The following is a 230,686-nucleotide window of genomic DNA, read 5'->3' as shown; positions in this document are numbered from 1 at the left end:
GCTTGCCGGTATTTTGGGTAATACAGAACCTGATCCGCTTAAAGGCGTGCCCGTTTTTGTAACCAGCGAAACCGATCCTAATCAATGGCTGCAAATGGTTGACAAAAAACAGCTAACTTTCCGTACGGTAAATATTTCGAAACCCGAAGAAGTTACCCTGATGCCATTTAATGAAACCCAAAACCAATATTACTCTGTTTACTGGGATGTATTTACCCCACAAGCATGGGTGGTACAGCAAAAAGCTTATGACGAACAAAAGAAAAAGCAGCAGGAGCTGGAAGCCCGTACCATGGATGTTTTACGTATAGGCGAAATGCAACCGGAACGCGATCATAATTTCAGCGGTGAAAATGCCACAACGGGCGAAGATCATCAAAAGAAATGGCGGTCGACAGAGAATGGTGGTTATCTGCAATATGACATGAAAGTTGATGCCAGTGTACAAAATACGCTCATTAATACCTATTGGGGAATGGATAACCGCGGACGACGTTTTGATATCTTAATTGACGGTGTAAAAATTGCATCAGAAGATTTGAACCAGTACAAGGAAAGCCGCTTTTATGATATCAGCTACACACTGCCCATTGAATTAACAAAAGGCAAACAAAAAGTAACCGTTAAATTATTACCGAAAAAAGAAAACAGCGCGGGCCCGGTTTACGGCAGCCGCATGGTAAAAACTAACCTTTAATAAGTAAAGAAATTCAAGATCATGATCAATAAAACAAAACCGGCCTGTTTACTCTCCCTCGCATTGATAGGGCTTGCAGGCTCATTATTTGCGCAGCAAAAGGATTATCCTATCCAACCGGTTGCGTTTACCAGCGTGCATGTAAACGATAATTTCTGGCAGCCCAAAATGGAAGTAAATGCCACTGTTACCATTCCCTATGTACTGGCCCAGTGTAAAGCCAATGGCCGCATGGATAATTTTTTGCGTGCAGCCAAAAAACTTGATGGTGATAAGCTGAGTGAATTTCCTTTTGATGACACCGACGTTTATAAGGCTATTGAAGGTGCATCATACTCCATGCAAAACAAAAAGAACCCGCAGCTTGATAAATATATTGATACATTGATCAGCATTATTGGTGCAGCGCAGGAACCAGATGGCTATCTGTACACTTTCAGAACCGTACATGCTAAAAAGCCGCATGAATGGATAGGTTCAAAACGCTGGGAAAAGGAAGAGGTCCTGAGCCATGAACTATATAACAGCGGTCACCTGTATGAGGCAGCTGTGGCACACTTCCAGGCAACCGGTAAACGCACCTTGCTTAACATCGCCATAAAAAATGCCGATCTGCTGGTTAAAACATTCGGTCCTGGTAAAATTGAGGAATATCCGGGCCACCAGATCGTAGAGATTGGTTTATCAAAAATGTACCGTGTTACCGGCAACAAACAATATCTTGACCTGGCTAAGTTCTTTTTAGATGTTCGCGGACCAAAGGGCGACTCTTACAACCAGGCAGATAAAAAAGTGGTTGACCAGCACGAGGCCGAAGGTCACGCGGTGAGGGCTGCTTATATGTATACCGGCATGGCCGATATTGCCGCCTTAACCGGCGACACCCGTTATTTAACAGCCATTGATGATATATGGAGCGATGTTGTAAATAAAAAACTTTATATAACCGGCGGTATTGGCGCAACAGGTGCAGGCGAAGCATTTGGCGATGCTTATCAATTGCCTAATATGTCGGCCTATGCCGAAACCTGTGCAGCTATTGGTAATGTTTACTGGAACAACAGGATGTTTTTATTGCATGGTGATTCAAAATATATCGACGTGCTGGAGAGAACACTTTACAATGGCCTGTTATCTGGTGTATCCTTAAGCGGCGACCGTTTCTTTTATCCAAACCCACTGGCTTCTATGTTTCAGCACCAGCGCAGCGCATGGATCAGCTGTGCCTGTTGTATCAGCAACATGACGCGTTTTTTGCCATCATTGCCGGGTTATGTTTACGCTAAAAATAAAAATGACCTGTATGTTAACCTGTTTATGAGCAATTCAAGCAATATCAAGCTTACCTCGGGCAACGTAAATATTGTACAGCAAACAGATTATCCATGGAAAGGAAAAATTGATATTACCGTAAATCCTGATAAAACAAACCTGTTTACATTGAGGATACGCATTCCGGGCTGGGCAAAGCAACAACCTGTACCTGGCGACCTGTACACATTTATGGATAAGAAACCATTGCCGGTTATTTTATCAGTAAACGGCCAAATCAACTCGTTTACCACCGAAAAGGGCTACGCAGTATTAAAACGCACCTGGAAAAAGGGAGACAAAGTTACCCTTACACTGCCAATGGAAACAGAGAAGGTATTGGCCAACCAACAGGTAAAAGATGACAGAGGGCGCTTTGCATTTGAACGCGGTCCGGTTGTATATTGCCTTGAAGGACCCGATAATAAGGACAGCCTGGTACAAAATATATTGATCGATAAAAATGCAATTGCAAACGCCAACTACCACGCCGACCTTTTAAATGGTGTTGATGTAATAAATGCCGAAGGTAAAAGTGCTAAACGGCAGCTAAACAGTAATAGTTTAATAGAAACAGACCAGCAGGTTAAGGCTATTCCCTATTATGCCTGGGCAAACCGCGGGCCCAGCGAAATGACCGTATGGATACCCTATGAAGCTTCGGCAGCAAGACCAAAACCTGCACCAACAATTGCCAGCAAAAGCAAGGTAACAGCATCCTTAAAAAACCAAAGGATGTTTAATGCTATAAAAGATCAATATGAACCGGCAGATTCAAAAGACACCAATTATCCTTATCTGCATTGGTGGCCAGCTAAAAACACCAATGAGTTTGTTCAATATGATTTTGATGCTGAATATACGGTTAGCGAATCAAAGGTTTACTGGTATGATGATGGCCCTTGGGGCGGCTGCCGCATTCCAGCATCATACAAGATCCTTTATAAAAAAGACGGCCAATGGATACCCGTAAAAAACACAACGCCATATACTGTTAGTAAGGATGGTTTTAATGTAGTAACATTTGAACCCGTTAGCACAACAGCTTTAAGAATGGAAATACAATTACCCGTTGATAATGCCTCAGGCATTCATGAATGGGCTGTTAAATAGCTATCATTACCAACAAGAAGGCCCTTTTGTTTCATGAAACAAAAGGGCCTTCTTGTTGAACAAAATTTTCTGCATTTATTGGGTATCATATTGTGCATTTAACAAGATGGATGTATTGTTAAAATCGCTGGTTTCAATTACCCCTTATTCATAAAAAAAGCAACCTCACTAAAATTTTAGTGAGGTTGCTTTTGCTAATATTTAACTATTAAACCCTGTTTAAAGGGTTATGTTATTGAACATCCCACCATAGCCTGTCTGTAAGTTTTGCGCTTAGTTGGGGTTGGTTATTGGTTAAAATTTCACTTTGCGGATATAATAACCTTCTTGGAATATCGGAAAGAGCGCCGTTTACTTTTGTTATTGCCGGATAGCCGGTCCTTCTCCAATCAGTAAAGTTCTCAATATTGAAGAAGTTTGCCAGGCTCTTTTCTTCCATGATCAACCGAATAGCATTCGCCTGGGTAAGAGTGCCCCGGGCAGCCAGGTAGGAGTTGACATCCGCAGAAGCGACGCCAAGTTTTGTCAGATTTGATTTAACCCCATCCTGGTAAACAGGCTGAGCTGCTGATGCTCCAGATTTTATAAAGGTTGCCTCTGCTTTAATAAATAATGCTTCAGAATAGTTTACAATATAATTAGGAGAAGACGCGCCTGCATAAAAATCAGTGGGATATGAATATTTGGACAGGTCACCCAGTGGGTCTCCTACTTTACGGCCTGTATACAAGCCCGTTGCTTTGGCAGGCTTTACAATTTTGGCCAGTCGCGGGTCATTCCTGCTTTTAAAACCTTCAACATAGGTATCGTTTAATATATAAGTACTAACCGCCGAAAAAGTAAGATTGATAGTATTTTCGCTACCTGCAGCACCCGAATATGCAAACTTGAAATCGTCATCGTTGCTTTGCATCCCGTTACTTAAAGCCGTTAAGGCAAGGTCGGCTTGCTGCGCGGCAGTGTACCCGGGCGCTTTGGTTAAGTGCATGTAATAGCGGGCTTTTAAGGTATAAGCCAGTTTTTTCCATTTGGTCATATCCCCTTGATAAAAATAATCATCGCCTGCAGGTTTGGTAATGCTATTTTTGTTGATGTCGGCAATTCCGTTATCAAGCAGGCTTTGTACCGTTTTATAAATATCTTCCTGCTTATCATAGGCTGGTGTAAAATCATCGCTGCCTTTAAATGCCTTTGAATAGGCAATATCGCCCCACATATCCGTAGCTGTGCCTAAAGTATAAGCAGTTAAGATCTTGGATATGCCCGCATAGTTATATCTTCCGCCTGCTTCGGCTTTTTTATTCAGGATATTGAGGTTGTTTAAAACGTTCACATAAAAGTTGTACCAGTCCCCGTCAAAATCGGTATTAAAAAGCTGATAGCTCCAAATACCCGGGTTGGGTTGGTTTGCTGTGATGGTTTGCATAAAATTTTGAACAATTATGCTGGCATTGCCCGCGTAAACCTGGTCAGATACCGATAGTTCAATAGGCGACAACAATAATGCTTCCTGAACGTCTGTAGGGTTATTGGGGTCTTTGTTTACATCAAGCACCTTTTTACAACTACTTGTCAATATTAAAATTACAAGTACATATATTGAGATCTTTTTCATTTTATAATTTTTAATGTTTGCGCTTAAAATCCTAATTTCAATGAAAGGTTTATTGACCGCGATGTTGGGGTAGAAAACGCGTAGATGCCCTGGTTACCATTTGCACTACCATAGGAACTTACTTCAGGATCGGCTCCTGTAAAATGCGGGCTGTATATCCACAAGTTGCGGCCGGTTAACGTAAATGAAGCATTTTTAAACGGTGTTCTTTTCACTACCGAAGGCGACAACTGGTATGACAAGCTTACATTTCTGAGTTTTACATAAGTACCATCCTGAATGGATGATTCATATTGCCTGCTTTGATAATAAGTTTGTGCATCAACGGCAATAGTGTTGGGTTTGCCGGTGGTTTCATTAACACCGCTAACAACAATGGGAGCGCGGTTTGCGGTAACTTTAGCAGTTCCGTAAAAGAATGCAACACTCTCCACATCGTTTTGCACATCGCCGTGCATTTTCACATCAAAAAAGAAGCTTAAAGCAAATTGTTTGTACCTTAGGGTATTTGTAATACCGCCCGTCCAGTCGGGGTTCGCATCACCTACAATACCCTGTTCAGAGTCAACCACCGGCAATCCGCTGTCATCTATCAGCATTTGCCCGCTTGCGTTGCGTTTATACCGCACACCATAAAAAATATTATATGGCTGCCCTTTAATAACACGCCCCAGCTGGGTAATCCCTTTTTCGTCATTAATTTCAAGCACCTTGTTACGGATGCGGGTAAAGTTTACAGTTACATCCCAATTAAAATCCTTTGAGCGCACGGGTACACCTGTCAATAACAGCTCTATACCTTTATTCCTGATACTTGCCGAGTTTACTGTAGTACCGCCATAACCCGTTGTATTTGAAATCTGTATACCAGGGATGATGCCATTGAGCGACTTTCTGTTAAAATATGAACCTTCAAAACTGATCCTGTTGTCAAAAAACTTAAGCTCCAAGCCAGTTTCAAACTCTTTTAACTTTTCATTTTGCAGGTAAGGGTTGCCAAGGTTTGAACTAAGCAAAAATCCTGGCTGACCCTGGAATGGGAATGGGAAATAACCTGCATTGGTATTGCGACCTGCTAAAATATAAGGTGTTTGCAGTGAGTAAGGACCCACTGCATCATTACCCACTGTCGCGTATGAAAGGCGAACCTTACCAAAATTTAAAACCTGGGTTACCGACTCGGGTAAAAAGTGACTAAATATTACACCACCGGCAACTGAACCATAAGGATAAAACTGTTTTTGCTGATATAGTACCGAACTTCCATCATATCGGCCTGTTAAGGACAGTATCAGAAATTTATTGTACTCCATATTTGCCTGCGCATAAAAACCAATCTTTCGCTGCGAGCTATGCCCTTCTGAACCTGTGAGGGTTGAACCCGCAGATACATTATAAAAATTATTAACAACTAATCCTGTCCCGGTTAAATTGGTGCTTTGAGTGTAAATGGAATTGTAGTTGTTTCCCAATAACATGTTCAGATCAAACTTGCCGAATGTTTTGCTGGCATTGACAATAAGGTCATGGTTAAATTGTCTATAGTTCACATCCTGATCTTTGATCTGCCCTTTTAAGTCGATGGCTGCGCTTGGGTTTTCGGTATACTTATCCTGCTCTGTATAAATATCAGCCCCTATGCGCTCTGTAATGGTTAACCATTTGGTAGCTGTATAGTTAAAGGTGGTTACAGGTAAAAACCGGTTAACGATGGCGGTATTGCTGATGTTGTCAAGCGTCCATAAGGGAGCGTTTCTCGAAAACCTATAGAGCCGTTGCGAGCCATCAGGGTTAAGCACAGGATATGGGTTCCATGATACAGGCTGTACCAAAATAACAAATAAAGGCCCGTTGCTTGCACCTTCGGGTAAACGATCCTGTTTGGAGTTTGAATAACCTAATTGAAAAGTTGTAGTAAAGTTTTTAGATATATTGGTTGAATATTTGGTGAAAAATGAGTGCCTTTTAAAGTCGTTTTTAGGAGAGATGCCCTGCTGGTTGAAATAAGAATAGGATATAAAGTAAGTTGAATTGTTATTTCCGCCTCCTATGCTTAAAGTATTATTGGTTGTAGTGCCCGTTCTGAAATAGGAATACGGATCATAAGTTGGCGCTTTTTTGCCATTGATTATGAGCGTATCCATACGCGGCCCCCATGACTGGCTTGTTTTCTTATCTTCGCCATTGTAAAAAATGCCGGTTGTACCCTGCCCGTAAATTGTCTGTCTTTCGGGCAACAGCGGTTTTTCAAAAGAAAAATCGGATGAAAAAGTGATGGCGGCTTTTTTATTTGCCGTACCGCTTTTAGTAGTGATCAGCACAGCTCCAGAGGCCCCTCTTGAACCATACAGGGCTGTTGCAGCCGCTCCTTTAAGCACGTTAACACTTTCAATAGTGTTTGGGTCAATATCAATTAAACGGCTGCTTCCGGCGCCTGCGGCGCCACCTGCAATATTCCCGGTTTCTGAATTATCAATAGGCACACCATCAACAACAAATAAAGCTTCATTATTGCCGTTTGCTGATATTGCACCACGCACCACGATCCTTGCCGAAGCACCCGCGGTACCTGAAGACGAAGTAATTTGCACGCCCGACACTTTGCCGTCCATGGCGTTAATTAAGTTTGGTTCTTTTGCCCTGATCAGCTCTTCACTTTTTAACTCCTGGGTGCTGTAAGTAAGCAAGCGCTTTTCACGCTTTACACCTATTGCCGTTACAACAACATCATTAAGCTCGGTAATATTCTCCAGCAACTCAATCTTTATATTGGTTTCATTGGTGATGCTAACTTCACGGCTCTTAAAACCTATTGCCGTAATAACAAGCGTTACCGGCTTTGCGTAAATAATATTAAAGTTGCCATTAACATCTGTAGTGGTACCGGATGATGCATCTTTTAATTTTACATTGGCGCCAACAACAGGCTGGCTATCGGGCCCGGTAACATGCCCTTTTAAAACGGTTTGTGCAAATGACGCACAAACCATGATTATGATGCATACCGGCGTCATAATCATTTTCTTGTGTAGTGGCTTAATCTGCATAATTTTTAATTGTTAGTTTATCTTTCATAATCTGTAAAGATATTTTTACAATTAATCCTATTTGATCAGATATTGGCCAAAGCTTGCACTATTTTACCCGCTTAAAAAAATGTTATTATCTTATTTATAGATGGTTACATATAAACCTTCATGACTGACAATTACCCATCCGTATCATTAAGTGATGTGCCTTACAAACTAATGTGCCCGGTCTTGTTCACTATCGGCGCCGCCTGTATTACGTTTTGGCGGTACGTTGGTTGATTTGCCGAAACTATAGGTAAATGCAAGAGTTGCCACTTGTGTATCCACAAAGTTGTGGTAAGTTGCCGTGGCTCCTACAATATTGGTAATAGTACCACTTGGGCTAAATGAATGAAAAACATCACGCATATTTAACTTGATCGAAGCCTTCTGGTTCAGTATTTTTTTTTGAATAGCGGCGTTAACCATGCCCGTAGATATGGAAACAAACTGACCGTAAGTACCGCTGGTGCGATAAAATCCGCTTAATTCAGCACTCCAGGTTTTTGATAAAGTGAACTGATTATTGCCATTGGCGCTGAAAGTATTTTTGGATTGATGCAGATGACCTGAGTAAAATGCACCCTGATAGGTATTGTTATATACCTCGGCATATAAACTGACCGACCACCATTTGACTGGCTGAAGATTGGTATTAACGGAAAAATTCAGCGTTTTCTGCTGCCCTATGTTACCGGTAGTACTTATAAATACGCTGCCATTTTTGTGGATGGTTTCATTCTGAACATCAGTTGTATAATTATAAGCAACCGCAATGGTAAACAGGCTTTTGAAACTGTAAGCCAGTTTATAATTATCCGTAAACTGTGGTTTCAGAAACGGGTTGCCTGAAAAGTAAGTAAACTTGTCAACAAAGAAGGTAAAAGGGTTTAAGCTTCCGTAATTTGGTCGGCCTATCCGGCGGCCATAAGAAAGAACCAACACGTTGTGGCCGGCTGTATCAAGGTTATAGGAAAAGTAAGCGGTTGGGAACAGATTGGTATAATGATTAGCAAATGATGAATCGGGTTTTTGAACATTTCCCAGTTGATGCCCGGTGCCATTGGTATTCTCTAACCGCAAGCCGGTTTGTAATGAGAACCTGCCGAACGTCTTGTTAAAATTAATATAACCTGCATTTATATTTTCTTTATATAAAAAACGGTTGGTATTATTATAATCAATAGTGCTTACGTTATCAACCACATTAAAGTAATTAGCCGCGTTATCTGTATTTACATAACTGCTCTTAACACCGGCCTCTAATTTTGCCTTGCCTTTGAGCGGATGGGAATAATCAACCTTGGCCGAGTAAATATTGATAGTAGAAGGCAAATTATCGCTTAATATTTGCGAATTTGTTAAAGTGCCGTCGGGCAAAAATGTATTATTTACAAACAGCTGATTACTGCCTGATACGTTGCGGATATAATCCAGATCAAAGGTCAACGTCTTGCCGGTGCTATCATATTTATGGGTATAGTTAAGGTTTACGCCTTTGCTGGTAAACTTATTTTTAGAAGTATTTAGTGTATTGATGGTTGAATCCAATTGACCCTTGTTGTCATATAATAAGCTATATACCGGGCTGCTGTCATGGTTGGGCGATATGTTGCCGGTAAATACTACCCCCCAGGTTGTTTTTGGCGATGAGTAATAGTCCATTCCTGCCTTAATACTGGTATTGTTATTTTTTGGTCTGAAATAAGAAATATCCTTTAAGGAAGATGTAGGGTTTCTGTCCTCATCAAAGTAACTCCGGTCAATTTCAAGTCTTCTAAACGTTTTTTGGTCATTATAAGCAAGATTTGCAAACAGGTTGACTTTGTTTATCCGGTAATTGAAGTTGATGCTCTCATTAGTGCGGCTATAAAAGCCCTGAGCAAAATTAGCCGACACCACCGCGTTAAATCCCCTGGTAGTATTCTTTTTAGTTTTAATATTGATTACGCCCGCGTTTCCCGCTGCATCATACTTGGCAGGCGGATTATCCATCAGTTCTATCTGATCTAAAGACGATGATGGCAAAGAACGCAGGTAAGTGGCCAGGTTTGCGGCCGAAAGGTAAGTTGGTTTATCATCAATCATCACCAACACGCCGCTTTTTCCTTTAAAGGTAATGTTGCCATCTGCGTCTACCTGCACTCCGGGGCTCTTTGACAGCACTTCCAAAGCATTGGCGCCGGTATTAGATATCAATGCGCCGACATTAACAACAGTGCGGTCAATTTTTTCCTGAACATATGACTTCTGAGCAGTCACAGCTACTTCATTTAACGTTTTTCCGGCTGTTGATAAAATAAAGGCCGGTAAATTAACAGCTTTTTGCTCTCTGATAACTACATGTCCACTGGTGTAATCTTTATAACCTATATAGGTTGCTTTTACTATATAAACATTGTCTTTTAAGTTTTGAAAGGTGAAGCTGCCATCGGGCTTGGCAAATTGGTTACTTATAACTGCCGAATCTTTTGCGGCAAGTAGGACTACGGTTGCGCCGTCGAGCGCTTTTTTAGCATAATCTAAAACTACCCCGGAAATTTTGCCACCCGCGGTTTGTGCGTCGGCAAAATCGAATAGCAAGATCATGAATAAGGTTAAAAAAAATACTTGTGGTAGTTTCATAACTACATGACACCGATTTGGCTAAAATAGTTACATAAAACGACCTGATTTTTAAACCTTGTATGCTCATAACCTACGCTGGTCTCGACAGTAGGAATGTCTGGTTTATCCTGCAATTTGTCCTGTTCGGCCGGATGCAGCTGGTTGTTTAGCTCATTAGAGCCCATCTTTAAACCAAAACATTAAAAAATCATGAAAACACTAACAGCAAAAACAATTTATTGGACAGGCGTAGCGCTAACTTCATTGTGGTTTGGAGCAAGCGGCTTTTGCGAATTAACCAAAAATCCTGTCGTATGGGATATTACAGTGAAGCTCGGTTACCCGTCGCATTTTATTTATATTCTCGGCGTTGCGAAACTCTCCGGTATTGCTTTACTGCTGATTCCCAACAAATTACTAAGGTTAAAAGAATGGATCTTCGCCGGTATATTCTTCGATATTATCTTTGCTTTTCTCTCTAAAATCGCGGTACTGGGCTTTCCAGCTACTATTGATGCGATTGTAGCATTTGTTATGGTTAGTGTTACTTATGCCATGTTCAGAAAATTGTATCCGGCCAGGTATGCTCTTCCAGCTTCAACACAAAGCGGAATAGCTGCAAGCCTTTAATAAGTAATACCACTTTGCGGAAATACATTATATAAAAAGAGGCTGCTCATTGCGATACAGCCTCTTTTTATATAATGAACAATTAAGGACTGATCTTTACGATTTGATGAAAGCCAGAAGATCTTTGTTGATGGTCGCCGCTTCTGTTGTTGGCATTCCATGGGGGAATCCTGGATATGAAATAAGCTTTCCGTTTTTCAAAAGCTTTGCTGCCTTAACGCCGGTAAGCGCGAATGGAACTATCTGGTCATCCTCGCCATGCATAACAAGCACCGGAACATCCACACTTTTTAGATCTTCAGTGAAATCAGTTTCCGAAAAAGCTTTAATGCAATCATAATGTGCCTTTATTCCGCCCATCATGCCCTGGCGCCACCAATTATCTCTGATACCCTGTGATATTTTTGCTCCCTCGCGATTATATCCATAAAACGGAAGGGTAAAATCCTGAAAATATTGAGGTCTTTGTGATGCCGTGCCTTCGCGTATTTCATCAAATACAGACAGTGGGATACCATCGGGATTGTTTTCAGTTTGTGCCATAATTGGAGTAACCGCGCTAATTAGCACAGCTTTGGCTACTCGCCCCTTGCCATGTTTTGCAACATAACGGATAACTTCGCCACCACCAGTAGAGTGCCCGATGTGTACAGCGTTTTTCAAATCAAGTGCCTCTGTAAGCTCAGCTACATCGGCGGCATAGGTGTCCATATCGTGTCCGACCGCAGTTTGGGCAGATCTTCCATGCCCACGGCGGTCATGAGCAATAACCCTAAATCCCTGGTTAAGGAAAAACATCATTTGTCCGTCCCAGTCATCGCCGGATAAAGGCCAACCGTGGTGGAAAAAAAGTGGTTGCCCGGTTCCCCAGTCTTTGTAATAAATTTCGGTCCCGTCTTTTACTGTAATTTTGCTCATCTGTTTTTGATTGGTAGTTAATAAAATATTAGAAATGCATATCTGTATCGAATGGAGTAATCGTAGATATAAACGATTCATTACTATTCCATTATAAATGCTCCCGGTATAGCCGCTTGCCGATTAGCGCACAGTTCAGCTCCAGGCTCGCGAAAGGCCTAAAAGTAACGAATAAAAGCTGATTTATGTATTTAGAAATTACTCAAAAACTTATCAATATTTGTTAAACTATCTGGAATTTTTCACAAGTGTGTTTATCTCCTTAATAGCCTTTATTATTGATTGAATAAGTAATTTACAGGCAATCCTATCTTATGCTTCAAAATCGGTTAAGTCACATTCAAGAGATTTCCGGTCCCAATTTCCGGTATTTGCCGCAGCCACATAGGTAGACTGTAAAAAGTCCAGAAGGGCGCCTTTAGGGTCAGCCGAATTCCTGACGTCGTCATAACGAAGCATAAATTCGCCTAAATCATTATTATAAAATGCCTGCTCCGGCTTAACATTTTGTGATTTATACGCTTCGGGAGTGGGATAACAATAAGCATAAAAAACCGGGTGCGGAAAACTATCAGCACCGCTCCAAAAACCGCAACTGCTTACTTCATGTGAATAAGCCTCCTGCATTACTTTGACAGGCATATTTGGAGCGCCACCGGGGTGTACAGGCGCTTCCCGGCCCGAGAAACGGGTAACCGCTAAATCAAATGCACCCCAGAATAAATGAACCGGACTGCATTTACCCCTGAATTTTGCACGAAACCGGGTAAAAACACTTTCAATTTTAACCAGCGCCTGCCAATACAAATTCATCTGGTCCTTATCATACTCAAAATGAATGTCATCCTTTTCAAACGGAATGGCTACCTCTATTTCATTAGGCTTTGCGTAAATTTCAACGTCAATTCCCATAATGGCCAGTTTTTCAAAAATCTCTTTGTAAAAATTGGCCACCGTACGCGGAATAAGGTCTATTTGCTCTCGCTTACCTGTGCTTGAGGTGATGATTAACTGGTGGGCGATAAAGTCGAAATCAATTTGAAATATGCCGTGTTCATATGGTATGCTTCCGGTAGTTAACCCTGTTGCAGATACATATAAGGTTACATGCCAGGAGTGGTTAAGCCAGGGCGTTTTTACAAGCCTTATCTTCCCAATTATTTGCGACCATAATTGAACCGTTTCAAGCGTTTTTTTTAAATCTGCAAATTTTAATTCGGGCCAGTTATTGTCCATGGGGTTAGGGGCTAATTATGCGTATAGTTGATATTTATAACAATGCAATATCCAGATAGTTTATAAATAAATCACGCAATTATGCAAATAAATAAGCCGCTTATACACTCAGAATTGGTTCAAAAGCTTTAAGCTAACAATGGGAATGATTATAAACAGAAAAGAGTGGCACCGGAGCTATGACCGGCACCACTCTTTTCTAAATCTACTTCTTGCCAAACCCCTCAGCCAACTCATTCAATTTAGCCGTACTGATGGTTTCGCTGCCGTTAGTGATCACAATACGATAACGGAATGTTACCGACTCGCCTTTTTTAAGCGTTAAATTCTTCTCAGATTTACCATTGGTAAATATCTTTTCGCCGAGTGGGTTAGCTGCAAACAAGCCATATCCGCGGGCATGCCAAAATGTTGGATAGTTAACATTTTTAGGATGGTCAATAATGGCGATACTTACCGAGTCGGTACCCATTTTAGCATATACTTTGCACCATACGCCACGGGTACTCCAGGCATCGTTCCCAGTTTTACCGGCACTGGTCAGGTATGTCCCGTTGGCTACATGATCAGAGCCGCCTTTTACTACCGTTACATTGCCTTTATCGTCGGTAAATTTTTGATCTACAGCATCGGGTATCTGCAATTCGTGGGCCAGGCGCAAACCCAGCATACCGTCTTTAGCGTCTTTAAAAACAGCATCCATATCGGCTTTCAGGGTGGTTACACGCTCAATGATACGCTGGTTGGCATCGCCGCTAAATTCAAAGCGGGTGGTTTCTTGGAGGATAATCTCTTTTTGCTGATTAGTCCAGTTGGCATGATAAGCAAGCACACCGGTTTTGCCGCTTTCGGCTTCCAGGATGCGGTCGGTACGGATCCAGCCATAAGCGCTTTTTTTACTTTGCGGAATAGCGTAAGAGTTGTTCCAGAAATCCAGCCCGTTAAGGTTTTCAAAATTGAACCAGATGCCAATATGATGCGGGTGATCAGTTGGATCGCCGGGCCTTGGATTGAGCGGAAAGCCACGGGTAACCACCGTTCCGTTCGCGGCATGCACAGGGTATAACACCGGTTTCTCCAATGTATCCGGATACAGGAAAGTGGTGAACGGTTTGTTGCCAATAAAAATATCAACTTTGTTCTCTGCCGTTGACTTTACCACTTTTACGGGTTCACTATTTTGGGCCAATGTTACCGATGATAAAGCAGTCATAGCCATGGCAAAACCTAAAGATTTTAATCTGGTCATATTATAATGGTGGTTAATACTTAAACACTTTGCCGTTGGCCATTACTTCTTGTGTTTTTTCGTCAAACGTGGCCTTATAGCCGGTATGTACAGCGGCATTGGTCATGATATTTGCTATAGAGTGGCTGTATCCCGCCTCAACCGGCGCATTGGGTTGTTTTCGGCTGCGTACACATTCCATCCAGTTGCGTATGTGGTTTGATGTAAGCCTGTCGCCACCGGTATTGGCCGAAGCTACAACCTGTTCCGTGTTTTCCAAGCTAAGCTCGGGCAGCAGGTTAGCTTTCATTTTCATGGCGTCAGCCATTTTTTGGGTCAACCCGCCTTCCGGCGATACTTTGTTGGTATTCAGGTTCAGCTCGCCGCCGTTGGAGTAGTAGATCTCGGCAGGGTGCTCATCGCCGTTGTGCATCCGGGATCCAAAAGTTACCTGGAATCCTGTGGATGGATCATCAAGCGGGCCGTAATCAAAGGCGGCCAAAATGGTATCCCAGTTTCTGCGTCCGTCCTTCCACATATAAATACCGCCGTTGGCTACAACGCTGCGAGGGTGTTTTAAACCGGTAAACCAATGCACGGTATCAATCTGGTGGCTCATCCACTGACCGGGCAAACCCGACGAATACGGCCAAAACAAGCGGTACTCCAGATATATGCGCGGATCAAATGGCTCATACGGGCGGTTCATGATAAAGCGTTTCCAGTCGGTATCCTGTTCTTTTAGTACACCTAACAGTTCGGGACGGCGCCAGCGACCGGGCTGGTTAACATTCCAGGTAAGTTCAACCATAGTAATTGGCCCAAACTTGCCCGAGCGTATAAAGTCATTGGCAGCATGGTAATTGGCCCCGCTGCGACGCTGCGAACCTATCTGTACAATTTTACCGGATTCCTTAACCGCTTTAAGAGCTGCACGGTTATCTTCCATGGTTTCGGCAAAAGGTTTCTCAACGTAAGCATCACACCCTGCTTTTACAGCTTCAATAGCATGGAGGGCATGTTGAAAATCGGCTGTGCTGATGAATACCGCGTCAACCGTTTTACTGTCATACAGTTCTTCATTATTGCGATAAGCCTTCACATCATTCTGCATCTTTTCCTTCCAGGTGGCCGCGCCTTCTTCGCGCCGTCTTTTCCATATATCAGATACCCCAACCACTTCAAAATTAAGTTCTTTGTAGTGGTTCATAAAGCTGGGGATGTGCGAACTGCGGTGCCTGTCTGAAAAGCCGATAACACCAACCCGCACACGGTCATTAGCACCAATGATGCGTTTGTAGCTTTTGGCGCTCCAGCTGTTTTTAGCAATTATTACACCGGCACCAGCCAACGCGGCCTGCCTGATAAAAGTACGGCGTGATTTTTCCATGAAGTAGGTAAATTGGTTAATGACCGGTTTTCGCAACCGGTTAAATCAAATATCGAAGAAATTGACTAAAAAGCAACAGGGTTTTTAAATGTCTTTGTAACAATAATGTTTCCGTTGTTTTGCCGGCCAGAGCAACCGTTTATTACCGTATTGCTTTTTTTGAATGGCGTTCACGGTGTTCATGAACACCGTGAACGCTCATGAACACCAATTAAACATTTAATAATCAATAGTTTATATTTTTATCCCTACTGACAAAATCCTGTCACCACTTTTAATTCATTAAGCGCAAGTGGTTTTTATTCGCTTCATGCGCCGGGTTAGAAGCTTAATTTAAAAATCTCGCCAGTTCAAGCGTCCTGCGCTTGAACTTATATCAATATAAGCGTCCACGCTTACACAAATAATTATAAAAAGTAAGCGTCCACGCTTACTTCGGCAATTATTCAAGCGCAGACGCTTGAATAGGCAGGTAAAATAAATTTGATTGGTTATTCGATAAGAAATTCATATATCAGTACTTTTGTCTTTAATAAAGACCTTATCACAATTAAATGAATAAATACCTGCTACTCGTAACGATCGCATTTATTGCGTCACTTTCCGCATGTAAAAAAGAAGCCACCGGAAATAAATCGATCATTGATACCATTAAAATTAACGATACTATTAAAGTTAATGTTAATGAACTTGACCGGCCGATTAATTTAAAAGCTTCTAAAGGATTATATGGCAACAGGATAATTGTAACCTGGACTCCAATACCAAAGGCAAAAAATTACCGGTTATTTAAATTTGACGATACTAAGCAAGACTATCAATTACTAAAAGAATCGGCAGATACGAGCTATACCGACTTAGCAACTGTAACACCATTAACCAAAGTATTTTATAAAGTAATGGTGTATAACAGCAATATAGAATATAGTAAGTTTAGTGATATCGATTACGGCTACACTACTGGGCAAGCCTATAGCAGAAATCTATTTTTTGGATCCCCGGGCTCTGGCCAGGGACAATTTGTTTACCCCAATTACGTGGAGGTTGACAAAGATGACAACATTTATGTAGCCGACCTTGAAAATGGTAAGATTCAGAAATTCGATAAAACAGGTAAATTTTTGGAGTTATTTTTTGCAGGCATCAGGTCAGCACGAGGACTGGCTTTCTTAAAGAATGGCAATGCGGTTGTAACTCAGTTAACATTATCAGACAATTACGTTAAGATTATTGATAAGCAAAAGAATGTGGTAGCGTCCTGGGGAAGCTTTGGTACAGGTAACGGCAAGTTTCAAAACATTGAAGGAATAACTGTTGATGATGACCAAAATATCTATATAGTAGATGGCATTAATAATGTAGTGCAGAAATTCGATCAAACAGGAAAGTTTCTTCTAAAATTCACAGCAACAATACAGGCTCCCAACCAGGCACATGGGCCATATCCATTTGGAATTTGCTATTATAACAATAAAATTTTTGTTACTTCTCCCTATAACAGCATTATAAGAATATATGACAAAAACGGTAAATTTTTAAACTCATTGGATGCCGGAACCACCACGGAAGGAATAAAAGCCCGAAACAATTATCTTTATATAGCTTGTGCAGGCTTTATCTTGAAAACAGATGAAAAAGGAGAGATAAGGGAAAAAATAGGAGTTGGTCAGTTTAGCAGCCTAATAAGCGGCTTAACTGTAAATAGCGAAGATGAGATTATAGTAACCGAGGTATATGAACAAAAGATTATCAGTTATAAACATTTATAAGGCCTTGGTAAGGCATATAATTTGACCGTATAAAAAAGGGCCACTTTAAAAGTGGCCTTTTTTATTCCAGTTCTTTTAGTCACCCCGCCAGTTCAAGCGTCCTTCGCTTGAATTTATATTAATGTAATTCCACGCTTACAGTGATAATTATTAAACAAGGTAAGTGAGGACGCTTACCCCGGCAATTTATTCAAGTGCAGACGTTTGAATAGGCGATGACGGTTGCACAGTTTGTGAACCAACGGTTTCCTTAAACAAAAAAAGCTCCCGCCAGTTCAAACGTCCTCCGCTTGAACTTATATCAATATAAGCGTCCACGCTTACACAAATAATTATAAAAAAAGTAAGCGTGGGCGCTTACTGCAGGAATTATTCAAGCGTAGACGCTTGAATAGGCAGAGCAGTATAATATTAACGCCATACTAATATGGCGTCCGCATGACAGAATGTCAAAATACATTAAGCATAAAATACTGACAAACAGTCAAATATTCTCAATAGGTTAATTATATATTAATTATATTAAATGTTATTAATATTTATTTCTCGTAGATAGAATGGGGTTAAAATTAAATGCCACACATTGAAATGGCATGTCTATTGTCTTGTTAAACGAAATTAATACATACGTAAACAAACAAAGATTTCAATTATAGAAATCATTCAGAGGGCTCGTAAACCCTATTTTAAGTAGTTATGTCTGTGGAGGACGAGACAAAAATATAAAAAATTTCAATAAAACAAATTTTTAATTTTTTACTACTTAACCTTAATAATCAGTTACTTAAGAATAATAAAGTAAAAAAATTAAAAATTTTATGAAAGAAAACTTACAAAAAAAAGAATTGCAAGAAGTAATTGCCACTACTCAAAAAGAAGTATTAAGCTATTATCCGATACTAAAAGCGAAAAGAGGAGAATTAAAAGCCTTAAGAATATTAGACAATGGTACTAAAAGGTTTGTGACACCCATAATAGAATTAGTTGGAGGTAGTGAAGAGAATGTAAAATCTTATTTAACGGCAGATTGGGCATTTGAAGGAAATAAAGTATTACTTGACCCTTTTATCTTATTGAATGAAGACGAAAGCTCTTTTGATATATTTAAGAATATTTTAGATTTTTTAAATAGTAAAGGAGTAAATGCCGTCCCAGTAATAAGACTTGATTATTCGGATACCCTTTTATCTGAATTTGCAAGCATACTAAATAATGATTCGGAAATCGCAATTAGGGTGACCAAAAGGTATGCTATACCCAGGCGTTTTGATTCGGCAATTGAAAAACTAAAAAGTTTTTTTGCTTTTGATGAAAGTAACGTTAGCCTAATTATCGATTACAGTTATATAGAAGAACAAACTGTTGATACAGCTATCTCATCTGCAGATGCTTTACTTAGGCATATTTCTTTAGGCGATTATTTGGCAATCATATTAGCCGCAGGTTCTTTTGTGAAAGATTTAAGCTTAATACCGCCGGATTCCGTGGAGAGTCTCATAAGATATGAATGGGATATGTGGAATGAAATTACTTCAGACGATACCATGGCCGAATTTTTAAGTTATAGCGACTACGCTACACGTTATCCGATTTACGACGATTCGGTTCAAAGTTTTCCTGGCTCCTCAAGTATTCGGTATACAAGTAAGAGCCATTTTGTAATTCTAAGAGGTCATGTTCCGGGAAATCATCCAGATGGTATGGGGCAATATCATGATAAGTGTAATTTATTAATAGGTCTTTCAGTTTATGACGGAGCTGCATTTAGTGCAGCTGATAGTTTAATTAACGACTGCGCAGCCAAAGTGATCAATTCAGGTAACCCTGAAACATGGGTCAAAATAAGTACTGCAAGACATATTGAAAAAATAGTCTCGTTACTTAATTAATTTCCAATCTATTCTTTTTTTGAGCTTATTTCTGACTATGTCAGAAATAAGCTCAATTTCTAAATTTGCCGCTATAACTTCACAAAGAAGCCAGTTTCGATCTTTTTTTCTAAATTTAATTTGATTTTCAGATAATACTTCTAACAATTCATCTCTCCATAAAAGTTTAGCAATATGAAACGCTTGTTTATGTGGATTTTTTATAGCTGATTGTATATCAATAAAATTAATTTGTCCATTAACTTCTTCACAAATAGTTAATCCAACCCAATCTGGTAAGATTTGTTCAATATGTTTCGCGTGTTTATGTTCGGTGACTATGTGCAAATAATCTAAAACTTTAGAGTATCCAATTAATTGATTAGGTAATCTTTTTAAAGTATCTATTGAACTTTTTATTTCATATCCATGTAAACTGCAATTTATAACAGCAATATCAATCCGCGAATTAGTAGACGGAAAGCTAAATTCATCAATGATTTTTGATGAGCCGTCCTGCGAAAAGTGATATAGCTTAGTTTTTTTTAAGATTTGTCTTATGTCAAAATCTCGCATAAAATAAAGTTTCTACAAAGTTACAAAGATTAAATCTATTAGAGATCTCATTTGTTATGTAATCCTCTGCTGCTACATGCGTGTCGCTTCTATCAATTAATGCTATCTCCGCTATCGCAAGCCCACGGTTACAAGTTTCCCTGCGACCACCCCCGTTAGTTCAAGCGTCCACGCTTACACAAATAAAGTAAGCGTAGACGCTTGAATAGACCGAATAGGCGGGCACTTGCTCTTACTAATATCCTCAAACAAAAAGAGCCACCTAAAGGCAGCTCTTTTATATGCTATTTTCAATTTTACTGTTTTGGAGGTGTTACCGGTGGCGTTGTTGATTGCGCTTCCGGAGCTTTACCTATCAGGTCCATAAACTGATCAAGCTTTGGTGTAATAATGATCTGGGTGCGCCTGTTCTTGGCTTTACCATCAGGAGTATTATTATCGGCTATCGGGTTGTATTCACCGCGGCCACCAGCTGTTAAACGTTTAGGGTCAACCGCATAATTGTTTTGCAGGGCCTGCACTACTGATGATGCCCTTAAAGCACTCAGGTCCCAATTGTTACGGATATTTTTCTGACTGATAGGCACATTATCTGTATTACCTTCAATAAGCACGTCATAATTGCTGTAATCTTTAATGATCTTCGCAATTTTACTTAGTGTTTCGCCAGCCTTGTCAGATATCTCATAACTGCCCGATTTATAGAGCATATTATCTGAAAGTGAGATATAAACTACGCCTTTTAACACTTTTACATCAACATCCTGCATTTCCTGCTGACTTAATGAGCGGGTAAGGTTGTTGGTTAACACCATATTAAGCGAGTCGCTTTTGCTTTTGGCATTCACCAGTTGCTGAATGTATTTGTTTGAGCTGTTGATCTCATCAACCAATTTTGAAATATTCACATTGCCCTGGCTGCTGCTGTTCAAACATTTGTTCAGTGCATCCTGCAGGGCTTTTACGTTATTCCGTTCAGATGTTAATTGTTCTTCCAGGCTTTTTACCCGGCCGTTTGCCAAAGCAAGCGATTGTTCACTTGTTTGGTATTTTACGCTTAAATCACGGGTGCTATTTTGCAATTGCGTGTAATTAGCATCCAGTTCTTTGTATTTTTTACTGCTTACGCAGCTTTGGCCTAATGTTGCTACAACTAACAAGGCCAGTATGGATATTCGATATTTCATGTTTTACATTTATTTAAATATATATTATAACTAACTAATTATTAAGCATAAAGTTTGATTTAGCACTAAACCTGCCCCGGCATTAACCAACGCTGCCTCTTTAATGCGTGCAGGTACAACTTATTAATACCAATGATGCATTGCAATAACGGGCATTATGCTATTAAATTTTGCAGGCCCCTGAAATGAGATCACACGAATGGGGTTTTATGACCCTTTTGTTAGCATCATTGCTCATCCGGGAGTCACTTCCGCCACATGCTTAACAATTACTATACCATATGAAACGCAAAATCATATATCATGCGGTATTTTATTATCTTGGCCCCGCACTATCCTTATAAAAATGAAAACATCCTGTAGCACCCTGCATCAAAAAATCAACCTCATTATCATGATCTGTTTACTTGCCGCTACCGGCAGCTTTGCCCAAAGCCAGCCTGCCATGAACTGGTATAATAAGCCTGCAAAATGGATTGGGAACGCCTCAAAATTAACTTTTACGGTTGATCCCGGTACCGACTACTGGCAGGTTACGCATTATGGCTTTAAGCGTGATAACGGCCCGTTTTACTACCAGGAAACGGCCGGAAATTTTGAGGCCAGCGTAAAAGTAAACGGCAGTTACCGCGAGCTTTTTCACCAGGCTGGTTTAATGATACGTATTGACGAAAAGAACTGGATCAAAACCGGAATAGAATTTGTTGACGGCGTTCAAAACATCAGCGCAGTAGTAACCCGCGAAGTTTCTGACTGGTCTGTAGTGCCGCGCCATAACAGTCCCAAATCGGTTTGGCTTAAATTACTGCGCAAAGGCGATTATGTTGAGATCAAATATTCTTTTGACGGCCATAAGTACGATATGCTGCGCCTGGCTTATTTCCCGCCAGATAAAAAAGTACAAATAGGTATGGTAGCTGCCGCTCCAGGCAAACAAAGCTTCCCTGTTACCTTTGAAAATTTCAAGGTTGAAGCAGTAAAATAACTTGCCTCCAAAACAAAAGCCTTTAGTGTTTGCTAAAGGCTTTTATAATTTACGGCCGTAAGAGCTTAAAATTTATACGTTATGCCTGCGCCCAGGATTTGCTTAACCTGCAGTGCTATCTTGGTACTGCCATCCTTATTGGGGATCCGGGTTTTACCATCATAAATCATTTGTACACCCGCGTTAACGGTCACAAACTTGTTTACTTTCATGAACAGGTTGGCGGTATAATCAGTATAAATATCGCCAGGTTTGTGCAGGTAGTCTGAATACAGTTTCAGGATATTTTCAAGACTGATGTTCTGCACCAGGTTAACCTTGTAATAAGCATCAAGTGATGCACCAAACTGGAAAAGACTTTTGTTGCCGGGAGTAACACCAAAGGCACCAATTGACGAAAGATAATCGTCATTCACCATAATAATACGCGCTGCCGCCGGCGAAATATTGATCCTGAAATTATCCGACCGCTTATAGGCAAATCCGGGACCGAAGGTAAGGTAAGCCGGGGCAAAAATATTTGAGATCAGCGTTTTGGGCTCTGTTGTATAATCATATCCCCTGGTAAATTGGGTTTGAAAGTTCATATAAAAGGTATACAGCCAATATTGCGATGCCTGTCTTCCTAATAAGCTGTTCAGAATAATCCTGTCGTCGTTTTTGCGCCAGCCTGCGTCCTGTTGTTTGCTCAAACCATAGCCCAGGATCACCTTATTATCCCAGCTCCATTTATCTTTTTTATAGTTAAAATCGTAATTGAATACCAGGTTACCCGCAAAGGCATTTACACCACCTGCCGACCAATTGGAGTATGAGCTTTGACTGATTAAAAAAGTATTCTCGCCGTGTATGGTCCATCTTTTTGCAGTATCGGTTTTGGGAGTATTCTGAGCATAAACAGCAAAACCAATACTTGATAATGCTAATAATAGAATGATCTTTTTCATAGGCATAAAAGTTTAATGGTTAAAAGAAGCTTATCTGCCATTCACCTTTATCCGCCTTAATAAGTTCACGTAGTTACAAACTATATTAAATACAGATACCAGTTTTATTAAATACCTTATTGCATAGGCTTATCAATTTATATTACGGCATTGGCAGATGCTGAACCAAATATCGTATTTATTATTTGTTATTATTCTTAAAATTAAGATAACAGTTAAATATGTACCGTAAAATTAAGCCAACAAATCGTTTCAGCAGTTAAGCAGCTTAGTATATTGTGCTTATTTTTTTAGGGAAAGCAAACCGTTTATCAACTCTTCATTAAAGTTGCCTATTGTGGTAGTACTGAGCATAAGGTGTATACGGTTGCGGATATCTTTAAACTCATTGTGCAAAGGACATGGATTAATTTCAGAACATTGCTTTAAGCCCATGCCACAACCGTAAAATAAGCTGTCGCCATCAACGGCTTCCACAATTTCGCTTAGTGGCCGTAACAACGCCGCGGCATCCATGTAAAATCCGCCGTGCGGCCCCTTTGATGAACTGATAAGGCCCTTGCGGCTCAGGTCCTGCAATATTTTAGCTAAAAAATGCTCGGGCGAGTCAATCCCCTCGGCAATGTCTTTAATGCCCACCCTGTTACCCGATGATGTTTTATGAGCTATAAAAAAAACCGCCCTGATAGCATACTCACATGTTTTTGAAAAAATTGCCATAATTTGAACACCTCAAATTTAGCAAAAAAATTAATAAAAGATATTTTTGTCTTTTATTTTTTTATGTATAGCTTTGTCGCGTTCAATCATCAAATCACGTGGATTGTTGCACAACAATAAAAGACAAAAAGGTATTAATATATTTATTATGACAAACGAACAAAAAGCGCTTATTACGGCAACCGTACCGGTTTTAAAGGAAAACGGTGTATTGCTAACCAAACATTTTTATAACAGAATGTTTACCCATAACCCCGAGCTCAAAAACATGTTTAATATGGGCAACCAGCAAAGCGGCAGACAGCAAACCGCACTGGCAATGGCTGTGTTGGCTTATGCCGAAAACATAGCCAATCCGTCGGTATTGATTCCGGTAGTTGACCGCATAGGCCAAAAACACGTTAGCCTTGACATTCGCCCCGAACATTATATTATAGTGGGCAAGCACCTGATAGCTTCCATACAGGAAGTTTTGGGCGATGCCGCCACACCTGAAATTGTAGCGGCCTGGACGGTAGCATACAATCAACTGGCCGGGTTAATGGCCGGGCACGAGACTAATTTATACGAGCAGCAAACCCACAAAACCAACGGCTGGACCGGCTGGCGACCATTTAAAGTAGGTAAAAAAACACCGGAATCAGCCGAGATCACTTCGTTTTACCTTTACCCTGCCGACGGGGGTAAAGTAGCACCGCACCAACCCGGTCAGTTTATAAGCATACGTTTGTTTTTACCGCAGCTTAACCTGAAACAAGCCAGGCAGTACAGCGTATCAAGTACTCCGGGTCATGAATACTACCGCATATCTGTAAAGCGCGAAAAAGGCGCAAACCTGGATACCAACGGCATGATCAGCAATCAGCTTCATGACTTTATCAACGAAAATGATGTGGTTGACCTTACCGCTCCGGCAGGCAACTTCACCCTGGCGCCAGATATTGACGCCCCGGTTACCCTGATAAGCGGCGGCGTGGGCATTACGCCATTACTGAGCATGCTGAACAGCCTGGTTGAAAATGACTACACACACCCTATTACCTGGCTTCATGGCTGCCGTGATCAGTCCGTTCATGCGTTCAGAAACCAGCTGAATGATATTGTAAAAACAAAGGATAACGTAAAGCAACATGTTTTTTATAACCAGGTAACTGACGAAAACAGGGAAGCAGGCGTTTTAGAGGGTTATTTGGATATTAGCAAAGTGCCGTCGCTAAACCTCCAACCCAATGCGCATTACTTTATCTGCGGCCCTTCTGCGTTTATTCAAAAGCAATATCATGACCTTGTTGGCGCAGGGGTAAATAAGCAACACATTTACTTTGAAGAGTTTGGGCCACAATTGCTCTCTTTGAATTAAACATATATCATAAAACAAAAACCGGCTTAGCGCCGGTTTTTGTTTTAAAGCCATTATAATTCTACCACGATTTTACCCCTGGTTTTACCAGCATCTACCTTTTCGTGCGCGGCAGGGATGTCTTCAAAACTAAACACGTCAGATATGTGTGATCTCAGGCTTCCATTTTCAAGCAGTTTGGCTATTTGTTTCATATCCTCACCGTTTGATTCCACTGCCAGCCTGTATGCCTGCACATCTTTTAATCTGGCTTTCTCGGCATTTTCGCCTTCAAAAAAAGCAAGCAGGCTTACCACCCGGCCACCCCATTTAACAGCATCTAATGATCTCAATATATGATCGCCGGGAATGCCGTCAAGAACCACATCAGCGTCCTGTACTTTTTCCTCAAATTTTTCCTTACTGTAATCAATAAATTCATCGGCACCCAATGCCAATATAAAATCTTTGCTCGTAGCCGATCCGGTGCCTATTACGTAAGCGCCAAAGTATTTGGCTATCTGCACGGCATAATGACCCACACCACCTGCGGCCGAATGGATCAGCACTTTATCGCCCTTTTTTACCCTGGCGTAAGTAACCAATGCCTGCCAGGCAGTTAACGCGGCAAGCGAGGCAGCGGCCGCTTCGTTATGTGATACGTTAGCAGGTTTTATAGCCAGGTGGCTTACAGGAGCGGCTACATATTCGGCATAAGCTTTGGCATGGCCGGGGAATTTTACCATTCCAAATACCTCGTCGCCAATTTTAAACCCGGTTACCTCGTCACCAACTTCTACAACTGTGCCCGAAACATCCCATCCCAATATCATTTGTTCGCCGGGGTTTATCAGTAACTTCCTTTTCACGTATGCTTCGTTCTGCCTTACAAAACCATCAACCGGATTAATACCTATGGAGCTGGTTTTTATCAAAACCTCGTCGGCCTCAATAACAGGTTTGTCAATTTCCTTTAAAATTAGTTTATCGGTACCACCGTTTTCTGTTAATATTATAGCTTTCATGTTATCTTTATTTTTGTATACCCAAATGTAGGGAGAAGCCCCGGGCCATTTCAGGTACAATTTTGGGATAAAAATGCAGTTTTAAAGGATATGCAAACTCAACACCTCTTCCAGCCTTTTGACATTCATTTGTTCAAATCAAACGAATGTCCGATGAAGGTGCATCAGCATACCTTTTTTGAACTGGTGTATATTATGGAGGGCGAAGGCATACACAACATCAACGGCAACGCTTTAAGATACGGTCCGGGCAGCCTGTATATGCTTAGCCCAATGATGGTTCACCATTTTACTGTGGAGCAGCTTACGTCGTTTGTGTTTGTATGCTTTAATAACATCTATCTTAAAGGGGTATTGTCAAAAAATGACGAGCACAATTCAGGGAACTGGCTGCAAAAATTGGAATACATTTTTCAGAGCAAACAGGATCAGGGCGCTATTATAAAAAACGAAAGGGATAAACCGCTCACAGCAGCCATTATAGATGCTATTGTTGCCGAGTATGCAATGGGACAAAACATGCAGAAAGATGTGATAGAGCAACTGATTAACACGCTGATTACCATTATAGCCAGGAACATTACCATTAAGTGCGATGCCAAAACAGGTGGCGATACCATTGCTCTGCAGATCATCAACTATGTACACCTCAACATATATGACCATGAAAAACTGAAGGCCGAAAATATTGCCGATCATTTCAATATCTCCACAAACTACATCAGCGAGTACTTTAAAAAGCAAACCGGCGAAAACCTGCAGCAGTTTATCATCAATTATAAATTAGCATTGGCCGAAACCAGGCTGCGCCACAGCAATATGCGATTGAATGAAATTGCCTTTGAACTTGGTTTTACTGATGAAAGCCACCTCACTAAAACATTTAAAAAATACAGGGGAGAATCGCCTGCCCAGTTCAAAAAGAACATCAAAACAGCCAGTCAAACAGTAAATTCTTTATCCGCTTAAAATAAGCACAGAGCGGGCTCAGAGGAAAAAATGTGTTGTATATATTTAAAATTGTGCACTGGGCGACCTTAATTGTCGATGTATATTTGTTATGCCAAAATGAATCATCAACTACTAAAACATATACATCATGAAAACCCAAAACACTCCTGCCAAACCCGCTTCAGTTATTTTAACACTTAGCACAGGTCAAGTAAATGTGCAACCTATTGATCCGCAGCAAGACCCTAATATTGAAAGTAATGTTAAGGCATTTTTAAAAGTCCTCAATTCTGGTACAGGCAAGCCACTCGAAGAGCTTTCGCCAAAAGATGCACGTGCCGTGTTAACCGGCGCCCAGGAATCTGTAAAGTTCGATTACTCCGATATAACCATTACCGAAAAAACAATTACTGCCGATGGCGAGCCGCTTAAACTTCATATAGTTAAACCTGCCAATGCGACAGGCGTGTTGCCGGTGTTTATGTTTTTCCATGGCGGTGGCTGGGTGCTTGGTGATTTCCCCACTCATCAGCGCCTGGTTCGCGATATTGTGTCAGCATCAGGCGCGGCAGCAGTATTTGTAAATTATACTCCATCGCCCGAGGCGCAATACCCAACAGCTATTAACCAGGCGTATGCCGCTACTAAATGGGTTGCTGAAAACGGCAGCGAGATTAACGTTGACGGTAAAAACTTGGCGGTAGCTGGTAACAGCGTTGGCGGCAATATGGCCGCCGTGGTTGCGCTGATGGCAAAAGATAAAAAAGGGCCCGAAATTAAATTGCAGGTACTATTATGGCCCGTAACCAATGCCAATTTTGAAACAGAATCGTATAATAAATTTGCTACAGACCGTTTCCTTACAAAAAGCGTCATGAAATGGTTTTGGGATAATTACACTACCGACCCTGAAAAACGTAAAGAAATATATGCATCGCCATTGCAGGCTACCCTTGATCAATTAAAAGGCTTGCCTCCCGCGGTAGTAGCAGTAGCCGAAAACGATGTACTGCGCGATGAAGGCGAAGCTTATGCCCGCAAACTTGATGAAGCCGGTGTAAAAGTAAAATCAATGCGCTATAACGGCATGATCCATGACTGGGGTTTGCTTAACCCAATAGCCCATGTTCCCGGCACCCAGGCTGTTGTGGTTCAGGCCGGTACTGAAATTAAAAATGCGCTTGCTAAATAAACCCCGCAACACAACCAATAAAAATCCTGGCTGCTTACAGCCGGGATTTTTTGTTTTGATATATTTGCCCTCTACCTATAAATATATATGGAATATTCAAAAACATACGTTGCAAAAGAAGAGCATATAGATGTTCAGGAAATTATGGATGGGCTTTATTACCCATTTTATATGGAGTATTGCCGGCATGATTACATCAGGGAGGTACTTGGCTTTGATTTTGAAACAGAGGCAAAAAATGGCGTGTATATGGTTTTATCCAACTACAGCATCAGCTTTTTAAGATCATTAAAAAAGGGCGACGAATTTACCGTTACCTGCACCTTGTACGCCGATAAGTCCGGGCTGCCCAAGCTGCATTTTAAACAGGCTATTATGCTTAACGGCAAGGTAATGACCAAAGCGGTTTTTACCGGAACCTGCATCCCTGCCACCGGCGGCAGGCCCTATTTACCGCCATCGGTACTTGAAAAAATAAAGGACGCGCCCGTGTTGGAAGTGTAATTTAACCTGAGGTAACTATCTGCAAACGGCCCTTTAGTATTAACAATTAAAGGGCCTTTATATTAAGTGGGAACATATTTAATGACTGCCCCTTCGGCAATTGAACTCTTACCCGCGCTAAAACAGAAACTTACAGGCAAATAACTATCTTTGCCGCCATGAATATCCTGATCATCGGCTCGGGCGGAAGGGAAAGCGCCTTCGCCTGGAAAATATCTCAAAGCGCTAAATGCCAAAAACTTTTTATTGCTCCCGGAAATGCCGGCACAAGGCAATATGGCACAAATATTAACCTGAAGGTTACCGACTTTCAAGGCATCAGGGCATTTGTTTTAAGCAACGATATCAACCTGGTACTTGTTGGCCCTGAGGAGCCGCTGGTGAAAGGCATCCATGATTTTTTCCTCGCCGATGAACAACTAAAAAATATCCCGGTAATTGGTCCGCAACAGCACGCCGCGCAACTGGAAGGCAGCAAGGATTTTTCGAAACAGTTTATGCAAAAGCATAACATACCCACTGCTGCCTATAAAACTTTTACTAAAGATACCCTGCAGGATGGCCTTACTTACCTGGCAACAGCAGGCTTGCCCGTTGTTTTAAAAGCCGACGGCCTGGCGGCAGGTAAAGGCGTTTTAATATGCCTTACCCTTGAAGAAGCCCAGCTTGAACTTACCCAAATGCTTGTGGAAGCTAAATTTGGTGAAGCCAGCTCAAGCGTAGTGGTTGAACAGTTTTTACAGGGGATTGAACTTTCGGTTTTTGTAATGACCGATGGCACCAATTATAAAATACTGCCCGAAGCAAAGGACTACAAACGTATTGGCGAAGGCGATACCGGTCTTAACACAGGCGGTATGGGCTCTGTTTCGCCGGTGCCGTTTGCTGATGCTGCCTTTATGCAAAAGGTTGAGCAAAGAGTGATCATTCCTACTATTGAGGGTTTAAAAAAAGATAATATCCCCTACAAGGGCTTTATTTTTATTGGCCTAATGAACAGTGATGGCGAGCCGTGGGTAATTGAGTACAACTGCCGTATGGGCGACCCAGAAACCGAAAGCGTTATGCCACGCATACAGTCGGATTTTGTTGACCTGCTTTTGGGCGTTGCCGAAGGCAACCTGAATGAAAGAGAATTAGTTATAAGCGACAAAACCGCTGCTACTGTGGTAATGGTTGCAGGCGGCTACCCTGGCGAATACCTGAAAAACAGGGTAATAACCGGAACAGAAAATGTACATGAATCGATAGTTTTTCATGCGGGCACATCACCTGATGGTGAAAATGTAATAACAACCGGTGGTCGCGTTTTGGCTATAACCACGCTGCAGGATACCATGTTTACAGCCTTGCAGCAAGCTACTGCCGATGCCAGCCGTATTTATTACGATGGCATGTATTTCAGGCGCGACATTGGGTTTGACTTATTGTAGTTCATTAATTTATAACTATACGAGGAGAAATCTCCTATACTTCCATATTAAAAAAGCCAGATCATATTGAAATGATCTGGCTTTTTTAATGAGGTGCTGACTAATGAACAAGTGAACCAATAAACAAATGAACCAATTATATCTTCCCAAATATCTCGGCCAGTTTGGCTTCCAGGTCATCTCCCCTCAGGTTTTTAGCGATGATCTTACCATTGGGATCCAGTAAAAAGTTTTGCGGGATACCTCGCACAGCATATAAAGCTGCCGCTTTACTGTCCCAGAATTTAAGGTCGGACACGTGGTTCCAGGTGAGGCCATCCTTATGAATTGCGGCCAGCCATTTATCTTTGGCGTTGGGCCTGTCAAGCGATACACCCAAAATAGTGAATTTCTGATTTTTGTAATGGTTATACGCCTGAACTACATTTGGGTTTTCGCGGCGGCAGGGGCCGCACCATGATGCCCAAAAATCAATCAGCACATATTTACCCCGGAATGATGACAGGTTGATCACTTTACCGCTGGTATCGGCCTCTGCAAATTCGGGCGCTATGGCACCCAGTGCTACAGCCTTTAGCTTTGGCATGCGCTCAGCAAATTTCTTACCCGCCTCGGTTTGTTTTATAGCAGGCGACAAAGCATTGAACAATGGTTCAATATCTACATAGTCGGCGCTATAGGCATATGACTCCAGCGCATTTAAGCTAATGTATGAATCAGGGTTTTCTTTAATGAATTTTTTATCGGTGGCAGCGCTTTGGTCGTCTATAGCCTTTTCCTCGGCTTTTGCCTGTTTTACAAATTCAGGCGAGCTTTGCTGCTCAGGCGTGGCCGCTTTCTGTTTTTCTTCAAGGGCTTTATAAGCATCATTTATGGGTTTTTGAGCCAGTTGATACTTTTCATTTTCCAGGTTGGTTTTAGTTCCTTCAACCTTTGCGTTGGCCAGCAAATCGGGTGTAGTTACGGTAATAACGCCTGGCTCCAAATAAATTGACCGGTAATCTAATGCATCATGCACCCCGGTGCCTTTAGCATTAAATGCGATATCGGCATAGTTAGGGCTGCTGCCCGCCACTCCGGTAAACTCAAACTTACCATCTTTTAAAGTAACCGAATCAATAACAACTTTGCCCTTACGGCGATACTCGAGATATACTTTTGCAGGCGCGTTATTCTCGCCTATTTTACCCTGTACGGTATACTTTGCATCCTGTGCAAAAGCAATAGCGGGAATGCCCGCCAATGCCAACAAAGTTATTTTTTTTATTCCGGAGATGTTCATACTGCAAATTAGTATAATTATACTTATATAAGTACTTATTGATAAAAATTATACAATAAAAACATCCCCGTACGGGTTTGTTATATTTTATCAAACAGTTCCTGTAGTTTGGCATCCAGATCTTCCCCGCGCAGGTTTTTGGCAATGATCTTGCCGTCAGGATCAATCAGGTAGTTTTGCGGAATGGAGCTTACCTGATACAACGCGGCAGCCTCATTGTTCCAGAATTTAAGGTCTGATACCTGCGTCCAGATCAGGCCATCATTCTTAATTGCCGCCAGCCAGGCCGATTTACCTTCGGGCTTATCTAATGATACGCCTAACACCGTAAAGTTTTTTGCTTTGTATTTATTGTAATTACGCACCACGTTAGGATTTTCCTGTCTGCACGGCCCGCACCATGACGCCCAAAAATCAAGCAGCACATACTTACCTCTGAATGATGACAGTTTAACAGGCGCACCGTTTGTATCATTCTGTACAAAATCAGGAGCCATAGATCCTATGGCGGTTACTTTTAAGCCATCAATACCATGTTTCAGGTTTTTGCCTGTTTCTGTATCCTTTAAACTTTGCGACAAACCGTTATACAAGGGCTCTATCTCAGAGGGGTCAGGAGCCGGGCCGCCTACTGAATTAATAGCCAGCAGGCTCAGATAGCTATTAGGGTTATTGGTGATAAAGTTTTTAAGCGCGGCTTTTTGTTCGGCCTGTATGTTTTTATAACGGGCTTGCAGCCTGCTTTGAAAATCAGGCGCTTTTTGCTGCTCTGGTGTGGCTGCCTTTGCTTCGGCCATAAGTGCCTGCGCCTTTTTATTGATCACGGCAAGCTGCGATGTAAGCTTCCGGTTATCATCATTTAATGGCGAGCCTGTAATTTGCGCTTTTGATATTGAATCTTTACTGCTAACGGTTATGGTTCCTTTTTCCAAAAAAAGGTTCAGGTCATCGGCAGTTTTTGAAGGGCCGCCGTCAGGATAGTTCTGCTGCACATACTTTGCAAGACCAATCCCTTTGTAATCAACCGCAATGGTTGCGTTAACGGGGTTTAACACGCTGCCGGTAAAACTAAAGCTGCCATTGGCCACATTTGCCGAATCGACAACATTATTGGCACCCAGCTGGTATATCAAATACACTTTTGCCGGGGCGCCGGTAGTACCCAACTTACCGTTAATGGTAAAGGTATCTGAAGTTTGAGCAAAGGCCATTGCGGGCAATACAGCCGCTATACAAAAAAACAATTTCTTCATCAGGATATAAAAACTATAAGCATTGTAACGTTAAAATGCTGCTTGAATTGTAGTTATCAGTTTAATTTTTGATAGGTGCGCCACCAAAGATCAGGCAATTCGCCCGAGGCCGCCATTTTATAATCATCATAACTGCAGGGCACCAGGTGAAAACGCTCATTGCGCGACCCTCCGGTAGGATAAGGTACCTGCATCCACCAGCGGTCTGATTTTTTGCTTTTTACAAATACCACTTCCTGGTCTTCATGCTTTAAGCTTGTTTTATAAATGAGGTACTGATTTTTAGGGTTAAGCGGAAAATCGCGTTTACGGTTATAAACCCCTTCTATAAAATACCATATCATTTGTGCCAGTTGTGTTGCAGTTTGCCCGTTACTGTCATAAGCCGGATTAAACTCATAAAAACCAATGGAGCTTAATTTATCATTAAAACCGGCATAACGGCATAGCTGGCAGGCTTCTTCGCCATAAAAACCGTTAGGTGTGGCATTGGCATTACCCATGGCATCTGCCGAGCGGATGGCGCTTATGTCAAAACTGATCATGCTGGCATTCCTGATGGCAGGTTCGGTTACGGCAACATTACCGCTCACTTCACCCAGTCGGTGCACATCAAAGTAAAGCTTGTCCATTACCCGCAGGCTTTCCTGGCTTACAAAATAAGTTTGATAGCCCAGGTTGCTATAATTGAACAGGTAATTAGGCTCGTGTAAAAATATTTTGTTGAGATATGATCGCGAGGTGGTTTCCATATTGCCTGTGGTTTCGTCTTCATCCAGGTCAAAATGCGAATCGATCACAACCAGGTCAACCTTTTGTTCCAGCTCCTCATAGCCCAGGTATTGCGCATAGGTAAGGTCCTGCCCGCCACCCAATATAACCGGGATAATATTTTTTTTAACAAGCTCGCTTACCACGGTTTTAAGCGCAAAATAGGTGTCGGTAACCGTAGCGCCGGCACGTATATTGCCCAGATCGGCAATTTTCACGCTGTAACCGCCTTCATAAAGCTGATAAAGTTTTTCGCGGACATAATCGGGTCCCAGCGCGCAACCCTGGTTATCGGTGGCATTACGGTCGTCCATAACACCAATAATGGCAAGGTCGGTCTTTTGATCCAGATCCGGGAAATCAACAGAATAATGCACAATTTTATCGCCGAGCTGGCTGGTATAATATCCCTTTTTAGGAGCGATCTTTTTAAGATCAATAGGTATAAAAAAATCAGCTAAAGACATTAAATAATTTTATTTTGAAAATGTGCTAATTTGAAGATTTGAAAATGAGACTTACTGTTTCATCAGCGTACAAATATGCAAATTTTAAAAACCAGTATTTAAATTTCATTCTTTATAGGTGCATTTTAATATTAATGATTCTAATCATATTGTGCACTTTTACACTTTCAAATGAGCACATTTTCAAATCTTCAGATCAAAATATGATTTTAGTTACCGGCGCGACAGGTTTTTTGGGGGCCGAACTGGCAAAACTACTTATTAGTTCGGGCGGGCGTATTCGTTGCACCAAAAGGAACAGTTCAAAAATACCGGCATTGCTGGCGTCTTACCATGACAGGATTGAATGGGTGGAAGCCGATATGATGGATGTTTTTGCCCTTGCAGATGCGCTGCAGGATGTTACCCAGGTTTATCATTGCGCTGCATGGGTATCGTTAAAACAAGCCGATAAGCGGCCTATGATCAATACCAACGTTACCGGTACAGCCAATTTGGTTAACTTATGTACCGCTCAGGGTATCCGTATGGTGCATGTCAGTTCTATCGCGGCAATTGGGATAGCCAAACCCGGCGAGCTGATCACCGAAAATCATCACCTGGAGGAATCGGCAGAAAATGATGGCTATGCCATATCCAAACTGGAAAGTGAAATGGAAGTGTGGCGCGGTATTGCCGAGGGCCTCGATGCTGTAATTGTAAATCCATCGCTTATTTTAGGAGTCAGCGCGGGCACTTCGGGCACAGGAGCCTTGTTTGAAACTGTACGCAAAGGGCTTAAGTTTTATACCGGAGGCAGCGGTGGCTTTGTTGACGCAGAGGATGTGGCCAAATGTATGGTTGCCCTTATGAACAGTAATATTACCGCCGAACGTTATATCATCAGTGCAGAAAATTATACCTATAAAGATATCACTACTGAAATTGCACAAGGTTTCGGGGTAAAACCGCCAGGCACCCTTGCCAAACCCTGGATGATGGGCCTGGCCTGGCGCGGAGCAGCAGTGATAGCCGCATTAACGGGCAAATCTCCGTCAATTGATAAAATATCGGCCCTGGCAGCCTCAGAAACGCGCAATTTTGATAATTCAAAGATCAAAGCGGCCATCAACTTTGAATTTAAACCAATAAGTAAAACGATATTGGAAATTTGCAAAGCGCTGAACCAATAAGCTGTTCAGGTCAATTACAGGGAGGAACGGCAATGCATAGCGGCTATGGATATTTGCTAATATAATATCCCGACAAACGGACCTCTTATACGTGCAGAGTCAATATATTAAACTCTACCGATCTCATCAGCAAAAATTTTTGCACATTTGCACCCAAGATGGAGCAGTACTTTATTATTGATTTCGACAGCACGTTTACACAGGTTGAGGCCCTTGACGAACTGGCCCGCATTTCTCTCAAAAATCATCCCGACCGCGAGGATATTTACAAACAGATTGAAGATTTGACAAACGCCTCGATGGAAGGCCGGCTATCATTTACACAAAGCCTGGAAAACCGCGTTAAGTTATTACAGGCCAACCGTGATCATTTAAAGCAACTCATTACCCATCTCAAAAAAAAGGTATCTACTTCATTTTCACGCAATACCATATTTTTTAAAAATCACCAGGACGAGGTGCTTATCGTATCGGGCGGGTTCAAAGAGTTTATCACTCCTGTGGTAACCGAATACCATATAAAAAAGGAAAATATTTACGCCAATACTTTTGTGTTTGATGACGAGGGCAAGATCATTGGTTACGACCGCGAAAACCCGCTTTCGCAGGAAGGCGGCAAAGTAAAACTGCTGAAAGAGCTGCAACTGCCCGGCGATATTTACGGCATTGGCGATGGGTATTCTGATTTCCAGCTAAAAGAATCGGGTCTGATCAAAAAGTTCTTTGCCTTTACCGAAAATATTGAGCGTAAATCAGTAGCTGAAAAGGCAGATCATATTACTCCAAGTTTCGACGAGTTTCTGTACCTGAATAAACTTCCCCGCGCTATATCATACCCTAAAAACCGGATCAAATGCCTTATTGTTGGCGATATAGACGATGATGCGCTGGCCCAGATGAAAAAAGAAGGGTACAACCTGCGCCATCGTGAAAACGTTGAAGAAAAGTACCTGGAAGAAGCCGGTGTTTTATTTTGTGACGAAGCCAATCAGCCTACTCCCGAGCAGATACAGAATGCCGGCCGACTAAAAGTAATTGGCATTTTTGGTAAAAGCAACCGCAAACTTGCTGATACCGCTACCGAGAACGGCATTATCATATTTGACGACCCTAAGCATAACCCGCACAATAACGACTTTATACCGCGCCGTGTAATGGCTTTTATGAATGAGGGTAAAACACATACCAGCTGCAATTTCCCCGACCTGCAACCACCCCGTATAAATAATGCCCACCGCTTAATACATATCCATAAAAACATACCCGGTATACTGGCCAAAATAAATGAGGTATTTGCCCGCCATAATATTAATATAGTTGGTGAGTTTTTGGTTACCAATGCGCAGATTGGTTATGTAATTACCGATGTGAACACAGGTTATGATACCCAGGTGCTGAACGAACTAAAAGCTATTGAACATACTATAAAATTCAGACTGCTGTATTAATTGGCAGGTGACAGGCTTTATGTAGCAGGTTGTTTTAAAACACGTTGCTTACAAACCCGCTAACTACTCTGTAAACGGCACCACTAATACCGGAATACTGGAATGCCGGACCAATACTTCGACTATATTGCCTGAAATTAATCGGTCAAAGCCTGAGCGTCTGTGGGTTCCTACAACTATCAGGTCGGCTTTAAACTCTTTGCCGCAATCAATTATCCCGTCGGAAGTAAGGCCATATTGGGTAAATGCCGTTACTTCCAAACCTTCGCCAAACTCCTTTATGGTACGTTCAATGATCATTTGTGACTGGGTGGTTTGAATATCATTTAATTCGGCTTCCTGTATGCCCATGGTACTATCCATAGGTATGCCTGTCAGGTTATCTGCCGGGTTTGGAGGTATAATAACAGGCTCAACAATATGAACCAGGCCCACAGAGGCTTTGTAGGTACGGGCTAAATCAAAGCCGTATGCGGCGGCATTACGGGCATAGGGGCTATCATCAATACCGATAATTATTTTGCTGACTTTCATTGGTTTAAGGTATATATCTGTTTAAACGAAATTTTAACTAATAGCGCCCCATAAAAGATCCGGCGAGCTATTAAAGCTAATAAATCCTGATCACACTGTTGCTATAAAGACATTTACCTTTAAAAAAAGTTTATAATTTTTGCCTGTACTAACACATCATAGCCGGTAAACCATTTTTATTACCTTTGATCATGAACTTCCACCCTGAAATTGAAGATCGCCTGGCTCGTTTGCAGGAAAAATATGAAGCCATGGGCCAGGACATGACCTCCTACCTTGACGGGCTGCTATATGCCGATTTTTTAACCTATTGGGATTACATTCACCTGGACACGTTGCTGAGCCTTCAAAGCCCTAAAACACCGTTTCCGGACGAAGAGATATTTATCATTTATCACCAGATCACCGAACTGTATTTTAAGCTGACCCTGCACGAATGCAGGCAAATTACAGAGGCACAGCCACTTACTGTTGAGTTTTTTACAGCACGACTAAAACGCATTAACCGGTATTTTGGCGCGCTTACCCAATCATTCGAGATTATGGTTGATGGGATGGAGAAAGAACAGTTCCTGAAATTCCGTATGTCATTACTACCGGCCAGCGGCTTCCAGTCGGGCCAGTACCGTATGATAGAAATATATGCTACTGACTTTATAAACCTGGTAGACAAGGATAAACGCCAGGAATTAGTTACCGCACCCATAGAAAGTCAATTTGAGTACCTGTATTGGAAATTCGGTGCAACCGAGCTATCAACCGGTAAAAAAACACTGACGCTCAAGCAGTTCGAAAAAAAGTATTCGCGCTCATTTATTGAATTAGGGAAAGCCTGTGTAAATCACAACTTTAACGCGCTGGCACGCCAGTTTGAAGCGGGCGGGCAATTAACCCCGGCGTTAAAGCAGGAGCTTAAACAGCTGGACATCAATATAAATGTGAACTGGCCGCTATCGCATTATAAATCGGCGGTGAGGTACCTGAACCGTGAGCCTGAAGAGATCAGGGCAACCGGAGGCACCAACTGGCAAAAGTACCTGCCGCCCCGTTTTCAGAAACGTATATTTTACCCCACCCTCTGGGCCGGCGAAGAAATAGAAAATTGGGGAAAAGCCTGGGTAGAGGACGTGCTGGGCTAATAACTTTTTAAAGTTATATTTTAACACAATTCCTTTTAAAAAGCATTTACACCCGCCAAAATGTATTCAAAAGAGCTTTAAAAGCGACAAAAAATTGATCATTTTAACACTTTTTTAGTCTCTTTTTTTAAGTTTAAAAAGCTTTAAAGAATTGAGATTAGGTTGTTAAAAATGCGACCGCAATTTTAAACGATTATACGCTTAACCAAACAGCCCGGTTATCTGATAAAAGATAACCGGGCTGTTTTTGTTTTTTCATTGCCTTGTCTTCACAGGCAATAATTATTACCAAACTTTCACACGCTCGTTTTCGGGGCGGTAAAGTTTATCACCTGGTTTTACGTCAAATGCTTTGTAAAATGCAGGGGTGTTTGATAGCGGACCATTAACCCTGTACATCTCTGGCGAATGCGGGTCAACGCTGATGCGCATACGCATAGTTTCGTCGCGGGTTTTGATGCGCCATACCTGACCAAATGACAGGAAGAAACGCTGATCAGGTGTAAAGCCGTCAATCTTTTTATCGCCTTTACCCTGTTCTGTATTTTTAAACGCCTCATAAGCAATAGCAACACCTCCAATATCAGCCAGGTTTTCGCCCTGGGTAAGGCTGCCATTTACATGCAGATTGTTCAGCACGGTAAACTTATTGTATTGTTCAATCATTAACCCTACCCGGCTTTTAAACTTGTCGGCATCCTGTTTTGTCCACCAGTCTTTCAGGTTACCATCCTTATCGTATTGGCGGCCTTGATCGTCAAAACCGTGGGTCATTTCATGACCAATTACCGCGCCAATAGCACCATAATTAATAGCATCATCAGCATCCTTATCAAAGAAAGGGAACTGCAATATACCTGCCGGGAAAACTATCTCGTTAAAGGTTGGGTTGTAATAAGCGTTAACCGTTGGCGGTGTCATCCCCCATTCGGTTCTGTCAACCGGTTTACCTGCCTTTTTTATCATTTCGTTGTATTTATGGCGGGCAATTGACTCCTGGTTTTTGTAATAAGCGTCTTTGCTTATCTGCACATCATCATAGGTTTTCCATTTATCGGGGTAACCTATTTTTTTGGTAAAGGCGGCAAGCTTAGCTAATGCTTTTGATTTGGTTTCGGGGCTCATCCAGTCAAGCTTTTCAATACGATCTTTGTACACGTTTTGCAGGTTATTCACCAGTGCAAGCATACGCTCCTTGGCTTCAGGAGTAAAATATTTTTCTACATAAAGCTGGCCAAGCAATTCGCCTATACCGCCATCAACCGTTTCAATAACTGTTTTCCAGCGTTCCTGCTGTTGTTTTTGACCGCTCAGGGTTTTGCCATTAAACTCAAAGTTGGCATCCCTGAAAGCTTTGCTCAGCGCTGTAGAAGCATTATCGAGCATTGAAAAAGTAACCTTATCCTTCCAAACGGTAATAGGCTCAGATTTAAGCAGGCCATCCAGGGTTTTAAAATACTGGGGCTGGCCAACCAATACGGTATCTGTAGTTAGCGCCATACGCTTAAAGGCGTCTTTCAAATCAATGTCAGGAACTTGCTTTTGCAGATCGGCAACCGCGAATTTGTTATAGTTTTTAACCGGGTCGCGCAGTTCCGTAGGTGTAAGGTGCGATTTGGCAATAGCCGTTTCCAGCTTTAAAATACCATCGGCCTTTTTAGCGGCAGTGGCCGCGTCGGTACCGGTTAGTGTAAACAGTTTAGCTATATATTTTACATATTCGGCACGTATTTTAACCGTGGCCGAGTCGCTGTTAAAATAATAATCCCTGTTGGGCAATCCCAACCCGGCCTGGTCAAAATGGGCAATGTTCATGGCGCTCACCCTATCGTCTGGCGCTACGTAAAACCCTAATAAAAAGCCGTTACCGTTTTTATATCCGTCGGCAGCCAGGCTTATCAGCTCTTTATAATTGGTTACCGCGTTAATTTTTGCAAGCAATGGTTTAACAGGCTCATATCCTAATTTTTCAATACCAACGGTATCCATACCGCTGGTGTATAAATCGGCAACCTTTTGTTCCTTGCTGCCGGCAGAGTTGTCTTTTTGGGTAATTTCTTCCAGTATCTTATGCAGATTCTTCTGGTTATCGTCATACAGGGTATAAAACGATCCCCATCCCCGTTGTGAAGCCGGGATCTCCGTTTTCTTTAACCAGGCACCGCTGGCATATAAATAAAAGTTATCGCCGGGTTTTACCGTGGTATCCATACCGCTTTTATCAAAAAATACGGTACGTTTTGGAACATCATCAGCAGATGACGACTCCTTTTTTTGGCCGCATGATGCCAAAATAGCGACGGGGATCACCGCCAAAGCCCATTTTGTAATTCTCATAAGTTACTTTTTTTAATGTCAGTCCTAAAAAGTCTAAGTTATAAAGTTGAATTGATAAATACTAAGACGCAACTACTATATATCTGTTACAACGCAGAAGCCTCACCTAAATCCTCTCCAAAGGAGAGGACTTTAAAATAAAAGTCTTTTGGAACCCTCGCCTGGATGAGAAGCCTCACCTAAATCCTCTCCAATGGAGAGGACTTTAAAATAAAAGTCTTTTGGAACCCTCTCCTTTGGAGAGGGCAGGGTGAGGCCCAAATCCTCTCCAAATGAAAATACTCCAAAATAAAAGTTTCTCAGAACCCTTTCCCAGATGAAAAGCCTCACCTAAATCCTCTCCAAAGGAGAGGATTTCAAAATAAAAGCTTCTCAGAACCCTCTCCTTTGGAGAGGGCAGGGTGAGGCCCAAGTCCTCTCCAAAGGAAAATACTCTAAAATAGAAGCTTCTCAAAGCCCTCTCCCCTGGAGAGAGCAGGGTGAGGCTCAAATCCTCTCCAAAGGAAAATACTTTAAAATAAAAGTCTTTTAGAACCCTCTCCTTTGGAGAGGGCAGGGTGAGGCCCAAATCCTCTCCAAAAGAAAATACTCCAAAATAAAAGTTTCTCAGAACCCTCTCCCCCGGAGAGGGCAGGGCGGGGCCTAAATCCTCTCCAAAAGAAAATACTTTAAAATAAGAGCTCCTTAGAACCCTCTCCTTTGGAGAGGGCAGGGTGAGGCTCTCACAACGCAGATTCAGCCACCGGTGGCTGAATCTGGTTTAGCGATAGGGGAATGAGCTTTTTGGTTTTTAGATAAGTGATACCTACAATAAGCATGGTCATGCTGCCGCCAAATATTACAGCAGGCACCGTACCCAGCAAACGGGCGGCCGTTCCTGATTCAAAAGCGCCGATCTCGTTTGATGAGCCAATGAACATCTGGTTTACTGCCGATACCCGGCCACGCATATGATCGGGTGTTAAAAGCTGCATGATAGTACCACGTATGATAACACTGATGCTATCAAAGGCACCCTCGGTGAATATAAAAAAGAGAGACAAATAAAAACTACGCGATAAGCCAAAGCAAATAATACTGAGACCAAAGCCGGTAACCGCTATAAGCAGGTTGCGCCACGGCTTACCCATTGGCGAAAAACGCGCCATCGCCAGCATGGTTAGTACAGCGCCCAGTGATGATGTGGCGCGCATAATACCTAAGCCTTCGGCGCCCACCTTTAATATTTCATTTGCAAAAACGGGTAGTAAAGCCACAGCACCACCAAAAAATACCGAAAATAGGTCAAGGCTCATGGCGCCTATCATCATTTTATTGTGGAACACAAAATGAATACCCTCAGACAGGCTTTTCCAGATACTTTCTTTCGGGATAAATACCGGCGGATATTTGCGAAGCATAAAAACCAGCACCAATGATACGATCAGGAAAAAAATAATAACGCCAAACGTAGCGGTGATACCCGGTAAGCCGGGGATAATTTTATCAGCGTAACCATAAATAAGTCCGCCCGCCGCCGGACCAATAATAGACGCTATCTGCCAGCTTGAACTGCTCCAGGTGCTACCATTGGGATAAATTTCTTTGGGTATGCTGTGCGCGTAAATGGTAAAAGTAGCCGGACCATAAAACGCGCGGGCCACACCATTGAAAAATATCATAGTATAAATAATAGGCACTATCCAACCGGCATGGATAATTCCGCTCATGCTTTTGAGTGTAACGGTAAATAAAACCGATGAGGTAATAATAACGCCAGCAAATATGATGAGCAGCATTTTCCGCTTTTCAGATTTATCGGCAATATAACCTCCATACAGGGCAATGCCTATAGCGGGTATGGCTTCGCACAAGCCCACAAGTCCGAGGGCAAAAACGCTTTTAGTTATCTGGTAAATGTAGAAGCCGATAACAACGGCCTGCATTTGATACGCAAAGGTGAAACAAAAGCGCATCCCGATGTAAGATCTGAAATCCTTATATCGCAATGCTGCAAAAGAATCAATTTTTTGGGGTTTACTATCTCCTTCTTCGGTCACAGTGATGTTTTAGATGTGCTGCAAATTTACAACACCGTTTTGGGATTATTAAATACGATTTAAGGATTTTATTGGATAAATACCGGTATTAGCGCGAGAGTACAGGCAGTGGGAGGAGAAATGGTTTCTCAATTACCCCGCTGGCTATGTCCGCACAGCAGGCTATTCTTATATAAATAAAAACTGCCTGTGAGGACACAGGCGGCGGGAGAATCATCTATACATTTGCACAATCCACCCCCGCTGGCTGTGTCCTCACAGCCAGCCATTCTTATATAAAAAAACCGCCTGTGAGGGCACAGGCGGTGGGGAGAATCATCTATACATTTGCACAATCTATAACCCGTGCTGGTCTATCAGGTAAATGAACGCGGCCATGCCTGCGGCGCCCAGTTGCAGCTCGCGTTTGTTCACATTTTCAAAAACGTCATTCGGGGTATGGTGAATGTCAAAGTAACGCTGGGAATCCGGGCGGAAGCCAATAAGCGTAATGCCCGGAAGCTTCTCTTTCAACGGTTCAATATCAGTACCGCTGCCACCTGCCACCAGCTGGTCAACTTCGTAAGGTTCAAGCAGGGCTTTATACTTAGTGTTTATATTTTTAATAAAATCGTTTGATACCCCGTCAAAGCTAAAGCCCCGTGGAGTAAAACCGCCTTCATCTGTCTCAATAGCCGCTATGTGCTCTTCTTTATTTTGCGCGGCCAGTTCGGCATATTTAAGGCCTCCCTTATGACCGTTCTCCTCGTTCATGAAAAACACCGCGCGAACAGAGTTTTTAGGACGATAACCTATCGCTTTAAATATCCGCAGCACCTCGGCCGACTGCATTACACCGGTACCGTCATCATGAGCGCCCTCGGCCAGGTCCCAGGAGTCAAGGTGACCGCCTACGCTTATAAATTTATTGGGGTTTTCAGTGCCGGTTAACTCCCCCACTACATTGTATGATTTTACATCGGGCAGCAGCTCACAGCTTTGTTTTAAGTAAAATTTAATAAGCGGCAGTTTTCGCAAACGCAGCATATTGCTCAGCTTATTGGCCGCCCTGGTTGATATGGCCGCGGCTGGTATAAGTTTCATACCCTCGCCGGCAAGTGTTGCGCCGGTGTGCGGATAGTCATCAATGCTTTCGGTTAATGAACGTACAATAACGCCAACAGCGCCGTATTTAGCGGCTGCAGCGGGGCCCATAAAACGCTGATCGCCGGCAGCGCCGTAGGCATGTCCGGTTTCAATAAAACGCGGATCAAAAGCACGGTTAAAGAAAACTATTTTTCCTTTTATCACGCTTTCGCCCAAAGTTTCCAGTTCTTTAAGGCTGCGTACCTCAACCACGTTGGCGGTAATACCTTCTTTTGGTGTGGCAACAGACATACCCAATGCAGCAACAGGAACCGGGATACCGGTTTTTCCGTCGATAATAAAAGCGGTTTCCTTTGCTCCCCTAACCCAATGCGGTACCATTACTTCTTGCAGGTACACTTTGTCAAAACCGTAACTTTCCATCAGCTTTTTGCTCCAGTCTACCGCCTTTTGGGCATTTGCGGAGCCACTTAAACGCTGACCGATGTTTTTACACAAGTAATGCAGGTTATCATAAGCCTTGCCATTCACCAGGGCTTCGTCATAAATTTTGCGTATCGTCAATGAGTCCTGCGCGTGGAGCAGTTGGGCCGTAAAAAGCACGGCCACAAATAAGGTTAGTTTCTTCATGAGTATTATAAGATCAGTTTTAGCAAATGTAATATTTTGAAGGTAAAATTAAGCCTGATCAGCCCTGGTATCTTTGTAAAATAAACCCAACAGATGTCATTTTTTACCAGCGAGGGAAATCTTCTGCGCCTTCGCATGTATGCCAGAATATCGTATAAGATTTTTCTTTCGTTCCTTACTGCAGCCTTTACCTGTTCTATCGATAAATGACTAACCGATAGATACATTTATAAAATGCGCCTCAGGAGATTTTATCCCAGCTTAAACCCGCGTTTTTTGTAGCGAAGGCATGATGCAGCACCTGGTTTTCGGGCATTGCCAGCTGAGGGTCCTTTTCAAATATCTGTTCAACACACCTGCGCACCTTTATCAACAATTCCTGATCAGTAGCCAGGTTGGCAACTTTAAGATCAAGCACGCCGCTTTGCTGTGTACCTTCCAGGTTACCCGGGCCACGAAGCTGCAGGTCTATCTCAGATATTTCAAACCCGTTATTGGTTTTCACCATAGTATCAAGCCTTATCTTACCGTCATGGCTCAGCTTATGGCTGCTCATTAATATACAATAAGATTGCTCGGCCCCGCGCCCTACCCTGCCCCGCAGCTGATGCAATTGCGACAGGCCAAAACGTTCGGCATTTTCAATAATCATTACCGAGGCATTAGGCACATTTACCCCCACTTCAATAACGGTGGTGGCTACCATGATCTGTGTTTGGCCTTTTATGAACCGCTGCATTTCAAATTCCTTATCGGCAGGTTTCATTTTTCCGTGCACAATGCTTATCCTATAATCGGGCAGCGGAAACTCGCGCGACATCACCGCTATGCCATCTTCCAGGTTTTTCAGGTCGAGCTTTTCGCTTTCCTGTATCAGCGGATATACTACATATATCTGGCGTCCCAGGCCTATCTCCTTTTTCATAAAACCAAATACGCGCAGGCGCTGGTTCTCATAAAAATGAAGGGTTTGAATAGGCTTGCGGCCTGCCGGCAATTCATCAATAACCGATACGTCCAGATCGCCATACAGGGTCATGGCAAGCGTGCGGGGGATGGGCGTGGCCGTCATGACCAGGATATGAGGCGGTACGCTATTTTTTCGCCATAACTTTGCGCGCTGCTCCACACCAAAACGGTGCTGCTCGTCAATCACTACAAAACCCAGGTTTTTAAACTGTACCTTATCTTCAATAAGGGCATGGGTACCAATAAGTATTTTAAGATCGCCGTTTTCCAGCTTTTGATGTAGGATCTTACGGTCCTTTTGTTTTGTTGACCCGGTAAGCAAAGCCACTTCAATAAAATCATCGCCCACCAAACCTTTTATAGTTTGATAATGCTGGTTAGCCAGGATTTCGGTAGGCGCCATGATACAGGTCTGAAAACCGTTATCAACCGCTATCAGCATGCTCATGAGGGCTACCACTGTTTTCCCGCTGCCTACATCTCCCTGTAACAGGCGGTTCATTTGTATGCCGCGCTGTGTGTCTTGCCTGATCTCTTTTAAAACCCGCTTTTGCGGATTGGTTAGCTCAAAAGGTAGTTTGTGATGATAAAAATCATTAAAGTAATGGCCAACCTTATCAAAAACATTGCCTTTAAACTTTTGTGTATGCAGCAATTTATTACGCAATAATTTTAACTGCAGCAAAAAGAGTTCTTCAAACTTTAAACGGTGAATGGCCTCATTCAGCAAATTGGCATCAGCCGGGAAATGAATATTGCGGTATGCATCCGCGCGACTGATCAACTTAAACTTATTGATGATGTATAACGGCAAATTCTCGTGGATATCTTTGGCATGCTGTGCCAGCAAGGCCGCGGTAAGTTTTTGAATGCCTTTGCTATCCAGCTGAAACTGCTTGAGCTTTTCGGTGGAGTTGTAAACCGGTTGCAGGGTGGCGTTGCCCTGCCTTTGCATGGTTGCGGGCGAGTACAGTTCCATTTCGGGATGCGCCATTTGCGGCTGACCGTTAAAAAAGCCAGGCTTGCCAAACACAATATAAACACTCCCCGGATTAATCGTTTTTTCTATCCAGTTGATGCCTTTGAACCATACCAGTTCAAGGGTGCCGGTTTCATCGCGCGCCTGCACTACCAGGCGCTTCGTGTGCTTTTCGCCAACAATTTGTTTATTGGTAACACGTGCAAGCACCTGCACATAAGGCAGATCGGCCTGGATATCTTTTATCTTGTAAAAACGGGTACGGTCAATGTACCTGAAGGGAAAATGCCGTAAAAGATCCTCAAAATCAGACAGCGCCAATTCTTTTTTCAACACCTCAGCGCGGGACTGGCCCACACCTTTCAGATATACAAGCGGCGTTTGAAAAGGATCCAAAAGTGCAACGTTTTTATTGTTAAACAATCATCAACAGGCGTCATAGCGAAGTACTCGCTATGACGCCTGCGTTAAGGCTGAGTAAGGCTCTTACTTTACAGCAATAACCGATATTTCTACATTTACCCCTTTAGGCAATGCAGATACCTGCACGGTTTCGCGGGCCGGGAAATTGGCTGTAAAATATTTTCCGTAAACCTCGTTAACCTGTCCAAAGTTGCCCAGGTCAGTTAAAAATATGCTGGTTTTAACAATATTTTCAAAACCGATGCCAGCTTCGGTTAAAATGGCTTTAATGTTTTCCATTACCATTACGGCCTCATCGGTAATGCCGGTGGTTATCAATTCGCCGGTAACGGGGTTAAGAGGTATCTGTCCTGATACAAATACAAAATTTCCGGCTACAGTGGCCTGGCTATAAGGCCCTATTGGGGCTGGCGCGTTATTGGTGTTTATTATTGTCATCATTTTTTAAGTATGAACACTTGTATCAGCTTATAAATGATCCCCGCCAAAAACATAAGGATAGCCAGTGCATTAATAAAATGCATAATGCGCAAATTAATGTTAGTGGGCCTGTTTGGATCTTTTTTTCTAAAGAAATACATAGTACAAAATTAATAAAAAAATAGCCCAACCCAACCCTCTTCATAGGAGAGGGCTGGGTTTTGCAGGTTTTGCTTTTTTATTTTGCATCCCCTTTTTTGGAAAGCCGGGGTAAAGCTTCTACTTCACCGGCCCCGGAAATACCGGCAGGCTCTCATGGCCGTCGGCATCAACAGATTGCACGGCAAAAAAGTAATTATCTTTTGAATAGGCCAGCGTAGCAGTTGTATCGCTTACATAAAATTTGCGTTCCCAAAACGGACTGGTGGTTTCGCGCATCAGCACATAATATCCCGCTGGTTTTTTACCGGTAGCAGGGGCTTCCCAAATGAGTTTTGTTTTATTGGTAAGACCGCTGGTAACAATACCTACGTTTTGCGGCCTGCCAGGGGCAGATGCCAGGTTGGCTAAAACCGACAGGTTCATGCGGGCTACTTTCTGCACATAGTTAAAGTCGACAAAGTCAGGCAGGTCGCCATACTCAACACCATTTTCTGTTCTGATATTCTGATGCTGGCGATTAAAATCTTCGTTCATTTCCGTGAACCTCACCGCGGTAAAACCCTGCTCCAAAAAAGGCAGGTGATCGCCGCCGCGCAGGTAGCGGTCGCGCCTGTAAATGAGCTTTACATCCAACTGGTCAACATAGCGCTCGCCTGTTTCCTTGGCGTAACGGGCCAGCTCGCGCGACGGACTGTCGTTTTCGCCCCCTAATGATTTTAATGCCGCTACCTGTTTATCGGTGGCATTGGTTGGAATGCCGTCACTAAAAACACGAACACTCCGGTTATCTTTCAAATCGGTTTCCATGCCATGGGTATTGCCCACAATATCGTTATTCAGCATGGCATCAACATTCCAGTTTTCGGCTTTAGCCCTTTTGGCTACATTGGCCGAACCATACAGTCCCTGCTCCTCGCCCACCACGGTCATAAAAATAATAGTAGCCGGAAATGATCTTTTAGCCATTACCCTTGCCAGTTCCATAGACAGCGCGGTACCCGAAGCATCGTCATTAGCACCCGGTTCAACGCCATTGGCATCCATTACATCATTTATCCGTGAATCATAATGCCCCGATACAATATAAACCCGCGTGTCATTCGGATCGGTCCCTTTTAATGTGGCAAGCACATTTTTAAGCTTCACCGGCTTATCAATGCGTGTACCTTTGGGTTGGGTAAAAGTGTCGAATTGTACGGTCATACGCCCACCGGAGAGTGCCGCATATTTTTCCATTTCGGCTTTGATCCAGTTGCGTGCAGCGCCGATGCCGGTGATTTTGCTGCTGGTATCGCTGAGGGTATGCCGGCTTTTAAAGCTCACCAGCTTGCGAATGGTGGCCTCAATATTTTTGGATGATACCTCATCAACCATTTGTTTAATACCAACATCCTGCTTTATGATGGTTTGCGCGGTTGCCGGAAAGGTTATCAGAATAAGGAAAAATAGTTTCAGGTGTTTCATAGTATAGTATTTGTATAGCCAGTTTGAAGCCGCATGTTGCAAACTTAAGCTACAGCTTCTTTACGGCCTTCAGCCATTCCCGGGCAATCAGTTCATGCCCGGCGGGCATTGGGTGTATGCCATCCCAGATCCAGTGATCAGCTTTGGCTTTTTGCGTAGCCTTATTAAAAGCGTCCTGTAAAGGCACGTAAATGGCATTAAACTTTTGGGCAAGTGTTTTAACTATTACCTGTCGTTTTTGGACCTCACTTGTCCATAGCTCCGCGTTCCCCTTCAACACGCCCACAGGCAAAATAAATGGTTCCAGCAAAACAAGCTTAGTGTTGGGCAGTACGGCTAAAGTTTGGGTTAAAAGCTGCTCATAAACATTGCCAAAGTTATCAGCGGCAGCTTTATCTGCCTGCATTATTGCCCTATGCGTGTCATTGATACCTACCAGTATGCTCAACACATCGGGCTTAATATCAAGCGTATCTTTTTGCCACCGCGCGGCAAGGTCGTTAACGGTATTACCGCTAATTCCCCGGTTAAAAAACTGGTAATCTCTGCCGGGGTAATCAAAATTAATGCGGGCGGTTATTAAATAGGCATAACCCTGGCCGTATACATGGTTCCAGTCTTTGTCAAAGCTGCGTCCGCCATCGGTTATTGAATCGCCCTGGAAAAGGATTTTTTTTGCATCGCCATCATCAGGTAAATATTGGTCATCTTTTTGCGAAGCTGATACCAATCCGGGCGCTGCAATTGCCGCTGCCCCTGCCAATGATGCTTTCTTTAAAAAATCTCTTCTGTTGCTCATAATTTTAGATTGGCCGGATATAACCGAAGTTTTTTTATTTATTGTGATGGTATCATAAAGAATCCTCTTTTATTCTTCCTCTTCTTCACTTGCCGCGGTCAGTATTTCATCGGCCTGCTTAAAATTGCTTTTTACAAAATGGCACCAGTCGCATTCCTTTTTGCCACAGCCTGTGCTAAAATCATGGGCCATTATTTTGGAATAGGTATCTTTTATCTGGTCTGTTACTATCTCTATATCATCGGGAGTTATTACAAATTTTTCGCGGTGATATTCGCCTTCGCTTACGGGCTCCACAAAGTCAAACACAGTGCTCACAACTTCCCAGTCATTGGTACGGTCATGGTCAACCAAAATTTTATAAAAAACGCCTTGCCGCCAGTAATCGCCGCCGTTGGGAGCGTCATTGGTTGGTCGCAGTAATTTGTCCTTCGCATTTCTAAGCTTACCTGTTTTATAATCTACCACGGTAACATGTTTGCCATCAAACTCCATTTTATCAAGATTACCTTTTATAGGCACGCCCTCTATTTCAATATTTTTAATGGATCGTTCGGTAATAGCCACTTTATTCCAGGTATTTACATTTTTCTCATAATAGGGCGGCAATATTTTTTCGCCATAGGCTACCCGCAGTTTAAATTCATCTTTGGTAAATGAATCCCTGTTCCGGGCCATATACCAGCGAAATTCGTTCATAAATTGCTCGGTTGAAAGAAACTCGTTGTCATTTTCCTTTAACAGCCGGTAGGTTTTATTAAGCGCCCAATGCACTGCCTGCCCAAACGTAGTCGACGGACTTTTGCCCGATGGCACCCGTATTAAACACTGGAAGTAAAACCGTAGCGGACAATCAAGATAATTGCTCAGATGCGTTACCGACAGTGTATAATTTTGAAGCAGCTGGTTGATATAATTTTTGTCGAGCAGTTCAATTTTTGGTTTTTCGGTCTCGCTAAATTGGGTCATGTAAAAACTGAGCATCGTTTCTTCGGTCACACGCGGATAATGTACCTGCAGATCGGTGCTGGCCAGTATCTCGCCTATAAACTGGCTGGCCTCCTGATCTTTGCCGTTTTTATCCTTGTTAGCATAGGATATAGAAAGATGTTGCTTGGCACGGGTAACCGCCACATAAAATAAGCGGCGCGCTTCTTCCTTGTGGGCAATATCATCAGAAGCCGATTGGGTTAAGGTGTCGGGATAACTAAAACCGCTGTTGCGGCCCTTACTGTCCCAGGTACGTTTATCGCAGCCTATAAAAAACACATGCTCAAACTCAAGGCCTTTGGAGCCATGAGCGGTTAAAAAGTTTACGCCATTGTCTGAAAATATCACCTTATTCAGGTCAAGCCTGATGCCGTTCTTTTTCATCAGCTCAATGATGGTAATCAGGTCTGGAAGTTTAATTTCGGGGTTCTTGCGGCTTTCATCTTTCAAAAAATCAAAAAAGCTGGTAAGCATCTGCATATGGCCGCCCTTATCAGCCTGTTGCATAATATAACGCAGAATGCCCATTTTGGCTATCACATCCTGAAAAAACTGCTGCAGCGTTACGCTCACGGCCGATTGAAGCAGGTATTCGATATTATTGATCAGGTATTTCATCTCCGTAAACCTATCGGGCTGAAACAGATCGGGCTGGGCCGGTGGGCGCAATTCGCTGATATACCGGCGCAGTGATGTTTTGGGCTTATTGTTACTAATGGTACCGTAATTATCTTTTGCTACCGCGATGCTTGCTTTGGCAATTTCAATTGGCGCGATATTAAAAAAATCATAGTGCATGATCTCGAACAGCAATTCATCGCCGCTGTAGGGCGAATCGAGCTCCATGGCCAGGTAACGCAAAATGTTAATGATCTTTTCGCCAAAAGGCTGTGTAAGGATATCGATCTTACGTTTGGTGTTTACCGCTATTTTTTGAACATCAAGATATTTGATCATTTCCTCAACCTGGCTGTGGTTACGGTATATTACCGCTATTTCGCCGGGAGGAGTGCCATTATCTATCAGTGCTTTTATTTGCGACGATACATCAACCAGTTCCTGGTTGGGATTTTCATACTCGCAGATGCGCGGTTCAACCAATACCTCGGCAAAGCGAGGATGTGAGGATCGCAGGTCTTTATCCAGCTTGAGCTGACTGGTTAACCGCTCGAAGTTATTATTGATAAGCGCCTTTGAAATATCAAGTATGTGCTGATTTGAGCGATAGTTATGTTTAAGCACAACGGTGTGCAGTGTATCTACATAATCATTAGCAAAATCAAGAATGTTCTTCATATTGGCGCCCTGGAACTTGAAGATTGACTGATCATCATCGCCCACAACAAACACATTTGGTACATCCCAGTAGTTTAACAAAAAGCGCAGCAGTTCATTTTGCGAACCGCTGGTATCCTGAAACTCGTCAACCAAAATGTATTGGTAACGTTCCTGGTATTTGCGCAATATTTCTTCATTGCTGCTAAAGGCGCTAAGCACCCAAATGATCATGTCGTCATAATCATACCGTCCGCGGGCCTTCATTTTAGCGTCGTAGTTTTTGTATTCACCCACCGCGGCCAGCAGCTTGCTCATGGTGTCACGAACCTTGTCAATCTCCTTTTGTTTTGGGTCGCCTATTTTTATACCGGCTTTAGCGTTGGCTCTTTTATAAACAAATTCATCACGGTTAGGAATATCGTCAAGGTATTCCTTAACAGCCCGTTCAATCATTCCTACATCCCAGTTCTCGCGCTTCATTGTCGAGAAAAGTTCTTTGAGCCGTTTGGTATCGTAATAAATATCCCCGGTAAAGCGCTTCAGTAAATGATCATTGTCAAAATCATCAACCAGTTCGCGAAACAGCATGGCCGATTCCAGGTCAGACAGGGATTCCAGGTTCAGCTTGCCAAAATATTCAAGGTTCTCCTGTATAATCTCGTTACAAAAAGCGTGGAACGTGTATATATTAATGCGGTAAGCATCGGGCCCAATAAATTCAAACAAGCGTTTACGCATGGCCACTGCGCCGGCATCGGTATAGGTAAGGCATAAGATCTCGCTTGGCAGGGCATCCGTATCAGTTAATATTTTGCCAATGCGTGCAGCCAGTATCTGCGTTTTGCCGGTACCCGGGCCGGCTACAACTAACACCGGGCCATCCATTTTATTTACCGCGGCCAATTGTTCTGGATTTAACCCGGCCAAAGCCGCCTGGAATTTATCGTTATATTTATTGAAGTTCGATTGCATAATTGTTTAGTAAAGATAGCAAATACCCCCTCAAAATCTCTCCTTGAGGGAGAGCCTTTTATACGTTCCTGAAGTATGCCCGGGGGTTACTGCAAGCCTATCCCCGTCCCTGTAGGGAAAAATACATTGACACTTACCGGCAATTTACCCGTTGGTTTTAAAGTCCCTGTGATCACTTTAGCTGCCGACTTTTGCAACTCCGGGTTCATCTGGTAGCATACCATTAAGGCATTGCTTTTTTCAATGCCCGGTAAACCCGCTATGGTGTAAGCGTTGGCAAAAACACTCATGATGGTATTTTTCCGTGAGGCCAGATCGGCTATCATTAACCGCACGTCGCTGCTGTAATCAAGTTTGCTCTGCGGGCGCAGGCGGGTATCATGTACGCCCACAATTATCTGGCTGTACTGCTTTAACCAGTTAGTTATATTCCTTACCTCAATGGCCGGGGCATTTTTAGCTACTATAAATAGCCTGCAATTAGGAAAGTTTTTGGCCAGCTCCTGCTGAAAAACCGTATGCGTGTCAACACCAATGCTTACTATGGCGGTTTTTACAAACGGGTTTAATTTTAACGATGCGGAGCTGCCTTTTAATAAGGTTACAGCCGCATCACTTAACTGCTGAACCAGATCTTTAGCTGCCTGGCTGTTCAAATCCTGACTTAAATTAACAGGTGAAATCTGCGGCCTGCGGCTAAGCCCCGCCCAGTATTTGGCAGCCAGCACTTTTTTTACCCGTGTTTTAAATTCCTCCTGGCTGATGAGGCCTTTGCGTACCGCCTTACGGATAAGCTTAATGGCCCTGTCGGAGTTTTCTGATAGTTCAATAATATCATTACCGGCTAAAAAGGCTTTCACATCAGCTTCGCCATTGGGGAAGTACTTGGTAACACCTTTCATCTCCATAGCATCAGACACCACCAGGCCCTTAAACCTTAGTGAGTCTTTTAAAACGCCTGTAATAATGGGGCGGGATAATGTTGAAGGCAAATGTTTGGTGCTGTCAAGCGCGGGTATGTTCATATGCGCTATCATTACCCCGCTTATACCGGCGTTAATGGCTTCGCGGAAAGGGTATTCTTCGAGCGAGTCCAGGCGCGCGCGGCTGTATGGAAGCAGCGGCAGGTCAAAGTGTGAATCGACATTGGTATCGCCATGACCCGGAAAGTGCTTGGCTGTAGTTAGTAAACCAGCATCCTGCATCCCCTTAAAATAAGCGATGCCCTTTTTGGCTACATTATACATATTATCGCCAAAGGAGCGATAATTGATCACCGGATTGTTGGGGTTGTTATTCACATCCATATCGGGCCCAAGGTTTATGTGCATGCCCAGGCGCTTAAAATCATAAGCCACCTGCTGCCCCATTTTGTAAATGAGGTTATTATCTTGTATGGCCCCAAGCGTCATTTGGTAGGGATATGATGTGGTTGAATCCAGGCGCATGCCAAGTCCCCATTCGCCATCCATTGATACCAGTAACGGAACCTGGGCCAGCTTCTGATATTTATTGGTAAGATTTGCCTGCCTGCCCGGGCCGCCCTGAAAAAAAACCAATCCGCCAATTTGCTGGTCTTTGATCACCTTGCCTACAGAATCTTCATAAACCTTGCCTTTGTTGGTTTGTGCCCGAATAAAAAGCAGCTGCGCTACTTTGTGCTTGCGGCTTAAGCTTTTATAAACAGAATCAACCCAGCGGTTTTGGGTGTTCAGGCTTTGTATATAGCTTTCTTTTTGTGCAAAAGCGCTAAGAGCAATAAAATTAAGTGAAATAATTAAGGTGAGGCAGAACCCCTTATTTAATTTTAACATAGCCAAATGTAGTGTAAATGTATACTTTACCTGGATGCAGGAGGCCAAATATTATAAAAATTAAACAGCTAATAAACCTTTGCGTTAATTTTTACTCTATGGATATAAACAAACTAATCATGAAAAATCATGAGCCGGCATAAATGAAACGCTTATGATTGTTTCGCTATCCTTAAAAAAAAAATTAAAAAAATGAAAAAATTTATCTTTTTGGCGATATGCTTATTTGCGGTTGGCACTGCAAGTGCCCAAAGTTATTATGATGGTCCGCGCCACAGGCCGCCACGCCGTTATGTAAGGCATGAAAGGCCAAGGCAGTATGATGATTTTAATCAAGTAAAAGTAGGCCTTACCGCTGGCTTAAATCTTTCAAACACTATTGATGCTTATGATTCGCGCTTTAGCTCAGGAACAATAGCGGGTTTAAATGCCGGGCTTACCGTGGAGGTGCCGCTGGCATATCCTGTATCATTTGCCCCTGAGTTATTGTTTTCGCAAAAGGGATTTAAGGCTTATACCGATTATGGCAAATTTACCCAGCGCACCAATTACATTGACGTGCCATTGCTGGTTAAGTTCAGGCTTGCCCGTGGGTTTGGCCTTTTATTAGGACCACAGCTTACTTTTTTAACCTCTACCAAAAATACATATGAAACCGGTTTTAACACCAGTTATGAAGAACGTTATAATGACCATGTGGGCGACCAGAGCTATGTTGCCGGTGTGGTAGGTATAAGCGTTGACCTGAACCGGAATGTGGAACTGAGAGGAAGGTATAATATTGATTTTTCAAGAAATACATCAGATAACTCAGACCTGCCCGATTACCGCAACCAGGTTTGGCAAATAGGATTAGGATTTAAGTTTCAGTAAAAAGGATAAAAAAACATCCGGGGGTAGACCCCGGATGTTTTTTTATCTTATCACCTTTATAAATATCTTTTTTATATCGGCTGTAAATTCCTCCTCTTCATGATAAAGAGCCTCACGATAAGGTTTAAAATCGATTACCAGTTCATCATAGCGTGTAAGACATTCGTTAATGCGCTGAATAATTACAGGAATTTGGTCCCTGCTTTTTTCAAACCTGTACTTGTCAGGAATTGGCATATCTTCCTGATAAGCAGCAGAACCGCTTTTGCCAACTATCAGGCAGCATCTCATAATACAGGCCTCGCGCGGCATCCGCTCCTTACCCGGGTGATACCCAAAGTCGATATATAATTTAGCGCTGTTCATTACATGAGCCACCTGCACGGGTGTCATATCCTTTACAGGCACCCAATTTAATTTAGGAGTAAGTTGCATGATCTCATCCAAAAACTCGTCATTTTTTTGGGGGTTGTAAATGATCATGTCATGTTTTGGGGACGCGTCGTTCACAAGATCAAAAAAAGCACTGTTCATATAATCAGATATACGCCCTATTGGCTTAATATTTTTGGAGAGCAGGTGAACTTTTGAGAAATAGGAATGACTGATATGTACAATATTTTTTTGCCTTTTAAGCCATCTAAGCGGCGTTAAACCCAAACCGCCAAAATACTGTCGAAGCTTAGAAAATCTCTCATCTTTAACACTTTCTGCCAGGTTTTTTTGCGTAATGTAATAGTTGACCACGCTTAACCACCAGATCACTTTCCTGATGAGTTTTAAGTTTTCATCAAAGATGGGCAGCAGGTGCGTTTCGGGTAATATTATAATATGTTCAGCCCGGCTTTCAAGCGTATCTGCTTGCGGCACATTATATTTCTTATAATTCTCATGAACAAGTGCAGATGCTAATTGCTTGTCAGATGTAAAATAATAATACATAAAGGCGTTAAAACCCAACATTTTTAAATGCGCCCCTAACTGGTGTAACGCCTCGGGGCCGCCGGTTGCAGATGCAGCCGGGCAAAATATGTATATCTTTGTAACCGGGTAACAGCTTAGCGTTCCCGGGTGTGGTTTCAAAAATTTATTGATTAGTTTTTTCACGAATTAGCGTTTAAATATAAACGTTTTGATCAAATGAATACAACTTGCAAAATATAGCGACCATACGTTTATAACATGGCACAACGTTTAAATAGGAATGATTTTTGTGCCTAAAACATCATCTTTGTGATTGTTTTAACACATCTGCTATTTTTTACTTTACATTTTACTTAATGATCTCTATTATTATTTCATCTGCCAATAGCGCTTTTTTACAACAAGTAAGTGAAAATGTTGCGGCAACAATTGGCGTACCCTTCGAAATAATTGCTACTGATAATAGTAACGGCGAACAGGGCATTTGCGCTGTTTATAATAAAGGCATGTTAAAGGCCCGGTATGATATTTTATGTTTTATGCATGAGGACATACTTATTAAAACCAATAACTGGGGCCAGGTAATAGTTTCATTATTTAAAAACGACCCTCAATTAGGTTTAGTGGGTGTTGCGGGCAGCAGCTATAAACCATTAACACCATCAGGCTGGGGCGGAATGGGTGTAAATACAACGTATGTTAATATTATACAGTCATTTAAACACAAGAAGAAAGAATCAAAACATATTTACCGCAATCCTAATAACGAACGCATTTCAAAAGTGGCCTGTGTTGATGGCGTATGGATGTGCACAACCAAAAGTGTAATGAAGGAAATTATGTTTGATGAGATCACCTTTAAAGGCTTTCACGGATACGATCTGGATTTTTCTTTATCTGTAGGTCAGAAATATAAGGTGGCTGTTACTTTTGAGATACTGCTTGACCATTTTTCTGAAGGTGTTTATGATAAAACCTGGATGAGAGAAAGTTTGATATTTCATAATAAATGGCACCGGCATTTGCCTATAAATGTTGAAACCCTTACACCGAAGCAAATTATTTATATTGAAAAAAGCACCTTTAAAAACTTCATTGATCAGTTGATCGGATTTAAATACCCTATGGCTATAGCTTTCCGGATACTGTGGATGAATAAAAAATATTTACAGCTTAACGTCAAATTGTTTCTTAAGTTAAAGTTCTATATTCTAAAAAAGTATTTGACCGCGAATACAAGTCCCGCTTTAACAGATTAAATCTTATTATCCATAAGATCGCTAAACGGCCTGCAAAACGGGTTTCAAGTGCCATTTAGGCTTTGTTAAATGAAGTATTTTACCTGCTTCTTTTTACGTTTGAACCCTTCTAATCCACATTAAAGGTTTGCATATCTATCAGTTTTTTATAGATACCATTATTTTGAAGTAATTCCTGATGGTTGCCCTGTTCAACAACCGTCCCTTTTTCCAATACAAGAATAATATCGGCATTTTGTATGGTACTTAAACGATGTGCAATAATTAATGAAGTACGGTTTTTCATCAAATTGTTCAACGCGTCCTGAACCAGTTTCTCTGATTCTGTATCCAAAGCCGATGTAGCCTCGTCAAGCAGCATAATGGGCGGGTTGTTTAACACTGCCCTTGCAATACAAATCCTTTGTCGTTGCCCCCCCGATAGCTTGGTACCCCTGTCGCCGGTATTGGTTTGGTAACCTTTATCAGTTTCCATAATAAAATTATGAGCGTTGGCTATACGAGCGGCGGCTTCAACCTCCTCTTGCGTTACCCCGGTTTTACCAAAGGCGATATTGTTAAATATGGTATCGTTAAACAATATTGATTCCTGGTTCACAATCCCCATCAGCGCCCTTAATGATTCCATGGTAACTGATTGAATGTCCTTGTCATCAATACATATTGAGCCCAATTGCGGTTCAATAAAGCGGGGCAGCAGATCCATCAGGGTTGATTTACCGCCACCCGAAGGACCAACAAGCGCCACTGTTTTACCTTTTGGAATAACCAGGTTAAGGTTATTTAATACATATTTATCTGCTTCAACGCTACTGGTCCCGCCTTCATTTAAAACAGGTTTGTTCTTATAGGCAAACGACACATTTTCAAACCGCACGCTTTTTGTAAAGTCTTTGATTGTTTCGGCATTGGGAGCATTCGTTATCAATGGCTTTTCATCAATAAGCGCCAGTACCCGCTCGCCTGCGGCAATGCCTGAATGTATATTGCTGAACGAATCGGATATGGCTTTTGCCGGGCGCATTACCTGCGAGAATAATGCAATATATACAATAAAATTCTCGGCAGTTAATGTACCGGTATGATTAATAACCAGTGAACCACCGTATAATACGATACCGGCTACCATTAAAACACCCAAAAATTCAGATACCGGCGAGGCCATTTGCTGCCTTTTGGCCATTGAACGGGTGATCTTTGAATATTTTTGATTTTCCTGATCAAACCTGTTCTTTATAAAAGATACAGCATTGAATGCTTTTATAATTTTTATGCCTGACAATGCTTCGTCAAGATAACTAATCATATTGCCATACGTTTGCTGCGACTCGGCCGCCTGCTCCTTTAGACGTTTAACTATCCTTGAAATAATGAATGCCGAAATCGGTATAATAAGCATAGAAAACAAGGTGAGTTTAACAGACAACGCAAACAAGGCTATCAAATAAGCTATTAATTGAAAAGGTTCTTTAAAAGCTACCTGCAATGTTCCAGTTACTGAAAACTGCACTACCTGTACATCGGCCGCAATTTTTGAAATGATATCGCCTTTACGCTCATTGCTAAAATAACCCAGGTGCAGGTTCATTACGTTGTTAAATACAGTCCGTCTTAAATTTAATAAGGTATATATCCGCAAACTTTCCATTATACGCTGCGAAAAATATCTGAACAAATTACTCAGCAATACCGAAACAACAATAGCTACACATACAAATTTTAACGCCCCTAAAGCTCCGTATTGCTGATTTGCCAAATGGGCATAGTAGTTAAAATTTTCTAAAAGGTTTAGCCAATGCTCGGGCTTTTTTAATACCTGATGCGCGGGCGCCGGATCAAAAATTGTTTTTAGCAAGGGGGCCAGCAGGGCCAGGTTGAGCGTATTAAATATAACCGAAAATATGGTACATATAAGATATGGAAAAGCAAATTTCCCTATTGGTCTGGCAAAAGAAAGAAGTCTGAAATAAATCTTCATCTATATCTGTAATTATAAAAGATGCAAAGCTAATAGTAATTAGTATATTACCGGTAACATAACTTATAACTCAATAGTTATGGTACACGGGCCGGTCAATTTATTCTATCCGGCAAATAAATTATTACCAATTATTCTCTAACTCGTCTGGTATATTTCAGAACAAATAAAAGCCGGGATATTCCCTTCCTTTTTTTAAGTTCAGGAAATAGTTCTAAATAATGGCGGTAAAGGATTATTATAAGCTTAATGTTGTAATATGGGTAATCTATTTGTTTATATTCATTTGTTAAATCCTGTATAAACTTTCTATGCTCATCTTTTAAATTTTTATAATTTAAACAGCACGTCAGCATATTTTTGTTTAGGCTATAGTGTAACCTCCTTAAACTTTCCTGATCGTCCTGCAAACTTTTTTGAATTACAGACTGATCATGTATGCGGTATTTTGTTAGTACTTTATCCAAATAAGTTAATTTGTGATGATAAATAGCAACAAAACCCATCCACCTGTCATAATATCCAGTTGGGGGAAAAGGTAAAACATACTTTAAAAAATCCCTGGAAATTAAACTTGTATGGCCTGTAACAAAATTGCCTAAAAGCAGGTTCTTATAATTTCCGTTTTCAAACGAAAAATTGTTCAATAGCTTTTTATCTATTTCAGCACCGTTGGCATTTATATAAACAGAATTAGAAAAAACCATCCAATTGTCTTTGATATTATCCAATAAATCCTGAATTTTTGTATCAAGCCAAATATCGTCCTGATCACTTATTGCAATAAAATCGCCCGTGGTTAAATTTATTGCTTGTTCAAAATTTTTATTGAATCCTAAATTACTTTCATTCCGAAAACACTTTATCCTCGGATCAGCCGCTGCATATTCAGAGGCTATTGAAAAAGTTTTATCAGTTGAGCAATCATCAACAATTATGATCTCTAAATTTTCATATACCTGATTAATAATGCTTTCTAATTGCTCTTTTAAATATTTTTCGCCGTTATAGGTACAAAGCGCAACAGATACTAATGTTTGTTTCATGTATTGATGATAAACGTCAGGAAAGCATTATATAATTAAGCTTTACTCAATTTAGTTTTTATTTCTTCAGCTGTTTTAATAACCCTTCTGAACACGCGGGTGTTAAAAAGCCAGTTTTTAATTTTTGAACCTGATAAATAGAATTTAACTATAGTGGTATTTACATAACGCCCCTTCATAAACAGGGTGTATTTTCTTTTTACCAGCACAAATGTTTCTTTAAAAGATTGGTCAACATTACCGGCGCTTTTATGAATAAGCAAAAAGTCAATTACATAAGCCGAGTATCCTAATAGCCTGGCCACCATACACAGGTCCAATCCATATAAATGATAGCCGCCTATATTGCCTGAAAGAGCAAGGTTAGCGCTATTTTTAACCAGCATAAAGTTTTCGTCGAGACTGCCAACCTGTTGCGGCAATTGTCCTTTTATATCAACAAAGCCATCGGGATAGGCTATTTTTATAGCCAAACGGTTGTATAGCCTGTCGGCAGCACCCGCGTTGCCCAAAACAGCCCAGTTAGGATCAATTACAGTGATCTCAGCAATCCGTTGTTCAAGCTGCAGCCTGCTATTTTCGCCAATAAGTTCAATATCCTGATGGCATAAAATCACATATTCGCCACTTGCATTTTGCAGAAGAGAATTGAGCCCCTGATAAGCATCCATTTGATTGGTGACGCTGTTATCAACAATCAAATATTCGCAAATATCTTCTGTAAAGCCGCCTTTTATAAAGGAGCTTAACATCTCCAGATATTGCTCTTTACGGGTAACCAGGGTGCATACAGAGTATTTGTATTTATAAACCGGCTTTTCAATTTGCCTAATAAATTCCGGTAGCACGGTCATTTTTTATCGGTTTTAAAAGTTTGATCAAGCGTTTTAATAATACTTTTCTTAACAGTTATAAAAGGTATATATTGCTGTTTTGCAACAGCTGTTTTTATAAAACGCTGTTTAGTATTGCGCATTGCAGGTATTTTTTTTATAAATAGGCTATATGCTTTGTAATAATACATTTTACCGCTTATCCACCTAACCAGCAATGATAAAAATGTAATAACGCTCCACAAATATAAGCGTATGCCCTGCAGATGAAAATAATGCAGCAACAGCTTATTGCGTGTACTTATAATTTTGACAGTGTTTTTTGAGCTGTGCGCTTTTATAGTTGCCGATACCGCGTGCCAGCATACAGCGCTGCGTTCATAATAACACTTCCACCCACTTTCCCACGCCCTTAAGGAGAGGTCAAGGTCTTCGTGATAAAATGGTGAAAATATTTCGTTAAAGCCACCCAGTTCTGATAACTTTTGCCGGTTTACCAAAGCATTGGCTCCGCTTAAATAATAACTGTATACGGGCGTACCGTGGCCATCAATATCCAGGTTTTTCAGGTGATTGATCTTGAATAAAGAGTTGCGCGGATATTTGCAGGCTTCAACCATTTTATCAGTTGCTTCATCAAGAACAAGGCCCATTACACCAAAGGTATCGGCATCGGTAAAATATTTAAGCTGGCCAGTAAAATAATCTTCGCTAAGCTTAATGTCGCTATTTAAGAGTAAAACGAGCTCCAGGCTGGCTGCTGCTATACCTTTATTAATATTTACAGAAAATCCTTTGTTTTCGTCGCTCCTGATCAATATAATCCCGGGATAATTTTTCAAAATAAAATCGGCACTATCATCAGTTGAAGCGTCATCAGATACAATAACCTCATAAGAACATCCAGTCCTTTCAAGGGCAGCAAATACAAATGGCAGGTTTTTAGCCAACAGGTTTTTACCGTTATAATTAGGTATTACAACAGATATGCCGGTATTATTACTGGTAATTTGCATCAGATAAGTTATTTAGTCCACGCGTTAATTTTAGCGGCAACCGTATCAATAGTAATACTATTTAAATTATCTGCAACGCTTTCCACATAACCAGCCCGTTTACCTAAAGGCGCCCACCTGCCCGGGTGTATGGGCCTTTGTGCCGGAAACAAACCAAGCGTGTTGATGCCTGCTGCAGCAGCTATATGCAATGGTCCGGTTCCCGATGCCAGCAGGCCATCCGCGTTAAAAATAAATGCTATCAGTTCGGGCAGTGTCATTTTGCCACTCATATCAATTACATGCGGCGGCAGCGTTTTTATCCACTCGCTCAATAACAGTTTTTCTTTTTCGGATCCGGTGATGATGATATTGAATTTACCCGGTGATAGCTTATCAATGAGCCCGGCAAAATTGTTAAGCCCCCATTCCATACCGCTGCCATGTGATTTTGGATGAAAAATCAGGTTAAATTTATCTTTGGACAAAATATTTAACAATGATGCCGGCAGTGATATAATACGCTCAAAACTATAGTGCTTAATTATTTGGTTTGGTGAAGGGACATTGGTTAATCCCAATGGTTTTAATAAAATAAGATTGAGCTGGGCTTCATGCAAGTCTGACTTTTTACGGCTAAGCTTAACCAGTTTATTACAGGTAAACCAATGGTATAGCCTGTTTGTGGTGCCTATTCTTAGCCTGATGCCCGCGCTTTTGGCTATAGCCGCCACATGTTTGTTTGGAAAAACGTGAATAATAACGTCAATATTTTTATCCCGAAGATAATTAGCCTGCGCATTTACCGGCAATTTCCTGATATCATCATAGTTTATAAAACTATTAACCGCTGTACAGGTATCTATAACAGGCTGGGTATAGGTGCGCCCTAAAAACGATATCATAGCGCCAGGAATCAGCTCTTTTATAAAAGCGGCCATTGATAATGTTAGCACTACATCGCCTATAGCATCAGTCCTGCTGATTAAAATATGTGATATTTTTGTTTTATCAATACCGGGCATCGTGCTTTTTACATGTAATAACCTGTTACCAAACTAACAGTTGTACAACTGCAATAATAAAGATTAAATTAACTTATGTAACGATAATTTTATTCATTTGTACTTACAAACATTAATGTGGCAACTATTTTTAACCAACCGGCGATAATTAATTGCAGCAACTTTAAACAGGTTGCTCGTGCCTTAACTGTTGTTGAAAATGATTTGGCGGGCGCCAATGAACTGCTGAAAAATTTAAGCTTTGCAGAACACACACCTATTATAGGTATAACCGGGCCACCGGGAGCCGGTAAAAGCACCCTGGTAAATTCATTAATTGACCTGCTTTTAAAGGATGGCAGTAAAATAGCGGTTTTGGCCATCGACCCTACTTCGCCATTTAATTTTGGATCATTGCTTGGCGACCGGATCAGGATGGCATCGCATTTTAACCATCCTGATGTTTTTATACGTTCCCTGGCCACCCGCGGTTCTCTAGGCGGCTTATCGGCCAAAACCATTGAAATGGCAGATGTACTGCGTGCAGCCGGGTTTGATTATGTATTGATTGAAACGGTTGGCGTAGGCCAGTCGGAAGTTGAGATTGCAGGGCTTGCCGATATCACCCTTGTGGTATTGGTGCCCGAGGGAGGTGATGAAATACAGCATATAAAGGCCGGTTTAATGGAAATTGCCGATGCATTTATCATTAACAAAGCCGACAGGGCCGGTGCCGATGTATTTGAAAATAATTTAAAGAAGATAATCGGGCAAAAAAACGGAGAACAACCACCGGTATTTAAAACCATCGCATCAGAGGCAAGTGGTATTGCCGAAGTTGCGGCATTTATCAGGTCATCAGCAAACCTGCAAAATAACCGTCGCGAATTGTTAATGACCGAAAAAGCATACAAACTTATTCAGCAAAAATTAACGCAACACGTTGATAAAAAAAAGCTTTGGCAGGATGTAGCCAAAGCTTTAAGCGATAAAAAGTTCAATCTGTATAGTTTTGTAGATACTTATGTATAGTTTATGATTAATTAACAATTTAATAACTGGCTAAATTGTTTTAACCGCTCAAAAATCAACTATTCATCAATTCCTCAATATGTTCGGCTTCTATAGGTATATGAGCCATCAGGTCGCGGTTACCATCATTTGTAATCAGGATGTTATTCTCGATCCTGATGCCCAAACCTTCTTCCGGTATATAAATCCCGGGTTCGCAGGTTAATATATTACCTACCTCAAATGCTTTATACCGGCTTGCAAAATCATGTACATCCAAACCTAAATGATGTGAGGTGCCGTGCATAAAGTATTTTTTATAAAGCGGAGCCTTAGAGTCCTGTTTTTCAACGTCATGCTTATCCAGCAAACCCAAACCTATCAGCTCGCCCGTCATTATTTTACCCACTTCATCCTGATAGTCATTCAACACGGTTCCGGCAACTATCATTTTAACAGCCTCACGCATTACACGTAAAACCGCATCGTAAACAGCTCGCTGGCGTTTGGTAAAGCGCCCGTTAACCGGTACCGACCGGCTCATATCAGCGTTATAGTTAGCATATTCGGCAGCAAAATCAAAAAGTATCACATCGCCGTCATTACAAACCTGGTTATTATCGGTATAATGCAGCACCACTGCATTTTTGCCCGAGGCGAGTATAGGGTTATAGGCGTGCCCGGTGGCGCGCTGCCTTAAAAACTCATGTGTTATTTCGGCTTCTATTTCATACTCAGCAACACCCGGCTTCAAAAATTTCAGCACCCTTACAAACGCGTCATTTGTAATATCACAGGCTTTTTGGGTCAGCGCTATCTCAATTTCTGATTTTACAACGCGCAGGTCGCGCAATATCAGTGCCGAACGCTCATACTTATGTAAGGGGTATCTTCCTTTTAAAGCTTCGTACATCCTCAAATCGCGGTAAGGTACTTCATGACTGTACCTATCGTTCTCATTAGTATTTATATATATATGTTCGGCATAGTTAATAATACTTTGCAAAGTGGTTTCATATTCTGTAAGCCAGCATATGTTTTCAATACCAGAAGCCGCCCTGGCCTCCTCCTTGGTATATTTATACCCTTCCCAAATAGCTATATGTTCATTGGTTTGTCTTAAAAAAAGTACTTCTCTGTATGCCTTATTAGGACAATCCGGGTATAAAACAAGTATACTTTGCTCCTGATCTATCCCTGTGAGATAAAAAAAATCCGGGTTTTGCTTAAACAAAAAGGCTTGATCGCCACTTCTTGGAAATTCATCATTAGCATGAAAAATGGCGATCGAGTTATGTTTTGTTCTTGAAACGAAATTTTTTCTATTATTTGTAAATAGAATATTTTCAATTGGGGGATATTTCATATTTATCTGCTAATTATCATTTTTTTTTCTTTATTTGTGTAACTATTACAATTTTTGGAACAATGTTTGGTCATGGTTTCAAACATAATTACTAAATTTGAAAAAAATCACAATTAAAATCGTTTAATCTTAAAAACTATGAATTATTCTACATTAAAGAAAACAGTCGCATTGTCATTTGCTTCTTTGATGGTTGTAAGTATGGTGAATGCACAAACAGATTCAACCGCAACAACTACCACAGCAACTACAACGTCGTCTGAAACTACTACTCCCAAGGTATTTGGTGGTTTAGGACAGTACAAAAAATTTAGCATTGGAGTAAACGTTGGTGCAACGTCACCATCAGTTGCGACCGGTGGCTCAAATGACTTTACACACAACAAAGTACAATTAGGTTACGGAATTTCATTCAGAGAGCAACTTGCACATTCATTTGGTTTACAATTGGATTTACGTGGTGGTAAAGTAGCCGGCGATAACAGCAAAGACAATGGCTATGAAAGCCTTTACAGCGCTTCTGAATTTGAAACCAAATTTTGGTCAGGTACTTTAAGCGGTGTAGTAAACGTTGCTACAATTGACTTCTTAAGACGCAAAAATTCAGTGAATTTCTTCGTTACTGCAGGTGCCGGTTTAGCTTTATACACACCTAAAGTTACTTACAAAAACGGTACAGTAGTTGATTGGGATGGCCACGCAGGCGAGCCTGATGGTACAGGAACCAGCAAATTCGTTAAAGAACTGATTATCCCAGTTGGTGCTGGTGTTAAATTCAGACTGAGCGATGCGGTTGCCTTAAACTTAGGCTACACTGAAACATTTGTTGATGGTGATAACTTTGACGGTGTTAAAAGAGGCTACCCTACTAAAGATAAATATGGTTACGGATATGCTGGCTTAGAGTTTACTTTAGGTTCAAAATCAAAACCAAGCTTAGAGTGGGTAAACCCAGTAGCTTTAATGTATGACGAATTGTACGATGCTGCATTACGTCAGGAAGTTGAAGCTTTAAAAGGCCGTGTAACAAATGTTGAAAATGCTGTTAATGATCTGAAAAAAGATTCAGACGGTGACGGTGTTGCTGATCAGTTTGACAAATGCCCAGGTACTGCTGCTGGTAGCGTAGTTGATGGTTCAGGTTGCGTTATCGTATTCCCTAAAGATACTACCGCTGCTGCTCCTGCTGCTACTGCTTACTCAAACATCCAGTTTGAATTTGACAGCTCAGTATTAAGGACTTCATCTTACCCAGTATTAGATGCTACTTCAGCTGACTTAAGGTCATCTGGTAAAGCTGTTGAAGTTGATGGTTACGCTTCATCTGAAGGTACTGCTGCTCACAACATGTCTTTATCAAAAGACCGCGCTAACTCAGTAAAAACTTACTTAGTTAACTCAGGTGTTGATGCTAAAAAAGTTAAAGTAAAAGGTTACGGTGAAACCAACCCAATTGCTGATAACTCAACTGAAGAAGGCCGCGTATTAAACCGTCGCGTTCAATTCAAACAAAAATAATATCAATTAAATATTATTGTGAAGGCTCCGGATAACCCGGAGCCTTCTTTGCTTTTAAAGGTTTTTCTGTCATGGGTTTACCCCCCACTCGTTTTTCATCCAGCCGAATCACTATCTGGATAAACCTATCCCCGATGCCAGGTGTCTGTAAAAAATTCGCAGCCTTTCACAGGCGTAGCAAATCTACATTCCAACTCTTAGCTTGTACCTGCTCGCTTAATAAGCGCTCTATCAGGATAAGCCTGATTGCTGAGATATTGAATGATAAAGGAGAGAGCTGATCACTATATGGGCGGAAGCCTCCAACTCTTTACGTTATCTTGAACGGCAGTTTACAGTAATCATTGTATCTCACATGTATGTCCATACGCTCCGGTCTCTGTAACCAAAGCATCGGTTAATACATTCCATTTGCCGTTAAGATGCTGATAAAATACAGGCGCGCGATGAGCGACTCCATTGGGGATAATATATCGATATGATTTTTTTGAAGATCCTGTTTAAAGACAGACGCCGCCTTGTGGGTTGTTAGCGGGTTTAACAGGAGTTTAGTTTGAAGCAGTGGTTTCCCCGGCGCCGCTTAGGAGCGGGAAAACCACATATACCGCTTTCGGGAACCTGCAATGCTAATGATTAGCTACTTGCCGGTCGTTAAAATTGAAGGATTACGCTTCAATTTGTATTACCATAAATTATTATCCTTCGCTACGGTGCAAACTGTTTTAATTAACGTTACACCTTTATAAAACAACGAAGTGGCATGAACCGAAGTACCAATTAATGATGATTCCTTTTTTTGTTTAAACTGATAGCTTACACCTAATATAAGTGCAAACATTACAGGTATCAGTAACATTACAAAAGGATTCGAATTTTTAATAAGCGTTTTCATTGTGTGTGATTTGATAGAACAAAGAAATACTAAAAATTTAACCTGCTAAAAAGTATTAGACCAACACACTTAGTTTATAGATGAACGGTTAATTTATTAAAATAACCGGTTCATCGATTATAATTACCCGTTCATCGATAAAATAGAATACTACATATAAATGTATCAACACATAACAATCAAAATATTAAATTAGATGCCATTACCTTTTATATAAAGGCAATTAAAAAACAAAAGCATGCAGGCTTTAATTTCGTCAGATAAACAAACCCATATCATAAAAACCGGCTGGCAGATATTTTGGCACTTGTTCTTTTGGTTGGGCATCATATCTCTTTTTATATTCCTGGCACATAGCAATACCAAATTAAGCAACAGGGAACTCATGATCCTGTTCCTGTTATACCCGGCCATTAACATAAGCTTGTTCTACATTAATTTCCTGATATATATTCCCAGGTTTTTGGATAAAAAACGTTACTGGGCATATGCGCTGTTTATTATTGTTACCATTATTGCCTATGGCTTTGGCAAATATGGCGTAGGGTTGCTGTTTAAGGATTATGTGCTGGTGCGTATGAAAGGCGAGGTAATTACATTTGGTTCTTATTTTTTGAGCACGGTTTTTACCAGTCTTATCTTCGTTTTTTTAAGTACCGTGCTTAAATTTACTACCGACTGGTTTTTGAATGAACGTATACAGCATGACCTTGAAAACCAGCGATTGAGCGCTGAGCTGGCATTTCTTAAATCGCAGATAAACCCGCATTTCTTATTTAACTCTTTAAACAGCATTTACTCGCTGGCCTACCAGCGTTCTGAAACCACGCCCGAAGCAATCCTTAAGCTGTCAGAAATTATGCGCTATATGCTGTATGAATGTAATGACAACAAAGTTGACTTGAGCAAGGAGCTGCAATACCTGCATAATTATATCGACCTGCAAAAAATACGCTTTGGAAACAAGGCCTTCATTGATTTTAAGGTCATGGGCAACGTCACCAATCAGCAAATTGTACCGTTATTGCTTATTGCATTTATTGAGAACGCCTTTAAACACGGGGTGGCGAATGACGTAACAACACCTATAAAATTATTGATCAATGTAGATGATTGTAAGCTGCATTTTTACATCCAAAATAAAAAGCATACCCATAACCGCGATCCATCAGGCGGAATAGGGTTAAACAATGTACAAAGAAGGCTCAATTTGCTTTATCCCGAAAAGCACACATTAAATATAAGGGACGAGGTTGATACTTATACTTGTGAATTATCCATAGTTTTATAGTATAAAAGCCAAACCATGAGCCAATTAAAAAATACCTTGCTGATTCTTCTCCTTTCAGCCTGCGGTTATAACTGCTTTGCTCAAAATGACCCGAAACTTACAGAGGTTTGGGATCCCGAACCTGCATTGGTAACGCCCGGTATTGGCAATGGGCCTCCGTCTGATGCTATTGTTTTATTTGACGGTAAAAATCTTGACCAATGGACCAACCAAAAGGGTATGCCACCGGGATGGGTAATTAAAGATGGTGTACTAACGGTTAAGCCTGGCAGCGGGTCAATCATAACCAAAAGGAACTTTGCTGATTGCCAGCTGCATGTAGAATGGCGTTCGCCGGCCATTGTTAAGGGTGAAGGTCAGGAAAGGGGCAACAGCGGTGTTTTGCTCCAAAGCCGTTATGAACTGCAGATATTGGACAGCTATAAAAACCGCACCTACTCAAACGGACAGGCGGGTGCTATCTATAAGCAGCATGTGCCATTGGTTAATGCCTCGCTCAAGCCCGGTGAATGGCAAAAATACGATATATTTTATACTGCCCCACGCTTTAACCTGGACAGTACTATAAAAACACCGGCTTATATTACAGTTGTACACAACGGCATTCTGGTACAAAACCACGTAGAAATAAAGGGAACGGTTGCTCATGTTGGACAGCCCAAATACCAGAAACATCCGTTCACACAGCCTTTAATGCTACAGGAACATGAATTTCCGGTATCATTCCGCAATATTTGGATCAGGGAGATCAACGTACAAAAACTATTTAACGGCAAGGACAAAACAGGCTGGTACACATACCTGGATACCTTGGGTAAAGACAACGATATTCATAACAACTTTGCTGTTGAAAACGGAGCAGTACATGTAATGGGTAAATATTTTGGTTATATGAGCACAAAAAAATCGTATGCCAATTATTACCTCAAAGTTGTATTTAAATGGGGCACCAAACAATATGCCCCCCGCCAAACAGGCAAACGCGACGCGGGAATACTGTATCATTTTGCCGAAACGGAGAAGGACACCGTTTGGCCGAAATCAATAGAATGCCAAGTGCAGGAAGAGGATTGCGGCGATATATGGTGCGTACAACATTCTAACGTAGATTCGCCCAATAAATGGGAAACAGCCTGGGACCAAAAACATATCTTTCGTACAGCAAACTTTGAGAACCCGCGCGGCGAATGGAACACTATTGAAATTATATGCAACGGCAACCAGATAGAGCATTATGTGAACGGTCACCTGGTAAACTGGGGCAAGGCTTCTTTGTCTGAAGGAAAGATACTTCTGCAATCAGAGGGGGCCGAAATATTTTATAAGTCTGTTGAACTTATACCGCTTTAACAGCAGTAAAAAATTAACGATAAACACTTATTTTTACAGCATGATCAGATGTTTGGTAGTTGATGATGAGCCTTTAGCCCTGCATATATTGGAAGATTATATTTCCAAAATGCCTTTTTTGCAGCTGGCTAAAGCCACAACCAATCCCATTGAAGCTTTAACTTTGGTACAAGCTGGCAATGTTGACCTGGTATTTTTAGATGTGCAGATGCCTGAGCTTACCGGCATACAGTTTTTAAAGATAGCCAACGGCAAAGCCAAAGTGATATTAACAACAGCCTATCCGCAGTATGCCCTGGAGGGCTATGAGCTTGACGTGGTTGACTATCTGCTTAAACCTATTGCGTTTGACCGCTTCTTTAAGTCTGTTCAAAAGGCGCAAAGCATTATACAGCCAGTAATTAAACCTCTGCAGCAACCCGAACTGATGCAGCAAGACGATTTTTCGACCGATTTTATCTTTGTTAAAACGGAGCATAAAATACAAAAGGTTTACCTGCACGATATCTTATTTATTGAAGGTTTAAAAGACTACATATCCATATTTACCCCCGCGGAGCGCATCATAACCCTGCAGGGTATGAAAAAGATGGAAGATGCCTTGCCTGAAAGACATTTTGTGCGGGTACACAAATCATACATAGTAGCCCTCAATAAGATAGATAGCATTGAACGCAGCCGCATCCAAATAGGTGATAAGATCATTCCAGTAGGCGATACCTATCGCGATGAGTTTTTCAGGATCATAGAGGATAAGAATATTTAACATCTTAATAGCTCAAATAAACGTGACCTTTACAAAAGTTGGGAAAAGCTGACCATAATGTGTAAAGCCGCATTTAATAAGCAAAACTTATTGTAAATTGCTTTACATATCTCACTATAAAGCAACCGTTTATGACACAAGCCCCTCCGCCCCCGGTGCAATTGATGCAATTGCTTTTTGGTTTTGCAGTATCGCGGGCAATTGGTGTATGTGCAGAATTGTATATCGCCGATCTTTTAAAAGATGGTGCAAAAACAGCGGAAGAATTAGCGCAACGATCACATGTTCATGCCCGTTCTCTTTATAGGGTATTACGGGCCTGTGCGAGCGTAGGTGTTTTTTCAGAGGATGCAGAAAAGAAGTTTTCCCTTACACCCTTAGCAGAACCTTTACGCAGTGATTCGGCAGGCAGTTTACGGGCCTTTGCAGAAATGATCACTACCGATTGGCAATTTCAAACCTGGGCCGAGCTATCGTACAGCGTTAAAACCGGCATGCCTTCTTTTGAAAAAGTACATGGCATGCCTGCTTTTGATTATTTCTGGAGCAATGCGCATGCCGGCAGGGTATTTAATGACGCTATGACGAGCAACAGTGCTTTTTCAAGTGTGGCGGTAGTGACTGGCTACGATTTTTCTTCTATTTCGGTTTTGGCAGATATAGGCGGCGGGCATGGGTTTTTACTGGCATCTATACTGGCTAAATATAACACTGTAAAAGGGGTATTGTACGATATGCCGGCTATTGTTTCTGAAGCCGAAAAGTTAATAAAAACCCATGGCGTATCAGAACGGTGCGAATTGGTAGGCGGTAATTTTTTTGAACGCGTGCCCGTAGGTTGCGATGCCTACATCATGAAACATATTATACATGACTGGGACGATGATCAATGTGTTACTTTGCTTCAAAATTGTCGTAACGCGATGACCGATGGCGGCAAGGTGCTGGTGGTGGAAATGATAGTACCTGAAGGAAACGAACCGTCGCCGGCAAAATTACTTGACCTGCAAATGCTGCAGTATTTACCCGGCTGTGAACGAACAGAACAGGAATACAGGCAACTATTCAATAATGCTGGTCTTGAATTAAACAGGATTATCCCCACAACCTCGCCATTTAGTATTTTGGAGTGCGTAAGTCAATAGTATTAAAAAGGTGGGTAATTAAATCAATTACCCACCTTTTTAGTCCGCACTATGTTTTGAAGATCAGCATGATAGCCAATACCCTTTGCATAGCCTGTAAGGGTTTATTTTATTACTTCTTCAACCGCGTCTTTTTCGCCTATTTGCTGACGCCACATGGCGTAATAAAGGCCTTTCTGACCTATGAGGTCATGATGCTTGCCCGATTCAATGATACGGCCTTTTTCAAGTACATAAATATTGTCGGCATGCATAATGGTCGATAAACGGTGAGCTATCAGAATGGTGATATGATTTTCAAGGTCAGATACATTACGAATGGTTTCGGTTATCTCTTCCTCAGTTATGGAATCAAGTGACGAGGTGGCCTCATCAAACACCAAAATGTCTGGTCTGCGCAGCAATGCCCTGGCAATAGAAAGACGTTGTTTTTCCCCGCCGGATACCTTTACGCCGCCCTCGCCTATCACCGTACTCAGGCCTTTATCGGCGCGGGCCAGCAACGTTTGGCAAGCTGCACGTTGTAAAACGTCCATACATTCCTCATCGGTAGCGTCGGGCCTTACAAACAGCAGGTTCTCGCGTATAGTACCGGAAAACAACTGTGTATCCTGGGTTACAAAACCAATTTTTTCGCGCAGCTGGTCAAGGTCAATATTTTTGCTTAAAATGCCGTTATACAAAATATTACCGTTTAAAGGCTGATACAAGCCGACCAGTAATTTCACCAGCGTTGTTTTACCAGATCCTGACGGCCCTACAAAGGCAATTGTTTCGCCCGTATTTGTTTCAAAGCTAATGTGGTTAAGCGCGTTGCGGTTAGCAGTAAGGTGCTTAAAGCTAACATCACTAAAAGTTAGGGTATTAACTTTTTCAAGCAATACCGGTTTGTCGGGTTTTACATCAATAGGAATGCTCAGTATACGTTTAAAGTTACCCAATGAAACCTCGGCCTCGCGCCATGACAGGATCACATTGCCCAGTTCCTGCAGCGGATTAAATAAGAAGAAAGAATAAAACAGGAAGCTGAAATATTGCCCGGCTGATAAGGAACCTTTAAAAATAAGCAGTAACAATACCACCACCATTACGCTGCGTACAAAGTTTACTGTTGTACCCTGCACAAAGCTCATACTGCGTACATATTTCACCTTTTTAAGTTCAAGGTCAAGTATTTTGTAGGTAGTATTATTTAGCCGTTCAATTTCCTGTTTGGCCAGGCCTAAACTTTTTACCAGTTCAATATTCCGTAACGATTCTGTAGTTGAACCTGCAAGGGCCGTTGTTTCAGACACAATGCGCTTTTGAATGGATTTTATTTTGCGGCTCATGGCCATGCTCACAAATGTAATAATAGGTATAGCTGCAAAATAAACCAGTGTTACCTGGTAGTTAACACTTACCGAATACACTATTACAAACACCATCCCAATAAGGGATACAAACAATATGCCGATGAACGAGGTTATGAACTTTTCGCAATCAAGCCTTACCTTCTGTAAAATGCCTAATGTTTCGCCGCTGCGCTGATCTTCAAAAACCTGGTAAGGTAGTTCTAAAGAGTGTTTCAGGCCATCGGCATACATTTCCGCACCCACTTTTTGTGTAATAATATTGGTAAAATAATCCTGGAAATTCTTGGCGATACGTGATACCATAGCCACGCCAATTGCAGCCCCTATAAGGATCAATACCTGATGCAGGTATTCGTCATAATGAAGGATATTTCGTTTTTCGATAACCCGGTCCACTATGCGGCCGGTTATCCACGGATCGAGCAGTGAAAAGCCAATGTTCATGGCCGCCAGGAAAAGGGCCAGTACAACTATCCACCGGTGCTTTTTTAAATAAGATATTAATATATTCATGTTCAATAACAAAAATAAAAAAAGGGAATGGCTAAGTAGCTCATTCCCTTTTAATTTGACACAACGTTAATATTAGACCGTCATGATATCTTTTTCTTTAGCGTCAGATAACTGATCAACTTTTATAATATAGGCATCAGTTAATTTTTGTATGTCAGCCTCGCCTACTTTTATTTCATCTTCAGATACACCTTCGCTTTTTAATTTCTTGATCTTCTCGTTGGCATCCTTACGAATATTACGAATGGCTATTTTACCGGTTTCGGCCTCCGCTTTGGCTTTTTTAACCAGTTCGCGGCGGCGCTCTTCTGTTAACGGCGGTACGTTGATACGAATAATGATACCGTCATTCTGGGGATTAATACCCAGGTTAGCTTCTTTAATTGCTTTTTCAATAGCTCCAAGTAGTGATTTTTCCCAGGGCTGAACAACAATTGTGCGCGCATCAGGTGTGTTAACACTGCCAACCTGGCTCAACGGAGTTGGGCTGCCATAATAGTCAACCATAACGTCATCCAATAAAGATGGACTTGCTTTACCGGCACGTATTTTATTCAATTCATTATCAGCATGGTCAATGGCTTTGTCCATTAAAGCCTTTGCATCAGTCACTTGTTTTTTAATGAGTTCGCTCATTGGTTTTAATTTTTCACAAAAGTAATAAAATCTATCATTTACTCACTGCCATATAGAGTAATCATATTTAATATTGAGCCAAAAGAGTGTGTTTAGAATATAAAACTATTACCACAGCATATTCTCACGAATACCGCCAATGTTAAATAACAATTTTTAACATCCAGATCAACCAATTATTATTTATATTAGTATAAACCTTGGTGTTATGAAAAAGCTATGGCTATTTATTTTAATCATTGGCGGAGTTACCCAGTTAAAAGCACAGCAATTAACAGTGCCGCCTTTAACAGATAAAAAAGCTGACAATGTCAATTATCAGCCATTTATGAACAATTCAGGTAATAATATATTAATACCTGCACCTGCTATGCCTAAAATCACCAAGCCGCTGATCACCATACCTGGCATAAATAATTTAGCTACGCCTCAAACGATTGACAATATGCCGATAGCCAAATTACGGTCGGCCGATAAAATGCCGGTAATTAAAATCGGTGAGCCCAATACGCGCTACACGATGCTCATAAAAAGATATGGTAAAGCTAACTCTGATTCTTTGTTGAAAGTAGTGCGTCCTTAACTTACAGATCAAAAATCCTTGTTTAGCACTTTTTCCAGCTCGGCGAAGCTGATGTTCATTTTAACACGGCCCTGCTTGGCGTAAGAGAGTTCGCCGGTTTCTTCAGATATAATGATAGCCGTTGCCTCATTTGCTTCTGTTACGCCTATACCGGCGCGGTGGCGCAAACCAAACTGCGCCGGAAGATCAGTTTTTTCGGTAAGCGGTAAAATACAACTGGCCGATTTAATTTTATTTTCAGATATCACCACCGCGCCGTCATGCAGCGGACTGGTTTTTTGAAAGATACTTTCGAGCAGGCGTTTTGATATTTTGGCATCCACAACCTCACAGCTGTTCTGATAAAATTGTTCGTCGTAATACTTGGCAAATACTATTAACGCGCCAGTACGGGTTTGTTTCATGCTTTTACAGGCATCAATAATAGGTTTTATACGGGCATAGTTGTTTTTCTCGACCTCTGTTTTACCAAAAAAATACTGCCACCAAGCCTTATTGCGCTGCAGGGATGCATTTTTACCCACCAGCAGTAAAAAGCGCCGCACCTCCTGTTGAAAAACCACAATAACCGCAATAATGCCTACATCAACAAACTTACCCAGTATCACGGTAAGCAGCTTCATATCTAAAGCCTTTACCACAAAGTTGAGCGCAAATATTACTGCGAAACCTATGAATATATTAGCTGCTATGGTGCCCCTGATGAGGTTGTACAGCTGGTAAATAATAAACGCAACCAATATTACATCAAGAATATCAAAAAAAGTGATCTTTGGAAAGCTGAGGAATATGGATTGCATTTACGAAGTTAATAAGTTTAAGATGAAGTTAACGTTGGATAATATAAGCTCCCGTTTTTTTAAATCGGCATGACTATAAGCAGTGCAAAAATCAGGGAATATAGGGCCCTCCAACTACGCCCCATCCCCATTGCGGCATAGGTACGTCTGTTGGCTCTGTTACCTCGTCTGTTTTTGAGTTTATTACCGCTATACGCGTACCCCACTCCAGGTATGCCATAAAAGCCGACCGAAATTCCGGGTCATCAGGCAATGATAGCTCATCCGCGGTTAGCAGCAGCAATTCCATCCATCGTTTGCGGTGTGCCTCGGTCAAATACTTTTGCAGGTGTTTGCTTATCATAATAAAATGGCTCCCTTCCTGCTCACTGTATATTTTGGGGCCACCTAAAACCTCTGCCACAAAATGTGCCACATGCAAACGATGCTGGTCAGACATGTGTTTAAATACCGGTTCAAGCAAATCGTCGTCAAGTACCTTATCATAAAATTTATCAAACAGGTTCACGAAAGTTTCCATACCTCCGGCCCATTCAAAAAGTGTAGGTACGCCTGGTTTATTTATATTATCCATCCCTGTAGGTTTAATTTACCATAAAGATAGCAGAGTAAGGCTTAAGTTAAAAGTGCAATGCTTAGGCACAACTATGTGCAGCCTGTTTATTTATCACGCTCAGTGGTAAACCTCACCAATTGCTCAAGCCCGCGGTGCGAATCACTATCCGGAAAGGTGTTTAAAATGGCAAAAGCTTCGTCCTGGTATTTTTTCATCTGGGTTTCGGCGTATTGCAATCCCCCGGTTTCTTTTACAAACTTGATGATCTGCGCAATTTTAACCGGGTCGTCATTATGATTTTTAACCAGGTTTATAATCCGCTTCTTTTCAGAACTGTTGGTATTGGCCAGCGAATATATAAGGGGCAGGGTGACTTTTTTCTCCTTGATATCGATCCCTAAAGGTTTACCTACATCATCGGTCCCAAAATCAAACATATCATCCTTGATCTGGAAAGCAATACCTATTTTTTCGCCAAACAAGCGCATTTTTTCAATCACCTCGTCAGATGCCCCGGCCGAAGCAGCCCCACAGGCACAGCAGGAAGCTATAAGCGACGCGGTTTTTTGCCTGATAACTTCGTAATAAACAGGCTCGCCAATATCCATACGGCGCACTTTTTCAATTTGCATCAACTCGCCTTCGCTCATTTGCTTTACCGCGTCCGATACAATTCTGAGTAACTGAAAATCATTATTATCAATTGATAGCAATAAACCTTTTGATAGCAGGTAATCGCCAACTAAAACGGCTATTTTATTTTTCCATAAGGCGTTGATGGAAAAAAAACCACGGCGTTGATAAGAGTTATCAACCACATCGTCATGAACGAGTGAGGCCGTATGCAGCAGCTCAACCAACGCGGCTCCCCGGTGTGTTGACTCATTGATTCCACCGCAAATGCTGGCGGCAAAAAACACAAACATTGGTCTGATCTGTTTTCCCTTGCGTTTTACAATATAATGGGTTATGCGATCAAGCAAAGGCACCGAGCTTTGCATAGAAGCTTTAAACTTCTCTTCAAACACATCAATATCGGCCGCAATAGGTTTCTTAATGTTGTTGATGCTCAGCATTTAAACTAAACAAGCTTTTATAAGTGTAAAACTGCCATTTGGCAATATGGAGCAAACATAAGCTAAAATTATTTATCTGCATTGCGGGTAAATAATTTTTACTCAAATTAAACCAAAGGTAATTTTTGCACTCTATACTATAAATGCCATATTTTTTATAAGTTGAGTTAAAGTTTTCGTGAGGCGGGGCCCTGTAAAAAGGGCCCCGCTTTTTTATTACCAGGAAAAGCAATATTATTTTACCTTTGCAATCCTATTTAACCAGGAGAGGTGTCTGAGTGGTCGAAAGAGCACGCCTGGAAAGTGTGTATACTTCAAAAGGGTATCGAGGGTTCGAATCCCTCCCTCTCCGCATCAAGTGAACAAAGTTTTTGTAAAACGCCTCAAATCATAGGATTTGGGGCGTTTCTCGTTTACAAGCAAACCCATCCCAATAACATAATTGGTTACATATCAATAATTTCAAGATCATATCAACGGAATTTCGCAGGATTTAAAGATAGATAATCTTACAATTAACTGTTATTCAACCAATTAACACATGGTATTACATTTGAATATTTGACTATAGTAAGTGCGTGAACTTTAACTACCATCATCTGGTTACGCACCATAACCACATTCAAATAATCATCATGAAATCAGCATTTTTATCTATACTGACGTTGGCAATTTCAACAAGAGTTTTTTCCCAACTCAAAAATACCGGTCTTGAACAACGGTTTTATCTCCTGTGTGCAGGATACGGTCCTTAACAAAGCCGGAGGGCTTTGAGATCACCGAAAAGCATTAGATCGTAAACAACTGCTGTCTGGAAAGTACTTGTGTGATATTTGCAGTCTACATTATTGACAGCAATACTAAAGGAATTTTGATGGCCTCCTACCGTCACCGTAGGAATAACGCGAAAAAGATATCAAGTCATGAAAGTTAGAAGTTTTAATCCAGGCAATGTGTTAGAAGACATGTTAATGCCCGAAATAGATATCAGTCATTTTACAAATGTTGAAGCTGCTGATCCGGTAAATTTACCACACCGTGATTCAGACTATGTTTTCTTATTTCAAAAGATGGGATATCTCAGCCTGATGGTTGATGATAAACTGATCGAAATGAAAGACCGATCCGTGTTTTTTATTTTACCGGGACAGTTACGCTATCATGTCGATTCGAAAACAGATACATTGTGATTATTCCCGGATCATTAATTCAATTAACAGATCAACTTATAGCCAACGCCACGTAAACTGAGTATCTGCACATCGGGGTCATCCTTAAGCAGTTTTCTCAAATGGGCCATAAACACGTCCATACTCCTGGTGTTATAATAGCTGTCCTCGTTCCAAATTTTAAGTAAGACCTCCTGCCGCTCCAGCACATCGTTTTTTCTTTGAAGCAACAGTTCAAGCAACGCCGCTTCCTTGAAAGACAAGAGATAAGTAGAAAGAGGAGTTCTAAGCTGCTGATGAGTCGCATCGAATCTGCAGTTGGCAAATTCATACATGCCGTCTTCCTTCCCGGAGTCAACCGGAAACGAATTATTAAATCGCGCCAGGAGGGATTCGATCCTGACCAAAAGCTCATCCATGCTAAACGGTTTTCTAAGATAATCGTTTCCGCCGGTTTTGAACCCTCTAACCACATCTTCAGTGAGTGGTTTAGCGCTGACAAAGATGATGGGGATATGAGGATTGATCTTTCGTATGGCTGCCGTTAATGCATAACCATCTATTGAAGGTAACATAATATCCATAACACAGATATCAGGGATAAATTCCCTGACCGCATCCATAACTAAATTTCCGTCAGCTACTGTTTTGACAACAAAACCGCTGCTTACCAGCCCTTCACTAACAATTTGTGAAATAAAGGGCTCATCTTCAACGTATAAAATTTTAGAATTCATTGCTCGCCGCCGGTAATTTAATGGTAAATGTGCTGCCTTTTCCTCCTTCACTTTCTAATGTGATCGTACCTTTATGACTTTGAATTACCCCGAAGACATAATTCAATCCCAGGCCAGAGCCTTTCACTGTGAGGGTGTTGCCCGGCTGTGGAACTCTGAAAAAACGTTCAAACACCTTATCCTGAAAAGCCTTCGGTATACCAGGGCCATTATCTTTAAAACTGATGGTTATCCATTCCCCGTCACTTGAGCAGGTAATCAGCAACTTCAGCGGGTTAATTGTGTATTTGATGGCGTTTTCGATTAAATTAAAAAACACCGTCGTGAGGTGTACTGCATCTCCTTCAATAAAACACGGCTCAGGGGAAACCACCAGCTCACAGGCAGCACCTGCATCCTGTAAAGGCAGTTCCATGGAACGGATAACATCGGAAAGCCCGGCCTGGACATCATAAAAAACCGGGCTCAGTTTAATCTCTTCACCTTCCTGACTTAAATTTAATATCTTCTCTATCAGATGACTGAGCCTTTGTAGTTCCTGTTTGCTCATTTGAAGATAACGTTCCATTTTTACCGGCTCATTAATCAGATTGTATTTACTGATAGATTCAAGTGCCAATGCTACCGTAGCAATAGGAGTCTTGATCTCATGGGTCATGTTACTGGTAAACGCTATACGGGCGTCCGCATATATCCGACGGCTGATCATCAATCTGAGAATGAAGTAAAACGCGATCGCTGTCAAAACAATCATCAAAATGGATGATATTAGGTAATAACGCATTTTAAACCATACCTGATTGGTAACCGAATCGATGACAAGCTGCACGGTACGCAGGTGCAAAAGGTTATAAGTATATCTTTGACTAATAAAGTCGGCGGCCTTCAGCCTTTCAGATGATTCATCGTTCGGCTGCACATAGGAATGCGTAAGGAAAAAGTAGTCTTTGTTGAGTTCCAGCTTACCTAACGCTGTGGCGATTGAACGTTTAAAATCGAGAAGGGACAGGCTGTCCAATTTTTCCATCTGCCTGACAGTATATCCCATGCCGTATTTTGGTGAGCTCCGGTGTGCCGGCCGGTGTTGTAAAAAAACCAGGCGAAAGTTCAGTATGGTAGAATCCTTCTGCGGGTTAACATCAAATGCCTTGTATAAACTGGCATCTTTGGCATTGTCAAATCCCCGCCAGATATCCACCCATTCCGGAGAAAGGAAAAACCTGTTCAGAGCTACATTGCCGGTGAATTTTTCATCCAATGAGCGATATAAGTTTCTTTTGGATATAGCAGTAGTCATATTTTCGATGTCATTGATCGTCCGTCGCTTTTCTTCCCGGAAAAGCTGCCTTAACCATGCAATTTGAAGCAGGACACTGATGATCATGGACAAAACAACCAAAAGATAAATATATTTTGTCGACAACCTGTTCATACAGCAAATGTCTCAATTTTTTCTACAGCCCTGAATGTCTTAAATACGATTTAACGCTATTTAACCAAACTTAACGCTCTTTTACACAGCAGCTATCTAAGTTTGCACACTAATAGTTCGCCTGATAAATTAAATCAGCACCTTATTTAACAACATAGAATAATCTATTAAACTCATTGTTCAAAAATGGAAAAAGAGCAAAATTCGAGGCATAAAGCCATATATATATATTTGGCCGTCACACTGGCATTGAGTTCGGTGGTATGGCTGCTAACGATACATACTGCCGGTAAAACCGGAAGCTTTGGTAACCGGGTTTATGGCTACGGGATTATGTGGTGCCCGGCTCTGGCAGCCTACATCACCTGTAAAGTCTTAGGAAGAAATATTTCAGATCTGGCCTGGCAATGGGGTAAGGCGAAGTATTTGTTATGGAGCTATCTGATACCCCTGTTTTACACAGTGATAGGCTATACAGCAGTTTGGATTTGCGGTGGAGGTGGTTTTTATAATAAAATTTTTCTGGCACAAATGGAGCATGATTTGGGCTGGGCCAACCTGCCGCCTGGTGTCTTTCTGATTTTGTTTTTGAGCTTACAGGCCGTAATTGGTATTTTACCGAGTATGGCAACTGCACTGGGTGAAGAAATAGGATGGCGGGGATTTTTATTGCCAGAAATAGCTGGAACCACAAAAAGTTATACCAAAACATCTCTGATTATGGGATTGATCTGGGCCACATGGCATTATCCCTTGTTCATTTTCGGAAATTATAATGCCGGTGCGCCCAGCTGGTATTCGTTAATTACTTTTACAATTGGCGTGATGAGCATAACTTTTGTTTTTACCTGGCTCCGCTTAAAATCAAATAGCTTGTGGACAGGTGTGATGCTGCATGCCAGTCATAATTTATTTGTTCAGGCTGTCTTTAATCCCATCACTGTTGAGAATTCTCATACCAAGTATTTTATTGGAGAGTTCGGTATTGCATTACCATCGGTAAGTTTAATGCTGGCCATTTATTTTTGGACGAGACGTAAAGAATTACCAGGCCTTAATAGTCAGTCATAAATCCTACCACAGGCTGAATTTACCTTTGCTTAAATGAAGTAAAATCCATTTTTCCAATTTACCTTTGCTAATGATTTTCAGGATTTTAGTTCTTTTTGTTGCAACTCTAAATTGCTGATTTATTCGGGAACTCTTTCCTATAAAAATTGAATAGGCTTAATATCAAAAAATTGACGATACAACCATTAATTGAATATTTTAAAAAGTACCTTCCTCTAAATTCCGATGAAATAATTTCGCTTTCCGAAAGAGTAACACGTAGGAAAATAAAACGGAGGCAAATGATCTTGCAGGAGGGCTTTGTTTGCAAGCATTATACATTTGTTGAAAAAGGCTGCTTTAAAATGTATGGCATCGATGAAAAAGGGACGCAACATAATTTGAGGTTTGCAGCAGAAGATGATTGGGTTGCTGACCTGGGAAGTTTCTATTCGGGAAAACCAAGCAAACTATTCATAGAGGCAATTGAACCTTCAACAATTTTGCAAATTGAGAAGCAGGACTTGCTCTATCTTTTTGTGAATTCACCAAAGTTTGACAGAAACTTTCGGGTGATCGTGGAGGAAAAATTCATTGAACTTCAAACCCGCTTATTGCAAAATTTCAGTTCAAATGCCGAGCAACGATATTTGGATTTTCTGGAACAATATGCTGAGCTATCTTCGAGATTACCTAATACTCAAATAGCTTCCTATCTGGGCATTACTCCTGAATTTCTCAGCAAAATCAGAAAAGACATATCATTAAAATAATAGTTACCCTTAATCTACATTAAGACTATTTCTTAAGCTTGTTTATTGGCTGGAAAGACATTTGCAAACCATCTTTGCATTGTATAACAAATTAGTTTTACAATTCAAAAAAATACAAAATGGGAGCAGCAAAAGAATTCTTTAATCAATTTTTACAATTCATCAATAGTGCCGATGAAAATTTGGCTCAACAGTTAATAAGCCCGGCTGCAAAATTCTACGTGCCTTTTCAGGCTGACCCGTTGCAAGGGCCCAAAGGTTATCTGACGATCATCGGAATGATGCGCAGCAGCTTTCCAGATATTCAATGGAGTATTGAAGATATGATCACTGAGAATGACAAAGTAGCCGTTAGATTTACCATGAAGGGAACCCATAAAGGAACTTTCTTTAGCGTACCAGCAACCGGAAAACCGTTCGCAGTTAGCGCAATGAATTTTTACCGTTTGTCTGACGACCAGATCATAGAAGAAATAGGACAACCTGATTTGCTTGGTTTACTAACTCAAATAGGAGCTATACCTGCCATGTAATTTATTAAGGGGATTTCATTAGAAATTATTGAAAAAATTTAGGGAAAAATACAAATGGCTAACAACCTGAGGATATACATATGACGGAGCCGGTAAAAGCTTATTATGACGCTTTACGATTTATTTACAGGCAATGGGACCTACCACAGATGGATCCAAAATCATTGAACGCCTCTGTTGTAAAACAACATTATCAGCAACTATCTCAACGGTATGGATATGCTGTAATACCAACAGAAGTAAATATTAGCAACCGCGCAATGGATTTAATAAGCCAGCCCGGGGTATTGGATAATGCAATAGGTTTACTTGAAATGAATACCGAAAACTATCCTGCATCACCAACTGCTTTTAGCCAGTTAGGCGATGCATATCTAAAAAAGGGTGATCATTCAAAAGCGATTGTTTACTATAAAAAGGCATTTGCGTTAAACCCCGGATCACAAAGTATAAAAGCTAAACTAATAGGGGCTTCAGAAAACAGGTAACTACTTATATACTTTTTATCCTATCCTACAATTATTCTGCTTGATCCATTTTTTTAATATGCGACTATTGGAAAACTATGCGAAAAGTATGAGAAACTAAAAACCCCACTCGCCAGAGTGGGGTTAAATCATTGATTTTGTGCTCCTGAGGCTGGGCTCGAACCAGCGACCCTCTGATTAACAGTCAGATGCTCTAACCGGCTGAGCTACTCAGGAGTATTTTCCGGTTTGGAGTGTGCAAAAGTATGATTTCTGATGTAATTTCACAATATTTGCGAAAAAAAAATTTAAAATATTTTTACATGAGTTTGTTAGTTATTGGTACTGTGGCATTTGACGCAATTGAGACACCCTTTGGAAAGACAGATAAAATCGTTGGTGGATCGGCAACTTTCGCAAGTTTAGGCGCATCTTACTTTTATGACCGTATAAAAATTGTTGCTGTGGTTGGCGATGACTTTCCGCAAAGTGAGATCCAGGACCTTCAAAAACACAATATTAATACCGAAGGTTTGCAAATAAAACAAGGCGAAAAATCGTTTTTTTGGAGTGGCCGGTATCACAATGACATGAACAGCCGCGACACGCTTGTTACTGAACTTAACGTTTTGGAGGCTTTTGACCCGATTATCCCGGAGGCATACCAGGATTGTGAATACCTGATGCTCGGCAATTTATCGCCGCAGGTACAGCAAACGGTTATTAAGCGCTTAACCAAGCGCCCAAAGCTTATTGTAATGGATACCATGAATTTTTGGATGGATATTGCCCTTGATGAGCTGCTTGCCACTATTAAGCTAATTGATGTGTTAACTATTAACGATGCGGAGGCCCGTCAGTTATCAGGCGAATTTTCATTGGTTAAAGCGGCCCGCAAAATATTAACCATGGGACCAAAATATGTTATTATTAAAAAAGGCGAGCATGGAGCGCTTCTTTTCCACGAAGATAAAGTATTCAGCGCGCCTGCCCTTCCGCTGACTGAGGTATTTGACCCCACAGGGGCTGGCGATACCTTTGCCGGAGGATTTATAGGCTACCTGGCTAAAGTTGGTACAGTAAACTTTGATAACATGAAAAATGCCATCATATTTGGCTCGGCATTGGCCTCATTTTGTGTTGAAAAGTTTGGTTCCGAAAAATTAAGAAACCTAACACAACAAGAAATTGCTACCCGCATTCAGGAATTTATAAGGCTGGCTAAATTTGAGATAGAACTTTCTTAATTTTTTTTTGCAAAGAACCTTTTAACTATTGCTCTGCTTAACTTTATAACTTACGATGATTTAAAATCATCGTAAGTTTTTTTTTCACTACACGTCCCGGGCTTTATTTTAACCGGCCAACCTTATTGAATTTCTCAAACACTGTATGGGTATGCGGGGCGTCAACAAGTTCATGGGTAAGGTCTTGCCCGGCCCAATGTTCATAATGTTTGCCATTTCTCCATAAACGGCTTTCGGTAACATCATAAATTATACTTTTGTAGGCAACCCATATCTGCGGCTTATCCTGTCCGTTGCGCAATGCCAGCTGTGATCTGGTATATTCAGGAAGTTCGCTCACGGTGATTGATTTTGGGTTTAAAGTACTCAAAAAATCCTATGTTCATCAACAGCAAAGCCATTAAATAAAAATGGTCTTCAAACGGAATAGTTCCTATTCTTAAACCCATGTTCTCCTGGTTATTATACATTACAACCGGTATAGCCGTAAGTATGCCATTTACAATATAAAAAGGGATAAGCGCTACCACGAAGGCTATATAATACCGGTTTAGCCAGCTTACTTTAAACCCATACTGCAGCAACAGGATCAAAACAAATAACAATCCAAATGTAATAACCGAATATAAACGGGTATGATACCAAATAAGCATCAGGGCGCACAACGCCATGATTAAACCGCTAATGATATTTACCAGCCGCTTATTTATCTGCCAGCTGATATAATGATTAAGACAAGCATATATGAAAATACAGGAGAATGGCACAGTTAAAAAAAACAAGATCTCTTCAATAGGAAGCGCGAAAAATGTTACGCCAATTATATATTGCGGATTAAAAGACCATACCCCTTTTATGGTAAATAATACATCCCAAAATAAAAAGAATAACCCGGTTATACCCATACCAGGCCATATAAACTTCCAGCTTCTGTAAAAATGAACCCTCTTATCAAATGATAGCAAAACGGGAAAAATAACCGTTAATACATTGATAATTAAATAGGTATATTTCACTTCAAAACAGCTAAATTTTTATTGAGCTCGGCAATTTGAGCGGGTGTACATCTTCTTGAATTAGCCAGGTACTTTATAATCTCAATGGTTAGCACCTTATCGGCCGTGCCGTAGTTCTTTTTATCAAGCTGTGCTATTATTTCTTCACTATCAGTATGCAGGTTTTTATTAAAACCCAAAAAGCCCGGTACGCTATCCTCAATGGAAAAACGCATAAACCGTATCTCAATATTATGAGGGTCGGCTTCTATGGCTTTTTGGAAGGTTTTTTCGCAGTTTTTCAAATATTTTATTTTTGAGTATGGATTCCAGGCATGCTTAGCTTTTAGTGCCTGTAAACCTGCTATAAAACCATCAATAATAGCCGGCCGGTTCTTTACTTCATTCAGGCTCTTATACAGTGAATCTGTAGTTTTGCTATCATTAATGGCCAATCTTAGCTGCTTGCGTATATTTTTCAGATTGGGCTCGTCGGCCTTTGCGCTTTGTGTAAAAAACAAAAATGAAAATACACTTACTATTAAAAAAACACTCTTCTTCATTAAATCACATTCAATTTTTGTTGTAAAACAGCTTTAACGTATAAACCCATTTTACGGGTATCAGATATACGTATTCTTTTTTGCAGAATAACATTGGCCGGGGTATAGCTTATTTTTTTGAACAATTGCAGGTAATAAACGTACGCTATATAAACCCCCAGTCTTGTACCATCGGGCAAACTTTTTATCCCTTCAAATGCCTGGTCAAAATCCTTCTTTATATCTGCTTCTATGGCCTGCTTGTCATGTTCGGTAAAATTATTAAAATCGATATCAGGAAAATAAGTACGGCCGCGCTCCTGGTAATCGGCCTTTACATCCCGTAAAAAATTCACCTTTTGAAAGGCTGCACCCAAACTGCGGGCCTTTGGCAACAGCAATTGGTATTGTTTATCATCATTACCGGTAAAAACACGAAGGCACATCAAACCTATTGCCTCGGCCGAACCGTAGATATATGTTGTAAAACAGGTACGGTCAAAGGTCTTTTTGTCCAGATCCATCTCCATTGAACTTAAAAACGCATCGATGAGTTCAAGCCCTATGCCGTACGTGTTAACCACCTGCTGAAAGGCGTGGATAACCGGATTTAGGCTGATGCGCTCTTGAATGGCCTTAAATGTTTCGTTTTTAAAATCACTGATGAGCTGTGCTTTATCAAACTCATGAAAAGTGTCAACTATCTCGTCGGCATACCGCACAAAGCCATAAATAGCGTAAATAGGGTAACGGTAACCTTTGTCAAAGGCCTTTATCCCCAAACTAAATGATGTGCTATACTTATTAGTTATTAATTTACTGCATTCAAAACAGGTTTCGTCGTACAGGTTCATCATTTACAGTTGCGCTGATCTTCAAAAGTACAAATTCAAACCGTTATTGTTTTTTTTATCGCGGCAAAACAATTTACTTAAATTGGGCCAACATATTTAAATGAACAGCAACAGGCATATTATTGTTATTGGGGCAGGTTTCGCGGGCTTGTCTGCTGCTTGTGTATTGGCTAAGGAAGGGCATAAGGTTACCATACTTGAAAAAAACGATCAGCCAGGCGGCAGGGCGCGCGTTTGGGAGCAGGATGGTTTCAAATTTGATATGGGCCCAAGCTGGTACTGGATGCCTGATGTTTTCGAGAACTTTTTTGCCCTGTTTGGTAAAAAAACAGCCGATTATTACCGGTTGGAGCGTTTAGATCCCGGATACCGCATTTATTATGGCCCTGACGATATAATGGACATACCTGCAGGTATGGACGAACTGGAGGCCCTTTTCGAAAGAACAGAACCAGGCAGCAGTGTTAAATTAAAAGCGTTTTTAAAACAGGCGGCTTATAAATACAAGGTTGGCATGGGCGATTATGTGCATCGGCCCTCACATTCAATAACCGAATTTATAGACTTGAACCTGATAAAAAAAAGTATGCGCATGCAATTGCTGAGCAGCATGAGTAAACATGTACGCCGGTATTTTAAGAATCCAAAACTGATAAAACTGCTAGAGTTCCCGGTGCTTTTTTTAGGTGCCACACCACAAAACACACCGGCCATGTACAGCATGATGAACTATGCCGATCTGGCCCTGGGCACATGGTACCCGCAAGGCGGTATGCACGAAATAGTGAAGGCTATGGTGAGCCTGTGTCATGAATTAGGCGTCGAATTAAAATTGAATACAGAAGTTGTTAAAATTGATGTAAAAGATCATTTAATTAGTCAAATTGATACAAAAAACGGCACTTTTCAGGCTGATTTTGTGGTAGCCGGCGCCGATTATGAGCATGTTGACCAGCACTTATTAAGCGATCAGTATCAAAATTACACATCCCAATATTGGAATACCCGTGTCATGTCGCCATCAAGTTTGCTATTTTATATAGGCATCAATAAAAAGATAGAAGGCATAAAGCACCACAACTTATTTTTTGACGAAGATTTTGAATTGCACGCCAAAGAGATATATACCACTGCAAAATGGCCCTCCAGGCCACTTTTTTACGTTTCATGTACTTCAAAAACTGATAAAAGCGTTGCTCCGGAAGGCGGTGAGAACTTTTTTTTCCTAATGCCGATAGCACCAGGGCTGCACGATGATGAAAGTATCCGCGAAAAGTATTTCGATCTGATGCTTAACAGGTTTAAACATATCACAGGGCATGATATACGCGATTCTATAGTGGTTAAACGCAGTTATGCGCTCAATGATTTTAAAGCCGATTATCATTCCTTTAAAGGTAACGCCTATGGATTGGCTAATACACTGGCTCAAACCGCCTTCTTTAAACCCGCAATGCGGGCCAAACATATTAAAAACATGTTATATACCGGCCAGCTAACTGTACCCGGACCAGGTGTGCCGCCCGCAATTATATCCGGACAGATCGTGGCCCGGGAGGCAATAAAGTATCTTAAATAAATATATAACTGTTAGTTATTGTTCATCAGCGCATATATTTCCTGCATATAGACGGCCTCATCCATGGCTGCCTGAAAATCCTCCCATTCATCCATTGTAAAGGTAAATTGTACATCATTTACAGGAGTGCGCATTACCAGTCGGTCCTGCCCATCAGGAAAAGCATGCATGTGTTCGGCAAAATCAAGTTCGGCACTAAAATCCTTAAACGCTGTAAACTGTTCTGGCGAAAAGCTCAGTATCAGGTTATTATTCCAAATAAAAATACAACGGCATTCAGCACACCGGCTTATAACCGATACGCCTTTTTGACTTATAACTTTTGAATCGCACATGAGGTTGTTAATTTAAATTTGTGCCTGCCCGGCGGCAAAGCCATTGCGCGCGGCGTTTGCTCATGGGCAGGACTTTATATTTTAAACCGTTTTTTCCAGGTAACTGGTTATTACTTTGCGGGTTGCGGCTTTGCTTTTTTCCGCATCCCACTTTTCTTTTATCGATTGATCAGCCATTTCAAATAGCCGCTCAAACAACAGCTTACCATCTACTTTTCCTTTTAATTGCAGTGTGCCCGGGGCAGCATATACCTGGTCCCATACCTGCCGAACGGCTGTCCAATAAGATTGCTGTTGTTTCCACCAGTTTTTGGCAAAAGCGAATTTAGCTTCATCGGCACGCGTAAATTCTTCGTAGCCTTTCTCTCTGGTCAGCAACTTATCACCGTCCGCAGTCCTGATAATCTTTTGGTTATCCTGCTCATACATCCAGCCATTAGCGGTTAAATATACCCGGTTGCCCCGGCGCAGCACATTGTAATCGCTCCGTTTGGTAAATTCCCGGCGAGGCAGCGGTGAGTCGCACTCACTTTGCCATTGATGACGGGCATCAACATGCACCCAGGTACCAATACTCTCATATCGCGGACTATCATCAACCTGGAAAACCTTTTGCACCCAGCGTCCTTTGGTTTCGGCTGGGGTAAGTTTTGTTTTTTTCCAGGTATTGTTTTTATCAAAGGTTAATATGTTTTGTTCTTCATATACCCAGTCCTCACGCCAGTGCTTAATTACCGAGCTATCGCCGGTTACCAGTATGTGCTGAATTACTATTTTCCCTGGGGTTTCCTGTTCAACAACCGCCCATTCGTATCCATAATTGTGATATTGGGGATGATTACGGTAAGACGTATCAGGCGAAAAAGTTTCGGCATAATCAAATGTTACCTTATAAAAACCGCCAAGCGCCAGTATAGCTGCCCTGTCCTGCTCCAGTTTACTTTGAGCTTTTGTTAATGTTGCCTGTGAAGCAATAAGCAATACTATAAGACCGGGGATTTTTTTCATGATACCGAGCTTTGAACAAACCTTATCGATTGAACAAGAGCAAAGTAATACCTTATTTAGAATAAATCCAAATAAAAATAAAAAAAGCTTATATACAGCTACTTATCAAGATAACATTTCAGTTAAGGTATTGAACCACTCTTTATCATGGGTGTATACCCCGTTAAAATCAATGATAAGATAGATACGCTTAGTTTCAAATGCAGTTACATAATATTCTATTCTTAAAGGCTGCCAAAGTATACCCAGGCTTTTTACAGCCGTAACCGGGAAAAGGTCATCAAAACCAATATACAGCTGCTTCATATTACTAAGGGGTATGATCAGGTCCTCATCATCATTTATTCCTTCAATGATCAGGGTCGTGGTACTTAAAGCTATATTACCTTGATGATGTTGCAGCGCTTGCACCCCGGATACCATTCCCGCAAGTATTTTTCGGCTTGATGATATTTCGGCCAACTCATGATCATAGCTCCACTTAGCTGTACCTTGTAATAAAAACTGAGTAGGCATAACATTTGTAAAGTTTAAGGAAAGTTATCGAAGTTTAGCGTAACAAAAAAGCCTTTCAGGTTTTAAACTTGAAAGGCTTTTAATATTTATATCAGCAAACTTACGACATCAGTTTAATAAAGTCATCAAACAGGTATCTTGAGTCATGCGGGCCTGGTGATGATTCAGGGTGATATTGTACCGAGAATGCTTTTTTATCTTTTACACGGATACCTTCTATTGATTGATCATTGAGGTTTACGTGGGTAATCTCTACTTTTTCAGAAGCCCTTACCGCCTCAGGCACTACACCAAAACCGTGGTTTTGAGAAGTTACCTCGCAGTGATTGATGATAATATTTTTAACCGGGTGGTTCAATCCGCGGTGACCGTTAAACATCTTTTTGGTTGGTATGTCATTGGCTAAAGCCAGTAACTGGTGGCCTAAGCATATACCAAACATCGGTTTATCCGCAGCCAAAATTGATTTAACTGTATCAATAGCATATGGCATAGCTGCAGGATCGCCGGGACCGTTTGAAATAAAGTAGCCTGTTGGTGCAAAATCCTTTTCCATTTCTTCAAATGAGGTTTTTGCCGGGAACACTTTAGCGTAAACATCTCTGTCATCAAAATTACGCAGGATGTTTTTCTTAACACCAAGATCAAGCACGGCTACACGGTAAGCAGCATTTTCATCACCAAAAGTATAAGTTTCTGTAGTTGAAACTTTTGATGATAGTTCCAGCCCATCCATGGAAGGAACCTCAGCCAATTTAGCTTTTAACGCATCAATATCCAGTATTTCTGATGATATGATTGCGTTCATGGCTCCTTTATCGCGAATGTGACGAACAAGCTCGCGGGTATCTACATCAGATATACCTACCAGGTTTTGCGATTGAAAATAATCCTGTATTGACTCATCGGCCTGTTTGCGGCTATAAGCAATGTTGTAATTTTTACAAACAAGGCCGGCAATTTGAATATTACCTGATTCAACTTCAGCATTAGCGATGCCGTAATTGCCTATATGGGCATTAGTGGCAACCATTATTTGTCCAAAATATGATGGATCTGTAAATATCTCCTGGTACCCGGTCATCCCTGTATTAAAGCAGATCTCGCCGGTAGTAGTACCAATTTTTCCCGCAGCTTTACCATGAAACACGGTTCCATCGTCGAGTAGCAGCACAGCCGGTAGTTTGGTGAAGTAGGTCATTTATTAAAAAAAATTAATGGATTATTAAATCGGATCGCCTGGTTCAAAGCCCCGTGAAAACTGATTGAAATATTGAAGTAAGGAACTTCTTGATTCACGCCGCAAAATTACGGTTTTATTTCGGAAATTGAAATTACGATTTAGGTTTTTTTGAATTTGACCCTTGGAATAGCTTTTGGCCGTTCCGGCGGCCTTCACCTGTACTACCTTATCATCGAAATCCGTATATAAAAAATCCGAAAGCGAACATCAAAAAACCGAAATAATTTGCCATACCTTTGCATGTCTAATGCTAAAGGACTTAAATATTTATCATGTCTGTAAATAAAGAAGTTAAAAGGATCACTACGCATACTGTGCAGGAAATGAAAAACCGTGGCGAGAAAATAGCCATGCTTACTGCCTATGACTACTCAATGGCAACCATTGTAGACGATTCAGGGATGGATATTATCCTGGTGGGTGATTCGGCCTCAAACGTAATGGCCGGTCATGAAACCACACTCCCAATCACGCTCGACCAGATGATATACCATGCATCATCGGTAGTACGCGCAGCCAAACGGGCTTTGGTAGTGGTCGATCTTCCTTTCGGATCCTATCAGGGTAACTCAAAAGAGGCATTGAACTCTGCTATCCGCATCATGAAAGAATCAGGGGCACACGGCGTTAAAATGGAAGGCGGGGTTGAAATTGCTGAATCAGTAAGCCGTATACTCACCGCCGGTATTCCTGTAATGGGCCATTTAGGATTAACACCCCAGTCTATTTATAAATTTGGCACTTACACCGTACGCGCTAAACATGATGCCGAAGCGCAAAAATTAAGAGAAGATGCAATTAAGCTGCAGGAACTGGGCTGTTTTGCCATTGTGGTTGAAAAAATACCAGCCAAACTGGCTAAAGAGGTTACTGAGAGCGTACAGATACCTATAATAGGCATAGGCGCCGGCCAGTATTGCGACGGACAAGTATTGGTGATACATGATATGCTGGGTATTAACAAGGGTTTTAAACCCCGTTTTTTGCGTCAGTATGCCAATTTATATGAGCAGATGAATGAGGCTATAAAAAATTACATTGGGGATATAAAATCAAACAGCTTCCCGAACGAACAGGAACAATACTAAATCCGACCATTTTTTACTAAATGTGATAGTTTTTCCGCAATAAATATAACAATGGCCAGGCCTGAATTTAATTATACCAGTTATGATATTACCGATAAGGATATCCTTTACGAGGATAACCATCTTATTGCCGTAAATAAACGTGCCGGTGACATTGTACAGGTAGATGAAACCGGCGACGAATCATTGGATGAGAAGGTAAAAAAATACATTGCAAAAAAATACAATAAACCCAATGGCGCTTTTTTGGGCGTTGTACACCGTTTGGACAGGCCGGTAAGCGGTGTTATTTTGTTTGCCAAAACCAGCAAGGCTTTAGACAGGATCAACAAAATGTTCAAAAGCCGCGATATGCATAAAACCTATTACGCCGTTGTACGCAAAAGACCACATCCAGAGACTGGCACTTTAATTCACTGGCTGGTTAAAAACTCACAGAAAAATGTAACAAAGGCCCATGATCGCGAGGTTCAGGGCAGTTTACGGTCCGAACTGCATTATAAATTGGTTGCAGAGCTTAACGGCTATTATTTAATTGAAGTTGATCCAATTACCGGCCGTCCGCACCAGATCAGGGTGCAACTGTCAACCCTTGGGACACCTATCGTGGGCGATAATAAATATGGTTATCCGCGTGGCAGCCTGCGTAAAAGCATTTGCCTGCACGCACGTCGTTTAACTTTTATCCATCCGGTAAAAAACGAACCCATTGAAATCATTGCTCCCGTTCCGCACGACGGCTTCTGGGAAAAATTTGAAGGCATGATGATTCAGTAAGGAAGACATAAATATACTCTCTCCTACTATAACCCCAATACAGTATTCCATATCTTTTCGTCTACCAAAACACCATCCCTAAGGTTTCGTTCCCTGGTTAATAATGTATTTTCGCCTGGATATGATATAGTTACACCCTCATGCTCAGGGCTACTTGTTTTGGTATAAGCGATAATCTCCTCAATCAATGCAGCGGTTTGATCGTCATCATTAGGTTTAATAACGATAAACACCTGCGATATGCCCGCCTCATTACCGCTTTGGGTAATCTTTGCTGTAGAGTTACCGCCGCTTAAAACAGTGGCCAGTAGGTCAAGCACTAATGATAAACCCGATCCTTTCCAGAAACCCACAGGAAGCAGACGCTGTGATTGCAATATTGCCGTAGCATCGGTGCTTAAATTCCCATCTTTATCATAACCGCCGGGCAGCGGAAGTTCTTCATTTTTTGATTGATACTGTATTAACTTGCCTACCGCGTATTGTGATATGGCCATATCAAGCACTACGTGCCCATTTTTACGCGGCACGGCAATAACCAGTGGATTGTTGCCTAAACGCGGGTCGAGGCCGCCCCAGGGTGGTAAATTGGCAATAGTATTAGTAAAACAAATACCTATATACCCCGCTTCGGCAGCTTGCCACCCGTAAGTGCCGCCACGCATCCAGTGATTGGTATTTTTAATAGCTACGCAACCTATGCCATTATTTTTTGCCAGTTCAATAGCCCGGGCCATGCAAAAACCGGCATTAAGCATACCTGGGCCAAAGTTACCGTCCCATTGTTCAATTGCACCAAAACCACCTTCCTTTGTTGGCTCGGCCGCAGGTTTCACTAAGCCATCTGTTATATGCTTTACAAAAACCGGGAAACGGTTTAATCCATGGGTATATACTCCGTCGCGGCTGTTTTCAGCAAAAATAGTCGCGCATTTTTCTGCCTTTTCGGCGGTAAAATCAAGTTTGGTTAATATCCGTTTAAATTCAGCTTTCAGTTCTTCAAAAGGGATACGCATAAGCAGACAGGTAAATTTCAGAACCAAAAGTAAAAATTCAAGAGCAGTAAGTTAAACTTTACGTCCAATTTTTGAGTATGGGGTACCTTGTACCCTGGTAAAATAATTTCATTTTAAAAGAGTTATTATTACATCGCGGTTGCCAACTAATAACCGGGAATATTTATTTTTGCCTGCATATATTCAATGAAAGCTAAATTTCCGCTCCTTTTTATTTTAGGTTTAGTTATTATTAACCTGTTGAGTAATTCGTGCAAAAAGGATGCAAATAGCAATATTGCCCATTTGCTCACAACAGGGACCTGGGAACTGGCCACTATTCAGGTTACCAATTATATAGGCGATGCCCAGATTTCGGTTGATACACTAAATGACAGCTGTAATTTGTCTCAGTTTTTCGTTTTTCATACTGATAACACCTGTACTTATACCAATTTTGCCTGCATAAATCAAACCACAAGCGGTACATGGACACTAACGCCAAACCGGCTGTTTTTCGCTTCAGATATGGTTTGCAAAGATACCGTAGCCGGCGGAAAAGGGACATTGGAGAATGTGAAACCTTTTGAAAACACCCAGATATATACTTTAGGCGTGTATTCCCTGGTACTGCAAACCGGAGATGTGCAACCTAACTATTCGTCAACCAAGAGAAGAAAAATAATCCGTTACGGATTTATCAAGCAAAAAGCAGTAACACAATAAGTAAACTTTTATATTTGGGTCATGATTAAAAGGGTTTGTTATTATAAAGTTACCGGGAACATACATCAAACCAATATAAATAAACTGTTACCGCTACCATCACCACGTTTGAAAAGCAACTAATTTTAATGAAGAAACGAATTGCCATTTTTGCTTCGGGTTCAGGGTCAAATGCACAAAAGTTAATGGAGCATTTTAAACGCAATGCCGACGCCGAAGTAGTACTCATTTTGACCAACAACCCACAGGCTTACGTATTACAACGGGCCGACAACTTTGAGGTACCATCGCATATATTTACCCGGCACGAGTTTTTTGAAACAGACGATGTGATCAGGCTGCTCAAAAACCTGCAGGTTGACCTCATTGTATTAGCCGGCTTTTTATGGCTTGTACCTGCCTCATTATTAAAGGCTTTCCCCAATAAGATCATTAACCTGCACCCTGCCCTGCTGCCTAAATACGGCGGTAAAGGCATGTATGGCGATCATGTGCATAAAGCTATTCTTGATGCTAAGGAAGAAGAAAGCGGCATTACCATACACTTTGTGAACGAACAGTTTGACGAGGGCGAGATCATCCATCAATCTAAATTCAAGATAGAGCCCGGGGATAACCTGGAGATGATAAAATTTAAGGGCCAGCAGCTGGAGCACCACCACTTCCCAAAAGTTGTGGAAGCTTTGTTAAAAAAAATGAAGAGCTGATCAACTGATCTTTTAAAACCCCTCGTTCTGACCGATTTTTGAACCAAGACTTTTTAAAGCTTTATTTTAACAATAATTGGCTATAAAATGACTCAAAAATGGTTGAAACAGCGTTTTAAACTTTCAAAGAACATAAATTTTAACACTTTACAGCCTCTTTTCTGATAGTTTTTAAAACTTTAATAAGCTGTTTTACAACTAAAAGAAGCAAAACAGATTTTATTTGAGTTATTTCACGCTATTAAACATAACAGCCCGGTGCTCCATTATGAGGAACACCGGGCTGTTATGTATACAAAAATACGCAAATTTATTGCAAAACACCTTTGCTTATTTGCGGTTTCAATTTAAAAATTGGTGCTTAATGATACCCCATAAGTGCGCGGGTTGCCTAAGTGCGACGCGCCAAAATCGTAGGCGTAATCAATATATTTTTTGTTGCCAATATTGCTTTCCCAAAAAAACAGGCTGAAGCTTTTGGTATCAACGCCTATCCTTGCGTTAAATTTGCTATAGGCCTTTTGCTCAATTTTGTTGGCAAGGTCAAAATATTGGTTACCCAGATAGCGCCATTCGCCACGAGCTACCAGCTTTACGCGCTGCGGGCCGCTAAGCTCATAAGCATATTGCGCGGCCAGCATGCTGGTTACATCGGGCGTATAAATCTGCTTGTTCCCTTTCAGGTCGACTACTTCGCCATTATTGCCTACAGCCAGGCTGGTATAGCGGGCGTGGGTATAACCAAAATTATAATCAAACAATAAACCCTTTACCGGCGTAGCGCTCAGTTCAAGCTCGGCGCCTTTACTGTTTAATTTCCCCGCATTTTTGGTAACGGTAATAGCATCGGGCAGTATCAGCGTAGGCACCTGCGCATCAGTAACACGGGTGTAAAACACGGCTACATTTACCCGCAGCTTGTTATCCAGGAAACTGTTTTTTGAACCGATCTCATAATTGTTGCTGTACTCGGGTTTAAAAGTGTACAATGGCGGTTGTGATGGGTCAGATGATAATTCCGTAATACCGCCCGCCCTAAACCCGCGACTGTAACTTGCATATAAGTTATTATTGGCCGATAAATGATAAGCAATACTCAATTTTGGCGAAAAAGCTTTAAAGTTGGCTTTTGATGAGGTATCACCCTGTGTAACTATGGCATCCTGACCGTCGGGCTGAAACTCGCCTTTAACACTCTCTTTTTTGTGCTCATAATCATATCGTAAGCCCGCCGTAACATCCCATTCCTCGTTAATGGCATAAGTAAGCTGCCCATACACAGCAAGGCCAAAATTTCTGTCGGTATTAGTGTTAATGCTTGTAAAATCGGTCATTGGCGAACCTACAGCCGCGGCATCGGCGCCAAAATGCGTACCTACCCTATTTGGGGCATAATGATAAAAACCGTAAGTACCGGCGGTCCACTTGAGGGCCGAGGTTGACGATGCCGGTGAAGTAAACCTAAACTCCTGTATACCGGTTTTTACCTTATTCCAGTTGCCGCCATAATTATTTACTATGGAAACCCCGTCAATAGGCGAAAAATCACCATCTATAGGTGTGGTATAATACCTGTTATTTACCTGGTATGACGATTGAGAAGTAAAGTTAAAATCGCTGCCGGCATAGTTAAGGGCCAGCGAGGTATTAAACGTATTATCAATCATGGTGGTAGTCGCGTTCTGATCTACCTTGTATGGGTTAGTCAACGCCTCGTCGGGCGAGCCCGCCAGCGCAAACGCGCCATTATTGCGGTTGTTATAATTTTTAACATTAAGGGTAAGCGCCAGTTTTGAAGTAGCTAAAAATTTGAGGTAGTAATTACCTAAAAAAAAGTGTTGTTTATCAAAATGACTGTTATTAAATGTGTTGGTATAAAAACCATTAAAGGCAGAGTAAATGCCCGCAACGCCTAAAAACAGTCTGTCTTTTATCAAGGGCGTGCGCAGGCCCAGACTGTAGCGCTGCTGTCCGTAGTTACCAAAATCAAGACCTGCAAAACCGCTTACCGTGTTGGTGGGTTGTTTGGTGATGATATTGATAACCCCGCCGGTGGCATTGCGGCCATACAGTGTGCCCTGCGGCCCTCTTAAAACCTCAATCCTTTCTACATCAAGCAACTGGGGTATATAAGTGTCAAGTCCGTATTGGTTCACGCCGTCAACATAAGTGGCCACAGCCGGGTCATATGACGTTGTTACAATACCCCTTATACCGCTTACCGTACGGTTATCACCCGGTCCGGCCGAGTTTAGATTGGGTGCTATAGCGGTAAGGTCTTTCAAATCCGATAACCGGTAATCGCGCACCTGCTTTGCCGATAGCGTTGAGATACTGGACGGTACCCGCTGGGCATCCTCCTCATATTTTTGAGCGGTTACGGTTACTTCATCCAGCTGGTTGCCCGCATCCTTTAATTGTATGCTCAACAACTGGCCATTACTGCCAACTGTTATCTCCTGGCTTTTAGCCGCGTAACCAACGGCGCTGATATGTATGGTGTAGTTGCCTGCGCTCAGTCCTCTGAATAAAAACTTTCCGCTTTTATCCGCAATTGCGTGATAATTGGTATTGAGCAGGTAAACCGAAGCACCCGGTATGGGCTGGGTTTTATCGTCGGTTACCGTACCTGATAAGGTAGCAAGGGTTTGCCCCTTTACAACAACAGCAAACAGGATCAATACTAATAAAGTAAGCGTTTTTTTCATATAACTGGCAGTAGTTTATAAGTGTAAATTAAACACAAAGATATAATTTCCAATTATAGCAAGGCTTTTGCCGGTTTGTCAAATTGAAAATGCCTCACCCAACCCTCTCCAAAGGAGAGGGCTTTAAAAATGCTCGGTTTACCGTTGAGGTTTAGAGGGGGGCTTTCGCCACAGCGTAGGGTTGTAAAGGAGGTTTTATTCGTTTTTTTGGAAGAGATGCCTCACCCAACCCTCTCCAAAGGAGAGGGCTTTAAAATGCTTGGTTTACCATTGAGATTTAGAGGGAGCTTTCACAGTAGCGTATGGCTGTAAGGGCGGTTTAAATGACGTTTGTCGAAGTTTTTACTTTATTCGTTCTTCATGTATTTGTCAATCCCTTCGGCGGGTTCCCAATCGCTGCCCGGTTCAAAATAGTGCCACAACAGGGCCGATACCTTTTTTATCAGCAAACCGGCTTCATTATCAGGCAGCCAGCGCTGGTCGGCATTATGATTGGTGATGATCGAGAACACATAATCGCCATGCGGGGCGTTCACCAGTACCGTTTCTGATTTCGATTCGTCAAGGGCCCCTTGTTTGGATATCGCCTGTACATATGGCGGAATTTGCGACAATGCCTTATCGTCCCAATATATTCGCATCATATTGCGGTACATACGTTCGCTGGCCGCAGCGCTAATCGCCTTACCCTGCCTGATCATTGTGAACAGGCGGCACATTTCAAACGGCGTGCTCACTCCCCAACCGTAAACTTTACGTATGGCCTCGCGCCCGGGCACACGCGAGTTTACCCGCATTACCTTAAAGCCATTTTGCTGCAGCCAGTTATTAATATAATCGCCGCCTACCAGCTTTTGCAGCCAGGTGCTTGCTGTATTGTCGCTCATGGTGATCATCAGCATGGCAACCTTGCTCAGCTGTATGGTATCCTTATCTTTAAACGAACCCAGTATATCTTCGCCCGGGTACAATAACGAATCGCGGTAAACCAGTTTTTGGTTGTATTGCATCTCGCCTTTTTCAATCTTATCCATCAGGCCGCATTGTATGCTCACTTTGATCATGCTGGCGGTAGGGAACAGTGTATCAGCATTTATAGCAGCGGTTTTACCTGTTTTAAGGTTATGCACATAAATGCCCGCCTGACCATGAAAGCCCCTGATGGCATCCTGCAATTGCCGGGTAAGCCTGTTATCAGTTTGTGCAAAAACTACCGGGGTAATAAATAAAAAAAGGAATAGGAGCCTGAGTTTCATTGAAGGAGTGGTTGAAATACTAAGTTATAAAAATGAGCTTAAAATATTAAAAAGTTTGTCGTGCTCAGGAACAAAGGATCTTCTTAGCCCTGCCAAGCGCCGGTTTTTTTATTTGAGAAGACGCTTCACTATCGCCGGGATGAAAAATAGTTTTTTTCCAAAGCTTCAAAACAGATATTAGCCACATTCAGCTAAGGTTTGTTAAAACCAATACCATTTCATCTCAAAAATCCCCTAAGTTTGTATTTAACATATATGATATACCTGCGCTGGCTTTTGTTTCCGTTTTCGCTGCTGTATGGCCTGGTGGTGGTTATCCGCAACTGGTGCTATAACGCAGGCATATTTAAAAGCCGCAAATTTGAGTTGCCGGTGGTAGCTGTTGGCAACCTGGATGTGGGCGGAGCCGGCAAAAGCCCGATGACCGAATACCTGATCCGCCTGTTTAAAGACAATTACAGACTGGCAACGCTCAGCCGCGGATATGGACGTACTACCAAAGGTTTTGTGATGGCATCTGCCGAAAGCAAAGCATCAGACATTGGCGATGAACCTGCACAATTCAAGCATAAATTTTCGGGTATTGATGTGGCCGTTTGCGAAAAGAGAGTTGAGGGTGTTGAGCGACTAAAGAACGATCATGATGTTATTATTCTTGATGATGCCTACCAGCACCGGGCGGTAAAACCGGGTTTCAGCATTTTGCTGTTCGATCATAGCCGTATGCGCCAACCCCGTTTATTATTACCTGCGGGTAATTTGCGCGAGCCCTTTGCCGGCCGTAAACGTGCCGATGTTATTGTGATCAGCAAATGCCCGTCAGCGTTGACACAGGACGAACAAAACCATATTATTGAACGGATAAAACCTTACCCGCACCAGCAATTATTTTTTACCTCAATAAGCTATCTGCCCCTGTATCACATAGCAGGCACACCCGCCGATGATACTATTGACGCGGATACCACAGTATTTGTATTAACCGGCATAGCCAATCCGGTGCCCTTATTATCACACCTGAAAAAGCAAACGCGGCACATTATCCATCATAATTATCCCGATCATCACCGGTTTAGCTTAAAAAATATCAGTAAACTTGCCGATGATTTTTTAGGCTGTACTTCACAAAAAAAACTGATCATCACAACAGAAAAGGATGCACAGCGTTTAGGGGAACAGGAATTGTTGCCGCTGGTAAATAAACTGCCTTTTTTGGTGCTGCCGATAGGGATAAACTTTATAAACGATACGCAACAGCAATTTGACGAATTAGTACATACATATGTTAGAAAATATTGAAAGCACCGTTAGGTATATTAAAAGCCGTATAGGCGATTTTGAACCCGAAGCAGGTATAATTTTAGGCACCGGGCTTGGTGGCTTGGTAAAGGAAATTGAAGTTGAAAAGCAGCTGATGTACTCCAATATCCCTGATTTTCCAATATCCACCTTAGAGTTCCATTCCGGTAAATTAATCTTTGGCACACTGGCCGGTATAAAGGTGGTGGCTATGCAGGGCCGCCTGCATTATTATGAGGGTTATAACATGCAGCAGATCACGTTTCCGGTGAGGGTGCTCAAATACCTGGGCGTTAAAACCCTGTTTGTGTCAAATGCCAGCGGCTCACTTAATCCTGATTTTAAGAAAGGCGACCTGATGGTTATTGCCGATCATATAAACCTGCAACCGCAAAACCCGCTTGTTGGCCGTAATGACGCCGAGCTTGGTCCGCGCTTTCCTGACATGAGCCAGCCTTATCAGCGCAGCCTTATTGATAAAGCGCTAACAATAGCAAAAGCAAACAATATTACCTGCCATAAAGGAGTTTATGTAGCTGTAACCGGCCCCAACCTTGAAACCAAAGCCGAATACAATTATTTAAGGATTATTGGCGGCGATGCCGTTGGCATGAGCACCGTACCTGAAGTTATTGTTGCAAACCACATGGCGCTGCCTGTATTTGCCATATCGGTATTAACTGATGAAGGGTTTACGGAAGTACTGGAGCCGGTATCGCTTGAAGAAATAATAAAGGTTGCCGAAGAGGCAGAACCCAAACTTACATTGATACTAAAAGAACTGATAGCCGGTAGTTAATGCGCATAAAGCTAAAATATATTTTACTGTTGCTGGTGTGCCTGTCGGCACAGCATGTTTTTGCGCAATATGGCCAGCCAAACCGCACCCGGCCGCTACCAACCCGCGATACCATTAAACAGCCCACCAGGCAGATCAGCGATGATGAGATGCTTGACAGCTTGCGTAAAAAAGAAGATAATAAGAAGGACTCCGTAGTTTATAATTCAAAGTTTATACGCGTTACCAATGAGAGCCTGCTCAATGACAGCACTCAAACATTTGCAATTGATACCGGTATTACCAATTTTGAAAACTACAGCCCCCTGCTTGATCCGCGCAACCCGCGTATACACCTGGGCAATACCGGCCTTGCCCAAAGGAGCCTGCTGTTTGAGCCTGTTAAAACAATAGGTTTTGACGTTGGCCTGCACGCGCTTGACATTTACGAAATAAGGCCGCAGGATATTAAATACTATAACACAAGGGTGCCTTATAGTTTACTCTCGCTCTTTAATGGTTTTGGGAGCTCGGCCGAGCAGTTGTTTAAAATAATTCATACCCAAAACGTAAAGCCTAATTGGAACGTAGGGTTTAATTTAAATTTTAATGGTTCAAGAGGGTTTTACAGTTACAGCAACGTGCTTGGCCAAAATGCCAGCGGCCTCAATGCAGCAATATTTACCTGGTACGAATCAAAAAGCAAACGGTATAACCTGTTGGGCAATGCTATATTTAACAACCTGAAGGCTCCCGAAACAGGTTCCATACTAAAGGATGATATTTTTACAGACCCAAGTAACCAGCCTTTTTTTAAAAATTCGGCTCCGGTACGCCTCCCCAACAGCTACGAGAACTGGAACAATAAGAGTATTTATATTAAACAATTTTACTATCTGGGCCGCATTGACAGCTTAAATAAGGGGAAAGATAATTCAAAAGTTTTGCCCACCCAACGGGTAGCCCATACTTTTTACGTACAAAACGGGCGGTATAATTACATACAAAGTGATCAGGATACTTACAACGTGTTCCCTGATTATTATTACAGCGACAGGCGGTCGCGTGATTCTTTGGTGTATACTCATATTCAAAACGAGTTTTCCTATAGTTTTTATTTGAGAAGCAAATCGGTAAAGTTTGTAAAAAACGAACTTAAACTCGACCTTGGCCTGGCGCACGATTTTTGGCACTATACCCAGTTTGTAAGCGATACTGCTTTAAATCAATATGGCGCCAAATTTATACACCAGGCCAGGGTACAAAGCTCAACCTTTCAGGATATTACGCTTAAAGCAAAGTTAAGCTATCGCTTTAGCGACCGTATTGGCCTTGATGCCGACTTTAGGCAGATAGCACAGGGCCGTAATTTTGGCAATTATTTATATGATGCCAAACTTATACTTGCCGGGGGCAACCGGGTAGGCAAGATCATTTTAGAGGCCTACTCTCAAAACAGCTCGCCCCCTATGGTATACACTAACTGGGTATCCAATCATTACATTTTTCATAACGACTTTAGTAATCAAAAAACCACCAGTTTATCATTCAACTATATCAACAATCCGCTGCAGTTGGATATCAAGGCAGAATATTTCTTAATTGCCAATTACCTGTATTTTACCGCGCAGCCCGGTGGCAATGATGCCCATCCGGCACAGCTGGGGAATGATATTAACTTACTTAAAATAAGTATCGGTAAAAATTTAAAGTGGCGCAGGTTGCATTTTGATAATTATGTGGTATATCAGAAAACAGACTACCAGTCAACCCTGCGCACCCCCGAAATTTATACGTACAGCAATTTGTACTTTACCAGCACCCTGTTTAACGTTTTACAATCAAGCATAGGTATTAATGTACGGTACAATACCGAATATGTGGCTCCGTCATATGCGGTGGGTTTAGGGCAGTTTTACAACGGGCCGAATGTCACCTTCTCATCGTACCCGATAGCGGGCGTTTATTTTAAGGCTACCCTGCAGCGCACCAATTTATTCCTGATGTATGATTATGCCAACCAGGGCCTGTCAAGCAAGGGTTACTATACTGTAAACCGCTATCCGCAACAGGACCACCTGCTCAAATTTGGAGTAAGCTGGACATTTTATAATTAGGTTCCGGAAGCGGGTTGCCAGTAGCGGGTTGTCCGTTGCGTGTAACAGGTAAGGCCCCGAACCAGTGCCTGAACAATCACGTTTTCTGTTTCTTCTTTTTAGCCGCCGGGAACAGTACATTATTCAATATCAGGCGGTACCCCGGCGAGTTGGGGTGCAGTTTCAGGTCTGTTGGCGGGTCGCCTACAGCATGCTGGTAATCTTCGGGATCATGACCGCCGTAAAAGGTCCATTGCCCCTTACCATATTCGCCGTGTATATAGCGGGCCTCGTTAGCTGTTTTCATCTCGCCCATGATGGTAACGCCGGGCTTAAGCATACTTTTATTAAATGCGGTGGTAAGACCCATAAAACCTTTGATTACCTTGTCGTGGTCCTGGGTGAGCATACTGGGCACCACATCCCACTTGGCCGAAAAATCAAACAGCGTAAAAAAATCTTTGGCGCGTTCAATCTGCCGGGTCGAGGTAACATCAATATTGCTGAACTGGTGCGATATGGGGTTCATATCCAGCGTAAAATTCTGGAACGCAAATGTTTGGGCGAAATCAAGTTTTGATTGCGCATCCGGATCGGCCGCGTCGCCATCAAACATCCGTTCGCAAATATCGGTGTTAGCTGCCGCCAGGGCAATATCAAAGGTATCGGTGCCCGAGCACATCGCAAACAGGAAGCCGCCGCCCGCGCAAAAATCGCGTATATTCTTAGCCACCGCCAGTTTCATTTGTGATACCTTTTTAAAGCCGAGCTTGCGGGCCAGATCTTCCTGCCCCTTCACATCATCACTATACCACTGCGCAAACCTGAAAGCACCGTAAAACTTGCTGTACTGCCCGGTAAAATCTTCATGGTGCAGGTGCAGCCAGTCATATTTGGGTAAGTCGCCGCGTATCACTTCCTCATCATATACCACATCATAAGGTATTTCGGCATATTTTAAAACCAGTGTTACCGCATCATCCCAGGGTAGTTTATTCTTTGGCGAATAAACCGCCATTTTAGGCGCCTTTTCAAGTTTCACAATGTCCATATTTACAGATGGATCACTTACTTCGGTGATGATCTCGTTCACCTTGGCATCGGCCAGCACCTGGTAGCTTACGCCCCGTATTTTGCACTCCTCTTCTATTTTGGGATCATACTTCATCATAAAACTTCCACCGCGGTAGTTAAGCAGCCAGTCAACCTCCTCGCCGTTCTTTAAGGTCCAAAAAGCAATACCATATGATTTCAGGTGATCTTTTTGTTCATCATCCATGGGCAGCAAAATGGAAGCGGCCCGGCCGAGGGCAGGTAAAAGAATCAAAAGCAGACAGAAAAGTGAAAGGCGAAAGGTGAAAGGTAAAAGGTGTGTTTTATGGATTTGATTATTCACTATTCGGTATGATTTTATTGATGCTGATTATCAAATGTAACGAATAAACGCTTAATGTATTACGATCGGCCTCCTATCTTTTGCTGCCTGTTCTTTTCGCCTGTCCTTTAACCTTTAACCTCCAAATCTTTTCCCTTTCATCTCAATTTTATTACCTTTGCCAACTGTTTTTAAAAAAACAAACAAAAATGAGCAAAGCAATTATAAAAACTGAAAAAGGCGACATGACCGTTGAGTTTTTCGACAAAGACGCCCCAAATACTGTTGCTAACTTTAAAAAATTAGCCAAATCAAATTTTTATGACAACGTGATATTTCACCGCGTTATACCAAACTTTGTAATACAAGGTGGCGATCCAACCGGTACAGGTGCCGGCGGCCCGGGTTACAAAATTGATTGCGAACTTACCGGCGAAAACCAATACCATGACCGTGGTGTACTTTCAATGGCTCACGCAGGCCGCAATACCGGCGGATCGCAGTTTTTCATTTGCCACAGCCGGGATAACACCGCGCATTTAGACCGCAACCATACCGTTTTTGGCAAAGTTGTTGAAAATGTTGAGGTGGTTGACGCGATACGCCAGGGCGACAAAATTTTAACCATTGAAGTAATAGAAGAATAGGGAATAGTGAGTGGTTGATTAAGCTGATCAGTTTTTAAAACTAACTAATCGCGTTACTCAATCAACCACTTACCTAATCAACCAAAACAAATGAATTTACAAGGAATTGTAGCTGTATCGGGCAAACCGGGCTTATGGAAAGCTTTGGCGCAAAATAAAAATGGTTATGTACTGGAGAGCCTTGATGCTCAAAAAACAAAACTGGTGGCCAACCTGTCAACCGCCAAATTAGCTGCCCTGAGCGAAATCACCATTTTTGGTGTTGATGATGATATTAAGCTTACGGATGTATTTGAGCAGATGAAAAATGCAACCAGCATACCTGATGCAAAAGCTGATGGTAAGAAGCTTAGGGAGTTCTTTTTTGAGGTAGCCCCTGATCATGACGAGGAAAAAGTTTATGCCTCTGACATGAAAAAGATAATATCATGGTATCAGCTGCTTAAAGACCTGCCGCTTTTTAACGAGCCGGATCCAACCGTTGCGCCCGCAGAAGCTGAAGAGCCCACTGCTGTTGAAACACCGGTTGCCGTTGAAGAAACTGCGGAAAAGGCACCTGCCGAAGCCCCGAAACCAAAGACAAAAAAAACCACAAAAAAAGCCGAATAATCGGCTTTTTTTGTGAAATCATATTCTTTAACTATTCCGTATCGGTATAGGCATCGCCCCCAATAAAGATGATGGTATTGGTAGCGTGGGCCGGAGAGCCCATGGCTCCCAGTGCAAATGATTTTTTAACTACCTTTCCACTAATATTAAACTCTATGGTATTGCCGTTAATGCGATAGGTGCCTGCTGATCCGCTCTTTTTCCAGGCGGCAGCATTTGGGGTTGAGATACCGCCGTTTGTTCCCTGCGTAAAATGAGTATCGTCTACAAAGTTAATTTTATTGATAACAAGCGCGTTGGTGCCGTTCCCATAATCGCCGCCGCTTACTTTTTCATACGACCTTTTAAGTTTAATGGATCCGGTGTAGGCGTAAGCTGGGAACCAATTACCTGCACCTAATTTATAATCATAACTTTTGCCGTCGCTGCCAGTAAGGTAAAAAGTATCCCCCGTTTTTTTCCAGGTGCCCCAGGCTTTGGGCCGGCTGGCTTTGGAGGCACGGATATCTAATAACTCAAGCGGTTCTTCACCAATGTCAAAATATTCGCCGTTTTTAAAAAGCACTACCGGCTCAAACGCAATGGCGGCAGGATAACCGCTTACCGCCCTAAAATACCATCCGGCAACTTCTGGAGGGGATGTTAATATTTTTGCTGATATAAACCCAGGATTTTGGGCAAGCGCTAAAAATGTGAAACATAAAACTAAATGTTTGGCTTTCATAGTGATCTATATTAAGGTTAACTCAACTATAAACCAAAAAGATGTACACATGGTTTTATGCCAGGCATTAATTTATTGTTAATTTCAAAAGGAAATTCCGGGTGGCATTCTCACGCATCTACTGCGTCATAAACAATAACTTTTTCCCAGAGATGGCTGCAATTTTTAATAAACTCCAAATGTATAGGGTGGGTTTGATAGGTAGCCTGTCCGGCCAAATCGCTAAAGAACATCAGTTCAGATACAGCCCAGCTGTTATCAACCACATCACGCTTCTCCGTACTGGCTACCACGCCTACACGCAGTTTTTTTACCGTTTCAATTTTTGATAAGGTTTTCACACCGGCTACCAATTTATCGCGGTCTTCAACAGAGCCGGGGTTTTTAAGCCAAAAAAATACGTGATGAACTACCGGCCATTCTTCTTTTTCCTGAACTGTAAATGGCATTGCCGATGCGGCTATTGTACCAGCGGCAAGCACTGCCGTGGTTGTAATAAATTTGCGTCTGTTTGTTTTCATTGCAGGCTAAATAATGGCTTAAATTAATAAGAATTATTTAAAGATCATTGAATGCGAGAGGAAACTACACTCCTCTTAAATTAGCAGGTAGCATGTTAGGTAAAATATGGTTTGCTTCGTTGAATAAAATAGGCCGTCATGGGTAGCTTTTATGTCATTTCGAGCGATAGCGCGGCAATCCCGGCACTGCAGGGCAGCCCTGTGTAGTTCGCGATTGCTTGTACTGCGCAATAACATACTTACCCACACCTGTCATCCTGAGCGATAGCGAAGGATCTTCTTCGCTCTGCTAAACGCCGACTTTTGCATTGAAGAAGATACTTCGCTCCGTTCAGCATGACAAAGTGGAATTTGTATCCCTCAGGGTCCTCTGCGAGAGACCCTAAGGGGACGAGAGGCCGCGCGTAGAGGCCTTTCCCCGCTATCCTTCGACAGGCTCAGGATGGCAGCTCTTTTTTGTGTCATTACACTTTCAAAGCGGATTTTAAAACTCAGCATGCCACCTTTGTTTACCCATTTTACAAGCACTCCGGCTGCTTGCATTTTTCATCAGCAAACTCGGGCTCAAAGGTACTATGGTTAATGTCAAGGTGCTGCAGGCGATGGCGCAGGTCGTGTTTAATATTGTCAAAGTCGGCCATATTTTCAGGCTTTATCACCAGGTGGGCGGTGAGCGCATTTTCTGTAGTGCTAAGCGCCCATACGTGCATATGGTGTACATCAACAACCGCTTTGCATTTCATTAGTTCGGCCCGTATTTTGGTGAGGTCCATTTCGGCTGGTACGCCGTCCATTTCCAGCCGCAGGCTGTCTTTAAGCAGGCTCCAGGTACCACGTAATATAACCGCGCCAATAATTAAGCTTACTACGCTGTCTATCCAGTACAAGCCGGTAAAGTAAATGATTATACCTGATACCACAACCCCTAATGATACTATGGCATCAACCGCCATATGCAGGTAAGCGCCTTTAACATTCAGGTCGGTATCTTTATCCTTTACAAACAGCCAGGCAGTAAACGCATTGATAACAATACCGATAAAAGCCACCCAGGCCATTGTACCTCCGGATACGGTTTCGGGATTCATAAAGCGAACAATGGCTTCATAAACAATAAAACCTACCGCCACAAACAAAATGATGGCGTTAAAAAAAGAAACAATGATGGTTGATCTTTTATAACCGTAGGTGTATTGCCTGTTGGCGCTTACTTTGGTAAGCTTAAATGCCAGCAAGGCCAAAGCCAGCGAAGCAACATCGCTCAGGTTATGCCCGGCATCTGTTAACAGCGATAAGGAATGCGTTATGAAGCCGGCCACAGCTTCAACAATTACAAAAGCGGAGTTTAAAATGATCCCTATAATGAACGCCGAATTCAAATGATCCAACTTAGGGGCATGATCATGGTGATGGTGCCCATGCGCGTGTGAATGATCGTGACCTGCTGACATATAGCAAAGATAGGACTTTTGATGTGCAGAAATACAAATATCAGGTATACCGATGTTTGTCTTAATCGAAAGTTCATCTGAACCCCGATTTTTCATTTATTATTTTTCAATGCCGGGGTACGTTAACAGATTAATGGATCATCGCCGTTTCACCTAAACGCGAATCAAAATCCAACGATCTGATTAATCCCGGTTCAGACAAAAATTTACCTGTCTGATATTATTCATGGTGATAGGGTTCGCCTTTGATAATGGTATATGCGCGGTATAACTGCTCAACAAAAAAAAGGCGCACCATCTGGTGCGAGAAGGTCATGCGCGAAAGGGATATTTTATCATTAGCCCGTTGGTAAACGGATTGATCAAACCCATAAGGGCCGCCAATTATAAAAACAAGGTTAGCTGATGAACTGATCTCCTTTTTATTGATATAAGCCGCAAACTGCGTCGACGAGTATTCAACGCCTCTTTCGTCAAGCAATATGACGTGGTCAAGCGGGGTTATTTTTTTTAGTATCAATTCCGCTTCCCTGGCTTTTTGCTGTTCCGTACTTAACGCTTTGGTATTTTTCAGTTCGTTAATCTCAACCAGTTCCAGTTTGGTGTAATGCTTCAGGCGCTTTACATATTTGTCAATACCTTCTTTTAAATAAGCATCTTCGGTTTTGCCAACGGTTAAAAAAGTGATCTTCATATTCAACAAATAAACGTTTATTTAAAATATATGTGTTTATTTAGCCTCAACTTTTTTAACAGCAATGGAACCGGATATCATTGATAATTATAAGCAACGTGCCGCACTGGCCAGCCAGGAAGCCGATAAATATAAAAAACTGGCCAACACTTATTCGCTGCTCAGGCTTAGTATTTTTGTGCTGATAGCCATATCCATATACTTTGCTGTGCAGCAGGATAGCTTTAGTATAGTAGCCATGTCCTTTATAGCGCTTGTTTTTGCCTTTGCGTGGCTGGTATCGCGGCAAAGCAGGTATGAGCGCCAAAAACAGTATTTTGACGATCTGCAAAAAGTAAACCTTAATGAGATAGCCAGCATACAAAGTCATGCCAATATATACCATGATGGTTCGCGGTTTGCCGCCGAAAAGCATTTTTACACCGCCGATCTTGATATTTTCGGTAATGCTTCCCTGTACCAGCTGGTAAACCGTACTGCCACCTCAACCGGAAATAACAAGCTGGCCAAATGGTTTGACAAACCATCATCAAAAGAAACCATTTTACCGCGACAGGATGCCGTTAAAGAAATTGCTGTTAAAAACAACTGGAAGCTGGATATACAAACCCGGCTGTTGTTTGCCTTACAGCATGATGCCAACCAACTACAAAATTTATTTAAATACCTGCACCTGTCGTTAAACATGCCTGGCGAAAAATGGCTGCATGCATATTCAAAAATTGCTCCTTACCTGTTTACCGGCTTACTGGTATTGGCCTGGTTTTTTCCCGTTGCCAAGCTTGCCGCCATTTTAGTGGGCCTTATCAATATGGGCATTGTTTTTTCAAAGGCCATGTATATCAGGAAAGCTGATCTGATAGCCGGTAAAATAGGCGATACCCTGGCCAACTATGCCGATGTGTTTAAACGTATTGAAGATGAAAAATGGCAGGCCGCTTATACTGTGGCCCTGGCGGGGCAGTTAAAAACAGGACAAACATCAAATAAAATAAAGGAACTATCGGTATTGATCAATAAGCTTAATTATCATTTAAACATGATCATAGGTTTTATACTGAACTTGTTTTTTTTGTGGGATATACGCCAGGTGATAGCCATTGAGAACTGGAAACGGCAAAACAACGATAGCCTGGAGGCTGCCTTTAATGTAATTGCCGAGTTTGAAGCGCTGATCAGTTTGGCGGGATTACATATTAATTACCCACAGTGGAGTTTCCCGCAAATTGATGACAGGCCCGGCTATACCCTTACAGCCGATAAGCTCGCGCATCCTCTTATTGATGCCGGCAAACGTATTGATAACGATTATGAACTTGATGATGCTTTTAAGATAGATATTATTACGGGATCAAACATGGCTGGCAAAAGCACCTTTTTACGTACCATAGGTATCAACACCGTACTGGCACTTTGCGGTGCGCCTGTATGTGCCAAAGCCATGCGGGTGTCGGTAATTACCCTTATCAGCTATATGCGTATCAAGGATTCGCTCAACGAAAGCACCTCCACCTTTAAGGCCGAGCTTGACCGCCTGCAAATGCTGCTGGCCGCCGTTGAACATGAACCAAAGGTTTTTTTCCTGATAGATGAGATGCTGCGCGGTACCAACTCTGTTGATAAATATTTGGGGTCAAAAGCGGTTATTGAACAACTGATCAGCAAGAAGGCGGTTGGTATGGTGGCCACTCATGATCTGCAGATAGCGCATCTGGAAACTAAATATCCCGACTATGTACGCAACTTTTATTTTGACATACAGGTAAAGGACGGAGAAATGCTGTTTGACTATAAAATAAAGCATGGCGAATGCAAAACCTTCAACGCCTCGCTCCTGCTGAAACAGATCGGCATCAATGTGGAAGCTCATTAGAAAAAGCTGGACCGGCATGACATCGCTTCACCTGCCGGCCTTTTACGTATGATAAAAAAGAACGCGGCCCGGGAGATTCCCGAGCCGCGTTCTTTTTTAAGTCCTGATTCCTGACGCTAACAATGGTCGGAGATATTAACGTCCGCCGCCTGTTGGAGCTCCTTGTGCGCCCTGATCACCTTGTTTAAGGTCGTCGTTATTGATACCTTTTTTAGGCTGCTGCGGGTTGCTGAAGCTTAGCTTACCAAAGCTATAGCTAAACGTTACGCCAAATGAGCGGAATGGAAACGCAAACTTGCTCGATTGGTTAAAGGTTGGCGTTTTAATATTTGAATTAAAGTTTTTGTAAGTGCTAAACGGCTCAATGGCATTAATACCAATTGACGCTCTTTTCTCCATAAACTGTTTTTTAACACCAACGCCAAATATACTGAACGAAGGATTTGATCCCTGTATAGTACGGCGGGCCGAATTTTGAACCGCAAAACTTTCTGCAATAAACCCGCTTGGTAAAGTAACCGATGCACTCAGGAATGCATTATACTGTACGTAGGTATTGGTTTGTGTTTGCTGCCCCTGGAATGAACCTGAAGGGGTTGGCTTATAAGTATAGGCATTGATACTACCACGTATGGTGAGTATTTTAATAGGATTTATTGATCCAAAAAAGCTTGCACCAAACGAATTATTAACACCAATGTTACGGAAGGTTGTAATGGTTCCGTCCTGATCAACGCCATCTACCGACACCTTAATAGGTGTAGCCAGGCCTTCGATCAATCCGCCTGTATGTTTGTAATAAGCCGATAAGTTAATAACCGATGATTTGATAAAAGTATTATACCCCAGTTCAACAGTTTGCGATACCTCTGGCGATAAAGCCGGGTTACCCACAGTTTGTGCAGTTATATTGCTTTTATTAACAAACGGATTTAAAAACTGTAAGCTTGGGCGTGTAATACGTTTACTATATGATAGCTTAATAGTTTGCGTTGCACTCAATTGTTTTTGCAAAGTTAAGCTTGGTATATAAGTAGTATAGTTTTGATCAAAAGGCTGTAAACTTTGTACCGCACTGGTAGGTTCGCCATGTATATCTGTATTTTCAACCCTTGCACCAGCCAGTATGGAGTAACCCTTTTTCAGTGTAAAAGTAAGCACTGTATAGCCGGCAAATACGGTTTGATTATACTTATACAGGTTTGAGTTGTTTGGATCAAACACAAAATCATCACCGGTAGAAGGAACAAAGTAATCTGAGGTACTGCTTATCCTCCTGATTATATTTTTGCCACCTGCTTCAATTTTAAGCAACTTACTTACAGGCAGGGTATAATCTGCTTGAAAAGTGTATTCGTTATTGATACCGTTAATGTTGTTTTTTTGATTATCAAACACCGATGAAAAAACGCTGGTATAATCCGTTACAATTTTGCTATGGCTCCATTGTGTAGATAAATCTAACTCTTCGCCTTCTTTTTTAAACTTGTGGGTATAATCCAGATTCCAGTCAAACCCGCCAAAGCTATTATGCCCTAATGTATTGCTGGTATAAGCCGTGTCAAGCGTTCTGTCGTAATAATAAGTCTGCGTGGTGGTTGAGTGACTGTTAGGATCAAAACCACCCTGATTTAACCTGATAGATGTTCTTAAATTGTTAAAGGCATTAAAATCATACCCTGCTGATGCGGTACCTATAATACCATGACGTTTAACCCTGCTTGTACCATTTGAGCTTTGTGAAAAATGAGTAGCCGGGTCATTATAATTAAAATCCTGATCAGATGAGGTAAGCGAGGTTTGCGGCCAGGTCATGTTACCACCCACATTAGCTGATAAGCTTAAACGGTTATGGTTATAGTTGATATTGGCATTGCCATTATTTTGGCGTGTGCCAATGCCGCCGCTAACCGAGCCACTGATGCCTGATACATTTTTTTGCTTGGTAATGATGTTGATGATACCGGCGGAACCTTCTGCATCGTACTTGGCCGATGGAGAAGTTACCACCTCAATGCTTTTGATCTGATCGGCAGGAATGGTTTTTAACACATCAGATAAACTGGCCGAGGTAGCACCCGATGGCTTGCCGTTTATCAATACACGAACGTTCTGGTCGCCGCGAATAGATACGTTACCATTAAGGTCAACCGCTACCATAGGTACTTTTTGCAGTACGTCAGTAGCATTACCGCCGGCGGCAGTAAGGTCTTTTTCGGCGTTGTAAACAATTTTGTCTATCCGGTTCTCAATCAGGGGCGCCTGGCCAACCACATTAACTTCTTTCAATGCTTTTGCGCCTGGCGATATAAAAACAGTACCCAGTTTATTATCGGGTTTTGACGCGGTAGTAACAACCGGCTCAATGGTTTTTGACGGATAACCGATAAATGAGATCACTAATTTGTAATTGCCTGGTTTTACGTTATCCAGTTTAAAATTACCTTTATCATCTGTTAGTACGCCGGTAATGGGTGATTTTCCTCCGCTGCGGTATAAACCTACGGTGGTGTAATCCATGGGTTTTTTGGTTATTGAGTCAATTACCGTACCTGATATACGTCCCGTAGTAGTTGGCCCGCCGCCGCCCACGCCAAACTGCGCATTCGCCGTCAGTGCAAAACAAAAAAGTGCTATAAATATGTAAAAATGTTTCATTGCTAAGTATTTTCGTAATTGGAGGCGAAAATAGTTTAAATGTTACATGCTAAAACCCTATTTTTTTAATAAATTACAAATTGTCATGTATATGTTACACTAAGAATGTGTTAATGTGACACAATTACCGTTGCAAGCCGCTCAAAACGTTGGTTGACTTACTTTTTTGAGGCCATAATTTATACGCTTTGATAGCTTTAAAAAAGGAGCTTCCACCAAGCGGTAAAAAAAATAGGCGAATAAAACGCTTATCAAAATCCCGGTTAAAAATGATATACCTTTAAAGATCAATGTTTTTGGCAGGTGTGTACCCATGTAAACCACCAGGTTGCTCCCAATCATATCATGCGTGAGGTACAGTGAAAATGAAATTTTCGAAAAAAATGTAATTATCGGATAACTCTTTAATGGCGCCATCAGCAAGCCTAACGCAAACAGCGTAGCGCAGGTTTGCAGCCAGCCAATCGCGTGAACACTGCAAACGGTAATTAGAATACCCCAAAAGAGCGTCCACCTTAAATTTTTACCTCCTGACAGGTACAGGTAATATAAAATACCCAACGCAAACGGCGGAAAAGCATTCAGTAAATTTGATCCGGGCGCTTTTATTACAACAGATAAAACGCTTAGTAACAATAAAAAGCACGCTCCCCAACGCTTAACAAAAAAAGGAAAACACAGGGCAACAAACAGGTAAAACTGAAACTCTATACCCAGCGTCCAGTAAACCGGACTAAGATAAGGTTCACCTAAAAAGGAATTGAGATAAGCGAAATGGCTCAGTACATTAAACCAATCTGGCCTGTAATGGGGCGTCATGATCAGTTTTACCAAAATAGCCAACCCTATGGATATGATATAAGGAGGTTCAATACGGATAATACGCCTGCTGATAAAGCGGCCGCTCATTTTCCAGGTATAATTTCGGGGTATGGCCCAGCAAATGATAAAGCCCGACACCAAAAAAAACATATATACACCGAGCCAGCCATAGTTTAAAACAGGTAAGGCCTTACCACCCAAATGGAATAATGCCACAGCTATTGAAGCTATAGCCCGGATGTAATCCACTTGTGGTATATGTGTTTTTTGCCTGCTCGGTGCGGTCATTATTTAACCAGAAGATTTTTGCCTGGTTAACGCTAAGATATATCTTCTTTTTGATTTGACGCTCCGGTAACATCTAACAAAAAGAGAATGGGTTGTCCTGAGCTTGTTTAACCCATTCCCTTTTTGTCACCCCAGGTACCAGTTTAGATGATAAGACCTTCACTTCATTTTCCTTTCAGAGAACGCCGGTCTTTAAGCTCACCATACTTCATCAGTACATGGTGGGGTTAAACCACCATGTTTACAATTCGGCCCTTTACCACAATTACCTTTTTAGGCGTTTTACCGTCAAGATATTTTTGTACATCGGCATTGGCCAAAACAAATTCTTCAATAGCTTTTGGCTCCAGGCTTAATGATATATTAAGGTTTAATTTCATTTTACCGTTGATGCTTATTGGATAAGCAAATTCGTCTTCAACCAAATAGGCGCTGTTAAACTTAGGGAACGCCGCATATGATAATGTACCGGCAGGGTTACCCAGCAAGGTCCAGAGTTCCTCGCAAATATGCGGGGCGTATGGCGAAAGTATGATCACCATATCCTGCAATATCGCGCGGTTATTGCTTTTCAGATCGGTAAGTTCATTAACCGCTATCATAAAGCTGGATACCGAAGTATTGAACGAGAAACGCTCAATATCTTCTTCTACCTTGCGGATAATCTTGTGCAATGATTTTAATTCGGCTTTTGATGGCTGAGCATTACTTACGCCAAACTCCCAGGCATCGTTATGGAACAAGCGCCAGAATTTACGCAGAAATTTGAAAACCCCCTCAATACCATTGGTATTCCAGGGCTTGCTCTGCTCCAGCGGACCAAGGAACATTTCGTACATGCGCAAAGTATCGGCACCGTAACGTTGTGCTATATCATCGGGGTTCACCACGTTATAGTAACGTTTTGACATCTTTTCAACCTCAACCCCACAGATGTATTTACCGTTCTCAAGAATAAATTCGGCATCTGCAAACTCAGGGCGCCATTCTTTAAACTTGTTTATATTCAACACTTCATTCTCCACCATATTAACATCAACATGTATTGGCGAAGTGTGGTATTGTTTGATCAACCCGTGGGAAACAAAGGTATTGGTGCCGCGTCCCATTTCGTCAATTAAACGGTACACAAAGTTGCTCCGGCCTTGTATCATCCCCTGGTTAATGAGCTTTTTAAACGGCTCTTCCTCAACCACCAGGTCAAGATCCTTTAAAAACTTGTTCCAGAAACGGCTGTACAACAAGTGCCCGGTAGCATGTTCGCTGCCTCCAATGTACAAGTCAACGTCTTTCCAGTAAGCAATTGCTTCTTTTGATGCAAATTCATGATCGTTGCGTGCATCCATATAGCGGTACCAGTACCAGCTTGAACCTGCCCAGCCAGGCATGGTGCTTAATTCGTACTCTCCTTCCGAATGTTTCCAGCCTTCGGCCCTGCCCAATGGGGGTTCGCCGCTTTCGGTTGGCAGGTATTTATCAACCTCGGGTAGTAATAAAGGCAAATGCTCTTCTTCAATTAAGTGAGGTAAACCATCCTTAAAATAAACCGGCACAGGCTCGCCCCAGTAACGCTGACGGCCAAATATGGCATCACGCATCCTGAAGTTTACTTTGGCTTTACCGGCGCCAATGGCTTCCAATTTAGCAATAACGGCTGCTGTACCTGCCTTATAATCCAGGCCGTTCATAAAGTCGGAGTTAATATACGTTCCTTCTTTGGTTGGGTCGGCCTCGGTTTCAATATTTTGGATGTCTATGATCGGTACTATCGGCAGGTTAAAATGTTTAGCAAACAAATAATCGCGCTGATCACCCGATGGTACGGCCATCACCGCGCCTGTGCCATATCCGGCCAAAACATAATCGGCTATCCATATCTGTATCTTTTCGCCATTCAGCGGGTTAAGCACATAGCTTCCCGTAAACGCGCCCGATACGGTTTTGGCATCAGCCATCCTGTCCAACTCCGATTTCTTTTTGGTTTGGGCAATGTAGGCATCAATGCTGGCCTTTTGCTCCGGCGTGGTCAATGATGCTACCAGCTCATGCTCGGGCGCTATCACCAAAAAGGTAACTCCAAAAATGGTATCAACCCGGGTGGTGAAAACTTCGATGTAGTTGTGTGTTGTGTGTTGCGTGTTGGCGGTTGTGGGAGTATTTTGGCTTCCCGGACGCCCATCCTCGCTCCCAGCCCCCTCTATCGGAAACTTTACGCTCGCGCCGGTGCTTTTACCTATCCAGTTGCGTTGCATTTCTTTTAGCGGCTCGGGCCAGTCAATAGTATCAAGGCCTTGCAACAAACGTTCGGCATAGGCAGTGATGCGCATGCTCCACTGCATCATTTTCTTTTGCTCCACAGGATAGCCGCCGCGTTCGCTAAAGCCGTCCTTTACTTCATCATTGGCCAATACAGTACCCAACGCCGGGCACCAGTTCACCGTGCTTTCGCGCAGGTAAGTAAGGCGGTATTTTAACAATTCGTTCTGCTGATCGCGGTAGCTCAACGCTTTCCATTCATCAGCGGTAAAACTTAATATTTCTTCATCGCACACGGCATTAATACCAGTCGATCCATTTTGTTCAAAATGCGCAATCAGTTTGGCAACAGATTCGGCTTTATCCGTATCCTTATTATACCAGGAATTGAATAACTGCATAAATATCCATTGCGTCCATTTATAAAAATCGGGCGAACTGGTGCGCACCTCACGGCTCCAATCAAACGAAAAGCCCAGCTGGTCAAGCTGGCGGCGATAGGTTGCAATATTATCAGCAGTGGTAATAGCAGGGTGCTGCCCGGTTTGTATGGCATACTGCTCGGCTGGCAAGCCAAAGCTGTCATAACCCATAGGATGCAACACGTTAAAACCCTTTAAACGTTTGTAACGTGCAAAAATATCAGAAGCAATATAACCCAGCGGATGGCCTACATGTAGCCCGGCACCCGATGGATAAGGGAACATATCCAGCACGTAATACTTAGGTTTGGCGCTTTTGTCTTCGGCTTTAAATGTTCCGTTAGCGGCCCAAAACTGCTGCCATTTCTGCTCTATATCTTTAAATTGATAATCCATTTTATTATTTACACGTATGAGGTTGCGAAATTAAGAAAATCCCTATTAGTTTGGTAGTTAATTGATGCTTTGTTTATCGTTGTTACAGAAGTTCACCCGGATTTACAGGTGTAACCATTTAACATAACTGACAGATCAGTTTTTCTTAATTTGCTGATAATAAGTTAAGTTTGCATAATCACTCAATAAACCTTATTATGAAACACCAGTTAAAACTCATCTTTTTATTACTTATTTGTATAGCTGTTGGCTATACTGCATGTACCAAATCAAGCATCACCCGTAGCTCGAATATGGTTGCCCCCAAAGTGGTAAGCAATCAGATAGCTTTAAATCTTAAACAAATGTTATACGGCGAATATGGATCCTTTAGCATTGCCGATGGGGTAGATATGCCCGTAAATATGGATATTGGCCACAAAGGCCGTTTGAAAATACAGTCGGCCACTGCTCAACCTGAATGTGGCTTTAAGATTGATACTGCTTTTCAGTTTTCCCTTGACCTGAGCGATACCGCAAAATTTGATGTGTGGAATAAAATAAAATATGAAGTGCTATGCACCGGCGGCGTGCTATCTGGCGTTAGCGTTTATGACAGTTTAAATGTATCGGCAACAACAAATACTTTTACTATAGTGTCAAAAAGCGGCGAAACCTTGGTACTTAAAAGATTAGTGCCCGGTGATAAAAACTCACAGCTTTCATTGAACGGGTCATTAAACGTTAACGCGACAATCCAACCCAAAAAAGCATCGGAAAAACCTACCGTGGGTACCTATAATTTTACGCTGAACTCGTTGGTTATTGATCCTGTCAAAAACGGCGATATTATAAAAGGCTCGGGTACGTTTGCTACCAAAGGCAGCAATGCCGATGGAATTTGGGATTATAAAGGAACCGTTGTTTTTTTAGGTGATCATAAAGTTAAGATCACCATAAACGGATCGTCCTATACGTATGATCTGCAAACGGGATTAGCGGTATAATTTACAAGTAAGGTTAACCATCAATATAAAAACCCGCTATTAGGCGGGTTTTTACTATATATGATATGGTGAGTTTAATCTATTAATTTTCGGCATAAACGGGTTTGGCAATACCGTTATCATAAGCTTTTAAATTTTTCTTTAATAACTTACGCGCTACGTGGATGCGGGTTTTTACCGTTCCGATAGGGATATCCAAATGATCGGCTATTTCATGATATTTATGTCCTTCAAAATACATGGTAAATGGAACGTAGTAATCTTCAGGCAACCTGTCGAGAGCTCTTTTAATATCATCCATCACAAACTTAGCCTCGCCTTGATTTTTTGTTGAACTGAATACCAGGTTTGGAGATGATATTTCATCAGACTTGGTAACAAATGTGCTCATTTTAACAAAACGGCGATAATTGTTGATGAAAGTATTTTTCATGATGGTATATAACCATCCTTTTAAATTTGTACCCTCTTTAAACTTATTGTAATAAGTTATGGCCTTCAACATTGTATCCTGGACAAGGTCGTTAGCATCATCTGCGTCATGTGTAAAATGAAGGGCGTAAGACCTTAATGAACTTGCCTGACGTAGTACTAGGGTGTTAAACTCAATCTTTGTCATTTTGTTAAAGTTTTGTATCAACAGTAGGACAACCATAATGCCATTTACCTGTTAACTCAAACCTTAAAACAATATGCTGGATGAAATTTTAATTAAAAACACAACAGTGTACAATATACACAAACAATATATTTAATATGCTGATATACAAATACTTAAATACAATAACCATAGCAGATGAAAAGACTGTTAAATTACGGCTGTGTAACAAAAATGTTATAAAGAGGTCAAAAAACGGAAACGAAAATTTAATTAAAATAAAATTATTTAATTAATAATATTCACTTCCCGTTGCAACATAACGCCAAATTTAGTGTACACACTGTCTATGATTTGCGACGAAAAGCTATACACTTCCTCGCCGGTGGCGCCTCCATGATTCACTAATACCAAGGCCTGATTTTTCCAAGTACCGGTATTTCCCGCTATTTTTCCCTTCCATCCGCATTGTTCAATGAGCCATCCCGCGGCCAATTTTACCAGGCCCTCGCCAGCCGGGTAGTTAACCACATCAGGAAATTTTAACTGGATCGCCTTGAACTCGTCAACACTGATCAGCGGATTTTTAAAAAAGCTCCCGGCATTACCAATAGTAGAAGGATCGGGCAGCTTAGATACCCGGATATGCGACACCACCTGCGAAACGTCTTTTATAGTAGGCGATGTAATGCCCCGGCTAGCCAGCTCCTGGCCTATAGCGCCGTACTGGGTATTGATATTTGGAATAAGCGATAAATGAAACTTCACAGATACTATAATGTACATCTCTTTAAGTTCATTTTTAAACACGCTTTCGCGATAACCAAATTTACAATCGGCTTTGGTAAAGGTTTTAAATGTACCCGTTGCAATTTCAAAAGCTTTGCAGCTAACAAAAGTATCTTTTAGTTCCACACCATAAGCGCCGATATTTTGAATTGGCGATGCACCTACCGAACCGGGAATGAGACTCAGGTTTTCAATACCTGCATATTCGCGGGCGACGCAAAAATTTACCAGATCGTTCCATACTTCGCCGCCGCCGGCTTCTACAAAAACATCGTTATGGCTTATGCGGTGTTCAATACCGCGAATGTTCATACGGATTACCAGCCCGTCAAAATCATTGACCAATAACAGATTACTTCCACCGCCGATCACCAGTCGCGCGGTTTGCTGCCATTGCGGATCGGCAAACAGCTCCACCAGTTCGTCTTCATGTGCTATCTCCACAAAATAACGGGCCATGGCATCAATACCAAAAGTGTTAAAGTTTTTAAGGGATACGTTTTCCTGTATTTGCAGCATGGGGAGATTTCGGATTTATCTGGGGCGAATTTCGGGATTTTTATTTTGCAGTGCTGCCTAATCTCACCAAAAAGAAATGATTTAGCGTACTTAACCGTTTTGCTTTAATAATGAATGGCAACGTCATGTTTTCGTTCGGATAGTTGTTAAACGCTTTTATTAACTGAAAAGGCGTATTGTTGTTTTGCAGTGCTGCTTTTTGGTCGTCATTAATTAATATAAGCGCGTAATTATGCTTGGCGGCTTCGTCTATGCTCATAAACGTAACAGGCTGATGAGTGTAAAACTCAAAAGCATTCGGCACATTGAAGGCCGCTATCACTTCCTCATTCGGATGGTGCTGGTTGATATATTCGGCAGCATGCAGATCGCCCTTAAAAGTGAGCAGCGTAGGATATACCACACCCATGAGGTAGGCATTAACCCACAAACTAACACAGCAGGTGAGTAAAAATAAAGCTTGTGGTGTTGAGGCTGTATTTTTATAAATATAAAAAGTGATACCCGCCAATAAAATACAGAGTGGCAAAAATACAGTCAGGCGCTCGGGTGCGAAAATAAAGTTGAGCGCTATAACGGCAATGATCAGCAAACCGGCAATCCCATACTGAGCAATAGTAAAAAACTTATTTTTACCGCTGCTAAAAACTTCGCGTACAAAGCCAGCCGTTATAATAGCAAAGAACGGGAACAGGATATTGGTATAAAATGGCAGCTGAAATTTAGAGACCGAAAAAATGAGCAGCATCACCACAGAACCACTAATGGTCATATACTCTGGCAATTTTATTCCTTTTATCATTTTACCAATATGCCTTACCAGCGCATAATAAAATAAAAGCATCCATGGGGCAAAAGCCCATAAAAGCGTATGCAGAAAAAAGAAGATACTGCCATGTGTGTTTTTGATAAAGCTATTGTTGTTGAAACGACCGAACTGGCTATCCCACAAAAACCAATGAATGCCTGATATACCGGTTTTACCAAAAACCACTTTTTCGGGATGCAGATCAAACTGTATATATAAGGTATAAATTTCGGGCAGGGTAAAAATAGCCACCAGTACAAAGGCAAGCAACCATTTCCAATGAAAAAGACCTTTGATATCCTTTTTAAACAGGTAGTCACCAATAATAGCACTGCCAACAGGTATCAGCAGGTATATCCCTTTAGTCATTACCGCGCAGGCAGTGAATAACGACGCCAGCAAAATATCAGCTAAGCCAAATCGTTCCTTCACTTTATAAAAGTGGTATACAGCCCCCATCAGCAAACCCATAATATAAGGTTCGGCCCGCACATCGGTGTTCGACATTAAAGCGTGCTGCGCTGTAAGTAATATTAAGATGGCTATGAGAGCCGTTTGCTGATCGTAAAATTTTCGGGCAAGCTTATAAGTATATACAACCGACATCAGAAAAAACAACAGCGCGGGTAATTTATAAGCTATGGTATTTATGCCAAAAAGTTTAAAGCTCAGGGCAGCTATCCAGAAGGGAAAATGCGGTTTATCCAGCCAGTCTTTGCCGTGATATATAAGATCCGTAAAATTATTGCTTTGGGCCATATTACGGGCAAGCACACTATACAGACTCGGATCGTCAGTAAAATATTTAATGCCTATACCAGCAATATTAACCAGTACGGCTAAAACCAATACTACTATATATGGCCTTTTTTGAACGGCGGATAATGTGGACGCTGAACTATTCACCTGGTATATTTAGGACGCAAAATAACGCATTATAAAATTAATCATTTGTGGCGCAATCAAGATTCTTTAAAATTGAACCCGGAATTGCAGCGAATTGACTCATCCGGCTATGTTACGCCTGACGCCTTCTCAACCAGGCAAATCAATAATTCATGTCTTACCCATTCCAGGGTAAATACTTTGGTGCGGTTTCCAATAGTGTCGGGTTAACTGCATTTAAAGTTTTACCGTTTAAAACCTCCTGATACAGCATCAGGTATTTTTGAGCCATTTTTTGTACAGTAAAATTGTCAACAGCATAATCATGGCAAAGCTGGGTATTAAATTGGCCTACGGCTTTAAGTCCATTGCTGAGCACCTGCCGGCTATTGCTCAGCAAACCAACATCAGGCGATACCAGTTCGGGCAGGGAACCATAAGGCGTACCAAACACCGGGCAGCCAAAATACAGGCTCTCAATAATGGCCAAGCCAAAGGGTTCGTTCCATAAAACCGGGAACAGTAAAGCTTTTGAACTATTGAGTACTGTTGATTTTTGTACATTATCAACCATCCCTTTAAATCTTACATTTAAATGCCAGGTAAAGCGCAAGCCCATTTTTAAATTAAGACGTGAACCTCCCAAAACTATAAGTTTGTTACCGCTTTTGGTGGCTACATCAATTGCCCCTTTTACGTTTTTAACGCGCCAGGCCGCCTTTGCCAAAAAATGGGTGTGGGTACGATCTTTTTTCAGATCCGGCCGTGGATAGTCGTCGGGGTCAAGACCATGATGTACAAAAACCGATGATCCATGACGGGTAGCATGGTCGGCAGATACAAATACCGAGTTCTTATCTAAAAACTGCCCATAGCCAGGGTTATTATGCACATTAATAAGGTAAGGCTTTTTTGTAAAACCATTAACCTGGAAATGAAAATGTACCACGTCAACATCACCGGGCACCTGTTGGTTCATATCAACAGTTGGGTCATATACCAGCACTTTTGCAAACGGACATTCAGAGCCGGGGGCTACCAGATAGGTAATCTCATGCCCCAGCCGGTTAAGTTCTTTACCCAGCCACCAGATCACCCTTTCGGTACCGCCGTATTTAGCAGCGGGTATTTGGGTATTGTTAACTATTAATATTTTCATGCGGCCGAACAATGTGAGCGTCCGAATTTCGGAATTTTAATTTGGATTGACGCCCCATCGGTTGATCATGATTTTTATACTCAAAATGAATTTAATTTTATTAATTTTCATTTTAGCCATATAATCTACCAACTTTTTTAATTATTTTAGAAACTTCATTAAGTTCTTAACAATTTAACTAAAAGAAATGGATACTGTTATCAATACACAAAAGCCGGCCCTAAAAAAATCAGCTGTAAATCCTATAATCATTATAGGTGCCCTATTTTTCATTTTCGGGTTTGTAACCTGGCTAAATTCAGTATTGATACCCTATTTAAAGATCGCCTGCCAGCTCAATAACATCGAATCGTTTTTAGTGGCCAGCGCCTTTTACATCGCTTACCTGCTTATGGCCAAGCCCTCGGCCTGGTTGCTCAAAATATTTGGTTTCAAAAATGGCATGGCTGTAGGTTTAATCATTATGGCAGTGGGGGCGCTGATATTTATACCCGCGGCGTTAACACGCACTTACGCCATTTTCCTGATCGGTTTATTTGTCCAGGGTTCAGGACTGGCTGTTTTACAGTCTGCATCAAACCCTTATATTACAATAGTTGGCCCACCAGAAAGCGCCGCCAAGCGCATCAGCATTATGGGTATCTGCAATAAATTTGCCGGCGTGCTGGCGCCTATTGCCCTTGGTGCTGTTGTATTAAAAAATATTGATGCCTTTACCGCCAACCTTGCTAAACTTGATGCTACTCAAAAAATAGCCGAACTTAATGAACTGGCCTCAAGGGTAATATTACCATATGTACTTATTGTTGTTGTATTGGTGATACTGGCTGTACTGATCTATTTTTCTGGTCTGCCCGAAATTGATACCGATCATGAGGATGAAACGGTGGCAGCCGCTAACTCCAGTAAAACCAGCATAATGCAGTTCCCACATTTGATTTTAGGAGTAATAGCCTTGTTTTTATACGTAGGGGCCGAAGTTATTGCCGGCGATTCCATTATCAGTTACGGCGTTGCACACCATATCCCTCTATCTACAGCAAAATATTTTGCGTCCGGTACACTTGCCTGTATGGTTATTGGTTATATCGCGGGTATTTTATTTATTCCCCGTTATATTTCGCAGCAAAAAGCACTTGTATATTCGGCTATGCTGGGTGTAATTTTAACTATGACCGCTCTATTTGTCCCTAAATATGCTTCAATAAGCTGCATAGCCCTTTTAGGCCTGGCCAACTCATTAATGTGGCCCGCTATATGGCCCCTGGCTCTATCAGGCTTGGGCAGGTTTACCAAAATAGGTTCTTCATTGTTAGTAATGGGAATAGCCGGTGCTGCTGTTTTTCCGCCTGTTTATGGTTTTTTAGTTGATCAATCAAAAGTAAGCGCCGGACCCGAAGCCGCTGCCCAGACATCATACTGGATATTGCTCCCTATTTATCTGTTCATCCTTTATTTTGCGACTATAGGCTATAAAAAAGGAAAACATGTGATAGCTGTATAAAATAAATATTTTGGCCTGAGCCATGATTTAAAGGATTTTAAGTATTACCCTGATTTAGCAGATCATCGGAACCCTTAACTGAACAAATTATGGCTCAGGATTCACTTCTTAAACCATTTCCTGCTTGCCACCAATAATCCAAACTCTTCGGAAGGTTTTTTCTGCATGGATTTATGATGGATCTTATGCGCCCGGCGGATGCCCATCAAGTAACGGTTATTGCTTTTAAAAGATTTAAAGCGGTTGTGGATAAACCAGTCGTGAAAAATAAAATAAATGATGCCATATATGCTGATGCCGGTACCAACCCAAAAGTGGTAATCTAGGCTAATATGCCCTATCCACATAAGCCATAAAGCAAATGCGGCGAAACCAATACTAAAGATATCGTTCAGCTCAAACCAGCCGTGACTTTCCTGATGATGCGTTTTATGGATAAACCAAAGCGGACCGTGGAAAAGATATTTGTGCATAGCCCACGAGAGCGCTTCCATCACAACAATGGAGAGCAGTACAATGCCGGTATTAATCAGGACGATCATCAATACGATATAAAAACTTATTAAACATAAAAGCAGAAACATTTGAGTTTGTTTCTGCTTTTCTAACCAATGTTATCTAAATCAAATCCGAAATCGCAATTCCAAATCCAAAATCTTATATATGTATCGCCCTGTTCTCAGTAGCTGCTAAGCAGGCTTCGCGCATAGCTTCGGTATAGGTTGGGTGAGCATGGCTCATGCGCGAAATATCTTCGGCACTTGCACGGTATTCCATTGCTACTACAGCTTCCGCAATCATATCCGCGGCACGCGGACCAATCATGTGTACACCTAATATTTCGTCGGTAGTAGCGTCGGCCAATACTTTTACAAAACCGTCCAGGTCACCACTGGCACGGGCACGGCCGCTGGCCTTGAACGGGAACGAACCTGTTTTATATTTTACACCGGCTGCTTTGAGTTGCTCTTCAGTTTGCCCAACTGCTGCAACCTCGGGCCAGGTATAAACAACACCAGGTATCAGGTTGTAATCAATATGCGGTTTTTGGCCTGCAATAATTTCGGCTACCAAAGTACCTTCATCCTCAGCTTTGTGGGCAAGCATCGCGCCTTTAATAACATCGCCAATAGCATAAACACCTTTAACGCTGGTTTCCAGATGATCGTTAACGGTAATTTTACGGCCGCGTTCTTCAACAGTAATACCTATTTTATCCAGGCCTAAATTATCGGTATAAGCCACACGGCCAACAGCTACCAGGCAATAATCGCCTTTAAGTTCTTTTTTCTCGCCTTTAGGCGTATCAAAAGTTACAGTAACTTCTTTCCCTTTTACGGTAGCACCTGTAACTTTATGACCGAGGTAAAATTCCATACCCAGTTTGGCTAATACTTTTTGCAGCTCGCGGCCCAATGCCTTATCCATAGTTGGGATAATGCCATCCATAAATTCAATTACAGATACCTTGGCGCCTAAACGGGCATAAACAGAACCCAGCTCCAAACCGATAACTCCGCCGCCTATCAGCACCAGATGTTTAGGGATTTCGTTCAATGTTAAAGCTTCGGTAGACGTGATGATGCGCTTTTTATCAATCTTTAAAAAAGGCAGTGCCGATGGTTTTGAGCCGGTAGCAATGATCACGTTAGTAGCGGTAATCTCCGTTTCGGTGCCATCGCTTTTTTTAACGATTACGGTATTTTTATCTTTAAATGATCCGATGCCAAAATGGGTATCGATCTTATTTTTCTTCATCAGGTAGCTGATACCGCTGGTATTGGCATCAACAACTTCCTGCTTGCGTTTGATCATTTGCCCGAAATCAATTTTCAGGTTGTCTAAATTAATACCATGCGTTTTAAAAGCATGGGCAGCGTTATGATAATGTTCAGACGAATCAAGCAAAGCCTTTGACGGGATACAGCCTACATTAAGGCAGGTACCGCCAAGAGTGGCATATTTTTCAACGATAGCAGTTTTTAAACCCAGCTGGGCACAACGTATAGCAGCTACATAGCCCCCCGGGCCCGAACCGATAACGATAACATCATATTGCATAGTAGAGTATTTTGGTTGGCAAAGTTAATGGTTATTAGGCTATTATTTTATAGATATATGGTCAAAATTCACAATACTTGTTTACCCAGGCTTTTATAAGAGCGACCCTGTCTTTTATAAAACGCTGCCCGAAAAACAGGTTCGACCAATCATCAAAATTCTCATATTGGAAGCCCAGGTAAAACACCCAGAAACCCACCCCAAGATAAGGTATAGCCTCAATCTCCTGATCTGATACGGGCCTTACTTCGCGATACGCTGATATAAAAACATGATACATGCGGTCGGCTTCCTCATCGGTAAGCTTACCGGTATAGGTATGCATAAAAAAATGCACAAAGAATGACATCAGATCATTTGCCAGGTAACCTTTGCCTGCGAAATCAAAATCAAAGAATGTGAGCTTGCTATCATTGGTAAAATGAAAGTTTTTGGGCAGAAAATCATACTGGCAATAACCATAACTAAATCCGGAGAGATCAAATGAGCTTAGTTTTTCAATAACTTTTGCAGATATATCTTTTAAATACACATATTCCGCAGGAAGCTCCGTAAAAGCAGGCTCCAGTATCTCCAGCGGCCGGGTTAGCGTAGTTTCGAAAGTATAGGGCTTGCGGGAATAATCTAACTCTGCCGTAACAGCAATGTTATGCACAATAGCCATTTGATTGCCCACCGTTTTCAGCTGCGTGTCGTTAAGGTCCGAAACCGGCTCACCTTCGGCATAAGAAAATAGTATACCATAGCGGATACTTTCCGGCGCATTAAAGGTTTGCAATGTTTGCCCTGCTATATCCCGTAAAGGATAAGCCACACTTGCCCCCCGCTCTTTAAGCAGGTTCAGCAGTTCAACTTCGCCAAGGATCTCACCATGCGACCGGTGTTGCTCGCGGTATATTTTGAAGATATATCTGGCATCGGCTGCCTCCAAAATATAAGTATCACTAACCCCGCGCAACAGGTATTTACAGGATACCAGCTTTAAATGATAAGCATTTTCTATATGTATTTTTAGCGCGGTAGCTGAAAGAGTAGAATATTGTACAGGGAAAGTTGGCATCATGACAAGATTTGAAGGTAGAATTGACCGTAAAAGTAAATAAACTCTATACCTGCAAATAAATTAAAATTTTGCTCTGTTTAGTGTAACAGTATCGAAAGGAATAGCTAATTACTGAATTACTTAGTAGCTTAGTTCCTGAAATATTTTTATTGAGCTTACACATGATCAAAAAATTACTCCTTCCTGTTATTTTATTAGGGATTATTGGCAGCACACACGCCCAGCTGATAGAACCTAAAGAAAAATTTACCCATGCCGATACGCTGCGCGGCAGCCTTACCCCGCTGCGTACCTGTTATGATATTAATTACTATCATCTTGATGTTAAGGTTAATATTGATCAAAAGTTCATCAGTGGCAGTAACCTTTTTAAATTTACCGCCACGCAGGATTTCACCAAATTACAATTTGACCTGTTTGCCAACCTTAATGTAGATAAGGTAGTTTATAAAGGAAAAACCCTGCCTGTTACCCGCGAGGGCAACGCCGTATTTGTAACTTTTCCGCAAACCATTACCAACGGCAGCAGGGATGAATTTAAAGTATACTATTCTGGCAACCCTACAATTGCTAAAAATGCACCCTGGGACGGCGGGTTGGTATTCCAAAAAGATTCATTGGGTAAGCCCTGGGTGGCTACCGCCTGTGAGGGTGTGGGGGCCAGCATCTGGTGGCCCAACAAAGATCACCTGAGCGACGAGGTTGACAGCATGATGATCAGCATCAGTGTGCCTAAAGGACTAAAAGATGTATCGAACGGTCGCCTGCGTAAAGTTACTGCTTTAAAAGATGGCTATACCCGGTTTGACTGGTTTGTAGCCAACCCAATTAACAATTACGATGTTGCAGCCAATATTGGCGACTATACCCATTTTAGCGACAGCTACGACGGAGAGAAGGGTAAACTTACGCTTGATTACTGGGTATTGCCAGCCAGCCTTACAAAGGCAAAAAAACAATTTGGCGAAAACGTAAAACCTATGCTTAAAGCCTTTGAACATTGGTTTGGCCCCTACCCTTTTTATCAAGATGGCTATAAGCTGGTAGAAACTCCGCACCTGGGCATGGAGCACCAAAGCGCTACGGCTTATGGCAATCATTATTTGAATGGCTACCTGGGTTATGACATGTCTGGCACAGGCTGGGGTCTTAAATGGGACTACATTATAGTTCATGAAAGCGGGCACGAATGGTTTGGCAATAATATTACCGGTAAAGACCTTGCTGATATGTGGATCCACGAAAGCTTTACCTGTTATTCCGAATCGTTATTTATTGAAGATAACTGGGGTAAAAAAGCAGGCCAGGAGTATAATAAAGGGCTAAGAGCCGGTATTAGTAATGACAGTCCTATTGTTGGTGTATACAATGTAAACAAAGAGGGCTCGGGCGATATGTATCCCAAAGGAGCTGTGTTGCTTAACATGGTACGCACCATCATTAATGATGATGAAAAATGGCGTACTATTTTACGCGGCCTTAACAGTACATTTTACCATCAAACCGTTACTTATGATCAGGTAGTTAATTATATTAACGAGCAGTCGGGCAAAAACCTGTTGCCTATTTTTGATCAGTACCTTCACTATAAAACTCTGCCTACGCTTGAGTTTGCCATGAAGGACGGCAAGTTGCTTAGTCGCTGGATAGCTGACGCTCATGGCTTTACTATGCCTGTGCAAGTAAGGGTTAAAGGAGGCGAATATAAATTTATCACCCCTACCACTCACTTTACTCCTGTTGATGTTGATAGTGCTACCAAAGACAATATTGAGGTGGATACTTTTAACTACTACATTGGTATATTAAAAGATTAAGTTAAAGATTATACGATAACAACATGCGAAATAATACCTTTTACATTTTTTCAATTACGCTTCTTCTGGCAAGTGTTTGCTTTTTACCGGCCAATGCCCAACTCGGCGCAACCCGCGAAACGTTTACCCGGGCAGACACACTTCGCGGCAGTTTAACACCTTTGCGTACCTGCTACGATATTAATTATTACCACCTTGATGTTAAGTTTGATATCGATCAAAAATTCATCAGCGGCAGTAATCTTTTTAAATTTACCGCCACGCAGGATTTTACCAAATTACAGTTTGACCTGTTTGCTAACCTCAAAATAGATAAGGTGGTATACAAGGGGCAGGAGCTGCCATATACCCGTGAGTTTAACGCCGTGTTTATCACCTTTCCGCAAACCATAGCCAAAGGCAGCACAGATGAATTTACGGTTTATTACTCAGGCAACCCAACCATTGCTAAACGCGCTCCCTGGGATGGCGGTATAGTATATACTACCGACTCCTTAGGAAAGCCATGGGTAGCTACTGCCTGCCAAGGCATAGGGGCCAGTATCTGGTGGCCAACTAAAGATCATCAGTATGATGAGGTAGACAGTGCCCTGATCAGCATCAGCGTACCTAAGGGTTTAAAAGATGTATCAAACGGTCGTTTACGTAAGGTTACAAAGCTAAAGGACGGCTATACCCGTTTCGACTGGTTTGTTGCCAATCCTATTAACAACTATGATATTGAAGCCAACATAGGCGATTATGTTCATTATGACGGCATTTACCAGGGTGAAAAAGGCAAGCTGACGCTCGACTACTGGCCGTTAAGCTATAATATTAACAAAGCCAAAAAACAGTGGAACGAAAACGCGACCAAAATGCTCAAAGCTTTTGAACATTGGTTTGGCCCTTATCCATTTTACGAAGACGGTTACAAACTGGTAGAAACACCACACTTAGGTATGGAGCACCAGAGCGGCACAGCCTACGGCAATCACTACCAAAACGGCTATCTCGGTCGTGACCTTTCAGGCACAGGATGGGGTTTAAAATGGGATTTTATTGTGGTGCATGAAAGCGGGCATGAATGGTTTGGCAATAACATTACCTCAAAAGATGTGGCCGATATGTGGATACATGAAAGCTTTACCAACTATTCCGAATCGCTGTTTATTGAAACATATTATGGTAAACAAGCCGGGCAGGAATATGTACATGGCACACGTATGAATATACAAAATGACCGCCCAATTGTGGGGCCATATAATGTAAACCGCGAAGGCTCCGGCGATATGTATTATAAGGGCGGTAACCTGCTTAATATGGTACGTACCGTTATTAATGATGATGAAAAATGGCGTGGCATACTGCGTGACCTCAATAAAACTTTTTATCATCAAACCGTTACTTATGACCAGGTGGTAAATTACATCAGCGAGCAGGCGGCCATGAATTTATCGCCAATATTTGATCAGTACCTGCATTATACCAATATTCCGATATTGGAGTTTACAACGAGGAAAGGTAAAACGCTTTGCCGTTGGATCAACGTAAACTCAAAAGAATTTAACATGCCGGTTAGGGTTAAAATTAAAGGCGGCGATTATAAATTTATTACCCCAACTACCCAATTTGCCTCTGTTAAGCTTGACGGCGCTACTGCCGAAAACATAGAAGTTGATACTTTTAATTATTACATAGGGGTATTGGTTGATTGAGTTGTATTAGGTTAAATAACTGGACATACCAGGAACTTTTATTTTTAAAACACTGCAACCTATAAAACACGCCGTGCGTCTTATAGGCAAACAATTAATTTTTAATATGAAATCATTAACTACACTATTACTGGTTGCTGCATTGTCAGTTGGTACTACGGGGCATACCTTCGCTAAAGCGGCGCCGATTGTAAAAACTATACAGCAAACTACACAGGATCGTCATTTATCTGGTTTTAGGGCCATAGACCTGGCCGGTTCCTTTGATGTTTACATTACACAAGGGTCTACAGAGTTGGTAAAGGTAGAGGCACCTTCAGACGTTATTGATCGTATTATCACCGAAGTTGAAGATGGTGTTTTAAAGATCCACAGCAAAAAAGACATAAACTGGAACTGGAGCTTTGGGAACAAGAAAATGGTAATTTACGTTACTGCAAAAGATTTGAACAGCGTAGGCGTAACCGGTTCGGGCGATATATTCTTTAAAGAAGGCATCACCACCAACTCTTTAAAGTTAAGGGTTACAGGCTCTGGCGACATGCTGGGTAGAGTAAGTGTAAAAACACTGGAATGCAAAATATCCGGCTCAGGCGATATGAAGCTTTCGGGCCGTGCCGATGAGTCGACAGTGAGCATTGTAGGCTCAGGTGATTTTACTGCCCGTGATTTGGCAACCGTTAACACGGCGGTGCGCGTAGCCGGTTCTGGCGATGCCGTAGTAAACGCCAGCAATAAAGTTGAAGCCGCGGTAAGCGGATCAGGAGATATACACTACACCGGTGGCGCTAAAAATATCAGCAGCACCAAAGCGGGCAGCGGAGATATTTCAAGGCTGTAATGGTGAGCGGTCAGTGGTCAGTAGTAAATTATTTGGAAACCTGTTGTTAACCACTCATTATTCACCACTGACCGCTATCTACTCACCATTATTGACCACTCACCAATTAAAAACTCATTAACTGACCACTGACTACTCACCACTCACTAACTGGCCACTCACTACTCACTAACTCACGGCTAATTAAAATCGCGTATAAAATGCCAGCTGGGCTACATGGTTCAGCGTGTAGCTTTCGGCTTGTTTAATGTATTGATTAAGGTAACCTGTTTCCACATCGATCATTTTACTGATACGATAGCCTACGGCCACATAAGCACGGTTTTGATCGAAGAAATGTTTGTTTACCTTGTTTTTATGCTGCACGTTAACAAATACCTCGTTCTGCAATGCAAGGAAAGGTCCTTTGCTAAATACGGCCGAATCATTTTTAAACGGTATTACCCCCCTTGCAAAATATCTGAAACGCTGGGCAAAATAATTGTCGTTTTTATTAGCTGCCGTATTGCCTAAAAAGCGTTGCTCCAACCTAAAGCGGTGTGATACGGCAATGCTTTTACCCATTTTGTGCGAATAGGTATATTGCTGCCAGATGCGGTGTTCGGGCCTGAAGGTTTTGTCGCCCGAGGCTGTGCGGCCATTTGTGGCTATATAAGCATAACCCAAAGCGGTCACCTTGTTTTTGGCAAAATAGTAATTAGCAGACGGACGCAGGAGCACATTTTTTAAATAACTTATCTGATCATGCGAGCGGAATTGACCATCGAACGAATAGCCCCAGTGCTCAGACAGTTTCTGGCTATGGAACAATGCCGCCCATCCCGAAAACTGGTTGTCTTGGGCAAATAGCTTTGCAGGCACTATAAATAACAAAACAATAAGAACTGATAATTTTTGTTTCAACTGCATAGGTATATAGTATTTGTTAAGGTTATTACTATTAATCTTTAAAACGCACCAGGGTTTGCCTGCCCAGATCAAACGTGATCCTGAACGCTTCCTGGTTGCTGAAATAGCCCGGCGTTTGGTGCAAACTTAAAATAAATTGTCCTTTTATGCGCTTGTATAAAAATGGTGTGTACATAATGTCAAGACGGTTATAGGTTTTCTTCTCAAAAAAAGAATCCCCGTAAATGATGTGGCTGCCTTTTCCTTTATAAAATTCATCAAACAAAGCAAAACGGCGCCAGCTCAAATAGGCGCTCGCTACAAAACCCGCTGGCTTTTGAAAACCATCAATGCCACGGGTGCGTTCAAATGACATCATGCCCCCTGCTTCAAAACTCAATGAATCCAAAATTGTTTTGTGGCTTAGATCAAGTCCCAAACGTATCTGGGCGCCGCCATTATCCTGTATATGGTCGTTTGGTATGGCTATGGCAGGCCCGGCGTCATGCATTAGCAAAAAATAATGCGATATATAAAAGGGACTAAAAAGTGAAGGCCGGTATTTGCCCGAAAATCCAAATAAAAACTGTTCACGGTCTGTATTCGTTTGGCGGCTCACCCAATCTATCCAGGCGGTTTCTGTGAAATGCTCATTGGTGTAACGAGTTAATAAACCCTGTACATTGGGGCGATAGTAACGTAAGGTGTCGTTCAATAATGCACGCGGATAATCGCTCAACAACCCTTCGCGCGGAAAGGCACCGGCATTAAACAGCCAGTTTTTGCCGGTATAACTGTAATAAGCCACCGGATCTACCTTTAAAAAATAAGGCTGGGCGCCAAACTCATGGATACCGCTTACACCTACAATAAAGTGATGTACGCTATCAATATTTAAGCCCAGATCAAGCGCTGTACGTACGCCGGAATAGGTGCGTGACCGCAGTACAAAATCCTTGTACTCACGATTGTCCATAAAACCCATTCCATTAAAATGAATATCAAGGCTATTTTGTGCAAAAGCAGCGGTGCTGCAAATGACGGTAAAGAGTGCAAAAAGGTATAGTTTTTTAAACATGGGTAATGTATTATTTAACAGTTAAATTAACAAAGCCGCTGTTCCTGCTCCCCGCGAACGGATCAGTCCGCCAGGAAAAGAACAACGCGTAACTGCCCCTTTTCAGCGGGGCTTTGAATGTAAAATTATAGTGCACCTGCTCACCGGGTTTTATGGGCGGCAGATTGTAAATATCATCTTTTGCTGGCTGTATCTCCACAATATCGGGACCGAGGAAAAAGCATGCCTCCACGGTGAGTTTATTAATGGCATCCTTGTTACTAAAATTAATAACAAAGGGATATGGATTTGTAATAGCCACATCTATTCCCTGTTGCTGTCCCGGCGCTAATGTCATATTATTTATTGCGGGCTGGCAGATCACTTTTTGATAAGTGCGTGCATCTTTAACCCAGCCGCCATACCATTTACCAGCGGTACCAGATGTGTTAATACTATCTACAGATATGCTTGATATTTTATTCTGGGTAAGATAATATACATCAGTATGCTGCAGGCTATCCTCAAAAGGCCACATATCAAACTGAGTAGTACGGTAATACCGCGAATCATAGCCGAAGCCTTTCAACGAGTTGGTATAAAAGCAATACTTTGACGGATTTTGGTATTCATCCTTCATGATTACATAATGATTGCCTGCTTTGGCATGAACCGCCTTTGCCCAATCCCTGAAGCCATAGTAGCTTGCCAGCTGCCCGTTTTGTTTCAGAAATGAAAAACCAGCAACCAAACATAACCTGAATCCCACAATAAGCACAATATTAAGCACTGCTAAACGATAAAGCCATGCGGGATTATATGCTTTTTGCTTTAAATTGATAAGGGCCAGCATAAGCAACGGCACAAAAGCTATAAGTGTATAATGCGGTTGTACATTTACCTTTAGGGTATTGAGGTAAAAGAAAATAAAGACTCCCGCGGCGTTCACCATGAGGCAGCGCATAAAAGCATCTTTAATTTTGGAGGTAAAGGCTTTATAAAATATAAACCAGCTAATGAGCGGTCCGCCAATGAGCAGCTGTGTAAGCAGGTAGGTAAAGCCATACGTAATATCAAACCCGCCGCCCGACCGCTCAAACAGGTTAAAGTTTACCGCCGGAAAATTATGATGATACTGCCATATTATATGGGGCACAAATAAAGCAAAAGCCAGCACCGCAATGAAATAAAAAGAGCCGCGTTTTAACAGTTTAAGGTTTGATAACAGGGTAAACCCAACAAGCAGTATACCATGATATTTGCTATACATGAGGCAGGCTACCACAACACCCAGTATTAATGCCAATATCCAGCTATCCTGATCAAGATATTGCTGATAAAAGAAGTAAAATAAAACAGCAAAGAACAATAAAGGGGCATCCGGCGTAGCGGTAAAACCATATACGTGAAAAACCAATATACCTGCCATAAAAAGGATAAACCATTTGGCGCTCACTGCATATCGTTGCAGCATAACCCACACCATGTACATGGCTGCACTGCTTGATAGCAAGGTTATCAACCTGGTCCCCAACTCGTTGTGCATTAAGGTATCTCCAATGCGGATAAATACGGCTACCATGGGGGGATGGTAGTAGAACCCCCAGTCCATCATCCTCGAAAACACCCAGTAGTAGGCCTCATCGGCATGGAGTTCAAGGGTAGCGGCCTGTAATATGTTTAATGCCGTCCACAACAGTAAAAAATAAATAACAGGGCGGTTATACTTTACCAGTGCCTGCGTATTATTTGATGTGCTGTGCTGCATTAACAATGTTGAAAATTGAATTGGCAAAGGTATAATAAAAGATATAAGGCATAAAGCAAAGGTGATCATCATTAAGTAATTTGATTAAATAATGCCGGTAATCTTCCTAATTTAGCTGTCCCTATAAATAATCATTAATGAACAAATCAATAGAAATAATAAAACAACCAAGATTTTTTATACTTAAGCTGGTTGAAGACCTTACTACAGAGCAACTTAACCATATCCCACAGGGGTTTAACAACAACCTCATCTGGAACCTCGCGCATATTATATCTGGGCAGCAGGGAATTTGCTATAAGCGCGCCGGACTACCTGTAGCTGTTGAGGATAAGTATTTTACCCCATACCGTCCGGATACTAAACCTGAAAGATTTATTAACGCCGACGAAATAGCCGCCATTAAACAGCTGTTTCTTACAACTATTGACCAACTTGAAACAGATATACAAAATAACCTTTTCACCGGCTATTCAGCATGGCTAAGCCGTTATGGTACCGAAATTACCTCTTTTGATGATGCCCTGCACTTTTTGCCTTTCCATGAAGGCCTGCATTGCGGTTATATGATGGCGCTGAAGCGCGCGGTACTCAATGAAAAAGCGGGTAGCCTGTCCTGAGTTTCAGGTCACGGAGATGGTGTAAACGTTTGGACTTAAACCAGTATCGCGTAAACTTTTTAAAGTGATTTTTTAACATAAATCAGCTACAAAACGGGCACGAACTGATTATTATCTGTTCGTTACAGCATCAAAAGTGTTTAAAAACATTCATTTTAACACTTTTTCAATACCATTTTGAAAATTTAAAAAGATTTCACTTATCAGTGCCCACAAAAAAAGCCTCCTTGTACAAGGAGGCTTTTCATATCAAGTTAATGAGTTTATTTAATTTGATGACAATGCTGCGGCACCGCTCACAATTTCGGTAAGCTCGGTGGTGATGGCTGCCTGGCGGGCCTGGTTGTATGAAAGTTTAAGGGCTTTTAACAACTCGCCGGCGTTTTCAGTAGCCTTGTCCATAGCTGTCATACGTGCGCCATGTTCTGAAGCGTTTGAATCTAAAACAGCACGGTACAATTGTATCTTGATGTTTTTAGGAATCAGCTGCTCCACGATCTCCTCTTGCGATGGCTCCAGGATATAATCAACGTTGGCAGTTTTTGTTACTTCTTTTTTATCGGCTCTTGGCACAGGCAATAACTGTTCAGCAATTAAATACTGTACAGCGGCGTTCCTGAAATGATTATATACCAGTTCAACACGGTCAAAATCGCCATTAACAAAACCTTCCATAATGCTTTCGGTAATTTTGGAAGCATTTTCAAAATTAAGGTCAAGGTACAGATCGTTGTTGTTGCCAATTACGTTGTACTTGCGGCGCTGGTAATATTCCTGGCTTTTTTTACCGATAGCCACTATGGATACATTACCGGCCTGCAATTGCTTGCTGTATTTCTCGGCAATAAGGTTATTGGCCGTTTTTATAACGTTGGCATTAAAAGCACCCGCCAAACCGCGGTTTGATGATACCACAACCACCAGCACACGCACGGGCTCGCGCTCCTGCAAATATGGTGATGAGCCATCCTCTAAACTTGCAGACAAGTTAGCCAATAACTCTTTTAGCTTGTTGGCATAAGGGCGCAACTGTATAATAGCATTTGTAGCACGTTTCAACTTAGCTGCCGAAACCATTTTCATGGCCTTGGTGATCTGCTGCGTTGATGATACAGATGATATCCTGTTTCTTACTTCTTTTAAATTAGCCATTCTTTGTTGAGATGTGAGATTTGAGATATGAGATATGAGAAAAACTCATTGTCCCGTATCATCCCTATATCTAATTTAATCTGTCAGATATGAAATTTGATATTCTCAAATCCCATATCTAACATCTCATATCTAAAAATTAATACCTTGCTGACAGATCTTTGGCTACTGATTCCAGTACGCCGGTTATCTGATCGTCGAATTTACCTGCTTTAAGGGCAGCTAATACTTCCGGGTGACGAGCTTCTAACTGATCGGTAAATTCTGTTTCAAACTTCCTAACGTCTTTTACAGGCACATTACGCATCAGGTTTTTAGTACCCAGATAAATAATGGCAACTTGTTTTTCAACGGTTACAGGAGAGTATTGACCTTGTTTCAGGATCTCTACGTTACGTATACCTTTGTCAAGTACAGTTTTGGTTGAAGCGTCAAGGTCTGATCCGAATTTTGAGAAAGCTTCCAGCTCGCGGAACTGTGCCTGGTCAAGTTTCAGGGTACCTGCTACTTTTTTCATTGATTTGATCTGCGCGTTACCACCTACACGTGATACAGAGATACCTACGTTAATTGCCGGACGAACACCTGCGTTAAACAAGTTCGATTCCAGGAATATCTGACCATCGGTAATTGAAATTACGTTGGTTGGGATGTAAGCAGATACGTCACCAGCCTGTGTTTCGATAATTGGAAGAGCGGTTAATGAACCACCGCCTTTTACAATACCTTTAATAGATTCAGGCAGGTCATTCATGGCCTGTGCTATAGAATCGTTAGCGTTGATCTTAGCGGCACGTTCCAGTAAACGGCTGTGCAGGTAAAACACGTCACCAGGGTAAGCCTCACGGCCCGGTGGGCGGCGTAACAACAATGACACCTCACGGTAAGCAACCGCTTGTTTTGACAAATCATCATAGATGATCAAAGCTGGCCTTCCGGTATCACGGAAATACTCGCCGATAGCAGCACCAGCAAAAGGAGCAAAGAACTGCATGGTAGCAGAGTCTGACGCGTTTGCAGCCACAATGATAGAATATGGCATAGCGCCGTTCTCTTCCAGTGTACGTACAATGTTTGCTACTGTACTTGCTTTTTGACCGCAAGCTACATATATACAGATAACCGGTTTGCCGGCATCATAAAATTCTTTTTGATTGATAATGGTGTCAATACAAACAGCGGTTTTACCTGTCTGGCGATCGCCAATTACAAGCTCACGTTGTCCGCGGCCAATCGGGATCATCGCGTCAATAGCTTTGATACCGGTTTGCAAAGGCTCGGTTACCGGCTGACGGTAGATAACACCAGGGGCTTTACGCTCAAGTGGCATTTCATAAGTTTGGCCAGTAATTGGGCCTTTACCGTCAATTGGGTTACCCAAAGTATCAACAACACGGCCAAGCATACCTTCGCCTACGTTAATTGATGCAATGCGGTTGGTACGTTTTACAGTATCACCTTCTTTAATATCGTCAGATTTACCTAACAATACCACACCCACGTTATCTTCTTCAAGGTTAAGAACGATACCTTGCAATCCTGTGCCAAATTCTACAAGCTCACCTGATTGAACTTTTGTTAATCCATAAACGCGTGCGATACCATCACCCACCTGGAGCACAGTACCCACTTCTTCTAATTCAGATTCTGACTTAAAGCCTGCCAATTGCTGACGCAAAATTGCCGATACTTCGTCTGGTCTTACCTCTACCATTGTTTAAATTTTATTTAGAGTTTTAGTGTAATAATATTAAACCGCCTGTCCGGCAAATTCCTTCTTTAATTTTCTTAAGCTGGCCGCAATGCTGGTATCAACCTGCCTGTCGCCTACTGTTAGTACAAAACCACCAATTAATGATGGGTCAACCTTTGTTTCCAAAATAACAGTACCGCCTATAGCTTTTTGCACTTCAGCTGTTATGGTTTGCTTATTGGCTGCCGATAATTCGGTTGCCGAGCTAACTTTAGCTTTAGTGATGTGTTTTTTAATATTGTACAGGTTAATATACTCGTAAGCGGTTGTATATAATACCTCGCCACGGCCCTTATTGATCATCAGTTTAAAAAACGCGATGGTAGCCTTGTTCACCTTCCCTAAAAACACTTCGTCAAGTATCTTTACCTTTTTTGTATGGGCGATGATTGGGTTGCTTAAAACTGCCTTAAGCTCGGGGCTTGCCTTCAGTGTATTTAAAAACAGGTCCATATCAGCTTTAATCACATCAACAATATTTTGTTCCTGTGCAAGGTCAATAAGCGATTTGGCGTACCTGGATCCTACTGTTAATTCTGACATGTCTTTTTTATTTCGGATTTCGAATTTTCGATTTCGGAATTTTTTATTTTGAATTTGGGATATTTAACTTCGGGACCCGATAAGGAAATAAATCCGAAATCGGACATCCCAAATCCGAAATCCCTATAGTTTCACTTCTTTTAATAACTGGCTAACCAGTTCATCCTGTTTTTGCTGATCTTCAAATTGCTTGCGCAATACTTTCTCTGCAATTTCTAATGACAATGTAGCTACCTGGTTCTTCACATCAGCCATTGCAATTGATTTCTGGTTGTTAATTTCAACACGGGCCAGCTCAATCATGCGTGCGCCTTCTTTGTGGGCAAGCTCTTTGGCATCGGCTATCATTTGCTCTTTAACTTTACGGGCTTCGTTCAAGATCTGGTCGCGCTCAATACGGGCTTGTTTCAGTAATGACTCATTCTCGTTAGTTAAACGGGCCATTTCCTCTTTGGCGGCTTCGGCTTTTGAAAGTGAATCTTCAATAAAGCGTTCACGATCATTAAGCGCTCCTAAGATGGGTTTCCAGGCAAATTTTCCTAATAAAAATAACAGGATCAAAAAGGATACTGCTGTCCAAAAAACCAAACCTATTTCAGGTGTAACTAATTCCATAATTCTGTATAGATATTTACTTTATATGTTTATTCTTTTTAACGTGATTAAAACAAGCCCGGAGCCAATCGCCCCGGGTTGTTCTTTTTCGTTCGCTCTCTAATAAATATTAGAGTAAAGCAACTACCACAGCAAACAAAGCAACACCTTCAACAAGGGCTGCAGCGATGATCATGTTAGTTTGAATTTTTGAGGCAGCTTCAGGCTGACGAGCGATACCTTCAACGGCTTTACCACCGATTTGACCGATACCGATACCAGCACCAATTACAGCTAAGCCAGCACCAACTGCACCAAGGGTTCCGTGTAATCCTGCGGTCGCCTGAGCTACAACCATACCTATGGTTCCAATCATTCCAATCATTGTTTGATAATTTAACGTGTATATATAATTATAATTAATTCAAATTAATGGTGATGCTCTTCAACAGCCATCCCAATAAACAGGGAAGTAAGCATCGTAAAAATAAAGGCCTGTAAAAATGCAACCAGCAATTCAATACAGTCCATAAAAACCACAAACGGAACAGACACTGCCGACATCCACGCGGTTTTGAAAATAAAGATCAATGATATTAAGCTCAGCACAATAATGTGCCCTGCGGTAATGTTAGCGAACAAACGTATCATTAACGCGAATGGCTTTGATATGATACCGATAAGTTCAACAGGAAGCATGATAGGATACAGCCACAATGGAATATCAGGTGTAAAAATGTGCTTCCAGTAATATTTATTACCGCTTAAGTTAACAACAATCAACACAATAACTGACAGCGTTAAGGTTACCGCGATATTGCCCGTAAGGTTAAAGCCTCCCGGGAAAAAAGGAACTAAACCCAACAGGTTGTTTATTAATATAAAGAAGAATATGGTAAGCAGCAAAGGCATGTACCGGGCATATTTTACACCAATGTTTGGAATAGCCACATCGTCCCTTACAAAAAGCACAACAGGCTCCAGTAATGACTGTAAGCCCTTTGGCGCTTTACCGGCGCGTTTTTTATATGCCGAACTAACGGTGAAAAACACCAGTAATAATATGATCATACCCATCCACATGCTGATCACGTTACGGGTTATTGAAAAATCATATATTTTAACATCCTTGTTGATTTCGCCCGCTTCATTAACGGCAACTATTTTATTACCCTCCAGCTTGTAGCTGTAATGCGCGCCTTTATAAACAGGGGCCTCGTGGCCTTCCTTATGGTGATGGCCTAATTGTTCCGAAGAAAAAAACTCCATCCCCTTGTCGGTATACAGGATAATAGGTAACGGAATAAAATGCTCATCAAGCAATGGCACTGCTACAGGCCATGAATGCGAATCGCCGATGTGTTCAAATACGACCTCTTTGGGATCAAATGGCTTTTCATTGCCTGCAGCTTCCTTTTCCTGCGAAAAAGATAATACAGGCTTAACACAAATCAGCAAAAAAAGCGCGGAAATCAGTAATGGTTTAAATATTTTTGAGTTCAAAATCGAGCAATTATTCATTCAGATGATGTTTTCTACCTAATTTTTTGGTTGCGCAAGTTACGTAACAAACCATAAATTTCAAAGGCCATATTTAAGAAATATATATAAAAAAAATCGGCCACAAAAACATACCTGTTTACAGCGTTTTTTAAAAGAAAAACAAGTGCGAAGAACATACAGGCCAATAGTTTAACTGTAGTAGCAGCCAAAAATGCCTGGGCCGACATATCAGGATTGATTTTGCTCACCATTAAAACAGAAATTATGGTTAAAAAGGTAAGCCCCGAAAGGAAAAAAAACAGCAGCCAGAACTTAGGGGTTATCCAGCCGGCATAGCCCGTATAGGTTAATACCAAAGGAGGTATGGCTATGATAATAATAAACAACAAATAAAATAATACAAAGGGTAGTATTTTCAACTTTTTACAGATCTGATAACAATATACAATGCAATAAAAACACCAATGAGCGACAACGCCGCTGTTGCCCATTTTATAGCATGGCCCGCGGCCTGGTCAATTTTATAACCGGCAAAAGCAAAAACACCTATAACAGCTATCATCTGGAAGGCTATACCGCTAAATTTGGCATAACTATTTATTTTTCTGCCGTTTTCAGATCCGTCCTCCTGTTCATTTTTAGCCATCCGCAAATTTATTAAACCTATTGTATAATCTTTAGTATTTTAGCAATGCTTTTAAAAACCGATAATTTAGCTTGAGGCAACTACCCATATCTTCTGCAAATAAAAGCGGTAAATATTTACTGCTGGTGCTTATTGTTATTGCCGCAGGATGTTCGCTCGAAAAAAAAAGCGGGTTAAACCGCTCATTGCAAAACCTTACAGCCCACTACAATATTTTATTCAACGCTAATGAACTATTAAGGGTTAAACAGGAAACTTACGCTGCAAACTTTCCCGATGCTTATACGGAGCTGCTGAACGTTTATCCGGATACCGCCGGCCAAACCGGCACACCCGATAAGGACCTGGAACTGGCCATCACCAAGGCCAATACCATCATTAATATTAAAGAGCAAAGCCATTATATTGGCGATGCTTACCTGGTTTTGGGCAAAGCGCGTTACCTGGAGGGCAACTATTTTGACGCGGTGGAGTATTTTAATTATGTGATACGTTCATTTGAGAATGAAACCGCCCTAACCCAGCAGGCCCGGATTTGGAAAGGACGGGCACTTTTATATTTAAATAACCTGCCGCAGACCAAAACCACCATAGATTCGGCCTTACAAAATATCGACCCAAAGAAACCTAAGAAAAGCTTTGCCGCCGATGTGTATGCTACCAGGTTGCAATACAATATCAATACCCAAAACTATGCCGATGCCGAGGAAGATGCTAAACAGGCCATAGCTTACAGTACCGTAAAAAAGTTAAAGCTTCGCTGGATATTTATTTTGGCCCAGCTGCAGGAGCTTAATTTAAAACCTGCCGATGCCTATAACAACTATACCCGTATTGTTCAAAGCAACGCGTCATTTGAGATGGCATTTAACGCCAACCTAAACCGGATACGCATACAGGATAACCGCGACGGGATTAAACTAAGCAAAATAGACCTGTTGCGTAAACTGTTAAAAAATAGCGACAACGGTGATTTTAACGACCAGATCTATTACCAGATAGCTGCACAATACTTTGCTGCCGGCGATATAGATAACGCCTTGAAAAACTACAAGTTATCTGTACGGCATAGCACAAAGAACCAAAACCAGAAAGGTGTTTCATACCTGCGTATTGCCGACATCAACTTTAAAAACAAGGCCGACTATGGCCAGGCCAAGCTGTATTACGACAGTACCTTAACTTATCTCGCGCCCAGCTATCCCGGCTATCAGCTTATTCTGAAAAAGAGCAACAATTTGCAGCTATTAGCCGGTTTGCTTGAAACTATTGCCCGCGAGGATACTTTACAGGTGCTGGCTTCGCTTGACGAAAAAACACGCGCCGCTCGTATTGACTCCATGGCTGCCCGCAAAGCCAAACAGGAAAAAGCAGCGGCCGAAGCAACTTCAAATACCACTGAGCCTTTAAACAACAACTTTATATCGAGCGACCCCGATTCGCCATTGCCTCAAAATGCACAAAAAACAGCAAGCTCATTCTATTTTTATAACAATGCCGCGGTAAGCCAGGGTTATACCTCTTTTAAACGCCAGTGGGGCAACCGCAAACTGGAAGACAACTGGCGCCGAAGCAAACGGTCAAACAGCGGTATACCCGCAAATACAGGATCTGTAGCGCAAAACGGCACCGCGGATAAACCCGCCGGTCAGCCCGGTAAGGCTGCAGACTCAGCAAGCAACCAGGGGTATAAGCAACAGCTGGTCCATGACTTGCCGCTTACGCCCGAGCTGCTTAAACAATCAAACATCCGTGTTTATAATGCCTACCTTGATCTGGGTAATTTATACCGTGATGTACTGGAGGATAAAAAAGAGGCGATAGCCGCTTTTGAAAAATTGCTGTCGCGTTTCCCTGATAACCCGGATAAGCCTGCCATATATTATAATTTGTATCGCCTGTACGCTGATATTGATGCGACGAAATCCGATTCGTACAAAAACAGGATATTGAAAGAGTATCCGCAAACGGTATTCGCCAAAATAATCCTCGACCCCGAATACGGTAAAAAACTGGACGACGCCAATGCAGGGTTCAATGTATTTTATAACCAGGTATATGACCTTTATACAAAAAAACAATACACCCAGGTAATTAATGATGCCGATGACCTCCTGAAACGGTATCCCGACAGCCGGTTTGCGGCCCAGTTATATTATTTAAAAGCCATAGCCGCGGGCCATCAGGAAACGCTGCCGCCCTTTTTAGCCGATATGCAAAGGATAGTGGATAAGTATCCGGATGATCCCTTAGTGACCCCGCTGGCAAAACAGCACCTGGCCTATATTGAAGCTAATAAGGCAGAGGTAGCGGCGCGCCCTGTGGTTTTAGCCGGAGATGATCCTAACGAGATCCCGTTCACCCCGCCGGTTGCCTATCAGATACAAACGGAATACCGCAAAGCATTCATCCCCTCGCAAGAGGAATACAGGCACCCTGTAAATGCGCCACTAAACGGATTGTCGCCCACAAAGTCACAGATCAATACACAGTTAGGCATACAGCAGGGAAAACTGGCCGACAACCACATACAACAGCCGGCATACCAGTTACCGCAGGCTGCCCAAGCCAATCCGGCAGACAGTGCTAACGCTGCCGCCAAAGTTGATATAAAGGATCAAAATATACTATCCATATTTTCAAAGCGCGACAGTGATAATTATTACTTCGCCATAAATGTTACTACAGGCACAACTAACCTTGCCTCTTCACGTTTTGGTATAGGGCAGTTTAACCGCACCCATTACGGGGGCTATGGCTTCAGGCACCAGTTGGTTAATGCCGGTCCCGACGATCAGATCATTTACGTAGGTCGCTTTTACAGCCTGGCCGATGTAAGGAAATACGCTAAAGGCATTATTCCGCTATTGCCCGATATTATGAAGGTACCAAGGGATAAATACAGTTTTTTTATCATAACAAAGGAAAATCTGGATAAATTAGCCGATCAAAAAACAGTGGATAGTTATATAGAATACTATCAGAAAAATTATTGAATTAAATTAACATGAGAACCACTAAGCCCAAGCTTACTCAGCAGGATATAAGAAGATATAATTGGTACATATGGCGAACCGTAATAGCCGGCTTTGTATTTGTTGCGCTCATGATAGCGCTCACTATTTTTGATGTGTTTGGACAGCTACCCTCTTTCCGCGACCTGGAAAACCCAAAAAGCAACCAGGCATCAGAGGTAATATCATCTGATAAAAAGGTATTGGGTACTTATTACATACAAAACCGCTCAAACGTAACCTATGCAGAACTGTCGCCCAACGTTATCAACGCGTTGGTAGCTACGGAGGATAAGCGCTTTTATGACCATTCCGGTATCGACTTCGGGCGCAGCTTCACTATTTTCCTGCATTTGCTTATCGGGCAAAAAGAAGGCGGCAGTACCATTACCCAGCAGCTGGCGCTTAACCTGTTCTCTGAAAGGGCCGCCAATCCGTTTAAACGTTTTATTCAAAAAATGCAGGAGTGGGTAACCGCCGTTAAACTGGAACGCCACTATACCAAACAGGAAATCCTGACCATGTACCTTAATACCGTTGATTTTGGCGCCTATAATACCTACGGCATAAAATCAGCAGCACGCACCTACTTTAATACCACGCCTGATAAACTTACGCCCGACCAGGCCGCTTTGCTGATAGGCATGGTTAACGGCCCGGGTATTTATTCGCCTATAAGGCATCCCGATAATGCGCTGAGGCGCCGTAACCTGGTTTTAAACCGCATGCAGGAACAACACGCGCTGAGTGCCGGCCAGGTTGAGGAATTTAAACAGAAACCGCTCGGCCTTGATTTTCATCCGAACAATCATTTTGACGGACCGGCGCCATATTTCAGGTCGGTACTCAAAAAAGAGCTGCAAAAATTATTTAAGGAACAAAACATTAACCGGCCCGATGGTACACCGTATGACCTTGACCGGGATGGCCTTAAAATTTATACCACCATTGATGCCACCATGCAGCAATATGCCGAAGAAGCGCAACAGGAATATATGCGCAATTTGCAGGTGCAGTTTAATGATCACTGGCGCGGACAGAATTTGGCAAGAAACATACACAACTATAAGTTCCTGATACAACAGGGTATGCTAAAATCAGACAGATACAAGCAATTAAAGGCCCAGGGCATGGATGACGAGGATATTAAAACTAATTTTAATACCAAAACCACACTTAACCTGTTTACCTGGCATGGCGATATCGATACGCTGATGAAACCTATCGACTCTATTGTTTATTGTAAGATGCTGCTCCGCAACGCCCTCATGAGCATGGACCCTACCACCGGCTATGTGAAGGCATGGGTGGGTGGCACCAACTTTGAACATTTTAAGTATGACCAGGTAAAAAATGGTACCCGCCAGGTGGGTTCAACTGCAAAGCCATTTACTTATGCCGTAGCTATTGACAATGGCTACTCGCCTTGTATGAAGATCAATAACGTGCCCGATACTATACGCGGTTACGGCGCGCCATGGAGTCCGCGATCGTCGCCATCTGAAACCTTGCCGGGTTTTATCACCCTGCGCCAGGCGCTGGCCCACTCTCAAAACTGGGTAACCGCCCATGTGATGAGCGAGGTTAAGCCCGAGCCGGTTGTTGAACTGATTAAAAAAATGGGAATAACCAGCGCAGTGCCCCCATATCCATCTATTTGCCTGGGTACGTTTGATGCTTCGGTGTTTGAAATGACGGCTGCTTACTCTGTATTTGCCAATCACGGCCTGTGGACAGAGCCTACCTATATATTACGCATTGAGGACAAAAACGGCAACGTGCTATACACCCATACGCCAAAAGTAGTACAGGCCATGAACCCGCAAACAGCTTATGTAATGACCTATATGCTTAAAGGCGTAATACAGGACGGAACCGGCTCAAGGCTGCAATGGAAATACAAGCTTAACAATCCAATCGGCGGTAAAACGGGGACCACTCAAAATAACTCTGATGGCTGGTTCATTGGTATTACACCGCAACTGGTTACCGGCTTATGGACTGGCTGCGAAGATCGTGACATTGCGTTCCAATCAACCAGACTGGGCGAAGGCGCCAACAGTGCCCTGCCTATATTTGCGCTGTATATGAAAAAAGTGTATGCCAACGCGGCACTGGGTATTAAAAAGAATGTGGACTTTGACGCCCCCAAAAACGGCGTAAGTATTGTAATGGATTGCCAGCAATATAACCAGGAACAACAGGGCACTGATGAAGTTGATAAAAAGCTGGGATTTTAGGTGGTTCAATAAGAACTAAATAAATTCGTCATTAGGAACGACAGTAAAGAATCTGTAAACCATTTGCAGGTCGTAAAATAGGCACTTCGTTCCTCCCAATGACTTATTATAAAAAGCATTTGTCATGCTGAACGGAGTGAAGCATCTTCTTCAACAGAAAAGTCGGTGCTCAGCAGGGCGAAGAAGATCCTTCGTTTCCTCAGGATGACAAACGTTTTAAGTCATTTCCACTTAGAGACGGGGGATTTAAAATTCTGAATAACAAAAATACGCATTGTGAGCACTCGTTAAAGAAATGGAGAGATTTGATTATAGGGAAGCATTAAAAAACATACCTCATAAACCAGGTGTGTACCAGTATTGGGATAGCGAGAGGGAACTGATATATATTGGGAAGGCCAAAGACCTCCGTAACCGCGTTGCCTCCTATTTTAATAAAGATCTGAACGTAAATGCCAAAACAAAGGTTTTGGTATCAAAGATCCGCAACATCACTTTTACTATTGTTGATACCGAAGTGGATGCCTGGCTGCTGGAAAACAGCATGATCAAAAAGCATCAGCCACGGTATAATGTAATGCTCAAGGATGATAAAACCTATCCCTGGATCATTATCAAGAACGAGAACTATCCCCGTATTTTCTGGACCCGGCGTATTATAAAAGATGGTTCAAAATACCTGGGCCCGTATGCCTCCATCAGCATGATGCATAACATTTTGGGGCTCATTAAAGAAACCTACCCCCTGCGCACCTGCAATCTGCCGCTTACACGCGAAAACATAGACAAAGGTAAATTTAAGGTTTGTTTGGAGTACCAGCTGGGCAACTGCAAAGGTCCCTGTCAAAATTACCAAACCGAAAACGATTACAACAACAGCATTGAGGAGATAAAAGATATTTTGAACGGCAAGATAGGGGCTGTATTGCGGCGTTTAAAAGGCGAAATGGATACCGCGGTAGCTGAATACAACTACGAACTTGCCCATCGCCTTAAAAGAAAGTTCGACCTGCTGGAGAACTACCAAAGCAAATCAACTATCGTTAATTCGTCTATAACCGATGTTGATGTTTTCAGCATCGCCTCTGAAGAAAAAATTGCCTTTGTAAACTTTTTAAAGGTAATGAACGGCACCATCATCCAAACGCAAACCATTGAGCTTAAGAAACGGCTGGATGAAAGCGATGAGGAATTGCTCACCCTGGCTATATCAGAGTTCAGAAGCCGTTATAACAGCGATTCTAAAGAAATCATTGTGCCTTTTAATATCGACCTGGAAGATCATCCCGGCATAAAATTTACCGTGCCCAAACTGGGCGAAAAACGAAAACTGCTTGACCTTTCCCAAAAAAATGTACAGTTCTTTAAAAAGGAAAAAATAGATCAGTATGAAAAGCTGAACCCCGAGATCCGTACCGAGCGCTTGCTTACCCAAATGATGAAGGATCTGCGCATGAACCAGTTGCCCCGTCATATTGAGTGTTTTGATAACTCCAATTTTCAGGGTAAATACCCGGTTTCGGCCATTGTGGTGTTTAAGGATGGCAAGCCGTCGAAAAAGGATTACAGGCATTTCCATGTAAAAACCGTGGAAGGGCCAAATGACTTTGCTACCATGGAAGAGGCCGTACACCGCCGTTACCGCCGTATGCTGGACGAAGGTACCGAACTGCCGCAACTGATCATTATAGATGGTGGTAAAGGTCAGTTATCATCGGCTATGCATAGCCTTAAACTGCTGGGTATTGATAAGCAGGTAACGGTGATAGGTATTGCAAAACGCCTGGAAGAGCTATACTACCCAAACGACCAGTACCCTATGTACCTGGATAAAAAATCAGAAACGCTTAAAGTGATCCAGCACCTGCGCGACGAAGCGCACCGCTTTGGCATCACTTTTCACCGTAAGATACGTGATAAAGGCACCCTGGCCACCGAGCTGGAACTGATAGACGGTATTGGCAAAACCACTGCCGAAAAGCTGCTGAAGTACTTTAAGTCGGTAAAAAAGATCCGCGAAGCCAGCGAGGAAATGCTGCTGGAAGTAGTTAACCTGAAACAAGCGAAAGCAATATTGGGATACTTTGGCGGAGAGGTGGAGACAAGTCAAAATTAAAATTCACCTGTCGACCAGGTGCGCCGGAAAATACAAACCTGCAGCAATTAGCTTTTGAGCATTGTTGCATTATCAATAAAACAAAAAAGCCAAAACCCGGTACCCGAAGGCCCGGAATTTTGACTTTGAAATTTAGGTTTGTAATTGGTTAGTACGACCAAAGGTTAAGCTCCCAGTCCATCAGCGATTTTTTAATCCGCTCCGATTCGTAAAGCCTGTCAATACCCTGCGCATAATCTTTTATACGTTCATCCTTATCATTGCTTTCTTTAACAATGTAACTGGTGAACATTCGTTTCATAAAAACATCATCAAAACTTAGGCCGGTAGCATCGCTGTTGCGGCTCACTACCTCTTTTGTAGCCAGCACCTGTCTTGCTTCAGGAAAATATATCCAGAAAGCCGGCTGATAATCCAGATCGATACTGGAGTTACTTATTTTTGGTTTGATCATTGGAGCAATACCAATAATACGCGGCTCAAACACAGAACGCTGCCTGTCAAATACCCAGTCTTCCTTTATTCTGAACCTTACAACACTATCGGGGTTAAATTCGCCTGCTACCATTGATGATGACACTACGTTACCATCCTTATCAAGTTTGTTAACCACGCTGCTATCCGAAGCCATGCGGCCCTGGGCCTGCGCGGCTGTTAAAGGAGTAGTAAAACCATCACCACCCGGGTCATCCTTTTTGCCTGGTGTAGGGTCATAAGCTGTAAGCTCGCCGGCGGCAATAGCTTCCAGCAAAACATCTATCAGGCGGCGTTTAGGCGAAGCCAGGTACTGGTTCATTTTTTCGCGAAGATCAATTTCGCGCCATATACGCTTGGCAAAAGCCACATCATTTTCACGAAGATTTGGCATCGGCGTAACCCTGGCGCTCAAAATATTGTTCCTTTTGTAATAGCCATCAAGTGGCCTTTCAAACGGTTTGTTGGCGTCAAAACCCTTGCGTTTAGTAGTATCAGCAACCGTTGGCTGGCTCACCACATTATCCTGCTGACTGGATTGCTGCTGTAGCTGTTGTGGTGGCTGCTGTTGAGGTGCAGTAGTTGCTGCAGGTCTCCTGGTACGCTTTTTAGCCGGGCGTTTTTGGGCAAATACTGCCGAAACACAAACTAAGCAAAGCATAACTACCAAAATTCTCTTTTTCATACGCTTTTAATTTGCGGATAATACAATAGGATCAAGTCCTCTGGGCGTTCCATCAGGGCCAACTGCAACAATATCCTTAAATACCACAGTAGTACCCGGTGTAACAGTGTTCATTGCTGAACGCATAGCACCAGTTAACTCGGCTCCGCTGCCTGATAATATAATGGCATCCTGGCGGGGCTTTACTATAAGCAACGTAAAACGGGTTACGTTAAATTTAGCATCAAAATCAAAATTTTCCAACCTGGCAAATACCCTGTCCTGTGCCCTGATGTTGGCCGCGCTGGTATTGCCACCGCTTTTACCGGCAAACTGTGGTTTAGGGTCAGGGATACGTTTAATACGAAATTCCGAAGTGCCTAATACCATTCCTTTATCGCCCGTAACGGTAACCCGCGCTGTGCCTATGCTGTGCACAATAGCGGTATAGTGACCGCCGCTGCCGCTTAAGGAACCGCCAGACATGTTTACCTTCATGCTTTCTTTTGATACGCCCGGTGCCGATACCGAAAGTGGGTTGGGCACACCGATGTATAATACGTTCATTTTATCGGGCGATACCACTGCCGACGGCTTGGCTACCATATAACTGCCGCTTACCGGGTACACCTTTGGCGGGCCTTCTACCTGTTTTACTGACAGGCTACCGGTCCAGGTGTGTAAACCTTCGCCGCTTGCGGTAGTAGTATAAGTACCTACACCATTAGAAGTTGGTATAGAAGCCCCTCCTATAGTTATCGCAGGGTTTGAGTTTTGATCATACGCTGTCAAATAAATTTCGGCTTTGTATTGCTGTCCGGCCAAAACATAACTGCTTGGCGCAACCGCCACTGCCTTAAACTGATTTAAAGTTACCTGCGCCACATCAACCTTGCCTAATATCTTTTTCACTACTTCGTTCTCGGCATTTTTTGTATCAGTTTGTATTTTGGCAAGGGTAGTTAACGCGGCACCCAGTGGAATACCATCGCCAAAATAAGCCTGCTGCCATGATTTTTTCTTTGGTCCGGTTGCATTTAATGAAAAATTAACACCCGCCGCGTCTTTACCTAATAGCTGCAATAAACGTGCCCTGGTGTCCTCAATTTTTTGTTTCAGCACATCGGCTTTTTTCGCGTTGATCATTACCTCGGGCGATATATCAAGGCTTTCCCTTGCATCCACATCACCGGTTTCTTCGTTAATGCCGCCTCCCTTTTTTATCAACTCTGCTTTTAATTCTTCAATATATCCGTTCAGGTCATCAGCAATTTTACTTGCACTTTTAGCTTGTGTTAGTAACTGCTGGGCTTTTTCGGGCTGTTCCTTTAACTTGGTTGCCTCAAATGCCGAATAGGTACTTTGCAAACTGGTAGTAACATTTTTCCTTGACTGATCTAAACTGCTTGTAATATTTTTAAACGCATCCAACAGGCTATCCGGCACGTTAAGGGCAATTAAGCCTAAAAGTACCAGGTATAATATACCTATCATCCGCTGTCTTGGGGTTTCCTTACCTCCGGCCATCCTCTATAAATCTTAGCTTGTAAAAAATCTATTAATTATATTAATTAACACGTGGCTGGTTCATCGCTGTAAGCATGTTACCATAAACCGAGTTTAAGGAGGCCAGGTTTTTAGCTAAACGCCCAACCTCTTCCTTAAACTGTCTTGAATCATCTAATGATTCATTAAAGTTGTTCATGGTTAATGACAAGTTCTTATAAAAGTTGTTCATTGATTTTAAATGAGCGCTTGAATCCTGCAGCTCAAGTTCATAAACAGCATTTAGTTGCGAAAGGTTACGACCCAATTTTGTTACCTGCTCATGATAAGCTTTTGAATCAACATTTGAATTAGCCATTTCGGCCAAATTAGCCGAAGCTTTTTCAAAAGCGCTGCTTAGTTTATCATAGCTTGCGCCTGCTGCTTTAATTTTATCAGTAAAGGCAGTAGTAGCTTCGCCTGCATCTGCTACCTTTGATATGGCAGCAACTTTATCGCCAAAAGTCCGTAAACCATCACCCAGGCTACGCACCAAATCAGGGCCTATTTTTGCGTCATCAAGCATCTTATCCAAAGCGGCTGTGCTTGAAGATGCACTGGCTACAGGTCTGGCAGATGCTGTTGGTAACTCACCTCTAAAGTCTTCGCTTAGCTCGGGGTAAACACGTACCCAATCAATATCTTTATCTTCCCTTTGCCAGCCCAATAAGAAAAACAACACCGCTTCCATTCCTAACCCCAGGGTTATAAATAATGAAGCCATTGGCCAGTGCTGGATTTTAAATAATAAACCAATAATTACAATTGTAGCTCCCCATGATACTACGTTCCCAATTCCATAAGGTTTTTTCTTTCCTGCCATAATAATCAGAAATAACTTTTAATAGTAGATGTTTGTTAATTTGTTTTTATAAGATGAAGGTTATTGATTTTACCGCTTGTCTTTAATATCCCGGCCCAGGTACTGTGTTACACAGCGGAAACCGATGTATGATTTCGCGGTGTCCTGATACTCATAGCTGCGGGTAGCGTTTTGAAGGAAATAGCCGATATCTTTCCATGACCCGCCGCGTACAACTTTACGTTTAAGTACTTCAGGATCGGTAGCCTTGGCTTCGTAGTTAAATGTTGGTGCAAGATCATGAACAAATGACGATGCCGACTCATCGAATGTTGACGATGTCCACTCGGCTACGTTGCCGGCCATATTGTACAGGCCATAATCATTAGGGAAATATGAGCGAACGTTAACGGTATAAGCTCCACCGTCATCGGTATAATTACCGCGTCCTGGTTTAAAGTTGGCCAGAAGGCAACCTTTTGCGTTCTTAATATAAGGGCCTCCCCATGGATAATCGGTACCTACCCTGCCTCCGCGTGCGGCATATTCAAATTCGGCTTCGGTAGGCAGTTCATAAGGTAAACGGCGGGGTAAGCGGCGCGAAGCTTTGTACGCCTCATTATAACGGGTACGCCATACCGTAAACGCCCTTGCTTGTCTCCAGGTAACCCCTACAACCGGATAGTTACGAAAAGCCGGATGCGAAAAATATCCTTCAACCATGGGCTCGTTGGCAGCGTATGAAAAATCGCTGAGCCATACCAGTGTATCGGGATAAACAGTTACCGTATCATGCAAAATAAAATCAGAACGTCTTTTGGTTTTATCATTTTTATAGTTGGCCGCGTCGCGGAGCACCATCAGCGAGTAGTTGTACTTTAACAAACGGATGTCGATCTCGTTACTGTCAAACACCCGGTCTTCGCCCTGGTAATACATACCCTGAAGTTTTGACCCATTCCCGGCTTGTCCTTTTTTATCACTCCAGATAGAGTTTTTCTTTACAAATGCCCAATTGATAAACTTTTTACCGGTAGCATTATTGGCAGCGCCTTTTTGCTGTATGTAATATTTGCTATCATTAAGATAATTGGTTATAGCAATTGAATCACGTACCCAGTAAACAAATTGTTTGTACTGGCTATTGGAGATCTCGGTTTGATCCATAAAGAATGGAGCTACGGTAACTTGTTTGGTTTGCGCTATTTGCGAAAAGGTTACATCCTGGTCTGTTTGGCCCATCAGGAAAGTTCCGCCCGGAATATACACCATGCCATACGGCACCTCGGACCTGAAGGAACGTTGTGGAACCCCCGTCACCTCGCCTCTGTCACCCCCTTTACTGCAACCACCCAATACCCCGCTAACTATAACTATTATAAAAAAGTAGATCTGCTTCATTTTAAAATCAAGATTCAGTTATATAAACTATAACATTATGCACCCCCCGAATATATCAAAATTTGTGCTATCAAAGCCAAAAAACATTTAATTTTAAGCTAATATATAGACAATAAATGTCCTTTGCGTTATTTAAACGACAAATTATTGTATAATAGACGTTGCTCATACTAATTACAGCAATGCAAATTAGTTGCCATTAATACGCAATTATGCCATAAAAAGTTGCGGTAGGATTGTATAATTTCCGGATATTATTTATTCACCAGCTTAACATACTGCTCAATGGCCATTGTCATAGACGGGGCGCCAGGGGTAGGCGCCGGGATATCAAGGATAAGGCCGGCTTCGAGCACAGCTTTATGGGTTGTAGCCCCAAAGGCAGCTATCCGGGTGTTATTCTGTTTAAAATCAGGGAAATTTTTATATAATGACTGGATGCTTGAAGGGCTGAAAAAAGCGATCACATCATAAAATACGTCGGCCAGGTCTGAAAGATCGCTGCAAACGGTACGGAACAATACAGCGGGTGTAAAGTTATAACCATTCTCAAGCAGGAAACGCTGAGTTTCTTCGGCAGCAACATCAGAGCATGGATAAAGAAATTTTTCGGCCGAATGCTTTTTCAGCACCTCAGCCAGATCGGCAGCGGTTTGTTTGCCAAAAAATATTTTGCGTTTACGGTACTGGATATATTTTTGCAGGTAAAGGGCGATAGTTTCTGAAAGACAGAAATATTTCATCTCTACAGGCACCTCAAAACGCATTTCTTCACAAATACGGAAGAAATGATCAGCAGAGTTACGACTGGTAAAAATAACAGCTGTAAAATCGCTCAGGTTTATCTTTTCCTTTCTAAAATCCTTCGCCGGAACGCCTTCAACATGAATGAATGATCGGAAATCAATTTTCAGGTTTAGCTTTTTAGCCAGTTCAGCATACGGATTCTTATCGTTTTCGGGTTTTGATAAAGTAACTAATATACTTTTAACCTTTTTCTTTCTGTCTTCCAAGTCAATTCGTTTAACTACCTAAATTCTAATATTCAATGCCTTTATCAAAATTAAAATGGGGCAAATTTCGAGGGCACAAAGATACGTAAATAAATAAAACTTATGAAATCGAAAAGTAGAAATTATATTTACGCTGCTCCTGAGGTATTGCCATGCAAATATAATTATGATAATAATTAGCGTTACGATAAGCAAAGCAGGTATATACAGGCTACTAAGCATACTAAAGCAAAGTACTACGGGTAAAAATATAAATGCCAGGTTAAAATAAGTTAGGTGTAATATATTAAGATACTCGCTTACTAAGCGGCCAATATCAAACACAAACCCTAAAAACTTGAGCACCCAAAATTTGAGCGCGAACAAAATTATAATCAGTATAGTAAGCGATATGTAAAGCCTGCTCCCTCCTACTATATAATAAACTCCATTGTAAGCAGCTAACTGGTATAAAAACAAGCCACAGGTTAAACAAAACAACAAAAACAATCCCAAAAAAGCCCAGGGACTTACAAAGCCCTCTTCTTTGCCAGCCTGCGATAATATCCTTTTACTATAAAATGATTGTAATACGTAACTTATATCCTTATTTAAGGCGATATTAAGTATGGCAGTATATAGCAGCAGGCATATAATGATGATAATGATCCAGGGATCACGCAGCGGCCGCACATGGCCATCCTTAACCAGGCTTTTTGACTTTAAATGTATATCTAAAAACCCGTAACCTTTATACAAGGTATGGGCCAGCAAACTATCTGCAAATTCGCTGTTTGATGCTGAGTCGGGGGCATGTATATAACGCATGGCCAGTGAATCGGCCACAAAAAGCTTGCGGGCATGCATAGCGGCTGCTACCGAATCGAGCAGAGAAACTCCCTCGCTGCGTATAATATGGCGGGGTAAAGTTTTAGGGGCATCTGCTACCGAATCCTGCTGTGCAAAAGCCACAGGACAATTAATTAAGATAAACAGAAAGCACCAGGCAACCAAACGCATTTTAAAGCAATAAATAAACCCCTTGATTTTGTTGCAAATTTATTGTAATAATTGGTTGTTTTATAAATACGGTATAATTTACCCACACCGCAGCAATAAAAGCTTATTTAATCGGCACGCCGGTGGCTGACCAAAAAACCAGGTATCCTCCTGTGCTTTTTTCAACCTTTACATGCACTAAAATCCGTTTAGGATCAGGGTATATATTAAGGGCATTAATGTTATGGTGATCGCTTTCGGCCATTTTGTTTTTATTGTCCCACTTGGCCAGGTCATGCACTATATAGCTCAAACAGCTGTCTTTGGCAACAATATCATTATAATAATCAGGCAGCCAGAAATCTTTTACGGCTACCCCGTCCTTATACGTAAGCTCAACCTGCAGTTGCGAACCGCCCTCGGCACTGGTAAGGCCCAAATACATGCCCATATATTTTTTTTGAGGTACATAAAACCCAAAATTGCCCACTCCCGAAACATAGCGGGCCTGGGAGTTAATACCGTCTTTGTTTTTATAATGCAACGTAATTGACGGATGTTTAGTAGTAGCCCCGATATGCGGATTATCAGGCAAAGCATGCGGAGCAATGTCCTTATTAAACAAGGCGGCGGCCATGGTAAGATAGCCATCGCCCTGCCCATCTCCATCAATGCCTTTAGTCCAGGTAACCAGCTTGCCTTTGGTTAGGGTAGTTATCGGACGCGCGTTTAAAAGCGTATCAATATTGATCTGGATCTCGCGTCCTGGCTGCTGGCTGTAAGCACCAATATTAATCAGGATACAAAATATAAATGACGCAATGATTTTCGGTTTCATCTCTATAGATCGGCCGCACAAACGGATAATTAAATATAGCTTAAAAACAGTGCTTATTCAAATAAACAGCTATGGCATACCGGCTTACATATTATCATTCAGCAATAACAAGATCATGTCTGTATAACCGTTCCCGGCAAGCCCTGACCGGTGTTATAAAACCTGGTCGTTTTTAAAAAAATGCGCGCCCGCTCCTTTGATATCCGTTTCAACCGTAAACAAAGCACCACTTAAAGGATATTGATTTAACTGGCTTTTGCTCAACCCCTGCTTTGCTGTGGTAATAAAAAGCGTTTGCATATTATCTCCGCCAAATGCACAAGAAGTAACATGAGGAGCGACAACCATCACTTTCCCAATCAGGTTCCCGTTATGGGGGTCATAACGGTTTACACAAGCGCCACCCCACATGGCTACCCATATCATGCCATCTTTGTCAACTGTCATTCCATCAGGCATACAGCCGGGTTCTTCTATCTTTACAGCAATTCGCTCTCCGGAAATATTTCCTGTCGTTAAATCAAAATCATACGCTTTAACATCATAATCAAATGAATCAATATAATACATCGTATGGTTATCACCAGACCACCCAATGCCATTGGATACGCTCCTGTTCTCTATCACTTTTTTAAACGAACCATCATAGCAATATAGAGCCCCTTCGTGCAAATTTGCGTCGACATGCATTGTACCAATCCATAAACGCCCTGCCGCATCGCATTTTCCATCGTTGCAACGGTTCATCGGTTTATCACTTTCAATATCCAGGAGCTTCTGTCGCTTGCCCGTTTTAAACTCCAGCACTTCAACAGAACCTTGCAAGGCAACTATTAAGTTACCATTTGTCGCGGGCACAACAGTTCCTATTCTTTTATCTAATTTTCGCGATTCAATGGCTTTGGTGACCGGATCAATAGCGCCAACCATCATTCCTTCAATATCTACAAATAAAAACTTCTTCCATCCGTTGTGCCAGATAGCTCCCTCGCCAAGCATTAAACCAGTTTGATGCAACAATTCTGCCTTCCAAATTTGCATACACTTTTATATAAACAGTTACGCCTCAATAATATTTGTCTATTCCCTCCGCTGGACCTTCAGTTAAATCCGAATTTAGGAAATTAACCACAAGCATACACCCAGAGGCTATCCGAAAAAGCCTGAATTGCAAATAATAATTAAACAAATTTGATAGAAAAATTGCCAACCCGGCATTTTCTTTCAAATTTGTACCCGATCACATAACTACCTAAATAAAATGAGATATTTTATTCTTATCACTTTACTATTGGCTTGCAATAGTTTAGCTTTTGCAAACACGGGCAAACCCATTGCTGATACCCTGGAACATGGCAGCGTACTGTTGGATACCGACGGCCAACCCATTAATGCCCATGGCGCCGGCGTAATGTATCATAAGGGGATTTATTACCTTTTTGGTGAAATAAAAAACGGAAAAACCTGGCTTGTTCCCGGTCAAAACTGGGAAGATTACCGGGTTCCGGCAGGAGGTATATCCTGCTATTCATCTACCGATCTGAAGCATTGGAAAAAAAGGGGTATAGCCTTAAAACCGACGGTTAATGATCCCGGCAATGATCTTGATACCAGCAGAGTGATTGAAAGGCCCAAAGTGATCTACAATGAGCAAACCAGGAAATTTGTAATGTGGATGCATATAGATAAGAACGACTATAACTATTCGCGGGGCGGTGTTGCCATAAGTGATAGTCCGGTTGGGCCATACCAATACCTGGGCAGTGTAAAACCGAATGATCAAATGTTGAGAGACATGACCTTGTATAAGGATGAGGACGGAAAAGCTTACCTTATTTACTCTTCCGAAGACAACAATACCATGCACATTTGCCTGTTGAGCGATGATTATTTAAAGCCAACAAAAACCTATGTAAGAGTATTTGAGAATAAAAAGCGGGAAAGTCCGGCTATTTTTAAGCACAACGGGAAATACTTTTTAATTACGTCGGGTTGTACTGGCTGGTCGCCAAATGCGGCATCATACGCCGTTGCCGATAATATAATGGGGCCGTGGACAGAGCAGGGCAATCCGTGTAAAGGACCAAACGCCGAGGTAACTTTTTTCTCTCAGGGTGCATTTGTACTGCCTGTTGCCGGTGAGCCGGGAAAGTTTATTTTTATGGGAGATGTATGGAATAAGACCGATTTGGAAAAATCTTCCTATCTATGGTTGCCACTAAGCATCAATGATGATAAGGTAGAGATCTATAACCCTTAAACCTGTTTTGTACAGCTTTAACGGTATAATTTTAATATAATAATTACAATAGCTTTAGCGCTTTCTAATTCAGGAATGAAAAAACAAATTATTTGCTCTTTTGGCGCCATGCTCTGCGCATTATTGGTGGTTAACAGTGTATCTGGTAATGTGAACAACCACAAAAGATACCCGGTAGTTGGCAGGGACTCATCTGTTAAAAAAAACGCTCGCGCCGGTAAACCCATCAGCCCGGATTTGTTCGGAATATTTTTTGAGGATTTGAGTTACGCTGCCGATGGCGGTCTTTATGCAGAACTGATTCAAAACCGTTCATTTGAATATAATCCGGCTGACAGAAAAGGCTGGAATTCCTTTACCGGCTGGGAATATACTACCGAAGGCTATGGTTACGGAACTATCTCTGTAGAAACAGCAGCTCCTTTATCCGTAAATAATCCGCATTATGTTGTTTTAAATGTAGAAGAAGAAGGCAGGGAGGGCGTTGGTTTAACCAATACGGGTTTTGATGGCATCGTTGTAAGGGCCGGAGAACAATATAACTTTTCGGCTTTTGCCCGCCAACTTTCTGATCAGTCAATTCCAATCCAGGTTAAATTGCAGGGCAAAAAAGGAACTGTGTATGGCGAGGCAACTTTCTCTGCCCAGAGTAAAGATTGGAAAAAATATACGGCAACCATTACAGCAGCTCAAAGCGATGACAGCGCCCGTTTGGTTATTGTGGCCAAAGCTAAAGGCAAAATAGCGCTGGATATAATTTCTCTTTTTCCTCAAAAAACGTTTAAAAACCGGACTAACGGCCTTAGGCCTGATATTGCGCAGGCAATTGCCGATCTAAAACCTAAGTTTATGCGTTTCCCGGGGGGCTGCCTGGTACATGGCGACGGCATTGGAAATATTTACCGTTGGAAAAATACCATAGGTCCTGTGGAACAACGTACAGAGCAACGGAATATATGGAACTACCATCAGAGCGCAGGGCTTGGTTATTATGAGTATTTCCAGTTTTGTGAAGATATTGGAGCTAAGCCCGTACCAGTTTTAGCTGCAGCAGTAAGCTGTCAAAATTCAGGCGGTACCTGGCGCATCGGCGGAACAGGGCAGCGCGCGTTGCCTATGAACGAAATGCAGGCGTACATTCAGGACGTTTTAGATTTAATTGAGTACGCAAATGGCCCAACCTCCTCAACCTGGGGAGCAAAAAGGGCCCAGGCCGGACATCCTGCTTCATTTCACCTGCAATACCTTGGTGTTGGCAATGAAGATAAAATTACGCCCGGATTCAGGGAGCGGTTTAAAATGATCTATGACGCTGTGAGCGCCAAACATCCCGAGATTACGCTGGTTGGTACGGTTGGCCCCAGCCCCTCGGGCCAGGATTTTGAGCTGGGCTGGGAATTTGCCGGTCAATTAGCCGTGCCCGTAGTTGATGAGCATTATTATGAAAAACCAGAATGGTTTCTGCGCAACAACCTGCGGTATGATACCTATAACCGTTCCAAATCCAAAGTTTATTTAGGAGAGTATGCCTCGCAGGGCAATGCGTTATTTAATGCGCTGGCCGAGGCAGCTTACATGACGGCGCTTGAACGTAATGGAGATGTAGTGAAAATGGCTTCTTACGCGCCGCTTATTGCACGTCAGGGTCATACTTCCTGGAACCCCAACCTCATTTACTTTACAAATACAGCTGTAACGCCAACAGTTAATTATTATGTACAGCAGCTGTTTTCCACCAATCAGGGCGATCGTTATTATTCAAACATTGTTTCCTTTACCGACAAGAAAAGCTTAAAAGATTCAACACTTACCGCATCTTGTGTAAAGGACAGCAAAACAGGCGACCTTATTGTGAAGCTGGTAAATGCTGGCGGTGTAGCCAGGCAGGCCCGGGTAGACCTTACCGGCTTTAAAAAAATCAACCCAAAAGCGAGCCGCACTACGCTTTCGGGCACGTCCCGCGCTGAGAACACCCTTGCAAACCCTCATAATATTGTTCCGGAAACGTCGGCGTTTGCGGCCGAAAAGTCTTTTGTTTATGGGGTAGCGCCATATTCACTCACCGTGATCAGAATAAAAACAAATGGCGATCAGCTAAAAACCGAGATTCAATAAAATAGAGAATAAGCATGCCTGCTGTATTTGGCTATTACCTGCTTAGGGAATAAACTAATTAAATCCGCAGTTCAACAAAAAAAGGAAGATTCGAAGCAGATCTTCCTTTTTTGTTGAATCCTTTTTTGTTGAACCTAAAATCATTAAAAAGTCGGCAGGATACGTTCCTTACTTTTAACTATTAGTCAACAAATAGTGCTTTCTTATATAAAATCCAAGCCGCGTCTTGTATCAACATAACAAAAAGCCTTTTGCGCAATTAACTATTTGTTAAGTGCTTAAAATCAACACTTTGCGTGATATATATCACATTTTAATTTAAAAATAAGTGTATTTTTAGTTAGGGTGATTTAATCTCCCGTAACTCCCTATGAAACAGCTTATTTTAAACCTTTTAATAATTTCCTGTTGCCTCCAAGCCAGCTACGCCCAAACTGCAGGGTCCAACGTTTCACTCAAATCAAATAACCTGGCTATTGCCGCGTTAGAAACAGCTTCGCCTGTTACATTGCCTGATATTCAATATCATTTGACAGCGAGGCCATGGCATGCGTTAAATATTTCAAGGGATGTTTATTTATCCAGAGTTGAAGGCGTAGTTCGGGAGATAGTAAAATACCAAAGTTCAACTGGCGCCATTGTTGATCCATATGGTCGTCGCGAAATACAATATTCCACCCCTTATTTCGCATATGCCGTAGGGGCACTGTTATCCGCTGGTCGGGCTAAGGATCTGCTAAACGCCGGTATACTGGCTATCAACCACGCCACCGCCGACGTAGCCGCCGGATCGTCATCTATCCCCGACAATCACGGCGAATTTTTCCTTGGTGCGCTGTCGGGTGCTATCCCGCTTTATACGCCCTATGTTTCCGCCACACAATTACAAACATGGAAAACAAGAATGGCAAAGCCAATTGCTGATGTTATTAGCGGAAGAACCAATAATTGGAGATCATATGCAATGAAAGGAGAATGGCTCCGTGCAAAAAATGGATATGTAGACAAGGTTGCAGCGGTTAGCTGGATTGAAAGTAGCTGGATCACTACACAAAGGAGCCGCATAACAAACAATTCCTGGAATTGCTATCACGATACAAGTACTGATCCGGATGCGTGGCCCTATGAATCAGTAGGCAGGAGTAATTTATTGGCAATGATTGCTGATGGGTATAGCGGAGCGTCCAGGAATGAAATTTTAACCATGTTGAAAAGAGGGACCCAATCCAGTCTTTTGTTTCAGGATCCTTCGGGCCAGATAATTGCAGGTGGCAGAAGCGGTAATCATACGTGGAATGATATCCTGTTGGCAACTGGCTATGAAACAATGGCCGAAGTGGTTAACAAAGATGGGGATCTGCGTTTAGCCGGGCAATACCGCCATGCAGCTGCTCTTGCTTTTCAAAGTGCACAAAGGTGGGTTAGGCCAACCGGCACCTATTCTGTTACAAAAAACCATTTTGATCCGTCTGAGAGGGTAGGGTACGCGAGCTATAGCTTCTTAACTAACTACAACGGCAACATGATGCTACACATGGCAGAGAATTATCTGACGCACACATCTGCCATAACCGAACAGCCCATGCCAAATGAAATTGGCGGTTATACCATCATAAGCGACAGTCAGTTTGCTACGGCTGTTGCCAACGCGGGCGGGATGGCCATGCAAATATGCCTAAGGGGTTCAACAGCGGTTCAATATGATCGTTACTGGACTACGTTAGGAGTTGTTCGTTTTGCCAGGCCCGGCTGGGATTCGCGTCTCGGCCCTTCGGATGGAATAAGAGAAGTATCAACCATGCTGGGGGTGTCCTTTGCTCCTACATTTCTGGAAAATGGCAAATGGATACGCCTGGCCAGTGTACCGGATCGTTACGAAGCTTTTTTTACAACTCAATTTACACACCCATTACTCATTCGTTGCCAGGTAGTATATAAACCAAAAACTGGTAAAACCGGGCCCACTTTCACTAATGATTTTATTATTACCCCCGACGGCATCCTTTCAAAGCTTACCTCCACTTCCGGAAGTTTCGGAATAACCTGGCCCCTGTTAACTTTTGACGGGGCAAACCATCTTAGTACCAGCATTACCTCAAATACCGCGAGTGTATCATCTCCAAGTAAAACAGACCAGCAAAATTTTATTGCCTTGCATACCAAACCCACTATTACAGCAGTGGATAAAGCAATAAGAAGTTCTTACGGCGATCTTCTGCCCGTAAGAATGGTTTCAGGAAATACAAATAATGTAACGTTTATTTATCCCCGCAGTTCAACGGATCCATCTGCAGAATCGGTAAGAGCAAGTTTTTTGCGGTCGGGAAATGATTTTTCATCGGTATTGGGAAAAGTTCAGGGGGATACCTATATAGGAAGAACATCAGCAGGGGGAGTTGCGACATCTATTGATATCAATAACGATGGCAAGGCCGACGTAGCCTTCAATGCAACTACAGGATTTATTATTCAGTTAGAAGCCGGCAAAATCAGTAAAATAGAAACAGACAGGGATGCAACTGCGATAATTCAGGGCCAGACTTTTAATTTTAAGGCTTATACACCTTTGTCTATCGTCTTACAGGCATCCAGTATCAATAAAGTAGCGGCAGACACCGATAGCACTGCGCGCATAAACACTAAAGACAACAACAATAAACTGCTTGCTGCAAGTGATTCCTTAACCGGGACAGTTTTAAAAGATCAGCCTGAAACAGCAAAGGCCGAATTTAAGCATCCGGGCGAATCAGGCGCGCAAAAAGCCGTGGAGAATTACGATTTTAAAGTGTGGCCCGTTCCAACCCAGGGAATATTAAATTTACAAGCATCGTCTTTTTGGTCAAATTGCACCGTAACAATTTATAATTTGTTTGGTAAGATAGTTTTAACCAGAAATTTAAATGGCACTTCCATTCAAATAAATCTTGCTGATATGGCAAAAGGAACTTATATAGTATACCTTAATCAAAATGGCAAAGTAGCAAATAAGAAAATAATGCTTCAATAGCTGGCAATCAAATATTTTAGTGGGTAGTATGAGAATAAATAATCAAATCGTTACCTCGAACGATCGTGCGGGATATTTTGCTGTATACTGCCAGGAGATCTCTCCAGTTGGAAATGACAAGGTGTACAAGCTACATCAACAACACTTTCCAGGCATCCATTACACGGCCGTTATCTAACAAATGCTTGGCTTTTAAATGAAGGCGCATGGTGCGGGTGTTGCTGTCGATAGTAGCATCAAGCAGTTCTTTCATTTCACCGGTTTTGCTAAAGGCTTTTACCTCCTCATCGGATGGCAGCGTTTTAACAAGCGCCAATAACCCCAAATTATTCCCGGTTAATACGTTGGAGTTTTTAACCTCTTTAGGAAAAGCATCTACGCCTATACCTATTCCAGCATAATCTATTGGTTTGGCAATTTTAAATAAATTATCGCTGGTTACCCTACAATACCAATCACCGCCTAAACGGGCCACCAGATCTATTTTATGAGGGTCTATTTTGCCATTAGCATCCAAAATATCTTCATTGATATGAATCCGTTTCACCTCAGCAATAACCAAATTTCCTGCTCCTCCGTTTTTCCCTAACGATATCACATCATTCACTACACACTCCAATTGAACGGTCGATTCCGCTACCCTGGGTGGCTTTACAGTCTCCGAAGCCAATTCAGTAAACCCCGCTTTCGAAAACTCATTTACTTCTCTTGGATAATCCATACTGGTTAAATAGGCCTGTTGAACCATCTCATAGTTTACAACATTAATCACACATTCAGGTATTTCCAAAACGTTTTCAAGCGTATGCTTACTGGTGTTATCCCGCGCCCTGCTTGTCGGCGAAAAAACGCAAATCGGTGGATTAACACTAAACACATTAAAAAAACTAAACGGACTTAAATTAACCTCGCCATTTTTATCAATAGTGGATGCAAAACATATCGGCCGGGGTGCAATGGCATAGTGCAAATAACCTTGCATTTCCGCCGGCGTTAATGACGACGCATCAATAGTTTTTAACCCCATTCAAATTTTTATTAACGTGAGTTCGGAATAAGAAAAGCATATAAAAGGGAGTAAAGGGTACGGATTCTGCTTGTAAAATGATTGACAACAATTCATTAACAAATAACAATATCCTGTGTTGAGAGATAAAATTACAGAATTTTTTGTAAACACTGTTGACTTTTGCAACGGCAAATGAGAAAAGAATTACATACGTTGGCTTATCGTTATCAGGATATATTAGTCACTTTTTATTTGTTACTTTTGAAACCTGAATACTAACATTCAAGCAAAAAATAACATACAACAAAAGATCAAGGCAGCGATTAAAACAACTTAACATTGAAAATCAACACCTTAACACAACTAATCTATCCCATTCTTTATGGGATTATATACTCTTCAAAGCATGGCCGGCATTTATATACATATACCTTTTTGCAAGCAGGCTTGCCATTATTGTGATTTTCACTTTAGTACATCTTTAAAATATAAAGATGAATTGCTTCATGCGCTGGTAAAAGAGATCAGGCTGCAAAAAAACTATCTGGACAACGAAACAGTTGAAACCATCTATTTTGGTGGAGGGACACCATCGTTACTGGATGCCTCCGAAATAAACTTATTGATCAACGCTGTTACAGAGCTGCATACCGTGTCATCAGATGCAGAAATAACGCTGGAAGCCAATCCCGATGACCTGAATGACGCCAAGTTAAAGGGACTGCGCCAAACCGATGTAAACCGCTTCAGCATTGGCATACAATCGTTTTTTGACGATGATCTGTTATGGATGAACCGTGCGCACCGCAGCAAGGATGGTGAGGCGTCGGTTAAAAGGGCGCAGGACGCGGGTTTTGAAAACATTACCGCCGATCTGATATATGGCTACCCGCTGCTAACCGATACCAAATGGAAGCAAAACATGGATATGATGTTTGAACTGTCCATTCCGCATATATCGGCCTACTCCATAACCGTTGAGCCGCAAACCGCGCTGGCAGCATTCATCAATAAAAATAAACAGCCGCCCATGAATGAACAGCAAAGCGCTGCACAATTTACAATGCTGATGGAGGCAATGGCTGATCATGATTTTGAGCATTATGAAATATCCAACTTTTGCAAACCGGGGCATTATTCCAGGCATAATTCCAATTACTGGCAGGGCGTAAAATACCTGGGCATCGGTCCGTCGGCGCACTCTTACAATGGCGATACCAGGCAATGGAACATAGCCAGCAACCCGCAATATATACAACGCATTGAAACCGGCCAGCTACCGGCCGAAACCGAAACCCTTACAGAAGAGAACAGGCTTAACGAATATATCATGACCTCCATACGTACCATGTGGGGCCTCAATCTTGATAAGCTTAATTCGATAGCCAGTGCATCGGCCAGCCAACTTCTCATTGCGGCCCAACGCTATTTTGACAACGGCTGGATAATTCAAAAAGATAACATCCTATACCTTACCCCGGCGGGTAAACTTTATGCTGATAATATAGCCGCTGGCTTATTCTTTTAAACCTTTTGATGTTTTTTAAATCAATAAGTTGTAACAATTAGCATATTAAACAAAAACCGTTATTTATTACCTGTCGTATTTTGATATAAATACTAACCATTTATAAATTTAATGAAACTGTCAGGAGCTCGTGATAGCTTTGTTACATTTAAAACAAAAACAAACAGGCACTTTTACGTGTCACTTAAAAACGTATAAACTGATCACAGCATGAAAAAAATAATTATAGCGGCCTTTGCATTAGCAGCTTTTGCAATAGCGCCTAAGGCAAATGCGCAAACAAAAATGGTAGGTGGTGCGGCCATGTATCCGAATAAAAATATTGTTCAAAATGCTTCCAACTCAAAGGACCATACCACATTGGTGGCTGCTGTAAAAGCGGCGGGCCTGGTACCAACTTTGTCATCTGCTGGTCCGTTCACTGTATTTGCACCAACCAATGAAGCCTTTAATAAACTACCGGCAGGCACGGTTGATAACCTGGTTAAACCGGCAAATAAAGCAACCTTAATTAAAATTTTAACTTATCATGTGGTATCCGGTAAGCTAACCTCTGCCGACCTGTTAGCCAAAGTAAAAGAAGGTAAGGGTAAGGCCGAGTTAAATACCGTAAGCGGTGGTACTATTACCGTTATGGCGCAGGGACCCAAATTATACCTGGTTGATGAAAAAGGCGGTAAATCATGGATCACCATTGCCGATGTAAACCAAAGCAATGGCGTAATACAGGTAGTAAATACCGTTTTAATGCCTAACTAAGTTTTCAGGGCTACATGGACCGGAAGGGAAAACAGACCACCAAGCTCGTCAAAAATATATTAATAACAAGTTAACCCCGACAACATCAAATTTTAACAAAAATCTATACCTTTTGGGGTTTTATTTCGTTATTTTGTTTGCTTTTTGGTATTATAACGTAGCTATTTAACAATAAAACAGCCCAAAAAGTAATTAAAATATGAGTTTTATTCTCCGCCCTATTGATACTGTTGAAAATATTTCTCCTGAAGATTTCAAGAAGAACTATTTGGATCCCCGCCGCCCGCTGGTAATAAAAGGGCTTACCAAAAGCTGGCCCGCCCGCGAAAAGTGGACCCCGGAATATTTAAAACAAGTGGTTGGTAAAAAGGTAGTGCCCCTGTATGATAACTCCAAGGCCGACCCATCAAAACCTATCAATTCATCGGCTACGGAAATGCCTTTTGATGAATATATCGATATGATCCGCAGCAAGCCTACCGAGCTGAGGATATTCTTTTTTAATATTTTCAAACAGGCCCCGCAGCTTCTGGATGATATTGTGCTGCCCAAAGACCTAATGGGCGGTTTTTTAGAAAGCATGCCGGCTATGTTTTTCGGCGGTTCCAACTCGGTTACTTTTTTACATTATGATATTGACCTGCCGCATATTTTTCATACCCACTTTGGTGGGCGCAAGCACGTGATCCTGTTTGAAAATAAGTGGAAACGCCGTTTATACTGCATACCCAACGCTACTTACGCGCTGGAAGACTATGATGTATTAAACCCCGACTTTAAAAAATTCCCGGCGCTCGATGGTGTTGAGGGCATTGAAGTGTTTTTAGAGCATGGCGATACCCTGTTTATGCCTACCGGTTACTGGCACTGGATGAAATATATCGACGGATCATACTCTCTGAGCCTGCGCGCCTGGGACGCTTCCATCAGCCGCAAAGCCGCAAGTCTTTATAACCTGGCCATCAAAGGCGGGGTTGACAGCGTTCTGAAAATGGCCTTTAAAGAAAAATATGCCAAATTTCGCGAAGAACTGGCCATAAAATGGGCTAACCGCGAACTGGCTGCCGGAAAACCGCATTGAGTTGTGGGTTTGCAGTGTCGAGCTATAAGTTATTTAATAGCGATGGATTTTTTCCATCGCTATTTTTATTCGCTCACCAGCTGTGAATTTCTGCACATAGTAGTCTGTGAGGACACAGACTATGGGGAAAAATCCTTCGCTATTTTTATAACCAACTGATCTCACATCTCATATCTAACATCTCATATCTCAATCTACGATGTATGGTCGCATACAATTTTCCATTCGCCTTTTATTTTCCTGAACCATAGGGTATAATAGCCGCCCGGTGCATCTTTGGCGCGTTTAAGCCGCCAGCCGCCTAACAAAAAGGCGTTGGTGGCATCAAGTACTTTTACCTGCAATATGGTAAAGGTAAGCTGTCCCATGGCCGCCTTGCCGGGGTATGCCTTTTTATAATGATCAAGTGCTATTTTCCAGCCGTAGGAAGGTGCCGCCTTACTTACAAACAGGAGCGAGTCTGATTTCCAGTATCCCAGCATAAATCCATTGATATCGCCGCGGTTCCAGGCCAGTTGCTGATCGTACATTACTTTTAATATAGCCTGCCTGTCCTGTGCGTGTGAACCATAAGAGATGAGTATCAGGAAACAAAATAAAAATAGTTTTTTCATGAATTAAAGATAAAGAAATTGCCTGAACCACAATTTTGTTTGAACCTGGGTTCGCATGAAAAAAAAGCCACGAAAAAAATCAAATCCTCAAATCAGGAAAATCGTGGTTCAGACAAAAAAATCCTGTTATATTTGGATTATTCTACACCAAACTTTACATCAACTTTATGAACAATCGGGTATTAAGCTTCGGCGAAGTTTTATGGGACGCATTTGGCGATGGTAAAAAAGCGGGTGGCGCACCCATGAATGTGGCAATGCACTTGGTGCAACAAGGCGTTAGCGTAGCTTTTGCAAGTTCTGTTGGTATGGACAACAGTGGCGATAACCTGATCGCTTTTTTGCAAAAAAACGGTTTGTACTCTCCCCTGATCCAGCGCGATGACGAATTCCCTACCTGCGAGGTAACTGTAAAGCTTGATGAAAACAACCAGGCTACCTATATAATACCCGAACCGGTATCATGGGACAACATTGTTACTACCGAGGCGCTTAACCAATCAGGCAAACAGGCATCGGCCATAGTATTTGGCAGCCTGGCCTGCCGTAATACCGCCACCCGCGAAACCCTGTTGAACCTGCTTGATGAAACCAGGGCCCTTAAAATTTTCGATGTAAACTTAAGGTCCCCTCACTATACACTCTCTACAATTGAAACCCTGGCGGCAAGCGCCAACGTGGTAAAGATGAACGAAGAGGAGGCCAACCTGCTCATAGGTGGCAGCAACCGCTCATTAAGAGAGCAGATCACAGAGTTCCGCTCCAAATATCACAACCAAACCATTTGCGTAACCCGGGGCGAAAACGGCGCCATTGTATGGCATGATCATGAGTTTTATGAAAGTCCGGGCTGCCCCGTAAAGGTTGGCGACTCTGTAGGTGCCGGCGATGCCTTCCTGGCCACCTTTGTAGCCGGACTTCTCAACAATCACCCCATGCAGTCTGTAGTTGATAAAGCCTGCTCTGTAGGCGCATTTGTAGCCAGTCAGCGCGGCGCCAACCCAACTTATCCGCCTGAATTATTGAATAGCCTGGCTTATATTTAGGGAGGTGTGAGTGGGTGTGGTGAATGGTGAGTAGTGAGTGGTGAAATTATTTTGTATCAGATAAAGTAGTGGCAATTTAGCGCTTTGCGATAAGCATATTTACTCTGTATAGCATGCGGTTGCCACGCTACGCTCGCAATGACATGTGAAGAAAAATCTTAATGATACCATTATCCCCTTTCTCCTCCTTGTCAGCAGAATAGCTTCGGATGAAAGCAGGCAGAACACGTTGGCCCGGTGCGGCTGGAGGGGCATTAGCAATTTTGCCTGAAGCGCGGGGATAATGAGCGAACGCAGTAGCGGCAAAATTTAGCAGCCCGTGGTTCTGCCTGTTTTGCAGGGCAAGGCCATGTGCGCAAAGAAGCATTTCTGGTGACTTGATCTTTGGTTACTTTGTATCAAGACAAAGTAACAGCCTCAGCGGCAATTGAGCGCTCTGCGATAGGCATATTGGACCCTGATTAGCATAGAGATTGCTTCGTTCCTCGCAATGACGTGAAAAACGTATTTCGTTTCCTCAGAGCCTCTCCGGAGGGACCTTGAGGGACCCGAACTCACTACTCCCTGCGCCCTACTCGCTCCTCACCCATTCCCTACTCACCACTCACTACTCACCCCTCACCTCCTCACCACCCCATCTTCCTTTTTGTCATCCTTACCTAACAATTTGTTTTAATACCCACGTCGCGAAACTTTTAAGAATAATTATCCGTTCCTTTATAGTATAGAAAGGACGAGATATGCGTGGTTTTGGATTTTCCAAGTTTAAACCCAACCAAATCCCCAAAGGCGGATTTGACGAATTATTAAAGTTATTCCTGGAATTGCTCAACTATACTTCGGGCGATGCAGGCGAAGCACTGGCCTGGCTTAATGAACTCGACAAACAATATAACCTTACCAATGACGACTATGGTATGGGTGATTTTATTGACGAGCTGAAACAAAAGGGCTACCTGGATGAAGACCGCCAAAATGGTGGCTTCAACATCACTGCAAAAACAGAACAAAGTATACGCCAGTCGGCGCTGGAAGAGATATTTGGCAAGCTTAAAAAATCGGGAAAAGGCAATCACCGTACGCCCCAATCGGGCCAGGGTGATGAAAAGAATGCCGAACGCCGCGAGTTTGAATTTGGCGACAGTTTGGACCAGATAGATATGACCCAATCTATCCACAACGCGCAGGTAAACCATGGCATCGGCGATTTTATGATGACCGAGCGCGACCTGGAAGTAGAGGAAATGGATTATAAAACCCTCACTTCAACCGTGTTGATGATTGATATATCGCACTCCATGATATTGTACGGCGAAGACCGGATAACACCCGCTAAAAAGGTGGCCATGGCCCTTGCCGAGCTTATCCGCACCAAATACCCTAAGGATACGCTGGATATTGTAGTTTTTGGTAACGATGCCTGGCCCATAACCCTGCAGGACCTTCCCTATTTACAGGTTGGCCCGTACCATACCAATACCTATGCCGGGCTTGAGCTGGCTACCGATTTGCTGCGCAGGCGCAAAACGCATAACAAGCAAATATTCATGATAACTGACGGTAAGCCTACTTGTTTAAAAGAAGGCACAAAATATTACAAAAACAGCATAGGCCTGGACAGGAAGGTGGTAAACAAAACCCTGAACATGGCCGCGCAATGCAAACGCTTAAAAATCCCCATCACTACTTTTATGATTGCTAAAGACCCCTACCTGCAGCAGTTTGTTCGTAAATTTACAGAAACCAACGGCGGCAAGGCTTTTTACAGTTCACTGAATGGTTTGGGCGAATACATTTTTGAAGATTATATTAAAAACAGAAGAAAGACCGTAAGATAACAGGAGGGTTAGCAAGTGCGGGGCTGAAAATAACAACATTTGATCTTTTCAAGCTTCCGGAGCAAACAAATAATGAAAATTGACCGTATAGATCATCTGGTTTTAACAGTAAAAGATATTGAAGCAACCTGTGCGTTTTATACAAACGTATTAGGTATGGAGGTAGAAACATTTGGCGGAGGAAGAAAAGCTTTAAAATTTGGCAATCAAAAACTTAACCTGCACCAAAAAGATAATGAATTTGAACCAAAGGCACATATGCCCACCCCTGGTGCCATCGATATTTGTTTTATTACAACAGATGTTATTGGTTTGCTTAAAACAGAACTCGAAAACAAAAACATACAAACACAGGGAATATTTGAACGTACAGGTGCTACAGGCAAAATACAGTCGATCTATTTCCGTGACCCCGATCAAAACCTGATAGAGGTTAGTAATTACGTATAACAAAGCATTTAAATGAATAAACTACTGGATATAAAAACTCTTGGCGAGCTTAAAAAAACTAACTATAAAAGCCAATCGGTTAAAGATGAATTACGTGCTAATTTAATTGCGCAGCTAAAAAAACGCGAGGGCGGGTTTGAAGGCATTGTAGGGTTTGAGGACACCGTTATACCCGATCTGCAAACCGCTATCCTGTCAAGGCACAATATTTTATTACTGGGCCTGCGTGGCCAGGCCAAAACCCGGATAGCACGCTTACTGGTTAACTTGCTCGACGAATATATACCTTACATTGAGGGATCCGATCTTTTTGATGACCCCTACCACCCTATTTCGTGGTTTGGCCATCATACGGTTACCACCCTGGGCGATGATACCCCCATAGGCTGGATGCACCGCTCTGAGCGCTATACCGAAAAACTGGCTACCCCTGATGTTACCGTTGCCGACCTGATAGGCGATGTTGACCCCATTAAGGCCGCCACGCTTAAATTAACCTACTCTGATGAAAGGGTTATCCATTTTGGCCTGATACCACGTGCACACCGCGGCATTTTTGTGATCAACGAGCTGCCCGATCTGCAGGCCCGCATCCAGGTGTCGCTTTTTAATATTCTGCAGGAAAGGGATATACAGATACGCGGTTTTAAACTGCGTTTACCGCTGGATATTCAATTTGTATTTACCGCCAACCCTGAGGATTATACCAATCGCGGCTCCATAGTTACTCCGCTTAAAGATCGTATTGAAAGCCAGATATTAACACACTACCCGCGTTCAGTCGAGATCTCCAGAAAAATAACCCAGCAGGAAGCATCACTTACTGATGAGCAGCGCGCTAATATTGAAGCCGATAGCCTGGTGAAAAACCTGGTGGAGCAAATTGCCTTTGAGGCCCGTAACTCCGAGTATATCGATAAAAAATCCGGCGTATCAGCACGTTTAACTATTTCGGCCTTTGAAAACCTCATCAGCAATGCCGAGCGCCGCATGATCATCAATAACGAAACCAGCACATTTGTACGTATTACCGACTTTTTGGGTGTAATACCGGCTATAACAGGTAAAATTGAGCTTGTATATGAAGGCGAACTTGAGGGCCCCGGCAAAGTGGCCAATATACTGATAGGCAAGGCCATTAAAACCCTGTTGCTGGAATTTTTCCCCGATCCGGAAAAGGCCAAAAAAGGAAAAGCGCCAAATCCGTACGCCGCTATTATTAACTGGTTTGGCGAAGGCAATAACCTGGCCCTGGTTGATGACATGCCGCTGCAGGATTACAAAAAAGAACTTAACGAGGTTGCTGGCTTAAAGGACCTGGTTAAAAAGATACACCCGCGCCTTACCGAAAATCAACAGCTGCTGCTCATGGAGTTTGTATTGCATGGCCTGGCCGAATTTTCGCAGCTTAACAAAGGCTTTTTAGATAACGGCTTTGCGTTTTCAGATATGTTTAACAGCCTGTTTAACCTGCAGCCTGATGATGACGATGATCTGGACCTTGATGACGACCGCTATTAATTACACGCCGGTAATAAATGAGGGAACACACGCTTAACATCATCCTGATAATTACCGTATTGCTGCTTATTGACCTGTATGTATTGCATGGCATACGCGGCGCGTTTAAAAAAGTAAAGTTGCCCCACTCGGGCAACTTTACTTTTTTTTACTGGTTCGCCTCGGCTTTTTTGATAGCGGGCCTGTTGCTTGCTGTGTATGTTAATCTGGGCGTTGGCCTGCGGGCGGCGTTTATGCTGGCTTTTTTCCTTATTTTTTTAGGTAAAATATCTTTTTTACCATTCCTGCTCGCTGACGATCTGCGGCGGATGCTTATTGTGCGAAAAAACAGGTTTAAAAGAAAAACAGAGGGCACCCGCATTCCTCCGCATGAACATGCCATACCCCGTTCAGAATTCCTGATGAAAGCCGGGTTGCTTGCCGGAGCGGTTCCGCTTGCCGCTATCAGGATCAGTATGGCCGCCGGGTTATATGATTATCGGGTAAAATATCAAACCATGTATTTGCCAAACTTGCCCAAAGCGTTTGACGGCATTAAGCTGGGGCAGATATCAGATATACACTCAGGCAGTTTTTTTAACCATAAAGCGGTACTTGGGGGTATTGAAATGCTGCTGAAGGAAAAACCAGATGTTATATTTTTTACAGGCGACCTGGTTAATGAAAAAGCTTCGGAAATGAATCATTACCAAAAAATTTTTACAAAAGTAAAAGCACCGCTTGGAGTTTACAGCTCATTGGGCAACCATGATTATGGCGACTATGGTAACTGGCAATCGCCGGCCGACAAAATTAAAAACCACGCCGATCTTATTGCCACCCACAAAAACATGGGCTGGGACCTGCTGCTTAATGAGCACCGCCGCTTAAAAGTTAATGGCGAAGAAATAGGTATACTGGGTGTTGAAAACTGGGGCGAACTAAGCAGGTTCCCCAAGTATGGCCGTATGGACCTGGCTACTAAAAACACCGATGACCTGCCCGTAAAACTGTTGTTGTCACATGATCCTTCGCACTGGCGCGGCGAGGTATTGTCCAAATATCCGCAAATAGATGCCATGTTTTCGGGCCACACACACGGTATGCAGTTTGGTGTGCGCACCAGGCATTTTCAGTGGAGCCCAATTGAGTATGTTTACAAGGAATGGGCCGGTATTTACCAGGAAGGCAGTCAACAATTATACGTAAATGTGGGCTTTGGTTTTATTGGTTTAAGCGGCAGGGTTGGAATATTACCAGAGATTACGATATTTACATTAAAAGCCGGTCAGGATCCTTCCAAAAACGCGTAGTAAAGGTTCAATGCAGGCAGATATTCATTACCTAAATGAAAAAAGCACTTCTATCTGTTTTTGATTTTTTGCTGTTCAGTAATATTTTCATGTCGCTTTGCGCCGTTGCGCAGGCATTAATAACCTTTGAGCTTATAGATGCAAAACCCATGTTTACCGTTGTGGGCCTGCTGTTTACATCAACCCTGGGCATCTATAATTTTTGTATACTGTTAACCAAACCTGCACGGCCTGAGCAATCGCCACATAAACGGGTACGCTGGTTTTTTAAACATTACCGGCTTATGGTAACGTTTACCATTGTTTCGCTGCTATCGCTTGTGCCGCTGTTCTTTTTAATTACTACGGAATCAAAGATACTGCTCATCTTTTTGGGTGTTTTATCTTTTAGCTACAGCCTGCCCTTGTTTACCGTTGGCGACCATAAATTTGGCCTGCGTAACATCCCCGGGTTAAAACCATTCCTGATCACATTGGTATGGACCATGAGCTGCGTATTATTCCCGGTGCTGGAGGTACTGCACCGGCATACCAATGATATATCCATGCGCGATACCACCATATTGATAGCCAAACGCTTTCTGTTTATTGGCGCGCTTACCATTCCCTTTGATATCCGCGACCTGTTTGATGACCGCACGCAGGGGCTAAAAACCATTCCGGTGGCCTGGGGCGAAAAAAATGCGTATTTATTTTGCCAGATATTGCTTGCAGGTTATGTGGTTTTACTGTTCATTTTCAAGAAAAACGGGTTCAATGTTGATTTTTGGGCACTAACCCTAACCGTTGTTTTAACAGGTTGGCTCATATTTAAATCGGCCTGGAAAAAAGACGAATACTATTACTTCTTTTTTATGGACGGTGTACTCATATTACAATATGCGGTATTGATGGCATTCCGGTTGATAGGAGGTCATTAAAATGGCGGCCAACTATCATAACTCTGCCTGGTTTTATGACAGGCTTGCGCGCCTGGTATATGGCCGTGCGCTTATAAATACCCAGTTGTACCTGCTGCATTACATTGAACCGGGCAGCAATGTGCTCATAGTGGGTGGCGGCACCGGCTGGATACTGGAAGAGTTAACAAAGATTCACTCCTCGGGTTTGCGCATTACCTATGTAGAGGTAGCCGAAGCGATGATGGCCCTGTCGCAAAAGAGAGAAACCGGTAGCAACCGGGTGGTTTATATTAATAACGCTGTTGAAAATGTAGATCTCGCGCCTGATTTTGACGTAGTGATAACCCCCTTTTTGTTCGACAACTTTACCGAGCAAACTTTCCAAACCGTATTTACCCATATCCATCACTTGCTCAAACCTGATGGCCTGTGGCTCAATGCCGATTTTCAGCTCACCGGCAAGTGGTGGCAGCAGCTTCTGCTAAAAAGTATGTTCATTTTTTTTAAAGCGATTTGCGGCATCGAAGCCCGTAAGCTGCCTGGCATTGAAAGCTATTTCGCCGCTAATAACTACCAGGTGATCAGCGAAAAAACTTTTTTTGGAGACTTTATTATGGCTAAAGTGTATAGGAAGTGATGATCATGAATTAATCATACCTGTAGGTACTTATCAATCCATGATGGTTTTTTTGCAATAATCAGCTCAATCTTCTCTTGTATTAAACCTACTACAGATCACTTGTACCCCTACACTTTCATAAGCAACCTAAAATTTGTCATTGCGAGCGCAGCGCGGCAATCCTATTGTACAAATCACCGTTGCTAAGCAAATAACCCGTCCTGGTGAGATTGCTTCGTTCCCACAATGACATGCTGGAAATTATCAAAAAAAGTCCCTACTGGGCGTAAACAAACTTATATCCTATGCCTCGTACCGTTTGCAGGTATTGCGGCGAATCGGCATTGGTTTCTATCTTTTTGCGAAGGCGCACAATGTGCATATCAAGGGTACGGGTATTTACGTCGGCGTTGTAACCCCAAACTTCCATCATCAGCTCTTCGCGGTTTATTACTTTGTTCTTATTTTTCAGGAAATAAAGTAATATCCGGTTTTCCAATATGGTAAGTTCAATTTTGCGACCATCCCTTATCAGCAGGTGTGTATTGGGCAGGTGCTCCATATTGGCAAAACGATATGACTCAGACTTTTCGCTGTTTAGCGAAAATTTGATCTTATTATCAATCATAGCTACCAACACGTCCATGTTAAAAGGCTTGGTAATATAGTCAGACACGCCAAAGTTATAAGCCTCTATCTTGTCAACGTCCTGGGCCTTGGCTGTCATCATGATGATAAGCTTATCATACCCTTTTTCCCTGATGTTATTGCACACCTGCGATCCCGGTTTACCCGGCAGCATCCAATCCAGTAAAACAATGTCGGGCTGTTCTTCCAGTATGATATTTTCGGCATCGTCGCCATTGTCGGCTTCCAATACTTTATATCCTTCTGACTGCAAACGTTCGGCAACCAGGAAACGCAGGTTCTCATCATCTTCAACCAGCGCAATTTTAATCTCTTTATTCATATTTTAATTTTCATATGGAAGCGTAACTACAAATTCCGAACCCTCATTAACTTTACTGTGAACGGTTATTTCGCCATCCATAAAATTAACCAGTTCTTTACAAAATGCCAAACCCAAGCCAACGCTCCCGTTTTGGTTGTATTGATTCTCTATCCTGTAAAATTTTTTAAAAATATTATTCAGCTCATGTTTGGGTATACCAATGCCCCGGTCAACAAATGAAAACGTAATATTGCGTTTTTCTTGTGTAATATTTATGTTAAGTTCCTTTTTCTGAGGGTGTGAGTATTTGTAGGCGTTCTCGATAAGATTTTGGAAAACACTGCCCAAAAGCACCGGATCGGCATAAAAAGTACGAACACCTTTTACCTTACACTGCAGCTTAAAATCAGGATATTTAATTTTAAATGTATCAGTGTAGCGGCTCACAAAATCATTAATATCTATTTCTTCCTTTTTCAGGGTAATAGATTTATTTTCCAGCTGGGTAAATGACAGCAGCTTGTTCATCAGGTCATTCAGCTTATCAGCCTCCTCGTCCAGAATTTTACCATAATGTTTACGCTGCCTTTCGGTAAGTTCGCCGTCGCCACGCAAATTGGAGCCGGCAATTTTTATAACACTTACGGGTGTTTTAAACTCGTGGGTAAAATTATTTATAAAATCATACTGCAATTTAAACAGCTTTATATTCACATTTAAATTGCGGTAAATAAGCCAGCCTATAAGCACCAGGAAAAGCGATATCAATAATACCACCGCGCCTATAGGCATAAAACGGCGGTTAATTTCATTGGCAAGATAACCCTGCCCCGAGCTAAAAAACAATTTATAATCAGAAAAGGCGCCGGGAAACGAGGCCTCGGTAATCATTTTATCACCTTCACTGTCAATTGGGTCATACACCACAGGCTGTATCGATACATTCTGATAAAGCTCTGGGTGTGAGTTTTTTACTTTTAACAAATACGGATCAAGGTAAAAGGTCATCATGTTTTGCTTGTATGCAGCCGTTGCGTTGCGTTGCTGCATATCGCGGTATATTCTGATGTCCTCGCGCCGCAAAATATTAGTATAGCTTATTTTATCGGGCTTTACGTCCCAGTATGTTTTAAACAACTCATCCTGGCTTGATACGCGCGATGTATCAGAAAAGGCGATGTAGTTACTTAGTTTAACCGCCATATCTTTAAAATCCGAGTCGTCGGCCGGTTCCACCTGCCGGGCGCCCAGCACCCTGTCATTCTGATACCAGTATTGATATATCGCTTTAACCGATATGTTAAGGTTATTTTGGCGGATAGTGATGTTTGTTTTGCTGCCTATGAGTACATCATAAAATATAACTTTTTTTACAAAAGCATAATCATGAAAAACCGAAGCCGCGTACTTAGCCGCAGAAGCCGAATCTAAAAACCCCTGGTATGAGGTGATTTCAGGTACTTTATTCTGAAAAAAATCATTGTATGGCTTTATGGTTTGCTCAAGTACTTCTATTTTTTTTGAGGCAAACTCGTTTTCCACATACTTTGCAGTAAGATTATAGGATACAAAAAGCGCGATCACAAAAGTTACCGATATGAGCACCAGGAATATGATGATCAGCAAAAAATTTTTGCGGTAAACATTTTTATGTACAGGCATAAGGGGTATTAAGGTTTAACCCGCATGTTATAGTCAAGAAACTTCTCAATTTCAGAATACATTTCCATGCGGGTGTGCTCGCTTCTGAAATAGGTACGCTCATTTGGTTTTAAAAAATACTTTACGTCAACATTACGTTTGCGCAGCTCACGTACAAACTGGTTGAGCTCGCTGATGTTTGCCCGCTGATCTTTTGCGCCCTGAAAAATAATTAACGGTACTTTTATCTTATCAGTATGAAACACAGGCGAAATAGCCCTTAGCTGGTCGGCGTCAGTTTCGGGGTTCCCAACCATCTCATACATCATCTTTAAATATGGTTTAAAAAATGGTGGTGCATCCTTAATAAAGGTAAAAAAGTTAATGAGCCCATATTGTACCACCGCGCAATTATAAAGCTCGGGATGAAAGGAAACGCCATATAGTGCCGAAAAACCGCCAAAGCCGCCGCCAAAAATGGCTATCTTTTTAGGGTTGGCTATTTTTTGATTAATAAGCCAATTTACACCATCGGTTATATCGTCCTGTATTTTGCCCCCTACCTGCTTAAAGCCGGCGCTCCTGAAGGCCTTGCCATAACCGTTTGACCCCCGGTAGTTTACCTGAAAAACAGCATATCCCCTATTGGCCAAAAACTGAACCTGCTCGTCATACCCCCAAGAGTCGCGGCTCCAGGGCCCGCCATGCGGCATTATAACTACAGGCAAATTGGTTCGCCTTTTGCCTAAGGGCAGCGTTAAATAGCCGTTTATCAGCAAGCCATCGCGTGCCTTGTAGGCAATGGGCTGCATGGCGCACAATTCTCCGGGCCGCAGGCTTGAGTTTATATCGCCAAGTTTGGTTAGCTTGCCCGTATTATTTTCATAAAGGTAATAAGATCCCGGGTTGCGGTCTGTATAGGTGTTTAAAATCAACCTGTTTTCGGCACTATCACGGTCAACCACCCTTATTTCGTTACCCTTAAGCTCCGGCCGCTCTTGCAGGCTATGGTACATGCTTTCAATATCAGGTATCAAAAAATGCTTATGCGGTTTTGCTTCTTCCCATGCGGCAAACTCAACCCTGTGCTTGTTCTTTGAATACTCCACATACAATATATCGGCCTTGTTGCAGCCTAAAATTGTTTTTTGCTCTTTACCGTCTTCGGCATTAATTTCAACAAGCGCAGTTTTATCGCGATTAACGTTTGACAGCGCATAAAAGTTATTTTTTACGCCTGTAAAAGCAACCGGCTTTACCGAGTTTTTAAAATTATTTTCAATAATGGGCTTAAATGGCGTCTTATCATCAGGCCGGTATAAGATGGTTTCGTTCACTCCGTCTGACGATTTTACCAAGCGTATTTTGCCATCTGCATCAGGGAACCACTCGGTTATATTGCCCGGGTTTATTAGGTATGGAACCAGCTCGCCTGTTTTAATATTGAGCCGGTATATATCAAAATTAGCCGGATCGCGCTTGTTCATCTTAATAGTGATCACATCGGGGCGCTGCCTGTTCCGGTTAAGCATGCTTACTTTTACTTTTTCCTGATCAAGTATGTTATGTATCTTAAAAGTAGCAAGGTCAATGGTATACATTTTATAGCGGTCAAGATCAATGATCTCCTGGCTAAAAACCAGCTGGTTATTATAGGTCCAGAAATAATCTGAGCGTATGGAATAATCATCAAAAGAGGTTGCCATTCGCTCTTTACCATCGGCCAATGATTGTATAAAAAGATTTTGCTTATCCTTATACGGTTTTAAATAAGAAACATATTTGCCATCAGGAGATATTCTATAGGAGCTTTTTTCGGGGGTCTTAAAAAAATCTGTTATAGGGATGCGCCTCACTTTCTCTTTACAGGACCATAAGGATACTATAAAAACAATAAACAATATATATTTAAGTCGGCCAAGCATTATAAGATAGTCCCGTTTTGTTATTCTGGTCAAATTAATTAAATAACTTAATGATAGCAAAATGTCACTATAATTTTACCCGTTTACAGCGTTATATGAATAATAGACCGGGTTGCCGGTACCATACCAATTAATTGATTATTTTTGAGCAAATGAGGGCATTATTAAGTTGTATTATTATTGTTTTGGCAATGGTTACCAGCCTTTTTGCCCAGGATAACGACCTGCAGCTGGCGAAACAATACAGCACCAACGGCGAACCGCAAAAGGCCTTTGAAATATATCAGAAACTATATAAACAGAATAATGAAAATTATTATTCATATTATATTAATACGCTGCTGAATCTTAAAAAATTTGACGAGGCCGAAAACGTTGTTAAAAAACTGGTGCGTAAACATCCAAATGTATCTGAATACCAGATTATGCTGGGCACGGTTTACACCCAGCAGGGCAACGTCAATAAAGCAGACGATATATACAATGCCCTGATAAAAAACCTGCCTGCCGACCGTAATGAGATATCCATGCTGGCCGGACAGTTTTACCAGAGCACAAACCTTGACTATGCTATTAAAATATTTCAGCAGGGCCGCAAAATATTAAATAATAACGAGGCATTTACCTATGAGCTAATAAACCTCTACCGTTTTAAAAGAGATAAGGCGGCCCTTACCGAAGAATATCTTAATTTTTTGCCTTCCAATCCCAGCTTTATCTCGCAGGCCGAAAACTCTTTTGTAACCATATATGAAGGTGATGCTGATTATAATATGCTGAAGGCGAACTTGCTGAGGCGGTTACAAAAAGATCCGCAGCAAATTATTTATACCGAGCTGCTTACCTGGCAATACATGCAGCAAAAGGAGTTTGACCTTGCCCTTAACCAGGCACTGGCTTTAAGCCGCAGGCAAAATGACGATGGCAGCAGTATTTTTGAACTGTGCCGCACCCTAAACTCAAACGAGGCTTATGATGCTGCCATACGCGGGTACGACTACATTGTTAGCAAAGGCAAAACACTTCCGTTGTATATCCCGGCAAAAATTGAACTCATCAACACCAAAAATTTAAAGATAACATCGGGCAAATACCTGCCTGCCGACCTGCTTGGCCTGGAGCAGGACTATACCGACCTGCTTACCGAGTTTGGCCGTAATAGCAGAACGGTTTTTGCAATGCAAAAGCTGGCTCAGCTGCAGGCCTTTAAACTGCATAAACTTAATGATGCGCAAAAACTGCTGGAGGATGCTGTAAATATTCCAAACATAAGGCCCGAGCTGCTCGCCTCGTGCAAGCTTGACCTTGGCGATGTGTACCTCATCAACAACCAGCCCTGGGAAGCTACCCTGTTATATAGTCAGGTGGAAAAAGATTTTCCAAATACCGATATAAATCAGGATGCCAAATTCAGGAACGCTAAACTGGCCTACTATACCGGCGATTTTATATGGGCTAAAGGTCAGCTGGATGTGTTAAAAGCCGCTACATCGCAATTAATTGCCAATGATGCCCTCAATCTACTGTTGCTTATTGCTGATAATACAGCGGCGGACAGTACAGGGGGAGCCTTGAAAATTTATGCGCGGGCTGATCTGCAGATATTTGCTGAACGCACGGATAAGGCACTGATAACGCTGGATAGTATTGATAAAAAATTTCCGAACAACAGCCTGAACGATGATATCCTGATGTCGAAGTCGCGGATATTGATACAACAAAAAAGCTATGCGGATGCTGTACCCCTGTTAAAAAAAATAGCTGATGGCCATCCTAACGACCTTTGGGCCGATGATGCTGTTTTCATGCTGGGCGATATTTATGAGAACCGCCTTAATGATAAGGCCAGTGCCATTGTATGGTACGAAAAGATCATAAAAAACTATCCCGGCAGTCTTTGGATCAACGAAGCCCGCAAACGTTTCAGGTTGTTGCGGGGCGACAAGGCGGATTCGTGAGTGTTCAGTGGTTCATTTGCTCATTGGTTCATTAGTAAATAGTTCATTAAGCATAGCTACTATTTGCGCCATTCAACTAATGAATAAGTGAACCAATGAACCAATAAACTAATAAACCATTTAACTATTTTTGCATCACCATGATTGTATATAACGACACCATAATAATTGAAGAAAGCATTCACGATGAATGGCTTAACTGGATAAAAACAGTTCATATACCGGCTGTAATGGCTACAGGCTATTTCAATTCCTACAAAATGCTAACGGTTATTGATTCGCCAAATGAAGGGATTACTTACTGCATACAATACAAAGCCGATAGTATTGAGCAGTTTCAGCAATATTATATGAACCACCTGTATAAGCTTCAGGCCATACATCAGGAACGTTTCGACGAAAAGTTTGTAATGTTTAATACGTTAATGGAAGAGGTGGAATAATGTTGGCCATGCACATAAATGAGCATTTCTGCTAAAAGCCTTTTCGGTTACTTTAAGGCGACATACAGCGTAGCCTTAGCCTCAATTGAGCGCTCTATGATAAGCTTATTCGCTCTGTATAGCATAAAGATTGCTTCGTACCTCGCAATGACGCGTGTTTTTTGGTATTTATGAGCTCCTGTGGTTCGTTGTCTTCGTACGCCAGGGGCGTGAAGAATGAACCAAATTACCTTTCCCCGGTCAGCAGATAAGCTTCGGGTGAAAGCAGGCAGAACACGTTGGACCGGTGCGGCCGGAAGGGCATCAGCAATTTTGCCTGAAGCGCAGGATGTGAGTGAACGCAGTAGCGGCAAAATTTAGCAGCCCGTGGTTCTGCCTGGTTTGCAGGGCAAAGGCCGTGTGCGGCAAAGAAGCATTTCTGGGGACTTGGTGTTATTCGCTTATAATTTGTTTTTATTGGAGCTCATTATCTCGCTTCGCTCGGTCTGGTTACTTTGTATCAAGACAAAGTAACAGCCTTAGCGGCAATTGAGCGCTCTGCGATAGGCATGTTCGCTCTGTATAGCATGCGGTTGCCACGCTATCGCTCGCAATGACATGTGAAGATGATGCTTTATTGCGAAGGGGTAACGATAGGCATATTTGCTCTGTATAGCATAGAGATTGCTTCGTGCCTCGCAAAGACGAGTGTTTATTTGCAAGCAAAGAAAATCTTTTGATATAAGACAAAAGCTCCCGGTAATTAACCGGGAGCTTTTTGTTATTTGGTGATGAGGTTATACAACTCATCCAATTTTGGTGTAAGCACAATTTCAATGCGCCTGTTTTTGGCGCGGGCCTCATTGGTTGGGGCCGGATCTATGGGCTGGAACTCGCTTTTGCCTGTAGCTGTTAATCTGTGCGGATCAACTTTTTCGGTTTCGGTCAAATAGCGGGTCACTGATGTGGCGCGCAATACGCTTAGGTCCCAGTTGTCTTTGATCTGACCAAGGTTTATTACCTTTTTATCATCAGTATGACCTTCAATGGCCATATTAATATCAGGTTCCTTATTCAGTACAATTGCAAGCTGTTTCAGGGCCGCTTTTCCTTTGTCGTCAATAATGATGCTGCCCGATGGGAACAGCAGCTTATCGGCGAGCGAAACATATACCTTTCCGTTACGGATATCAACCGTTAAACCGCTCTGCTGAAAACCAAGCAGCGCCTGCTGTAATTTATTTTTGAGCGCGTTGGCAGCCTCATCGCGTTTATGCAGAATGTCCTCTACCTCTTTTAAACGGGCTTCGCGTTTCTCCAGGTCGGCCGCCAGTCGTTTTAATTTGGACGAACTGGTGTTCAGGTTACTGTTCAGTGTACTGTTGTTGTTTCTTAAATCGGCCAGTTCGCGGTTCAGGCGCATGGTATCAGCCTTTAGTTCAAAAACCTGGGCTTCCAGCGTTTCGGTGCGGGTGGTTAGGGAGTCGCGCTCTGCTATCAAAGCTTTGTACGCCTTTGGCGACATGACCTTACATGAATAAAAGGTAAGACACATAGCAAAGGCCAACAGGTAGTAGGTGATCTTCATTGTATATAGGGTTATTCTTATGTCGGATGTTCGATTTCGGATATAAATAAATTTGAATGTGTTTGGCCTGGATTCAATTGAACCAGCCAACTAATATGAACCAACTAAGCAAGCGCGTTCCTTAAAAACACATTAAGCGGGTATATATGACTGCACACATCAGCAATTTGTTTGGCCGCGTCTTTTTTACAAATGTCCTTATCGGTTATTTTGTGCCAGGCCACAAAGCTTTTAAGCTTTAACAGGTCGATGTTCTCATTATCTGCGGCGTATCCCTGCGGAACTGTTTTCAGCTGCTCCTGTTTCCTGAAATCGCCAAATAACCTGATAAACTCTTTATCATCGATGATCTTTTTCAGGTCATGGGCGTTATAGTCAATTTCCTGGCGTATGGCTTTTAAATGTGACGCATCAGGCGTCCAATATCCGCCGCCAATAAACGAGTTATCTGGCTGTACCTGTAAATAATACTCGGCGCCGCCGGGTCGCAACCCGGTAGTGGGCAGGCTTATGCCAAAATTATTTTTATATGGGGTTTTGTTTTTGCTGAAACGGATATCGCGGTAAATACGCATTACGCATTTCTTGGGGTCAAGGGCCTCGTCAATGCCGGGGTCAATCTTGTGCATTTCGGTCAATAATTGGCCGGTAAATTCAATTACATTTTCGCGGGCTCTGTCATACCGCTCTTTATTATCTAAAAACCATTCACGGTTGTTATTAGCTGCAAGATCCTTCAAAAATTCAAGACTTTCCTGGTGTATCATCTGTATCTAAATATGGCTGGTAATGTATCTTGGGCGATAACCAATATAGCAAAAGCACACGCGAATATCTGAAATTTATAGGCGCAAGTGCAAAACAACCTAAAATTATGACACTTAAATACAACCACGGCGAATCGGAGTTATGGGTAATAAGGAAGGTAAGCCAGGCCAGGCCCAGGGCTTCGCCCACGTTTAGGGCGTAGCTTACGTACATGGCAGCGTAAAAATATCCCGGCTCAATTTCAAAGTACAAATTGCAGTGCGGACAGTTGAGGTTTATTTTGTTCGAAAAACTATAGGCGCCCCCCTGAAACATATTACCCCTGCGGCAACGCGGGCATTTACAGTGCAGCATGGCCCATGACTTTGGCGTTTCAGGCATAATGGGTGTAGATTTTGTGTGATTCGTTAAGTGTGGTTTCGTGTAATATTATATAGCTCGCCACCCAACACGAGCCCCAAAAACAGGCAACTTAATTGAGGTGCAGTTTTTCTTTACGTACGCTGATATCAATATTTTTACGGCGATATTTTTTGTACCACAGGTAACCGCCGGCAGCTGCTACCAGATAAGGCGCACCCAATAAAAATAAAATACCATTATTTAAACCCCTGGCGGCGTTGCCACCTCTTTGTGTATTTGTTTCAACCGTGGCGGCGCATTGCGCACATTGCGCTTTTACAGGCTGCCTGGTGCTAACCATAAAGCCCAGGGCTAATACAAATAATATAATTTTAAAACCCGTTTTCATACTGCAAATTTAACTAATTATTTATTAATGCGTATCCATTAAAAATGGTAATAAGGCTGTATCATCAGGTAAACAACAACACCCGACGCTGTAACATATAACCATATAGGAAACGTCCAACGTACCAGTTTCTTATGTTTTTCTACCTGCATTTGCAATCCGCGATAAAAACTTAACAAAATAAGCGGTAATACACCGGCGGCAAGTACAATATGCGGCACCAGAATGCTCAGGTAAAGGGTACGCATACCACCGGCAGCAGCGCGCTCAGCCGGCGAAAGCACACCGTCAAAATTGGCATCGCCATACAGGGTATCGTTCCTCATCAGGTAATGGAACAGGATATATGATACCAGGAATAACGACGACAAGCAAAAAGTGATAATATTAAGCCTTTTATGAACCTTTATATTGCCCTGTTTAATAAAATATAATGATGTAAGCAGCAGCACTGTACAGGTACCGTTCAATACGGCATTCAGCATGGGCAGGTACGGCGTAAATGCCGGGGCCACCGCTGGCCCGGGGATGAGGTGCCTGTTTAAAACGATAACAACAGTGATTACAAATATGGTAACGGCCGCAACAAAGCGGATTATAAATTTATCGGTCATAACTTAATATAAAGCTTTATCAACTTTGCGCAGCTCTTCGGCTATCAGCACCTTAATTTCATCAGTGAGGCGGTTAATATCGTTGGTATTAGCGCCTGAATAATATCCCCTGATGCGTTTTTCCTGATCTATCAGGATCAGCTTATCGCTGTAAACAAAATCATCGTTCCCGGCCTTCAAAGCATCAACCAAAAAACCATTATGAGCCAGGCTGTAAATTGACGTAGTATCGCCGGTTAAAAAAAGCCAGCGGTTTGACGCCGGTTTCAGGTTATCAGCATATTTCTTTAAAACAGCCGCTGAATCGCGCTGCGGGTCAACCGTGATGGAGGCGAAATACACCATTTTATTTTTCCGGTAAGTATCGGCAAGGTACCCGAGGTTACGGTTAATAGTAGTACAAACCGCGGGACAATGCGTGTAAAAGAACCCGGCTATAAATATTTTACCTTTAAAGGTAGCTTCGGTTACCTGCTTACCATCCTGGCCGGTAAGCGTAAAGGGAGGCAGTTTGTGGTAAATGGTATCCGGAATAAACTGTCCGTGAAACTTATGACCGGTTTTGGCCACCACTTTGGGGCCATAAATGGCCAGCGGTTTATACCTGTTTTTACCTTTGGCGGTTAGTAAATAATACAAAAATCCTGGTACTGCCAATATGAGCACCAGGATTATAATCTTTTTCCCTATGGTGGCCTTCATTACATCCGCAGGTCAATCCAGTGGTGGCTTTCGTTAGTAAGTACCAGGATCAAACCTATTATAAAAAGTATAGGCACTATAATGGCTAAGGCCAAACCCATTTTCTCAAACTTTAGGTGCATAAAATACGCAACTATATAAAATGCTTTAAACAAGGTTAAAACAATATAAACAGGGTTTGCATATTTTATATTCAAATAACCATGAGGCACTAATATAAGTGCTATAATAAACTCTACCGCGGTGATAGCCGACAGGATAAGAGCTACCTTTATTATCCTTCCCTTGGTCATTGATTGATGTTCGCCCTCTTCGTGGTGAACTTCGTGTGATTCTGTTGACATATAATATTTTTTATACTAAATAAAAGAATGTAAATACGAATACCCATACCAGGTCAACAAAGTGCCAGTAAAGGCCAACTTTTTCAACCATTAAATAACTGCCGCGTTTTTCGTAAGTACCTAACATTACGTTAACGGTAATAATGATATTGATGATAACCCCGGTAAATACGTGGAAACCGTGGAAACCAGTTATGGTAAAGAATAGGTTAGCAAACTCCTGCGCGGTCATGTGCCTTGCAGCCTCGGTTCCGCCTTCATTAAAGAACTTACCCAGTTCTTCTAAAGCAGGTGTGCTGCCCCACCAAAAACCTTCATGGTGCAGGTGCGACCACTCTAATGCCTGACATCCCAGGAACATAAATCCGCCTATAACGGTAGCTATCATCCAACCGATAACTTCCTTTTTAGCGTTACGATGTCCGGCTTCAACAGCTAATACCATGGTAACTGAGCTCAAGATCAGGATAAAGGTCATTATACCTACGAAAACCAAAGGTGCCCCGCTATCCGTTACACCGGGTACCGATTGGAAAACTTTATCTGCCGCGGGCCATACGCTTGCGCTGAAACGCAATGAGCCGTAAGAAATCAATAATGACGAAAAGGTAAATGCATCCGATAGGAGAAAGAACCACATCATTATTTTTCCGTACTCCACATTGAAAGGAGATCTCCCTCCAGACCACGGAGTTGTTTTTACTTCATCAATTTGTGATACTGCTGTACTCATTTGTACTTAATATATGGGTGTATTAATTTTGGTTCAAAAGTAAAAAAACATACAGATAAATCCATATAATTCCGAGAAAATGCCAAAAAATAGAGGTCATTTCCATTTTAAACAGGTTACGCACCTGCGGAATATTCTTGTATGCCCCCCTCAGGGTACTTAATAATAACAATATTGCTGCAATTATATGCACCAGGTGCATACCTGCAAATACGTAAACAAACGAACGCGACGCATTTTCATTCGAAAAATAGATCTGCATTTTGTACGCCAATACATACATGGCATATACTTGCATGGCAAAAAAGGCAATACCCAGTAAAAATGTGAGCCATAAAAACATACGCTGCTTTTGAAACTGAAGGCTTTTTGATGCCTTTTGCGCTAAAAATAAAGTAACGCTGCTTGCCAAAATAATAATGGTACTGTATAAAAATGCCTGTGGCATAATTACATTAAGGCCGTGTCCCTTGCCCCCGCTGTAAACGATGAACCCGCTGGTTAGTGCCGCAAAAAACATAAACGAGGTGAATATAAATATCCACATGTTGAATTTTTTGGGAGCCAGATCAAGCCTGTCGTTATCTTTTTGTATCTGAGCCATCATTTCACTTTTCCTATAAAATCAAACAAAAACATTAATTGCACAACCGGCAAATATATAAATGAGCCAAACATCAGTTTACGGGCCGACTCTATTTGCTGTGTGCGTAAAAGGCCCAAGGCCTGGTACAGGAATATTAAACTACATATTAATGATACCCCGCCTACATAATAACCACCGTAACCGTAAATGGTTGGCAGTAAGCTTACAGGTACCAATATTAACGTAAATATAAAGGTAATTACCGCACTTCCTAAATTGCGGTTACCTGTTGGCAGCAGGCGGAAACCCGCCAGCTTATAATCATCGTCCAAAACCCAGGCAATAGCCCAAAAATGCGGGAACTGCCACACAAACTGTATCCCGAACAATATTAAAGCTATGTCATCAATTTTTCCGTGAGCAGCAACATAACCAATAAGCGGTGGCAAAGCTCCGGGTATTGCTCCAACAAACACCGCTATGGGCGATTTTCGTTTTAACGGCGTATAAGCAAACGCATATAGTAAAATGCTGAATACAGATAATAAACCTGTTAATAAATTAAGGCTGCCCAATAAATAAGTACCGGCCATACCCATTCCCAGGCCTAAAACCAATGCCTGCCCGGTATTCATCTTTCCTGATGGTATGGGGCGGTCCATCGTGCGCTTCATCAGCTTATCCAGGTCTTTTTCTATAATCTCGTTAAAAGCATTGGCGGCCGAGGTTACTAAAAATCCACCTACAATGAGTTTCAACCAGTTTATCCAGTTGATATGATCGTTTGCCCTGCTGCCTATCAAAAATGATATGGAGGCCGAAAATACCACCAAAAAAGTGAGCCGTGCTTTAATCAGCTTTGAAAAATCGCTCCAGTTCATTTACCTGCCCCTCCAACATTCACGGCCCTGTATAAATTTAAAAGTAAGTAGAATTGAGCGCCAAATATCAAGCTCGCCAAAACAATGTGAGTTGCCTGTGCAAACGGCGGCAATGCCCAATATGATAATAGTATGCCGGTAACTATTTGCAGCATGATCATTAAAAAGGTAAAGCTCATCAGCTGTTGTTGTATGGAGTGCCTGCTAAACCGCCTGCGTAATAACACATACAGCACTACGTTGACAATTAATACCAATATGGCCATATCGCGGTGATGCAAAAATATATCGCCAGCGCTTACTATCCAATGGTTGCGGTACCCGCCCTGAAAGTGCGTTGCCACGGCATCAATTTTTTCACGCACTTCGGTACCAAAAGCTATTTGTAAAATACTCAATAGCAAAGCGATCAGTGTAACAACATATATAAGCCAGCTGGTATTTAACGTATTGTTGCCAAATACCGTTGCCCTGTGATACGTATATATTACTATAGCTAATATGGCCAGGGCCACCAGCATGTGCACAGTAACTGTCCAGGCCAGTAGGTTGGTTGATACTACTATTGAGCCAAGCCATGCCTGGAAACCAACCAGTACCACGTTGAACACACTTAACAGAGCAATTCTTTTGCTGCTTTTCCAGTAACTAAAGGCATATATAGCCGACAGGAGCAGAAACAATCCGGAAAGGGCACCAACCAAACGGTTAATATATTCTGTCCAGGTTTTACTTGCGTTAAATTCTTCGGGTACCAGTATTGACCGGTCATCGCGAATGCGCTGGGCCAAATCGCTGTAACCAAATATGTCAAGCGTTTTGGCAAAGCGCTGATTTTTAGCCAGACGCTTGTCAACATATTTTTGTTTGTAATCTTTAGGCAGGTCTGCGCTGCTTGTTGGCGGTATATACCTGCCAAAGCACTTAGGCCAATCAGGGCATCCCATTCCCGAACCTGTACTACGCACCACTCCGCCAGCCAGTATCAGCACAAAAAGCGAAACGATTGTTACAAGGTTAATTTTCTGGAACCTATTTTTGGATGCGGATATGCTCATTTACTGTAAGTAGTGAGTGGTGAGTGATGAGTAGTGGGCGCCTTTTTAAAGACAATGTCCACTCACCACTCACCACTCATTACTCACTCTATAATATCAGATATTTATTTTACTTGCTCGTTTGCTTTAAGCGTACTTGTAAACTTGTTAAGTTCCTCTAAACCTTTAGGGTTGTCTTCAAAATCATGAGGTAAGTTTGAGCTCATAGTTTGTGAAAAAGGAACGGTTTGAGGTATAAAATCCTCTTCGGCACCCGGCTTGCTATAATCATATGGCCAACGGTAAACGGTTGGTATTTCACCTGGCCAGTTGCCATGTAAATGCTCAACAGGCGTAGTCCATTCCAGGGTATTTGATTCCCATGGATTTTGAGTAGCTTTTTTGCCGATGAATATAGAAGATATAAAGTTGTATAGGAACGCAACCTGTGCACAAGCTGCCATAATTGCCGCCCATGTAATAAAGGTATTTACAGTTAACCAACGCTGCATGCTTACAAACTCGGTAAATGCATAGTAGCGGCGCGGTACGCCATCAAGACCCATGAAGTGCATTGGGAAAAATACCAGGTAAGCACCAATAAAGGTTAACCAGAAGTGCAGATAGCCCAGTTTATCGTCCATCATTCTGCCAAACATTTTAGGGAACCAGTGGTAAACACCGGCAAGCATACCAAATATAGCTGCCGAACCCATTACCAGGTGGAAGTGAGCAACCACAAAGTAAGTATCGTGCAGGTTAATATCCAGCGCTGCGTTACCCAGGAATATACCGGTTAAACCACCTGATATAAAGAATGACACCATGCCTATAGCGAAAAGCATAGCAGGCGTAAACCTGATATTACCGCGCCATAAAGTAGCTAGCCAGTTGAATGTTTTTACCGCCGATGGTACAGCGATGATCAGCGTAGTGATCATGAACACGCCACCAAGGAAAGGGTTCATACCGGTTACAAACATGTGGTGACCCCATACAATGAATGATAGTACGGTGATACCTATCAGGGAGTAAACCATGGCATGGTAACCAAAGATAGGCTTACGTGAATTTACCGACATTACCTCAGATGAGATACCCATTGCCGGCATAATTACGATGTATACCTCGGGGTGACCCAGGAACCAGAATAAGTGCTGGAACAGGATAGGGCTACCACCTTCATAAGGTTGCTGCACACCATTCAATACAATGTCTGACAGGTAGAAGCTGGTGCCAAAGCTACGGTCAAATATCAACAACACTACACCTGCAACTAATACAGGGAATGCCAGGATACCCAAAATAGCGGTAAGGAACAAAGCCCAGATGGTTAAAGGCATTTTCCAAAGGTCCATACCTTTGGTACGCATATTTAATACGGTACTTACATAGTTGATACCACCCATTAATGATGATGCCACAAACAATACCATACTGATAAGCCATAAGGTCATACCTTCGCCAGAACCGGGCATAGCTTTTGGCAAAGCCGATAACGGGGGATAAATAGTCCACCCACCGCTGGCAGGCCCTTTTTGTACCAGGAATGATGACAGCATAATTACACTGGCTAAAAAGAAGAACCAGTATGAAAGCATGTTCATGAACGGCGATGCCATATCACGCGCGCCAACCTGAAGAGGTATCAGTAAGTTCGCAAAAGTTCCGCTCAATCCGGCTGTTAATACAAAGAATACCATGATGGTACCGTGTATGGTAACCAGCGACAGGTAAAAATCGGCGCTTATGCGGCCGTTTGGCGCAAAACGGCCAAGCAATGTAGTTAACAATGGGAAACTTTTATCAGGATAAGCCAACTGGATCCTGAACAGTATAGATAATATCATTGCAATAACTGCCATGGTGATCCCTGTAATAAGGAATTGTTTGGCAATCATTTTATGATCCATGCTAAATACATATTTAGACAGGAAAGTTTCGTTATGATGATGTTCGTGACCGTGATCGTCGTGATGTGCTACTCCGTGGTCGTGAACTGCTAATGTTGACATATCGCTTATCTTAATTCTTATATTAATTATTTAACGCTAACCTATTTTGTGAACCTGTTTGTGACTGACCGGCCGCAGCAAAATGCAGCTCTTTTCTTAACTGGTCAGTTAAATAAGGTTTTTGCCTTGACAACCATGCCTGGTATTCGGCCTCGGTAACTACACGAACAACTTTTTGCATGTTGTAGTGACCGCCACCGCATATTTTATTACAATAAACTAAGTATTCAAATTTAGGATCGTCAAGTTTGGAGCGCATTTTCTCGGTAGTAATTGTTGGGGTAAATTTAAAATAGGTAGGCAATCCCGGTACCGCGTTAAGCTGAACCCTGAAGTGCGGCATATAAACGGAATGGATCACATCCAGCGCGAATATATTTAACCTAACTGATTTATTTACGGGCAGATACATTGTATCAACCTGCAGGTCATCAAAACTGCTTTTCTTTTTAAAATTAACACCTAACTTATTGGCGCCGGATATCATTCTGAAATCTTTAGGGCCTAACCTTCCATCCTTACCCGGGTAACGTAATTCCCACGCAAACTGATGGCCGGTGATATCAATATTTATAGAAGCTGGCTGACCTTTAGCATCTGTGTTATCCATAATTGTTTGCCAGGTGAAAAAGCCAAATACAACCAATATGGTTAAAACGATAGCCGGTGCAATGGTCCAAACTTTTTCAATAGTATTATTATGTGGTAAAAAGTGCGCCCTGCGTTTCTCTGAATGCCTGTAACCAAATAAGAACCCGAACAATAATATCTGGGTAACAAAAAACACGATCATGGTTAAAACGGTGGTGACGGTAAACATCTCGTCAATTTTAACACCATGAACAGATGCCGCTTCGGGCAGTGTCATGCTGCCTTGTACTGTAAATGACCAGTAAGCGCCATATAAACCGGCCAGCAGGAACACCAGGCAAATTACAGCCATTACGGTATTCCATTTCAAGCCCTTTTTGCCCTGTATCCTAAGGGTCAGATCGTATATTTTAAGAATTTTACCTACAACTGCTACACCAAGGCATACCAGGAAAAATAGCAGCAAATAATAGCCAACGCCTGTCCAGTCAACCTGTGGGGCTTCGGGCTGACCTGCTGCTGTACCTGCCGGCGCTTCAGTTTGTGCCATCAGCAGGTTTGTACCCAAAAGCATAAACGCAGTGATGAACGATAGTAATGTTTTAGAATTTATAAATTTTCTGAATCCCATTTTAATGTCTGTTTGGTATTCTTTATTTTGATGCAAAAATAACAATTATTATATGTGATGATGAAGGCTCTCCTGCAGGAACGGATGTTTTTTAGGAATAAGCGATTTAAATTTGCTTAAAGCATTTAATGTCAGGAATATAAACAACCCGGCAAAGCCTACAAAAACACCTAATTCAATCAAGCCAAACTCTGTGTACCATTCAGATTGCGGACCCACGGTACCCGGCATTATCATTATAAAATAGTCAAGCCAGTGACCAATAACCAATATGATACAGGTAACTTTTAATACTTTGGTAATACGTTTTGAATCGCGGGCCATAATGATGAGTAAAGGAGCCATGAAATTCAATACGATATTAAGCCAGAACCATGGTTTAAATTCAGGTTCCCATCTTTTTAAGAAGTAAACAGTTTCTTCTGGGATGTTGGCATAATAAATAAGCAGGAACTGTGCAAACCAAACATAGGTCCAGAATATGGAGAAACCAAATATCAACTGGCCCAGGTTATGCAGGTGATCCTGAGTGATCCATTGCATATAACCTTTGGTTCTTAACCAGATAAGCATCAGCGTAATTATTGATAAGCTGCTTACCCACATAGCCGCGAAGTTGTACCAGCCAAACATGGTTGAAAACCAATGTGCTTCTAATGACATGATCACATCAAAAGAAAATACCGGTTGTGTAAAACCAAAGATCACCAGGAATGCGGCTGAAATGGTAAAGCTCTTTTTGTAGTAAAATAAACCGCCCAACTCGTCTTCAGTTTCAGAATATTTTGCAAGTAACCAGCCAAAAATGGTATAGCTACCTAAAAATGCTACTATACGTATCAGGAAGAAAGGCATATTTAAAAAGCCTGATTTGCCTGCTAAAATAGGATCATAGTTTTCGCTGCCGGGTGTGGTAACGCCGCTTTGATGCCATATTTTATATAAATAAGGAGCAACAACCTGCTTGCCTTCAATTACAGTAGTATGTGTCATGTTTAAACCGGCCACTATAATAACCAGTAATAAAATAGCAGCTATAGGCAGTACCCGTGCAAATGCCTGCGGTACACGCAGCAAAGATGCCGACCAGCCCGCCTGGGCCACGTATTGCAAAGCGCAGAAAAATACACCAGCCGTACAAACACAGGCAAAGTAATAGCCCATCAATAACAGATTGGCAAATGTACGCTCACCGTGACCGGTTAAAAAACCACCGGCTATGGTTATTACGCCAATAACTATGGCGGCTAAGCTCAATGTTTTTGCCTGTCCGGAAAATTCAAATTGCTCTTCAAAACTATTATGAGTCTTCATTCAATTCTAATTCTTATAAAGTTTGTAAATGGTGAACATACATGATCACTTTCCAGCGTTCTTCGGGTGCAAGCTGCGAAGCGTACGATCCCATGGCATTTACACCGTAAGTAATGGTATGGTATATTTTACCGTCTGTTAAGTCTTTCATGGCGCCACCGCGTGATGACTGACCTTTTGAGTATGATGGCGGAGCCGGGTAACCATGCTGCACTACCAAACCATCGCCCTGGCCGGTAACACCGTGACAAGGGGAGCAAAAATGCTCAAACAAGATCTTTCCATCTTTATAGTTTGCCTGTGTTTGGGCAATTACGGTTTTAACCTCCACACTTGCCAGTTCATATCCTTCTTTTGTGTTTGGATAATCAAACTTTGTAAAACCTACCGGTATAGTTCCGGCTGGTGGTACCTGTGCTGTTTTGCCATCCTTAAAGTTCGGATTCTTTTGATCCGGATCATATGCGAGATGCTCATACATATTAGGCGCATACTCCCATCCGGTACTCCTTTTATCTTTGCACGATGTAACTACGATCGAAGCAGCGATAATGATAACTATTGTTCCTAATATTCTAAATTTATTCATAGCTAACATATTTTCTGTCGTTATGCTTAACTTCAACTGCCCCTGCTTCTTTTAATATACTGTCAATATCCTCGTGTGGTACATTTCCTTTAGCGTCAATAGCAATCACAAACTTATCGTTTGTGGCGCGCAGGTCCATTACCCTTGGTGCACGGCCCGGAAAAAGGTGCGTTGCAAAAAAGAAGGTAAATGCCATACCGAATGAAGCAAACAATACCGTCCATTCAAAGGTTACCGGAATAAAATCGGGAATGGCAAAATAGTTTTTACCGCCGATGTTCATTGGCCAGTCATGTACCAGGAAGTAATAAACCAAAGTGAATATGGTTGTACCTCCCATACAGCCAAACATAAAGGCTGCATAACCTAATCTTGAATCCTTTATGCCCAGTTTAGCGTCAATCCCGTGGATAGGCATTGGCGTATAAACATCATAAATAGGAATACTATTCTTTTGTAGTTTATCAATCCCGTGCATCATTTCATCGGGATCATCAAAAACGCCTAATATAAATTTAGTGCTACTCATCAGTTATTATGCTTTTTCGTATTCTGAATGGTCAATACTATCAAACTTGATCAAATTCTCTTTGTAGAACTCTACCTGAGCTTCCTCAAGGTGGCCTTCGGCTATTAATTTCTTCTTAGCCTGCTCGCTCGCGCTCTTCAGCAATAGTTTTACTTCGGCCATGGCCACAGAAGGCAACACCCTTATGAACAGCAGGAACATGGTAAAGAATATACCGATAGAGCCCACAAACACACCCACATCTATCCAGGTTGGATAAAACATAGCCCAGCTTGATGGGATAAAGTCACGGTGTAATGAGGTTACGATGATCACAAAACGCTCAAACCACATACCTATGTTTACGATGATAGATAATACCCATGAAATAGGAATGTTGGTTCTTACTTTTTTCGACCACATCATTTGGGTCATCAATACGTTACAGCCATACATCATACAGGCAGCCCACCAGTACGGACCAATAAACCTGTTAAGGAAGGTGTACTGCTCATATTCGCCGCCTGAGTAGTAAGCTATAAAGAACTCTGTAATATATGCCACACCAACTACTGAACCCGTTACCAGAATAATCTTATTCATGGATTCAATGTGGAACATGGTGATATAATTTTCAAGTCCTAATACTTTCCTGGTCACCAGCAACAGAGTTTGCACCATGGCAAAACCCGAGAAGATAGCTCCCGCAACGAAGTAAGGAGGGAAAATGGTAGTATGCCATCCTGGTTCAAGCGAGGTAGCAAAGTCCATAGATACAATGGTGTGTACCGAAAGTACCAGCGGAGTTGATACACCTGCCAATATTAATGATACGGTTTCAAAACGCTGCCAGGTTTTAACTGAACCGGTCCATCCAAAAGATAATACCGAATAAATACGGCGGCGAAGGCCAGTAGCACGGTCACGGATGGTAGCGATGTCAGGCAATAAACCTGTGTACCAGAATACCAATGAAACCGAGAAATAAGTTGATATCGCGAATACGTCCCAAATAAGCGGTGAGTTAAAGTTAACCCATAACGAACCATACTGGTTTGGCAGCGGAAGTGAATAAACCGCCATCCACGGACGGCCCATGTGGGCGCCGATATAGGTGGCCGCGCAAATTACCGCAAAGATGGTCATCGCCTCGGCCGAGCGGTTGATGGAGTTCCGCCAGTTCTGGCGGAACAGTAACAATACGGCCGATATAAGCGTACCGGCGTGACCGATACCTACCCACCACACGAAACCGGTGATATCCCAGGCCCATCCTACTGTTTTATTTAACCCCCATGACCCAATCCCGTACCAGAATGTGTAGCTGATAGAAAACACCCAAAGCATGGCGCCAAGTGATGCTACCGTAAAACCGATCCACCAGGCTTTCCCCGGCATATTTTCTACGGGCCGCAATATATCGTCAGTGATCTGACTGTAGGTAATGTTTTTACCCGTTATTAACGGTTCCCTTATTATTGATTCATTATGAGATGCCATATATTTTAATCTCTGTATATAAAAATTTAAGCCTCTAATTCAGATATGTTTCTAACTTTTACCTGGTAACCAATACCTGGCTGTACGTTTAACTCTTCAAGCACATAATAAGTCCTTTCGCTCTTCAATGCTTTTGAAACTTCCGAGTTAGGGTCATTCGCGTTACCGAAAACAATAGCGTTTGCTGAACATGTTTGCTGACAAGCAACTTTGATCTCGCCGTCTTTAAGCGGGCGTTTCTCCATTTTAGCTTTTAACTTACCAGCTTGTATACGCTGAACGCACATTGAACATTTTTCCATTACCCCACGGAAACGGGTAACCACATCAGGATTTAATACCAGTTGGGTATGCTCGTTATTCAGGTAATTGTCAAAACGTGAATCGTTCCAGTAGTTGAACCAGTTAAAGCGGCGTACTTTGTAAGGGCAGTTATTTGCACAATAACGGGTACCTACACAACGGTTGTATGCCATTTGGTTTAAACCTTCTGATGAGTGAACGGTTGCTAATACCGGGCAAACTGTTTCGCAAGGCGCGTGGTCACAGTGCTGGCAAAGCATCGGCTGATGTACCACGCTTACGCGGTCAAAAGCATCATCTTCCAGTTTGGCTATTTCGTGCTCTTCAGTAACTGATTCGCCTTTTTCGTCATAGCTGTAGTAACGGTCAATACGTATCCAGTGCATTTCGCGGCGGCGGCGTACTTCGTCTTTACCTACAACAGGGATATTGTTTTCTGCGTTACAGGCAACCACGCAGGCACCGCAACCGGTACAGGCGTTAAGGTCAATGGCCATAACCCAGTTGTAAACCGGACGGTCATGATCATCCCATAAGCTTTCTTTATTATAATCTTTATGCTCGCCATCATTGCCGCTGTGTGCAGCAGGGTTCTTTTTGTATTCAGAAAATTTAGCTTCGCGAATTACACTGCGGCCTTCATAAGAGTGGTGCGTTTGTGTTTGCGCAAGCGGCGATTTTACAGATGTTATATCAAATGATGCAACAGCGGTAGTTTGGAAAGTACCGTTGCGGAAGCTGTAGAAAGGGAACGCGTTTTTACCTACGTTATCGCCAACAGGTCCGGCCTGGGTACGGCCATAACCAACCGCAATTGATATGGTGCCTTGAGCCTGGCCCGGCTGCGCCAGTACGGGAACATCAATAGTGTAACCATTTGCGGTAACTTTAATTACGTCGCCTTCTTCCAGTTTTAATTTCTTGATATCGGCAACAGAAACAGCAGCGTAGTTATCCCAGGTAACTTTAGATACCGGATCAGGCAATTCCTGTAACCATGGGTTGTTGGCGCGTTTACCATCGCCAATGGCCTGCGACTGATAAACCTGCAACTCAAACTTACCTTCAGGAGCAACAAGCGAGTTGCTGTGATCTAAAATGGTTTGCGCTACAGCATTCAGGTCGCGGCTAAAAGTATAAGTACCCGGTGTGTTGGCAGCAGTTTTGATCATACCTGTTTGCAGCAGGGTTTCCCAGCCTTTTTGGCCAGATAAACCACCTTTAGCCAACAGGTTGTTGTTCCAGTTGTTGCGCACGTAGGTATAATAATCCTTAACCGCGTTGTCAGACCATATTAATAAGCTGTGCTCGGCCTGGCGGGTATTATAAACAGGATTAATAGTTGGCTGTATAACTGTGTAGTAACCTTCTGCAGCGTTAGCATCACCCCATGATTCCAGGTAATGATGATTAGGAGCTATCACATTTGAAAGTGAAGCTGTTTCATCAGCATGATCTGCAAATGATATTCTTAAACGCACTTTGTTCAGCGCGTCTTTAAATTCTTTTCCTTTAAAATAGTCGTAAGCGGGGTTTGCATTCAGGAACAATACTGCTCCAACGTCGCCGCGGTTCAGTTCATTCACAAACTCAACAAACTCAGCATCGTTACCGGCGTATTGTTTTGATGGGTTGTCCAGGTCAATAGTAGTGCCGTAGCTGCCCAGCAGGGAGTTAATAGCATTCACCAAAACCTGTGTTGCCACGTCATTTGAACCTGCAACTACCAAAGCTTTTCCTTTGGCGGCAACCAGTTCTTTAGCAGCAATGGTTATTGCGTTGTCAATTGCTTTGCTTGCTAATTTTTTTGAACCCGGTAAAGTGGTTCCTGAAATAGCGTTATATAAATTGATAAGCGCAACACCTTCTTCTGATGGTTTAATGGCGTAACGGTTATCGGCATTGGTACCGGTAAGGCTCATTCCGCTTTCAAACTGGATGTGACGTGACATCTTTTTGCTTTCAAGCGATTTGTTATTACGGTTTGATACGTACTGACGGGTAAACTCTTCGCCTGATATCCATGTTCCCAGGAAATCAGCACCAAAGCTTACAATTACATCGGCCTTGTCAAAATTATAGTGCGGCAACACGGCTTTACCAAAGCTGTTTTGGTTTGCCTGTATAATACCGGTATATGATACCGCATCATAGTTAATGTGTTTAGCAGTTGGGTATTGCGCAATAAAATCGGCAATTACCGCTAATGTTGACGGGCTGTATACAGTTGAAGTTACCAGGCGGATGCTTTTGCCTGCTGCCTTAATAGCTGCAAGTTCTTTCATCACAAAAGCATCAATCTCTTTCCATCCGGCATCAGCGCCGTTTAGTTTAGGATCTTTTAAACGGTTAACATCATACAGGTCAAGCACCGATGCCTGGGCCTGCGCACTTAAACCGCCTTTTGCAAAGGCATCATTAGGGTTACCTTCAACTTTAATAGGGCGGCCTTCACGTGTTTTAACCAAAATAGCCTGCCCTTCATAACTTGAAGAATAGTAGTTGGCCACCCCAGGGGTAACCTCTTCAGGTTTTATAAGGTAAGGGATTGATTTATGTACGGGCACACGCTGACAAGCAGCCAGTGTAACCGCGCCAACACCAAACCCAAGCGCCTTTAAAAAGTCGCGGCGGGGAGTTTTAGCTGATAAACCATCACCACTAAGCACCTCCTCAATTGGAATCGGCTCGGCAAATTCGTTTTTATTTTTCTCAACAAATTCTGGTGTTCTGTTTAGTTCTTCTAAACCTTTCCAGTATTTTTTATTGCTGTCCATTTAAGCTATATAAACTGTAATGCTAAAATTCTTATTTATTAATAGTGACATTTACCGCACTCGATACCACCTAATACTGCGGCAGTAACTTTCTCGCCCTTCTTGATCTTATCGTGAGCAGCAAGTATGCTATCATAGTAAGCGTTTCCTTTACTGTTAACCTCGGTACGTTTGTGGCACTGTATACACCATTTCATGGTAAGCGGCGAATATTGCCTAACCTCTTTCATAGTTTCAATAGGGCCATGGCAGGTTTGGCATTTGATGCCGCCAACTTTTACGTGCTGCGAGTGGTTAAAGTAAGCCAGATCGGGCAGGTTATGAACGCGTATCCACTGGATAGGCTTAGCCTGGGTACTGTCGTACTTCTGTGTTTTTGGATCATATCCTAAAGCATCATATATTTTGTGAATCTCGGCCGACTCAGTTTTAACAACCTTGTGGCAGTTCATACAAACGTTTAATGATGGTATAGAAGCATTTTTTGATTTGTAAGCGCCGGTGTGGCAATACTGGCAATCAATTTTCATGGTACCGGCGTGCAGCTCGTGCGAATATTTAATAGGCTGTACCGGCTGGTAACCTGTGTGCACGTTAGTGTTCCACAAAGTAACCCATCCCCAGCTGCCCATAGCAAGCGTGCCGCATAGTATGATAAAGAATACCAGTTTTTTATTTTTCAGGATCCTTTTGATCAGATCTTTTTTCTTAGCCTCAGCTACTTGTTCGGCAGTTGGTTCAGCTTCCTCATCAATTACAACACCTTTGCCTTTTAACAGCAGGCGCTCCAATGTAGCTACAACCCTGTTTAATACCAGTATTACAATAAATGCAATAACAATAACAGCTACCAGCCCCCATATAACCATTGAGCTTGGCCCGGTTTCGGCAGGCGCTGCGTTAGCTCCGGCAGCACCGCCACCTTTTGCTTTTTCGTCCTGCATGGTTTTCCACTCGGTACGTGCATAAGCTATCACATTAGCCGCATCAGCGTCAGATAACTCTGTAAACACCGTCATGTTTGACTGGTTGAATTCATTGTAGATCTTTAACGCTTTTGGATTTTTGGCAGCGATCAGGGCCTGATTGTTCTGGATCCATTTGATCAGGTACTGATCATCAGTTTCAGAAGTTATCTGCGGTCCTAAAGCCGGACCAACCACTTGCTGATCAATTTTATGACAGGCTGTACATTTGGATTTAAAGATGGCTTCGCCTTTAGCCGCGTCGGCCTGGGCATAAGCATTTGAAAAACCCCAAAAAGCAAGCCCGGCAATAATTAGAACCGACCTTGAGAATTGTTTAAAAATCAATGAGAAATTTCTCATAAAGTGTATTTATGCTAAATAGTTTTGATATTAATGTTTGAAACTGCAGTAAGATGTATGTTCTACCTGATTATTTCAGGCACAAAAGTAAAATTTATTACAGTATCGCTGACACATAAATGACAGTAACGTATAATTTATAATCGTTCTAAATAATGACAAAAAGCCCTTTAAACGACATAGAGAGGCATTTTGGCCGATAAACATTTTTTTTAATGATTTAGTTGCATTACCGGCATATTGAAAATTTGAATTATTGTTTTAGCGATTAGGGTAATAAAATAAAAAATAATATCGTTTAACCGGGTGATGAAACTCAGCATTTCCCCCCGTTTGTCATCAAATGCCATCCTCTTTTTACCATCCTTCTGTTGATATACCCGCTTCAAAAAAACACGGTATATCTCCAGAGCTCAACAAATAAGTTATTGTTTCAATATCCAGGCAAATATCAATGGTGCAACAATTGTTGCGTCGCTTTCAACAATAAATTTAGGCGTATGTATATCAAGCTTTCCCCAGGTTATTTTTTCATTGGGCACAGCGCCTGAGTACGAACCATATGACGTGGTTGAATCAGATATCTGGCAAAAGTAGCTCCAGAACGGCACATCGTGCATTTCCATATCCTGGTAAAGCATAGGCACTACACATATCGGGAAATCGCCGGCTATACCGCCGCCTATCTGGAAAAACCCTATCCCTTTGCCTGATGAATTTTTGGTATACCAGTCGGCCAGCCATGCCATATACTCAATACCGCTTTTCATGGTTGATGCCTTGAGCTCGCCTTTAATTATATAAGATGCAAATATGTTGCCCATGGTGCTGTCTTCCCAGCCTGGTACTACGATTGGCAGATTTTTTTCGGCAGCGGCCAGCATCCATGAATTTTTAGGGTCAATTTCATAGTATTGCTCCAACTCGCCGCTCAGTAATATTTTATACATGTACTCATGCGGAAAATAGCGCTCGCCGCTATCGTCGGCATCTTTCCATATTTTGTGGATATGTTTTTGCAAACGGCGGAAAGCCTCTTCTTCGGGGATACAGGTGTCAGTAACCCGGTTATAGTGGTTTTCGAGTAAATCCCATTCTTCCTGCGGACTCAGATCGCGGTAGTTAGGAACCCGTTTATAGTGCGAGTGCGCTACCAGGTTCATAATATCCTCTTCAAGGTTGGCTCCTGTGCATGATATAATAGCTATTTTATCCTGACGAATCATTTCGGCAAGTGAAATACCCAATTCAGCCGTACTCATGGCGCCGGCGAGGGTAACCATCATTTTGCCGCCCTCGTCAAGGTGGGTTTCATATCCTTTGGCCGCATCCATTAATGCCGCTGAATTAAAATGCAGGTAGTTTTTTTCAATAAACTGCGAAATAGGTCCTCTTGTGATGCTCATAGTGTATCAATAAAATTCGGCACAAAAGTAGGCAATTTTATGATGTACAGACACGCAAATTTCAGATATGCCCGGATCGATGTGCCGCGTTAGACTCACCCCGGCACCGCTTCGCTGGCCGACCCTCTCTTCAGCTTCGCTGCAAAGAGGGAATCTTTGCACGCGTTATTGTGAGGAATCCGCCCTTTAATCTCCGCTCAAGTCTACCCTGCAGGGTAGATAGTTGTTTTTAGTTCCCAACCCCAGTAGGAGGAACTGCCTGGCATGATGTAAGTTTTCAAGTGCCTCCCCATCCTCTTTGCGGCGAAGCCGGAGAGAGGGTCGGCCAGCGAAGCGGTGCCGGGGTGAGTCTATTCGCCGCTAACCTATCTGCGCATCTATCATCTGCACAAGTCTAAAGCATGCCTGTGGTCGGTGTCTTCACCGCACCGCTATCTTAGCTATTCAAGCGACAATCATCTTGTACTTTATGCTGCAGCAAACAGGAAAATTTTGAATGGCACAATGATAACACCGATCTTCGCTGGCCGGATGAGTTTACTCACCCGGCACCGCTATCTGCGCATCTATCATCTGCACATTTGAAAATCTGCCTATATTAGCGGCCACATAATCTATGAAAAAAATCACCCTCACCCTGCTCCTGTTTATTGGTGCGCAGGGCGCTTTTTCGCAAACCCATCTGCTGCCCAAATTTATCCGTAAAATGTATTTTGATAAGGATACCACCAAAAAAAGCAGCTTTGTTATTTTACCTGTACTAAGCTCGGCACCCGAAACAGGCCTTGAAGTTGGCGGCGCTGGTTTATATTCTTTCTATACCGATACCGCAAACCGCAATACCCGCGTATCCAATATTTTTGGTTATGCAACCATTACCACCAACGGGCAAAACCGCCTGAGCCTGAGCACCAGCTACTGGACACCTCAAAACAAATATCATTTTACCGCGGGTATCAGCTATATTAATTTCCCCTTTGATTTTTATGGGATTGGCAATAATACCTTTAAAGCCAATAAAGACCGCATAGGCCAGAAACGATTGAAAGTAAACCTAGCGGCCGAAAAAAAGGTGGCCGACAATTTTTACATCGGCCTTGTAGCGGGGGGCTATCATTATGATTTTACCGACGGACAGCCTAACAGCGTTTTTTATACTGACCCGAGGGTACAATTTCGCAGGGGTGGCACCAACATATACATAGGCCCAAGCCTTATATTTGACAGCCGCAACAACAATACTTATACCACCAGCGGCGCGTTGATCACCAGCTCTTTTGAAATAACCAAAGGCTTATTTGGCCTCAATTACAATGGAGGTCTTTTTAATATAGAGTATACACAATTCTTTTTGCTAAGCAAAAAACTGGTACTGGGTATTGATATACAGGATCAAACCCTCACCGGGAGCCAGTCGCCGTTTTTCATGATGCCTACCCTGGGTAATGACGAAATTATGCGGGGGTATTATAATGGCCGTTATCGCGACCGTAACCTTACGGTTGGCCAAACCGAACTGCGTTACCGTTTGAGCGACCGTATAGGCATAGTTGGTTTTGTAGGAACAGGCGAGGTGTTTAACAAAAGTTTTAGCTTTTCTGAGTTAAAACCAAATTATGGCGGCGGTCTGCGTTACTTCTTCGACATAGAAAAAGGGCTCAGCATCCGCGCCGACTATGGCATAGGTCAGAAGGTTGCAGGCGAAGCCCGTCAAAGTGGTTTTTATGTGGGATTGGGGCAGGCGTTTTAACGCCTTGTTCGCTCTGCGAAATACTTTTTACGTCTGCATGCAGTCAGTTTAAGCAAAATGCTGATCTAAAATGTTAAAAAAGCGACGAACGTAAAATAAAAGGCATCTTTTTTATTGGTTTTGATCAGAAACCTCGTCAGTACCTGATCAAAAAATCTTCCTTGACCCTGCCTGCTTTAAAGAACACCAGGCCTATCCAAAACAGATCAACCGTTACGGTAACCTGAGGGTGCGCCTTGATCTGGGCCCAGGCTTCCTTCATGCCTTCGCTCCAGTAAATATCGTCAAATATAAGCACGGTATCTTCGTGCACTTTTGGCAGGCACCATTCAAAATACTTCAATGTGGCATCTTTCTGGTGGTTCCCGTCAACAAAAACAAAGTCGAGCCGGTCAACATTGCTGATTACACCAGGCAGCGTATCATCAAAATTGCCTGTTATGAGTTCAACCCCGTTCAGGCCGGCCTGTTTAAATGTTTCTTTAGCTACCCCGGCTGTTTGGGGGCAGCCTTCCATGGTATACACCCTGGCATCAGGGGCGGCCTTTTGCAAATAAAGAGTGGTGATACCCAGGCAGGTACCAAGTTCAATGATATTATTGGGTTTAAAATGGGCGGCCAACCGGTAAAGCAGTTGGGCCAGTTTGGGCTGCTTTAAAGCATTAGCAGCAATATCACCAACGCGCTTTTGCCGGTTATTGTTCAGGTGCGATCCGGCACCCAGGTCGGTTATGGTGATCACGCGATTGTCAATAAGTAACTTTTTGCGGATCTCTTCTATATCCTGATATACTTTTTTGGCAGAATAATCGTAAATTACAGTATCAACCAGCTTGTAAACAAACGGGGAGTGTAAGCCATGTCTGTTTTTCGCCTTAAGGCGGTGCAACAGGTAATCCTTAACAAACCTAAAATTTAACATCGCTGTAAAAATAAATAAAGGTTTAGTATTTTAGCGTTACGGCGTATGATTAATCCCTCTGAAGTAAATTCCCTGATCCGCTTACTTGATGACCCTGATAGTGAGATATATGAACATGTGCACGATAAACTGCTGTCATACGGCGTTGAGGCCGTTTCCTTTTTAGAGACCGCGTTTGAACAGGCTTTTGACGCGGTGCAGCAAGAGCGTATAGCCAACCTTGTTCATGAAATTCAGTTTGGCACCCTTAAAAACGACCTTAAACTCTGGCATCAGAGCGGCGCTTTTGACCTGCTGCAGGGCATACTGATCATTAATCGTTACCAATACCCTGATCTTGACGAACAAAAGATAATTAACCAGGTGGAGGCCATTAAACGCGACATTTGGATACAAATGATGCATGAGGCGAGTCCTAAAGAACAGATAAAGCTCATTAACCATGTGTTTTATAACATCTATGGCTTTAGCGGTAATACCTCCAATCATCTCGACCCGCAAAACAGCTATCTGAGCCAGGTGCTGGAAACCAAAAAAGGCAACCAGATATCATTAGCTATAATTTACTCTATAATTGCCCAGAAACTGGATATACCGGTATACGGTGTAAACCTTCCGCAGCATTTCATTTTAGCTTATCTTGATGAAAGTCAGCAAAGCGAGTTTGAGAGTGGTATACTGTTTTATATCAACGCTTTTAATAAAGGTTTCATATTTGGCCGCCGCGATGTAGATATGTTTTTAAAACAGCTTAACCTTAAGTTCGACAAGCAGTTTTATGAACCCTGCTCCAATACTGACATTATCAAACGGGTGATCCGCAACCTGATCAGCGCTTATGAAAATTTAGGCGCATCAGACAAGGTTGATGAAATGAATGAGTTACTTGGGATATTGGAGTAAAGTTCCCTGGCGAAACGAAATCAGTCAAACTTAGTTTTAAAAACTAAGTTTGATCGTGCTCATCATTTCCCTTTCAAAAACCCGTTCTCATCCAGCCAGGCCGTTGCCCAGTCAAACCATTTGCCTTTGTTTTTGGAATTGTTTAAGCCAAAGCCATGACCGCCTTCCTGAAACAGGTGCATTTCGGCCTTCACATTGTTTTTCAGCAAGGCATCATAAAACAACAGGCTGTTTTGTACGGGTACTGTTTTATCATCCTGTGCGTGAATCAAAAAGGTTGGCGGCGTATTCGCGGTGATCTGTTTTTCGTTGGAGTACAAATCAATCTGCGCTGCCGATGGCGTTTTACCGATCAGGTTTTCTCTCGACCCCACGTGGGCCTGTTCACCAAAAGTAATTACCGGGTAAATCAGCATCATAAAGTCAGGGCGTACGCTAACGCCTTTATTTTCAATTACTGGCTTATCAAAATGCGTACCGGCTGTTGACACCAGGTGTCCCCCTGCCGAAAAACCGATTATACCTATTTTATTAGGATCTATACCCCACTCGGCGGCATGTTCGCGTACAATTAATATAGCGCTTTGGGCATCCTGCAGTGGGCCTATGGATTTATCCTTCATGATATCATCACTTGGCAGGCGATATTTTAACAAAAAAGCGGTAACACCTATCTTGTTAAACTCCTGTGCAACGGCAACTCCTTCGTGTGCCGAGGCCAGACCCGAATAACCACCACCTGGACAAACAACAACTGCAGTGCCGTTTGCTGTGCCTTTAGCTGGCAAATAGGGCGTAAGCGTAGGCTGGCTTACCTGTGTTATCCAGAAATTCTTATCTGTTTTCTCGATATAAGCAGCGGGTGTAGGTTTTGAATTGGGCACACCTTTTGGGTACAAAGGAATAGGTTTTTCCTGGCTATAAGCCATAGTTGTAGCAATTGTTAAAATTAAGGCTGATAAAATTGATTTCATAATTGATGCTTATATAAAGGCACTGGCAAAATACACTTTTTGATCGAAACAAAAAACGGCGATACATGATGTAGCGCCGTTTTTACAATATTTAACGGTATAACCAACTGGTTTATATGCTGTTTACCCACCGTGCAAAAACCAGATTACCAGTCTTAATAATATAATGAAAGGAGCCGGGTTAACTCTTCGGTCCGCCAAATTCCATCAGGTATGCTTTCAGGAACTCGTTAAGCTCACCGTCAAGCACAGCTGCCGCATTTGATGTTTCATGATCAGTACGGAGGTCTTTAACCAGCTTATACGGATGCAGTACATAATTGCGGATCTGCGATCCCCACTCTATTTTCTTTTTGTTGCCTTCAATTGTATTAGTGATCTCCATACGTTTGCGCATCTCGATTTCGTACAACTGCGATTTTAGCAAGCGGATAGCATTATCTTTATTTTGTAATTGTGAACGCGACTCCTGGTTCTTGATGATAATACCCGACGGTTTGTGGTATAAACGCACAGCGGTTTCCACTTTGTTCACATTTTGCCCGCCGGCACCTCCCGAGCGGAAAGTTTCAAACTCAATATCGGCAGGGTTAATATCAATCTCAATCGTATCGTCAACCAGCGGATAAACATATACTGATGCAAATGAGGTATGGCGCTTTGCATTGGCATCAAAAGGAGATACCCGTACCAGCCGGTGAACACCATTCTCGCCTTTTAAATAACCGTAGGCAAAATCACCTTCCAGTTGCAGGGTCACCGTTTTTACGCCGGCAACATCTCCGGGTTGGTAATCCTGTTCGGTAACTTTGTAACCGTTCTTTTCGCCCCACATAATGTACATACGCATCAGCATTCCAGCCCAATCACAGCTTTCTGTACCGCCTGCGCCGGCAGTTATTTGAAGTACAGCATTAAACTGATCCTCTTCGGCCGAGAGCATATTTTTAAACTCCAGTTCCTCAACTACTTTTATAGCGGTATCATATTGTTCCTGCATTTCGGCCTCGGTGGCGTCACCAGCCTGGTAAAATTCAAAAAGCACCCCGGTATCATCAATTATCGATACTACTTTTTGAAATTCGTCCGTCCATACTTTTTTTGATTTGATGGATGCCAGCACTTTTTCGGCTTCTTTGGGATGATCCCAAAAATGCGGGCCAACAGTTATTTCCTGCTCGGTTTGCAGTTGCTCAAGCTTCTTGTCGATGTCAAAGATGCCTCCTCAGGGAAGCTGTTCTATCCCTTAAATCCTGAATCTGTTCTTTAGTCATGCGGCAAATATATACAATTTGATAATCGGCTATAAATAAAAAAGGGCTGCAAATTGATAAATCAATTTGCAGCCCTTTCCATAAGGCAGATTTTTATATTAAGTTAAGCGACCATTAGATTATTGAGCAACAAACTCAGGTCGGCACGGTTACCATTTAGTTTGGTAAGCATGTTGGTTAATCCAAACTCTTTGATCTGTTCGCTTTTTGACGCTTTTACCAATTCCTGCATAACTGTAGGTATCAGCAATTTAGCCGTTTCCAATGAATGAACAGGATCAATGTGATAAAAAGTATTTAGGCGGTTAGCAAACCTGTTAACTATGCTTGATACTAATGAATTGTTGTAAATACCCGACGATTGAAAATACTTTACCAATTCTTTCAATTTACCATTTTCCATATGGCCTTTTAAAACCTCGATAATTGAACTTGAGGCTTCAATCATTACTGCATTATGATGTTTTGCAGGAATTAAAGGGTTGTTAATAACAGCCGTCCCGGCGTTATTTTTTACAAGCAAAAAAAGTTTTTCAAACATAACCTCTATATTTTTTACTTAAATTTACAAAATGATGATAAATCAAGTATTTGATTACCAACAAGACAAATATATCAAATAATTATTTGAAATATCAAAATAACTGTCATTTTTTTTTAAGATTATCGCAATTTTCAAGTGTAAAACAAACACTATGTATACGGTGTTAAAATAACACGAAGAATCGTTAGTTTAACTTTTAATATCCACCTAACAATTAACTTGTTACTTTTGTAGAAAACCAACTCAATTATGCTGCCAAATACGGATTTTACCACCACCCAGAGTTATAAATATTTAACAGACCATTACATTGATATTGTTTCAAAAAGTTTAAAAGAATTATTTGATACTGACAGTCAGCGATTTAAAAAATATTCAGTTCAGTTTGAGGACATTTTACTGGATTATTCCAAAAATCGTATTGATGATCAAACCATCGCCCTGCTGATGCAACTGGCTAAAGAATGTTCAGTAAATGAGGCGATTGAAGCCATGTTTACAGGCGAAAAAATCAATGTAACGGAAGGCAGGCCGGTGTTGCATATTGCCCTGCGCAACCGCAGCAACACACCAATTTATGTTGATGGCAAAGATGTGATGCCCGATGTAAATAAAGTGCTTGATCACATGAAGGATTTTAGCGATGCCATTATTTCGGGCGCATGGAAAGGTTATACCGGCAAGCCTATTACCGATGTGGTTAACATTGGCATAGGCGGTTCAGACCTCGGCCCTGTAATGGTTACCGAGGCGTTAAAGGCCTATAAGAACCACCTGAACCTGCACTTTGTAAGCAACGTAGACGGAACACACATAGCCGAAACCTTGAAAGTTGTTGATCCTGAAACTACGCTTTTCCTGATCGCTTCAAAAACTTTTACCACCCAGGAAACTATGAGCAATGCCCATAGTGCCCGCGACTGGTTTTTAGCTGCCGGTGCTGCCGAAGCTGATGTTGCCAAACACTTTGCAGCATTGTCAACCAATGCCGCGGCCGTTGAAAAGTTTGGCATTGACACTAAAAACATGTTTGAGTTTTGGGATTGGGTTGGCGGCCGTTACTCATTATGGAGCGCTATTGGCCTTTCTATTGCTCTAAGCATTGGCTTTGACAACTTTGTTGAATTGCTTGAGGGGGCCCATGCTACTGACAAGCATTTCAGGACCACTGAATTTGACCAGAACATTCCGGTTATTTTAGCCCTTATTGGTATTTGGTATAACAACTTTTTTGATGCCGAAACCAATGTTATATTGCCGTATGACCAATACATGCACCGTTTTGCCGCATATTTTCAGCAAGGCGATATGGAAAGCAATGGTAAGCATGTTGACCGCAATGGCAAAGAGGTTGATTATTCAACCGGCCCTATTATTTGGGGCGAACCGGGCACCAATGGACAGCACGCTTTTTACCAGCTGATACACCAGGGTACTAAACTGATCCCTGCTGATTTTATTGCTCCTGCTCAATCGCACAATCCGCTTGGTGAGCATCATAACATGCTGCTATCAAACTTTTTTGCCCAAACCGAAGCGCTGATGAATGGCAAAACCGAAGAAGAGGTTATTGCCGAGTTGAAAGCAGCCGGCAAATCTGACGCCGAAATAGCTTTGATAGCGCCATTTAAAGTATTTGAAGGCAACAGGCCTACAAATTCATTCCTGCTTAAAAAGATCACCCCGCGCAGCCTGGGTTCATTGATAGCTATGTACGAGCATAAAATATTTGTACAGGGTATTATCTGGAACATTTACAGCTTTGACCAATGGGGCGTTGAACTGGGCAAGCAACTGGCGGGTAAAATACTTCCTGAACTAAAAGATGATAGCGAGATCAGCAGTCATGACTCATCAACCAATGGCCTTATTAATCAATATAAAGCCTGGAGATAAGTTCAACTGCTAAACATATCTATAAAATAAAACAAGAGCCGATTTGATCGGCTCTTGTTTTTTTATGCGCTGTTTTAATTTTTAACGGCTTAAACTTTATAGCCAAACCTACATCTATACCTGTATAATTTTAATCACAATTAATATGACTAAATCCTTTAAACCAATCATAATAGCGTTATTGGCTCTTATGCTCACCTCATGTGCCGAAATCAATCAAAGCATTGACAGATCAAAAACCGTAAACCTGAGTTCTATAAAATTAGGCATGAGTAAAGACGAAGTTCAAAAGCAATTAAAAAAGAAACCGGACAATATTGTAGCTGCAAAAAATTATCCCGATACCCAAACATATATAGAGGTGGTACAATACAGCGAATGGAATAGCGCTGATGTTAATAAACCCATTGAAAGCTATTGGCTGTATTTTGTAAATGACAAGCTCGACAAGTGGGAAAAGGCAAGCAAGGACCGTAAACCATGGATTTAGAGATCGGCAAATTCAGTTACAGCTTTTATTTAGCCAAATCAGATTCATTACCAACAGGAATGAATCTGACTTGCGTAAATTATTTTTCTTCAGTCAGCGGAAAAGGATCTTCATACTGGTCAGCGTCAAAATTCCCTAAACCTTTGGGATTTTCGCCATACTCGTTCCACTCGGGTATGCCGTCCTGAAAAAGGAGAAAGAAAAAATAAAAAGGGATTATTTGCCACCAACCGCTTTTGCCAAGATCATGGCACCTTTTTGCCCCTTGTGACCATAGGAACCAAAGCAAGGGAATAAACGCTAAACCAATAATTTTTGCGCCCTGATCGCCTTCAGCTGTTAACCGGATCATTACATATCCGATCACATAAATAATAAAGCTGAGACCATATTCAGTACGCCTGATACGGCCGTTAAATGAGAAGAGATTTTTAAACATACACATTAAATGATAAGGTTCATCTAATGTAAATAATTGGTATGATAAACACGATGTAAGGCGGAAAATTTATCTATGATCTGCTACCGTAACCTATCATTCAAATCCCCTATCTATTCTATTTCTTCACAAATTTCACCTGGTACAAATGCGGCCATTTTTTACCGGCAACAAAAAGGCGTTTACCATCAGCATCCCATGCAATGCCATTCAGCACGTTATTGCCCCAATCCCTGTCCTGTGGCCTGTCGGCCATGGGGTACAGGTCTTTCATGTCTACCCTTTGCTCAACAGCTCCTGTTTTTGGATTGATGACCAATATAGTATCTGTTTGGTACACGTTGGCATACAGTTTACCGTCAATATATTCCAGTTCATTTATTTCATTGATCTGACCTTTATCGTCGCATACATCAATATATCCCTTTTGCTGATAGGTATCCTTATCTAAAAACCAAATGCGGTTGGTGCTGTCGTCCATGTATAGTTTTTTTCCGTCAAAACAAAGGCCCCAGCCTTCAACACCTACATTATTTGCAAACGTGCTTAATAATTTCAATGAATTTTTATCATACACAAACCCAACCTTATTTCGATAAGTAAGCTGTATTATCTTATTCTCAACTATAGCAAGCCCCTCACCAAAATATTCATCTTTTAGTTTGGTTACCTGTATAGCTTTACCGGTTTCGATGTTCACTTTCTGAATAGTTGAGTGCCCTGTGTCGCCGGTGCTTTCATACATAATACCTCCCTCATATTGCAAACCCTCCGTATAACTGCTGGTATCATGCGGAAACACTTTTTCAACCTTATAAGTTAGCTGTTCGGGAGCTTTGGCAGCAAGCAATAGTATATTAGTTGTCACATCCTGATCTTTACCCGCAGCATAAACCTTAGCGGTAATTACCTTAATGCCCAACGGAATAGTATCTGTTTTTAAACTGATGCCCAGGGTATCTTTACCAACGCCCAGTTTTAAAGCGTCCAGCATATATACCACAGAATCAACCTTTGCATCGGCGGGGAAACTTACTTTTATTTTTACTTCATCGCCGGCTTTATAAGTAGTGCCAGCTTCAGGGCTGATGCTAAAGTCGGCTCCTGTGCTTTTGGAGTTGTTATTACAGCTGCTGCCAAATGCAAGCAAGGCACAGGCGGCAAAAAGAGCTTTTATTTTATTATTCATAAGTAAATCAGGTGGCCGAAGGCCAAAACGCATCTTCGATATGGTTTAGTATATAATTTTTATTTCTGTCGAACAATATGGCAATAATATCAAAGCGAACCTCGCCCTGGTGGTTCATCAGGTAAATATATTCATCTGCAGCATCGGCCAGTAATTTTTGTTTACGGGCATCCACAAAATCCTCGGGCTCACCAAAACCATTGCCGGTACGTGTTTTAACTTCTGTAAATATAATAACCTTGTCTTTATATGCAATCAGGTCAATTTCGGCTTTTCCGTAAGTCCAGTTCTCATCCAGTATTTCATAACCGGCATTTTCAAGGTGTGTTTTTGCTAAAGCTTCGCCGGTACGGCCCAGGTCAAGGTGCAAAGCCATTATTTGATAATTACTGAGCCCAAAAAATCGGAGATGGTTTTTTCAACCTTTTTCATGCGGATATATTGGTTGAGCAATACTTCCTGGTCGGCTTCAGTATCCGCCTTTTGCAGTTCAGCGCGCAGGTTTTCCAGTATTTTACCCACCTTATGTTTTTTAAGGTGAAATATAGCGCCTAAAATAGTAGCTTTCATATTGGCCTGCTCATCGTTCACCAGTATTTTATGCATTTCATACCAGTTTTCGCTCAGGGTGTATTTGGTGGCCAGCATAGTTACGGTGAGGTCAACAATCCCTTTATCCCGGTGATGTATAAAATGTGTTTCATCAGGCAGTACCCCATTCTCAACCTCCTGCCGGTAAATATCCATAAACAATTTACAGGCCGGGTGTTCAAAAGTAACATCGCTTAATTCCGCAATCATAAACGGACCGATATAAGTATTGGCAATACCGTCCCAGTCAATCATTTTGTTACCATACAACAATAGCAATCTTATGATCTCTTTTTCTTGTGTGCTTTCGTCTTTAGGCTCTTTTACTTCTGGTTCATCAAAAAAATTTGGTTCATCAGGTGGAGGGGCCAGTCTTGTATTTTGCTGCTGCTGCCCATCCTTTTTAGCCTTAGCCTGGCGCATTTTATTTAATTCAGATAGCAGCGAGCGCTCATCTATCTGTAAAATATAGCTGCATTCCTTTATAAAGACCGAAGCTTTAATAGAGTCAGGGATCTTGGCAATACTCTCCACGATTTCCCTTATGATCTCTGCTTTTTTAATTGGGTCGTTACCTGCATCTTTTAACAGGAGGTTTGCTTTATAAAGAATGAAGTCTTTTTTACTTTCTTCAATATGTTTTTTAAAGGCGCTGGTACCAACATTGCGCACATAAGAGTCGGGATCGTGCCCATCAGGAAAAGATACAACTTTCACGTTGAGCCCCTCTTCCAATATCATGTCTAACCCACGTAATGAGGCCTTAATGCCTGCGGCGTCGCCATCATATAAAATGGTGATATTTTTGGTAAAACGACCTATAAGCCTGATCTGCTCCGTTGTTAACGAGGTGCCCGACGATGCTACTACGTTTTCAATACCGGCCTGATGAACTGAAAGCACATCGGCGTATCCCTCTACCAGGTAGCAGTTATCTTCCTCGCGGATGGCTTTCTTCGCAAAATATAAACCATAAAGCACATTTGATTTATGGTAGATCTCCGACTCGGGCGAGTTTACATACTTGGGTACGTTCTTATCTTTTTTTAGGGTGCGCCCGCCAAAAGCTATCACACGGCCGGTAAAACTATGTATCGGGAACATTACACGGCCGCGGTAACGGTCATACAAAGTACCATTATCACGCTTAACCGATAGTCCACTTTCTACCAGAAACTGCTCCTGGTAACCTTCTTTTACGGCTGTACCAGTAAAAGCTTCCCATTGGTCGGGCGAATAGCCCAGTTCAAATTTCTTAATGGTTTCGGTACTAAAACCACGCTCCTTAAAATAGCTCAGGCCTATGCTTTTACCTTCGTCAGTATCCAGCAGGCTTTCATGAAAAAACTTAGCGGCAAATGCCGTTACGATCATCAGGCTTTCGCGGCGCTGGTCTTCTTCGCGATTCTCAGGATGATCGATGGTTTCTTCAACCTCAATGCCGTACTTTTTTGCCAGCCACTTTAAAGCCTCCGGATAGGAGAATTTTTCCAGCTCCATTAAAAAGGTAACAGCCGAGCCGCCTTTACCTGTTGAAAAATCTTTGAAGATCCCTTTGGCCGGCGATACCGTGAACGATGGTGTACGCTCATTAGCAAAAGGCGAAAGGCCCACATAGTTTGCCCCGCGTTTTTTTAACTGCACAAATTCCCCTATCACCTCCACAATGTCGATGGATTCCATTATACGGTCGATAGTAGATTTTTGGATCATGTGCTAAATTGCAAATGTAGGGCAAATCATCAAATGAAATTAACAATCGTTAAGATACAATTTTTATCTAGTTGATTGTAACGGCTTTAAAAATGTTACCGCTATACCGGCAAGTACAAGTACGCTTCCAATTATTTCAGTTACCGAAAGCTTTTCATATAATAAAAATGTAGCAAGCAGCCCGGCAAACACCGTTTGGCTCAATAAAGAAATAGCCACTTTGGTTGATTCAAGATACCTTAATGAATAATTGATGGTGAGCCAGCCACCAAGCTGGCATATCAGCCCCATGCCCACAAAACAAAGCCAAACATTTAAAGAAAAATTTGCAATTGCACCGCCTGCTACACTATTAACCACAAATAAAAAGACAGTAGAGCCCAACATGCTGTAAAACATAAATGTAAATACATCTATATTCTCCATGATATTTTTAGTGATCAGGATATAAGTCGCGTAAAATAAACTGGCCAGTACCGCAAGCAAAATGCCGGCGTTAAGATTAAGGTGTATTATATTTTGATAACCTACCAGCACAATCATTCCTGCTATTGCAATGAGTGTACCAGCCCAGAACAGCATTCCCGAACGTTTTTTAAAAAGCACAAAACTCAATAAGCCAACCCATACCGGCGCCAGGTTAGCAATCAGTGTTGACACTGTAGCACTGATCTTTAACAGGGAGATATTCCATACCGCAACATCTGATGCAAAAACAATACCGGCTGCTACAGCTATCATAAGCTGTTTTTTATTAATGCGGAGCTTCTTTTTAATTATGCAGTAAGGCAGCAGGCAAAGCCAGGCGATAAACACCCGGTAAAACGCGGCTGAAATAGGTTCAACCCCTGCAAGCTTTACAAATATTGGCGAAAACGATATGCATAAAATACCAATAACCAGGCTTACTTTAGGATTCATAAAGGGGTAGTAAAATGAGTGGCAAACTTAAGCAAATGGCTTATAAGTAGCGTGATAATACGTATATTTAGATGCCACTATCAACCAACCGTTACAGATTTTCCCTGATATGAAAAGGTCCCTGCTTCTTTTACTTTCAGCAACTGTATTAACGTTTACCAGCTGCGCCAAAAAAAAGTGTTGCGATTTTCCTGTAACGCCCAATTTTATCCTCGCTCAAAAAAATGGCGTCGAGTGGAAGGCCAATACCTTAAACTCAAATATCCGGGGCGATACCATCATTGTATCGGGCAGTTATAATAACTCCGGGCAGGAAGAAACATTGGTTTTTAAACTTGTTTTTGACGGATTAGGTTATTATTCCCTTAAAAACAACGAAGGTTATTATCACATTGTAAAAGGCGGTGCCAGGACAGGTACCTATGGGTTTAACCCTACCCATTCCAATACCATAACTGTTTTTGCATTTAATGAAAGTGAAAAAATAATGCAGGGTTTTTTCGAGCTTAAATTTGTTAAAATCCATGATGATCCGCCTGGTACGCAGCAAGACGAGGTGAGCTTTTTAAGCGGAAAATTCAAGGTAGCTTTACATAATTAATTGTATTTTTGCGGCTCTAAAAAAATATATTTATATGAGTCAGCGAGTAAAGATTAAAGCATTGCTGCAAAGCCAGCAAACCGAAATTGATGTAACTGTTAAAGGATGGGTACGTACCTTCCGCAATAATCAGTTCATAGCTTTAAACGATGGCTCAACTAATAATAATATACAGGTAGTTGTTGATTTTGAAAACACCGATGCTGCCCTGTTAAAGCGTATTACTACAGGTGCCGCCATCAGCGTTACGGGCAAATTGGTTGCCTCGTTGGGCAAAGGCCAAACTGTTGAAATTAAAGCGACTGAAATTGAAATACTGGGCGACAGTGATCCTGAAAAATATCCCCTGCAGCCCAAAAAGCATAGTTTGGAGTTTTTAAGGGAAATAGCCCACCTGCGTTTCCGTACAAATACTTTTGGCGCCATATTCAGGGTGCGCAATAGCCTGGCTTTTGCTGTACACCAATTTTTTCAGGAGCGGGGTTTTGTTTACCTGCATACACCGGTTATAACCGCCTCAGATGCTGAAGGTGCCGGCGAAACTTTCCACGTAACCAACTTTGACCTGGATAACATTCCTAAAACAGATACCGGCGAGATTGATTTTAAGCAGGACTTTTTTGGTCGCCCCACCAACCTTACCGTATCAGGGCAGCTGGAAGGCGAGCTGGGAGCCATGGCGCTCAGCGATGTTTATACATTCGGCCCTACTTTCCGCGCCGAAAATTCCAATACCACCAGGCACCTGGCAGAATTTTGGATGATTGAGCCTGAGGTTGCCTTTAATGACCTGGCAGACAATATGGACCTTGCCGAGGACATGCTGAAATATGTGATCAGGTACGCTTTAGATAAAAATGCCGACGATATTGAGTTTTTAACCCAGCGTTTACAGGAAGAAGAAAAACAAAAACCGCAGAACGAACGCTCGGAAATGACGTTGCTTGAAAAACTGCAATTTTGTTTAAACAATGATTTTGAGCGCCTTACCTATACTGAGGCTATTGATATTTTAAAGGAATCAACACCAAACAAAAAGAAGAAATTTCAATACCCCGTTGAAGGTTGGGGCACCGACCTGCAAAGTGAACATGAGCGCTATCTGGTTGAAAAACACTTTAAAAAACCGGTGATCCTGACCGATTATCCCAAAGAGATCAAAGCGTTTTACATGCGGCAGAATGACGACGGCAAAACCGTAGGCGCCATGGATATACTGTTTCCGGGTATTGGCGAAATTATAGGCGGTTCACAACGCGAGGAGCGTTTGGATAAGCTGGAACAACGCATGGACGAAATGGGCATCCCTAAAGACGAGCTTTGGTGGTACCTGGATACACGCCGTTTCGGTGGGTGCCCGCATTCAGGATTCGGCCTGGGCTTTGAGCGCCTGGTATTATTTGTAACCGGCATGGGTAACATCCGCGATGTTATCCCCTTCCCGAGGTTCCCGAAGAACGCGGAGTTTTAATTACTAAAAAACATGTCATTGCGGCGAACGAAGCTATCGCTGCAATGACATAAATTAAGCTAAGCCACAATGCCTGTAATTGAATTAGCTACCCACATTAATGCCCCCATTGAGCAATGTTTTGACCTGGCGCGGAGCATTGATGTGCATATAGCTTCAACAAGGCATACCGGCGAAACCGCTATTGCCGGCCGCACCAGCGGCCTTATGGAATTGGGCGAATCCGTAACCTGGCGAGCCAGGCATTTTGGCATTTGGCAAACTTTAACTTCAACCATTACAGAGTTTGAATATCCTTATTTTTTTACCGATGAAATGGTTAAGGGAGCTTTTAAAAATTTCAGGCATGAGCACTACTTTTTCCCGGTAAAACATCAAACCCTGATGAAGGACGTTTTTATATTTGAATCACCTTTCGGTTTTTTAGGCCATATTGCTAATCTCGTTTTTTTAAAGAAATACATGATACAGCTTTTAGAAAAACGCAACCAGGTGATCAGGGAATAGCCCAAAGCTCAACTGTTCAATGAATATATTAATAAACTGACCGATCATAAAAATGACCTTCAATTCAACCATTATTATCCACCCTGGTTTAGGAAACTCGGGCCCTGCGCACTGGCAATCGCTTTGGGAAAAACAGTTCGGTTTTAACCGCGTTGAACAAAAGGACTGGGAAACACCGGTTTGTACCGATTGGATAAACACATTGAACAGCCATGTACAACAGCATGACTCATCCAACGTTATACTGGTAGGCCACAGCTTGGCCTGTACAACTATAGCTTACTGGGCGCAAAAATTTAAAGTGAACATTAAAGGCGCACTTTTAGTTGCACCAAGTGATACCGAGGCTGATACCTATCCGCCGGGCACCAGCGGTTTTACACCCGTGCCATTAATAACACTTCCGTTTAAAAGCATAGTGGTGGCCAGCAGCAACGATTATTATGTAACCCCGGAGCGCGCCGCTTTATTTGCTGACAGCTGGGGCAGCGAACTGGTTAATATTGGCGATGCCGGCCATATCAATGTGGCATCAGGCTACGGTGAATGGGCACAAGGACTGGAGTTGCTTAAACAGTTGGATAATTGATATATTTAGCAAATAACATATTTAGTAAACTATGTCATTGCGGGCGTGGCGTGGCTATCTCATCAATACAAATCACTCATTGATAGTCTAATTGTCCTGATGAGACTACTGCGTCGTTCCTCCTGGCAATGACAATACTTTTTAGTAATGATACCATGCTTATAAACCCATCAACCCTGCGTGTTTTTACCCAAAATATTTTTCTGGCCATTGGTTGCAGTACTGAACATGCAACGCTTGCTGCCGATGTTTTGCTGCGGTCCGATCTGCGCGGGATTGACTCGCATGGAGTGGCGCGCCTGAGCGGCTATGTAAGGCTATGGGAAAAGAACCGCATTAATCCTAAACCCGACATCCGGGTAGTTCACGAAACACCTACCACAGCCACCGTTGATGGCGATGCGGGCCTCGGGTTGGTAGTTGCCCCGTTTGCCATGCAGGTGGCTATTAAAAAGGCCGGGTTGTATGGTTCGGGATGGGTATCGGTGCGCAATTCAAACCATTTTGGCATTGCCGGCTATCACGCGCTGATGGCGGTTGAAAAAAATATGATAGGGTTTGCCATGACCAATGCCAGTCCGCTGGTAGCGCCAACTTTCTCTAATGAGCGTTTGCTGGGCACCAATCCCATGTGTTATGCCTTCCCCGCGGGTCATTACCCGCCTGTGGTAGTTGATCTGGCTACATCGGCAGCAGCTAACGGCAAGCTTGAAATTGCCCAGCGCCTGGGCAAACAAGTACCTGAAGGCTGGATACAGGATAAACACGGCAATTATACAACCGACCCGCACGCCTTAAAAACGGGCGGAGCGTTGCTGCCCCTTGGGAGCGACAGTGATCATGGCAGTCATAAAGGTTTCGGATTAAGTGCCACGGTTGATATTTTGTCGGCTGTGTTATCCGGAGCTAATTATGGCCCCTGGGTACCGCCGTTCGTGGCCTTTTTAGATCCGCCTGCCAATCCGGTGGGACAAGGCATAGGGCATTTTTTAGGTGCCATGAGGGTAGATGGTTTCCGCCCGGTTGACGAGTTTAAAGCGAACCTGGATAACTGGATAGCCCGTTTCAAAACCTCCAGCACGGTTGACCCTTCAAAAAAAGTGATCATCCCCGGCGAACCCGAACTGGAAGCCGAAAATAACCGCAGCGTACACGGCATCCCACTGGTTGATGCGGTAGTTACTGATCTCAATGCACTGGCTGAGCGGTTTGGGTTGAGTCCCCTAACCGACTGAAGGGGGAACTGATAATCCTGTTGGTTTGCCTTTATGCCCTTGCTGTAAGGGTTACGCAAAAGCTTATCAATCCTGTCATCCTGAGGAACGAAGGATCTGTTCGATAATAGATTCTTCGCGAAGCTCAGAATGACAAAAGTTATAGTTTGCTTCATCACAATACCGTGGTGGCTGCAGGTCAAACAAAAATGCCCGCTCAAACAAGCGGGCATTAAAACTTTTGCTCCTCTTTAGGGGTTTAATGAATAATATTAAACAACCTGCCCCACCTGATCTTGTTCAGGAAGCTGGCGTTATCGTCAATACTCATCCAAATGAACAGGGCCTTGCCTACGATGTGATCTTCGGGCACGAAACCCCAAAAACGCGAATCTTCAGAGTTGTGACGGTTATCGCCCATCATAAAGTAGTAGTTCAGTTTAAACGTGTAGGTATCCGCTTTTTTTCCGTTGATCAGGATATCCTTACCAACTACTTCCACCTTGTTACCTTCGTATATTTCAATGGCGCGGCCATAAACCGGGAAGGTTAAACTATCCAGCTTAACAGTCCAGCCCTTTTTAGGTACAATGATGGGACCATAATTATCAACGTTCCAGTTAAAGGTTGGGAAGTTTGGCGTTATTTTATATTTTGGATATTTGCTTGGGTAAATATCGCCCTCTGCTTCTTTAGGAGCTATATCGGGAGTAACTGATTTAATATTTGAATACCCTTTTAACGCATTAGCCGAAGCGACAGTGGTATTGGTAATAAAATCGGTGTTTGACCGGGGTGAAATATCCTCCAGGTGCAGTTCATTGATAAGCTGAGGGTTGATCTCGCTTCCGTCTGATTTTACCAGATACCCCATTTCGCCATGGGGAGGTGTAGGTGCCGCCTTGCTATTTATAAATACCTGTGCATTAACTACGCTAAGTGTATCGCCAGGTGTGCCCTGGCAGCGTTTAATATAATTTTCGCGTTTATCAACCGGTCTGTATAAAGGCGAATCAGCATCCATCGGGTAATTAAAAACCACTACATCGCCTTTTTTAACTTCGCTAAGCCCCGGCAAGCGATAATAAGGAAGTTCAATGCCATCCCAATAAGCTTTAGTATTTATAAGCGGCATGGTATGATGCGCAAACGGGAAAGCCACAGGGGTCATTGGCAAACGGGCGCCATAATTAACTTTACTTACAAAAAGATAATCGCCAATGAGCAATGAACTTTCCATTGACGCGCTCGGGATCACATAAGCCTCTATAAAAAGTGTACGTATCAGCGTAGCGGCTATCACTGCGAAAATAATGGCGTCGGCCCATTCTCGCGCAGCGGTCTTTTTCAGGGCCACTTTAAATTTTTCCCTGAATTCGGGACTTGCAGACTGGCCAATGTATTTGGTATCCTTATCAAAACCCCATTTGGGCAAAAATATAAATGGCAGCGCAACCGCGGCAATATGATCAATCAGCCTGAATTTGCCGTATGATTTTACAAAATCAACCGTGATGCCAATCATCACCAGGAAATTTAATCCGGGAATCAAGATCATAACAAACCACCACATTGGCCGCCCGCTCAATTTGATCATCATATAAATGTTATATAGCGGAACGACGCCTTCCCATCCCGGCCGACCGGCCTTTTCAAATAATTTCCACAAGCCTATGTAAGGCAAAATGATCAGCAGTATAATTGATAGTATAATATTCACCGTATTATTTTTAAATTCAAATCTTAATTAATGTATTCCCCTGAACAGCCGGTTCCAGCGTATTTTATTTACAAAAGAAGCGGTACTGTCAATGCTCAACCAGGTAAACAATGCCTTGCCCACTACATGATCTTCGGGCAAAAAGCCCCAGTAGCGCGAATCGGTTGAGTTATGGCGATTATCACCCATCATCCAGTAATAGTTCAGTTTAAACGTGTAAGTATCGGTTTTTTTATCATTTATAAATATGTCTTTACCTACTACCTTTACCTTATTGTGCTCATAAATTTCAATAGCACGGCCATAAACCGGGAAAGTCAGGCTATCCAGCTTTACAGTCCAGCCTTTTTTAGGTATAACTACCGGACCAAAATTGTCCACGTTCCAGCTATAATGAGGGAAATTGGGGGTTATTTTATATTTAGGATGCGCGGCCGGGTAAACCGGGTTCAGATCATCAGAAATACCTTTGGGTGCAATATCAGGAGTAACCGATTTAATATTTGAATATCCCTTCAATGTATTGGCCGAAGCTATAGTGGTATTAGTCTTAAAATCGGTATTATTAATAGTCGCTATATCGGCTAAATGAAGTTCATCTATTAACTGCGGGTTTATCTGGCTGCCATCGGTTTTTACAACATAAGCCATTTCGCCTTTTTCAGCGGCTGGTCGCGCCTTGCCGTTTACATAAACCTGGGCATCAACCAAACTCAGCGTATCGCCTGGTGTACCCTGGCAGCGTTTAATAATATTTTCACGCTTGTCAACCGGTCTGTAATAAGGCGAGTCGGCCTCTATCGGAGCGTTAAAAACTACGATATCACCTTTTTTAATATCGCTGAAGCCGGGCAAGCGGTAATAAGGCAGTTGGATGCCATCCCAATAAGCTTTGGTGCCTATCAACGGCATGGTATGGTGAGTAAACGGAAACGCTACAGGTGTTATAGGCATACGGGCACCGTAGTTCACTTTGCTTACAAATAAATAATCGCCAATTAACAGGGAGCTCTCCATTGACCCGCTGGGGATAACATAAGCCTCAATAAAAAGGGTACGTATCAATGTAGCAGCTATAACGGCAAAAACAATGGCGTCGGCCCACTCACGGACAGCACCTTTTTTTTTCTTATTCTTGCTTTTGTCTTTCTTCCAGAATTTCCAGTTCATTTTTTATTGATGTGCAAATATGCAAATTTCAGATGTGCCAACATGCAGATTTCAAATTTGCAGTTTTTTTTAATGTATGTAATTATTTTTTATTCCCTATGACTGCTGTGTAAGCTATATGTTACCAAATAGATATGCAATTACAGATGTGCAAATGTTTTTATAACTATTGCTGCTATGCAGGCATCTTAAACAGGCATATTACATATTAATTTATTGCCTTAAATAACCTGCTCCATCTGATCTTGTTAGCCGACGGCGCGCCCGCGTCCCAGCTCATCCATATAAACAGGGCCTTACCTACAATATGGTCTTCAGGTACAAATCCCCAAAAACGCGAATCTTCTGAATTATGCCGGTTATCGCCCATCATCCAATAATAGTTCATTTTAAACGTATATCTGTCCGTTTTTTTACCATTTATAATAATGCTGTTTCCGATAATCTGTAGCTTGTTATTTTCATAAACTTCAATGGCCCGGCGATAAAATGGCAGGGTAAGGCTGTTAAGCTCTACTGTCCATCCCGCTTTAGGAATAATGACAGGACCAAAGTTATCAACGTTCCACCGGTAACGCGGGTCATGCGGAAATATTTCAGGATCATAAACACCGCGTAATATAATATTAGGCCTAACGTTGCTTATATCCGCCTGTCCTTTTAACCGGGTTGCCGATTTTGCCGTCATATTCATCATATAATCATTGGTGGTGAATTGCTGAATATCAGACAAGTGCAGATCGTATACCAGCTGCCTATCGAATTTATTGCCGGCCCGCACCCGGTACTCCATTTCGCCGTGCGGAGGCGTTACCTCCGGCTTACCATTAACATATACCTGCGCATTAATCAAACTAAGGGTATCGCCGGGAGCACCCTGGCAGCGTTTAATATAATTTTCGCGCTTATCAACCGGCCGGTAAAGGGGAGAATCGGCATCCATCGGGTAATTAAATACCACTACATCGCCTTTTTTAACACTACTTAAGCCTGGCAGGCGAAAATACGGAAGCTTAATACCGTCCCAATAAGCTTTGCCCCCGGTAACAGGCATGGTATTATGCGCAAACGGGAAGGCCACGGGCGTTATGGGCAGGCGGGCGCCGTAATTTACCTTGCTTACAAATAAAAAATCGCCTACAAGCAGGGAGCTTTCCATTGATGGGGTTGGTATGGTATAGGCTTCCAAAAAAAGCGAGCGTATCAATGTAGCGGCTATTACCGCAAAAATGATGGCCTCGGCCCATTCCCTTGACGGCGACTTCCGAAGCTCTTTGCGGTATTGCTCATGAAACTCAGCACTTGCCGAAGCTCCCAAATAACTGGTTTGCTTATCAAAGCCCCATTTGGGTAAATAAATAAAAGCCAGCAGTATGGCCGCGGTTTGCTGGCGTATGCGGGTTTTGCCAAA

The 230,686-nt window shown here is 42.2% G+C and carries 197 protein-coding genes and 2 tRNA genes (2 of these 199 only partly in view); 74 read left to right on the top strand and 125 right to left on the bottom strand.

Annotated elements, in window-relative coordinates; translation table 11 throughout:
- Both J2W55_RS12715 and J2W55_RS12710 read left to right on the top strand, forming a co-directional pair.
- Positions 1–697 carry the 3' portion of a beta-L-arabinofuranosidase domain-containing protein gene (locus tag J2W55_RS12715; protein WP_310096236.1) on the top strand. 1,679 nt of this gene lie to the left of the window's left edge, so the window shows 697 of its 2,376 coding nt (coding positions 1,680–2,376); the start codon falls outside the window, past its left edge; it ends in the stop codon at positions 695–697.
- 21 nt (positions 698–718) lie between these two features.
- Complete coding sequence (locus J2W55_RS12710) at positions 719–3,121, top strand: glycoside hydrolase family 127 protein (RefSeq protein WP_310096233.1); 2,403 nt, start codon at positions 719–721, stop codon at positions 3,119–3,121.
- Positions 3,122–3,353: 232 nt separating this feature from the next.
- Here J2W55_RS12710 and J2W55_RS12705 read toward each other — a convergent pair whose 3' ends face one another.
- The 3 genes from J2W55_RS12705 to J2W55_RS12695 all read right to left on the bottom strand — a co-directional run bounded on the left by J2W55_RS12705 (position 3,354) and on the right by J2W55_RS12695 (position 10,396).
- Positions 3,354–4,736 (bottom strand): SusD/RagB family nutrient-binding outer membrane lipoprotein, encoded by a 1,383-nt coding sequence (locus J2W55_RS12705; RefSeq protein ID WP_310096231.1) that lies wholly within the window; start codon positions 4,734–4,736, stop codon positions 3,354–3,356.
- 23 nt (positions 4,737–4,759) lie between these two features.
- The gene (locus J2W55_RS12700) at positions 4,760–7,783 is read right to left on the bottom strand and encodes a SusC/RagA family TonB-linked outer membrane protein (RefSeq protein WP_310096229.1); all 3,024 of its coding nucleotides are present in this window, start codon (positions 7,781–7,783) and stop codon (positions 4,760–4,762) included.
- Between the two features lie 198 nt (positions 7,784–7,981).
- Complete coding sequence (locus J2W55_RS12695; protein ID WP_310096227.1) at positions 7,982–10,396, bottom strand: TonB-dependent receptor; 2,415 nt, start codon at positions 10,394–10,396, stop codon at positions 7,982–7,984.
- A 228-nt stretch (positions 10,397–10,624) separates the two neighbouring features.
- On the opposite strand from J2W55_RS12695, the gene J2W55_RS12690 reads away from it, so the two are divergent.
- Complete coding sequence (locus J2W55_RS12690; RefSeq protein WP_310096225.1) at positions 10,625–11,044, top strand: DoxX family protein; 420 nt, start codon at positions 10,625–10,627, stop codon at positions 11,042–11,044.
- Between the two features lie 96 nt (positions 11,045–11,140).
- Here J2W55_RS12690 and J2W55_RS12685 read toward each other — a convergent pair whose 3' ends face one another.
- The 4 genes from J2W55_RS12685 to J2W55_RS12670 form a co-directional block, all read right to left on the bottom strand.
- Entirely contained in the window at positions 11,141–11,962 is an 822-nt protein-coding gene (locus J2W55_RS12685) for an alpha/beta fold hydrolase (RefSeq protein WP_310096224.1), read from the bottom strand.
- 312 nt (positions 11,963–12,274) lie between these two features.
- Positions 12,275–13,198, bottom strand: coding sequence for a DUF5996 family protein (locus tag J2W55_RS12680; protein ID WP_310096222.1), 924 nt, complete (start codon positions 13,196–13,198; stop codon positions 12,275–12,277).
- Between the two features lie 205 nt (positions 13,199–13,403).
- A complete protein-coding gene (locus J2W55_RS12675; RefSeq protein ID WP_310096220.1) occupies positions 13,404–14,447 on the bottom strand; it encodes a DUF6807 domain-containing protein in 1,044 nt (347 codons plus the stop codon).
- A gap of 13 nt (positions 14,448–14,460) precedes the next feature.
- Complete coding sequence (locus J2W55_RS12670) at positions 14,461–15,816, bottom strand: Gfo/Idh/MocA family protein (RefSeq protein WP_310096218.1); 1,356 nt, start codon at positions 15,814–15,816, stop codon at positions 14,461–14,463.
- Between the two features lie 554 nt (positions 15,817–16,370).
- On the opposite strand from J2W55_RS12670, the gene J2W55_RS12665 reads away from it, so the two are divergent.
- Both J2W55_RS12665 and J2W55_RS12660 read left to right on the top strand, forming a co-directional pair.
- Complete coding sequence (locus J2W55_RS12665) at positions 16,371–17,585, top strand: NHL repeat-containing protein (protein WP_310096216.1); 1,215 nt, start codon at positions 16,371–16,373, stop codon at positions 17,583–17,585.
- 818 nt (positions 17,586–18,403) lie between these two features.
- A complete protein-coding gene (locus tag J2W55_RS12660; RefSeq protein WP_310096214.1) occupies positions 18,404–19,474 on the top strand; it encodes a beta family protein in 1,071 nt (356 codons plus the stop codon).
- Here J2W55_RS12660 and J2W55_RS12655 read toward each other — a convergent pair.
- Together J2W55_RS12655 and J2W55_RS12650 are read right to left on the bottom strand one after the other, a co-directional pair.
- Positions 19,463–20,029: a sce7726 family protein gene (locus J2W55_RS12655; RefSeq protein WP_310096212.1), complete on the bottom strand. Its 567-nt coding sequence runs from the start codon at positions 20,027–20,029 to the stop codon at positions 19,463–19,465. The genes J2W55_RS12660 and J2W55_RS12655 overlap by 12 nt on opposite strands.
- A 296-nt stretch (positions 20,030–20,325) precedes the next feature.
- On the bottom strand, positions 20,326–21,216 hold the full coding sequence (locus J2W55_RS12650; protein ID WP_310096210.1) for an OmpA/MotB family protein: 891 nt from the start codon (positions 21,214–21,216) through the stop codon (positions 20,326–20,328).
- A 346-nt stretch (positions 21,217–21,562) separates the two neighbouring features.
- Between J2W55_RS12650 and J2W55_RS12645 the strand changes: the two genes are divergently transcribed.
- Positions 21,563–22,201 (top strand): DUF1349 domain-containing protein, encoded by a 639-nt coding sequence (locus J2W55_RS12645; protein WP_310096208.1) that lies wholly within the window; start codon positions 21,563–21,565, stop codon positions 22,199–22,201.
- Positions 22,202–22,266: 65 nt separating this feature from the next.
- Here J2W55_RS12645 and J2W55_RS12640 read toward each other — a convergent pair whose 3' ends face one another.
- Positions 22,267–23,148, bottom strand: coding sequence for a DUF3078 domain-containing protein (locus J2W55_RS12640; protein WP_310096206.1), 882 nt, complete (start codon positions 23,146–23,148; stop codon positions 22,267–22,269).
- A 282-nt stretch (positions 23,149–23,430) separates the two neighbouring features.
- Positions 23,431–23,868 carry an RrF2 family transcriptional regulator gene (locus J2W55_RS12635; RefSeq protein WP_310096204.1) on the bottom strand — a complete coding sequence of 146 codons (438 nt, stop codon included), beginning with the start codon at positions 23,866–23,868 and terminating at the stop codon, positions 23,431–23,433.
- 148 nt (positions 23,869–24,016) lie between these two features.
- Between J2W55_RS12635 and hmpA the strand changes: the two genes are divergently transcribed.
- Positions 24,017–25,228 (top strand): NO-inducible flavohemoprotein, encoded by a 1,212-nt coding sequence (gene hmpA, locus J2W55_RS12630; protein WP_310096202.1) that lies wholly within the window; start codon positions 24,017–24,019, stop codon positions 25,226–25,228.
- A gap of 53 nt (positions 25,229–25,281) precedes the next feature.
- Here the strand turns inward: hmpA and J2W55_RS12625 are convergent, their stop codons facing one another.
- Positions 25,282–26,232 carry an NADP-dependent oxidoreductase gene (locus J2W55_RS12625; protein WP_310096200.1) on the bottom strand — a complete coding sequence of 317 codons (951 nt, stop codon included), beginning with the start codon at positions 26,230–26,232 and terminating at the stop codon, positions 25,282–25,284.
- 90 nt (positions 26,233–26,322) lie between these two features.
- Here J2W55_RS12625 and J2W55_RS12620 point away from each other — a divergent pair, with 90 nt between their 5' ends.
- The 4 genes from J2W55_RS12620 (at position 26,323) to purD (ending at position 30,312) form a co-directional block, all read left to right on the top strand.
- Positions 26,323–27,201: an AraC family transcriptional regulator gene (locus J2W55_RS12620; protein WP_310096198.1), complete on the top strand. Its 879-nt coding sequence runs from the start codon at positions 26,323–26,325 to the stop codon at positions 27,199–27,201.
- A gap of 130 nt (positions 27,202–27,331) precedes the next feature.
- Positions 27,332–28,375, top strand: a complete 1,044-nt coding sequence (locus J2W55_RS12615) for an alpha/beta hydrolase (RefSeq protein WP_310096196.1) — start codon at positions 27,332–27,334, stop codon at positions 28,373–28,375.
- 87 nt (positions 28,376–28,462) lie between these two features.
- A complete protein-coding gene (locus J2W55_RS12610) occupies positions 28,463–28,879 on the top strand; it encodes an acyl-CoA thioesterase (RefSeq protein ID WP_310096194.1) in 417 nt (138 codons plus the stop codon).
- Positions 28,880–29,037: 158 nt separating this feature from the next.
- The gene (gene purD / locus J2W55_RS12605) at positions 29,038–30,312 is read left to right on the top strand and encodes a phosphoribosylamine--glycine ligase (RefSeq protein WP_310096192.1); all 1,275 of its coding nucleotides are present in this window, start codon (positions 29,038–29,040) and stop codon (positions 30,310–30,312) included.
- A 136-nt stretch (positions 30,313–30,448) separates the two neighbouring features.
- Here the strand turns inward: purD and J2W55_RS12600 are convergent, their stop codons facing one another.
- From J2W55_RS12600 to J2W55_RS12590, 3 genes are all read right to left on the bottom strand, one after another.
- A complete protein-coding gene (locus tag J2W55_RS12600) occupies positions 30,449–31,594 on the bottom strand; it encodes a redoxin domain-containing protein (RefSeq protein WP_310096190.1) in 1,146 nt (381 codons plus the stop codon).
- An 80-nt stretch (positions 31,595–31,674) separates the two neighbouring features.
- A complete protein-coding gene (locus tag J2W55_RS12595; RefSeq protein ID WP_310096188.1) occupies positions 31,675–32,847 on the bottom strand; it encodes a redoxin domain-containing protein in 1,173 nt (390 codons plus the stop codon).
- A 56-nt stretch (positions 32,848–32,903) separates the two neighbouring features.
- A complete protein-coding gene (locus tag J2W55_RS12590) occupies positions 32,904–34,085 on the bottom strand; it encodes a formimidoylglutamase (RefSeq protein ID WP_310096186.1) in 1,182 nt (393 codons plus the stop codon).
- Positions 34,086–34,288: 203 nt separating this feature from the next.
- On the opposite strand from J2W55_RS12590, the gene J2W55_RS12585 reads away from it, so the two are divergent.
- Both J2W55_RS12585 and J2W55_RS12580 read left to right on the top strand, forming a co-directional pair.
- Positions 34,289–35,257 carry an NAD-dependent epimerase/dehydratase family protein gene (locus tag J2W55_RS12585; protein WP_310096185.1) on the top strand — a complete coding sequence of 323 codons (969 nt, stop codon included), beginning with the start codon at positions 34,289–34,291 and terminating at the stop codon, positions 35,255–35,257.
- Between the two features lie 158 nt (positions 35,258–35,415).
- Positions 35,416–36,705 (top strand): HAD-IB family phosphatase, encoded by a 1,290-nt coding sequence (locus J2W55_RS12580; RefSeq protein ID WP_310096183.1) that lies wholly within the window; start codon positions 35,416–35,418, stop codon positions 36,703–36,705.
- A gap of 63 nt (positions 36,706–36,768) precedes the next feature.
- Here the strand turns inward: J2W55_RS12580 and J2W55_RS12575 are convergent, their stop codons facing one another.
- Entirely contained in the window at positions 36,769–37,239 is a 471-nt protein-coding gene (locus tag J2W55_RS12575; RefSeq protein WP_310096181.1) for a universal stress protein, read from the bottom strand.
- Between the two features lie 191 nt (positions 37,240–37,430).
- Here J2W55_RS12575 and J2W55_RS12570 point away from each other — a divergent pair, with 191 nt between their 5' ends.
- On the top strand, positions 37,431–38,378 hold the full coding sequence (locus J2W55_RS12570) for a tryptophan 2,3-dioxygenase family protein (RefSeq protein ID WP_310096180.1): 948 nt from the start codon (positions 37,431–37,433) through the stop codon (positions 38,376–38,378).
- Between the two features lie 285 nt (positions 38,379–38,663).
- Here J2W55_RS12570 and J2W55_RS12565 read toward each other — a convergent pair whose 3' ends face one another.
- The 11 genes from J2W55_RS12565 to J2W55_RS12515 form a co-directional block, all read right to left on the bottom strand.
- Positions 38,664–40,715: a M13 family metallopeptidase gene (locus J2W55_RS12565; RefSeq protein ID WP_310096179.1), complete on the bottom strand. Its 2,052-nt coding sequence runs from the start codon at positions 40,713–40,715 to the stop codon at positions 38,664–38,666.
- Positions 40,716–40,920: 205 nt separating this feature from the next.
- The gene (locus tag J2W55_RS12560) at positions 40,921–41,283 is read right to left on the bottom strand and encodes a hypothetical protein (RefSeq protein ID WP_310096177.1); all 363 of its coding nucleotides are present in this window, start codon (positions 41,281–41,283) and stop codon (positions 40,921–40,923) included.
- Between the two features lie 154 nt (positions 41,284–41,437).
- On the bottom strand, positions 41,438–42,754 hold the full coding sequence (locus J2W55_RS12555) for an MFS transporter (protein WP_310096175.1): 1,317 nt from the start codon (positions 42,752–42,754) through the stop codon (positions 41,438–41,440).
- A 336-nt stretch (positions 42,755–43,090) separates the two neighbouring features.
- Positions 43,091–44,470, bottom strand: a complete 1,380-nt coding sequence (locus J2W55_RS12550; protein WP_310096173.1) for a M20/M25/M40 family metallo-hydrolase — start codon at positions 44,468–44,470, stop codon at positions 43,091–43,093.
- 241 nt (positions 44,471–44,711) lie between these two features.
- Complete coding sequence (gene recG, locus J2W55_RS12545) at positions 44,712–46,814, bottom strand: ATP-dependent DNA helicase RecG (RefSeq protein ID WP_310096171.1); 2,103 nt, start codon at positions 46,812–46,814, stop codon at positions 44,712–44,714.
- Positions 46,815–46,904: 90 nt separating this feature from the next.
- Positions 46,905–47,282, bottom strand: coding sequence for a RidA family protein (locus J2W55_RS12540; RefSeq protein ID WP_310096169.1), 378 nt, complete (start codon positions 47,280–47,282; stop codon positions 46,905–46,907).
- Positions 47,279–47,422 (bottom strand): DUF6728 family protein, encoded by a 144-nt coding sequence (locus J2W55_RS12535; protein ID WP_310096167.1) that lies wholly within the window; start codon positions 47,420–47,422, stop codon positions 47,279–47,281. The genes J2W55_RS12540 and J2W55_RS12535 overlap by 4 nt, the downstream gene beginning before the upstream one ends.
- A 118-nt stretch (positions 47,423–47,540) precedes the next feature.
- Complete coding sequence (locus J2W55_RS12530) at positions 47,541–48,887, bottom strand: M28 family peptidase (RefSeq protein WP_310096164.1); 1,347 nt, start codon at positions 48,885–48,887, stop codon at positions 47,541–47,543.
- A 49-nt stretch (positions 48,888–48,936) separates the two neighbouring features.
- Positions 48,937–49,686 (bottom strand): SGNH/GDSL hydrolase family protein, encoded by a 750-nt coding sequence (locus tag J2W55_RS12525; RefSeq protein WP_310096163.1) that lies wholly within the window; start codon positions 49,684–49,686, stop codon positions 48,937–48,939.
- A gap of 69 nt (positions 49,687–49,755) precedes the next feature.
- Positions 49,756–52,926, bottom strand: coding sequence for an ATP-dependent DNA helicase (locus J2W55_RS12520; RefSeq protein WP_310096161.1), 3,171 nt, complete (start codon positions 52,924–52,926; stop codon positions 49,756–49,758).
- Positions 52,927–53,012: 86 nt separating this feature from the next.
- On the bottom strand, positions 53,013–54,740 hold the full coding sequence (locus J2W55_RS12515; protein WP_310096158.1) for a glycoside hydrolase family 3 protein: 1,728 nt from the start codon (positions 54,738–54,740) through the stop codon (positions 53,013–53,015).
- 192 nt (positions 54,741–54,932) lie between these two features.
- On the opposite strand from J2W55_RS12515, the gene J2W55_RS12510 reads away from it, so the two are divergent.
- Positions 54,933–55,613 (top strand): porin family protein, encoded by a 681-nt coding sequence (locus J2W55_RS12510; protein ID WP_310096156.1) that lies wholly within the window; start codon positions 54,933–54,935, stop codon positions 55,611–55,613.
- 42 nt (positions 55,614–55,655) lie between these two features.
- On the opposite strand, the gene J2W55_RS12505 is transcribed toward J2W55_RS12510, so the two are convergent.
- Entirely contained in the window at positions 55,656–56,720 is a 1,065-nt protein-coding gene (locus J2W55_RS12505) for a hypothetical protein (protein ID WP_310096155.1), read from the bottom strand.
- Between the two features lie 173 nt (positions 56,721–56,893).
- Between J2W55_RS12505 and J2W55_RS12500 the strand changes: the two genes are divergently transcribed.
- Complete coding sequence (locus tag J2W55_RS12500; RefSeq protein ID WP_310096153.1) at positions 56,894–57,796, top strand: glycosyltransferase; 903 nt, start codon at positions 56,894–56,896, stop codon at positions 57,794–57,796.
- Between the two features lie 109 nt (positions 57,797–57,905).
- Here J2W55_RS12500 and J2W55_RS12495 read toward each other — a convergent pair whose 3' ends face one another.
- From J2W55_RS12495 to J2W55_RS12475, 5 genes are all read right to left on the bottom strand, one after another.
- Positions 57,906–59,774: an ABC transporter ATP-binding protein gene (locus J2W55_RS12495; RefSeq protein WP_310096151.1), complete on the bottom strand. Its 1,869-nt coding sequence runs from the start codon at positions 59,772–59,774 to the stop codon at positions 57,906–57,908.
- A gap of 131 nt (positions 59,775–59,905) precedes the next feature.
- Positions 59,906–60,820: a glycosyltransferase family 2 protein gene (locus tag J2W55_RS12490; RefSeq protein WP_310096149.1), complete on the bottom strand. Its 915-nt coding sequence runs from the start codon at positions 60,818–60,820 to the stop codon at positions 59,906–59,908.
- A gap of 35 nt (positions 60,821–60,855) precedes the next feature.
- A complete protein-coding gene (locus tag J2W55_RS12485; protein WP_310096147.1) occupies positions 60,856–61,674 on the bottom strand; it encodes a glycosyltransferase family 2 protein in 819 nt (272 codons plus the stop codon).
- Positions 61,671–62,669 (bottom strand): glycosyltransferase family 2 protein, encoded by a 999-nt coding sequence (locus tag J2W55_RS12480; RefSeq protein WP_310096144.1) that lies wholly within the window; start codon positions 62,667–62,669, stop codon positions 61,671–61,673. The genes J2W55_RS12485 and J2W55_RS12480 overlap by 4 nt, the downstream gene beginning before the upstream one ends.
- A gap of 8 nt (positions 62,670–62,677) precedes the next feature.
- Positions 62,678–63,673: a glycosyltransferase family 9 protein gene (locus J2W55_RS12475; protein WP_310096143.1), complete on the bottom strand. Its 996-nt coding sequence runs from the start codon at positions 63,671–63,673 to the stop codon at positions 62,678–62,680.
- Positions 63,674–63,790: 117 nt separating this feature from the next.
- Here J2W55_RS12475 and meaB point away from each other — a divergent pair, with 117 nt between their 5' ends.
- A complete protein-coding gene (meaB, locus tag J2W55_RS12470; protein WP_310096141.1) occupies positions 63,791–64,684 on the top strand; it encodes a methylmalonyl Co-A mutase-associated GTPase MeaB in 894 nt (297 codons plus the stop codon).
- Positions 64,685–64,739: 55 nt separating this feature from the next.
- On the opposite strand, the gene J2W55_RS12465 is transcribed toward meaB, so the two are convergent.
- On the bottom strand, positions 64,740–66,029 hold the full coding sequence (locus J2W55_RS12465; RefSeq protein ID WP_310096139.1) for an aminopeptidase P N-terminal domain-containing protein: 1,290 nt from the start codon (positions 66,027–66,029) through the stop codon (positions 64,740–64,742).
- 138 nt (positions 66,030–66,167) lie between these two features.
- Here J2W55_RS12465 and J2W55_RS12460 point away from each other — a divergent pair, with 138 nt between their 5' ends.
- A complete protein-coding gene (locus J2W55_RS12460) occupies positions 66,168–67,547 on the top strand; it encodes an OmpA family protein (RefSeq protein ID WP_310096137.1) in 1,380 nt (459 codons plus the stop codon).
- A gap of 682 nt (positions 67,548–68,229) precedes the next feature.
- Here the strand turns inward: J2W55_RS12460 and J2W55_RS12455 are convergent.
- Positions 68,230–68,439: a hypothetical protein gene (locus tag J2W55_RS12455; protein ID WP_310096135.1), complete on the bottom strand. Its 210-nt coding sequence runs from the start codon at positions 68,437–68,439 to the stop codon at positions 68,230–68,232.
- A gap of 238 nt (positions 68,440–68,677) precedes the next feature.
- On the opposite strand from J2W55_RS12455, the gene J2W55_RS12450 reads away from it, so the two are divergent.
- The 4 genes from J2W55_RS12450 (at position 68,678) to J2W55_RS12435 (ending at position 72,991) form a co-directional block, all read left to right on the top strand.
- A complete protein-coding gene (locus J2W55_RS12450) occupies positions 68,678–69,730 on the top strand; it encodes a sensor histidine kinase (protein WP_310096133.1) in 1,053 nt (350 codons plus the stop codon).
- A 15-nt stretch (positions 69,731–69,745) separates the two neighbouring features.
- Entirely contained in the window at positions 69,746–71,080 is a 1,335-nt protein-coding gene (locus tag J2W55_RS12445; protein WP_310096131.1) for a 3-keto-disaccharide hydrolase, read from the top strand.
- Positions 71,081–71,120: 40 nt separating this feature from the next.
- Positions 71,121–71,846: a LytR/AlgR family response regulator transcription factor gene (locus J2W55_RS12440; protein WP_310096129.1), complete on the top strand. Its 726-nt coding sequence runs from the start codon at positions 71,121–71,123 to the stop codon at positions 71,844–71,846.
- Positions 71,847–71,977: 131 nt separating this feature from the next.
- Complete coding sequence (locus J2W55_RS12435; protein WP_310096126.1) at positions 71,978–72,991, top strand: methyltransferase; 1,014 nt, start codon at positions 71,978–71,980, stop codon at positions 72,989–72,991.
- Positions 72,992–73,095: 104 nt separating this feature from the next.
- Here J2W55_RS12435 and J2W55_RS12430 read toward each other — a convergent pair whose 3' ends face one another.
- Both J2W55_RS12430 and frr read right to left on the bottom strand, forming a co-directional pair.
- A complete protein-coding gene (locus J2W55_RS12430) occupies positions 73,096–74,859 on the bottom strand; it encodes an ABC transporter ATP-binding protein (RefSeq protein ID WP_310096124.1) in 1,764 nt (587 codons plus the stop codon).
- 72 nt (positions 74,860–74,931) lie between these two features.
- Entirely contained in the window at positions 74,932–75,495 is a 564-nt protein-coding gene (gene frr, locus J2W55_RS12425; RefSeq protein WP_310096122.1) for a ribosome recycling factor, read from the bottom strand.
- 208 nt (positions 75,496–75,703) lie between these two features.
- Between frr and J2W55_RS12420 the strand changes: the two genes are divergently transcribed.
- Positions 75,704–76,078, top strand: coding sequence for a hypothetical protein (locus J2W55_RS12420; RefSeq protein WP_310096119.1), 375 nt, complete (start codon positions 75,704–75,706; stop codon positions 76,076–76,078).
- Between the two features lie 8 nt (positions 76,079–76,086).
- Here the strand turns inward: J2W55_RS12420 and cdaA are convergent, their stop codons facing one another.
- From cdaA to J2W55_RS12405, 3 genes are all read right to left on the bottom strand, one after another.
- A complete protein-coding gene (cdaA, locus tag J2W55_RS12415; protein ID WP_310096117.1) occupies positions 76,087–76,878 on the bottom strand; it encodes a diadenylate cyclase CdaA in 792 nt (263 codons plus the stop codon).
- A gap of 91 nt (positions 76,879–76,969) precedes the next feature.
- Positions 76,970–77,452 (bottom strand): group II truncated hemoglobin, encoded by a 483-nt coding sequence (locus J2W55_RS12410; RefSeq protein ID WP_310096116.1) that lies wholly within the window; start codon positions 77,450–77,452, stop codon positions 76,970–76,972.
- Between the two features lie 86 nt (positions 77,453–77,538).
- A complete protein-coding gene (locus J2W55_RS12405; protein ID WP_310096114.1) occupies positions 77,539–78,510 on the bottom strand; it encodes a polyprenyl synthetase family protein in 972 nt (323 codons plus the stop codon).
- 264 nt (positions 78,511–78,774) lie between these two features.
- Here J2W55_RS12405 and J2W55_RS12400 point away from each other — a divergent pair.
- Both J2W55_RS12400 and J2W55_RS12395 read left to right on the top strand, forming a co-directional pair.
- Positions 78,775–78,862 (top strand) — tRNA-Ser (locus J2W55_RS12400).
- 571 nt (positions 78,863–79,433) lie between these two features.
- Positions 79,434–79,700 (top strand): hypothetical protein, encoded by a 267-nt coding sequence (locus J2W55_RS12395; protein ID WP_310096113.1) that lies wholly within the window; start codon positions 79,434–79,436, stop codon positions 79,698–79,700.
- Between the two features lie 23 nt (positions 79,701–79,723).
- On the opposite strand, the gene J2W55_RS12390 is transcribed toward J2W55_RS12395, so the two are convergent.
- Together J2W55_RS12390 and J2W55_RS12385 are read right to left on the bottom strand one after the other, a co-directional pair.
- Positions 79,724–80,416, bottom strand: a complete 693-nt coding sequence (locus tag J2W55_RS12390) for a response regulator transcription factor (protein ID WP_310096111.1) — start codon at positions 80,414–80,416, stop codon at positions 79,724–79,726.
- Entirely contained in the window at positions 80,406–81,800 is a 1,395-nt protein-coding gene (locus J2W55_RS12385) for a sensor histidine kinase (RefSeq protein ID WP_310096109.1), read from the bottom strand. Before J2W55_RS12385 ends, J2W55_RS12390 begins: the two co-directional genes overlap by 11 nt.
- 234 nt (positions 81,801–82,034) lie before the next feature.
- Here J2W55_RS12385 and J2W55_RS12380 point away from each other — a divergent pair, with 234 nt between their 5' ends.
- The 4 genes from J2W55_RS12380 to J2W55_RS12365 all read left to right on the top strand — a co-directional run bounded on the left by J2W55_RS12380 (position 82,035) and on the right by J2W55_RS12365 (position 84,692).
- Positions 82,035–82,919: a CPBP family intramembrane glutamic endopeptidase gene (locus J2W55_RS12380; RefSeq protein WP_310096107.1), complete on the top strand. Its 885-nt coding sequence runs from the start codon at positions 82,035–82,037 to the stop codon at positions 82,917–82,919.
- Positions 82,920–83,065: 146 nt separating this feature from the next.
- Entirely contained in the window at positions 83,066–83,671 is a 606-nt protein-coding gene (locus tag J2W55_RS12375; RefSeq protein WP_310096105.1) for a Crp/Fnr family transcriptional regulator, read from the top strand.
- A 119-nt stretch (positions 83,672–83,790) separates the two neighbouring features.
- Positions 83,791–84,204 carry an ester cyclase gene (locus tag J2W55_RS12370; RefSeq protein WP_310096102.1) on the top strand — a complete coding sequence of 138 codons (414 nt, stop codon included), beginning with the start codon at positions 83,791–83,793 and terminating at the stop codon, positions 84,202–84,204.
- Between the two features lie 80 nt (positions 84,205–84,284).
- Positions 84,285–84,692: a tetratricopeptide repeat protein gene (locus J2W55_RS12365; protein WP_310096100.1), complete on the top strand. Its 408-nt coding sequence runs from the start codon at positions 84,285–84,287 to the stop codon at positions 84,690–84,692.
- 142 nt (positions 84,693–84,834) lie between these two features.
- Here the strand turns inward: J2W55_RS12365 and J2W55_RS12360 are convergent.
- Positions 84,835–84,908 (bottom strand) — tRNA-Asn (locus J2W55_RS12360).
- A gap of 86 nt (positions 84,909–84,994) precedes the next feature.
- Here J2W55_RS12360 and J2W55_RS12355 point away from each other — a divergent pair.
- On the top strand, positions 84,995–85,918 hold the full coding sequence (locus tag J2W55_RS12355; RefSeq protein WP_310096098.1) for a PfkB family carbohydrate kinase: 924 nt from the start codon (positions 84,995–84,997) through the stop codon (positions 85,916–85,918).
- A gap of 103 nt (positions 85,919–86,021) precedes the next feature.
- Here J2W55_RS12355 and J2W55_RS12350 read toward each other — a convergent pair whose 3' ends face one another.
- The 4 genes from J2W55_RS12350 to J2W55_RS12335 are packed head-to-tail and all read right to left on the bottom strand — an operon-like array spanning position 86,022 to position 88,312.
- Positions 86,022–86,258 (bottom strand): cytochrome b5 domain-containing protein, encoded by a 237-nt coding sequence (locus J2W55_RS12350; protein ID WP_310096096.1) that lies wholly within the window; start codon positions 86,256–86,258, stop codon positions 86,022–86,024.
- Positions 86,242–86,934 (bottom strand): lycopene cyclase domain-containing protein, encoded by a 693-nt coding sequence (locus J2W55_RS12345; RefSeq protein ID WP_310096095.1) that lies wholly within the window; start codon positions 86,932–86,934, stop codon positions 86,242–86,244. The genes J2W55_RS12350 and J2W55_RS12345 overlap by 17 nt, the downstream gene beginning before the upstream one ends.
- Positions 86,931–87,476, bottom strand: a complete 546-nt coding sequence (locus tag J2W55_RS12340; RefSeq protein WP_310096093.1) for a hypothetical protein — start codon at positions 87,474–87,476, stop codon at positions 86,931–86,933. The genes J2W55_RS12345 and J2W55_RS12340 overlap by 4 nt, the downstream gene beginning before the upstream one ends.
- A complete protein-coding gene (locus J2W55_RS12335; RefSeq protein ID WP_310096091.1) occupies positions 87,476–88,312 on the bottom strand; it encodes a phytoene/squalene synthase family protein in 837 nt (278 codons plus the stop codon). The genes J2W55_RS12340 and J2W55_RS12335 overlap by 1 nt, the downstream gene beginning before the upstream one ends.
- Before the next feature lie 97 nt (positions 88,313–88,409).
- Here J2W55_RS12335 and crtID point away from each other — a divergent pair, with 97 nt between their 5' ends.
- Positions 88,410–89,888, top strand: a complete 1,479-nt coding sequence (crtID, locus tag J2W55_RS12330) for a bifunctional phytoene desaturase/3,4-desaturase (RefSeq protein WP_310096089.1) — start codon at positions 88,410–88,412, stop codon at positions 89,886–89,888.
- Between the two features lie 11 nt (positions 89,889–89,899).
- Here crtID and J2W55_RS12325 read toward each other — a convergent pair whose 3' ends face one another.
- The 4 genes from J2W55_RS12325 to carA form a co-directional block, all read right to left on the bottom strand.
- Positions 89,900–90,223, bottom strand: a complete 324-nt coding sequence (locus J2W55_RS12325; RefSeq protein WP_310096087.1) for a DUF6686 family protein — start codon at positions 90,221–90,223, stop codon at positions 89,900–89,902.
- 81 nt (positions 90,224–90,304) lie between these two features.
- On the bottom strand, positions 90,305–91,231 hold the full coding sequence (locus tag J2W55_RS12320) for a DUF6607 family protein (RefSeq protein ID WP_310096085.1): 927 nt from the start codon (positions 91,229–91,231) through the stop codon (positions 90,305–90,307).
- A 105-nt stretch (positions 91,232–91,336) separates the two neighbouring features.
- Positions 91,337–91,747 (bottom strand): hypothetical protein, encoded by a 411-nt coding sequence (locus J2W55_RS12315; RefSeq protein WP_310096083.1) that lies wholly within the window; start codon positions 91,745–91,747, stop codon positions 91,337–91,339.
- Positions 91,748–91,847: 100 nt separating this feature from the next.
- A complete protein-coding gene (gene carA / locus J2W55_RS12310) occupies positions 91,848–92,948 on the bottom strand; it encodes a glutamine-hydrolyzing carbamoyl-phosphate synthase small subunit (RefSeq protein WP_310096081.1) in 1,101 nt (366 codons plus the stop codon).
- Between the two features lie 314 nt (positions 92,949–93,262).
- On the opposite strand from carA, the gene panB reads away from it, so the two are divergent.
- The gene (gene panB, locus J2W55_RS12305) at positions 93,263–94,078 is read left to right on the top strand and encodes a 3-methyl-2-oxobutanoate hydroxymethyltransferase (protein ID WP_310096079.1); all 816 of its coding nucleotides are present in this window, start codon (positions 93,263–93,265) and stop codon (positions 94,076–94,078) included.
- Positions 94,079–94,129: 51 nt separating this feature from the next.
- On the top strand, positions 94,130–94,855 hold the full coding sequence (locus J2W55_RS12300; RefSeq protein ID WP_310096077.1) for an RluA family pseudouridine synthase: 726 nt from the start codon (positions 94,130–94,132) through the stop codon (positions 94,853–94,855).
- Between the two features lie 26 nt (positions 94,856–94,881).
- Here the strand turns inward: J2W55_RS12300 and yiaK are convergent, their stop codons facing one another.
- Positions 94,882–95,871 (bottom strand): 3-dehydro-L-gulonate 2-dehydrogenase, encoded by a 990-nt coding sequence (gene yiaK / locus J2W55_RS12295; RefSeq protein ID WP_310096075.1) that lies wholly within the window; start codon positions 95,869–95,871, stop codon positions 94,882–94,884.
- 186 nt (positions 95,872–96,057) lie between these two features.
- Between yiaK and J2W55_RS12290 the strand changes: the two genes are divergently transcribed.
- Together J2W55_RS12290 and purN are read left to right on the top strand one after the other, a co-directional pair.
- The gene (locus J2W55_RS12290; protein WP_310096073.1) at positions 96,058–96,576 is read left to right on the top strand and encodes a hypothetical protein; all 519 of its coding nucleotides are present in this window, start codon (positions 96,058–96,060) and stop codon (positions 96,574–96,576) included.
- Positions 96,577–96,704: 128 nt separating this feature from the next.
- The gene (gene purN, locus J2W55_RS12285; RefSeq protein WP_310096071.1) at positions 96,705–97,283 is read left to right on the top strand and encodes a phosphoribosylglycinamide formyltransferase; all 579 of its coding nucleotides are present in this window, start codon (positions 96,705–96,707) and stop codon (positions 97,281–97,283) included.
- 347 nt (positions 97,284–97,630) lie between these two features.
- On the opposite strand, the gene J2W55_RS12280 is transcribed toward purN, so the two are convergent.
- Both J2W55_RS12280 and J2W55_RS12275 read right to left on the bottom strand, forming a co-directional pair.
- Positions 97,631–99,991 (bottom strand): TonB-dependent receptor, encoded by a 2,361-nt coding sequence (locus J2W55_RS12280; protein ID WP_310096069.1) that lies wholly within the window; start codon positions 99,989–99,991, stop codon positions 97,631–97,633.
- Between the two features lie 347 nt (positions 99,992–100,338).
- Positions 100,339–101,247, bottom strand: coding sequence for a serine hydrolase (locus J2W55_RS12275; protein WP_310096068.1), 909 nt, complete (start codon positions 101,245–101,247; stop codon positions 100,339–100,341).
- 255 nt (positions 101,248–101,502) lie between these two features.
- On the opposite strand from J2W55_RS12275, the gene lpxK reads away from it, so the two are divergent.
- From lpxK to J2W55_RS12260, 3 genes are read left to right on the top strand one after another with little or no spacing between them, the layout of a single operon-like run.
- Positions 101,503–102,546, top strand: a complete 1,044-nt coding sequence (lpxK, locus tag J2W55_RS12270) for a tetraacyldisaccharide 4'-kinase (RefSeq protein ID WP_310096066.1) — start codon at positions 101,503–101,505, stop codon at positions 102,544–102,546.
- Positions 102,530–103,345, top strand: a complete 816-nt coding sequence (locus J2W55_RS12265) for a purine-nucleoside phosphorylase (protein ID WP_310096064.1) — start codon at positions 102,530–102,532, stop codon at positions 103,343–103,345. Before lpxK ends, J2W55_RS12265 begins: the two co-directional genes overlap by 17 nt.
- The gene (locus tag J2W55_RS12260) at positions 103,345–105,441 is read left to right on the top strand and encodes a putative porin (protein ID WP_310096062.1); all 2,097 of its coding nucleotides are present in this window, start codon (positions 103,345–103,347) and stop codon (positions 105,439–105,441) included. Before J2W55_RS12265 ends, J2W55_RS12260 begins: the two co-directional genes overlap by 1 nt.
- Before the next feature lie 76 nt (positions 105,442–105,517).
- Here the strand turns inward: J2W55_RS12260 and J2W55_RS12255 are convergent, their stop codons facing one another.
- Positions 105,518–106,699 (bottom strand): asparagine synthetase B, encoded by a 1,182-nt coding sequence (locus tag J2W55_RS12255; RefSeq protein WP_310096482.1) that lies wholly within the window; start codon positions 106,697–106,699, stop codon positions 105,518–105,520.
- 305 nt (positions 106,700–107,004) lie between these two features.
- Here J2W55_RS12255 and J2W55_RS12250 point away from each other — a divergent pair, with 305 nt between their 5' ends.
- Together J2W55_RS12250 and J2W55_RS12245 are read left to right on the top strand one after the other, a co-directional pair.
- Positions 107,005–107,442, top strand: a complete 438-nt coding sequence (locus J2W55_RS12250) for a peptidylprolyl isomerase (protein WP_310096061.1) — start codon at positions 107,005–107,007, stop codon at positions 107,440–107,442.
- A 90-nt stretch (positions 107,443–107,532) separates the two neighbouring features.
- Positions 107,533–108,051, top strand: coding sequence for a DUF5606 family protein (locus tag J2W55_RS12245; protein WP_310096059.1), 519 nt, complete (start codon positions 107,533–107,535; stop codon positions 108,049–108,051).
- A 31-nt stretch (positions 108,052–108,082) separates the two neighbouring features.
- On the opposite strand, the gene J2W55_RS12240 is transcribed toward J2W55_RS12245, so the two are convergent.
- The 4 genes from J2W55_RS12240 to rlmH all read right to left on the bottom strand — a co-directional run bounded on the left by J2W55_RS12240 (position 108,083) and on the right by rlmH (position 111,441).
- The gene (locus J2W55_RS12240; RefSeq protein ID WP_310096057.1) at positions 108,083–108,775 is read right to left on the bottom strand and encodes a hypothetical protein; all 693 of its coding nucleotides are present in this window, start codon (positions 108,773–108,775) and stop codon (positions 108,083–108,085) included.
- Between the two features lie 110 nt (positions 108,776–108,885).
- Positions 108,886–109,296 (bottom strand): Dabb family protein, encoded by a 411-nt coding sequence (locus tag J2W55_RS12235; RefSeq protein WP_310096055.1) that lies wholly within the window; start codon positions 109,294–109,296, stop codon positions 108,886–108,888.
- Positions 109,297–109,814: 518 nt separating this feature from the next.
- Positions 109,815–110,747, bottom strand: a complete 933-nt coding sequence (locus J2W55_RS12230) for a cation diffusion facilitator family transporter (RefSeq protein WP_310096053.1) — start codon at positions 110,745–110,747, stop codon at positions 109,815–109,817.
- Between the two features lie 220 nt (positions 110,748–110,967).
- Positions 110,968–111,441, bottom strand: a complete 474-nt coding sequence (gene rlmH, locus J2W55_RS12225; RefSeq protein ID WP_310096051.1) for a 23S rRNA (pseudouridine(1915)-N(3))-methyltransferase RlmH — start codon at positions 111,439–111,441, stop codon at positions 110,968–110,970.
- A 64-nt stretch (positions 111,442–111,505) separates the two neighbouring features.
- Between rlmH and J2W55_RS12220 the strand changes: the two genes are divergently transcribed.
- Positions 111,506–113,314 (top strand): MutS-related protein, encoded by a 1,809-nt coding sequence (locus J2W55_RS12220; RefSeq protein ID WP_310096049.1) that lies wholly within the window; start codon positions 111,506–111,508, stop codon positions 113,312–113,314.
- Between the two features lie 135 nt (positions 113,315–113,449).
- Here the strand turns inward: J2W55_RS12220 and J2W55_RS12215 are convergent, their stop codons facing one another.
- The 3 genes from J2W55_RS12215 to leuS form a co-directional block, all read right to left on the bottom strand.
- The gene (locus tag J2W55_RS12215; RefSeq protein ID WP_310096047.1) at positions 113,450–115,972 is read right to left on the bottom strand and encodes a TonB-dependent receptor; all 2,523 of its coding nucleotides are present in this window, start codon (positions 115,970–115,972) and stop codon (positions 113,450–113,452) included.
- A 141-nt stretch (positions 115,973–116,113) separates the two neighbouring features.
- Positions 116,114–117,082 (bottom strand): acyltransferase family protein, encoded by a 969-nt coding sequence (locus J2W55_RS12210; RefSeq protein WP_310096045.1) that lies wholly within the window; start codon positions 117,080–117,082, stop codon positions 116,114–116,116.
- A gap of 227 nt (positions 117,083–117,309) precedes the next feature.
- Positions 117,310–120,156 carry a leucine--tRNA ligase gene (gene leuS, locus J2W55_RS12205; protein WP_310096043.1) on the bottom strand — a complete coding sequence of 949 codons (2,847 nt, stop codon included), beginning with the start codon at positions 120,154–120,156 and terminating at the stop codon, positions 117,310–117,312.
- Between the two features lie 197 nt (positions 120,157–120,353).
- On the opposite strand from leuS, the gene J2W55_RS12200 reads away from it, so the two are divergent.
- On the top strand, positions 120,354–121,142 hold the full coding sequence (locus J2W55_RS12200) for a hypothetical protein (RefSeq protein ID WP_310096041.1): 789 nt from the start codon (positions 120,354–120,356) through the stop codon (positions 121,140–121,142).
- Between the two features lie 82 nt (positions 121,143–121,224).
- Here the strand turns inward: J2W55_RS12200 and J2W55_RS12195 are convergent, their stop codons facing one another.
- The 4 genes from J2W55_RS12195 to J2W55_RS12180 all read right to left on the bottom strand — a co-directional run bounded on the left by J2W55_RS12195 (position 121,225) and on the right by J2W55_RS12180 (position 125,900).
- On the bottom strand, positions 121,225–121,761 hold the full coding sequence (locus J2W55_RS12195; RefSeq protein WP_290325261.1) for an RNA polymerase sigma factor: 537 nt from the start codon (positions 121,759–121,761) through the stop codon (positions 121,225–121,227).
- A 267-nt stretch (positions 121,762–122,028) separates the two neighbouring features.
- Positions 122,029–123,048, bottom strand: coding sequence for a UDP-N-acetylmuramate dehydrogenase (gene murB / locus J2W55_RS12190; protein ID WP_310096038.1), 1,020 nt, complete (start codon positions 123,046–123,048; stop codon positions 122,029–122,031).
- Positions 123,049–123,088: 40 nt separating this feature from the next.
- On the bottom strand, positions 123,089–124,762 hold the full coding sequence (locus tag J2W55_RS12185; RefSeq protein ID WP_310096036.1) for an ArnT family glycosyltransferase: 1,674 nt from the start codon (positions 124,760–124,762) through the stop codon (positions 123,089–123,091).
- Between the two features lie 157 nt (positions 124,763–124,919).
- Positions 124,920–125,900 carry a glycosyltransferase gene (locus J2W55_RS12180; protein WP_310096035.1) on the bottom strand — a complete coding sequence of 327 codons (981 nt, stop codon included), beginning with the start codon at positions 125,898–125,900 and terminating at the stop codon, positions 124,920–124,922.
- 187 nt (positions 125,901–126,087) lie between these two features.
- On the opposite strand from J2W55_RS12180, the gene J2W55_RS12175 reads away from it, so the two are divergent.
- Positions 126,088–127,404, top strand: a complete 1,317-nt coding sequence (locus J2W55_RS12175) for a sugar MFS transporter (protein ID WP_310096033.1) — start codon at positions 126,088–126,090, stop codon at positions 127,402–127,404.
- A gap of 101 nt (positions 127,405–127,505) precedes the next feature.
- Here the strand turns inward: J2W55_RS12175 and J2W55_RS12170 are convergent, their stop codons facing one another.
- The 3 genes from J2W55_RS12170 to J2W55_RS12160 all read right to left on the bottom strand — a co-directional run bounded on the left by J2W55_RS12170 (position 127,506) and on the right by J2W55_RS12160 (position 130,528).
- Positions 127,506–127,946 carry a sterol desaturase family protein gene (locus tag J2W55_RS12170; RefSeq protein ID WP_310096031.1) on the bottom strand — a complete coding sequence of 147 codons (441 nt, stop codon included), beginning with the start codon at positions 127,944–127,946 and terminating at the stop codon, positions 127,506–127,508.
- Between the two features lie 115 nt (positions 127,947–128,061).
- On the bottom strand, positions 128,062–129,465 hold the full coding sequence (gene lpdA / locus J2W55_RS12165; RefSeq protein ID WP_310096029.1) for a dihydrolipoyl dehydrogenase: 1,404 nt from the start codon (positions 129,463–129,465) through the stop codon (positions 128,062–128,064).
- 61 nt (positions 129,466–129,526) lie between these two features.
- Positions 129,527–130,528, bottom strand: coding sequence for a phosphotransferase enzyme family protein (locus tag J2W55_RS12160; RefSeq protein ID WP_310096027.1), 1,002 nt, complete (start codon positions 130,526–130,528; stop codon positions 129,527–129,529).
- A 161-nt stretch (positions 130,529–130,689) separates the two neighbouring features.
- On the opposite strand from J2W55_RS12160, the gene J2W55_RS12155 reads away from it, so the two are divergent.
- The 3 genes from J2W55_RS12155 (at position 130,690) to J2W55_RS12145 (ending at position 134,883) form a co-directional block, all read left to right on the top strand.
- Positions 130,690–132,345: a M1 family metallopeptidase gene (locus J2W55_RS12155; RefSeq protein WP_310096026.1), complete on the top strand. Its 1,656-nt coding sequence runs from the start codon at positions 130,690–130,692 to the stop codon at positions 132,343–132,345.
- A gap of 23 nt (positions 132,346–132,368) precedes the next feature.
- Complete coding sequence (locus tag J2W55_RS12150) at positions 132,369–134,042, top strand: M1 family metallopeptidase (protein ID WP_310096023.1); 1,674 nt, start codon at positions 132,369–132,371, stop codon at positions 134,040–134,042.
- 106 nt (positions 134,043–134,148) lie between these two features.
- Positions 134,149–134,883, top strand: coding sequence for a head GIN domain-containing protein (locus J2W55_RS12145; RefSeq protein WP_310096021.1), 735 nt, complete (start codon positions 134,149–134,151; stop codon positions 134,881–134,883).
- Between the two features lie 183 nt (positions 134,884–135,066).
- Here J2W55_RS12145 and J2W55_RS12140 read toward each other — a convergent pair whose 3' ends face one another.
- The 3 genes from J2W55_RS12140 to J2W55_RS12130 are packed head-to-tail and all read right to left on the bottom strand — an operon-like array spanning position 135,067 to position 138,668.
- Positions 135,067–135,792 (bottom strand): DUF2490 domain-containing protein, encoded by a 726-nt coding sequence (locus J2W55_RS12140; RefSeq protein ID WP_310096019.1) that lies wholly within the window; start codon positions 135,790–135,792, stop codon positions 135,067–135,069.
- Positions 135,793–135,823: 31 nt separating this feature from the next.
- Complete coding sequence (locus J2W55_RS12135; RefSeq protein ID WP_310096017.1) at positions 135,824–136,849, bottom strand: lipid A deacylase; 1,026 nt, start codon at positions 136,847–136,849, stop codon at positions 135,824–135,826.
- 10 nt (positions 136,850–136,859) lie between these two features.
- A complete protein-coding gene (locus tag J2W55_RS12130; protein ID WP_310096015.1) occupies positions 136,860–138,668 on the bottom strand; it encodes an ArnT family glycosyltransferase in 1,809 nt (602 codons plus the stop codon).
- Positions 138,669–138,733: 65 nt separating this feature from the next.
- Here J2W55_RS12130 and J2W55_RS12125 point away from each other — a divergent pair, with 65 nt between their 5' ends.
- Positions 138,734–139,216, top strand: a complete 483-nt coding sequence (locus tag J2W55_RS12125) for a DinB family protein (protein ID WP_310096013.1) — start codon at positions 138,734–138,736, stop codon at positions 139,214–139,216.
- 267 nt (positions 139,217–139,483) lie between these two features.
- Here J2W55_RS12125 and atpG read toward each other — a convergent pair whose 3' ends face one another.
- From atpG to J2W55_RS12085, 8 genes are all read right to left on the bottom strand, one after another.
- On the bottom strand, positions 139,484–140,368 hold the full coding sequence (gene atpG / locus J2W55_RS12120; protein ID WP_310096011.1) for an ATP synthase F1 subunit gamma: 885 nt from the start codon (positions 140,366–140,368) through the stop codon (positions 139,484–139,486).
- 139 nt (positions 140,369–140,507) lie between these two features.
- Entirely contained in the window at positions 140,508–142,082 is a 1,575-nt protein-coding gene (gene atpA / locus J2W55_RS12115) for a F0F1 ATP synthase subunit alpha (RefSeq protein ID WP_310096009.1), read from the bottom strand.
- 36 nt (positions 142,083–142,118) lie between these two features.
- Positions 142,119–142,664 carry an ATP synthase F1 subunit delta gene (atpH, locus tag J2W55_RS12110; RefSeq protein WP_310096007.1) on the bottom strand — a complete coding sequence of 182 codons (546 nt, stop codon included), beginning with the start codon at positions 142,662–142,664 and terminating at the stop codon, positions 142,119–142,121.
- 123 nt (positions 142,665–142,787) lie between these two features.
- On the bottom strand, positions 142,788–143,279 hold the full coding sequence (locus tag J2W55_RS12105) for a F0F1 ATP synthase subunit B (protein WP_310096005.1): 492 nt from the start codon (positions 143,277–143,279) through the stop codon (positions 142,788–142,790).
- A 109-nt stretch (positions 143,280–143,388) separates the two neighbouring features.
- Positions 143,389–143,616 carry an ATP synthase F0 subunit C gene (atpE, locus tag J2W55_RS12100; protein ID WP_310096481.1) on the bottom strand — a complete coding sequence of 76 codons (228 nt, stop codon included), beginning with the start codon at positions 143,614–143,616 and terminating at the stop codon, positions 143,389–143,391.
- A 71-nt stretch (positions 143,617–143,687) separates the two neighbouring features.
- On the bottom strand, positions 143,688–144,761 hold the full coding sequence (gene atpB, locus J2W55_RS12095) for a F0F1 ATP synthase subunit A (RefSeq protein WP_310096003.1): 1,074 nt from the start codon (positions 144,759–144,761) through the stop codon (positions 143,688–143,690).
- A 32-nt stretch (positions 144,762–144,793) separates the two neighbouring features.
- Positions 144,794–145,180: a hypothetical protein gene (locus tag J2W55_RS12090; RefSeq protein WP_310096001.1), complete on the bottom strand. Its 387-nt coding sequence runs from the start codon at positions 145,178–145,180 to the stop codon at positions 144,794–144,796.
- Positions 145,177–145,407 (bottom strand): AtpZ/AtpI family protein, encoded by a 231-nt coding sequence (locus J2W55_RS12085; RefSeq protein WP_310095999.1) that lies wholly within the window; start codon positions 145,405–145,407, stop codon positions 145,177–145,179. The genes J2W55_RS12090 and J2W55_RS12085 overlap by 4 nt, the downstream gene beginning before the upstream one ends.
- Positions 145,408–145,478: 71 nt before the next feature.
- On the opposite strand from J2W55_RS12085, the gene porW reads away from it, so the two are divergent.
- The 3 genes from porW to uvrC all read left to right on the top strand — a co-directional run bounded on the left by porW (position 145,479) and on the right by uvrC (position 152,777).
- Positions 145,479–148,403: a type IX secretion system periplasmic lipoprotein PorW/SprE gene (gene porW / locus J2W55_RS12080; protein WP_310095998.1), complete on the top strand. Its 2,925-nt coding sequence runs from the start codon at positions 145,479–145,481 to the stop codon at positions 148,401–148,403.
- Positions 148,404–148,414: 11 nt separating this feature from the next.
- The gene (locus J2W55_RS12075; RefSeq protein ID WP_310095996.1) at positions 148,415–150,661 is read left to right on the top strand and encodes a penicillin-binding protein 1A; all 2,247 of its coding nucleotides are present in this window, start codon (positions 148,415–148,417) and stop codon (positions 150,659–150,661) included.
- A gap of 295 nt (positions 150,662–150,956) precedes the next feature.
- Positions 150,957–152,777, top strand: a complete 1,821-nt coding sequence (gene uvrC, locus J2W55_RS12070; protein WP_310095995.1) for an excinuclease ABC subunit UvrC — start codon at positions 150,957–150,959, stop codon at positions 152,775–152,777.
- 148 nt (positions 152,778–152,925) lie between these two features.
- Here uvrC and porN read toward each other — a convergent pair whose 3' ends face one another.
- From porN to J2W55_RS12030, 8 genes are all read right to left on the bottom strand, one after another.
- Positions 152,926–153,936, bottom strand: a complete 1,011-nt coding sequence (gene porN / locus J2W55_RS12065) for a type IX secretion system ring subunit PorN/GldN (protein WP_310095993.1) — start codon at positions 153,934–153,936, stop codon at positions 152,926–152,928.
- A 6-nt stretch (positions 153,937–153,942) separates the two neighbouring features.
- Positions 153,943–155,442 (bottom strand): type IX secretion system motor protein PorM/GldM, encoded by a 1,500-nt coding sequence (porM, locus tag J2W55_RS12060; RefSeq protein ID WP_310095991.1) that lies wholly within the window; start codon positions 155,440–155,442, stop codon positions 153,943–153,945.
- Between the two features lie 40 nt (positions 155,443–155,482).
- Positions 155,483–156,283, bottom strand: coding sequence for a type IX secretion system motor protein PorL/GldL (porL, locus tag J2W55_RS12055; protein WP_310095989.1), 801 nt, complete (start codon positions 156,281–156,283; stop codon positions 155,483–155,485).
- Positions 156,284–156,352: 69 nt separating this feature from the next.
- Entirely contained in the window at positions 156,353–157,663 is a 1,311-nt protein-coding gene (gene porK / locus J2W55_RS12050; protein ID WP_310095986.1) for a T9SS ring complex lipoprotein PorK/GldK, read from the bottom strand.
- Positions 157,664–157,917: 254 nt separating this feature from the next.
- Complete coding sequence (locus J2W55_RS12045; protein WP_310096480.1) at positions 157,918–158,682, bottom strand: uroporphyrinogen-III synthase; 765 nt, start codon at positions 158,680–158,682, stop codon at positions 157,918–157,920.
- 12 nt (positions 158,683–158,694) lie between these two features.
- Entirely contained in the window at positions 158,695–159,627 is a 933-nt protein-coding gene (locus tag J2W55_RS12040) for a DUF4271 domain-containing protein (protein WP_310095984.1), read from the bottom strand.
- A 151-nt stretch (positions 159,628–159,778) separates the two neighbouring features.
- Positions 159,779–160,492 carry a hypothetical protein gene (locus tag J2W55_RS12035; RefSeq protein ID WP_310095982.1) on the bottom strand — a complete coding sequence of 238 codons (714 nt, stop codon included), beginning with the start codon at positions 160,490–160,492 and terminating at the stop codon, positions 159,779–159,781.
- A gap of 153 nt (positions 160,493–160,645) precedes the next feature.
- A complete protein-coding gene (locus J2W55_RS12030; protein WP_310095981.1) occupies positions 160,646–161,533 on the bottom strand; it encodes an SMP-30/gluconolactonase/LRE family protein in 888 nt (295 codons plus the stop codon).
- A 220-nt stretch (positions 161,534–161,753) separates the two neighbouring features.
- On the opposite strand from J2W55_RS12030, the gene J2W55_RS12025 reads away from it, so the two are divergent.
- The 3 genes from J2W55_RS12025 to J2W55_RS12015 all read left to right on the top strand — a co-directional run bounded on the left by J2W55_RS12025 (position 161,754) and on the right by J2W55_RS12015 (position 167,874).
- Positions 161,754–162,752, top strand: coding sequence for a glycoside hydrolase family 43 protein (locus J2W55_RS12025; RefSeq protein WP_310095979.1), 999 nt, complete (start codon positions 161,754–161,756; stop codon positions 162,750–162,752).
- Positions 162,753–162,827: 75 nt separating this feature from the next.
- The gene (locus J2W55_RS12020; RefSeq protein ID WP_310095977.1) at positions 162,828–164,867 is read left to right on the top strand and encodes an alpha-L-arabinofuranosidase family protein; all 2,040 of its coding nucleotides are present in this window, start codon (positions 162,828–162,830) and stop codon (positions 164,865–164,867) included.
- A gap of 370 nt (positions 164,868–165,237) precedes the next feature.
- Positions 165,238–167,874, top strand: coding sequence for a T9SS type A sorting domain-containing protein (locus J2W55_RS12015; protein WP_310095975.1), 2,637 nt, complete (start codon positions 165,238–165,240; stop codon positions 167,872–167,874).
- Positions 167,875–168,004: 130 nt separating this feature from the next.
- Here J2W55_RS12015 and J2W55_RS12010 read toward each other — a convergent pair whose 3' ends face one another.
- Positions 168,005–168,901 carry a flavin reductase family protein gene (locus J2W55_RS12010; RefSeq protein ID WP_310095973.1) on the bottom strand — a complete coding sequence of 299 codons (897 nt, stop codon included), beginning with the start codon at positions 168,899–168,901 and terminating at the stop codon, positions 168,005–168,007.
- A gap of 364 nt (positions 168,902–169,265) precedes the next feature.
- On the opposite strand from J2W55_RS12010, the gene hemW reads away from it, so the two are divergent.
- From hemW to J2W55_RS11995, 3 genes are all read left to right on the top strand, one after another.
- A complete protein-coding gene (gene hemW / locus J2W55_RS12005) occupies positions 169,266–170,411 on the top strand; it encodes a radical SAM family heme chaperone HemW (protein ID WP_310095971.1) in 1,146 nt (381 codons plus the stop codon).
- 210 nt (positions 170,412–170,621) lie between these two features.
- Positions 170,622–171,170: a fasciclin domain-containing protein gene (locus J2W55_RS12000; RefSeq protein ID WP_310095969.1), complete on the top strand. Its 549-nt coding sequence runs from the start codon at positions 170,622–170,624 to the stop codon at positions 171,168–171,170.
- 199 nt (positions 171,171–171,369) lie between these two features.
- Positions 171,370–172,251, top strand: coding sequence for a cupin-like domain-containing protein (locus tag J2W55_RS11995; protein ID WP_310095967.1), 882 nt, complete (start codon positions 171,370–171,372; stop codon positions 172,249–172,251).
- Between the two features lie 194 nt (positions 172,252–172,445).
- Here the strand turns inward: J2W55_RS11995 and J2W55_RS11990 are convergent, their stop codons facing one another.
- Positions 172,446–172,865, bottom strand: coding sequence for a YybH family protein (locus J2W55_RS11990; RefSeq protein WP_310095966.1), 420 nt, complete (start codon positions 172,863–172,865; stop codon positions 172,446–172,448).
- Positions 172,866–173,032: 167 nt separating this feature from the next.
- Here J2W55_RS11990 and J2W55_RS11985 point away from each other — a divergent pair, with 167 nt between their 5' ends.
- The 7 genes from J2W55_RS11985 (at position 173,033) to J2W55_RS11955 (ending at position 180,551) form a co-directional block, all read left to right on the top strand.
- Positions 173,033–173,911 (top strand): carbohydrate kinase family protein, encoded by an 879-nt coding sequence (locus tag J2W55_RS11985; RefSeq protein ID WP_310095964.1) that lies wholly within the window; start codon positions 173,033–173,035, stop codon positions 173,909–173,911.
- Between the two features lie 740 nt (positions 173,912–174,651).
- Positions 174,652–175,749 carry a vWA domain-containing protein gene (locus tag J2W55_RS11980; protein WP_310095962.1) on the top strand — a complete coding sequence of 366 codons (1,098 nt, stop codon included), beginning with the start codon at positions 174,652–174,654 and terminating at the stop codon, positions 175,747–175,749.
- A gap of 72 nt (positions 175,750–175,821) precedes the next feature.
- The gene (locus J2W55_RS11975) at positions 175,822–176,199 is read left to right on the top strand and encodes a VOC family protein (RefSeq protein ID WP_310095959.1); all 378 of its coding nucleotides are present in this window, start codon (positions 175,822–175,824) and stop codon (positions 176,197–176,199) included.
- Between the two features lie 12 nt (positions 176,200–176,211).
- Positions 176,212–177,720, top strand: a complete 1,509-nt coding sequence (locus tag J2W55_RS11970; RefSeq protein WP_310095957.1) for a sigma 54-interacting transcriptional regulator — start codon at positions 176,212–176,214, stop codon at positions 177,718–177,720.
- Positions 177,721–177,737: 17 nt separating this feature from the next.
- On the top strand, positions 177,738–179,012 hold the full coding sequence (locus J2W55_RS11965; RefSeq protein ID WP_310095955.1) for a metallophosphoesterase: 1,275 nt from the start codon (positions 177,738–177,740) through the stop codon (positions 179,010–179,012).
- A 35-nt stretch (positions 179,013–179,047) separates the two neighbouring features.
- Entirely contained in the window at positions 179,048–179,932 is an 885-nt protein-coding gene (locus tag J2W55_RS11960; RefSeq protein WP_310095952.1) for a UbiA prenyltransferase family protein, read from the top strand.
- Position 179,933: 1 nt separating this feature from the next.
- On the top strand, positions 179,934–180,551 hold the full coding sequence (locus tag J2W55_RS11955) for a class I SAM-dependent methyltransferase (protein ID WP_310095950.1): 618 nt from the start codon (positions 179,934–179,936) through the stop codon (positions 180,549–180,551).
- 259 nt (positions 180,552–180,810) lie between these two features.
- Here J2W55_RS11955 and J2W55_RS11950 read toward each other — a convergent pair whose 3' ends face one another.
- Genes J2W55_RS11950 through J2W55_RS11940 form a run of 3 tightly spaced genes read right to left on the bottom strand, consistent with a single transcriptional unit; the run spans position 180,811 to position 185,051 of the window.
- Positions 180,811–181,503, bottom strand: coding sequence for a response regulator transcription factor (locus tag J2W55_RS11950; protein WP_310095948.1), 693 nt, complete (start codon positions 181,501–181,503; stop codon positions 180,811–180,813).
- A gap of 3 nt (positions 181,504–181,506) precedes the next feature.
- Positions 181,507–183,147, bottom strand: a complete 1,641-nt coding sequence (locus J2W55_RS11945) for a sensor histidine kinase (RefSeq protein WP_310095946.1) — start codon at positions 183,145–183,147, stop codon at positions 181,507–181,509.
- 8 nt (positions 183,148–183,155) lie between these two features.
- Positions 183,156–185,051, bottom strand: coding sequence for an alpha/beta hydrolase family protein (locus J2W55_RS11940; protein WP_310095944.1), 1,896 nt, complete (start codon positions 185,049–185,051; stop codon positions 183,156–183,158).
- 152 nt (positions 185,052–185,203) lie between these two features.
- Here J2W55_RS11940 and J2W55_RS11935 point away from each other — a divergent pair, with 152 nt between their 5' ends.
- Both J2W55_RS11935 and J2W55_RS11930 read left to right on the top strand, forming a co-directional pair.
- The gene (locus J2W55_RS11935) at positions 185,204–187,009 is read left to right on the top strand and encodes a tetratricopeptide repeat protein (protein WP_310095943.1); all 1,806 of its coding nucleotides are present in this window, start codon (positions 185,204–185,206) and stop codon (positions 187,007–187,009) included.
- Positions 187,010–187,149: 140 nt separating this feature from the next.
- Positions 187,150–187,452, top strand: a complete 303-nt coding sequence (locus J2W55_RS11930; RefSeq protein ID WP_310095941.1) for a DUF4286 family protein — start codon at positions 187,150–187,152, stop codon at positions 187,450–187,452.
- Between the two features lie 760 nt (positions 187,453–188,212).
- Here J2W55_RS11930 and J2W55_RS11925 read toward each other — a convergent pair.
- The 20 genes from J2W55_RS11925 to J2W55_RS11830 form a co-directional block, all read right to left on the bottom strand.
- Positions 188,213–189,019: an OmpA/MotB family protein gene (locus J2W55_RS11925; protein ID WP_310095939.1), complete on the bottom strand. Its 807-nt coding sequence runs from the start codon at positions 189,017–189,019 to the stop codon at positions 188,213–188,215.
- 104 nt (positions 189,020–189,123) lie between these two features.
- Complete coding sequence (locus J2W55_RS11920; protein ID WP_310095937.1) at positions 189,124–189,786, bottom strand: DUF2461 domain-containing protein; 663 nt, start codon at positions 189,784–189,786, stop codon at positions 189,124–189,126.
- Positions 189,764–190,168, bottom strand: a complete 405-nt coding sequence (locus J2W55_RS11915) for a DUF983 domain-containing protein (protein WP_310095935.1) — start codon at positions 190,166–190,168, stop codon at positions 189,764–189,766. The genes J2W55_RS11920 and J2W55_RS11915 overlap by 23 nt, the downstream gene beginning before the upstream one ends.
- 91 nt (positions 190,169–190,259) lie before the next feature.
- Positions 190,260–190,538, bottom strand: a complete 279-nt coding sequence (locus J2W55_RS11910) for a CAMCR motif-containing small membrane protein (RefSeq protein WP_310095933.1) — start codon at positions 190,536–190,538, stop codon at positions 190,260–190,262.
- 38 nt (positions 190,539–190,576) lie between these two features.
- Positions 190,577–191,152, bottom strand: coding sequence for a DUF420 domain-containing protein (locus J2W55_RS11905; protein WP_310095931.1), 576 nt, complete (start codon positions 191,150–191,152; stop codon positions 190,577–190,579).
- A 3-nt stretch (positions 191,153–191,155) separates the two neighbouring features.
- A complete protein-coding gene (locus J2W55_RS11900) occupies positions 191,156–191,854 on the bottom strand; it encodes an SCO family protein (protein ID WP_310095929.1) in 699 nt (232 codons plus the stop codon).
- Positions 191,854–192,198, bottom strand: a complete 345-nt coding sequence (locus tag J2W55_RS11895) for a cytochrome C oxidase subunit IV family protein (protein ID WP_310095928.1) — start codon at positions 192,196–192,198, stop codon at positions 191,854–191,856. Before J2W55_RS11895 ends, J2W55_RS11900 begins: the two co-directional genes overlap by 1 nt.
- A 10-nt stretch (positions 192,199–192,208) precedes the next feature.
- Positions 192,209–192,931: a cytochrome c oxidase subunit 3 gene (locus J2W55_RS11890; protein ID WP_310095926.1), complete on the bottom strand. Its 723-nt coding sequence runs from the start codon at positions 192,929–192,931 to the stop codon at positions 192,209–192,211.
- A 22-nt stretch (positions 192,932–192,953) separates the two neighbouring features.
- Positions 192,954–193,538 (bottom strand): cytochrome c oxidase subunit 3, encoded by a 585-nt coding sequence (locus J2W55_RS11885; RefSeq protein ID WP_310095924.1) that lies wholly within the window; start codon positions 193,536–193,538, stop codon positions 192,954–192,956.
- Positions 193,535–194,398 (bottom strand): heme o synthase, encoded by an 864-nt coding sequence (gene cyoE / locus J2W55_RS11880; RefSeq protein WP_310095922.1) that lies wholly within the window; start codon positions 194,396–194,398, stop codon positions 193,535–193,537. The genes J2W55_RS11885 and cyoE overlap by 4 nt, the downstream gene beginning before the upstream one ends.
- Positions 194,395–195,456 carry a COX15/CtaA family protein gene (locus J2W55_RS11875; protein ID WP_310095920.1) on the bottom strand — a complete coding sequence of 354 codons (1,062 nt, stop codon included), beginning with the start codon at positions 195,454–195,456 and terminating at the stop codon, positions 194,395–194,397. The genes cyoE and J2W55_RS11875 overlap by 4 nt, the downstream gene beginning before the upstream one ends.
- A gap of 104 nt (positions 195,457–195,560) precedes the next feature.
- Positions 195,561–197,450, bottom strand: coding sequence for a cytochrome c oxidase subunit I (locus J2W55_RS11870; protein ID WP_310095918.1), 1,890 nt, complete (start codon positions 197,448–197,450; stop codon positions 195,561–195,563).
- 22 nt (positions 197,451–197,472) lie between these two features.
- Positions 197,473–198,672: a cytochrome c oxidase subunit II gene (locus tag J2W55_RS11865; RefSeq protein WP_310095915.1), complete on the bottom strand. Its 1,200-nt coding sequence runs from the start codon at positions 198,670–198,672 to the stop codon at positions 197,473–197,475.
- Positions 198,673–198,720: 48 nt separating this feature from the next.
- Positions 198,721–199,986, bottom strand: a complete 1,266-nt coding sequence (locus J2W55_RS11860; protein ID WP_310095913.1) for a quinol:cytochrome C oxidoreductase — start codon at positions 199,984–199,986, stop codon at positions 198,721–198,723.
- A 13-nt stretch (positions 199,987–199,999) separates the two neighbouring features.
- Entirely contained in the window at positions 200,000–200,584 is a 585-nt protein-coding gene (locus J2W55_RS11855) for a c-type cytochrome (protein ID WP_310095910.1), read from the bottom strand.
- Entirely contained in the window at positions 200,568–201,104 is a 537-nt protein-coding gene (locus J2W55_RS11850; protein WP_310095908.1) for a DUF3341 domain-containing protein, read from the bottom strand. Before J2W55_RS11850 ends, J2W55_RS11855 begins: the two co-directional genes overlap by 17 nt.
- A 6-nt stretch (positions 201,105–201,110) precedes the next feature.
- Positions 201,111–202,583, bottom strand: a complete 1,473-nt coding sequence (gene nrfD / locus J2W55_RS11845) for an NrfD/PsrC family molybdoenzyme membrane anchor subunit (protein ID WP_310095906.1) — start codon at positions 202,581–202,583, stop codon at positions 201,111–201,113.
- A 26-nt stretch (positions 202,584–202,609) separates the two neighbouring features.
- Complete coding sequence (locus J2W55_RS11840) at positions 202,610–205,663, bottom strand: TAT-variant-translocated molybdopterin oxidoreductase (protein ID WP_310095904.1); 3,054 nt, start codon at positions 205,661–205,663, stop codon at positions 202,610–202,612.
- 38 nt (positions 205,664–205,701) lie between these two features.
- Positions 205,702–206,991, bottom strand: coding sequence for a c-type cytochrome (locus J2W55_RS11835; RefSeq protein ID WP_310095902.1), 1,290 nt, complete (start codon positions 206,989–206,991; stop codon positions 205,702–205,704).
- Positions 206,992–207,416: 425 nt separating this feature from the next.
- Positions 207,417–208,397, bottom strand: coding sequence for a deoxyhypusine synthase family protein (locus J2W55_RS11830; protein WP_310095900.1), 981 nt, complete (start codon positions 208,395–208,397; stop codon positions 207,417–207,419).
- A 616-nt stretch (positions 208,398–209,013) separates the two neighbouring features.
- Here J2W55_RS11830 and J2W55_RS11825 point away from each other — a divergent pair.
- Positions 209,014–210,147: a BamA/TamA family outer membrane protein gene (locus tag J2W55_RS11825; RefSeq protein ID WP_310095898.1), complete on the top strand. Its 1,134-nt coding sequence runs from the start codon at positions 209,014–209,016 to the stop codon at positions 210,145–210,147.
- A 136-nt stretch (positions 210,148–210,283) separates the two neighbouring features.
- Here J2W55_RS11825 and J2W55_RS11820 read toward each other — a convergent pair whose 3' ends face one another.
- Complete coding sequence (locus tag J2W55_RS11820; protein ID WP_310095897.1) at positions 210,284–211,069, bottom strand: O-methyltransferase; 786 nt, start codon at positions 211,067–211,069, stop codon at positions 210,284–210,286.
- A 45-nt stretch (positions 211,070–211,114) separates the two neighbouring features.
- Here J2W55_RS11820 and J2W55_RS11815 point away from each other — a divergent pair, with 45 nt between their 5' ends.
- Positions 211,115–211,972: a transglutaminase-like domain-containing protein gene (locus J2W55_RS11815; protein WP_310095895.1), complete on the top strand. Its 858-nt coding sequence runs from the start codon at positions 211,115–211,117 to the stop codon at positions 211,970–211,972.
- 62 nt (positions 211,973–212,034) lie between these two features.
- Here the strand turns inward: J2W55_RS11815 and J2W55_RS11810 are convergent, their stop codons facing one another.
- The 3 genes from J2W55_RS11810 to J2W55_RS11800 all read right to left on the bottom strand — a co-directional run bounded on the left by J2W55_RS11810 (position 212,035) and on the right by J2W55_RS11800 (position 214,761).
- Positions 212,035–212,946, bottom strand: a complete 912-nt coding sequence (locus J2W55_RS11810) for an alpha/beta hydrolase (protein WP_310095893.1) — start codon at positions 212,944–212,946, stop codon at positions 212,035–212,037.
- Between the two features lie 181 nt (positions 212,947–213,127).
- A protein-coding gene (gene prfB, locus J2W55_RS11805) for a peptide chain release factor 2 (protein WP_310095891.1) occupies positions 213,128–214,220 on the bottom strand; the annotation gives its coding sequence in 2 pieces (ribosomal slippage) (positions 213,128–214,159 and positions 214,161–214,220; 1,092 coding nt in all).
- Positions 214,221–214,323: 103 nt separating this feature from the next.
- Positions 214,324–214,761, bottom strand: coding sequence for a hypothetical protein (locus J2W55_RS11800; RefSeq protein ID WP_310095888.1), 438 nt, complete (start codon positions 214,759–214,761; stop codon positions 214,324–214,326).
- Between the two features lie 252 nt (positions 214,762–215,013).
- Between J2W55_RS11800 and pgi the strand changes: the two genes are divergently transcribed.
- Both pgi and J2W55_RS11790 read left to right on the top strand, forming a co-directional pair.
- Positions 215,014–216,660, top strand: coding sequence for a glucose-6-phosphate isomerase (pgi, locus tag J2W55_RS11795; RefSeq protein WP_310095886.1), 1,647 nt, complete (start codon positions 215,014–215,016; stop codon positions 216,658–216,660).
- Positions 216,661–216,805: 145 nt separating this feature from the next.
- Entirely contained in the window at positions 216,806–217,150 is a 345-nt protein-coding gene (locus tag J2W55_RS11790) for a hypothetical protein (protein ID WP_310095884.1), read from the top strand.
- A 79-nt stretch (positions 217,151–217,229) separates the two neighbouring features.
- Here the strand turns inward: J2W55_RS11790 and J2W55_RS11785 are convergent, their stop codons facing one another.
- The 5 genes from J2W55_RS11785 to J2W55_RS11765 all read right to left on the bottom strand — a co-directional run bounded on the left by J2W55_RS11785 (position 217,230) and on the right by J2W55_RS11765 (position 222,003).
- The gene (locus tag J2W55_RS11785; protein ID WP_310095882.1) at positions 217,230–217,589 is read right to left on the bottom strand and encodes a DUF805 domain-containing protein; all 360 of its coding nucleotides are present in this window, start codon (positions 217,587–217,589) and stop codon (positions 217,230–217,232) included.
- 118 nt (positions 217,590–217,707) lie between these two features.
- Positions 217,708–218,778, bottom strand: a complete 1,071-nt coding sequence (locus J2W55_RS11780; protein WP_310095880.1) for a glutaminyl-peptide cyclotransferase — start codon at positions 218,776–218,778, stop codon at positions 217,708–217,710.
- A 7-nt stretch (positions 218,779–218,785) separates the two neighbouring features.
- Entirely contained in the window at positions 218,786–219,154 is a 369-nt protein-coding gene (locus tag J2W55_RS11775; RefSeq protein WP_310095878.1) for a YraN family protein, read from the bottom strand.
- Positions 219,154–221,082 carry a DNA primase gene (gene dnaG / locus J2W55_RS11770; RefSeq protein ID WP_310095876.1) on the bottom strand — a complete coding sequence of 643 codons (1,929 nt, stop codon included), beginning with the start codon at positions 221,080–221,082 and terminating at the stop codon, positions 219,154–219,156. The genes J2W55_RS11775 and dnaG overlap by 1 nt, the downstream gene beginning before the upstream one ends.
- 63 nt (positions 221,083–221,145) lie before the next feature.
- Complete coding sequence (locus J2W55_RS11765) at positions 221,146–222,003, bottom strand: DMT family transporter (RefSeq protein WP_310095873.1); 858 nt, start codon at positions 222,001–222,003, stop codon at positions 221,146–221,148.
- 109 nt (positions 222,004–222,112) lie between these two features.
- On the opposite strand from J2W55_RS11765, the gene J2W55_RS11760 reads away from it, so the two are divergent.
- From J2W55_RS11760 to J2W55_RS11740, 5 genes are all read left to right on the top strand, one after another.
- Positions 222,113–222,604: a DUF6252 domain-containing protein gene (locus J2W55_RS11760; protein ID WP_310095870.1), complete on the top strand. Its 492-nt coding sequence runs from the start codon at positions 222,113–222,115 to the stop codon at positions 222,602–222,604.
- Between the two features lie 34 nt (positions 222,605–222,638).
- Positions 222,639–224,075 carry an asparagine--tRNA ligase gene (gene asnS / locus J2W55_RS11755; protein WP_310095868.1) on the top strand — a complete coding sequence of 479 codons (1,437 nt, stop codon included), beginning with the start codon at positions 222,639–222,641 and terminating at the stop codon, positions 224,073–224,075.
- Positions 224,076–224,144: 69 nt separating this feature from the next.
- Entirely contained in the window at positions 224,145–224,582 is a 438-nt protein-coding gene (locus J2W55_RS11750) for an SRPBCC family protein (protein ID WP_310095866.1), read from the top strand.
- Between the two features lie 52 nt (positions 224,583–224,634).
- Positions 224,635–225,171, top strand: a complete 537-nt coding sequence (locus tag J2W55_RS11745; protein WP_310095864.1) for an RBBP9/YdeN family alpha/beta hydrolase — start codon at positions 224,635–224,637, stop codon at positions 225,169–225,171.
- Positions 225,172–225,299: 128 nt separating this feature from the next.
- On the top strand, positions 225,300–226,406 hold the full coding sequence (locus J2W55_RS11740; protein WP_310095861.1) for an Ldh family oxidoreductase: 1,107 nt from the start codon (positions 225,300–225,302) through the stop codon (positions 226,404–226,406).
- A gap of 238 nt (positions 226,407–226,644) precedes the next feature.
- Here the strand turns inward: J2W55_RS11740 and lepB (J2W55_RS11735) are convergent, their stop codons facing one another.
- From lepB (J2W55_RS11735) to lepB (J2W55_RS11725), 3 genes are all read right to left on the bottom strand, one after another.
- Complete coding sequence (gene lepB / locus J2W55_RS11735) at positions 226,645–228,096, bottom strand: signal peptidase I (RefSeq protein ID WP_374726366.1); 1,452 nt, start codon at positions 228,094–228,096, stop codon at positions 226,645–226,647.
- Between the two features lie 36 nt (positions 228,097–228,132).
- Positions 228,133–229,275: a signal peptidase I gene (lepB, locus tag J2W55_RS11730; RefSeq protein WP_310095857.1), complete on the bottom strand. Its 1,143-nt coding sequence runs from the start codon at positions 229,273–229,275 to the stop codon at positions 228,133–228,135.
- Between the two features lie 208 nt (positions 229,276–229,483).
- Positions 229,484–230,686, bottom strand: partial view of a signal peptidase I gene (lepB, locus tag J2W55_RS11725; RefSeq protein WP_310095855.1) — the 3' portion only. It continues 246 nt past the right edge of the window; the window shows 1,203 of its 1,449 coding nt (coding positions 247–1,449); its start codon lies off the right edge, out of view; its stop codon occupies positions 229,484–229,486.

It is taken from the genome of Mucilaginibacter pocheonensis, from assembly GCF_031456535.1.
Classification (GTDB): domain Bacteria; phylum Bacteroidota; class Bacteroidia; order Sphingobacteriales; family Sphingobacteriaceae; genus Mucilaginibacter; species Mucilaginibacter pocheonensis.
The sequence above is the reverse complement of the archived record's forward strand: the minus strand, read 5'-3'. Positions and strand labels throughout refer to the sequence as shown.

Excerpts from the sequence above, each read along its gene's own strand:
- J2W55_RS12710 (WP_310096233.1), top strand. The coding sequence starts at position 719 with ATGATCAATAAAACAAAACCGGCCTGTTTACTCTCCCTCGCATTGATA.
- J2W55_RS12705 (WP_310096231.1), bottom strand. The coding sequence starts at position 4,736 with ATGAAAAAGATCTCAATATATGTACTTGTAATTTTAATATTGACAAGT.
- J2W55_RS12700 (WP_310096229.1), bottom strand. The coding sequence starts at position 7,783 with ATGCAGATTAAGCCACTACACAAGAAAATGATTATGACGCCGGTATGC.
- J2W55_RS12695 (WP_310096227.1), bottom strand. The coding sequence starts at position 10,396 with ATGATCTTGCTATTCGATTTTGCCGACGCACAAACCGCGGGTGGCAAA.
- J2W55_RS12690 (WP_310096225.1), top strand. The coding sequence starts at position 10,625 with ATGAAAACACTAACAGCAAAAACAATTTATTGGACAGGCGTAGCGCTA.
- J2W55_RS12685 (WP_310096224.1), bottom strand. The coding sequence starts at position 11,962 with ATGAGCAAAATTACAGTAAAAGACGGGACCGAAATTTATTACAAAGAC.
- J2W55_RS12680 (WP_310096222.1), bottom strand. The coding sequence starts at position 13,198 with ATGGACAATAACTGGCCCGAATTAAAATTTGCAGATTTAAAAAAAACG.
- J2W55_RS12675 (WP_310096220.1), bottom strand. The coding sequence starts at position 14,447 with ATGACCAGATTAAAATCTTTAGGTTTTGCCATGGCTATGACTGCTTTA.
- J2W55_RS12670 (WP_310096218.1), bottom strand. The coding sequence starts at position 15,816 with ATGGAAAAATCACGCCGTACTTTTATCAGGCAGGCCGCGTTGGCTGGT.
- J2W55_RS12665 (WP_310096216.1), top strand. The coding sequence starts at position 16,371 with ATGAATAAATACCTGCTACTCGTAACGATCGCATTTATTGCGTCACTT.
- J2W55_RS12660 (WP_310096214.1), top strand. The coding sequence starts at position 18,404 with ATGAAAGAAAACTTACAAAAAAAAGAATTGCAAGAAGTAATTGCCACT.
- J2W55_RS12655 (WP_310096212.1), bottom strand. The coding sequence starts at position 20,029 with ATGCGAGATTTTGACATAAGACAAATCTTAAAAAAAACTAAGCTATAT.
- J2W55_RS12650 (WP_310096210.1), bottom strand. The coding sequence starts at position 21,216 with ATGAAATATCGAATATCCATACTGGCCTTGTTAGTTGTAGCAACATTA.
- J2W55_RS12645 (WP_310096208.1), top strand. The coding sequence starts at position 21,563 with ATGAAAACATCCTGTAGCACCCTGCATCAAAAAATCAACCTCATTATC.
- J2W55_RS12640 (WP_310096206.1), bottom strand. The coding sequence starts at position 23,148 with ATGAAAAAGATCATTCTATTATTAGCATTATCAAGTATTGGTTTTGCT.
- J2W55_RS12635 (WP_310096204.1), bottom strand. The coding sequence starts at position 23,868 with ATGGCAATTTTTTCAAAAACATGTGAGTATGCTATCAGGGCGGTTTTT.
- hmpA (WP_310096202.1), top strand. The coding sequence starts at position 24,017 with ATGACAAACGAACAAAAAGCGCTTATTACGGCAACCGTACCGGTTTTA.
- J2W55_RS12625 (WP_310096200.1), bottom strand. The coding sequence starts at position 26,232 with ATGAAAGCTATAATATTAACAGAAAACGGTGGTACCGATAAACTAATT.
- J2W55_RS12620 (WP_310096198.1), top strand. The coding sequence starts at position 26,323 with ATGCAAACTCAACACCTCTTCCAGCCTTTTGACATTCATTTGTTCAAA.
- J2W55_RS12615 (WP_310096196.1), top strand. The coding sequence starts at position 27,332 with ATGAAAACCCAAAACACTCCTGCCAAACCCGCTTCAGTTATTTTAACA.
- J2W55_RS12610 (WP_310096194.1), top strand. The coding sequence starts at position 28,463 with ATGGAATATTCAAAAACATACGTTGCAAAAGAAGAGCATATAGATGTT.
- purD (WP_310096192.1), top strand. The coding sequence starts at position 29,038 with ATGAATATCCTGATCATCGGCTCGGGCGGAAGGGAAAGCGCCTTCGCC.
- J2W55_RS12600 (WP_310096190.1), bottom strand. The coding sequence starts at position 31,594 with ATGAACATCTCCGGAATAAAAAAAATAACTTTGTTGGCATTGGCGGGC.
- J2W55_RS12595 (WP_310096188.1), bottom strand. The coding sequence starts at position 32,847 with ATGAAGAAATTGTTTTTTTGTATAGCGGCTGTATTGCCCGCAATGGCC.
- J2W55_RS12590 (WP_310096186.1), bottom strand. The coding sequence starts at position 34,085 with ATGTCTTTAGCTGATTTTTTTATACCTATTGATCTTAAAAAGATCGCT.
- J2W55_RS12585 (WP_310096185.1), top strand. The coding sequence starts at position 34,289 with ATGATTTTAGTTACCGGCGCGACAGGTTTTTTGGGGGCCGAACTGGCA.
- J2W55_RS12580 (WP_310096183.1), top strand. The coding sequence starts at position 35,416 with ATGGAGCAGTACTTTATTATTGATTTCGACAGCACGTTTACACAGGTT.
- J2W55_RS12575 (WP_310096181.1), bottom strand. The coding sequence starts at position 37,239 with ATGAAAGTCAGCAAAATAATTATCGGTATTGATGATAGCCCCTATGCC.
- J2W55_RS12570 (WP_310096180.1), top strand. The coding sequence starts at position 37,431 with ATGAACTTCCACCCTGAAATTGAAGATCGCCTGGCTCGTTTGCAGGAA.
- J2W55_RS12565 (WP_310096179.1), bottom strand. The coding sequence starts at position 40,715 with ATGAGAATTACAAAATGGGCTTTGGCGGTGATCCCCGTCGCTATTTTG.
- J2W55_RS12550 (WP_310096173.1), bottom strand. The coding sequence starts at position 44,470 with ATGAAGAAACTAACCTTATTTGTGGCCGTGCTTTTTACGGCCCAACTG.
- J2W55_RS12540 (WP_310096169.1), bottom strand. The coding sequence starts at position 47,282 with ATGATGACAATAATAAACACCAATAACGCGCCAGCCCCAATAGGGCCT.
- J2W55_RS12535 (WP_310096167.1), bottom strand. The coding sequence starts at position 47,422 with ATGTATTTCTTTAGAAAAAAAGATCCAAACAGGCCCACTAACATTAAT.
- J2W55_RS12530 (WP_310096164.1), bottom strand. The coding sequence starts at position 48,887 with ATGAAACACCTGAAACTATTTTTCCTTATTCTGATAACCTTTCCGGCA.
- J2W55_RS12525 (WP_310096163.1), bottom strand. The coding sequence starts at position 49,686 with ATGAGCAACAGAAGAGATTTTTTAAAGAAAGCATCATTGGCAGGGGCA.
- J2W55_RS12520 (WP_310096161.1), bottom strand. The coding sequence starts at position 52,926 with ATGCAATCGAACTTCAATAAATATAACGATAAATTCCAGGCGGCTTTG.
- J2W55_RS12515 (WP_310096158.1), bottom strand. The coding sequence starts at position 54,740 with ATGTTAAAATTAAATAAGGGGTTCTGCCTCACCTTAATTATTTCACTT.
- J2W55_RS12510 (WP_310096156.1), top strand. The coding sequence starts at position 54,933 with ATGAAAAAATTTATCTTTTTGGCGATATGCTTATTTGCGGTTGGCACT.
- J2W55_RS12500 (WP_310096153.1), top strand. The coding sequence starts at position 56,894 with ATGATCTCTATTATTATTTCATCTGCCAATAGCGCTTTTTTACAACAA.
- J2W55_RS12495 (WP_310096151.1), bottom strand. The coding sequence starts at position 59,774 with ATGAAGATTTATTTCAGACTTCTTTCTTTTGCCAGACCAATAGGGAAA.
- J2W55_RS12490 (WP_310096149.1), bottom strand. The coding sequence starts at position 60,820 with ATGAAACAAACATTAGTATCTGTTGCGCTTTGTACCTATAACGGCGAA.
- J2W55_RS12485 (WP_310096147.1), bottom strand. The coding sequence starts at position 61,674 with ATGACCGTGCTACCGGAATTTATTAGGCAAATTGAAAAGCCGGTTTAT.
- J2W55_RS12480 (WP_310096144.1), bottom strand. The coding sequence starts at position 62,669 with ATGCAAATTACCAGTAATAATACCGGCATATCTGTTGTAATACCTAAT.
- J2W55_RS12475 (WP_310096143.1), bottom strand. The coding sequence starts at position 63,673 with ATGCCCGGTATTGATAAAACAAAAATATCACATATTTTAATCAGCAGG.
- J2W55_RS12465 (WP_310096139.1), bottom strand. The coding sequence starts at position 66,029 with ATGAAATATCCCCCAATTGAAAATATTCTATTTACAAATAATAGAAAA.
- J2W55_RS12460 (WP_310096137.1), top strand. The coding sequence starts at position 66,168 with ATGAATTATTCTACATTAAAGAAAACAGTCGCATTGTCATTTGCTTCT.
- J2W55_RS12455 (WP_310096135.1), bottom strand. The coding sequence starts at position 68,439 with ATGAAAACGCTTATTAAAAATTCGAATCCTTTTGTAATGTTACTGATA.
- J2W55_RS12450 (WP_310096133.1), top strand. The coding sequence starts at position 68,678 with ATGCAGGCTTTAATTTCGTCAGATAAACAAACCCATATCATAAAAACC.
- J2W55_RS12445 (WP_310096131.1), top strand. The coding sequence starts at position 69,746 with ATGAGCCAATTAAAAAATACCTTGCTGATTCTTCTCCTTTCAGCCTGC.
- J2W55_RS12440 (WP_310096129.1), top strand. The coding sequence starts at position 71,121 with ATGATCAGATGTTTGGTAGTTGATGATGAGCCTTTAGCCCTGCATATA.
- J2W55_RS12435 (WP_310096126.1), top strand. The coding sequence starts at position 71,978 with ATGACACAAGCCCCTCCGCCCCCGGTGCAATTGATGCAATTGCTTTTT.
- J2W55_RS12430 (WP_310096124.1), bottom strand. The coding sequence starts at position 74,859 with ATGAATATATTAATATCTTATTTAAAAAAGCACCGGTGGATAGTTGTA.
- frr (WP_310096122.1), bottom strand. The coding sequence starts at position 75,495 with ATGAGCGAACTCATTAAAAAACAAGTGACTGATGCAAAGGCTTTAATG.
- J2W55_RS12420 (WP_310096119.1), top strand. The coding sequence starts at position 75,704 with ATGAAAAAGCTATGGCTATTTATTTTAATCATTGGCGGAGTTACCCAG.
- cdaA (WP_310096117.1), bottom strand. The coding sequence starts at position 76,878 with ATGCAATCCATATTCCTCAGCTTTCCAAAGATCACTTTTTTTGATATT.
- J2W55_RS12410 (WP_310096116.1), bottom strand. The coding sequence starts at position 77,452 with ATGGATAATATAAATAAACCAGGCGTACCTACACTTTTTGAATGGGCC.
- J2W55_RS12405 (WP_310096114.1), bottom strand. The coding sequence starts at position 78,510 with ATGCTGAGCATCAACAACATTAAGAAACCTATTGCGGCCGATATTGAT.
- J2W55_RS12395 (WP_310096113.1), top strand. The coding sequence starts at position 79,434 with ATGAAAGTTAGAAGTTTTAATCCAGGCAATGTGTTAGAAGACATGTTA.
- J2W55_RS12390 (WP_310096111.1), bottom strand. The coding sequence starts at position 80,416 with ATGAATTCTAAAATTTTATACGTTGAAGATGAGCCCTTTATTTCACAA.
- J2W55_RS12385 (WP_310096109.1), bottom strand. The coding sequence starts at position 81,800 with ATGATCATCAGTGTCCTGCTTCAAATTGCATGGTTAAGGCAGCTTTTC.
- J2W55_RS12380 (WP_310096107.1), top strand. The coding sequence starts at position 82,035 with ATGGAAAAAGAGCAAAATTCGAGGCATAAAGCCATATATATATATTTG.
- J2W55_RS12370 (WP_310096102.1), top strand. The coding sequence starts at position 83,791 with ATGGGAGCAGCAAAAGAATTCTTTAATCAATTTTTACAATTCATCAAT.
- J2W55_RS12365 (WP_310096100.1), top strand. The coding sequence starts at position 84,285 with ATGACGGAGCCGGTAAAAGCTTATTATGACGCTTTACGATTTATTTAC.
- J2W55_RS12355 (WP_310096098.1), top strand. The coding sequence starts at position 84,995 with ATGAGTTTGTTAGTTATTGGTACTGTGGCATTTGACGCAATTGAGACA.
- J2W55_RS12340 (WP_310096093.1), bottom strand. The coding sequence starts at position 87,476 with ATGAAGAAGAGTGTTTTTTTAATAGTAAGTGTATTTTCATTTTTGTTT.
- J2W55_RS12335 (WP_310096091.1), bottom strand. The coding sequence starts at position 88,312 with ATGATGAACCTGTACGACGAAACCTGTTTTGAATGCAGTAAATTAATA.
- crtID (WP_310096089.1), top strand. The coding sequence starts at position 88,410 with ATGAACAGCAACAGGCATATTATTGTTATTGGGGCAGGTTTCGCGGGC.
- J2W55_RS12325 (WP_310096087.1), bottom strand. The coding sequence starts at position 90,223 with ATGTGCGATTCAAAAGTTATAAGTCAAAAAGGCGTATCGGTTATAAGC.
- J2W55_RS12320 (WP_310096085.1), bottom strand. The coding sequence starts at position 91,231 with ATGAAAAAAATCCCCGGTCTTATAGTATTGCTTATTGCTTCACAGGCA.
- J2W55_RS12315 (WP_310096083.1), bottom strand. The coding sequence starts at position 91,747 with ATGCCTACTCAGTTTTTATTACAAGGTACAGCTAAGTGGAGCTATGAT.
- carA (WP_310096081.1), bottom strand. The coding sequence starts at position 92,948 with ATGACCTACTTCACCAAACTACCGGCTGTGCTGCTACTCGACGATGGA.
- panB (WP_310096079.1), top strand. The coding sequence starts at position 93,263 with ATGTCTGTAAATAAAGAAGTTAAAAGGATCACTACGCATACTGTGCAG.
- J2W55_RS12300 (WP_310096077.1), top strand. The coding sequence starts at position 94,130 with ATGGCCAGGCCTGAATTTAATTATACCAGTTATGATATTACCGATAAG.
- yiaK (WP_310096075.1), bottom strand. The coding sequence starts at position 95,871 with ATGCGTATCCCTTTTGAAGAACTGAAAGCTGAATTTAAACGGATATTA.
- J2W55_RS12290 (WP_310096073.1), top strand. The coding sequence starts at position 96,058 with ATGAAAGCTAAATTTCCGCTCCTTTTTATTTTAGGTTTAGTTATTATT.
- purN (WP_310096071.1), top strand. The coding sequence starts at position 96,705 with ATGAAGAAACGAATTGCCATTTTTGCTTCGGGTTCAGGGTCAAATGCA.
- J2W55_RS12280 (WP_310096069.1), bottom strand. The coding sequence starts at position 99,991 with ATGAAAAAAACGCTTACTTTATTAGTATTGATCCTGTTTGCTGTTGTT.
- J2W55_RS12275 (WP_310096068.1), bottom strand. The coding sequence starts at position 101,247 with ATGAAACTCAGGCTCCTATTCCTTTTTTTATTTATTACCCCGGTAGTT.
- lpxK (WP_310096066.1), top strand. The coding sequence starts at position 101,503 with ATGATATACCTGCGCTGGCTTTTGTTTCCGTTTTCGCTGCTGTATGGC.
- J2W55_RS12265 (WP_310096064.1), top strand. The coding sequence starts at position 102,530 with ATGTTAGAAAATATTGAAAGCACCGTTAGGTATATTAAAAGCCGTATA.
- J2W55_RS12260 (WP_310096062.1), top strand. The coding sequence starts at position 103,345 with ATGCGCATAAAGCTAAAATATATTTTACTGTTGCTGGTGTGCCTGTCG.
- J2W55_RS12255 (WP_310096482.1), bottom strand. The coding sequence starts at position 106,699 with ATGGATGATGAACAAAAAGATCACCTGAAATCATATGGTATTGCTTTT.
- J2W55_RS12250 (WP_310096061.1), top strand. The coding sequence starts at position 107,005 with ATGAGCAAAGCAATTATAAAAACTGAAAAAGGCGACATGACCGTTGAG.
- J2W55_RS12245 (WP_310096059.1), top strand. The coding sequence starts at position 107,533 with ATGAATTTACAAGGAATTGTAGCTGTATCGGGCAAACCGGGCTTATGG.
- J2W55_RS12240 (WP_310096057.1), bottom strand. The coding sequence starts at position 108,775 with ATGAAAGCCAAACATTTAGTTTTATGTTTCACATTTTTAGCGCTTGCC.
- J2W55_RS12235 (WP_310096055.1), bottom strand. The coding sequence starts at position 109,296 with ATGAAAACAAACAGACGCAAATTTATTACAACCACGGCAGTGCTTGCC.
- J2W55_RS12230 (WP_310096053.1), bottom strand. The coding sequence starts at position 110,747 with ATGTCAGCAGGTCACGATCATTCACACGCGCATGGGCACCATCACCAT.
- rlmH (WP_310096051.1), bottom strand. The coding sequence starts at position 111,441 with ATGAAGATCACTTTTTTAACCGTTGGCAAAACCGAAGATGCTTATTTA.
- J2W55_RS12220 (WP_310096049.1), top strand. The coding sequence starts at position 111,506 with ATGGAACCGGATATCATTGATAATTATAAGCAACGTGCCGCACTGGCC.
- J2W55_RS12215 (WP_310096047.1), bottom strand. The coding sequence starts at position 115,972 with ATGAAACATTTTTACATATTTATAGCACTTTTTTGTTTTGCACTGACG.
- J2W55_RS12210 (WP_310096045.1), bottom strand. The coding sequence starts at position 117,082 with ATGACCGCACCGAGCAGGCAAAAAACACATATACCACAAGTGGATTAC.
- leuS (WP_310096043.1), bottom strand. The coding sequence starts at position 120,156 with ATGGATTATCAATTTAAAGATATAGAGCAGAAATGGCAGCAGTTTTGG.
- J2W55_RS12200 (WP_310096041.1), top strand. The coding sequence starts at position 120,354 with ATGAAACACCAGTTAAAACTCATCTTTTTATTACTTATTTGTATAGCT.
- J2W55_RS12195 (WP_290325261.1), bottom strand. The coding sequence starts at position 121,761 with ATGACAAAGATTGAGTTTAACACCCTAGTACTACGTCAGGCAAGTTCA.
- murB (WP_310096038.1), bottom strand. The coding sequence starts at position 123,048 with ATGCTGCAAATACAGGAAAACGTATCCCTTAAAAACTTTAACACTTTT.
- J2W55_RS12180 (WP_310096035.1), bottom strand. The coding sequence starts at position 125,900 with ATGAAAATATTAATAGTTAACAATACCCAAATACCCGCTGCTAAATAC.
- J2W55_RS12175 (WP_310096033.1), top strand. The coding sequence starts at position 126,088 with ATGGATACTGTTATCAATACACAAAAGCCGGCCCTAAAAAAATCAGCT.
- J2W55_RS12170 (WP_310096031.1), bottom strand. The coding sequence starts at position 127,946 with ATGATCGTCCTGATTAATACCGGCATTGTACTGCTCTCCATTGTTGTG.
- lpdA (WP_310096029.1), bottom strand. The coding sequence starts at position 129,465 with ATGCAATATGATGTTATCGTTATCGGTTCGGGCCCGGGGGGCTATGTA.
- J2W55_RS12160 (WP_310096027.1), bottom strand. The coding sequence starts at position 130,528 with ATGATGCCAACTTTCCCTGTACAATATTCTACTCTTTCAGCTACCGCG.
- J2W55_RS12155 (WP_310096026.1), top strand. The coding sequence starts at position 130,690 with ATGATCAAAAAATTACTCCTTCCTGTTATTTTATTAGGGATTATTGGC.
- J2W55_RS12150 (WP_310096023.1), top strand. The coding sequence starts at position 132,369 with ATGCGAAATAATACCTTTTACATTTTTTCAATTACGCTTCTTCTGGCA.
- J2W55_RS12145 (WP_310096021.1), top strand. The coding sequence starts at position 134,149 with ATGAAATCATTAACTACACTATTACTGGTTGCTGCATTGTCAGTTGGT.
- J2W55_RS12140 (WP_310096019.1), bottom strand. The coding sequence starts at position 135,792 with ATGCAGTTGAAACAAAAATTATCAGTTCTTATTGTTTTGTTATTTATA.
- J2W55_RS12135 (WP_310096017.1), bottom strand. The coding sequence starts at position 136,849 with ATGTTTAAAAAACTATACCTTTTTGCACTCTTTACCGTCATTTGCAGC.
- J2W55_RS12130 (WP_310096015.1), bottom strand. The coding sequence starts at position 138,668 with ATGATGATCACCTTTGCTTTATGCCTTATATCTTTTATTATACCTTTG.
- J2W55_RS12125 (WP_310096013.1), top strand. The coding sequence starts at position 138,734 with ATGAACAAATCAATAGAAATAATAAAACAACCAAGATTTTTTATACTT.
- atpG (WP_310096011.1), bottom strand. The coding sequence starts at position 140,368 with ATGGCTAATTTAAAAGAAGTAAGAAACAGGATATCATCTGTATCATCA.
- atpA (WP_310096009.1), bottom strand. The coding sequence starts at position 142,082 with ATGGTAGAGGTAAGACCAGACGAAGTATCGGCAATTTTGCGTCAGCAA.
- atpH (WP_310096007.1), bottom strand. The coding sequence starts at position 142,664 with ATGTCAGAATTAACAGTAGGATCCAGGTACGCCAAATCGCTTATTGAC.
- J2W55_RS12105 (WP_310096005.1), bottom strand. The coding sequence starts at position 143,279 with ATGGAATTAGTTACACCTGAAATAGGTTTGGTTTTTTGGACAGCAGTA.
- atpE (WP_310096481.1), bottom strand. The coding sequence starts at position 143,616 with ATGGTTGTAGCTCAGGCGACCGCAGGATTACACGGAACCCTTGGTGCA.
- J2W55_RS12085 (WP_310095999.1), bottom strand. The coding sequence starts at position 145,407 with ATGGCTAAAAATGAACAGGAGGACGGATCTGAAAACGGCAGAAAAATA.
- J2W55_RS12075 (WP_310095996.1), top strand. The coding sequence starts at position 148,415 with ATGAGAACCACTAAGCCCAAGCTTACTCAGCAGGATATAAGAAGATAT.
- uvrC (WP_310095995.1), top strand. The coding sequence starts at position 150,957 with ATGGAGAGATTTGATTATAGGGAAGCATTAAAAAACATACCTCATAAA.
- porN (WP_310095993.1), bottom strand. The coding sequence starts at position 153,936 with ATGAAAAAGAGAATTTTGGTAGTTATGCTTTGCTTAGTTTGTGTTTCG.
- porM (WP_310095991.1), bottom strand. The coding sequence starts at position 155,442 with ATGGCCGGAGGTAAGGAAACCCCAAGACAGCGGATGATAGGTATATTA.
- porL (WP_310095989.1), bottom strand. The coding sequence starts at position 156,283 with ATGGCAGGAAAGAAAAAACCTTATGGAATTGGGAACGTAGTATCATGG.
- porK (WP_310095986.1), bottom strand. The coding sequence starts at position 157,663 with ATGAAGCAGATCTACTTTTTTATAATAGTTATAGTTAGCGGGGTATTG.
- J2W55_RS12035 (WP_310095982.1), bottom strand. The coding sequence starts at position 160,492 with ATGAAACCGAAAATCATTGCGTCATTTATATTTTGTATCCTGATTAAT.
- J2W55_RS12030 (WP_310095981.1), bottom strand. The coding sequence starts at position 161,533 with ATGCAAATTTGGAAGGCAGAATTGTTGCATCAAACTGGTTTAATGCTT.
- J2W55_RS12025 (WP_310095979.1), top strand. The coding sequence starts at position 161,754 with ATGAGATATTTTATTCTTATCACTTTACTATTGGCTTGCAATAGTTTA.
- J2W55_RS12020 (WP_310095977.1), top strand. The coding sequence starts at position 162,828 with ATGAAAAAACAAATTATTTGCTCTTTTGGCGCCATGCTCTGCGCATTA.
- J2W55_RS12015 (WP_310095975.1), top strand. The coding sequence starts at position 165,238 with ATGAAACAGCTTATTTTAAACCTTTTAATAATTTCCTGTTGCCTCCAA.
- J2W55_RS12010 (WP_310095973.1), bottom strand. The coding sequence starts at position 168,901 with ATGGGGTTAAAAACTATTGATGCGTCGTCATTAACGCCGGCGGAAATG.
- hemW (WP_310095971.1), top strand. The coding sequence starts at position 169,266 with ATGGGATTATATACTCTTCAAAGCATGGCCGGCATTTATATACATATA.
- J2W55_RS12000 (WP_310095969.1), top strand. The coding sequence starts at position 170,622 with ATGAAAAAAATAATTATAGCGGCCTTTGCATTAGCAGCTTTTGCAATA.
- J2W55_RS11995 (WP_310095967.1), top strand. The coding sequence starts at position 171,370 with ATGAGTTTTATTCTCCGCCCTATTGATACTGTTGAAAATATTTCTCCT.
- J2W55_RS11990 (WP_310095966.1), bottom strand. The coding sequence starts at position 172,865 with ATGAAAAAACTATTTTTATTTTGTTTCCTGATACTCATCTCTTATGGT.
- J2W55_RS11985 (WP_310095964.1), top strand. The coding sequence starts at position 173,033 with ATGAACAATCGGGTATTAAGCTTCGGCGAAGTTTTATGGGACGCATTT.
- J2W55_RS11980 (WP_310095962.1), top strand. The coding sequence starts at position 174,652 with ATGCGTGGTTTTGGATTTTCCAAGTTTAAACCCAACCAAATCCCCAAA.
- J2W55_RS11975 (WP_310095959.1), top strand. The coding sequence starts at position 175,822 with ATGAAAATTGACCGTATAGATCATCTGGTTTTAACAGTAAAAGATATT.
- J2W55_RS11970 (WP_310095957.1), top strand. The coding sequence starts at position 176,212 with ATGAATAAACTACTGGATATAAAAACTCTTGGCGAGCTTAAAAAAACT.
- J2W55_RS11965 (WP_310095955.1), top strand. The coding sequence starts at position 177,738 with ATGAGGGAACACACGCTTAACATCATCCTGATAATTACCGTATTGCTG.
- J2W55_RS11960 (WP_310095952.1), top strand. The coding sequence starts at position 179,048 with ATGAAAAAAGCACTTCTATCTGTTTTTGATTTTTTGCTGTTCAGTAAT.
- J2W55_RS11955 (WP_310095950.1), top strand. The coding sequence starts at position 179,934 with ATGGCGGCCAACTATCATAACTCTGCCTGGTTTTATGACAGGCTTGCG.
- J2W55_RS11950 (WP_310095948.1), bottom strand. The coding sequence starts at position 181,503 with ATGAATAAAGAGATTAAAATTGCGCTGGTTGAAGATGATGAGAACCTG.
- J2W55_RS11945 (WP_310095946.1), bottom strand. The coding sequence starts at position 183,147 with ATGCCTGTACATAAAAATGTTTACCGCAAAAATTTTTTGCTGATCATC.
- J2W55_RS11940 (WP_310095944.1), bottom strand. The coding sequence starts at position 185,051 with ATGCTTGGCCGACTTAAATATATATTGTTTATTGTTTTTATAGTATCC.
- J2W55_RS11935 (WP_310095943.1), top strand. The coding sequence starts at position 185,204 with ATGAGGGCATTATTAAGTTGTATTATTATTGTTTTGGCAATGGTTACC.
- J2W55_RS11930 (WP_310095941.1), top strand. The coding sequence starts at position 187,150 with ATGATTGTATATAACGACACCATAATAATTGAAGAAAGCATTCACGAT.
- J2W55_RS11925 (WP_310095939.1), bottom strand. The coding sequence starts at position 189,019 with ATGAAGATCACCTACTACCTGTTGGCCTTTGCTATGTGTCTTACCTTT.
- J2W55_RS11920 (WP_310095937.1), bottom strand. The coding sequence starts at position 189,786 with ATGATACACCAGGAAAGTCTTGAATTTTTGAAGGATCTTGCAGCTAAT.
- J2W55_RS11915 (WP_310095935.1), bottom strand. The coding sequence starts at position 190,168 with ATGCCTGAAACGCCAAAGTCATGGGCCATGCTGCACTGTAAATGCCCG.
- J2W55_RS11910 (WP_310095933.1), bottom strand. The coding sequence starts at position 190,538 with ATGAAAACGGGTTTTAAAATTATATTATTTGTATTAGCCCTGGGCTTT.
- J2W55_RS11905 (WP_310095931.1), bottom strand. The coding sequence starts at position 191,152 with ATGACCGATAAATTTATAATCCGCTTTGTTGCGGCCGTTACCATATTT.
- J2W55_RS11900 (WP_310095929.1), bottom strand. The coding sequence starts at position 191,854 with ATGAAGGCCACCATAGGGAAAAAGATTATAATCCTGGTGCTCATATTG.
- J2W55_RS11895 (WP_310095928.1), bottom strand. The coding sequence starts at position 192,198 with ATGTCAACAGAATCACACGAAGTTCACCACGAAGAGGGCGAACATCAA.
- J2W55_RS11890 (WP_310095926.1), bottom strand. The coding sequence starts at position 192,931 with ATGAGTACAGCAGTATCACAAATTGATGAAGTAAAAACAACTCCGTGG.
- J2W55_RS11885 (WP_310095924.1), bottom strand. The coding sequence starts at position 193,538 with ATGATGGCTCAGATACAAAAAGATAACGACAGGCTTGATCTGGCTCCC.
- cyoE (WP_310095922.1), bottom strand. The coding sequence starts at position 194,398 with ATGAACTGGAGCGATTTTTCAAAGCTGATTAAAGCACGGCTCACTTTT.
- J2W55_RS11875 (WP_310095920.1), bottom strand. The coding sequence starts at position 195,456 with ATGAGCATATCCGCATCCAAAAATAGGTTCCAGAAAATTAACCTTGTA.
- J2W55_RS11870 (WP_310095918.1), bottom strand. The coding sequence starts at position 197,450 with ATGTCAACATTAGCAGTTCACGACCACGGAGTAGCACATCACGACGAT.
- J2W55_RS11865 (WP_310095915.1), bottom strand. The coding sequence starts at position 198,672 with ATGGGATTCAGAAAATTTATAAATTCTAAAACATTACTATCGTTCATC.
- J2W55_RS11860 (WP_310095913.1), bottom strand. The coding sequence starts at position 199,986 with ATGAAGACTCATAATAGTTTTGAAGAGCAATTTGAATTTTCCGGACAG.
- J2W55_RS11855 (WP_310095910.1), bottom strand. The coding sequence starts at position 200,584 with ATGTTAGCTATGAATAAATTTAGAATATTAGGAACAATAGTTATCATT.
- J2W55_RS11850 (WP_310095908.1), bottom strand. The coding sequence starts at position 201,104 with ATGAGTAGCACTAAATTTATATTAGGCGTTTTTGATGATCCCGATGAA.
- nrfD (WP_310095906.1), bottom strand. The coding sequence starts at position 202,583 with ATGGCATCTCATAATGAATCAATAATAAGGGAACCGTTAATAACGGGT.
- J2W55_RS11840 (WP_310095904.1), bottom strand. The coding sequence starts at position 205,663 with ATGGACAGCAATAAAAAATACTGGAAAGGTTTAGAAGAACTAAACAGA.
- J2W55_RS11835 (WP_310095902.1), bottom strand. The coding sequence starts at position 206,991 with ATGAGAAATTTCTCATTGATTTTTAAACAATTCTCAAGGTCGGTTCTA.
- J2W55_RS11830 (WP_310095900.1), bottom strand. The coding sequence starts at position 208,397 with ATGAGCATCACAAGAGGACCTATTTCGCAGTTTATTGAAAAAAACTAC.
- J2W55_RS11825 (WP_310095898.1), top strand. The coding sequence starts at position 209,014 with ATGAAAAAAATCACCCTCACCCTGCTCCTGTTTATTGGTGCGCAGGGC.
- J2W55_RS11820 (WP_310095897.1), bottom strand. The coding sequence starts at position 211,069 with ATGTTAAATTTTAGGTTTGTTAAGGATTACCTGTTGCACCGCCTTAAG.
- J2W55_RS11815 (WP_310095895.1), top strand. The coding sequence starts at position 211,115 with ATGATTAATCCCTCTGAAGTAAATTCCCTGATCCGCTTACTTGATGAC.
- J2W55_RS11810 (WP_310095893.1), bottom strand. The coding sequence starts at position 212,946 with ATGAAATCAATTTTATCAGCCTTAATTTTAACAATTGCTACAACTATG.
- J2W55_RS11800 (WP_310095888.1), bottom strand. The coding sequence starts at position 214,761 with ATGTTTGAAAAACTTTTTTTGCTTGTAAAAAATAACGCCGGGACGGCT.
- pgi (WP_310095886.1), top strand. The coding sequence starts at position 215,014 with ATGCTGCCAAATACGGATTTTACCACCACCCAGAGTTATAAATATTTA.
- J2W55_RS11790 (WP_310095884.1), top strand. The coding sequence starts at position 216,806 with ATGACTAAATCCTTTAAACCAATCATAATAGCGTTATTGGCTCTTATG.
- J2W55_RS11785 (WP_310095882.1), bottom strand. The coding sequence starts at position 217,589 with ATGTTTAAAAATCTCTTCTCATTTAACGGCCGTATCAGGCGTACTGAA.
- J2W55_RS11780 (WP_310095880.1), bottom strand. The coding sequence starts at position 218,778 with ATGAATAATAAAATAAAAGCTCTTTTTGCCGCCTGTGCCTTGCTTGCA.
- J2W55_RS11775 (WP_310095878.1), bottom strand. The coding sequence starts at position 219,154 with ATGGCTTTGCACCTTGACCTGGGCCGTACCGGCGAAGCTTTAGCAAAA.
- dnaG (WP_310095876.1), bottom strand. The coding sequence starts at position 221,082 with ATGATCCAAAAATCTACTATCGACCGTATAATGGAATCCATCGACATT.
- J2W55_RS11765 (WP_310095873.1), bottom strand. The coding sequence starts at position 222,003 with ATGAATCCTAAAGTAAGCCTGGTTATTGGTATTTTATGCATATCGTTT.
- J2W55_RS11760 (WP_310095870.1), top strand. The coding sequence starts at position 222,113 with ATGAAAAGGTCCCTGCTTCTTTTACTTTCAGCAACTGTATTAACGTTT.
- asnS (WP_310095868.1), top strand. The coding sequence starts at position 222,639 with ATGAGTCAGCGAGTAAAGATTAAAGCATTGCTGCAAAGCCAGCAAACC.
- J2W55_RS11750 (WP_310095866.1), top strand. The coding sequence starts at position 224,145 with ATGCCTGTAATTGAATTAGCTACCCACATTAATGCCCCCATTGAGCAA.
- J2W55_RS11745 (WP_310095864.1), top strand. The coding sequence starts at position 224,635 with ATGACCTTCAATTCAACCATTATTATCCACCCTGGTTTAGGAAACTCG.
- J2W55_RS11740 (WP_310095861.1), top strand. The coding sequence starts at position 225,300 with ATGACAATACTTTTTAGTAATGATACCATGCTTATAAACCCATCAACC.
- lepB (WP_310095857.1), bottom strand. The coding sequence starts at position 229,275 with ATGAACTGGAAATTCTGGAAGAAAGACAAAAGCAAGAATAAGAAAAAA.